General features: G+C 37.6%; 167 protein-coding genes, 3 pseudogenes, 1 CRISPR repeat array, 2 riboswitches and 2 other annotated features. Of the genes and pseudogenes, 57 read left to right on the top strand and 113 right to left on the bottom strand.

All coding sequences use genetic code 11. The annotated features are described in order from the left end of the window. Positions 1-53: 53 nt before the first annotated feature. Positions 54-1119: direct repeats of the CRISPR family, unit length 29 nt; unit sequence AGGATCACTCTCGCGCTTGCGAGTAAAAG. A gap of 17 nt (positions 1120-1136) precedes the next feature. The 11 genes from cas2e to ACSVI6_RS08700 form a co-directional block, all read right to left on the bottom strand. After that, positions 1137-2033, bottom strand: coding sequence for a type I-E CRISPR-associated endoribonuclease Cas2e (gene cas2e, locus ACSVI6_RS08750; protein ID WP_491721152.1), 897 nt, complete (start codon positions 2031-2033; stop codon positions 1137-1139). 9 nt (positions 2034-2042) lie between these two features. Further along, positions 2043-2984 (bottom strand): type I-E CRISPR-associated endonuclease Cas1e, encoded by a 942-nt coding sequence (gene cas1e / locus ACSVI6_RS08745; RefSeq protein ID WP_491721151.1) that lies wholly within the window; start codon positions 2982-2984, stop codon positions 2043-2045. 168 nt (positions 2985-3152) lie between these two features. Beyond that, positions 3153-3794: a type I-E CRISPR-associated protein Cas6/Cse3/CasE gene (gene cas6e / locus ACSVI6_RS08740; protein WP_491721150.1), complete on the bottom strand. Its 642-nt coding sequence runs from the start codon at positions 3792-3794 to the stop codon at positions 3153-3155. 10 nt (positions 3795-3804) lie between these two features. Then, entirely contained in the window at positions 3805-4512 is a 708-nt protein-coding gene (gene cas5e, locus ACSVI6_RS08735; protein WP_491721149.1) for a type I-E CRISPR-associated protein Cas5/CasD, read from the bottom strand. A gap of 21 nt (positions 4513-4533) precedes the next feature. Beyond that, positions 4534-5613: a type I-E CRISPR-associated protein Cas7/Cse4/CasC gene (gene cas7e, locus ACSVI6_RS08730; protein WP_491720156.1), complete on the bottom strand. Its 1080-nt coding sequence runs from the start codon at positions 5611-5613 to the stop codon at positions 4534-4536. 13 nt (positions 5614-5626) lie between these two features. Beyond that, on the bottom strand, positions 5627-6358 hold the full coding sequence (gene casB / locus ACSVI6_RS08725; protein WP_491721148.1) for a type I-E CRISPR-associated protein Cse2/CasB: 732 nt from the start codon (positions 6356-6358) through the stop codon (positions 5627-5629). After that, the gene (casA, locus tag ACSVI6_RS08720) at positions 6351-7952 is read right to left on the bottom strand and encodes a type I-E CRISPR-associated protein Cse1/CasA (RefSeq protein WP_491721147.1); all 1602 of its coding nucleotides are present in this window, start codon (positions 7950-7952) and stop codon (positions 6351-6353) included. Before casA ends, casB begins: the two co-directional genes overlap by 8 nt. Before the next feature lie 4 nt (positions 7953-7956). Next, the gene (gene cas3 / locus ACSVI6_RS08715) at positions 7957-10716 is read right to left on the bottom strand and encodes a CRISPR-associated helicase Cas3' (RefSeq protein ID WP_491721146.1); all 2760 of its coding nucleotides are present in this window, start codon (positions 10714-10716) and stop codon (positions 7957-7959) included. A 110-nt stretch (positions 10717-10826) separates the two neighbouring features. Further along, complete coding sequence (locus ACSVI6_RS08710; RefSeq protein ID WP_491721145.1) at positions 10827-11840, bottom strand: YdcF family protein; 1014 nt, start codon at positions 11838-11840, stop codon at positions 10827-10829. Positions 11841-11950: 110 nt separating this feature from the next. Then, the gene (locus ACSVI6_RS08705; protein ID WP_491717382.1) at positions 11951-12922 is read right to left on the bottom strand and encodes a glycosyltransferase family 2 protein; all 972 of its coding nucleotides are present in this window, start codon (positions 12920-12922) and stop codon (positions 11951-11953) included. Between the two features lie 17 nt (positions 12923-12939). Then, on the bottom strand, positions 12940-15201 hold the full coding sequence (locus ACSVI6_RS08700) for a glycosyltransferase family 39 protein (RefSeq protein ID WP_491721144.1): 2262 nt from the start codon (positions 15199-15201) through the stop codon (positions 12940-12942). Between the two features lie 132 nt (positions 15202-15333). Between ACSVI6_RS08700 and ACSVI6_RS08695 the strand changes: the two genes are divergently transcribed. From ACSVI6_RS08695 to ACSVI6_RS08685, 3 genes are all read left to right on the top strand, one after another. Then, a complete protein-coding gene (locus tag ACSVI6_RS08695; RefSeq protein ID WP_491720162.1) occupies positions 15334-16020 on the top strand; it encodes a response regulator transcription factor in 687 nt (228 codons plus the stop codon). A gap of 2 nt (positions 16021-16022) precedes the next feature. Next, the gene (locus ACSVI6_RS08690; RefSeq protein WP_491721143.1) at positions 16023-17339 is read left to right on the top strand and encodes a sensor histidine kinase; all 1317 of its coding nucleotides are present in this window, start codon (positions 16023-16025) and stop codon (positions 17337-17339) included. A 269-nt stretch (positions 17340-17608) separates the two neighbouring features. Continuing rightward, positions 17609-18223 (top strand): cadmium resistance transporter, encoded by a 615-nt coding sequence (locus ACSVI6_RS08685; RefSeq protein ID WP_491721142.1) that lies wholly within the window; start codon positions 17609-17611, stop codon positions 18221-18223. 61 nt (positions 18224-18284) lie between these two features. Here the strand turns inward: ACSVI6_RS08685 and ACSVI6_RS08680 are convergent, their stop codons facing one another. The 6 genes from ACSVI6_RS08680 to ACSVI6_RS08655 form a co-directional block, all read right to left on the bottom strand. Then, positions 18285-18494, bottom strand: a complete 210-nt coding sequence (locus ACSVI6_RS08680) for a CsbD family protein (RefSeq protein WP_491717377.1) — start codon at positions 18492-18494, stop codon at positions 18285-18287. A gap of 269 nt (positions 18495-18763) precedes the next feature. Beyond that, on the bottom strand, positions 18764-19285 hold the full coding sequence (locus ACSVI6_RS08675) for a hypothetical protein (RefSeq protein ID WP_491721141.1): 522 nt from the start codon (positions 19283-19285) through the stop codon (positions 18764-18766). Further along, entirely contained in the window at positions 19285-20382 is a 1098-nt protein-coding gene (locus ACSVI6_RS08670) for an ATP-binding protein (RefSeq protein WP_491721140.1), read from the bottom strand. Before ACSVI6_RS08670 ends, ACSVI6_RS08675 begins: the two co-directional genes overlap by 1 nt. Next, a complete protein-coding gene (locus ACSVI6_RS08665) occupies positions 20375-21052 on the bottom strand; it encodes a response regulator transcription factor (RefSeq protein ID WP_491721139.1) in 678 nt (225 codons plus the stop codon). Before ACSVI6_RS08665 ends, ACSVI6_RS08670 begins: the two co-directional genes overlap by 8 nt. 63 nt (positions 21053-21115) lie before the next feature. Continuing rightward, the gene (locus ACSVI6_RS08660) at positions 21116-21397 is read right to left on the bottom strand and encodes a hypothetical protein (RefSeq protein ID WP_491721138.1); all 282 of its coding nucleotides are present in this window, start codon (positions 21395-21397) and stop codon (positions 21116-21118) included. An 87-nt stretch (positions 21398-21484) separates the two neighbouring features. Continuing rightward, positions 21485-22156 (bottom strand): hypothetical protein, encoded by a 672-nt coding sequence (locus ACSVI6_RS08655; protein WP_491717370.1) that lies wholly within the window; start codon positions 22154-22156, stop codon positions 21485-21487. Positions 22157-22307: 151 nt separating this feature from the next. Between ACSVI6_RS08655 and ACSVI6_RS08650 the strand changes: the two genes are divergently transcribed. After that, positions 22308-23249: a phosphoglycerate dehydrogenase gene (locus ACSVI6_RS08650; RefSeq protein WP_491717369.1), complete on the top strand. Its 942-nt coding sequence runs from the start codon at positions 22308-22310 to the stop codon at positions 23247-23249. Between the two features lie 80 nt (positions 23250-23329). Here ACSVI6_RS08650 and ACSVI6_RS08645 read toward each other — a convergent pair whose 3' ends face one another. Further along, entirely contained in the window at positions 23330-23914 is a 585-nt protein-coding gene (locus tag ACSVI6_RS08645) for a helix-turn-helix domain-containing protein (RefSeq protein ID WP_491717368.1), read from the bottom strand. A gap of 246 nt (positions 23915-24160) precedes the next feature. Here ACSVI6_RS08645 and ACSVI6_RS08640 point away from each other — a divergent pair, with 246 nt between their 5' ends. The 5 genes from ACSVI6_RS08640 to ACSVI6_RS08620 all read left to right on the top strand — a co-directional run bounded on the left by ACSVI6_RS08640 (position 24161) and on the right by ACSVI6_RS08620 (position 25440). Further along, positions 24161-24403: a hypothetical protein gene (locus tag ACSVI6_RS08640; protein ID WP_491720172.1), complete on the top strand. Its 243-nt coding sequence runs from the start codon at positions 24161-24163 to the stop codon at positions 24401-24403. Between the two features lie 72 nt (positions 24404-24475). Beyond that, on the top strand, positions 24476-24691 hold the full coding sequence (locus ACSVI6_RS08635; RefSeq protein WP_491721137.1) for a hypothetical protein: 216 nt from the start codon (positions 24476-24478) through the stop codon (positions 24689-24691). A 9-nt stretch (positions 24692-24700) separates the two neighbouring features. Beyond that, the gene (locus ACSVI6_RS08630) at positions 24701-24943 is read left to right on the top strand and encodes a hypothetical protein (RefSeq protein WP_491721136.1); all 243 of its coding nucleotides are present in this window, start codon (positions 24701-24703) and stop codon (positions 24941-24943) included. A gap of 12 nt (positions 24944-24955) precedes the next feature. Next, positions 24956-25174, top strand: coding sequence for a hypothetical protein (locus ACSVI6_RS08625; protein WP_491721135.1), 219 nt, complete (start codon positions 24956-24958; stop codon positions 25172-25174). 17 nt (positions 25175-25191) lie between these two features. Then, positions 25192-25440: a hypothetical protein gene (locus tag ACSVI6_RS08620; RefSeq protein ID WP_491720175.1), complete on the top strand. Its 249-nt coding sequence runs from the start codon at positions 25192-25194 to the stop codon at positions 25438-25440. A 71-nt stretch (positions 25441-25511) separates the two neighbouring features. Here the strand turns inward: ACSVI6_RS08620 and ACSVI6_RS08615 are convergent, their stop codons facing one another. After that, positions 25512-26162, bottom strand: coding sequence for a hypothetical protein (locus ACSVI6_RS08615; protein WP_491721134.1), 651 nt, complete (start codon positions 26160-26162; stop codon positions 25512-25514). A gap of 175 nt (positions 26163-26337) precedes the next feature. Here ACSVI6_RS08615 and ACSVI6_RS08610 point away from each other — a divergent pair, with 175 nt between their 5' ends. The 3 genes from ACSVI6_RS08610 (at position 26338) to ACSVI6_RS08600 (ending at position 28724) form a co-directional block, all read left to right on the top strand. Then, a complete protein-coding gene (locus ACSVI6_RS08610; RefSeq protein ID WP_491721133.1) occupies positions 26338-27426 on the top strand; it encodes a hypothetical protein in 1089 nt (362 codons plus the stop codon). Continuing rightward, entirely contained in the window at positions 27419-27709 is a 291-nt protein-coding gene (locus tag ACSVI6_RS08605; protein ID WP_491717360.1) for a hypothetical protein, read from the top strand. The genes ACSVI6_RS08610 and ACSVI6_RS08605 overlap by 8 nt, the downstream gene beginning before the upstream one ends. A 142-nt stretch (positions 27710-27851) precedes the next feature. Continuing rightward, positions 27852-28724, top strand: coding sequence for a DMT family transporter (locus ACSVI6_RS08600; protein ID WP_491721132.1), 873 nt, complete (start codon positions 27852-27854; stop codon positions 28722-28724). A gap of 60 nt (positions 28725-28784) precedes the next feature. On the opposite strand, the gene ACSVI6_RS08595 is transcribed toward ACSVI6_RS08600, so the two are convergent. From ACSVI6_RS08595 to ACSVI6_RS08575, 5 genes are all read right to left on the bottom strand, one after another. Continuing rightward, positions 28785-30740, bottom strand: a complete 1956-nt coding sequence (locus ACSVI6_RS08595; protein WP_491721131.1) for a S53 family peptidase — start codon at positions 30738-30740, stop codon at positions 28785-28787. An 18-nt stretch (positions 30741-30758) separates the two neighbouring features. Next, positions 30759-31733, bottom strand: a complete 975-nt coding sequence (locus ACSVI6_RS08590) for an alpha/beta hydrolase (RefSeq protein WP_491721130.1) — start codon at positions 31731-31733, stop codon at positions 30759-30761. Between the two features lie 161 nt (positions 31734-31894). Beyond that, positions 31895-32443 carry a DUF3278 domain-containing protein gene (locus ACSVI6_RS08585; RefSeq protein ID WP_491721129.1) on the bottom strand — a complete coding sequence of 183 codons (549 nt, stop codon included), beginning with the start codon at positions 32441-32443 and terminating at the stop codon, positions 31895-31897. Next, complete coding sequence (locus ACSVI6_RS08580; RefSeq protein WP_491721128.1) at positions 32430-32639, bottom strand: helix-turn-helix transcriptional regulator; 210 nt, start codon at positions 32637-32639, stop codon at positions 32430-32432. Before ACSVI6_RS08580 ends, ACSVI6_RS08585 begins: the two co-directional genes overlap by 14 nt. A 106-nt stretch (positions 32640-32745) precedes the next feature. Then, positions 32746-34146: an aminotransferase-like domain-containing protein gene (locus ACSVI6_RS08575; protein ID WP_491721127.1), complete on the bottom strand. Its 1401-nt coding sequence runs from the start codon at positions 34144-34146 to the stop codon at positions 32746-32748. 99 nt (positions 34147-34245) lie between these two features. Here ACSVI6_RS08575 and ACSVI6_RS08570 point away from each other — a divergent pair, with 99 nt between their 5' ends. The 6 genes from ACSVI6_RS08570 to ACSVI6_RS08545 all read left to right on the top strand — a co-directional run bounded on the left by ACSVI6_RS08570 (position 34246) and on the right by ACSVI6_RS08545 (position 38457). Beyond that, positions 34246-34938, top strand: coding sequence for an AzlC family ABC transporter permease (locus ACSVI6_RS08570; RefSeq protein ID WP_491721126.1), 693 nt, complete (start codon positions 34246-34248; stop codon positions 34936-34938). Further along, positions 34935-35264, top strand: coding sequence for a branched-chain amino acid transporter permease (locus ACSVI6_RS08565; protein ID WP_491717352.1), 330 nt, complete (start codon positions 34935-34937; stop codon positions 35262-35264). Before ACSVI6_RS08570 ends, ACSVI6_RS08565 begins: the two co-directional genes overlap by 4 nt. Before the next feature lie 204 nt (positions 35265-35468). After that, complete coding sequence (locus tag ACSVI6_RS08560) at positions 35469-36182, top strand: class I SAM-dependent DNA methyltransferase (protein WP_491720186.1); 714 nt, start codon at positions 35469-35471, stop codon at positions 36180-36182. Positions 36183-36285: 103 nt separating this feature from the next. Further along, positions 36286-36924 (top strand): VTT domain-containing protein, encoded by a 639-nt coding sequence (locus ACSVI6_RS08555; protein ID WP_491717350.1) that lies wholly within the window; start codon positions 36286-36288, stop codon positions 36922-36924. A gap of 112 nt (positions 36925-37036) precedes the next feature. Further along, on the top strand, positions 37037-37471 hold the full coding sequence (locus ACSVI6_RS08550; protein WP_491721125.1) for a GNAT family N-acetyltransferase: 435 nt from the start codon (positions 37037-37039) through the stop codon (positions 37469-37471). 227 nt (positions 37472-37698) lie between these two features. After that, on the top strand, positions 37699-38457 hold the full coding sequence (locus ACSVI6_RS08545; protein ID WP_491717348.1) for a hypothetical protein: 759 nt from the start codon (positions 37699-37701) through the stop codon (positions 38455-38457). Positions 38458-38734: 277 nt separating this feature from the next. Here ACSVI6_RS08545 and ACSVI6_RS08540 read toward each other — a convergent pair whose 3' ends face one another. From ACSVI6_RS08540 to hisJ, 17 genes are all read right to left on the bottom strand, one after another. Continuing rightward, positions 38735-39943, bottom strand: a complete 1209-nt coding sequence (locus tag ACSVI6_RS08540; RefSeq protein WP_491721124.1) for a dicarboxylate/amino acid:cation symporter — start codon at positions 39941-39943, stop codon at positions 38735-38737. A gap of 10 nt (positions 39944-39953) precedes the next feature. Further along, complete coding sequence (locus ACSVI6_RS08535) at positions 39954-41150, bottom strand: hydantoinase/carbamoylase family amidase (RefSeq protein ID WP_491721123.1); 1197 nt, start codon at positions 41148-41150, stop codon at positions 39954-39956. A gap of 8 nt (positions 41151-41158) precedes the next feature. Further along, positions 41159-41926 carry a thiazole synthase gene (locus tag ACSVI6_RS08530; RefSeq protein WP_491717345.1) on the bottom strand — a complete coding sequence of 256 codons (768 nt, stop codon included), beginning with the start codon at positions 41924-41926 and terminating at the stop codon, positions 41159-41161. A gap of 1 nt (position 41927) precedes the next feature. Further along, positions 41928-42590: a sulfur carrier protein ThiS adenylyltransferase ThiF gene (thiF, locus tag ACSVI6_RS08525; RefSeq protein ID WP_491721122.1), complete on the bottom strand. Its 663-nt coding sequence runs from the start codon at positions 42588-42590 to the stop codon at positions 41928-41930. Positions 42591-42592: 2 nt separating this feature from the next. Then, positions 42593-42790: a sulfur carrier protein ThiS gene (gene thiS / locus ACSVI6_RS08520; protein ID WP_491717343.1), complete on the bottom strand. Its 198-nt coding sequence runs from the start codon at positions 42788-42790 to the stop codon at positions 42593-42595. Positions 42791-42838: 48 nt separating this feature from the next. After that, a riboswitch (TPP riboswitch) is annotated at positions 42839-42933 on the bottom strand. A gap of 81 nt (positions 42934-43014) precedes the next feature. Then, positions 43015-43108, bottom strand: a riboswitch (TPP riboswitch). A 146-nt stretch (positions 43109-43254) separates the two neighbouring features. Further along, on the bottom strand, positions 43255-44649 hold the full coding sequence (locus ACSVI6_RS08515) for an amino acid permease (RefSeq protein ID WP_491721121.1): 1395 nt from the start codon (positions 44647-44649) through the stop codon (positions 43255-43257). 252 nt (positions 44650-44901) lie between these two features. Continuing rightward, complete coding sequence (hisC, locus tag ACSVI6_RS08510) at positions 44902-45969, bottom strand: histidinol-phosphate transaminase (RefSeq protein ID WP_491721120.1); 1068 nt, start codon at positions 45967-45969, stop codon at positions 44902-44904. 16 nt (positions 45970-45985) lie between these two features. Then, positions 45986-46312 (bottom strand): phosphoribosyl-ATP diphosphatase, encoded by a 327-nt coding sequence (gene hisE, locus ACSVI6_RS08505; protein ID WP_491717340.1) that lies wholly within the window; start codon positions 46310-46312, stop codon positions 45986-45988. Further along, positions 46305-46643 (bottom strand): phosphoribosyl-AMP cyclohydrolase, encoded by a 339-nt coding sequence (gene hisI / locus ACSVI6_RS08500; RefSeq protein WP_491717339.1) that lies wholly within the window; start codon positions 46641-46643, stop codon positions 46305-46307. The genes hisE and hisI overlap by 8 nt, the downstream gene beginning before the upstream one ends. Next, a complete protein-coding gene (hisF, locus tag ACSVI6_RS08495; protein WP_491721119.1) occupies positions 46640-47401 on the bottom strand; it encodes an imidazole glycerol phosphate synthase subunit HisF in 762 nt (253 codons plus the stop codon). The genes hisI and hisF overlap by 4 nt, the downstream gene beginning before the upstream one ends. Further along, on the bottom strand, positions 47395-48114 hold the full coding sequence (gene hisA / locus ACSVI6_RS08490; RefSeq protein WP_491721118.1) for a 1-(5-phosphoribosyl)-5-[(5-phosphoribosylamino)methylideneamino]imidazole-4-carboxamide isomerase: 720 nt from the start codon (positions 48112-48114) through the stop codon (positions 47395-47397). The genes hisF and hisA overlap by 7 nt, the downstream gene beginning before the upstream one ends. Then, the gene (gene hisH, locus ACSVI6_RS08485; protein ID WP_491721117.1) at positions 48111-48722 is read right to left on the bottom strand and encodes an imidazole glycerol phosphate synthase subunit HisH; all 612 of its coding nucleotides are present in this window, start codon (positions 48720-48722) and stop codon (positions 48111-48113) included. Before hisH ends, hisA begins: the two co-directional genes overlap by 4 nt. Then, positions 48722-49306, bottom strand: a complete 585-nt coding sequence (hisB, locus tag ACSVI6_RS08480; protein WP_491717335.1) for an imidazoleglycerol-phosphate dehydratase HisB — start codon at positions 49304-49306, stop codon at positions 48722-48724. The genes hisH and hisB overlap by 1 nt, the downstream gene beginning before the upstream one ends. Positions 49307-49318: 12 nt before the next feature. Next, on the bottom strand, positions 49319-50596 hold the full coding sequence (gene hisD / locus ACSVI6_RS08475) for a histidinol dehydrogenase (RefSeq protein ID WP_491717334.1): 1278 nt from the start codon (positions 50594-50596) through the stop codon (positions 49319-49321). After that, complete coding sequence (hisG, locus tag ACSVI6_RS08470; RefSeq protein WP_491717333.1) at positions 50583-51227, bottom strand: ATP phosphoribosyltransferase; 645 nt, start codon at positions 51225-51227, stop codon at positions 50583-50585. The genes hisD and hisG overlap by 14 nt, the downstream gene beginning before the upstream one ends. Further along, positions 51221-52375 carry an ATP phosphoribosyltransferase regulatory subunit gene (locus ACSVI6_RS08465; protein WP_491720195.1) on the bottom strand — a complete coding sequence of 385 codons (1155 nt, stop codon included), beginning with the start codon at positions 52373-52375 and terminating at the stop codon, positions 51221-51223. The genes hisG and ACSVI6_RS08465 overlap by 7 nt, the downstream gene beginning before the upstream one ends. Positions 52376-52440: 65 nt before the next feature. Then, positions 52441-52672: a binding site (T-box leader), on the bottom strand. 43 nt (positions 52673-52715) lie between these two features. Next, positions 52716-53570, bottom strand: coding sequence for a histidinol-phosphatase HisJ (gene hisJ / locus ACSVI6_RS08460; RefSeq protein WP_491717331.1), 855 nt, complete (start codon positions 53568-53570; stop codon positions 52716-52718). A 157-nt stretch (positions 53571-53727) separates the two neighbouring features. On the opposite strand from hisJ, the gene ACSVI6_RS08455 reads away from it, so the two are divergent. Together ACSVI6_RS08455 and ACSVI6_RS08450 are read left to right on the top strand one after the other, a co-directional pair. Beyond that, a complete protein-coding gene (locus ACSVI6_RS08455) occupies positions 53728-55086 on the top strand; it encodes a glutamate--cysteine ligase (protein WP_491717330.1) in 1359 nt (452 codons plus the stop codon). A gap of 203 nt (positions 55087-55289) precedes the next feature. Next, complete coding sequence (locus ACSVI6_RS08450; RefSeq protein WP_491717329.1) at positions 55290-56648, top strand: glutamate--cysteine ligase; 1359 nt, start codon at positions 55290-55292, stop codon at positions 56646-56648. A gap of 43 nt (positions 56649-56691) precedes the next feature. Here the strand turns inward: ACSVI6_RS08450 and ACSVI6_RS08445 are convergent, their stop codons facing one another. Next, complete coding sequence (locus tag ACSVI6_RS08445; protein ID WP_491721116.1) at positions 56692-57264, bottom strand: TetR/AcrR family transcriptional regulator; 573 nt, start codon at positions 57262-57264, stop codon at positions 56692-56694. 89 nt (positions 57265-57353) lie between these two features. On the opposite strand from ACSVI6_RS08445, the gene ACSVI6_RS08440 reads away from it, so the two are divergent. Beyond that, complete coding sequence (locus ACSVI6_RS08440) at positions 57354-58304, top strand: alpha/beta hydrolase (protein ID WP_491721115.1); 951 nt, start codon at positions 57354-57356, stop codon at positions 58302-58304. A 53-nt stretch (positions 58305-58357) separates the two neighbouring features. On the opposite strand, the gene ACSVI6_RS08435 is transcribed toward ACSVI6_RS08440, so the two are convergent. Then, positions 58358-58939 (bottom strand): TetR/AcrR family transcriptional regulator, encoded by a 582-nt coding sequence (locus tag ACSVI6_RS08435; RefSeq protein WP_491717326.1) that lies wholly within the window; start codon positions 58937-58939, stop codon positions 58358-58360. A gap of 106 nt (positions 58940-59045) precedes the next feature. On the opposite strand from ACSVI6_RS08435, the gene budA reads away from it, so the two are divergent. Further along, positions 59046-59762, top strand: a complete 717-nt coding sequence (budA, locus tag ACSVI6_RS08430; protein WP_491721114.1) for an acetolactate decarboxylase — start codon at positions 59046-59048, stop codon at positions 59760-59762. Between the two features lie 51 nt (positions 59763-59813). On the opposite strand, the gene ACSVI6_RS08425 is transcribed toward budA, so the two are convergent. From ACSVI6_RS08425 to ACSVI6_RS08320, 22 genes and pseudogenes are all read right to left on the bottom strand, one after another. Continuing rightward, positions 59814-61745, bottom strand: a complete 1932-nt coding sequence (locus tag ACSVI6_RS08425; RefSeq protein ID WP_491721113.1) for a copper-translocating P-type ATPase — start codon at positions 61743-61745, stop codon at positions 59814-59816. Further along, the gene (locus ACSVI6_RS08420) at positions 61745-62017 is read right to left on the bottom strand and encodes a cupredoxin domain-containing protein (protein WP_491717323.1); all 273 of its coding nucleotides are present in this window, start codon (positions 62015-62017) and stop codon (positions 61745-61747) included. Before ACSVI6_RS08420 ends, ACSVI6_RS08425 begins: the two co-directional genes overlap by 1 nt. Positions 62018-62031: 14 nt before the next feature. Beyond that, on the bottom strand, positions 62032-62403 hold the full coding sequence (locus ACSVI6_RS08415) for a cupredoxin domain-containing protein (RefSeq protein ID WP_491721112.1): 372 nt from the start codon (positions 62401-62403) through the stop codon (positions 62032-62034). Between the two features lie 136 nt (positions 62404-62539). Beyond that, positions 62540-63697, bottom strand: coding sequence for an aminotransferase class V-fold PLP-dependent enzyme (locus tag ACSVI6_RS08410; protein ID WP_491720199.1), 1158 nt, complete (start codon positions 63695-63697; stop codon positions 62540-62542). Next, positions 63687-64835, bottom strand: coding sequence for an aminotransferase class I/II-fold pyridoxal phosphate-dependent enzyme (locus tag ACSVI6_RS08405; protein ID WP_491720200.1), 1149 nt, complete (start codon positions 64833-64835; stop codon positions 63687-63689). Before ACSVI6_RS08405 ends, ACSVI6_RS08410 begins: the two co-directional genes overlap by 11 nt. Before the next feature lie 30 nt (positions 64836-64865). After that, the gene (locus ACSVI6_RS08400) at positions 64866-66146 is read right to left on the bottom strand and encodes an O-acetylhomoserine aminocarboxypropyltransferase/cysteine synthase family protein (RefSeq protein WP_491721111.1); all 1281 of its coding nucleotides are present in this window, start codon (positions 66144-66146) and stop codon (positions 64866-64868) included. Beyond that, on the bottom strand, positions 66121-66996 hold the full coding sequence (locus ACSVI6_RS08395; protein WP_491717318.1) for a homoserine O-acetyltransferase/O-succinyltransferase family protein: 876 nt from the start codon (positions 66994-66996) through the stop codon (positions 66121-66123). Before ACSVI6_RS08395 ends, ACSVI6_RS08400 begins: the two co-directional genes overlap by 26 nt. A 565-nt stretch (positions 66997-67561) precedes the next feature. Beyond that, the gene (locus ACSVI6_RS08390; protein WP_491721158.1) at positions 67562-67933 is read right to left on the bottom strand and encodes a GNAT family N-acetyltransferase; all 372 of its coding nucleotides are present in this window, start codon (positions 67931-67933) and stop codon (positions 67562-67564) included. Positions 67934-68196: 263 nt separating this feature from the next. Beyond that, entirely contained in the window at positions 68197-68907 is a 711-nt protein-coding gene (locus ACSVI6_RS08385) for an aspartate/glutamate racemase family protein (protein WP_491721110.1), read from the bottom strand. A gap of 524 nt (positions 68908-69431) precedes the next feature. Further along, positions 69432-70397, bottom strand: coding sequence for a ketopantoate reductase family protein (locus tag ACSVI6_RS08380; protein WP_491717316.1), 966 nt, complete (start codon positions 70395-70397; stop codon positions 69432-69434). 522 nt (positions 70398-70919) lie between these two features. After that, positions 70920-71819, bottom strand: a complete 900-nt coding sequence (metF, locus tag ACSVI6_RS08375) for a methylenetetrahydrofolate reductase [NAD(P)H] (RefSeq protein WP_491717315.1) — start codon at positions 71817-71819, stop codon at positions 70920-70922. Continuing rightward, positions 71806-74082 carry a 5-methyltetrahydropteroyltriglutamate--homocysteine S-methyltransferase gene (gene metE, locus ACSVI6_RS08370; protein ID WP_491721109.1) on the bottom strand — a complete coding sequence of 759 codons (2277 nt, stop codon included), beginning with the start codon at positions 74080-74082 and terminating at the stop codon, positions 71806-71808. Before metE ends, metF begins: the two co-directional genes overlap by 14 nt. Positions 74083-74173: 91 nt before the next feature. Then, positions 74174-74431 (bottom strand) — a binding site (T-box leader). A 320-nt stretch (positions 74432-74751) separates the two neighbouring features. Further along, positions 74752-75651, bottom strand: a pseudogene (locus ACSVI6_RS08365) (DNA/RNA non-specific endonuclease); the annotation flags it as partial. A 117-nt stretch (positions 75652-75768) separates the two neighbouring features. Next, positions 75769-76791 carry a hypothetical protein gene (locus ACSVI6_RS08360; RefSeq protein ID WP_491717313.1) on the bottom strand — a complete coding sequence of 341 codons (1023 nt, stop codon included), beginning with the start codon at positions 76789-76791 and terminating at the stop codon, positions 75769-75771. A gap of 161 nt (positions 76792-76952) precedes the next feature. Then, positions 76953-115517, bottom strand: coding sequence for a DUF5776 domain-containing protein (locus ACSVI6_RS08355; RefSeq protein ID WP_491721108.1), 38565 nt, complete (start codon positions 115515-115517; stop codon positions 76953-76955). 273 nt (positions 115518-115790) lie between these two features. After that, positions 115791-116567, bottom strand: coding sequence for a (S)-acetoin forming diacetyl reductase (locus ACSVI6_RS08350; RefSeq protein WP_491717665.1), 777 nt, complete (start codon positions 116565-116567; stop codon positions 115791-115793). Positions 116568-116634: 67 nt separating this feature from the next. After that, positions 116635-117204 (bottom strand): NAD(P)H-dependent oxidoreductase, encoded by a 570-nt coding sequence (locus ACSVI6_RS08345; protein ID WP_491717664.1) that lies wholly within the window; start codon positions 117202-117204, stop codon positions 116635-116637. A gap of 55 nt (positions 117205-117259) precedes the next feature. Continuing rightward, positions 117260-117577, bottom strand: coding sequence for a hypothetical protein (locus tag ACSVI6_RS08340; RefSeq protein WP_491717663.1), 318 nt, complete (start codon positions 117575-117577; stop codon positions 117260-117262). An 84-nt stretch (positions 117578-117661) separates the two neighbouring features. Beyond that, a complete protein-coding gene (locus tag ACSVI6_RS08335) occupies positions 117662-120190 on the bottom strand; it encodes a M1 family metallopeptidase (protein ID WP_491717662.1) in 2529 nt (842 codons plus the stop codon). Between the two features lie 104 nt (positions 120191-120294). Beyond that, positions 120295-121122, bottom strand: coding sequence for a methylenetetrahydrofolate reductase (locus ACSVI6_RS08330; protein WP_491721107.1), 828 nt, complete (start codon positions 121120-121122; stop codon positions 120295-120297). Positions 121123-121421: 299 nt separating this feature from the next. After that, positions 121422-122759: an aspartate kinase gene (locus ACSVI6_RS08325; protein ID WP_491721106.1), complete on the bottom strand. Its 1338-nt coding sequence runs from the start codon at positions 122757-122759 to the stop codon at positions 121422-121424. Then, positions 122759-123937, bottom strand: coding sequence for a homoserine dehydrogenase (locus ACSVI6_RS08320; RefSeq protein WP_491717659.1), 1179 nt, complete (start codon positions 123935-123937; stop codon positions 122759-122761). Before ACSVI6_RS08320 ends, ACSVI6_RS08325 begins: the two co-directional genes overlap by 1 nt. Positions 123938-124055: 118 nt before the next feature. Between ACSVI6_RS08320 and thrC the strand changes: the two genes are divergently transcribed. From thrC to ACSVI6_RS08305, 3 genes are read left to right on the top strand one after another with little or no spacing between them, the layout of a single operon-like run. Beyond that, positions 124056-125543, top strand: coding sequence for a threonine synthase (gene thrC / locus ACSVI6_RS08315; RefSeq protein WP_491721105.1), 1488 nt, complete (start codon positions 124056-124058; stop codon positions 125541-125543). Continuing rightward, a complete protein-coding gene (gene thrB, locus ACSVI6_RS08310; protein ID WP_491717657.1) occupies positions 125536-126429 on the top strand; it encodes a homoserine kinase in 894 nt (297 codons plus the stop codon). Before thrC ends, thrB begins: the two co-directional genes overlap by 8 nt. After that, positions 126422-126856 (top strand): ACT domain-containing protein, encoded by a 435-nt coding sequence (locus tag ACSVI6_RS08305; protein ID WP_491717679.1) that lies wholly within the window; start codon positions 126422-126424, stop codon positions 126854-126856. Before thrB ends, ACSVI6_RS08305 begins: the two co-directional genes overlap by 8 nt. A 37-nt stretch (positions 126857-126893) precedes the next feature. Here the strand turns inward: ACSVI6_RS08305 and ACSVI6_RS08300 are convergent, their stop codons facing one another. From ACSVI6_RS08300 to ACSVI6_RS08290, 3 genes are all read right to left on the bottom strand, one after another. Then, on the bottom strand, positions 126894-127466 hold the full coding sequence (locus tag ACSVI6_RS08300; protein ID WP_491717656.1) for a metal-dependent hydrolase: 573 nt from the start codon (positions 127464-127466) through the stop codon (positions 126894-126896). Between the two features lie 17 nt (positions 127467-127483). After that, positions 127484-127960 carry a glutathione peroxidase gene (locus ACSVI6_RS08295; protein WP_491717654.1) on the bottom strand — a complete coding sequence of 159 codons (477 nt, stop codon included), beginning with the start codon at positions 127958-127960 and terminating at the stop codon, positions 127484-127486. 135 nt (positions 127961-128095) lie between these two features. Then, positions 128096-129436, bottom strand: a complete 1341-nt coding sequence (locus ACSVI6_RS08290; protein ID WP_491717653.1) for an FAD-dependent oxidoreductase — start codon at positions 129434-129436, stop codon at positions 128096-128098. Between the two features lie 206 nt (positions 129437-129642). Here ACSVI6_RS08290 and ACSVI6_RS08285 point away from each other — a divergent pair, with 206 nt between their 5' ends. After that, entirely contained in the window at positions 129643-130968 is a 1326-nt protein-coding gene (locus ACSVI6_RS08285; RefSeq protein WP_491721104.1) for an IS3 family transposase, read from the top strand. A 61-nt stretch (positions 130969-131029) separates the two neighbouring features. On the opposite strand, the gene ACSVI6_RS08280 is transcribed toward ACSVI6_RS08285, so the two are convergent. Continuing rightward, a complete protein-coding gene (locus ACSVI6_RS08280) occupies positions 131030-132388 on the bottom strand; it encodes an FAD-dependent oxidoreductase (RefSeq protein WP_491721103.1) in 1359 nt (452 codons plus the stop codon). A 250-nt stretch (positions 132389-132638) separates the two neighbouring features. Between ACSVI6_RS08280 and ACSVI6_RS08275 the strand changes: the two genes are divergently transcribed. Next, positions 132639-133022 (top strand): tautomerase family protein, encoded by a 384-nt coding sequence (locus tag ACSVI6_RS08275; RefSeq protein WP_491719417.1) that lies wholly within the window; start codon positions 132639-132641, stop codon positions 133020-133022. 79 nt (positions 133023-133101) lie between these two features. On the opposite strand, the gene ACSVI6_RS08270 is transcribed toward ACSVI6_RS08275, so the two are convergent. Beyond that, complete coding sequence (locus ACSVI6_RS08270; protein ID WP_491721102.1) at positions 133102-133731, bottom strand: carbonic anhydrase family protein; 630 nt, start codon at positions 133729-133731, stop codon at positions 133102-133104. Positions 133732-133912: 181 nt separating this feature from the next. On the opposite strand from ACSVI6_RS08270, the gene ACSVI6_RS08265 reads away from it, so the two are divergent. Both ACSVI6_RS08265 and ACSVI6_RS08260 read left to right on the top strand, forming a co-directional pair. Beyond that, the gene (locus ACSVI6_RS08265; protein ID WP_491717649.1) at positions 133913-134491 is read left to right on the top strand and encodes a TetR/AcrR family transcriptional regulator; all 579 of its coding nucleotides are present in this window, start codon (positions 133913-133915) and stop codon (positions 134489-134491) included. Positions 134492-134521: 30 nt separating this feature from the next. Then, on the top strand, positions 134522-135484 hold the full coding sequence (locus ACSVI6_RS08260) for an ADP-ribosyltransferase (RefSeq protein ID WP_491717648.1): 963 nt from the start codon (positions 134522-134524) through the stop codon (positions 135482-135484). Positions 135485-135533: 49 nt separating this feature from the next. Here the strand turns inward: ACSVI6_RS08260 and ACSVI6_RS08255 are convergent, their stop codons facing one another. The 3 genes from ACSVI6_RS08255 to ACSVI6_RS08245 are packed head-to-tail and all read right to left on the bottom strand — an operon-like array spanning position 135534 to position 137831. Next, entirely contained in the window at positions 135534-136355 is an 822-nt protein-coding gene (locus tag ACSVI6_RS08255; RefSeq protein WP_491717647.1) for a transporter substrate-binding domain-containing protein, read from the bottom strand. Between the two features lie 12 nt (positions 136356-136367). Beyond that, a complete protein-coding gene (locus ACSVI6_RS08250) occupies positions 136368-137111 on the bottom strand; it encodes an amino acid ABC transporter ATP-binding protein (protein WP_491717646.1) in 744 nt (247 codons plus the stop codon). A 15-nt stretch (positions 137112-137126) separates the two neighbouring features. After that, the gene (locus tag ACSVI6_RS08245; RefSeq protein ID WP_491717645.1) at positions 137127-137831 is read right to left on the bottom strand and encodes an amino acid ABC transporter permease; all 705 of its coding nucleotides are present in this window, start codon (positions 137829-137831) and stop codon (positions 137127-137129) included. 450 nt (positions 137832-138281) lie between these two features. Here ACSVI6_RS08245 and ACSVI6_RS08240 point away from each other — a divergent pair, with 450 nt between their 5' ends. Further along, positions 138282-138581: a hypothetical protein gene (locus ACSVI6_RS08240; RefSeq protein ID WP_491717644.1), complete on the top strand. Its 300-nt coding sequence runs from the start codon at positions 138282-138284 to the stop codon at positions 138579-138581. Here the strand turns inward: ACSVI6_RS08240 and ACSVI6_RS08235 are convergent, their stop codons facing one another. Together ACSVI6_RS08235 and ACSVI6_RS08230 are read right to left on the bottom strand one after the other, a co-directional pair. Then, the gene (locus tag ACSVI6_RS08235) at positions 138582-139073 is read right to left on the bottom strand and encodes an O-acetyl-ADP-ribose deacetylase (protein WP_491721101.1); all 492 of its coding nucleotides are present in this window, start codon (positions 139071-139073) and stop codon (positions 138582-138584) included. Between the two features lie 14 nt (positions 139074-139087). Further along, entirely contained in the window at positions 139088-139957 is an 870-nt protein-coding gene (locus ACSVI6_RS08230) for a LysR family transcriptional regulator (protein WP_491717642.1), read from the bottom strand. A 111-nt stretch (positions 139958-140068) separates the two neighbouring features. On the opposite strand from ACSVI6_RS08230, the gene ACSVI6_RS08225 reads away from it, so the two are divergent. After that, positions 140069-141472: an APC family permease gene (locus ACSVI6_RS08225; RefSeq protein ID WP_491717641.1), complete on the top strand. Its 1404-nt coding sequence runs from the start codon at positions 140069-140071 to the stop codon at positions 141470-141472. Positions 141473-141644: 172 nt separating this feature from the next. On the opposite strand, the gene ACSVI6_RS08220 is transcribed toward ACSVI6_RS08225, so the two are convergent. Next, positions 141645-143294 carry a peptide ABC transporter substrate-binding protein gene (locus tag ACSVI6_RS08220; protein WP_491721100.1) on the bottom strand — a complete coding sequence of 550 codons (1650 nt, stop codon included), beginning with the start codon at positions 143292-143294 and terminating at the stop codon, positions 141645-141647. Positions 143295-143325: 31 nt separating this feature from the next. Further along, positions 143326-144042 (bottom strand): gamma-glutamyl-gamma-aminobutyrate hydrolase family protein, encoded by a 717-nt coding sequence (locus tag ACSVI6_RS08215; RefSeq protein WP_491717639.1) that lies wholly within the window; start codon positions 144040-144042, stop codon positions 143326-143328. A 340-nt stretch (positions 144043-144382) separates the two neighbouring features. Between ACSVI6_RS08215 and ACSVI6_RS08210 the strand changes: the two genes are divergently transcribed. Continuing rightward, positions 144383-145720, top strand: coding sequence for a dihydrolipoyl dehydrogenase family protein (locus ACSVI6_RS08210; protein WP_491721099.1), 1338 nt, complete (start codon positions 144383-144385; stop codon positions 145718-145720). Between the two features lie 103 nt (positions 145721-145823). Beyond that, on the top strand, positions 145824-146306 hold the full coding sequence (locus ACSVI6_RS08205) for a hypothetical protein (protein WP_491717637.1): 483 nt from the start codon (positions 145824-145826) through the stop codon (positions 146304-146306). Positions 146307-146335: 29 nt separating this feature from the next. Here ACSVI6_RS08205 and ACSVI6_RS08200 read toward each other — a convergent pair whose 3' ends face one another. Then, positions 146336-146866 carry a hypothetical protein gene (locus ACSVI6_RS08200; RefSeq protein ID WP_491721098.1) on the bottom strand — a complete coding sequence of 177 codons (531 nt, stop codon included), beginning with the start codon at positions 146864-146866 and terminating at the stop codon, positions 146336-146338. A gap of 682 nt (positions 146867-147548) precedes the next feature. Between ACSVI6_RS08200 and ACSVI6_RS08195 the strand changes: the two genes are divergently transcribed. Continuing rightward, positions 147549-148958: a Na+/H+ antiporter NhaC family protein gene (locus tag ACSVI6_RS08195; RefSeq protein WP_491721097.1), complete on the top strand. Its 1410-nt coding sequence runs from the start codon at positions 147549-147551 to the stop codon at positions 148956-148958. A 54-nt stretch (positions 148959-149012) separates the two neighbouring features. Here the strand turns inward: ACSVI6_RS08195 and ACSVI6_RS08190 are convergent, their stop codons facing one another. After that, positions 149013-149948 (bottom strand): L-lactate dehydrogenase, encoded by a 936-nt coding sequence (locus ACSVI6_RS08190; RefSeq protein ID WP_491721096.1) that lies wholly within the window; start codon positions 149946-149948, stop codon positions 149013-149015. A 191-nt stretch (positions 149949-150139) separates the two neighbouring features. On the opposite strand from ACSVI6_RS08190, the gene ACSVI6_RS08185 reads away from it, so the two are divergent. After that, entirely contained in the window at positions 150140-151906 is a 1767-nt protein-coding gene (locus tag ACSVI6_RS08185; RefSeq protein WP_491720223.1) for an ABC transporter ATP-binding protein, read from the top strand. Between the two features lie 48 nt (positions 151907-151954). Here the strand turns inward: ACSVI6_RS08185 and ACSVI6_RS08180 are convergent, their stop codons facing one another. From ACSVI6_RS08180 to ACSVI6_RS08165, 4 genes are all read right to left on the bottom strand, one after another. After that, on the bottom strand, positions 151955-152479 hold the full coding sequence (locus ACSVI6_RS08180) for a hypothetical protein (RefSeq protein WP_491721095.1): 525 nt from the start codon (positions 152477-152479) through the stop codon (positions 151955-151957). Between the two features lie 66 nt (positions 152480-152545). Next, positions 152546-153034: a thioredoxin domain-containing protein gene (locus ACSVI6_RS08175; protein WP_491721094.1), complete on the bottom strand. Its 489-nt coding sequence runs from the start codon at positions 153032-153034 to the stop codon at positions 152546-152548. Between the two features lie 11 nt (positions 153035-153045). Next, positions 153046-153693: an NAD(P)-dependent oxidoreductase gene (locus ACSVI6_RS08170; RefSeq protein ID WP_491717630.1), complete on the bottom strand. Its 648-nt coding sequence runs from the start codon at positions 153691-153693 to the stop codon at positions 153046-153048. Positions 153694-153890: 197 nt separating this feature from the next. Then, on the bottom strand, positions 153891-154928 hold the full coding sequence (locus tag ACSVI6_RS08165; RefSeq protein ID WP_491720228.1) for an NADH:flavin oxidoreductase/NADH oxidase: 1038 nt from the start codon (positions 154926-154928) through the stop codon (positions 153891-153893). A gap of 166 nt (positions 154929-155094) precedes the next feature. On the opposite strand from ACSVI6_RS08165, the gene ACSVI6_RS08160 reads away from it, so the two are divergent. Beyond that, on the top strand, positions 155095-155844 hold the full coding sequence (locus tag ACSVI6_RS08160) for a hypothetical protein (RefSeq protein WP_491721093.1): 750 nt from the start codon (positions 155095-155097) through the stop codon (positions 155842-155844). Between the two features lie 6 nt (positions 155845-155850). Then, a complete protein-coding gene (locus ACSVI6_RS08155) occupies positions 155851-156276 on the top strand; it encodes a hypothetical protein (RefSeq protein WP_491721092.1) in 426 nt (141 codons plus the stop codon). Positions 156277-156358: 82 nt separating this feature from the next. On the opposite strand, the gene ACSVI6_RS08150 is transcribed toward ACSVI6_RS08155, so the two are convergent. Together ACSVI6_RS08150 and ACSVI6_RS08145 are read right to left on the bottom strand one after the other, a co-directional pair. Beyond that, positions 156359-157132: a hypothetical protein gene (locus ACSVI6_RS08150; RefSeq protein WP_491721091.1), complete on the bottom strand. Its 774-nt coding sequence runs from the start codon at positions 157130-157132 to the stop codon at positions 156359-156361. A gap of 129 nt (positions 157133-157261) precedes the next feature. Beyond that, complete coding sequence (locus ACSVI6_RS08145) at positions 157262-157999, bottom strand: SGNH/GDSL hydrolase family protein (RefSeq protein WP_491721090.1); 738 nt, start codon at positions 157997-157999, stop codon at positions 157262-157264. 167 nt (positions 158000-158166) lie between these two features. Here ACSVI6_RS08145 and ACSVI6_RS08140 point away from each other — a divergent pair, with 167 nt between their 5' ends. Further along, the gene (locus ACSVI6_RS08140; protein WP_491717624.1) at positions 158167-158712 is read left to right on the top strand and encodes a hypothetical protein; all 546 of its coding nucleotides are present in this window, start codon (positions 158167-158169) and stop codon (positions 158710-158712) included. Positions 158713-158758: 46 nt separating this feature from the next. Here the strand turns inward: ACSVI6_RS08140 and ACSVI6_RS08135 are convergent, their stop codons facing one another. Next, positions 158759-159328: a hypothetical protein gene (locus tag ACSVI6_RS08135; RefSeq protein WP_491721089.1), complete on the bottom strand. Its 570-nt coding sequence runs from the start codon at positions 159326-159328 to the stop codon at positions 158759-158761. A gap of 929 nt (positions 159329-160257) precedes the next feature. On the opposite strand from ACSVI6_RS08135, the gene ACSVI6_RS08130 reads away from it, so the two are divergent. Then, on the top strand, positions 160258-161151 hold the full coding sequence (locus ACSVI6_RS08130) for a CAP domain-containing protein (RefSeq protein WP_491720232.1): 894 nt from the start codon (positions 160258-160260) through the stop codon (positions 161149-161151). 275 nt (positions 161152-161426) lie between these two features. Here the strand turns inward: ACSVI6_RS08130 and ACSVI6_RS08125 are convergent, their stop codons facing one another. Continuing rightward, positions 161427-162119 carry a hypothetical protein gene (locus ACSVI6_RS08125; RefSeq protein WP_491717621.1) on the bottom strand — a complete coding sequence of 231 codons (693 nt, stop codon included), beginning with the start codon at positions 162117-162119 and terminating at the stop codon, positions 161427-161429. Positions 162120-162272: 153 nt separating this feature from the next. Between ACSVI6_RS08125 and ACSVI6_RS08120 the strand changes: the two genes are divergently transcribed. Beyond that, complete coding sequence (locus ACSVI6_RS08120) at positions 162273-162533, top strand: transposase (protein WP_491720233.1); 261 nt, start codon at positions 162273-162275, stop codon at positions 162531-162533. A gap of 191 nt (positions 162534-162724) precedes the next feature. Then, positions 162725-163345, top strand: a pseudogene (locus tag ACSVI6_RS08115) (IS3 family transposase); the annotation flags it as partial. 144 nt (positions 163346-163489) lie between these two features. On the opposite strand, the gene ACSVI6_RS08110 reads toward ACSVI6_RS08115, so the two are convergent. The 7 genes from ACSVI6_RS08110 to ACSVI6_RS08080 form a co-directional block, all read right to left on the bottom strand. Continuing rightward, positions 163490-164038, bottom strand: coding sequence for a hypothetical protein (locus ACSVI6_RS08110; protein ID WP_491720234.1), 549 nt, complete (start codon positions 164036-164038; stop codon positions 163490-163492). 172 nt (positions 164039-164210) lie between these two features. Continuing rightward, positions 164211-164981, bottom strand: coding sequence for a hypothetical protein (locus tag ACSVI6_RS08105; RefSeq protein WP_491720235.1), 771 nt, complete (start codon positions 164979-164981; stop codon positions 164211-164213). A gap of 56 nt (positions 164982-165037) precedes the next feature. Continuing rightward, positions 165038-165781, bottom strand: coding sequence for a hypothetical protein (locus tag ACSVI6_RS08100; protein ID WP_491721088.1), 744 nt, complete (start codon positions 165779-165781; stop codon positions 165038-165040). A 58-nt stretch (positions 165782-165839) separates the two neighbouring features. Then, positions 165840-166583 carry a hypothetical protein gene (locus tag ACSVI6_RS08095; protein WP_491721087.1) on the bottom strand — a complete coding sequence of 248 codons (744 nt, stop codon included), beginning with the start codon at positions 166581-166583 and terminating at the stop codon, positions 165840-165842. Between the two features lie 56 nt (positions 166584-166639). After that, the gene (locus ACSVI6_RS08090; RefSeq protein WP_491721086.1) at positions 166640-167386 is read right to left on the bottom strand and encodes a hypothetical protein; all 747 of its coding nucleotides are present in this window, start codon (positions 167384-167386) and stop codon (positions 166640-166642) included. 58 nt (positions 167387-167444) lie between these two features. Then, the gene (locus tag ACSVI6_RS08085; RefSeq protein WP_491721085.1) at positions 167445-168188 is read right to left on the bottom strand and encodes a hypothetical protein; all 744 of its coding nucleotides are present in this window, start codon (positions 168186-168188) and stop codon (positions 167445-167447) included. 62 nt (positions 168189-168250) lie between these two features. Continuing rightward, a complete protein-coding gene (locus ACSVI6_RS08080; protein ID WP_491721084.1) occupies positions 168251-169021 on the bottom strand; it encodes a hypothetical protein in 771 nt (256 codons plus the stop codon). 1758 nt (positions 169022-170779) lie between these two features. Between ACSVI6_RS08080 and ACSVI6_RS08075 the strand changes: the two genes are divergently transcribed. The 6 genes and pseudogenes from ACSVI6_RS08075 to ACSVI6_RS08050 form a co-directional block, all read left to right on the top strand. Next, positions 170780-171487 carry a Panacea domain-containing protein gene (locus ACSVI6_RS08075; RefSeq protein ID WP_491721083.1) on the top strand — a complete coding sequence of 236 codons (708 nt, stop codon included), beginning with the start codon at positions 170780-170782 and terminating at the stop codon, positions 171485-171487. A gap of 132 nt (positions 171488-171619) precedes the next feature. Next, positions 171620-172009: a hypothetical protein gene (locus ACSVI6_RS08070; RefSeq protein ID WP_491721082.1), complete on the top strand. Its 390-nt coding sequence runs from the start codon at positions 171620-171622 to the stop codon at positions 172007-172009. A 91-nt stretch (positions 172010-172100) separates the two neighbouring features. Continuing rightward, positions 172101-172469, top strand: coding sequence for a hypothetical protein (locus ACSVI6_RS08065; RefSeq protein ID WP_491721081.1), 369 nt, complete (start codon positions 172101-172103; stop codon positions 172467-172469). A 163-nt stretch (positions 172470-172632) separates the two neighbouring features. Continuing rightward, positions 172633-173346: a hypothetical protein gene (locus tag ACSVI6_RS08060; RefSeq protein WP_491721080.1), complete on the top strand. Its 714-nt coding sequence runs from the start codon at positions 172633-172635 to the stop codon at positions 173344-173346. Continuing rightward, entirely contained in the window at positions 173339-173698 is a 360-nt protein-coding gene (locus ACSVI6_RS08055) for a hypothetical protein (RefSeq protein WP_491721079.1), read from the top strand. The genes ACSVI6_RS08060 and ACSVI6_RS08055 overlap by 8 nt, the downstream gene beginning before the upstream one ends. Before the next feature lie 172 nt (positions 173699-173870). Next, positions 173871-174266 (top strand): annotated as a pseudogene (locus tag ACSVI6_RS08050) (DNA/RNA non-specific endonuclease); the annotation flags it as partial. Between the two features lie 47 nt (positions 174267-174313). On the opposite strand, the gene ACSVI6_RS08045 reads toward ACSVI6_RS08050, so the two are convergent. Then, positions 174314-175036, bottom strand: a complete 723-nt coding sequence (locus tag ACSVI6_RS08045; RefSeq protein WP_491721078.1) for a hypothetical protein — start codon at positions 175034-175036, stop codon at positions 174314-174316. 157 nt (positions 175037-175193) lie between these two features. Between ACSVI6_RS08045 and ACSVI6_RS08040 the strand changes: the two genes are divergently transcribed. Both ACSVI6_RS08040 and ACSVI6_RS08035 read left to right on the top strand, forming a co-directional pair. Further along, on the top strand, positions 175194-175991 hold the full coding sequence (locus ACSVI6_RS08040) for a hypothetical protein (RefSeq protein ID WP_491721077.1): 798 nt from the start codon (positions 175194-175196) through the stop codon (positions 175989-175991). 449 nt (positions 175992-176440) lie between these two features. Next, positions 176441-178021, top strand: a complete 1581-nt coding sequence (locus tag ACSVI6_RS08035) for a CAP domain-containing protein (protein WP_491721076.1) — start codon at positions 176441-176443, stop codon at positions 178019-178021. 54 nt (positions 178022-178075) lie between these two features. On the opposite strand, the gene ACSVI6_RS08030 is transcribed toward ACSVI6_RS08035, so the two are convergent. Beyond that, positions 178076-178480: a GH25 family lysozyme gene (locus ACSVI6_RS08030; RefSeq protein WP_491721075.1), complete on the bottom strand. Its 405-nt coding sequence runs from the start codon at positions 178478-178480 to the stop codon at positions 178076-178078. Beyond that, positions 178452-178691 (bottom strand): hypothetical protein, encoded by a 240-nt coding sequence (locus ACSVI6_RS08025; RefSeq protein WP_491721074.1) that lies wholly within the window; start codon positions 178689-178691, stop codon positions 178452-178454. Before ACSVI6_RS08025 ends, ACSVI6_RS08030 begins: the two co-directional genes overlap by 29 nt. A gap of 113 nt (positions 178692-178804) precedes the next feature. Between ACSVI6_RS08025 and ACSVI6_RS08020 the strand changes: the two genes are divergently transcribed. Next, positions 178805-179302, top strand: coding sequence for a hypothetical protein (locus tag ACSVI6_RS08020; protein WP_491721073.1), 498 nt, complete (start codon positions 178805-178807; stop codon positions 179300-179302). Between the two features lie 327 nt (positions 179303-179629). On the opposite strand, the gene ACSVI6_RS08015 is transcribed toward ACSVI6_RS08020, so the two are convergent. From ACSVI6_RS08015 to ACSVI6_RS08005, 3 genes are all read right to left on the bottom strand, one after another. Next, complete coding sequence (locus ACSVI6_RS08015; RefSeq protein ID WP_491721072.1) at positions 179630-179770, bottom strand: hypothetical protein; 141 nt, start codon at positions 179768-179770, stop codon at positions 179630-179632. A gap of 230 nt (positions 179771-180000) precedes the next feature. After that, complete coding sequence (locus ACSVI6_RS08010; RefSeq protein WP_491721071.1) at positions 180001-181362, bottom strand: hypothetical protein; 1362 nt, start codon at positions 181360-181362, stop codon at positions 180001-180003. 12 nt (positions 181363-181374) lie between these two features. Beyond that, the gene (locus tag ACSVI6_RS08005; protein WP_491721070.1) at positions 181375-182133 is read right to left on the bottom strand and encodes a hypothetical protein; all 759 of its coding nucleotides are present in this window, start codon (positions 182131-182133) and stop codon (positions 181375-181377) included. A gap of 323 nt (positions 182134-182456) precedes the next feature. On the opposite strand from ACSVI6_RS08005, the gene ACSVI6_RS08000 reads away from it, so the two are divergent. Further along, positions 182457-183347, top strand: coding sequence for a CAP domain-containing protein (locus ACSVI6_RS08000; RefSeq protein WP_491721069.1), 891 nt, complete (start codon positions 182457-182459; stop codon positions 183345-183347). A 422-nt stretch (positions 183348-183769) separates the two neighbouring features. On the opposite strand, the gene ACSVI6_RS07995 is transcribed toward ACSVI6_RS08000, so the two are convergent. From ACSVI6_RS07995 to ACSVI6_RS07970, 6 genes are all read right to left on the bottom strand, one after another. After that, positions 183770-184888 (bottom strand): hypothetical protein, encoded by a 1119-nt coding sequence (locus ACSVI6_RS07995; protein ID WP_491721068.1) that lies wholly within the window; start codon positions 184886-184888, stop codon positions 183770-183772. A gap of 958 nt (positions 184889-185846) precedes the next feature. Further along, the gene (locus ACSVI6_RS07990; protein ID WP_491721067.1) at positions 185847-186410 is read right to left on the bottom strand and encodes an SLATT domain-containing protein; all 564 of its coding nucleotides are present in this window, start codon (positions 186408-186410) and stop codon (positions 185847-185849) included. Position 186411: 1 nt separating this feature from the next. Then, entirely contained in the window at positions 186412-187218 is an 807-nt protein-coding gene (locus tag ACSVI6_RS07985) for an SMODS domain-containing nucleotidyltransferase (protein WP_491721066.1), read from the bottom strand. Between the two features lie 314 nt (positions 187219-187532). Beyond that, positions 187533-192257 (bottom strand): type ISP restriction/modification enzyme, encoded by a 4725-nt coding sequence (locus tag ACSVI6_RS07980; RefSeq protein ID WP_491721065.1) that lies wholly within the window; start codon positions 192255-192257, stop codon positions 187533-187535. 256 nt (positions 192258-192513) lie between these two features. Then, complete coding sequence (locus tag ACSVI6_RS07975) at positions 192514-193440, bottom strand: hypothetical protein (RefSeq protein ID WP_491721064.1); 927 nt, start codon at positions 193438-193440, stop codon at positions 192514-192516. Between the two features lie 578 nt (positions 193441-194018). Beyond that, complete coding sequence (locus ACSVI6_RS07970) at positions 194019-194342, bottom strand: hypothetical protein (protein ID WP_491721063.1); 324 nt, start codon at positions 194340-194342, stop codon at positions 194019-194021. Positions 194343-194851: 509 nt separating this feature from the next. Between ACSVI6_RS07970 and ACSVI6_RS07965 the strand changes: the two genes are divergently transcribed. From ACSVI6_RS07965 to ACSVI6_RS07950, 4 genes are all read left to right on the top strand, one after another. Then, positions 194852-195781, top strand: a complete 930-nt coding sequence (locus ACSVI6_RS07965; RefSeq protein WP_491721062.1) for an NADP-dependent oxidoreductase — start codon at positions 194852-194854, stop codon at positions 195779-195781. A 515-nt stretch (positions 195782-196296) separates the two neighbouring features. Further along, positions 196297-197493, top strand: coding sequence for an aminotransferase-like domain-containing protein (locus ACSVI6_RS07960; protein WP_491721061.1), 1197 nt, complete (start codon positions 196297-196299; stop codon positions 197491-197493). Positions 197494-197649: 156 nt separating this feature from the next. Further along, positions 197650-198852, top strand: a complete 1203-nt coding sequence (locus ACSVI6_RS07955) for an MFS transporter (RefSeq protein ID WP_491721060.1) — start codon at positions 197650-197652, stop codon at positions 198850-198852. A 207-nt stretch (positions 198853-199059) separates the two neighbouring features. Beyond that, the gene (locus ACSVI6_RS07950; RefSeq protein WP_491721059.1) at positions 199060-199326 is read left to right on the top strand and encodes a hypothetical protein; all 267 of its coding nucleotides are present in this window, start codon (positions 199060-199062) and stop codon (positions 199324-199326) included. 12 nt (positions 199327-199338) lie between these two features. On the opposite strand, the gene ACSVI6_RS07945 is transcribed toward ACSVI6_RS07950, so the two are convergent. Next, positions 199339-199827 (bottom strand): DDE-type integrase/transposase/recombinase, encoded by a 489-nt coding sequence (locus tag ACSVI6_RS07945; RefSeq protein WP_491721058.1) that lies wholly within the window; start codon positions 199825-199827, stop codon positions 199339-199341. A gap of 138 nt (positions 199828-199965) precedes the next feature. Between ACSVI6_RS07945 and ACSVI6_RS07940 the strand changes: the two genes are divergently transcribed. Continuing rightward, complete coding sequence (locus tag ACSVI6_RS07940) at positions 199966-200505, top strand: hypothetical protein (RefSeq protein WP_491717604.1); 540 nt, start codon at positions 199966-199968, stop codon at positions 200503-200505. Positions 200506-200551: 46 nt separating this feature from the next. Here ACSVI6_RS07940 and ACSVI6_RS07935 read toward each other — a convergent pair whose 3' ends face one another. Further along, the gene (locus ACSVI6_RS07935) at positions 200552-201181 is read right to left on the bottom strand and encodes an Lreu_0056 family protein (RefSeq protein WP_491717603.1); all 630 of its coding nucleotides are present in this window, start codon (positions 201179-201181) and stop codon (positions 200552-200554) included. A gap of 259 nt (positions 201182-201440) precedes the next feature. Between ACSVI6_RS07935 and ACSVI6_RS07930 the strand changes: the two genes are divergently transcribed. Then, positions 201441-202187, top strand: a complete 747-nt coding sequence (locus tag ACSVI6_RS07930; RefSeq protein ID WP_491721057.1) for a hypothetical protein — start codon at positions 201441-201443, stop codon at positions 202185-202187. A gap of 105 nt (positions 202188-202292) precedes the next feature. On the opposite strand, the gene ACSVI6_RS07925 is transcribed toward ACSVI6_RS07930, so the two are convergent. The 5 genes from ACSVI6_RS07925 to ACSVI6_RS07905 all read right to left on the bottom strand — a co-directional run bounded on the left by ACSVI6_RS07925 (position 202293) and on the right by ACSVI6_RS07905 (position 206594). Continuing rightward, positions 202293-202805: a hypothetical protein gene (locus ACSVI6_RS07925; protein ID WP_491721056.1), complete on the bottom strand. Its 513-nt coding sequence runs from the start codon at positions 202803-202805 to the stop codon at positions 202293-202295. A 410-nt stretch (positions 202806-203215) separates the two neighbouring features. Next, on the bottom strand, positions 203216-203842 hold the full coding sequence (locus tag ACSVI6_RS07920) for an Lreu_0056 family protein (protein ID WP_491717600.1): 627 nt from the start codon (positions 203840-203842) through the stop codon (positions 203216-203218). Positions 203843-204227: 385 nt separating this feature from the next. After that, positions 204228-204818, bottom strand: coding sequence for a TMEM175 family protein (locus ACSVI6_RS07915; protein WP_491721055.1), 591 nt, complete (start codon positions 204816-204818; stop codon positions 204228-204230). 713 nt (positions 204819-205531) lie between these two features. Beyond that, the gene (locus ACSVI6_RS07910) at positions 205532-205717 is read right to left on the bottom strand and encodes a hypothetical protein (protein WP_491717598.1); all 186 of its coding nucleotides are present in this window, start codon (positions 205715-205717) and stop codon (positions 205532-205534) included. Between the two features lie 124 nt (positions 205718-205841). Continuing rightward, positions 205842-206594, bottom strand: a complete 753-nt coding sequence (locus ACSVI6_RS07905) for a hypothetical protein (protein ID WP_491721054.1) — start codon at positions 206592-206594, stop codon at positions 205842-205844. Position 206595: the final 1 nt, after the last annotated feature.

Here is a 206595-nt window from a genome sequence, read left to right as displayed (position 1 = left end):
TTGCGAGTGCGAGTAAAAAAGGTTTCGTTGACTGCATCTATCTATGGAAGCACGGGATCACTCTCGCGCTTGCGAGTAAAAGTATCACTGATTATCTGGATTTAGTGCCAAATGAGGATCACTCTCGCGCTTGCGAGTAAAAGTTTTTTGACTAGATAACCATTTTCAACTAATGAGGATCACTCTCGCGCTTGCGAGTAAAAGCCAATTTTGGACACATGTTTGTAGAACATAATAGGATCACTCTCGCGCTTGCGAGTAAAAGCCAATTTTGGACACATGTTTGTAGAACATAATAGGATCACTCTCGCGCTTGCGAGTAAAAGACGATGAAGAATCTGGTGGTGACCACTGCTTTAGGATCACTCTCGCGCTTGCGAGTAAAAGAAAGGTGGTGGTTTTGTGGGCGTTACGAATTTGGGATCACTCTCGCGCTTGCGAGTAAAAGTAGTTTAGTTGAAGATTTAGCCACTAAAGTTAGGGATCACTCTCGCGCTTGCGAGTAAAAGAGTCCCTGTATCAATTTCGCTGCTTAAGTAGTGGGATCACTCTCGCGCTTGCGAGTAAAAGGTATCTAATGATATTTCAGCACTTAATAACACAGGATCACTCTCGCGCTTGCGAGTAAAAGCAATGATTGCCATGCTGTATTGCTAACACTTGAGGATCACTCTCGCGCTTGCGAGTAAAAGAACAAAATTTTCAATCGCTTCAAACTTAGCGGGGGATCACTCTCGCGCTTGCGAGTAAAAGATCGTTGAAAATTATTATTTCACGAAGCGTCCAGGATCACTCTCGCGCTTGCGAGTAAAAGGCGATGCTTCAGCTTATGCGATTGCTAAGTATAGGATCACTCTCGCGCTTGCGAGTAAAAGATGTTCGCATTAGATACTCTTTATAAACTTCAAGGATCACTCTCGCGCTTGCGAGTAAAAGAAGATTACTTAGCAGGAATGAAGTATAAGGATAGGATCACTCTCGCGCTTGCGAGTAAAAGTTAAAAAGCCTTAGCGATGAAGAAATTGATGCAGGATCACTCTCGCGCTTGCGAGTAAAAGCTGCATAATCAACGTTCAAGCCTTCATTGAACAGGATCACTCTCGCGCTTGCGAGTAAAAGACTTAAAAAATACTGTTTTAATGGGATTCTTTTTTTAACTTATTGTAAAATCCATTTACTTTATTAGATAAAGCATATATTAATTTTACATCATCACCACCTCTATGTGGTACATTTTTATTTATTTCATATGATTTTAAAACGTTCTCTAACTTATAGCTATTAAGAAACATCTTTTCTCTTTTAACTAATTGTAATAAATCAATAATCTTATTTTCAATCCTATAATCGCCAACTTTAGAAAATGCGTGATTCAAAAATTTTAAATCAAAACTTATTGAGTACCCTACTATAACATTATCGCCAATAAAGTCTTTGAATTTATTTAAGGCATCTTCCAAATGCAATCCGTTATTAGTAAGAAGTGATTCATTAATACCAGTTAATTTAACAATTTCATTAGGAACTGAGTTATTTGAATTTATTAAAACATCAAATGATTCTTGTTTTCCATTTAAAATTTTCAACGCGCCGATTTCAAGTATATTATTATTTTTGAAATCTAATCCATCTGTTTCAATATCAACTACCACATAATTATAATTTTTATGATTATTTTTAGACTTAGCAATCCGATTTATTTTTAAAAATTTAGAAGCGTTGCTGAATCCAAACTTACTACTAGTTTCTTCTTGAGATAAAGGAATCATTACAAGTGGAATTCCATCATGAATAATTGCTTTTCTGGTCGTATTATAAGTTTCAAAATTATATCCAATTTCATTTCTGAATTCATAACTAATCGTCGCATTACCGTTTCCTATATTTTCAATAATCCGACTCCATAGTTTTTCACGAATTCTAGAATTAAAATTACCTACATACACACCCTGTGAAATTTCCTGCATCCATTTTGTTAAATCTCCTCGCAAAGAAGGTGGTACTTTTGAAAGTGTAACTACAGTCATTGGCATCTATACACCTCAATCATATTCATGATAAGAGACGCCGTGATCCACTAACTTATCCTTATCATCCCATAAGTGAATAGTCTCAGCATCAATACTCTCATCATCTTTGATACCAATAAGATATTGTAAATCTTTTACAATCTGTTTAATAATTTTTCCATCGATAAATGAATCTCTAATTTTTTGTCTAGTTAATTTTCCTATATCATCATCTTCTTTTAATTCTGAAACGATTTTAAAAGATATTGGAATCGTTAGTTCTGCCTTATACAAATCAGCAATATCATAAACAAAAGATAAATCATGACCAGTATGAACAAAGCCTAGCCCAGGAGACATCCCTAAACCAACAATCACGCTATATACTAATCCATACAGAGAGGTATTAGCAGCAGAAAGCGCTTTGTTAATGTCATTCCCACTATCAAAGTCTTTATAATCATAACTTCTACCGCTCCACTTAACATTAAATTCTTTTGATAAATTACGATAAACGGTTCTAACTCTTGCACCTTCTCTTCCCCTTAATTGCTGCATGGTCAAAGATGATACATCTTCTCCATCAAATCGCATTTGATACATTTTCCTTGCAACATCTAAACGCTTCCTAGTATTCGATACTAGCGCAGCTTGTTTCATAAGCATCCTACTACTATGTGATAAAGCCCTACCATGCGCATAATGTCTTACTCCTTGTTCACCAACCCAGATGACACTAGTGCCAGTATCACCAATCAACTCAATTGCACGGTGAGTTATATCCGTTCCTGGACCTAGCATTAAAACGCTAACCATAGCAGCAGGAACCTTTATTACTCCTCTATTGTCTGTAAACGTTATGGCATCATCTTGCCTATTTATTTTGGCATGTTCAAAATAGATAAAACTGATCCTATCGCCAACCCGCGGTAAATTTTGAATATCAATTTTATATAAACCGTTTTTGCTACTCAATTAAATACCCCCAAAAATCTCATTTTTTCAGAAACTCTCGCGTGTGCGAGAAATAAATGTAAACATAAAGATTACAACACTATAAAACAGGATCACTCTCGCGTGTGCGAGAGATAAAGTAGCATATTAACTATATAATAAAATTTGTAATTTTAAAATAAATCAATTTTAAATCAACTCTGGAACAATTGTCATTAAGCCACATCCATAAGCCTTACCGCTACCAAGTCCATTACATAAAACTTTTCTTAATAAGTTAACATCCCTTATTATTAAACGTCCCTCATAACAAACTTTTTTGAGATTTGCTTTACGTATATTCCATTTGATTTTTAAATCAGTGGCGCTAGTAACTGTGTACTCAGAATCAATCAAGTCAAAACCATTTTTTGTTGATCTGTTCTTTAAATAATTCAACTGTGACTCAGCACTTAGACAAGGTGATTTACGACCCCTTTTGCCAGAATTCTTACCAGTACTTTTAGAATAAATTGGATTTGCAACTAATTTGAATCTGGCAACCATTCCATTGGATATTTGATTTAAGAATTTATCATAATTAATCGTTTTAAAAGAACCAACGACTCCATATCTTTCTAATATCTCTTTATTTGGCTGACTTTCACTAACTATTAGTAACATTTTCTTTCCATATAGTGTGTCAATTCGCCATAGCTTCCGTGTTCTAATCTTGTTTTTAAATTCAATCGGAAAACTACTTTCAATCCAGCCGTGATATGATTCTAAGTTAGTTAAATCCTTAATTTTTTGATGATTTGAATCATCAATTTGAATTTTAGACAGATACATATTTTCCCTCCTATTCATTTTGAGAATTATTTTTAACTTCGAATATAATATGACTAACTGGTCTTAGTCGATAAGCTCTTCGATCAGAAGAATTAAAATCTGAATCAACCCTTCCTTGTGAAAATGACTCTGGAAAGTCTTTAACCATACTATGGTAATTGTTTTTCAAAAGATTAGAATCTGCCCAAATAGAAATTCTATTAGAATGCTTGTTACGATACCAATCAGAAGCTTGCCATTCTTCATCCTTTAAAGCATTGATAACATCATTATCAATTGGACTTTCTAAAATGTAGTCATAATTAACCGGTAACGATCTTCGACCTAGATATAGTGGAAAGTATGGATTTCTAAGTGAAGTATATATTTCTTCAATTAGTTCCTCATTATCGCTACCAATTGCTACAACAAAGACAGCGTCTTGCAGATAGTATCGATTAGTTACATAATTTTTGCTTTTTTCACCATTTGGCTTATAAACCGTAGCAATCTGATAATCACGTAAAATGTCACCAGGCTGATCAATCCTGACCGCAAAAGATAAATGATCTAGTTTTCGTAATTTTTTATCTTCATATCTTCGATAACCTAGTGATGCAGCAATCATTCCAATCACTGCACTTCTAGATGGAAAGCGATCAGTTCTTCGATTTTCAAAGTGAGACGAGGTTCCCCAGGATTGAAGTGGTCCAGAAAATTTTAATAGTATTGTTTGCAAACTAGGCGCCCCCTATTGATTTTATAATAATGATTCTAAATTTTTAGAAAGTTGGCCTAATAATTCATCTAAACTATCGAAATTGTCACCAATATTTTTATCAATACCGATTGTTAAAACTTGTTCAGGCTTATTAACCCATCTGTTAGCCTTTTCAAGTTCATTAGCCATTCTTTCAACTGATTTTTCTACAAATCCGTCATTTGAATAAACTGGTTTTTCAAATCCTGTTACCAAGTTAACTGGGCGATCATTTCTAATGGTCACAATTAAGGCTTGTGGTAAAGTTTCATTTGCGAAGGTGTTAATTTTACCAGTTGGCATTGATTTAACAAATCCTTCTACAAATAATCTAATTGCTTTAGCGGTCTTATCAGAATCACCTAATTGATTTAATAAATCATGAGCTGATACATTTGCATATCTGTATAGTGTAGATGAATTGTATTCAGTCGTCCCCAGCATCCCCGCTCCAGCATGTTCACCAGTTGAAAAATCATCAGTCGCTGTGAAGAAATCAAACTCAGTGTTAACAGCATGGGTTGAAATTGCGTGACTAACCTGAGCTGATGCATCGGTATTTAGGTTAGGATCATCGGCAACCATTCTTCCAAATAATGAAATATCAACGGCTGGGTTGTCTTTCATGATTTTTCTAAGTTCTTTATTATCATAATTACCTTCTAGGGCAGCTTGAGCTAATTTATTAGCTTGTTCATCCCCCATGAAGAAAAGAGCCTTTAATACTTTATGTTTCTTGCCATCACTCTCCTTAGAATCAGTCGTTTTAATTTTTAAATTCTTTAATAGTTCATCAGCTTTTTTTTGTGCATCCTCATCACTAACTTCTGGATTGATTGACTTAATTTTTCCAGCTAAGTAAGCAGGTAATTCAAGCGTTCTTACCCCTAATTCATTTTTATCTAAGTTTTCAACAAAATATTCTCTAATTACCTTTTTCCATGATTGTGAACTAACTCTTGATCTAGTAACGCCACCATAGACAGCAGTCTTGGGACTACCTGTATCATCACGGTTCAAATTTGAAGGTGGGACAGTTTCAATTGCATGGATGTCTACGTATAATTTAGTATTTGTCATTTTAATATCTCCCTTATCTTGCATAATATGATTGTGCCCATTGTAATTTTATTCTTTCTTGATTTTCTGGATTAACCAAGAACAGATTTAAATCCTTTGCTAATTGTGGGTAATTAACTCCATTATCAGTTTTTGATCTCATTATCCTAATTAAACTTCTTAAATGATTTAATAATTCATCGTAATTACTTGATGTAATCATAGCATTGAATCGACGATCGATAGCAGTTGAATCATTGTACACATGCCGTAAATTTTTAAGTGATTTTCCAATGTTATCAAAAGGATCTTTGTCTTTTGAATGATCACTCTTAAATAATGATTTTTTTATGCTTTCCAACTTATTGCTTAAATTCTTAGAATCATCAAATTCCAAGTTAATCAAACTACCTTCATTATCCAAGTAAGTTAAAAAATAATTATCTTTAGCAACCCTAACATTTAAGTAAATATCGTCAACATTTTCTTGAGAATTAACGGTTGTAGAATTTCCCTGCTGATGAATAGCATACATCTGTAATGTATTTAAAATTGCTTTTTCTTGATTAGTCATAATCCCATTACGACCTAAAAATGTTACAGGCAGTTTTTCAAGCATTAAACTTAAAATAACCCCATCCTTCATTCCAACATTGACTGAATTTCTAAACGCTGATAAAGCAGCTTTGGTAGTACTGCTTTGTAAATCATGTTCTAAAATTTTTATGATTGAACTAGTTACACCAAAAACACTCGGTTTATTCATTGGTACTTTCCCCCAATCTCTTCTTTATTGTTCCGATAAAAATCATGTAGAACGTTACAATGTTTTCCATGGATTTATCTTTTTCATTTTCTATCCCAGTTAAATCACGATTATTTAAAGGGTGCATCAATGATTTTGATATATCTATAAGAATATCTACTAATTCTTTTCTCCAAGCATAGGAGTAGGCGGTGGATTCAGTATCTGAAGTAATATTGGCTATCCATTCTTTAAACCGACTATCAACCTCAAAATAGGCTTGTTCTTCAATTAAATCATCTAAACCAGAGTTAGGAGTATTTCTAATTTTCATAACATCTCTAGCAAACATTTTCAAAATGTAAATACTCTTTTTGGTATTCTCTACTTCTGTAGAAATTTTACCAACCCACTTTTCAGGGCCCACTGCGTGCATAATCTCATCACGAATGTTGATTTCATCATATATTTCATCGTTAGGCATACTAGAAGCATCCCGATTATATGACATTCCAACAGCAGTAATTCTAACGTTTTCATCACTCACTATTTTTGCAACGGTAGGTCCATTAAACCAATTTATGATATCTGGATTCCTAGCTGGTGATTCAACAAGCGCACCGAACGATCTCCAAAATGATTGATTTTCATTGTGCCCTTTGGGAATTGTATTTCCCTTGTTATTCCCACTCTTTGGAATCTGCCATAGTGTCATCGGTTCGAATGTTATTTGACTTGGATCCATCTTGGGAAGTTGAACGGCGTTAATGACAACATCTTCCTTAGAAAGATCGGTATCAGGATCAATTTCAATTAATCTAGAGCAATTGGTGTACAGATCTGCAAGGTTGCTTGGATGGTTAGTTTTAAACGAATTCATCTTATCTTTGGTTGACCACTCCCAAATTGGCGTTTGCTCAATCCATTCTTCATCGTCCATCTTTAAATTTAACATTAATGTATGAAATAAATCAGTTGACTGGATATAAACACCACCAATTTCAAGTAACCATCCCTTACTAGCTGAATCCTTCATTCCCGGGAACTTAGCCTTATCACCAGTTCCGGTATATCCTTGAAATGTAATTAACCACCTAGCCAATGAATCATCAGTAAGCTTATTCTTAAAATCGTCATTAGTTGGTGCGAATAGGTCAGCCTTATTATTACTTTCAGAAATTAAACGGTTGATTAATTTACCACTAATAGATCCAACCTTTTTAATTCCATACTCTGATAGATTCGCCTTTGTAACCTGATAGAATGGATATTCATCATCGTATAAGTTAAACCTATCCCTTTGTGATTCTAGATACTCACTAATTGCATCCATTGGAAATTTTTCATGTTCCCAAATATCTAACCATATGTCACTTGGATAAACTTCATCATCTTCATCTATCTGATTTCCATCTACATCAAATCTCGAAAAAGTGGTATGCAGTATTGCTAATAATAACCTTAAAATTGCAAAATCCTGCGGAGCAGATTCTCCAGACAAACGCTTATAGTTATGTGCATTTTGAAAAAATTCAGTTAAAGAAACTTTTTCCAAGTCATTTTTATCATTTATTACTTTTAACCATTTCTCATCAAGTAGATTATACCTTCCCATCTCATCACTCCTTTTCGTACATAAGACCAAGCTTATGATCGTACTTTAATTTATAATCATTTAATTCAAATTGATTATTATCATCCAATAGAATGCCTAGTTGACCCTTAAGCCAAGATTGATTTTGCCATTTTCTCAAATGCGCATTGTTATACTTTTCCAATTCCCTAATCGTTCGATCAATATTATAATTTTGAGTAATCGGAAGTGGTAACTTAATTGTGTTAGTCGCAATTTCTTTAGCAACTGAAGGTTTTTCAATATCCTCTAATGAAATCTCCTTACCGTTAGATAGTTTATATCCAGATTCATTCTGCCAAAGCATCACTACTTCTACTGAATCTTCACCATCTCTGACTTGTGCCAAACCGTCAGCATCAGAAATGCTTGACTTATTGTTATTTAACCAACCTATTAAATTGGCTCTTTTGCCATATGTGTTTAACATATAACTCTTTGCTGAATATTCTTTGTCATTTTGCAAATTTTGATACTCTTTTTTGGCATTTTCATAAAAGTTCTTAAAATCAGCAGTGTAATTATCGCTATCCACATCCTCATCAAACGTACTTTCTTCGTCAAAATTATATACGTATTCAACTAACCTAGGAATATCAGTAGGAATTTCCATTCGAGATGGCAGAAAGTGCTGGGTCCGAAGTAGCAGAAAGTCACTATAAATAAAGGATGCTCCCGAGTCAAAATCATATTCAGTACTAGTTTGCATTAAATATAACTTTGGCTGCTTTAAATTAAGGGGCCGCTTGGAATCATTGGCGCGATGTCTTTGCAGTCTCCCCACTCTTTGAATTAATAAATCCATTGGAGCTAAATCGCTAAATAAAGCATCAAAATCAATATCTAAACTTTGCTCTAAAACCTGAGTTCCAATAATAATTTTGGCTTTGGGCCGTTTGCCATTCTTACCAATCATATTAATTAATTCGGATTCTTTTTTGGATCGATCAGTTGCAATAAAGCTGGAATGGATTAATTCGACTTGCTCTTCACCAAATGTTTCCATTAAATTTTTAGCAATCTTTTGAGCTCGTTTAACTGTATTTACAATTATTCCAATAATCCCACCATCTGAAAGTAATGTTTGAATGTTGGCCGATAAATCATCATCCTCAATTTTAATAATATCTATAAACCTAGATTCTTCATTACTAAAATCTGAAAATTGCTTTATTTCTTTACCTGAATTATAAGTTATGAGGGGATATTTAAATCCTGAATTATCTGTAACAGCATCTGAATCTTTATTATGATTACTTCTAACCTTACCCTGATATGCCTTGATCATTTTAGTTCTTTTACTGGAGGGCAATGTTGCCGACAATATCACAACAGGAACACGATACTTTCCAAGCCAATAAAGTGCCCGATAAAGGTATTGTTGCATGTACGCATCAAAACTATGGGCTTCATCAATGACCACTACCTTCTTGCTAAATCCTAAATGTCTAAGTTCTAGGTGCTTTTTCTTAAGGGCTAACAAGAGAAGCTGATCAATCGTTCCCACAACAAAGTCATCTAAAATTGCGGTTTTAGGTCCAGAGAACCATTCATTAACCAACACCTCGGCCTCAGCATTTTCATCAATATCGATATGGTGCGGTAACCTCGTAAAATTATCATTCAATGCAGATTTTCCATGAACTAACTGAATTTCTACATTCGAGTCCTCTGCAATTGCAATTTGTTTACACCACCGTTCAATCCGACCAAAAATGGCATTCGCGGTTGCCTGAGATGGAAGGGCCCAGAATAGACCATTTACATCATCCTTTAATGCTAACTGCTCGGTAGCAGCTAACGCAGCTTCCGTCTTTCCACGCCCCATTCCAGCTTCAACGATAACAATGTTAGTATCATCACTATGATCAATAATTTTAAATAATTTATCCTGAAATTCTCTCGGTTTGAATCCAAATCTTTCTTGATAGTAATCATCAGAATCATTGAAATTCTCAGGTGTCCATTGAAATGTCTCGAACCATTTTGACCAACCATTCTCATTTCTTTTAGAATCAGTTGGTTCAAATTGATCAATGTTAAACAACGGGAAATACTCCGAATTGCTTGAAATCCAGTCAGCCATCACTAATAACCCTTCTAAAATAACCTGCGAATTCAATCCATTTATCCTCGGAATTTCATTCCCAGCCGAAAATCCACTATTATCAAGAGCCCATTGAAAAAAAACATTTCTAGTTGATTTCCACGTATCTTTCACTGAATCATTAAAGTAATAATTCTCTTCAAACATATTCATTTGATCTTTGGAACTCCGATAATCATCTGACGGTTTACCATGATGTCCACCAATAATGAACCTAATTTCATCATTTACACCGTAATGATATAGAAGTGATTCTCCCGCTAGTGCATGGGGTGACTTATTATAATCAGGCTTTTGAATATTATTGCTATCAAAGAGTCCAGCTTTTATCAAACGATCATTGATCGTTTGATCTAAGTCTTTCAAGCCTTGATAACTTTTTTTAGCCTGAAACGCTGGAGAAGCCTTTCCAAAATCATGAGTTAACGCAATAAAACTAATTAGCTTCTTAACATCATCATTATCGGATGAAATTGAGTTTCTGATTAAAATCCTTTGGTTTTCACTTAAATAATGATCGTACAGCATATTAATAACAAATTTAGTATCCATCAAATGTTGACTTAATGGTAACCATTTGGGAAGTCCATCAATAGATAGTGATTTTTTGGCCCAAATTTTATTATTTGGTTTTATCATATATTCACCCCCCTTTCTTACATCACTATAAAACATTATATTTTATTCAAAATTATATTTCAATTAATATTACTCTAAATAATAAAAAAGGATAATTAGTACTAATTATCCTATCTCAACACCATCCCCAACACCGAAACAACCAATATAATCCCAAACATCACCGCATGAAACCGCTTATGATTCATCAACAACGCAATGTATTCACGAATCGTTGCGTTCGGTACAAAAAAGCGACTCGTTTTAGCACCAAGGCCTTGAATATTCAACCCTGCTTGTTGCGCATAGATTCCTGCTCTAAAGATATGATAATCGTTGGAGACATAAATCCCCTCGTTAAGCGGAATATGCATTGCTTCAAGGATCTTCTTCGAATACAACATGTTCTGCAGCGTCGTTTTTGACTGCTTTTCAGCGATTACGTGTGCTGCTGGAACACCCTTTTGAATGGCATAATCACGCATCGCTTGGCCCTCAGGCACCGTTTCATCGCCCCCTTGACCACCTGAACAGATCAATAATGGTGCATGGCCAGTCTTGGCAAGTACTTGATGATAAAACTGGATACCCTTATCAATCCGCGAAGCTAGTAATGGGGAAACTTGATCACCATTCAATAGTCCTGCTCCTAAAACAATAATGAACTGTTTGTCTAGTCGCAGTTTTTTGAACGTAAACAACGTTGCTGCGGCCATAAACGAAATCACACAGAATAGCACGTATAGGACGGATAAGATTATGAACGTATTAATGAATACACCAAGCGGTCCCATTCGATGTTTATCAAATACCAAGTTCACAATTGGAAATAAAAGCGTAATGACACCAATAAATAGAGTTAACATATTGGCTAACGTGTGGTTTTCGCGTCGCCAGACGATCCAAGCATTCCAGAGCCAAAAGAAACCCTGGAAGAAATAGATTAATGCTGCGATCAACACTAAGATTAAGAAAAAGATTACATACAAACGCACCAAAATCGAGTTATTAAAACTAAGGATCAAAATTGAAAGCGTAATAAAAACCCCACCAGCGGCAATTGTGGCTAAAAAACCATTTAGCAAGCGAACAGGGTTACTACGGTAACTTAAACATAGTAATCCAATAAATAAAACTGTAATCATAGCTGAAATCATGTAAACAGCGATTGGAAACACCCCTTCTTTTATGAATCTAATAAATTCATTTTAGCATAAAAAAAAGCCCCTCCAGATTAAGGAGAGACTCTTCTTCATTACATTACGTGTTCATTAATCTGCTTTATCTCTGGGCGGCGTTCTTTTTGAAACCCCGACGTCTTAGCGACCACGTATAATGGCCGTTCACGTGAAGTTTCAAAAATTCGGTAGAGATATGCACTCATAATTCCTAACATTAATAGGGAAATTCCGAATAGTTCAAACATTGATACGATCGCAAATTGCAAGGTTGCAAATCCGGTAAAGAGGGAGACTAAGCCGTAAATCAAACCGATTGCAATCATTAATCCACCAACGACGTTCACTAGTTTTAATGGTACATCTGAAAATGATGTGATTCCATTCATTGAAAGGTGCAACATTTTTGATAACGGATACTTAGTAGTTCCCGCCGTTCTTTCGTCACGTTCGTACTCAACTGCGGTTTGTTTAAAACCAACCCAACTGACCATCCCGCGAACAAAAGGATCTGGCTCATCCATCTTGGACAAGACCTTAACTACCTTGCGATCCATTAATCTAAAGTCACCCGTATCCAACGGAATATCGATATCAGCTAGTTTATGCAAAATCCGATAAAAAGCGGATGCACTAAATTTCTTAAACCAGCTTTCACCATCACGTTGCAGCCGTTTTCCATATACTACGTCGTAGCCTTCCCGCCACTTATTGATCATTGCAGGAATTACGGAAGGTGGATCTTGTAAGTCCGCATCCATCACCACGACTGCATCTCCAGATGTATAACGAATTCCTGCGGTAATCGCTAATTGGTGGCCGAAGTTCCGTGAAAATTGAACTAGGCGAATGTTGTCATATTGTTGTTCAGCTTCCTGAATAATTGTGGCACTCCGGTCCACGCAACCATCATCCACAAAAATTAATTCGTATTCTTCAGGTTGGCTGGCAACGTAGTTTTCTAAAATTTCAATCGTATGCTTAATTCCGGCTTCTTCATTGAACACCGGCAGGACAATTGAAATTAAAGGATTTTCAGTTCTTGCCATGCCCTAACCTCCTATTGTTATTTGTAAATCGTTGATAAGTCGTAAAGCGTACCGCTGTTACCACCCATCATACCACCACCAGTAGGCATTTGTTGATTATTGCTCTTACCCTTTGTGCTGGATGGCTTCATAGATGGACGCTTGCCATTAAACTTACCACTTGGTTTCATTCCACTAGGGCCACCACTCATTTTGCCGCTTTGTGTTGGCATTTGGCCCTTAGTTTTAGTACTTCCAGTTAATTTAGAACTAGTATTCGTAGTAGTTGTAGTGCCACCGTAATCACTAGCCTTAACCTTCTTCGCATGTTTCTTGATCCAGTTGACAATTGCACTATTAGCAGAACCAGACTTACCACCTGAGTAGTAGTACTTCAATTCGCCACTCTTAACCAACTTCTTAAATTGGCTCAGTGTAATTGCAGGATCAGTCCCATTAAATCCACCCATTGCCATAACTGCTTTACCAGTCTTGATAATGTATGGCGCAGCGGTACCAGAATCATCAGTCGCAAAGAGGTACTTCGCATTGCCTTGATTCTTTTCAAGATAATTGAGCAACTTAGTGTTAACGCTTCCGTTTCCGATACCACCACCGGCACCACCTTGACCATTGCTACTGAGTAGATCAGGCCCTGCAGTTGGGATGGCAGCTGATTCACCAGCAATCGCTGGTGTCATTGACCAAAACGCTGGGGCTAACATAATGGTTACCAAACCACCAATGGTAAACGACTTCAAAGGCTTACCTGGTTTGAGCAATAGAATCAATCCAAAGCCAATTCCAGCGATGATGAGCAACCAAGTTGCCCAAACGTAGTAACTACTTACATACCATGCTTGTAGTAATGCGGTTGCTACCACTGAGAATGGTAGCAAGTAGCGTTTCCAGTCTTTAAAACTAGCCGCTGCTTTGAGTTGTTTGAACATCGTTACCAATCCGATTCCAAAGAATGCGGCGATTGGTGGGGCAAGCATGATCGTGTAGTATGGATGGAAGAAACTGGCAACGGAGAAGAATCCATATACCGGTACTAGCCAACCAGCCCACATCACGACTTGCTTTTGGTTCGCGGTTAATTGATACCATTTCCGCTTGCGATCTAAGAAGAATACAAAAGCACTAATCATCCCAACTAACGAGAATGGTAATAACCAACTAATTTGTGGTCCTAATTGGTCTTGGAACAATCTTAATGGTCCAGCGGTTCCGATGTTAAATGCGCCACCGGCACCTCCCATGCCACCGCCGTTCATTCCACCACGACGGTTTCCGCGACCGGTCATCCCAGTTGGAGGAGTTCCCCCAGCTTGACCATTAGCAGACCGTTTCCCAGTGGTATTCCCACCAGGTTGTCCACCTTGTTGCATTCCATTATTTGACTTCGACTTGCTAGTGCTCCCCATTCCTGGGAACGCACCACCAGTTCCAGTCGTTTGTCCTAATAGCCGTTCCGTTCCGTTGTAACCAAATGCTAATTCTAGCACGGAGTTATGTTCAGAACCACCTTCGTATGGTCGCTTGCTTGCAGACGTCATGTCGACTGACAATGGCCAAATTAAGGTAAAGACAACTAATGCAACGGTTGCAAATGAAAGGTGGGCCAACTTCTTCTTCCAATTATAATGCGAAGCTAACCAGTAAAACAATAACATTCCTGGTAAAATCATAAAGGCTTGCAACATCTTAACGTTGAACGCCACCCCAATGACTGCAAAACTGGTTACTAGATACCAAAGTTTATGCTTATCGACTGCCTTTTGCAGCAGGTAGATTGCGAATAATAGGAAGTAAATTAACGTTGCATCCATGTTATTCGTCCGCGAGTCAGCAACTGCAATTGGCGTAAGCGTCATTGCAAGTGCAGCTAAGTTCCCAGCAACGCGGCCAAACTTGGGTTTTACCAAGCGGTACATGAGGTATACCGATCCAAGTCCAAAGAGGACTGATGGTAAAACGACACTCCATTGATGAACCCCAAAGATTTTAGCACTGATCGCCATAAACCAAAGTGCAACTGGTGGCTTATCAACCGTAATATATCCAGCGGGATCAAAACTAGCATACCAGAAGTTTTTAAAATTCTGGGTCATACTAGTAATGGCGGCCGTATAGAAATCATTGGCACTCCCTGCTTCCCAAATTTTCCATGAATAAAGTATTGCAGCAATGACCAGCGTGGCTACTAAGAACCAATCCAGCCGAAATCGTTTTTGCTGTATTTTTGCATCGTGATGCTCAGCTCGTGTTGTTTCAACTTGATTTGATTGATCTGGCATTTCACATCATGCTCCTTTCGAATTGAATAACCATAGTTTAAGACCCGAACCATAAATTAACCTTAAAAAACTAAATTAAAATGATATTTATTTCATTTCCGTTTACAATAGTTGATATTAGGAGTGATTTTGATGCAAAACTTACAAATATTAATTGTGGAAGATGATGAGGCATTAGCCAAGAGTATCGCTGGCTTCTTAGAACCACTTGGTCAAGTCAACATTGCAACCGACGGGTTGATTGGCCAACAGATGGGGGAAGACAATATCTATGACATTGCGATCTTAGATTTAATGCTCCCAGAAAAAAGCGGCTATGATATTTTAAAACAGTGGCGCAGCGTTGATCATCTCAACCTTCCCGTCTTGATCTTAACTGCAAAGGATACGATTGCCGATAAAGTGCAAGGATTTTCAAACGGTGCTGATGATTATCTAACGAAACCGTTTCATCGTGAAGAGTTACTACTACGGGTTAAAGCGTTATTAAAACGAGCTGGTCACCTAGGTGATAACAATCAATTATCAGTCGGCCCGTTTCACGTCGATTTGGGTAATCGCACAATTACGATCAACGACCAAGCCGTGCAATTAAATGGTAAGGAATATGATCTCCTCACCTACTTCCTTCAAAATCCAAATATTATTATCACTAAGGATCAAATTTTTGACCGTCTATGGGGATTTGACTCTGAAACCACCTTAACGGTTGTTGAAGTCTACATGAGCAACGTGCGCAAAAAAATTAAAGCGGTCCTAGGGGCCCAACCAATTAAAACAATCAGAAGCGTCGGCTACCTATTCGAAACGGAGGGGTAATCATGAAGCCCAATAATCCACAAAAACAGCAGCAATGGCGCCTATTCATTAAAGAATTAGTAGCGTTCGCCCTGCTCTTTTTAAGCCTAGGCTTAATTATTTACCTCTTCTTTAGTCAATCTATTTATCGCAATATCGACCATAGTTTAACGGTCCAAAAGCAACAACTAATGGTCCAAAACACAAATCAAAAGAAGCGAATGGCCCCTCCTAAGTTCCAAAACGGCCGTAATTTTTCCCAACCACCTTCGTTGAACAGTCCCTTTCGGACCAACGAAATTATCTTTAATAGCAAGGGAGAGATTGAAAACGCTGCTGCCTTAGGTAACCGAACCTACCAATTATTTAGCAAGGCGAAGTTAAACCCCGCTGCTTTAAATAAGATCCAGGATATGACGTTGACCTATAATGGTATTATCAGTCATTTTCGTTCATTACTAATCAAGGTGCCTAACACCGCCCCTGACGAAAGAACTGCTGGTAAATACGTATTAATTCTAGAAAACGTCGATAGTGATTTACTAGCCATCAATAGTTTTAAAAATGCTTTGATCGGGACATTAATCCTATTTTGGCTATTAGCAATTGCAGTTGCGTTTCTACTATCTAAAGCAAGCATGAAACCAATCATTAAGTCATGGCAACGACAACGTGAATTTAGTTCTAACGCCGCCCATGAATTACGCACCCCATTGACGATCATTCAAAATCAGATGGAATCAATGCTTACCAAACCTAAGGCAACCATCCTTAGTGAGATTGATTCAGTCTCGACCACTTTAAATGAAACTCGCCATTTAAAAATTTTAACCGATCGTCTGTTAACACTTGCTCGTTCCGATTCCGACATTATCCAAATTCAAAAGCAGCCAGTGGAACTCAAACCATGGTTTGAATCAATCCTGCCACCCTATCTAGAAATTGCGACCAGCCAAAATAAGGCTTTCACCCCCTGGATTGAAACCAACGCGACAGCCCAAATCGATCCTGATTTAATTCGTCAACTGGTAACGATTATTTTTGATAATGCATCTAAATATACCAAACCTGGTGATAGCATTGGCATCACCGTTTTAAACGATGAACGTCACTTTACCATTCGAATCAGCAATACTGGTGAACGAATCCCTGATAAGGATAAAAAGCGGATTTTTGAACGCTTCTATCGAACTGATAAGTCTCGTAATTCAGAAACAGGTGGTCATGGTCTCGGCCTAGCGATTGCTAAATGGATCGTAAGTGAACATCACGGTAAGATCATGGTCCGTGATCAACAGCCCAAGGGGACCGTCTTTGAAATTCAAATTCCATTAGAATAATAAAAAACTAGACCAAACTGGTCTAGTTTTTTATTGCTTTCAATTTGGTCTTCCAACAAGATGCTGCGGATGCAACCAGCAGTACGGACGATCAGAATCACCTGGGTGGCCTTATCGCTTGCCCAGTGCCAAGCTTATCGACCGTAGGACTAGAAATATCTTTATTTTTTAGTTAATGTAAGAAATTATTGAAAACAATTTATTTACAATTTAGGTTTCATATGCTAATCTTTACATATGAATTAATTAACATATGAAGGAGCTTGAATATGATAAATGCAATTTTTACTGGAATTACAGCCTATATTTCCACTGGTGTTGACTACCTATTAATTTTAATGACCGTCCTCACGTTCTATTCAGAACCATCAGAACGAATCAAGGTTTACCTGGGCGACCTAATCGGAACCATCTTTTTAATTAGCATCAGTTTACTCTTTTCACTCAGTTCACGCTTACTTCCAGAAGAGTGGATGCTGGGATTATTAGGAATTATCCCAATTTTAATTGGGCTTTATATTCTAATTCACCTGGATGGTGATAACGAGCAGGAACAGGTGACTAAACGCCTTTCTAAAAACAATTTGATCTTAAGTGTTATCATCATCACCATTACCACTTGTGGAGCTGATAACATTGGTATTTACGTCCCCATTTTTGCTCAAATTAGCCATTGGAGTGAAATAATAATAATCCTAATGACCTTCTTCGTCATGCTTACCATCTTCTTTTTACTAGGGTTAGCATTTGTCAAAATCACAGTTGTGGCAAGAATACTAGCTAAGTATGGCGATCTTTTCACGGCAGTTGTCTATATTGAAATTGGTGGATTCATCCTAATTGAAGCTAACACGATCAACCATTTAATTGAGCTCATTATTTAAAAAAGCCAAATAAAAAACTGACTAACCCATTTGCTGCGCTAGTCAGTTTTTTAAATTTAAATTAGTTTTTGTCGCTTTGGTCACTATCTTGATCGTCCTTTGAGCCAAATTTTTCCTTGGCTTTATCAACTTCGCCATCAACAAAGTCCTTAGCTTTGCCTAAGAAACCTTCTGCTTTCCCCTTGGCTTCGTCAACTTTATCGCCACTGACTTTGCCTTTGACTTCGTCAAATTTACCCTTTAATTTATCTTTTTCATTTTCTAAACTCATTGCAATTCCTCCTCAAATATTAATATGCCTTCATTATAATTCATTCTGATAAAAAGTAACGTAATATGCTCATGTGTTCAATCTTTTTTTAATAGGTTCAGTTGCTTTGCACGTTTTTTACTGCCATTCAACAATAAAATCACTCTTAGCATGCTTGCCTAAATCAGTAGTAAAGTAATTGCGCCATTGATTCAAGGTCATTAACGAGGTTCAATTTAACATTTAGTTGAAAATAAAAAACTTAGTCAAAACTGACTAAGTCGATAACGTTAATTTTTCGCTAAACGGTGCGCTTTTTTACAAGTTTCATCGATAACATCATACACCTGATTAAATTGTGATTCTAAGCGGCGCTTTGCATTCGCCACCATCCGCCGCTTAATAATTGGCGGTAGCGTCCACAGTACTATTCCAGGAACGCCAATGATCAGGGCTAGTGTTAACCCAGAATTTTGGTACGCTAGGTACCCGATGCCAACTAGGCAGGTCCCGAGGACGCCAATCAGCATTGCCATGATCGTGGCCGTTAGGACCTGCTTTACATGCAATTTTTTTAACTGGTCGATGCCGGATTCAAACTTGCTTTGCAGCCGCCTTAATTCAGCCTTATTGTTAATGTTGCGGTTTCGTTTCATCTTAACGAGCACTCGGTCGATCGAAGCCCGGTAAGCAGTTTGTTGAATGATCACCCAACCGAAGTTCGGGTAATCATCTAAGTAGCGGTCAAGCATCCGCCTGGGAACCACTACTTCGTGGTATTCATAGTTAACGTAGTCTTCGTTTGATTTCATTATCGTCCCTCCTGAGGCCCTTCATTAATTGGTCGTTGCGGTAACCAGACCGTAAAGATGCTTCCACTCCCCACCTTACTACTTACGGACACCGTCCCGTTCAACATGGTCACGATCTGTTTGACCATTGCCAAGCCGAGCCCGTTGCCTAACTTAGAGTGCGACGCATCCCCCTGGTAGAATTGGTCAAAAATGTGCTTGACCGTTTTTTGATCCATCCCAATTCCAGTGTCACTGATCGTTACCAAGACCCCGTTATCATCAACCGCTTGCTTCAACTTGATCCGCCCGTTTTGCGGGGTGAACTTAATCGCGTTATTTAAGAGGTTGTTCCAAACGATTGCCAGCAACTCTTGATCAGATTGAATTGGGTAGTCATTCAAAAGATCCACTTCGAACTGAATATTTTTGACTGACCACTGGGTTTCAAGATCCAATGAACAATCAACTAGTTGGCGAGTCAAATCAAACTCGGCGCATTTTTGGTTAATCGACTGGTTGACTAGCTTATTCAAACGCAACACGTTCGTTACTAGCGAAGAGAGATTGTCCGTTGCCTGCCCGATTGCTTGGGCCGCTCGCTGCCGTTGCGCTGCACTTAAATCATCGCGGCTCAACTGCTTAGAATAGCTTTTAATCACCGCCAGTGGTGCCTTGAACTCATGGGAGACGTTGCTAATGAAATCATTCTTCAGTGTCTCGGTCGAACCCAATTCAGCCACCATTTGATTAAAGTTTTCAAATAGTAGGTCGATATAATTATACTGACTTGGTCTGTGGACTGGGGCCAAGTAGACCGAAAAATCACCATCAGCAACCTTTTTAGCGGCGGTGCTTAATTTGTTAACTGGTTTTTCGTACTTCAGATACTTTCGAATGGTAATAAAGGTAACAAAAATGGCCGCCACCAATATCCAATAGAGTAGATACCACCCCACGTATTGATTATGAAAGACCTGTTCAATGTCTTTAGTATACAGGATTCCGGGAAGCCCCCCGACAACGGCGAACAATATCAAAGTTATTAGGTATTCCCACCATGAAAAGCGGTTGTGGTTCAATCGACCCCGCGTGGTCCATTTTTTATGCTTACCCATTGTTAATCACCAGCTTATAACCTAGTCCGTGAATCGTTTTGATATGGAACTCACCGACCATTTTGACCTTGTCCCTAATTTTAGTAATGTAGACGTCGACCGACCTTAAACTACTGGATGAATCGATATCCCAGAATTCGTCTAGTAGTTGGGCTCGCGAAAATGCACTATTCGGATAAGAAAGTAGCTTATATAGGATGTCAAATTCACGCACCGTCATTGCGACCTCTTGACCCTGATAGGTCACCGAACGCGAATCCGCGTCCATTAGAAATCCACCCAACTGAACTTGTTGGCTCTGAGCAATGTGGGAACGCCTTAAAATCGCGTGAATGCGTAAAATCAGTTCGTCAATATCGATCGGTTTGACCATGTAATCATCAATTCCGATTCGAAAACCATCCTGCTTGGTTTTAAAATCATCCCGAGCGGTTACGAATAAAATCGGAATCTGCTCGTCGACTCCACGAATCGTCTGGGCAAATTCAACCCCGTCAACATCAGGCATCATTACGTCGGTAATAATTAAGTCAAAATTTTGATCATACATTGCATCATAGGCAGTCAAAGCATTCAAACAACCCACTGCAATAAATTGATTCTCCCGTAAATACTGACAAACGATTTGATTGAAGTTTTCATCATCTTCAACCACTAATACTTTTAACATCTTGATTTTTCTCCTTGCATTTAAAAATTGACTCTCCAATTGGATTGAGGAGCCAATCGTTATTTAATCATGATCTCGTAATTTCAAAAGGGCCCTTTTAAAAAGGTAAAAGCCACAAATTGCAACTAACGCTAAAACAATGCTTCCCACCACGACTGGTACAATCATGATTCCCAGCAAAATTGGTCCATAGCTTAAGAGTTGATCGGCAGAAAGTGACCCTAAGCCACCGAACACCCCCGCAATCGGGTATAACATAAAACTACTCCGTGCACTGACTAATAAAAATAGCCAGGCAACCCCAATTCCTAAAATTAATCCAATTATTCCAACTACAAATTCCATCGAACTCGCTCCCTTAATTTATTAATTTACAAACCATAGTTTAGCGGGAACTTATTGATGAAATGTTAATCAAATGTTGCTGAAATGTTAAAATCCATTTTTTCGATAAAAATGACTCCGCACTAAAATCACGACCCCAATTAGAAACAGGCATCCTCCAATACAAATGCCGAATAACCCAGTTGCAGAAGACGCACTGGGTGAATGCTTGAACGAAAGAATTGCATACTGGGTCATCACGATTGCAACCAAACCATCGGCAATGCTGAGCGACTTTAAGAATAAGATGATCGGACTATTTAACTTGCGGGCCTTGAACCAACCAATCACTGATGAAATGAGTTTAATAAAGCCAACTAACGCAATTAGCTCCACCACGATTTCACTATACGACTCATTGTTAGCACGGGTATACATATAAGCAGAGATTGCAGCTAAGATCAGGCCCAAGCAGCTATATAGAACCCCACCCTCACGGAGGTAAAAAGTTTCCTTGGCCGCTCGTTGCACTCCCGATATTCTTTGGAGCCGAATCTGGGTGTAACGACGCAGAAAATACACCCTGGTCACAAATAAAACGAAGTAGTAGATGCCGAAGATAAAAAACCAAGTTGATAAATAAAAGATGCTCAGACCAATTTTAAAAATCGCGATCAAGGCATTTGTGATCGTGTTGAAGACGCTGAACAACGCAACTTGATCGGATTTAGTATTAACGTGGCGCTTTAAATTTAATTTTTCCAGTAGTTGATTAAACATTGAACTATCCTTTCAATTGATTATCACTATTATTAGTATAGCAAAATATCACTAAAAGGATAATTCAATTAAAAGCAAAGGCAATTAACTGTATTTTAATCTAGTGCTCACTTATAATTAACTTTAAAAATTGTAAAGAAGGAATCACGCCATGGCTAAAAAAATTTTATTAACCCCTACCATCGATCAATTCATCGATCAAAGAATCAAGGCCCACGGAATCGAACCAGTCGTGGTAGCCAGTCAAAAGCCAGCAGATATCTTATCTCAGGCTCAAGATGTCGATGCCATCATCTTAATGGCGAGGGAATTTCCAGACACCATGTTCGACCAAATGCCGAACCTAAAAATCATTGCGCGCCAGGGGGTCGGATATAACAACATTGATATCGACGTTGCTGCTGCCCATGGAATCTGGGTAACCAACGCACCAGGTGGTAATTCCAAGGCGGTCGCTGAAAACGTGATCAACGATATGCTAATTCTGTCTAAGGATTCCTACAATATTTCTAAAGAGATGCGCGAGGGGAACGACCGCTACGGACAACGCGAAATGGCAACCGAAATTAATCATAAAACTTTGGGAATAATCGGTTATGGCCACATCGGTCAAGATGTCGCTAAAATGGCAACGGGCTTCGATATGAATACCTTGATTTATAACCGGACACCGCGTGAATCACCATACGGCAAAATGGTCTCAATGGATGAGATTTTTAAGCAGGCCGACTACATCTCATTGCACCTGCCCGCCACCAAGCAGACCATCAACACAGTCGCCAAACCACAGTTTGAAATGATGAAGCCATCCGCATACTTGTTGAACCTAGGCCGTGGTCCACTGGTCAACCAGGATGACTTAATTGCGGCGTTGAAAAACCATGAAATTGCTGGGGCGGCATTGGATGTCTATGATGAAGAACCACTACCGATGGATAGCCCACTGCGTGAATTGGATAATGTTTTCATTACTCCGCACTGTGCTGGCCACACCAAGGAAGCCTGGGAACAGATGGCTAACCATGCGTTGGATAATATTTTAAACGTGTTTGATGGCAAACAACCGCTCACTCCGGTAAACACCGTCAAGTAATGCATTAAAAAATGGTTCCTAACAACCGAAGTCCAACCTCCAGCTGCTAAGAACCATTTTTTAGGATGCAGTTTCCATTGTTAATTATTTTTTGATTCAACAACGAGTGCAATCACCATTCCAATGCCCCCACTTGCTATCCCGATCAAAAAGTAATCATCATTGAGCAACCCAAAGATGCCCATGCTCACCATTAAAATAACAATTGCCGCTAGCATTTTCTTACTAAACGGCCTGTTAGATTCAATTGATAGTGAATTATAAAACTTCCGAAGCCTAGCCAGGGCAAATACGACCGCCATTGAAATGATGATGATGATGAGTCTTAGGACGTGGCCGTTGTTGATTGGCCAGTATTGATTCCAAATCATTACGGCCGTAAAGAAGAAATCAATTAAGAGCAGCACCCATAAAATCGGTTTTAATGCCATTTTGACGTCTGCCTTCTTCAAATAATCACGCATCCCCGTATCTTCTTTTAATAACGTATCTAACGAAACGTGGTAATAATCACTCAATTTCACCAAACTATCAATATCTGGATAGCTCTTCTCATTTTCCCAACTGGAAACTGTTTGCCGCGTAATTGAAAATTGCTGCGCCACATCCGCTTGGGTCAACCCCATTGCGATGCGTTGCTTTTTCAGTCGTTCGCCAAATTTCATGCTGATTCCTCCTAAAGTCATTTCCTTATTAACGATATTATTACTAAAACTCAAATTGATAGCAAGCAAAGAATCATTGACATGTTGATATAACAGTCTTTATGGATGAAATTATTTTTTTAATTGATAAAAATTAATTTAGTATTTAGTTCGTAAAGAAAGATTAATGTAGTATTTACTATTCAAATCAACTCAGTTATATTGATAATTATCAAACCATCAGTAATTCAAATAGAGGTGATTATCATGAGTAGAAAAAATTCATTTTCCTTTGGCGTTGCGGTAATCAGTTTAACGATGATTATCATTCCATTCACCATCATTTCATTATCAATTCAATCGACATTGTTCAATATTATGTTCTTTACCCTCTTTTTTACTGGTTCATTTTGCTACGGCAGATTCGTTTATGATAAGAGCAACAATAACATTTGGTTCCTTGGCTTGGCGGTCCTATTTTGGATCGCATCCATTACGACTATTTTTTGATATTTTTTAATGAAATCCGTATAATTAAATTAAATTTTTGCTCAAAATAAAGTTAAAGGATCGGTATCAGACATGCAACCAATTTTATTTAAGGGCTACCAATTTGAATTTGAACCAGGGACCCCAGAATTCATGATCGACCAAAATAGTCTGGTTTTTTTCAAAACTCAAAACGAGGTCATGATTCATATTAGTGTTAAGGATGATCAATTAATTTTAAAGCCCCGTTATGGGGTCTCATTCCAAAAACTAGCAGCCAAAAAGTACAAAATCATTAAAAATCAATAGGAGAAATAAATGGAGCAAGAAGTCTCGATTGGTAAGTTTAAAATTAAATTTGATTCACGCAGCGCAAACATTGTTACTAATAAAGACTTAAGCAAAATTATTTTTTTAGATCATCATTATGCAGATGTGATCTTAAAAGTTGAATTAGTGAACGAACAGCTAGCGTTTTCGATTCCCACAGAATCTGCGGTTGATGCCGAAGTGCAAATAGTTAGAACGGCCACCTTGCAATACCAAATCATCTTGAAGTAAAAGGAATAACACATGAAAATAGCTCAAATTAAAAATTATTTATTTAAATATAACGAAAAGCAAACCACCTGTTTTGCAGATTTCAATAATGAAAGAATTGCATTCATTCATAATTCAGAAACTCAATTAGTGATTGATATTATCGATGGCAAATTAACTTTTCATCCCGAAAAATTCATCAATATTTTTGAAGAAACTGAAAATCATTATCTAATTGAAATGCTAGATTAGTTATATGGAGAAAAGCGATGCAAAATGTAACGATTAACAATCAAACTTTTTATTACCAAGATTCGATGGTTTACTTTTATGATCAGCAGGATAATACTCTCTTATTTATGCTTACCATCCCCACCGATGATACGATCACTGCTTATGATGACCCGCAATTAATCATTGAGTTTAGTGGTTCAGATATCATTTTCACTCCACTTTGGAACATTGAAGTTAAGCAGTTAGGTCCCAATGAATACATTTTAGAAGAACCAGATGATTAATAATGAGCTGTAAACTATTTTTTGAATGCAAATAAAAAACAGGACGTGGTCTAAAACCAGGTCCTGTTTTTTTATTTTAGCTTCGCAAACACTTTTGAAAGTTCAGTTAGATATGATTTTGATAATTCCCAGTCACGAGTAATAACCGCGTATCTTTTTTTACTAGGTTTATCAGCAGCATAAACTTCCTTTTCTATTTTCTTATTACTAAAATCTTTAATAATTTTTGAATGAATTAATTGAAGCTTTTTATAATCCTTTTGATTAATTTTATTTTTAATTAATGGTAACGCCCCTCTATGTGCACCATCAACAGCATTTGACAAGCCAACTACCGCCTGACTTCTGCCAACAAAATCTTCCTTTGGTTTGGTACTTTTGTCGCCTTTAACATATTTATCCATCGTTTTATTAAGATTCTTTACTAATCCAGCAGCAGCCTGACTAAGGCCCTTAAAGGAATTAGGGTACTTTGGACTTAAACTAGACAAATTATCATTATTTTTAGGAACTTTAATTGTGTAATCATAAGCATCACTAAAAGTAGCAAGGTTGAGCTGAATTGCCTTATCATACTTTAAGGAAACTTTAGTAACTAAGGATTTACTACTTTGACTAGCAGCGTGAACGGTATTTGGATTAAACGAACTAATCATTTGGGCAGAAAAGCCACTTAATGCTGTCACAGCCAACAATACTGATAAATGCTTTTTAAATTTCATATGTATATCACTCCAAAATTAATTTTAATACATATTAAACTTATAATATAATTATAAAAAAGTCAATCAGAATTGCTTAAATTGTATTATAATTTCTAAAACCATATAATTATTATATTATATAATTATACTTACTTTTTAAGCCACCAATAATCAATTAGAAGGGATGTTTTTCATGGTTGAACGCAATCCGACCTTAAAGCCAATTACGACTCATTATGATAATAATAACCATCAATTGTTGATCATTGATGATCCCATTCAATTCGGTAAACAACACGTTTCGGGGATGCAAAAGAAAGGCACGCTTAAGTTTCCAGATGCCCCCACGCGAGAACCATTCTTAAAATTAGACGCACTGACTCCGAACCAAAATGGTAGTTGGGAAAATCAATATGACTATAAATATTCCGCCGTCGCTGAGGCCATGGTTAGCTGCTTGGCACGTCACATTCAACCTGAACCTTATAACGGACGGTTCGTTGACTATCGTTATCAACCCGTTGCTAACGGTAAACAGGTGGAACACGGGACTCTTTCCAAAAACTTTCTCAAAAACGATTATGAATTTGAATTGAACTTGGGAATCCGAAATGATGAAAAACATGGATTCGTTGATCAAAAATATTTTGCGAATGAAATTTATGATCAAGATGCCCAGACGCGCTTGGATAATTTGACCAAACAGTTCGTTAAAATGGGAATGGATGAACCGCTCGCAAAGCAGTTTTTGGTTCAAGAGACTGGATTTGATATTTTAACTGGCAATTCGGATCGGATTGGTAACCCTGGCAATTTTACAGTTATCCAAAACTTCAAAACTAACCAAACCATTCCGTTGAACATGGACTATGGTCGTTGTGCTAGATTACCCAGTTGGACGCCTGGCTTCGAAGCTAAATACAGTTTTGATGATGATCCAGAGTTTCATGAAATGCAAGTAAAATCTAACGTATCGGACATGATCCAACAAGAGACGTCGATGCTCAGTGGAACAGCTAAAACGATTGACGTACTGGGATTTGAAATAGAATTCTTAACCACCCACCACTTCAAACCATTTCAAATTAACATGGCAGCGGTCAATGCTGATCTAGCCGCTCTAAACGATCAAATTCAGTCTGAAGACGTCCCATATAAAAACTTTGCTAAAATGAAGATCATTACTTTCAAACAAATGCTTCAACATCCCCAATTGAAAACCCTTTATCAAGATATATCTAACAGCCAATCATTTAAAAGAAGGGAATCTAAAAATGACTGATAACGTTGAACTCACTTTTTCAATCGGTGACTTACCATTCCTAATCTTAAAACTAAATTTAAAGAATCAAACATCCCAAGTAGTGTACCACACCGACAATCAAAACCTTATCCACGTTACTTTTCAAGAAAACGAATGGACATATCCAGGAATCCAATACCGCCTTCAATGGTGGTTCAATACTAAAAAGGCCCTTCCTGAAATGCTAGTAGATTTTCAACAATATGGATTTCACTTCGGTGGTCAAGCTAACATTCATTTAAAAATTAAGGAAATTGCATAAAATTAAGAAATGGATGCTCAAGGACGTTTCAAAACCCTTGAGTATCCATTTTTAACTAAATAAATATTTTGCGATAAATGTTATATTTATTGACTATTGGATATAAATAAACTCAAGTTACTAAACAGTTAGGATAAATCAAATGAAAAATACTAAAAATTCTAAAGCAATCACATATGCAATTGGATCAGCATCACTATATGCATTGTACCCGCCAATCGCTAAGTTAATAATCAAAAACTGTCCACCAGCATATTTATCAGCATTTTTATACTTGGGAACTGGAATTGGCACACTCATTTTACTTTTAATTTTAAAGCCCACCAAGATGGACTTCGGATCTCGATTAATGATTTCTGATATTCCAAGTGTTATTGCAGTGATTGGATTTAACATTGCGGCTAGCATTTTGATGAATATTGGAGTGCAATTAACCTCTTCTTCCAATATCGCACTGCTTGGTAATTTTGAAATTGTTGATACTGCAATAATTGCATTGCTATTTTTTAAAGAACAAATTAGTAAGCTCACTGCACTAGCAATTTTTATTATTACCATCGCTAGCATCATGTTAAGTATCAATGATGCGGCACACCTTAGTATATCGTTAGGATCAATTCTAGCAATCATTGCAACAATCTGTTGGGGATTAGAAAATAATTTTACCAAAGTGTTATCCGATCGAAACCCACTCCAAGTCGTAGTTGCTAAGGGGATGGGGGTAGGCATTGGGAGTCTCTTCTTTGTTCCAGTACTAAAGGAAAAAATCCCTAATCTAACCACCATTCTAATCGCCCTTTGCCTTGGTTTTATTGCATATGGGATTAGTATTATTTTATATATAATGGCCCAACGATACATTGGAGCTGCCAAAACTAGTGCATACTATGCGATTGCTCCATTTATATCAGTAGGAATTTCATTTCTATTATTCCAAGAAAACATTACTGCCAATTTTATTTTTGCTTTAATATTCATGATTATTGGTAGTATCCTACTTGCTCGAAATGATTAACTAACCTGTTTATGTCATAAAGGGCGTTCTATATTAATTATGACAGATTCAGTTATGATTTTATTTCGCTTTTGAGAACGCGGCGTTTAACTTAGTAAAATTAACCGTCCCCAGACCACTAGCCTGATTGTAAATTTTACCTGGTTGCCCAGTATAGTAAAGATTATTATCATCAGTACTATTCAGCGGTGTGAACGGTGATGTCGCTGTCTTAGCAAACCGATAAATTTGCGGATTCCAAAAGCCCATCCGTTTATTTTGCGCACTATTAATCACCGCTGCCATTGCAGCCATTTGAGGAGTCACAACGCTCGTCCCATCCCCTGATGGATCATACTTACCGTCAATATAAATATTATAACCGGTTAAAACATCAGCATTTCCAGATATATCCGGCACGTTTCTGCCACTTGCATGCCCCGTTATTAACTGCGAGTTAGCATTTAATACCCCCTTGGTGACGTCAACGTATTGTCTAGCGTTATAAGTCCCCACACCACTGATGCCAACTTGATAATCTGGTCGCTTAAAATAGGCACTAAACCCACCCCCGCCACCAAGGAAAACATTGGCAAGATAGGTTGAATCAATTTTACTATCTGATGCATCATCGAGCACTTTTTCAACGGCTTGTCTTTCTTTGTCGGTCTTAGCCGCTGACAATAGATGTTGAAGAAGCTGTTCAGCAACAAATTTCCCGCCAAATAAATAACTCAAACTAGTCGTATTGCTCCAAGTTGATTCATGAGCTAATGAGACTGATCGATTCCCTGTAGTGGGCGTAAAACCGAATGCATCCGAAAATGAAACATTTTTAAATGGTAATGTCGTCCCACCAACTGCAGTAACGTACGGTGAAGAAGCAGGAAGAAAAACGCCCCGTTCTTTGCTGCCCATCGCAAATCCATAAGCACCATTATCACCCGCTGCGTTAAATACAGTAATTCCCTGAGCAGCGGCTTGCTTTAACAGCATTTCCAATAGGTCAGTTTCACCCTTAATTTTCCGAATACTATTTGCCAACTGGTTTTCTAACAGCCCAAAACTACTGGAAAGCACGTCCACATTATCCTTAGCAATGGCTGTTGCATACGAAGTAAGAAAGTATCCTGAGTAATTATCGTTTCCTAAATAGACGTTGATATTTGCCTTGGGAGCAATCGCACTGGCCTGCTCAACGTCCATCGTTACTTCCATTCTATCGCCCTTATCTTTGGCCAGTTGCTTATTAACGTAGACTCTTTTGATCCGTTCATTGTCAGAATCAACCCTTTGTTTTTTGAGGTATGCGGAAACATCAATCATTTTAAAATTACTATCACTAATAATTCCAATCGTTTGCTTCTGACCATAACTCCCCTTTGCATATAATGAACCAGTATCATAAGCACGACCGAATTTCCTATAAGAACGATCACTGATGTTTGAATCCTTTATTTTATCCAACGTACTAAGCGTTTGCTTACTAGGATCAGTCTTATTATCGGTAATGGGGATCCTTAAACCGAGCTGATCGATGAACGTAACGTATTTACTAATTGATTGCTTTACCCTGGCAGTGCCAGAATCAATTTGATAATTATGCTTTTGATTCGTTGTTTGTCTTAACTTAAAGTGAAAGGTCCGCTCCAGATCCTTCGTTTTTCCAGTAACAGTCATTAATAAATGCCCTGGATAGGTATCTGATTTCAAGTGATTCTTAGCCATGAACTTTTCAACCACGGCCACCTTTCGATCAGACAAACCATACTTAAGACCAAATTGTTGGGGAGTTAAATACTTGCGATAATTTTTACTCTTGGGATCTACGGTTTGGTAAATAAACCGATCCAGTTGTTGATTATTGTGATTTTTCAAGCCGATTGTTACCGTTTGTTCTTGATTGGGGTTCACATTTCGATAAATAGGTTTAGCGTTACTAGCATTCACATTGATCCCATTTGCACTATCGATAGCTAGGCCCACTAACAAGGTAAATAAAAATTTCAGCAAAGGGTGCCCATATTTAATCTTCATTATTCATTCCCCCATTCATTAAAATTTTAATTCACCGTGTTTTATAAAATCAGTTATCTCTGTCAAAGCGCGCTTAGCTTCTGGAATTGGGAATAAGATAAAGTCGTGATTCATTGCATGATAACTATTCGTAAAGACCGCCCAACGATTGATATCAGCTAATTGCTGTAATTTCAAAGCATCAGGTGCCAAAATATCTGCAGTGCCAGTGATTGTTAAAATGGGCGGTAAATCAGCTAAGCTTCCATAGATGGGACTAACTAATGGGTCAGTAGTCCCCACAGATCTAGCGTAGATGCGACCAAGCCGCGTTAAGTTCGCTAGGTTCAACACTGGATCATAGGTTTGAACCGCAAGCATCTTGGGATTCGTATTCGAAACATCCAACCAGGGCGATAACAAAACGGCCCGCTCAGGTAGTGGCAAGCGTTGGTCGCGCAGTTGTTGCATTAATGATAACACCAAACCACCACCTGCAGAATCACCAACTAAAATGATTCGAGCTGATTCACTTTTATGAACCCGTTGATAAGTTCGCATCACCATCGCCACTGTATCAAGCGCATCATGAGCAGGTGCTTTCGGGTAAATGGGCATAATTACCCGACTTCCCAGTTGGGTTGCCAACTTATCAACTAATTGAAAGTGTTGCGGAAACGGTTGCCCAAAATAACCACCACCATGCAAATAAAAAACGACTTGGTTGGGATTACTAAGACGACTGGGATTGATCACCAAAACATCCCTAGCACCATTATAATTATGAACGTGGTAAGTCTTTTGAATTAACGTTGGTAGCAAATAAGGTTGCTTACTCTTCTGAAGGGCAAGTTGATAATCAGCCGCCGTTTGAATCGATGGTACTGCGTGAATGAAGGGGAGGAAATGGCGAACCACTTGGGCCATAAAGCTCCGTGAATGATGCCGTGCAATTAACTCTTCAGCGGCCAAAGTGACTAAAGCGCTACTAGTTATGATTTTAATGTGCTTCAATTCGACCAGCTCCAATTATGTAGTGGGGATGCTGATTACAACATCCCCAATCAAGTTTACTTATATTTTAACCCACTTCGGAGTTTTTTGAACCAACCAAGATCATCGGTTTGCAACATTCTGACAAGCAATGAATCATTGCATGGCTTTTCATCAGCATTTTATTCTTGATTATCACGATCAATTTTTCGTTTTTGAAGCCAATAAATGGAAAGAGAGACAGATATTGAAGTAACTAGCATGCTTAAATTGCTCCTTAGATCCCAAATTAAGCTGAAAATGGACTGATGGTTATCTGGATCAAAAATAACCATTAAAATAAATGTCGTCCGCCCCACTAAGAAAAATAAAATCGTTGACCAGATTATCCGACGTTTTGCTTTTTGGATTAAATGCCGATATTCATCGTTGCTATCCACTTCGACCAGATCTAACCTTAACTTGGATACTTGGCGGGCCGTATGCATACAAATTCCCAAAAATACTAAAAAGTTAGTAATTAGAATTATCCATAATAGCACTTTCGCATCAACCGTAAAAATCAATAAACTAGTGATGAATGTCTCAAGGCTTAGGTAGCCAAATAAAAACAAAAATGACCGATTACCGATTTTATTAATTGCACTTTCCCGATATTCATCCAGCGGCCCCTGAATCCCGTAAAATTGTTTTAAAAATCGCATGTATAATGACTCATTATTTTGCTTCATCCTTATTTTCCTCCCAAAATAAACTATTCAGATCAGTCCGCAACGCCCTGGCAATGTGAATACATAGCTTCAAGGACGGGTTGTACTGCCCCTTTTCAATCAAACTCAGCGTCTGCCGTGAGATCCCCACCATTTTGGCCAATTCATTTTGCTGGAGCCCCCTGGTCATTCGCGTTATTTTTACCCTATTATCCATTTCAATTACTCCATTCAGGTAACATATATATTCCTTTATGTAATTTATATATTACATTAAAAAATTAATATGTCAATTCTAAAATTATCTTGAATATCAATATCCACTATTTAATAAACCCATTGATCAATAATATGCGTTTTAAATTCACTAAGGTGGCGTGCAGTTCTTCTCCACTTTTTAAAGAAGTTAAAGAAACCCGCAAAAAGGCAGTCTCATCTTCTGAACCCACCAGAAATTTATCTGAATGGAACAGTCGAATACCACTTTTCAGGAATGTCTCTTCCATCTGCTTGCCAGAAAACGCCCGATCAACTTTAATGATCCTAAAGAAGCGGTAATCATTGGCAACTTTTGGAATTGCGAACACTTCATCAAAAATTGTATTGGCTTTCACAACAGCATCCAGTTTGCGTTGCATAATTTTACCAGCGACCCCGTTTTGTAACGCCCGAGTCACAATTTCAACATCCAAAGCAGACGTCTTCACATTGATGTTGAAGATCGCATTTTCAAGCGGTTGCTTAAATTGATTGGCCATTCGGATAAAGCCGACCCGTAATCCTGAAACTAGCGATTTGGACATGCTGCAGATGTAAACACTTTGGTTTGGGACGAGGTTACTTAGCTTCGTCAACGGTTTGGTTCGGTATAAATTTAAAAAGTTTAGGTAATCATCTTCAATCAAAATGAGTCCTTGCGTTGCAATTACGTGCGCCAGTTCGGCCCGCCGTTGTTCAGAAATCGTAATCGTGGTCGGGTTGCTATAATCTGGCATTAAATAAACACCACTAATATTTTTATTGCGACATTGTTGGGCTAATGACTGGGCGGACATCCCCGCTTCATCCCCATTAATTGGGATCAACTCGATGCCCCGCATCCGAGCAAGCTCAATTAGATTCGCATAGGTGAATTGATCCACCGCAATCTTATCGCCACTATTAAAGAGACTCATTAAAATTACGGTTAGGGCGTTTTGCCCACCCGAAATAACCATCGTATTTTGCTTATTGACCGTCATCCCAACTTGATCCAGATAGTGGCTAGCAATCAACCGATGCTTTAACATCCCCGATGGTTCATCATAGTTCAATAAATCAATTAGGTTGTTCTGATTGGCGACTTCCTCAATTGTTGATTTTAAAAGGCCGTTGTTGTTCTCAAAGGAGGCATTAAAGCCTAATTCCTTAATATTTTGGGCATCGTTTCTTGAAATGGTCTGCAGACCGTGCACATTTTTAGCCACGTAGGTACCACGGCCCACCATTCCATAAGTCAACCCTAACTGTTGGCTCAATTTATAGGCCCTGGTAACCGTCGCAAAGCCAATGTCTAAAAAGTCGGCTAATTCGCGTTGCGGCGGCAGCTTAGTATCTGGTAGTAGGGTTTCGTTATCAATGGCTTGTTGCATCTGGATAACTAGCGATTGATAGTAGGGCCGTTTCAATTGCGCACGGTCGGGACGCCAACTGAGCGGGTAGTCAGTAAAAATATTGATCGACATGTCGTTCACTTCTTTCGATTAAAATTGTAATGAGTACAATTATAGCATTGATTGTACTCACTTATGTTCTTATAATCGGATATAAACATAATTAAGGACGTGATTAGCTTGAAAAATCAATCATTTCAATTTGCGTTTCAAAAAACGATTCCGATCATGGCGGGATTTATATTTTTGGGCGCTACATACGGAATTTACATGCACCAAAGCGGCTTCAATTTTCTATACCCAACGTTAATGGCTGCCACTATTTTCGGTGGCTCAGTTGAATTTGTGATTGCCAACCTACTATTGGGCAAATTCAACCCTTGGTTAGTGTTCTTTTTAACGTTCATCATCAATTCGCGCCACCTGTTCTATGCGATCTCAATGTTGCAAAAGTACCGCGGGACCGGTCGTAAACAGATTTTCATGGTCTTTGGAATGTGTGATGAAACCTTTGCCATCAACTATGCGACTAAGGTCCCAGAAAATATTGACCATAAGGAATTTATGTTCTACGTCACCCTCCTAGACTATGCGTACTGGGTCTTTGGTGCCTTTTTAGGGGGCGTCTTAGGTGGCTTGATCACCATTAAGCTGCCCGGATTAGACTTTGTGATGACTGCATTATTCTTGGTCCTATTTGCTAATCAATTCATGAACGAAAAGAGTCATTTTAGTACCATTACTGGACTAGTCGTCACCTTTTTGGCACTATTTATCTTCGGATCCCAATGGTTCTTATTGGTTAGCTTAATTGTAATGGTGGCTATCTTACAGGTGAAGTACAAACGGGAGGTGGCAAAATGAGCTTAACTGAACAAATTTTAACAATCGCGATTGCCTCAATCACCACAATGGCGACGCGGTTCGTGCCGTTCTTCGTCTTTCCCGAAAATAAACCGACCCCTAAGTTCGTCAAGTACCTGGGTGATTATTTGCCTCCAGCCATTTTGGGCATCTTAGTGATTTATTGTTATAAGGATCAAATTATAAATGTTAACCAAGAAACGCTCTTTGGCATCATTGCTGGGGCGGTCACGCTGGGGCTGCACTTTTGGAAGAAGAACATGATGATTTCAATCTTAGCGGGAACGGCAACCTATATTGTATTGGTCAACTTTGTGCATTTTTAAAATCATCAGATTAATCGCCCCGTCAATTCAATTTAATATGCAATTTTGCCAAAACTCCCCTATAATTAAAGTTGCTAGGGGAGTTTTTTGACTGAGACCTTTTTTGGAACCCTTCGAACCTGTGAGACAATGCTCGCGTAGGGAAGCGAAAACCAAAGTGTCGATTGAACTCACCAAGTATTAATTTCTTGGAGGTTTTATGAAATGCATAAAGCAATTTTTGACGGCTATGCAACTGAATACGATCAATGGTTCATGGCCAATCAACAGGTCTTTTTAAGTGAATTAAAGTTATTGAAGGCTACCTTAACAGGGGCGGCCACCGAACGCGTCCTTTCGATCGGCTGTGGGAGCGGGTTGTTTGAAGATGCCCTCCATCGCCACTACTCGTTGCCACTCTTTGATGGGATTGAACCATCCACAGACATGGCAGCAATCGCAAAAAAACGGGGACTAAACGTTACGATCAGTACCGCCGAAGCCGTCGAGCTACCAGCGGATACTTATGATGTGATCTATTTCAACGGCAGTTCGAGCTATATTAAGGACCTCAAGTTCGCCTATCAACACTGCCTTAAAGCTTTAAAACCAGGCGGACGCTTTATTTCACTTGACATCCCGTTAGAAAGTGCATACGGAATGCTTTATCACATCGCGTCAAGCGAAGGCAGCTACGATTCAAAATACCTGCGTGCGATTGCACCAGCGCATCCCTACCCCGTTGAACTGACTGGTTCATTTTATTCATGGACCGCACGGGATAAAAAGGCACTGTTTGAAAACGAGTTGCAATTAATAAACGTTAATACCCAACAGACCCTCCTTGCCAATCCACTCTACACTAATGATTTCGTTGAAGAACCCGTTGCGGGTTTTAGAAGTGGCGGTTACGTAGCAATCATGGGCCAAAAACAATAATCGGCAGCATTTATTGATTTTTTCATAAATTAAACTCCCAATCTAAATTTATTGATTATCATTCTGTTAGAATATAATTATTAATTATACAAGGAGTATTAATTTGGGTGCTTTAATTGATTTTATTTTAAATATTGATCAACACATTATCAATATTGTTAACACATTTGGTAACTGGACTTATCTCATTTTATTCATAGTGATCCTGTTGGAAACTGGAGCGGTAATTATGCCATTTTTGCCAGGGGATTCATTACTGTTCGCAGCTGCCGCGCTATCTGCTAACGCTAGTTATTCGTTGAACATCTGGATTTTTATCGCAATCTTCCTAATCGCCGCCATTGTTGGTGATTCGATCAACTTCTGGGTCGGTGAGAAGGTCGGCTTAAAATTACTGGACCACAAGTGGGTTCAAAAAGTCATCAAGCCCAGCCACCTTGATAGTACGCGCCAATTCTTTGATCAACACGGTGCAGCAGCGGTCTTTTTAGCCCGCTTCATTCCAATCTTACGGACGCTGGTGCCGTTCATCGCGGCCACCGGGAAGATGAATTACAAAAAGTTCATTTTTTACAACGTGACTTCCGGATTCGCCTGGGTATTGCTGTGTTGTGGGGCTGGTTACTTCTTTGGTAACATTCCATTCATTCAAGAGCACTTCTCGGCAGTCGTATTAGGGATCATCGTGGTTTCATTAATCCCAGCATTAATTGGCTTGATTCGCCAAAAAGTAAAGAAATAACATTCAGAAAAGCGGTCCCCTTAAGCAAGTAGTAAGGGGGCCGCTTTTAATTGTAGTCAACAGTTGTCTAGCATATAATGATAATTAAGATATTAACTGGGGGCTTTAAAAAATGATCACTAAAATCAACCAAACTACTAAGGCGCAACTAAAGCGCATCATGTCAATTTGGCTTACAAGTAACTTAGCAGCAAACGCCTTTGCCGGCAGTGATTACTGGATGAATCGTTACAGTCCGATTAGAAAACAACTTTTGGCAGCCACCGTTTACGTTGCTATTAATGATGAGCAAATCATTGGAGGCGCAGCAATTTTAGATGATCAGCTGATCGGTCCATTCGTTGATCAAAATTTTCGCCAACAAGACATTGCTACCCAGTTACTAAATCAATGTAAAGCTGAAGTTGCCCAGATTAGTACCTCAGTGTACCTAAAGAACCCCACTGCCATTATGTTCTATGAACAAAACGATTTCGTGATCAAGGGGCAGTTCATTGAAGAAGCCACCAACGAAGTAAGGTATCAAATGAAATGGCATAAAGACTAAAAGCGCTACGCCATAAAAGACTTACTGAGACTAATGATAATAATTTTCCATAATTCATGATTAACCACTTCAATTATGTTTTTAAAAATCACTTTAAAGATTTATTGTTTTAATGAAGCGTTTACATACGGTTGGGGGTAGAAAAATCTTTTTTAATTTAATTCCTTAATATAATTATGATATACTATAATATATCAAATGTTTATATTGGAAAGGATAATATTCTTATGTCATCAGTTAATATTCCAGGTCAATGGGACTTGTACTCATTTACTGGTTTACCAGATATATATCATTGGAAACCAGGGATAGAGGCTAACAATAGATGGTCGATCGCATATAAGGAATATAAACGTAAAAGCAGTTCTTATCATGCGACTTCTGTAGCGTTTTCAATCATTGGTATTTTTTTAGTAGCTTCATCTAGTTTACTTACTGCTTTTGCGGGAATACTGTTATTTATAGCTTCCTTTCTTTTGAGTAGACGTGGACCATTTTTTAATGCAGCGCTTGATAAGAACAGTCGTGCTCAAAATCATTTTACAAACGTTAGTTACCAGCACACAGATACTTTTATTCAACCATTAGTTAATTATTTTAACTTAGGACCATGGAGAAGTTTCAGAGTTAAAAGAGAATGTATTATCTATAATCAAGATATAGTTATATATTTCGATGCTGATAATTCACTACTAGTTGTCTATAATAGAGACTGCATAAAAGAAGTAAGTCGGGAAAGAGTACATACCGGTTCCCATTCTACTGGTTCATCCAATTCATTTGGTGTTGCTTACGCTAATGGAAATACTGGTAATGCTGTTGGAACAGCATATACTAATAGTGAAATAAATAGCACAGATAACTATGAATGGCATTTTGACCTTTTAACCAACTTTATGAATCATCCTAGAGTTTCTTTTGTATTGCCAGATTCACCACAAGCAGAAAACTTTGTTAAAGAAGCTTGTGGGATCCTACAAAAATAAGAATGTTTTTATTTTTCATTTCATCCTAAATATTAAGCACTACACCCTTAAGTTTGTAAAAAATTTAGGGGTGTTTTTGTATGGCCAACATTAGTGCTAAAAGATCATGAAAGTGATTGGAGAAATTATTTCTTTAACATCAAGGAGCTAAATTACAAAAACTAGGCGGAAAGTCCTCGATCCAATACCGATAACTTTCCGCCTAGGAAAAAAATATATTAATGTACAAACTTTAGGGCACACATCAACTACGACGCAGCTTTTTTATTTACATTTACTAATTTTTCAATCGGTCTAAATCAATGGAATGCTCATCCTTAGCAATCATGATTGACGTTGTAACATCGCCCATCACATTTAAGATGGTCCTGAAGATACCAATCAACCAATCGGCTCCAGCAATGATTCCCACCCCACTGATTGGTAGACCAAGGGTTGGTAAAACGATTGCTAGTGATACCAATCCACCACCTGGGATAACGACCGTCCCAAGACAGGCCAGCGTCGATACCATGATAATCTTCAATCCGATGCCCACCGTCAACGGGACTCCGAATAATTGCAACATCGTAACACTTGCTAACCCTAGATACATGGATAAGCCATTACTATTTAGGGTCATTCCTAATGGCAGAACCAATTCGCGAACGGATTCCCCGATACCGAGACGTTTATTGGCATCAAGCATTTCCATTGGTAATGCTGCGGCTGATGATGCCGTAGTCGCAGCAATTAGAATGATTCGTGAACACTTCAAAAGAATTTTCAATGGCGAAACCTGTGTTTTAAAACTACAAATACAGATCAAACCAATCAGAAATAAAATCACAGCAACCGCATAGATGATAATAAACATCAATAGCGGGAATAAAATTTTTATCCCGTTGGTTGCGATACTGCCGATTAGTAAAGAGTAAATCCCCAGCGGCGCACCAATTAGGATCGTATTCATCATTTCGATCAAAATATGATTACACTTATCAATCGCACCCAAGACTAAATCGAATTGCCCCCGACGATTGATTCGCATAATTGTAAATCCACAAATAATTGCAAAAATCGTGATTTGAATGACCTGACCGGCACTTAAAGCTTCAAAAATATTCTGCGGAAAAAATGATAGAATCGTATCGGAAATCGAAGGCGACTGTTTATGAACCAACCCGCTGGCGTGACTTGCTAGGTTCAAGTTCAACCTAATTGGTAACCCGACTAATAAACCAACCACAGCTGCAGCAATCGTGGTGGCTAGAAAAATCATCACCATTTGCATTCCAATCTTACGAAACTGACCGACGGAAAAGTGGCCCACAGCTGAAATTACCGAACAAGTTACCAGTGGGATTACTATCATTTGAAGAAGGCGTAAAAAAATTTCACCAAATATTTGTAACCACGCCACCTTGGAACCACCAATTCCACCAATTAAGATTCCAATCAACATTCCCAGAAGAATTTTCAGGGTTAAGTTCTGTTTCAACTTCATTTTCAGTCTCCTAATAGGCTTGTTTTTGTAAGATCATCGATAAGAAATGTACCCCCGCATTTAGATCAGCAGCGACTGTAAACTCATCGGGACGATGGCTAATTCCATTACTGCTGGGAACAAATACCATTGCAGTCGCAACGGCCTTGCTCATTATCTGACTATCATGTCCTGCTCCAGATGCCATTTCTAAAAATGTGATTTCAGATTGACGCGCTAAATCTTGGTTAACATTTAGAAGCTGATGGTTTAACTGGGTAACAGGAACCTGTAAATAACGATCGATGATTCCACGCTGCCTTTTAACTAATTCATTTAAGCGGAATTCAAAATCATCCAGTTGATCCTCAGAATCAGACCTGCAATCAATCGTAAAGCTAAACTGTCCACTGATAACGTTGCTAACGTTGGGGTGGTTCATGACTTTACCAATCGTCAAAACGAACGGTTGTTTAAAACGATTGCCCAATTGATAAATCGAATCAATTAGATGACACCCTTTTCTTAGCGCATCACAGCGCCCCTGCATCGGTGTCGTTCCAGCATGGTTAGCATGTCCATTAATATCCACAGTATAGCGCCGTTGCCCAACGATCGAATTTACTAACCCAATCGATGCGTTCGTTCTTTCTAATTGGGGACCCTGTTCAATGTGTAATTCCGTAAAAGCATCAGGTAACTCACAATTACGCAAAGTAACTTGTGGTTGACTAGTCAATTGCTCAACGGCCTTTTTTCTAGCAGCTTCAAAGCTAGTCCCATTTGCATCGACTAATTTTGGCGGAAGCGTTTTATTGACATAGTATTTCGAACCCGTAAAAGTGGCGGGAAAACGACTCCCCTCTTCCTCACTAAATGAGATCAAGCGCAGCGTTTTATTCGGCTTGCCATTTTTGGATACTGTATCAACAATCGCCTTTAATCCACCCAAAACGCCATATAGTCCATCATACTTACCACCATGATCGACCGTATCCATATGGGAACCAACCGCAATCACCGAATCCGTTTGCCCGATGAAGTCTAAAAAGACGTTTCCAACCATGTCAACGGTCGCCTTAAAACCCAGTCGCTGTCCTAAGTGAATCAACCGAATTTGATTTTCAATCCAGTATTCATCATAAACCAATCGGTGTTGTCCTTCATCGGAATCAACAGTAAATTGATCTAACCAATCGTTTAAATTAAGCGTTCCTTTCATCACCATGACAGTGCCTACTTACTAACCCCAAGCAGTGGTGAAGAAGCAACCGCACCACTATTAACTACCCGTCCTGGCTTAGCAAGGTATGCTTTGCGCCCAGCTTCAACCGCTAGCTTAAATGCTTCTGACATTAATGGGATGTCGCCAGCAGTTGCCATTGAAGTATTCGCCATTACGGCATCAATTCCCATTTCCATGGCTTCAGCAGCTTGACTAGGCCGTCCAATTCCGGCATCAACAATCACTGGTACTTCGATTTCGTTGACCAAAATTTGAATTAGGTCCTTAGTGGCTAAGCCGCGGTTAGTCCCAATCGGTGCGCCTAATGGCATCACCGCTGATGCTCCAGCTTCAACTAACCGCTTTGCAGTGATTAAATCTGGTAAGAAGTATGGCATTACGGTAAAACCTTCATCAGCTAAAATGGAAGTCGCCTTGATCGTTTCTGCATTATCGGGCATTAAGTATTTTTTGTCTGGAATCACTTCTAGCTTAATGAAATCACTGCCGCTTAATTCGCGCGCGATTCGAGCCATCCGAATTGCTTCTTCGGCATTTTTACAACCAGAAGTATTCGGTAAGATAGTGACATTTTCTGGAATAAAGTTTAAGATATTTTCGGCTGCTGCTTCGGTTCTACGCAATGCCATTGTGATAATTTCAGCCTTGGCATTATGAACTGCAGCATCAATTAGGTCGTATGAATATTTACCTGAACCTAAGATAAACCGTGATGTAAAATGGTGTCCGTTAATTACTAAATCGTCTTTAATTGCCATGTTAAATTTCCTCCTTATTTTCAACCACTGGTAGTTGCATGAGTAATCTTAAAATTGCGTTTGCTTGATGACCGGCACAAATAATTACCCGTGGTGCCATCAATCCCTCTGATCCACTCGTCTGACCATCACCACTAATGTAGACGTTTGGGGATTGTTGTTTGGTTTGAATTTGATTTGCACCATGGACCCCCGCTAATCCGTTGCCCATTACTAATGGTTTATCTGGAAAAGCACTGGTCGCCCCATCGAGTAGCATCGCCTTGGCAGCAGGGTTATCAAAAGCTTCACAAATAATGTCACAGTCAGCAAAGAGTTGCTCAATATTTTCAGCACTGACCTTTGTTTTAATCGCATCCACTTTAATAAAGGGATTAAATTCTAATAAATTTTGCTTTAATGCAGTGACCTTTGGCATCCCAATTTGACTGAACTTGAACTGTTGGCGGTTCAAGTTGCTTAATTCCACATCGTCAAAATCGATTAGGGTCAAATGACCCACGCCTGAACGCGCCAATGCAATTGCAATGTTAGATCCTAACCCGCCTGAACCTGCAATCGTAACATGTGCATTCTTTAGGGCCTGATACGAGTTGTCAACATTGCGATCCTTCATCTGCATAAAAAAATCTTCAACACTGATTCCATCAATTTGAACCGTCATTGCTAACCACCTCCTACGAACGAAATTAATTCAACGTGATCATTTGGATTTAAAGTAATTCCATCGATTTCATTGCGATGGACGATTGATCCGTTTAATTCGACCACAACGTTATCTTGATGCTGAGCATATTGAGCCAATAAGAATGATAGCGGTTTTCCCGCCAATGCTTCCACTGGCTTTCCATTAATGGTTACCAAAGTAAAAACCTCCTTTCTAGACCCAAGAAAGGAGGTTTTTTAACGCACTAGTTAAGATTAAACCCCTTCCTTCGGTAGTATCAACTACATCAGGTTCAATGAGTATAATCTCAGCCAATTACTTGGCACCCCAGTGTTTAAATTATCATCACAATTGTAAATAAAAAACGGTTCCCCTAGTAAAACCCAGGAGAACCGTCCTAATTATTCGATAATTAATCAGCGATAAAAGAACTGCATCTCCCTTCGCTGGTATTAACCAAATCAGGTTCAATGGGTATGATCTCAGCCAATTGCTTGGCACCCCAGATACAATGTGATAAATATTTAATTTTGAACACCCATATATTAACACTAAGCTTAAAAATTTGTCAACAATAAAATTTTAAGCCTAGGACAGTTTGATAAAAAGCTAGCAACAAAAAATATCTTATTATCGAACGATAATAAGATATTTTTTAATATTATCCATTTATACTTGCTTCTGATTTTCTTTGGCTAATCAATACATATCCACCAAATCCAACTGCCCATACAATTGCAGCAATGGCACCTACAACATCATCGGGAATGAAGAATAAACTAGCGAAGATTACCAAAAAGAAAGCGATGGTGAGCGGACTGGTAACATTGTACCAAGGCGTTTTAAACCCATTTTCAATATAATCACTTGATTGACGATATTTCCGATGTGCAAGCATTGTTAATGCGTATACCAAGATATACATATCACTAGATGCACCAGTTACGATTGTAAAGACTGCTCCAGTCGCTGCACTAAGGCTCATAATTGGAGTGATCAATGCCAAACTAGCTGATAGTAAAATGGCAGCTGCCGGAACCCCAGAATTAGAGATTTTACCAAACTTTTCCTTCATGAAGCTGCCTTCCTTCGCTTCAGTCGCTAGTTGGTAAAAGTGACGCCCAGCTGAGAAGATACAGCTATTTAATGCCGAAGCAGCAGAAGTTAGAACCACAAAGTTGATCACAGCTGCAGCAGCTGGAATTCCAACCAATTGGAAAACTTGAACGAATGGACTTTTATCTGGTGAAAGCGAAGTCCATGGAATAATTCCCATAATTACCACCAATGCACCAATGTAGAATAGTAAGATGCGAAGTAAGGTTTCATTAACTGCCTTCTTGATCACGTGCCGTGGATCCTTTGCTTCACCAATCGTGATACTTACGAATTCAATTCCTTGAAAGGCGAAGAATACCATTGGAAACGCAGAAATAAAGTTAAATGAACCGTGGGGGAATAATGTCAAATTATTAGTAATGTTAGCAAGTGATGCATGACCAAGTGGCGTTGCGCTGTGTCTAAAGATCATAAAAATCCCGGTAACGATCAAAGCAACGATTGCGATAATTTTGATCATTGCGAACCAGAATTCGGTTTCACCAAACAGACGCGCAGCCACTAGGTTTAAGCCACAAAGAACAGCCAAAAAGACGACTTCAATCAACCATGCTGGCAGATTAGGAAACCAGAATTGTACATAAGTGGCCACCGCAGTTACTTCAGCCATACAGACAAACACCAACCCGATCCAGTAGGTCCAACCTGTGAATCGACCTGCAGCAGGTCCTAGATACTTAGTAATAAATGATACAAACGTGTGGTGCGATGGATCTGAATAAAACATTTCTCCAATTGCACGCATCATCAAGAAGAAGAACAATCCTAAGACTAAGTATACGATCAAAATGGATGGTCCCGTTTTAGAAATCGTCGTCCCTGATCCTAAGAATAGCCCAGTTCCAATCGTGCCACCAATTGCAATCATTTGCACATGTCGGTTACTCAATGAACGGTAAGTTCCATCTGGATTTTCTTTAATGTTTGAGTTAGCCATGATCAACACATCCTTTACCAATTTTATAATTACCTAAAATAAATGTAATAAAAAGTTACGTGACGTCCCGTTGATTCACATAACATTAAAATAAAATTAACTTTTTCTCATTTAATTTTAATTTATTCTATCACATTTATTTCGAAAAGCAAAGCTTTTTTCAAAAAAATTGGTTTTTATGCTTTTTTAGCGTGATAAAGGGGTTATTTATTCAAAATCAGCTGACTATTATACATGTAATTATTGATAACATTATAAGGAGCTTTTAATAATGTCCTGAATCGCTTTATTATCATCTTGTCGCCCAATTGTAATTCGAATCCAATTTGGTTGTTGGCCAACCCGAACTTGGTAGCCCTTTTGGAGTAATTCATTTGCGATTTTATCGGCATCAGCACTTTGAAAATAAATAAAATTGGCTTGCGATGGATAGTATTTTAAATTAGCTTGCTTTAAAAATTGTTCCCATCCATCACGTTCAGTCTTATTATTATTTACCGTTCGTTGAACAAATTCAGGATCGCTAAGCGCAGCAACTGCGGCAACTTGGGAAAGCGTATTGAGGTTATACGGTAGGCGGACCGCTTGCATATACCCCGCGCGTTTAGCGTCCATAATGATATAGCCAACCCGATAGCTAGCTAAACCATAAGCTTTTGAAAAAGTCCGCATCACCGCTAAATTATCGAACTCTTTTAATAATGGGACGGCTGAAGAATCCTTAGCACTGGTTACGTATTCAATGTATGCTTCATCAATGAGCACCAAGACATCCTTAGGCACTTTTAACATAAACTGGCGGATCGATTCGACTGAATTATAGCCCCCAGTCGGGTTATTAGGATTACAGAGCCAGACTAAGCTCGTATTTGCATTAATTTGGCTCAAAAATGCAGGAAGATCATTTTGACCATCAGCATTAACTGCAACCTTGATCGTCTTAGCGCCTTCGATTTCAGCATTGATTTGATACTCAGAAAAAGTGGGTTCTGAAACAATTACCTCATCGCCAGCATTCAAAAAAATGCGCGAAACCATTGAGATTATTTCATCCAATCCACAACCAAAAACAATATTTTGGCTAGAAACCTTTAACTTGTTAGCGATTAAGTTGCGTAGCTCCGTACAATTACTATCAGGATAATAGTTTTCCGACTGTGGAACTGCAGAAGTGACTGCCTTAGCAACCTGTGGAGAAGTCCCATACGGATTTTCATTTGCTGATAAACGGACAATTCGATTTAATCCGTACTTTTTCTTAAGTTGCTCAATCGCAACTGGTGGGACGTAGTTTTCTAGCCCTTTAACTGCACTCTTCATTGGAAATCACTCCATTCTATAACTTTTTAATTGGGGCCCGATCTTTGTATTGACTCATTTTGCCCACTCGCGAACCAAGTTCGGTCTTAATTTGATCAAAAGACACGCCAGATTCGACCAATAACACCATTAAGTGGTATAGCATATCAGCGGTTTCATATTGTAATTCCTTAGGATCCTTATTTTTGGCGGCAACGATGACTTCCGTTGTTTCTTCACCGACTTTTTTAAGAATCTTGTCCAAGCCCTTGGTGAATAAATAATCAGTATATGAACCTTCGATTGGTTCTGCTTTCCGCTTCTTGACCATTTCATATAATTCTTCTAAGTTTTGTTTATCCATTATTATCGACTCCTTTTTTAAATTCAACTGGGTTAAAAAAACAACTTACATGACCAGTATGACAAGCTGGCCCATTCGGCACAACGGATACTAATAGGGTGTCGCCATCACAATCCAGTTCCATTTTAGTTACCCGTTGTGTATTTCCACTCGTTTCACCCTTATGCCATAATTCATTTCGCGAACGTGACCAAAACCACGTCTCACCGCTTTCGATCGTTCGTTGATAACTCTCTGGATTCATCCAAGCAACCATTAAAACTTGTTTAGTGTTCGAATCAATCACAACGGTGGTCAATAGTCCAGATAGCTTACTAAAGTCTGGTTTCATATTCTAACGGAGACCCCCTCGTTTTCTAATTGTTGTTTGACTTCCGGAATCGAAAGCATTTGATAGTGAAAAACAGATGCGGCTAGTGCCCCTGTGACCTTGGTGTTCTTAAATAAATCAACAAAGTCAGCTACTCGGCCCGCACCACCAGAAGCAATGATCGGTACATCCACTAATTGACCAATCTGCTGGTATAATTTTTCATCAAATCCGTCCTTAGTTCCATCTTGATCCATACTAGTGATCAACAATTCTCCAGCTCCCTTAGCAACCGCTAATTGCGCCCATTCAGTTGCTGAAATTTTAGTATTTTTAGTCCCACCATGGGTATAAACAACATACTTTTGAGCTGCTGCATCCCATTTCACGTCAATGGCCACCACAATTGCTTGACTACCAAATCGTTTCGCCCCTTCGGTTATTAAATTCGGATTAGCAATTGCAGATGAGTTAATTGAAATTTTATCAGCTCCGGCGTGTAATAACGCTTCCATATCTGAAATCGAACTAATCCCACCACCGACCGTCAGTGGCATAAAAACTTGTTGAGATACATCAGCTACTACATCGACCATTGTTTTGCGCTTCTCATTAGTTGCCGTAATGTCTAAGAACACTAATTCATCAGCTCCCTGTTGCTCATAGGTTGCTGCAATTGCAACGGGGTCACCAACATCTTTTAAGTTAACAAAGTTAACCCCTTTTTTGACCCGTCCATTTGCAATGTCCAAACATGGAATAATTCGTTTTGCTAACATTTATTCGCCTCCGCAACTTCTTTTAGCGTTACTTTTTGATCTGCGATTGCCTGACCAATAATGACATCGTCAATTCCAATCGACTTTAGTTTGATCACGTCTGAAAAGTCTCTAATGCCACCAGAGGCAACGAGCGTTAATTCTGGGAATTGATGTTTTAAACTTCCTAATAAGTCTAGATTGGGGCCACTTAACGTCCCATCAGTTTTGGTATCTGTAATGATAAACCGATCCGCCCCAACGGATGCCATCTTATTGATCAAGGTAGCCATTTTAACGTTCGATTGCTCTACCCAACCTTCGGTAGCAACCATTCCGTTGGCCCCATCAACACCAATCGTAATGTGTTCACTACCGTATTTTTGAATCATGGCAGTGGTAAATGCTGGATTCTTTAATGCTACCGAACCCAAGATTACCCGTGAAAGCCCATTTGCCAAATACATCTCAATTGTAGCTTCATTTCTAATTCCACCGCCAATTTCAGTTTGTCCATCAATGATGGCCGCAATTTGCTTTGCTAATTCAACGTTGGTCGGTAATCCATCCTTTGCCCCATCCAAGTCAACCAAGTGTAAATTTTGAATTCCACTGGTGCGAATCGATTTTGCTTGGTCGATTGGATCTGCGTTCACGAGGGTTGGCTTTTGATAGTTACCTTGGTACAGTCTAATGCTGCTACCCGCCCGCAAGTCAATTGCTGGATAAATCATTTGACCACCGCCTGTTCGAAGAATGTTTTTAAAAGCGTTAAACCAACTTGCCCGCTTTTTTCGGGATGAAATTGAAAACCATAGATATTATCACGATTGACAATTGTCGGAATTTCAACCCCGTAGTCCACACTGGAGATAATAAATTGCGGATCACAAACTGCGTAATATGAATGAGTAAAATAAGTATATTGCCCTTGCACTCCATTAAAAATTGAATCACGCTTGACTTGATTTTGGTTCCAACCAGAATGTGGAACGATTCGATTGCCATTATCATTGGGAATTTTTTCAATCTTACCAGTGATCAGTCCTAAACCTGCAGTATTGCCAAATTCAGTTGATGAATCAAACAATAATTGCATCCCGAGACAAATCCCTAAAAATGGGGTGCCGTTAGCAACGGTTTGCTTAATGACATCGACTAACCCACGTTCATTAAGGGTATCCATAGCATCCTTAAATGCACCCACGCCTGGGAATAAGACTGCATCTGCATTTTGAATCGTTTCTGGATCTGCAGTCAACTGCGCCTCAATGCCTAGTTTTTTACAGGCCTTTAAAACGTTATAAACATTTCCAGCGTTATAATCGATAATTGCAATCATCAAATGACCCCCTTGGTTGAGTTCACACCCTTAATTTCTGGATTGATGGTAACAGCTTTTCTTAATGCACGACCCGTAGCCTTGAACAATGCTTCGATCTTGTGGTGGGTATTACGACCGTACAACACCCGAGCGTGTAAGTTAAATTGGCCGTTGAATGCTAAGGCTTGGAAAAAGTCTTCGGTAACCTCCGTTTCAAAGATCCCTAACCGTGGATTAGTCAATTCAGCATCAAATACTAAGTATGAACGGCCACTCAAATCAATCACTACCTGAGCCAGTGTTTCATCCATTGGAACGAATGCATCACCGTAGCGTTCGATTTGTTCCTTATTTCCAAGCGCCTGCGTCAAACATTCTCCAATGGCGATTCCAACGTCTTCTACCGTGTGGTGAGCATCGACTTGAAGATCGCCACGGGCTTTGACTACCAATCCGAATCGCCCGTGCTTTGCGAATAATTGCAACATGTGATCGAAAAAGCCAACTCCAGTATCAATTTCAATGCCACTTTGTTCATCTAAGTTTAGTTTCACTGTGATATCAGTTTCATTGGTTTTTCTAGTAATTTCAGCTTTACGCATCTAAATCTCCCCCTATTTCTTAAACCGTGATTCAACGGCTCTAGCGTGGGCTTCAAGCCCTTCGGTTCTTGCTAACTTAGCGATTGCTGGAACATCTGCTTGCAAACTTGGTTTATCGAATTGTACAAATTGGGTCCGCTTAACAAAATCATAAACCCCAAGTGGAGAAGCAAACCGTGCAGTCCCACCGGTTGGCAAGACGTGATTAGGACCTGCAACGTAATCACCAAGCGGTTCACTAGCATATCGACCCAAAAAGACTGACCCTGCATTTTGAATCAACCCTAGGTATTGCGTAGGGTTCTTTAGTTGGACTTCCAAGTGTTCTGGAGCGACTGTGTTCATTAGTTCGAACATCTCATTCACATTATCCATCACGGCGATAAAACCACGATCAGAAACCGCTGCTTCGGCAATTTCTTTTCTAGGCAGCGTAACTAGTTGTTGATCGACTTCCTTGGAAACGGCGGTAGCTAATGCTTCGCTATCGGTGATCAACATTGGCCGAGCTCTCTTATCGTGTTCGGCTTGCGATAATAAATCAGCTGCCACTTCTGATGCGATCGCACTGTCATCAGCTAAGATCCCAATTTCAGAAGGTCCTGCCACCATGTCGATAGCGACCTTGCCAAAGACTTGCTTTTTAGCAGTCGCTACGAAAATATTCCCTGGCCCCATAATCTTATCAACTGCTTGAATACTATCAGTCCCATACGCTAATGCTGCAATCGCTTGAGCACCACCGATTTGGTAAACTTCATCGACTCCGGCTAATTTCGCTGCTGCTAAGACGGCTGGGTTGACACCATTTGGTTGTGGTGGTGTAACCATGACCACCCTTTTAACTCCTGCTAATTTGGCTGGAATCCCGCACATCATAATCGTTGAAGGGTAAGCGGCTGTCCCGCCTGGAACATATAGTCCAACGCTTGCCATGGGAGTAATTTTTTCGCCCCGCATAATCCCAGGGGTACTAACGTCCACAAAACTATTTTCAATTTCTTGTTTGTGAAAACTAGTAATGTTGCGCTTGGCAAGCTCTAACGCTGCTCTTAAATCATCATCAATGTTTTCAAGAGCCTGATCTAATTGAAACTTAGGAATTGAAAAGTCAGCTAAGTTAACGTTATCGAATTTTCTTTCATAATCGCGAAGCGCTTCATCACCATTTTGAGCAACGTTGGCGATGATTTCGCTGACCGTTTTTTCAATTTCTAAATCAATCGTTTGACTAGTGTAGTTATCAACAATTTTTTTCATTTCTGCTAATGATTCTTTATATATTTTCATATTCATTCACTCCTACGATTTCACTTAATTTATCAACTAATTCAAAGATTTCCGTCCGTTTTTGTTTTAATGCCACCGGATTGGCCACCAATCGACTCGTAATTACATCTAACCAGTCATGTACGACTAGGTGATTAACCCGCAGCGTAGTCCCAGTTTCCGTTAGATCGACAATCGCATCTGCTAGCCCGGTCAATGGTGCTAATTCAACTGATCCTGAAATTTTAATAATTTCAACATCTTCACCCTTTTCATTAAAATAGCGGCGGGCGATTCTTGGATACTTAGTTCCAATCACCTTGCGTTTCGATTGGTTCCAATTAAAATCTTGCTTAGAAGCAACGATGAATTGACAACGTCCCGTCCCAAGATCCAATAACTCATCAACTTGATTCAAAGCATCCTGTTCAGCCAAAATATCACTACCAACCACTCCTAGATCAACCGTTCCAGTTCGCAGGTAGGTACAAACATCCTCACCCTTAACCAAAATAAATTGGTAACGATCTGCTAAGTTAATGATTAGCTTGCGTTTCTTATTAACTAGTGGTTCGCAATCAATCCCACATTTCTCTAGTAGCGGAATTAATTTCTCTTCAACTCGCCCCTTCGTTAATGCAATTCTTAACATTCAACTAACCCCTCTCCTGATTTCCAAATCAATAGCTTTACTCCAGCTAACTTTGCCTGTTCTTGAGCCTCTTCTTGGCTATCGAATGGAGCTAGTGAATAGTTCGGGTTAGCCTCAATCAATGGTGCCACTTGGCTCATTTCTGCTAATTTTGCGTATACAAAAACCGGTCGCTGAATTTGCGATTCTACATCTGCAATTTTGGCTAATGCATCAATGTTAATTCCCAATCCAACGGCCGGTTCAGTTTTAGCTTGAAAGTTAGCCAGCAGTCGATCATAACGACCACCACTGATAACATAAGTATTTGAACGGGCTGTATATCCCTTAAAAATGATTCCAGTATAATATTTTTGCGGAACCGCGCTGCTTAAGTCGATAATTACCTTTTGGTTCGGTAAACTACTTGCAAATCGAGCAAGTGTGATTAATTCATCGACTAGCGGCCTGGCAGCTTTTGGAATCTTGACTGCTTCCAGCATTTGCTGAAGTTCTGCAATCGTTCCAAATAATCGTGGCCATTTCTTTAGGAAGGGAAGTTCATCACATGCACCAACCTTTTCCAGCAATGCTTTATACGCTGGAAAATTCTTATGATATAGCGCTTGCGCCAATTGACGATGCAATTGATGATCAAGATGAAGTGAATCTAAAACTTGATCTACCAATCTAGCATGTCCTAATTCAATTGTTAATTGATGTTGATGTAAAAAGTGTTGACTCAATTGATGCATTATGATCACCTCCTCCATTTCGGCCTTAATCGTTCGATATCCAATTAATTCAATTCCTAATTGCGTTTGTTCATTCTGTCCACCAGATAGTTCTGGGGAAATTTCAAACTTAGTTCCCACATAATATAATTTCCGTGGGAGCGATAAGTTCATATTTGATAAAAAGCGTGCCACCGGCAAGGTCAGATCTGGTCTTAAAACCAGGTCATCACCGGCGGGATCAAAGACCCGATACGGTGGATTAGCACTTGTAAAATCATTAAATAAGTCACGTTTTTCAACTATCGGCGTGTTGATTCTGGTATAACCGCGTTGACGAAATTGCTTTAAGATCCAAGCTGTTACGATATCTTTTCTTTCAGCAACCTCACCAAATTCATCACGCAGCCCAGTTGGCAACTTAATACGATTCATGTTAACTACCTCCTTTAATAATCATTTGAGCTAATAAAAAAGCGTCCTCCTTATCCAATCTGGATAAAGAGGACGCTATCGCGTGGTTCCACCTCATGTTCAGATGCTTCTCACAAAGCATCTCTCAAGTTGAAGAATAACTTCAACCCTGATAACGAGTGGTCCCGAAATTGCTTACTTTAAGTTCAGCAACCCAGTTCATCGGTGTGGTTCATAAATCAGCTTGGTCCCTTCACAACTTCAGCGGGACTCTCTCGTTCAAGCATAACTTACTACTCTCCGAATCAGAACTATTATATTTAAATTAGACTCAAATGATGTTGAACTAATAATATTCTAATCAATCTAAGATGTCAAGCTTTTTTAAAAAATTATTCATCATGTGCCAGCCATGGCCAACTTCATCGATACTATGGGCGTCAGAGCCAAAGACAATTGGTAATTGAGCATTCAATGCTCGATTTAAAATCTGTTCACCAGGATAAAAATCATTACAAAATTTTTTATAAAGTCCCGCTGAATTATAATCTAAACTCAAATTATGCTTTTGCATTTGAGCTATGATTTGATCAACAATTTTTAAATTATCATCATCAAACAATTCTGGTAAATTAAAATAATCTTGATACTTTTTAATTAAACTAATGTGTCCCAATTCAAGTGGTTTTTGATGTTCCCAATTAACACTGGCGCTATCTAAGACCGTATTTAAGTATCTTTGGTATAACTTTTGGGGGTGCTTAAGATCAACGTTAAAGCCATCAATTAATTCTTCAGGAGCATAATCAATGCCCCAGTATTGACCATCATCCGCTTGTAAATAGTGGACTGATAAAATATTATTTTGGGTCACTGGTTCGTACTGTTCAATAAAGTGCTTCGTTTCAGCTTCAAAGCCACTTAAATATTCAATTTCAAATCCAACACTGATTTTAATTTGAGATTGATACTCATTTTGCAGCTCCACCGCTAGTTTCAAATAATCATCAACCTGGTCATTATTTAGACCTTCAGTAGCAATATTATCTGGCAATCCTCCATAGACTCGGTCAAAATGTTCAGGCATTGGAGCGTGCTCAGTAATATGATATTCGCTAAAACCAAGTTCAATTGCACGTTCAATCATTTTGCGAGTCGCTTCACCGCTGCCATGCGGACATAATTCCGTGTGGGTGTGTCCATCAACTTTAAGCATTAAAATCACTCCATTTTAGTTTAATCATACCATTTAATCAAATGAAATTAAATGAGAAAATTATTAGAGTGAACTTTACATATTGTTATAAAAGATTTATAATTTCTTAACTTGACTATGCAAACATCAAGAGCAAACTATCGAGGAGGAATGCCCAATGTTTAGTAAAATCGGTAATATTATTTTTCAAAATGAAGCTGTTGCAAGAATCTCTGACTTTAGAATGGGGATCGAAATTGAAATGGATCGAGCAGATGAAGATGGTCACCTCAGCTCTGAACCATACCCAGATACGATTGGCGATGCCCATAGTAACCCCTGGATTACAGAGGACTTTTTGGTTGCCATGTCCGAAGTGGTAACACCATCAGCCGATAGCCCCATCGATGCAATGCATTACCTATATCGGATCAATAATGCATTGCGGAATGCACTCGCCCCTGGTGAAATCCTTTGGCCGTTGTCAATGCCACCGATTATGCCTAAAAATAAAACCAATGATATGTTGGCGGATTCCACTACAGAAAAACACGAATTTTTAATTAAGTTGGTTAAACTCCATCATGGAATGGCGAAGTTCTTACCCTGCGGTGCTCACATTAATTTAAGTATCAATGACCATATTATTGATTTAATCCAAGCCCAAATGAGCGACAAGTTCAATAACAAACAAGAAGTAAAAGATTACTTATATATGCGATTAGGGCAGGGATTCGTTCGATACCGTTGGTTACTTACATACTTATTTGGGGCCAGTCCCATCGCTGAGCAAAACTACTACGATGAAGACGTGGGACCAGATCATCCCATCCGTAGCCTCCGCCAAAGTCAACGGTATGGTTATGGAGCTAAATTTTTGGTCGATTACACCAGCATCGATAAATACATTCAATCAATTCAAGATGCCGTTAAAAATAAACTCATGATTAGGGATTCAGAAGGCCAAGGACCCATTCGGTTCAGGGGTGGCAAAGACCTTGCGGATTTAAGAAACACGGGAATTCAGTATCTCGAATTGCGAATGTTGGATTTAGATCCTGACAGTGAGATTGGTATCCAGACCGACACGATTCGATTCGTTCGGATAATGGCAAGTTATTTTATAATGAATCCACCATTAAAGCAATCAGCGGTTAATGAAACCCTCGCACAATCCAACCAGTTAAATGACGAAGTGGCTAGTGAACATCCCAATCAGTTCGCTCACCAAAAGCAAGCGATTTCATTTATTCAACGCTTAAAACTATTCGTTGATCAGATTCAAGCTGGACCTGAATTTAACGAGGTTATTAAAAAAATGGAGTTACGGATTCGCTATCCTGAATTGACCCCAAGCGCGCAACTAATTAAACACATTAAAAACAATTCATTAGTTGATTATGCAGTTGAGCTAGGGATTAAGTATCAAAAAAGTGCGTTAATGGCGTTAAGGCCATTTGATGGTTTTGATGATACTAAGCAGCCAACTGCTGAAGAATTAAAGAAATACCTATTTCGGAGTTCGTTTAAATCTTAGTAAGAGCAGGGGCATAAATGAAAACCAATTCATTTATGGCTCTTTTAGTTTGCAATTAAATAATATTAGTCGTTTATCCATTAATAAATTTAATACTAGTATTTGATATTTAAATCGTCCTTTACATATTTGTCTAAAAGATTTATAATATTCTAACCGAATTCTAATAATGAATTTAGTGAAAATCTCAAGGAGGGATGCCAATGTTTAGTAAGATTGGTAATGTTATTTTTGAAAATGAGGCGGTTGCAAGAACCTCTGATTTTAGGATGGGCTTGGAAATTGAAATGGATCGGGCGGATGAAACCGGCCACCTAAGTTCCGAACCATATCCAGATACGATCGGTGATGCCCATAGTAATCCATGGATCACTGAAGACTTTCTCGTCGCAATGTCCGAAGTCGTGACCCCACCTGCTAACAGTCCGTTAGATGCGATGCACTATTTATACCGCATCAATAATGCGTTAAGGAATGCGTTAGCCCCCGGTGAAATCTTATGGCCGTTATCAATGCCACCAATCATGCCCAAAAATAAAAGTAATGATTTATTAGCAGATTCGACCCAAGAAAAACATGACTTTTTAGTTAACTGGGTTAAGTTACATCACGGGATGGCCCAAGCGTTACCATGTGGAGCACATATTAATTTAAGTATTCACGACCATGTCATTAAATTGATTCGTTCTAAAATGAGCGATACATTTGAAACTGATCAAGATGTAAAGGATTATTTATACATGCGATTAGGACAAGGTTTTGTAAGATATAGATGGCTAATTACATACCTATTTGGTGCTAGTCCAATTGCCGAAAAGAACTACTATGACGAAGATAAGGGGCCAGACCATCCAATTCGAAGCCTTCGGCAAAGTCACCGTTACGGATACGGAGCCAAATTTTTGGTTGACTACACCAGTATTGATAAATACATTAAATCAATTCATGATGCTGTTAAACATAAGCTAATGATTAGAGCATCAGAAGGTCAGGGCCCAATTCGGTTTAGAGGTGGCAAGGATCTGGATGATTTGAAAAATACTGGAATTCAGTATCTCGAACTACGAATGCTCGACTTAGACCCTAGTAGTGCCATTGGAATCAAGACCAATACGATTCGTTTCATTCGACTAATGGCTAGTTACTTTATTATGAATCCACCTTTGAAGCAGTCTGCAGTGAATTCGGCCTTAGACAAGGCGAATCACTTAAACGACGAGGTCGCAAGCGAAGATCCAAATCACTTTGCCCATCAAGTTCAGGCCATTTCATTTATTGAACGCTTAAAATTATTCGTTGACCAACTTCAAGCAGGCCCAGAATATACAGAAGTGATTCAAGAAATGGAACTCAGGATTAGATATCCAAAGCTAACACCAAGTGCTCAGCTCCTTGAGCATATGAAGGATGGTTCATTAGTTGATTATGCTGTTTCACTAGGCATCAAATATCAAAGAAGTGCGTTAGTAGCGTTAAGACCCTTCGATGGTTTTGATACTACTAAACAACCCACCGCCGATGAATTAAAGAAATATCTATTTAGAAATTCATTTAAATCATAATCAAACGCCCCTAGATGAAATAAGTTCACCTTGGGGCGTTTTTTTATAGAAAATTGGCAATCCCACCTTCAGTCAACTTCACCGAAGTATCAATAGCATCAGACATTGATATCTGCTTCCCATTATTGATCCATTCCCGATAAACATTGAGGCCGGTTTGTTGAATAAATGAAGTGACCATCTTTTGTTGCCATTCGGATAAGTTTTGAAACTGCTGTGACTGCCCCCAGGTCTTACCCATTACTTCATCAATCATTTCCTGGCGAATCCCGACGTATGGGATGTTCGTACTGATTGTAATCTTTTCATATGCTTGATCTTGGTTGACTGAATACTCAAAAAACGTTTGAATACTTTTCGCTAAATCAAGTGGATATTGATAATCTTTGGTCAATGCTAAGTAGCCTCTTGAATACTCAGATTGAATTTCAGCCAATAGTGCATCTAAAGTTGGATAATAACGATAAAAAGTTTTTTTATTAATTTGCGCCCGTTCTGCCAGTTCCTTGACGGTGATCTTGGCATAATCTTTTTCACAAATTAATGTTTTAAAAGCATCATGAATGCTGTTGATCGTTCTTTGAATCCGTAAGTCTTCATGACCAGTTAATTCCATATCCCATATCCACCCCGTTAATTAAAATTGTGTATGATCTAATTATAATGCTAAAATAAAAATAAAATTTATAGAAAGCCTGTTAGTTAATGAGTCTCAAACGCAAAATTACAATTATAATTAGTATCCTCCTCGGAATCATATTCATTATTTTATGTGCTGCTAGTGTCTATCTGTACACCGTCGTATCGGTCCCTAGTCATAAATCATTTTTATCTAATAATCAGATCACCAGCAAAAACCCACTGTACAGCAATCAGCAATGGTTCTTAAAAGCGCATAAACAGCGTTGGTATCAAGAATCAGCCACCGGGCATCTGAAGTTAGACGCATACTATATTCCAGCAGCCACCAAGACTAATCAAACTGCAGTAATTGCCCATGGTTATATGGGGAATAAGGATGAAATGGGGGTTTATGGCGCCCTTTTTCATCAACTCGGCTATAACGTTTTAATTCCAGATGACCGTGGGCAAGGTGATAGTCAGGGTAACTATGTCGGGTATGGATGGCCTGATCGCCTTGATTACATTAAATGGATCAATAAGGTCATTAAGTACAATGGCCAAAGTTCTAAAATCATCATGTTTGGTGTCAGTATGGGTGGAGCAACGACTATGATGACCAGTGGCCAACCGAATGTTCCCCACCAAGTCAAAGCATTTATTGAAGACTGTGGATATGATAGCATTCATAATGAATTAAGATATGAAGCCAAACAACTATACCATCTCCCCCTAATTCCATTTTATCCAATCGAACCGATGGTTAGTCTGATCAACAAGGTCAAAAACGGCTTTTTCTATGAGGATGGCAATGCTTTGAAACAAGTTGTTAAAAACCATAAACCAATGTTATTCATTCATGGTAGCAATGATCATTTTGTGCCCACTAAAATGGTCTACCCCCTCTATCGAGCCACCAAGGGTCCAAAGGAACTATTAATCGTTAAGGGCGCTGCCCATGCGCAGTCTTTCCAACATAATAAACAACTATACGAGGAAACAATTCGCAAATTTTTGGCTAAATACGTTAAATAATTAGTTAGTAAAAAGCGAGTTAGCAAGTTAATTCCCTGCTACTCGCTTTTTTACTACAATTTGTTCAGTAAATTCAGTCGAATTAAATCATAGCTCGCCTTTAAAATATCGTTCCGCGAATAGTTTCGTGAATCAGCTAAGTGTAATTTTAATAGGTTGACTAGGGTCCCCGTTAAATAGACGGCAATAATTTTTTTTTGCTTTTCATTCAGGGTAAAATTAAGCTTACTAATTGTTTTATAATTCATGGTATTAAAAAAAAGTTCCAATTTATTAATAAAATGAATATCACCATGATCACTTAATAAAAAATGAATCGTTTTGCGGTGTTGATCGAATATATCAATGATCTGACCAAGCAACAAGCCATCTGCCAATCGCTTCCGAATCGAATGAATATCCATATTAACAATATCCATTTGGCATTGAGCGACCTGGTCTAAAATATGCGCTTCCACGCGCGTGATCACATCATATTTATCATTAAAATAACGATAAAAAGTGCCCCGTTTGATGCCCACATTATTTACGATCTCGTTAACCGTTATTTTTGCTAACCCCTTTGCATCTGCAAGTGTAATTGTCCAGTCAACTATGCTTTGAATTGTTCGATTCCGTTTATTATATTCCCCCATCAAAACGGCCCTCCTTCATAAAAATGAACATTTCCCCAATTTTGTTCATTTTATCAAATCAAAATTACATTAATATATATCATATCAATAATAAGGAGGAATTACGATGATGAACAAAGAAATCCTTTTCCAACACGGGACTGGGGCATTAATCGTCCCAGGCTTATTTGATGGAACGTTAACGATTGGCGATTTATTAAAGCATGGTGATACAGGAATCGGAAGTGGCGCGGGATTAGATGGTGAATTAGTCATTAACAACGGTCAACCATTCCTGATTCATGGCGATGGGAACGTTGAAATTGTGAACGATCAATTTAGCGTTCCATTTGCCAACGCCCACTTTGCTAATTACCAAATTGAAAATAACGTTCAAATCGCTAATTATAATGCCCTCGGTGATCACATATTTAGTAACCATCAATATCGAAATTTAATGTTTTCTGCCAAATTACATGGGCGTTTCGATTACGTTAAAGTCCGCTCCGTATTCAAACAAAAGAAGCCTTACCCTTCGTTAGTTAAAACAGCTGAAAGTGAAAAGATATTTGAAGCAGAAACAATCTATGGCACATTAATTGCTTATTACTATCCAGATGCATTTAGCAAGCTTGTCGTGCCTGGTTTTCACGCCCACTTCATCTCAGATGATTTCAAGTTGGGCGGCCATCTGATGAATTTCAAAGGATTTAGTGGTGTTCTTGGCACCCAGGAATTTAATAATTTAAATTTAGAGCTCCCCAATGATAATGAGGATTATCGGACTCATGACTTTTCAAATGACGATATTGAAGCAGCCATCAACAAAGCCGAAAAAGAATAAACCAAAAAGGGATTTTGATCTGACCCATTCGGTCAGCAAAATCCCTTTTTATTATTTCATATTCGGACTCAATTGTTTATCGTTACCCACTCGTTCCCATTTCAACAGTAACGAACTAAATACCACTGAAATTGAACTTAGCGCCATTGCCATCCCGGCAATTTCTGGACTAAGGGTTAGGCCGATAAAATAAAACATCCCGGCTGCAATTGGGATCCCCAATACATTGTAAATAAAGGCCCAAAAGAGGTTCAGTTTAATCCGATTAAACGTTTTATGACTTAACGTTAACGCCCGACTAACATCTTGCAAATCATTTTTCATCAATACGATGCCGCCAGATTCAATTGCAATATCAGTTCCAGACCCCATTGCAATTCCAACATCAGCAGTTGACAATGCCGGTGCATCATTAATTCCATCGCCAACAAAGGCCACCTTGCGTGCTTGTTGAAGCTTTTGAACAGCCTTTGCCTTTTCATCAGGCAACACATTAGCGATGATACGGTCAATTCCGACTTGTTGGCCGATCACATCAGCCACTTGTTGGTTATCTCCAGTTAACATCACTGTTTGCAACCCCTGTTTCTTTAAAGCAGCAATTGCCTGCTTGGCACCATCCTTTGGGGTGTCTTGAATACCAATCAAACCGAGCACCTTATGTGCATCCCCAACGTATACAACGGTCTTGGCAGCTTTTTGTAGTTCATCTGCACTCCGCTGTAAATCGTCACTAATTGATAAAGCACCAATTTTACCAACCGTGAATGATTGGCCGTTCAGATCGGCACGAACACCTTGACCGCTAATCGAAGTGAAGTTTTTTACTGAAACAAGATTGACATTTAATTGCTTAGCGTATTTGACCACCGCACTGGCGAGAGGATGTTCTGAATCATGCTCTAAACTAGCAGCAATCTGAAGCACCCGTTCTTGATCACCAATGACATCAACAACTTGGGGTTTCCCCTTGGTAATCGTACCGGTTTTATCAAAGACAACCGTTTGGATGCCATCAACGGCTTCCAAAACTTCCCCATTTTTAATCAAGATACCCATTTGAGCACCACGACCAGTTCCCACCATCAATGCGGTTGGGGTGGCTAACCCAAGTGCACATGGACATGCGATCACTACGACTGAGACAGCAAAGACCAAGGCCTGAGCAACTGGAGCGTTTAATAAAACGAACCATACTAAAAACGTGATGATTGCAACGATTAATACGATTGGAACAAAAAAGTCAGAAACCCGATCGGTCAAATTTTGAATGGGAGCATGGCTATTTTGGGCTTTTTTAACTAGTTCCACGATTTGAGATAGCATCGTTTCGCTCCCCACTTTTTCAGCACGGAACTCCAAAGTCCCATTATTGTTGATCGTTGATCCAATTACCTGATCGCCAACGTGCTTTTCAACGGGGATGCTTTCACCAGTCACCATTGATTCATCGATTGAAGAAGCACCCTTTAAAATAACCCCATCCACAGCAATTTTTTCACCAGGTCTGACCTTGATGGTATCACCCTTTGTCACTTCTGAAACGGGGCGTTTTTGAAATTGACCATTCCGTAGGACCATTGCATCCTTTGCCTGTAAGTTTAACAACTGCTCAATTGCCTTTGAAGCGCCCTTGCGCATCCGCGTTTCTAATCCCTGTCCTAGTAAAATAAAGGTCGTTACGAATGCAGCCGTTTCAAAGAACACTGGCTGATGGTTTAACATTGCATAAATACTAAATAGGTACGCAGTTGCGGTTCCGATTGCCACCAGCGTATCCATATTAGAGTGATGTTTTTTGAACGATGCCAACGCACTTTGCAAAAATGGTCTAGTAGCGACTAGCATAATCACCGTTGTGAGTAGTAATTCAGTCACATAGCCACCTGGTAACATCCAACCATCTAGCGGCATCAAGATCATTTGAATTAACATCGGCAAAGATAAGAGCAACGAAATGTAAAACCGCTGCATGGTAGTCATTATTTAACCACTACCTTTCCGTGGACCATGTTCATTCCACAGCTAAAATCAAATTCACCAGTTTGATCAGTATTTACATCGAATGTTTGTGGTTCATTTAATGGTAGTTCGGACTTAAATCCTAAATCACTGGACTGAACAGTATCTAAACAGCCCTGATCACTATTCCGCACAAAACTAAGCTTGGCTGGCACGCCCTGCTTTAAATTTACAACGGCTGGTTGGTAACCACCATCAACAACAACTGTTACAACTTGTTCTTTTTCACTCATATCATTTACCTCCATTATTTAACAACTACTTTGCCATGAAACATATCCATCCCACAGGCCCACTGATAAGTGCCCGGCTTGCTGGTGTCGATATTAATTGATTCGGTCTGATTTTTGGGTAACGCTTGGTTAATCCCAAAATCATTGAAAACAACGTGGTCTAAACATCCCGATGCGTCCTTGCGGGTAAAATTGAGGGTCGCTGGGATTCCAACTTGAAGCTCGACCGTCTCGGGAGAATACCCGCCGTTCACTTCAATGTCAACGGTTTGATGGTTATCAACCACTGCTGAAGTTTCACTATCTTGAGCATGGGGGCCAAAGTACCACCATAAAATGAATCCAATTAATAATAAACCAATTATTAGTACCATTAATTTAACCACTTTGCGAACCACTCCTTTCAACTCTTGTTTACATGTGTAAACTTAACTATGCTTATATCCTAGCGCTGTTGTTTACATTTGTCAACAATAACCACAAAAAAATGTTGGACCATTATTGATCCAACATTTTCTGATGCTATTTAATTTGGTCAAAAGCTTGCTTCAGGTCTGCCTTTAGGTCCGCAACTGATTCAAGACCAACTGAGTATCGTAACAAACCATCAGTGATGCCCCGCGCATGCCGTTCGGCCGGACTCATTTCGGCATGGGACATCTTCGGTGGGTATGAAATGATGGATTCGACCGCACCTAATGAAACTGAGAAGACTGGAATTTTAATTAGGTCAACTAACTTTCGGACATTATCTTCACTGCCAATATCAAAGGAAAGCACCGCTCCACCCGAAACAGCTTGGGATAGTTGAACTTGGTGTTCTGGTGATGATGGGAGGCCAGGATAATTCACCTTGGTAACTAGTGGCTGTTCTTCTAACCACTTTGCTAGTTCAAGTGCATTTGCAGATTCCTTTTCCATTCTTACGGCAAGGGTTTTAATGCCCCGCAGCAATAACCAACAATCAGAGATTCCGAGGGTGGCACCCATTGCATTTTGCAAAAAGTAAACTTGTGCGCCTAGTTGTTCGTCCTTAGTGACGATCAAACCGGCTAAGATATCACTATGCCCCGCTAAGAACTTAGTGCCACTATGCAATACTAAGTCAGCCCCCAAATCGAGTGGCTTTTGTAAAATCGGTGTCATGAAGGTGTTATCTACAAATGCAAGTGCGTCGTGTTCATGAGCAATTTTAGCCACATCTGAAATATTGGTTACCTGCAGCGTTGGGTTCGAAGGTGTTTCAATGTATACGACCTTTGTGTTGGGCTGAAAAGCATTCTTTAATGCATCTTCATCTCCCAGATCCACAAACGTATACTCAATTCCATACTTGACTAACACTTGAGTGACGAGGCGAAAAGTCCCCCCGTACACATTCTTGGTCAAGATAATGTGATCACCTTGGTTCAAGGTCAATAGGGCCGTTGAAATGGCAGCCATCCCCGTAGCAAAAGCAAAGCCACGCGTGCCGTTTTCTAGACTGGCGATACTTGCTTCTAAAACATCGCGGGTCGGGTTACCACTTCTGGAGTAGTCCCACTTTCCAAAATGATCGAAATCCCGTTGCTCAAAAGTGGATGATAATTGAATTGGTGGGTTAATTGCACCAGTTTCTGGATCTGGTTTAGTAGTGCTTTTAATAACCTTGGTCCAATCAGAAAACTGTTTATTTGCCATCTAGATTCACCTCCGTTTGCTTAGCAGCAACGGCTAAAGAATGGTTCAAGTCATGAATCAAATCTTCACTGGCTTCGATTCCACATGAAATCCGTAAAAGATTATCAGTAATGCCAGCTGCTGCACGTACTTCGGGACTAAGATTGGCATGGGTCTGAATCGCAGGGACGGTTACAAGACTTTCAGTTCCACCCAAACTTTCTGCAAAGGAGATGACCGTCAAATTCTGTAAGAATTGATCAACGTCGACTTCAGGTTTAACATATACGCTCACCATTCCACCACGTCCTGGGTAGCGAACTGATTCTACTAAATCGGAATTATTCAAATCAGCTACAATTGCTTGCGCATTTTCCTCTTGTTTGTGTAACCGCAGAGGAAGCGTTTTCAAACTCCGAATTAGTAACCATGAATCAAATGGTGCTAAGTTCGATCCAATTGTAATTAAATTCTGACCAATTACTTCTGCAGTTGCTTCTGACTTACAAATTACTACTCCGGCAAGTAAATCATTATGTCCAGATAAGTATTTAGTAGCACTGTGAACGACAATGTCAGCTCCAAGGTTCAACGGTTGTTGAATCAAAGGGGTAAAGAATGTATTATCAACGATCAATTGGGCATTGACTTCATGGGCGTGACTGGCAACCTCTTCAATATTAATGACCTTCATCGTCGGATTGGAAGGAGTTTCAATCCAGACTGCCTTTGCGTCATCTTGTAATAGGCGGTCTAATTCTTGATAGTCATGGCCATCCCACTTACTAAAGCGAAGATGATAGTGTTTCGTCAATAGATCAAAAAACCTAAATGAACCACCATATAGATCATCTGAAACGACGATGTGATCGCCAGTATTGAACTGGGTAAAAACTAGTTGAATCGCAGCCATTCCTGATGAAACCGCATAGGCCTTACAGCCATTTTCTAACTGTGCCAAGACATTTTCTAATACGTCACGAGTTGGTTCGGTCATTCTGGAATAATCGTATCCAGTTGATTTACCCAAACCCGCATGCCGATACGCAGTGGAAAAATAAAGGGGCATCGAAATCGAACCCGTCACGTTATCAATGCGGTTGCCCGCTTGCGCCAAAATCGTATCAATCTTCTTTTGCCATTTACAATCACTACACATAAAATCACTTACCTTTCAAACGTTTTAGTATTAAACCTTATCTAAAGCCTGCTTCAAATCTGCGATTAGATCATCTGCATTTTCAATTCCAATTGAAATCCGAATTAGATCTGGAGTCACCCCAGCTGCTTTGAGTTGTTCATCATTCAACTGTGCATGCGTAGTTGAAGCGGGATGAATAATCAATGACTTTGCATCAGCCACATTCGCCAATAGGGAGAATAACTGAAGGTGACTAATTAATTCCTTTCCTGCTTTTTCACCACCAGTCAAGCCGATCGTAAAGATTGAACCCACACCCTTAGGAAAGTACTTTTCAGCAAGCTTGTGGTACTTGCTATCCTTTAGTGCTGGATACTTGATCCAAGCGACTTTTGGATGGTGAGCTAAGAAGTCCACCACTTTTTCGGTGTTCTCAACGTGTCTTTGGACCCGCAATGATAATGATTCTAGCCCTTGTAATAACAAGAAAGAGTTGAAAGGACTAATCGTTGCCCCGAGGTCCCGCAATGTTTCTGCGCGCACCTTGGTGGTGAATGCCGCACCCTTTAAATCAGCAAATACTAAGCCGTTATATTGATCATTGGGTTCGGTAAATCCAGGATACTTACCACTCGCTTTGTAATCAAACTTACCATTTTCAACGATAACTCCACCCATCGTCGTTCCATGGCCACCAATGAATTTAGTGGCAGAGTGTACGACCACGTCAGCACCATGTTCTAATGGTTGAATCAAGTATGGGGTGCCAAAGGTATTATCAACAATGAATAAGATCTTGTTATCATGGGCAATTTTGGCAATTGCTTCAAAATCGACCAAATTAATATTGGGATTACCAATACTTTCCACATAAACCGCCTTCGTCTTAGGGGTAATTGCTTTCGCGAAGTTTTCTGGATCATCTGGATCTACAAAGTGCGTTGTAATTCCTAGCTTAGGAAGGGTAACCGCAAATAGATCATAGGTTCCACCATAAAGGGTACTAGCAGAAACGATCTCATCGCCTTGCCCCGCAATATTTAAAATTGCAGCTGTAATGGCCGCAGAACCAGTTGCTAGGGTAACCCCGGACGTTCCATTTTCAAGGGCGGCCACCCTTTTATCAACTACGTCGGTCGTGGGGTTGGTAAGCCGTGTATAAATGTTTCCTGGTTCTTTCAAGCCAAATCGATCGGCTGCTTGTTTGGCATCCTTGAATACAAATGAAGTGGTTTGGTAAATTGGAACCGCTCTAGCTCCTGTTTCTTGATCTACCACCTGTCCTGCGTGAACCTGAAGCGTTTCAAAGTGCAATTTTTTTTCTGTCATATTCTAATTCCTCACTTTCAATTAAATCAATCCAGTTTTGATATAGTTGGATACTACTGTTTTGCCAAGTGTTATTGATCTGGTGAACCCGATCATAATAATTTGCTGGTGCATCGATCGCTGAATGTTTTGCTAGGTCCCGATGGTATTCTGCATCCAAGGTATCTAAGCTATATTCAGGGTGGCCGCTTAAATACGTTTGCCTTTTTTCATCGGAATGCAAAATCAATGGGCCAGTGAAGCGATTATCAGCAGCAATGGTCAATCCTGCTGGGAGTGCATTGCGGTCGATCACTGATTGAGAATGTCTTGATTGGGGATTTATGAATCGAACTAAGTTATTACACAATCTACATTTATCATCAATGCTACTAGCTTGATAGATTCCAAATAACTTTTGCTTTAGTTCAATCTTTGGAATTCCAAAATCGGAGTACAACGCAGCCTGACAAGCCCAGCATTCGTTAATGGTTTGCTGAACATGTTTAGATGCCCAACGCTTGATTTCTAAAAATTCTTCCCAGTAATCAACATCTTCAAAGTTAATCTGTTCAACGGGGGCTCCAGTAACAATCAATCCATCGTAGTAGTTATTACAAACCTGCTGCAGACTACAATAACACTTGGCAACCTGTCCTTGATCAACCGTCTTAAAATGATGGGTCCGTGGGTACAAGAAAGTTACTTCAATATCTTGTTTCAATGAATTCAGGATATTCAAAAATTGCCATTCAGTTGTTTTTTTGGTCGGCATTAAATTTAAAATCAATACTTTCAATGGTTGATCTAATTTTTGATTGTTCCATTCATGATCATTTTTTAAAAATCCATTCTTAACGTTAACTGCCATTGCGATTTCCTCCCTTTCAAATAAAAAAAGCACCCCTAGAATTCGAAAAATTAATTTCAAACTCTAGGGGCGCTCTATGTAGTACGCGGTACCACCCTATATTAACTAGTCATATTGACTAATCATCTCCGGACACTGTAGTAGCTATCCTTCAACACTTTAACGGGTGTTAAGTCGTAAATGGCTCATTATCAAACTCACCACTTAAAATTACTCCAAGACCATCTTCAACACCAATTGAAATCCCTAATCTCATCAAACAAGGGTCTCTGTTAAAATCAACTTAGTGTTTACTCATCTTTTCTCAGTAACCTTTAATTAATATGTTAAAGATATAATAATCCGTTTAATATTGAATGTCAACAACAAAAATAAATTTTTTTAAGCTTAATTTTACATTAATACCGTATAACCAAATGATCGGTAATGGCTTGTTTCTTTTTAAAGTCAATGCTGTCATGTGAATAAACGGGATATTAATCTCAAATATCACTTACTTTTTATAATTATCAACGCTATATATTAAAGCATCTGGAGTTAGGATCACATAAGTTAAAAATAATCATTATAGGTTCAATTCAAACGCAAGCTGTTTTTGATTTCCATCGTAAATAACCCAAATAATGCCACGGTATTCAAAGCCAAACCGCTTTCCCAATTCTTGCATTCGTTTATTAACGGGGCTGGTATCAAAGCGAACGTTACGATACCCCTTCATTACCGAAACAGTAATTAAATTAGAAAGTAAGTACGAGCCCAAATGCATACCATGGTATTGGCTCGCAATTGCAATTCTATGGATAGTGGTATATTGCTCAGCAGGACGACTCCAACTGCCATCAATTTCTTGATAAGTTGGTTCGTCCACCGTCATCAGATATGCTGTTCCAGCAACGTTTCCATCAACAATTAAAACATAGCTAGACTCACTGTCGATATCTTCTAGCAGTGTTTCACGATTCGGATACCCGTTTTACCATTGATCACTACCATCTGCTTTTAGCAATTCCCGTGCTTCTTCAATAATTGATGTAACTTGATCTAAATCAGTGTCTCTAGCAACCATTAAGTAAATTTCAGCCATTATATTTCCTCCTTAAAATAAAAAAGTGCGCATTGAAAAGATGGAAAATTGATTCCAGTCGTTTCAACGGCACTGTTTATTGAGTTACGCCTGCACATACCAATATTTAAATATTTTTAGTGTAGAACATTATTTTCTAAAATGGTATTAACAGCGGCTTCAATTTGAATTTTGGCAATATCAAATGTCGCAACTGGTAAATCGGTTGGTTTAATAATGAGCGGTAACTCGGTGCATCCCAGAATCACCCCATCCAATTCATCGTCTATGATTAGCTGATCAATCATTTGAGTTAATTGCATTTTGGTATCTTGATTAACAATCCCATTTTCTAACTCACTTATAATTTTTAAATGTAACCAATTTTTTTCATCATGGCTTGGCAAGTAAATTTTAATTCCTGAATCTGTGAACGGCTTGCTAAAAAAATCGTTATTCATTGTAAACTTAGTTCCCAGTAATAATAGTCGGTGTAAATTTAGTTGCTTAGCTCGAGTTAAAGAAGTATCTACGATGCTTAGCAACGGCAATTTAGTTCGTGCCTGAATCTGCTTGAAAGCAATGTGAGGAGTATTGCCGCACATCAATCCAAAGTCGGCTCCCGATTGTTTTAAATAATCAGCAGCGCTACTCACGTAATCTGCAACTTGATTTATTTGATTGGCATCTAATAACTTGAACATATGATACATATTGATGCTTTCAATTGTGATTTCTGGTAACGATTGGGTACTCCCAATCTTTTCCTGGTAGCCCTTAATGATATCATTATAATATCGAATGGTTGCTTCAGGCCCAATCCCACCAATAATTCCTAATTTTTTCATTTTAATTTCCTCCGTTAGTTAATGTAACAATCACTTATTACTAAGTTGTTTAATTAATTGTAAAAATAATCCCATAAATTAGATTAGTATGAATTAAAAATTACCTTTTCCACCTTATAACGAAATACATCTTCTGTATTATATAAACGATCTGATGTATCCAGAATAAGAAAATTCAAATGGAATCATCATATTAGCTGAAACATCGCAGCCTTTAACTAATAATTTAATACTGTGTTCTTTTGAATATGATTTTAGCATAGTAAAGAGATCCTTTTAATAATAATCATTCCTGAAAGGCCACAACATAAGTCTGTATTATTATCATATGATCAAAGAAAATTGCGATTTAAAATATTTATATATCAATAAAAAAAGACCTGAAAATAAAATTACAGGTCTTAATTATATCAATTTTGATATCTATTTATGTGGGTAAAACTATGGGATAACTTAAAATTAAATCGAGCAATATGTGGTGTTACTATGTCATGTTACTATGTGATTTGTGTATATTTATTATTCTAATTGTTGTGCTTATACTTGCGCATTAATTCAACCATGTGGACTTCATTTACGATAAATTCATGGGTGCGACAAACGTAGTCATTTTCCCGACCAATTTCAGCAATATAGCCATTGATGTAGTCCACTTCTGTCGGGCGACCCTTGGAGAAGTCTTGATACATAGAAGGATAATGATATTTGAATTGATGACTAGTGGTCGTAACAGAATCAATTTGTTCTTGACGAGTCTCGATCATTTGAATGCCAGCTCGTTCACAGGCATCGAAAGATTCATTAAATAGTTGCGTTGCCATTTCTGGAACCTTCGGATATTCAATAAATTGCCCCATTTGAAGTTCGAACATGGTACAAAGGGTATTCACAACCGCGTTGTAAACAACCTTGGACATACACATGCCCTTCCATTCCTTGGCCATTACAGGGCCTAATTTAGCAGCCTTGAAATCTTCAAATACTTGCTTAGTGGTTTCGTCAGCTGGTTCATTATCGTAAGGTGCCATGTGCATGACTTCCCCGTCAACGGGACCCATGAAATCAACATCTGCAGGAGCATCCATTCGAGTAGCAATCATTGCAGTTCCACAGATGATTTTATCACGATCAAAAAACTTTTCGATTTTTTCAAAATGACCCATTCCGTTCATCGCCGAGAATGCGTATTGATCACGGTGAAAAATTCCTGCTGCATTATCACGTTCTAGTTCTTCTTCTAGCTGCATTTGTTTTTTAAAGATAATCCAAACGTCTGGATGACCAGTGTATTCTTCTGGATAATAAATGTTGATTGGGACAATATGTTGATTTTCATGATCACGGGCAACCTTTACGCCACCTTGTTCACGAACTTTTGTAACGTTTGGTTCCCAAGTATCGATAAAATCAACATCAATTCCTGCGTTTTCTTGCATCATTACTCCGTAACGATAACCCATTGCACCTGCACCAATAAATCCATATTTCATATCATCTATCCCCTTTATTGTATGTATGAACTAAAAAACGCCCTCCAGAAAAATTCTGAAGGACGTTTTAAAACGTGGTACCACCTATCTTCAAGCCATATTGGCTCCTCTTTTCGGATTGTAATAATCCTAATCACTTTAATGGGTGATGACCAGTTCGCCTCGAAAAGCAAACAATGTTTTTGAATCGATCTTTAAGAAATTAGAATTTAATGCCCTCCCATCAAACGGCACTTGCTTAGTAAATCTAATATCCGAATCCATCGAATCAATCAGTTCATTTATTGATTGGTGATAGTATACCTTGAAATAAATGAGGATGTCAACAACTTTTTAATTTATTTCTAATTTAATTTTTAATTACTACTCTAAAAAGCTGATTTAAAAACCTTCACGCATGCATAGTAAAATATGAAGACGATTAACTATTATTAATAATTTATTATAACTAATTTATTTTAATGATTAATTCATGGATGAAAAAAGGAGACAAGCAAAGATTAATTGCTTGTCTCCCTCTGATTATTTAACCTTTAATTTACCATTCTGAATTTCACTAGCACCAAAGATGTTCTTAGTAGCATCCCAAATTCGCTGAGCTACCTCAGGCTTGTTCATCGTATATAAATGAATTCCATCTACCCCTTGAGAAACTAGATCAACAATTTGATCAATTGCATAAGCAATCCCAGCATCCCGTAATGCAATTTTATTATCAGCATAACGGTTCATCATTTTTTTGAACTTTTCTGGAACTGGAACCCCTGAAATTTGGGTAATCCGTTCAATCTGGTTCTTACTGGTACAAGGCATAATCCCTGCTTCAACTGGAACATTAATCCCAGCTAATGCTAATTTTTCTTGAAAATCATAGAAGTGATTATTATCGAAAAATAATTGAGAAATTAGATGATCGCTCCCTGATTCAATTTTTAACTTTAAATGATTGATATCATCAACAAATGAAGTGGCTTCTTGATGGCATTCTGGATAGCACGCACTCGCAATATTGATATTAGGATACTTTTCATGCACATATGAAATTAGATCACTAGCATGGTTAAATACTCCCCGTGGTGATAAACCTGGAATCGCATCACCACGTAAAGCTAAAATGTTATCAACGTTAATTGATTGGAGCCGTTGAATTAGCTGATCGACTTGAGTCTGATCTTGATATAAACCCGGCACATGCGCCATTGCTGGAATATTGAGATGATTTTGGATTAGATTAACTACGGCCACCGTCCCATCGCTTTGGGCAGAACCACCTGCTCCTAAAGTCACTGATATAAAATCAGGATTAACTTCTTTTAAAGCCGTCAAGGTCGGTAATATCGTTTCCACGGAAGAATATTTCTTAGGTGGAAAGACTTCAAGTGAAAACACAGTTTTGTGTTTAAAAAGATCAGCTATGTTCATAAATGCTCCCCCTTACTACTTTGGTTGCTTCAACCATGTTCTTTAAGCTATCAAACGATTCTTGTTCTGAACGCGTCTTTAACCCACAATCTGGGTTGATCCAAATCTTATCAACTGGTAACTTGCTAATAATTTGTTGAATTAAATCTTGGATTTCATCCTCGGATGGAATTCGTGGTGAATGAATATCATAAACCCCAGGTCCCACTTCAGTTTGGAAATTATCATCAACTAATTCGTCGATTAACGTGAAGTCGGCACGGGAAGCTTCGAATGAGATCACATCGGCATCTAGGTTATCGATGGCTCTTAAGATGTCACCAAATTCGCTGTAGCACATATGCGTATGAATTTGGGTACTTTCTTGGACACCACTGTGGACCAATCTAAATGCTGGCACTGCCCAATCAAGGTATTCTTTGTACCAGTCAGACTTACGAAGTGGTAAGTTTTCACGAAGCGCTGGTTCATCAATTTGAATGATCTTGATGTCGTTCTTTTCAAGATCTAGCACTTCATCTCTTAATGCTAGTGAGATTTGTGTAACCGTTTCTTTTCTGGCAATGTCTTCACGTGGGAATGACCAATTAAAGATGGTTACAGGACCAGTTAACATCCCTTTGACCCACTTATCAGTCAGCTTGTTTGCATAAACTGAATCTTCAACGGTAATAGGTGCGTTTCTACTAATGTCTCCCCAGATGATTGGTGGTTTTACTCCACGGGTTCCGTATGATTGAACCCAACCATTTTGGGTAAATACGAATCCATCTAGTTTTTCACCAAAGTATTCAACCATGTCATTTCGTTCGTATTCACCATGGACTAATACATCTAAACCTAAGTCTTCTTGAATTTTAATAATTCGGGCAATTTTATCACGGTTAAATTGATCGTATTGTTCACGAGTGATTTCGTTGTGTCTAAACTTCCGACGGTTGGCACGAACGTCAGCAGTTTGTGGGAAAGATCCAATTGTCGTGGTAGGTAAAATTGGTAACTTAAATTCAGCTTTTTGAACTTTTTCACGTTCACTTCTTTCAGGGAGACGGGTGTAATCTGAGTCACTCAAAGCGTTGATTCGATCGTGAACAGCTGAATTGAATGGATGTTTAACATTCTTGAATAATGATTCATTCTTAGCTAATAGGTTGGCGCCTTCAGCGTCTTTGTTAACGATATGGTCTAAGTCAACTAATTCAGCCAACTTTTCAATGGCAAATGCTAAGTGTTGTTTAACGTCGCCAGTTAATTTATCTTCATTAGCTGCTGAATATGGAACATGCAGTAATGAACATGAAGTGCTTAATACGATTGGTGCATCGGTTTTGATTTGATCTAGTAACGCTAAAGTATGGTCATATTCGTTTCGCCAAATGTTTTTACCATTCACAACCCCTGCAAAGAGGTGCTTTTCAGCTGGAAAACCGTGTTGCTTGATTAATTCGATATTTTGATGACCTTCTAAGAAATCTAACCCAATTCCATAGAATGGCTTGTTAACTACGTCTTCGTAAACATCACGAATGTCACCAAAGTAGCTTTGTAAGATCACATTGACCCCAGAAGCATTAGCTAAAATTGCATCGTATAGTTGATCAAAGATGGCCTTTTCATCTGCATCAACATCAAAGGAGAGTGCTGGTTCGTCAATTTGCAAGAATTTAACGCCTTCACCGTTTAGCTTAGAAAGCAATTCTTGGTAAGCTTCGATCAATGGTTGTACGAATTGACTTGGCTTCGTGCCGTCAAGGAAACGGGATAATTTCAAGAGTGTATAAGGTCCCACGATAACGGCCTTAGGATCAATGCCAAATTCCTTAGCTTCTTTAATTTCATCGAATAACTTATTGCCAATTAACTTAACGTCAGTGTCCTTAGTAAATTCAGGAACGATGTAGTGGTAGTTAGTGTTGAACCATTTCTTCATTGGTAATGCACGAACGGTTTCACCATCTGCTTGGTAACCACGCGCTTGAGCAAAATATTCGTCTAATTCTGAAACGTCTAAGTCACGGTACCGCTTGGAAACGATGTTCAATGAAACCGCCGTGTCCAATAAATTATCAAAAAATGAAAAGTCACCAACGGGAATTAAATCAATTCCGGCATCTTTTTGAGCTTGCCAGTGAGCAACTTTAATTGCATGTGCTTTTGCCAATAATTCTGATTGATCGATTTGGTGCTTCCAGTAATGTTCAGTAGCAAACTTTAGTTCACGATGTTCCCCAATTCTTGGAAATCCGATAATTGTTTTTGTCATATGCTAAAACCCCTTAGATTTGTATTTACATAAATTGATTAAAAACGTGCATAAAAAAACGCCCCTAGACAAACAGCTTTTCTTCTGCTTGTCTAGGGGCGCATTATATGTACGCGGTACCACCCTACTTCAGTTAGTCAAGATTGGACTAACCCTCAATAAGTACACTCAACGATAGCTATACTCAAACATTTTAACGGTTGTTAATCGTAGTCAGCTTATTATCTATAACTCACCGACTATGTGGTTACTCCAAGACCATCTTCACTAGCCGCTTACATACCACTTCTCAACAACGTGGCTTTCTGTGATGCTTACAACTAATTACTCATCTTTTCTCAGTAACTTTTAATAATTTATGTTGAACCTATAATATTCCTTTTATTTTGTTTTGTCAAACTAAAATGCAAAAATAATTAAAAAAATTCTACTAAATGAATTTAGTAGAATTTAAAATGAGTATTAATACTTATGACGATAATAGTAACTTGGCCTGTAATAGTGAGTTCGATCACTGTAGCTATGGCGATAACGATAATGTTGATAAACCTTATGGGCTGCATATGCTCCCGCAAAATAACCTAAGGTAGAACGGTGCCGACGATATTGATGATAGCTACCACTTGATGAATAATCGCTATCGTCATGAAAGGTTGGCGCTCCAGCTGGTGTTGGGACTGTCATCGAATGGTCGATCGTGGAACGCCCAGTTGCATAGTCAAATGAAACCCCTGGTTGAACATTAAACAAGTAAACGTTAAAGTTTAAGGAACCATCAGTCGAAATCGCTTGTAGGTGCACCCCACGAGCCATTAATTCAGAACCCCGAAAGATTGGTTGAACTTGATAAACCACTTTTTGACCCTCTCTTAGGGCTGAACGAACCTGTGATTCATAAATGGTCTGCACCCGTTGATTACTAAATGCCGTTTGCGTAAATAAATTTTTAGGGTTATTTTGATCCCCTGACTGATCATTCGGATTATAGGAACCATCAATCGAAATTCCCTTTGAAAGACTATATGCAATCATATGCCCACGATTAATAATTGCCTCGTTATTAATAAACTTTTGGTGCCATCCAGTAGGATAAACCGTTTGCGTAGTTCTTAATGAATCATTAGCAACATTGCGACTTTCCAAATAGGCAGTATTAGCCGAAGAGGTTCGATTCAAATCATCTAAATTAGCATAACTGATATGATTACTGGTCCAATCGCTTGCCTTTAGGGTACTTTGCCCTCCATTTACGTTTATGTAAGCAGCATCGCCACTATGATAATTCTTAGCTGCTAGTTCAGCAACAATTCCTTTATCATCATTATTCTTAGCCTTCTTTTTAACGTGAACGGCTTTTTTATGGACAGTGGCTTTCTTTTCAGTATTAGAATGACTAGTGGCTGAATTTGATTCACTACTATTTGATGAACTATGTTCAACTTGACTACTTTGTTGACTGCTACTTTGTTGACTGCTACTTTTTTCATCACCATTTGATAAATTACCAATAAAGCCCATTGCCAAAAAGAATGCAAATATAATTCCTATCCATTTCCATTTTTTATGCATTTTTATCACTCCCTTTATTCATATATGATTATTAAATATTTTTTAAGATTATTCAACAAAAAATAGCACCCAAAATAAATTTGAGTACTATTTTTATAATGATTAAATTAAACTGAACTAGAATGAACCATGCATTGCCATGATTTCATCAGGACGAAGCGCGATTAAATAACCAGTTCCATTACTACTAAAGAACATCCCTTCAAATTCACGATCTGATGCAGCATGAATATATTTAATATCTGACTTAGAAAGATTATTTAACTTGCTAGCGGGGGCTGAAACGATACTTCCATCAGAAATAAAGTAAAGCCGATCATTAGCTGGGTTGTAAGCAAAGCCTTGTGGAATTGCTCCAGCAGAATGTCTGATTGCACTCTTCATTAAGTCGAAGTGAACACCCTTAGTGGAAATCGTTCCACGATAAATCTTGTAAGCACCTTGAGGAACACTACCCCCACCACTCTTAACATAAGTATAAGCACGTCCATACTTATCAAAAGTTAAGTTGTTATCAATGGAACTACCATTGGTGGAGAACTTAAATTGAACCTTATTAGTTGGTGTTAATGAGCTTTTACTAATTAATTCGGCAGATGCACTGGTAGCAGAACCACGAGCAATGTTTAGGAACCATAATTGATTAGTCTTTGGGTTATATGATAGGGATTGACCATGACCACCCCTAAAGGTAGGTCCTACTTTAATCGCATCTGCAGAAAAGACGTTGTTTTTTAGCTTGCTAGTATCATAACGAACAATGTAGTCATTAGCATCATTATCGCTTTCACTACGATTTTGATTGTACATTGCATATAAATACTTACCAACTAAAACAGCACTCTGTGGGGAACCTTGACTAGTCATCAAGAACGCAGTGGTAGTAAAACTAACACCAGTAGCACCAGCATTCACAGCAATATGGTTAAGTCTACCCTGATCATTCAATTGATTTTTACCATAACTATACTTTGGTAAGCTTCTTGTTATGTTAGGATTTTGAACTACATTGACTTTTGGAATACTAGTAACAGCAGTCTGCTTTTGATTATATGTAGACATTGCATTTGCAGAAGTAGCACCAATGCTAGAAAATAAGACAACTGCTGCTAAAGCCGTTGCCCATTTTGAAAATTTCATAATTAACAACTCCAGTATTAAATTTTTAACTTAAAAAAAAGTTAAATAATAAACTAATTACATTGTATCATAATCTATTTTTACTTAAAACAATTTTATAAATTCCAATCAAAAAAACCCAATTTCTGAATAATAATCAGAAATTGGGGTTTTTATTTTAACTATATAAAACGAACAAATTTTTTATTACTAGTCAAATATTTACCATGACCAACATAGAACCTAGTTAAACCTTTATATTTAACTACTTTACTTACGTGAATTTTAGTACCAGGACGATAATAAGTGCCCTTTAAATTGAATGCTTTATCAGGGTGTAATCGCGCTCCCTTAGGATTAATTACTTTCACCGTTTTATTATCAGATTGATCATAATCTTGATCTTGATAATAAGCCTTTTTAATAAAATCACGATTTGCAGTAATGTATCCATTATCATGATAAATCGCATTTGTTAAATGATTTTGAACATAATAACGAACTAACCCATTTTCAGAAAGTGAGATGCGTTTAACCTTGAACTCATGAATCTGATTCCGCTTAGCTTTAGCAAACCGTTTGATTCTACTTACCCTGGTAAAAGTAGGTTGTGAATATACATAAAGCGTTTTTTGATTATAAACGTAGATTGGTTTTTTACGTAGTTTCTCATTAAAGGCCTTAATATAACCATTTTTATAACCTATTGACTTACCAGCGAGTGATTCTACCGCAAGTGAATCATGATTAGCGGCAGCTTCACCCTTAGCATAATCAGAACGATAAGTGGAATGCCCTAATGAATAAGCTTTTGCATAATCAAGTTGATAAATTGTAGATAATCCAGCAAAGTCTTGCTTAGCCTTTTTACCACTGGTTCCATCTTTATAGCCGTTATAACCAGCTTGATAAGCATCCTCATTTACCATTTCGGGGTCCTTAGCAAAGCCAATCTTAGCATCAGAAACACCATTTTGATAAAGATCATTGTTATAAACACTAGTAGCTGAATTCAAATTAGATAAGATCGCATTTGATGCTAACACAAGGGTTGCATAATCAGATGCTGCCCGACTAGCTGCTGAACTAGCAGTAGAATTTGCCGAGCTAATCAAACTATTTGCATTGGCAGCGGTACTAGCTGCACTTTGGGCTACCGATGCATTCACACTTGCTAACGCAACGAATTGACTTCCTTGCGTAATATCACCACTCGCAAATGCAGCAGAAGCAGCAACATTGGCGCTGCTAGCGGCTTGATTAGCACTGTTTGCAGTTTGAACGGCATTAGATACAGTTTGAACCGCTGTACTTGCAATTTGTGCTGCTGAGTTAGCTTGACTAAACGCAACTGAAATATCCTGTGATACAGAATTACCATTGATCATTGCTGAACTAACGGCATCTGCATAACTATTTAGTAAACTATTATCAGGATCCTTAGCGATCATGCTAGCAACCTTACTATTATTCAATCCATTTTGTTGAGCATTCGAATTAGCAATACTTGATGTCAAGCTAGTGTTATTAGCATAACTAGACGCAATGTTTGCAATCGAACTTATGGCTAAGCTAGTCATTGCAGCAGATTGATTAGCCTGGCTAGCAATAATTGCATATGATGCCGCATTATTATTTATACTTATATTTTCCTTCGCAGCAGCATTAGCACTACTTGCAATTGAAAGGGCGGAACTTAAAACTGTTGATGCAGAACTCATTATTACTAATGCAGAACTAGCTACTGAATTAGCACTAGCAACGGTTGATTCCGCAATCACTGCATTGCTGGCATATGAACTAGCTAAAATAGCAGCTGATGAAGCAGCGGAATTAAGCTGACTAGCAGATGTAGAATTCCCTAAACTAGCAGCACTCTTGGCAGCGCTAGCGGCACTACTTGCAATTGAAGCTGCAACAGAAGCAGCGGCATTATTAGATGAAACGTTTTGTTCTGCGGAACTAGCAATCACGTTCGCACTTTGCACTTGACTAGCGGCACTACTAGTAACTGAACTTGCTGAACTGGCAGTCGATGCAGCCGAACTAGCAACCGATGCAGCTGAGGAGGCTACTGAGTTCTGTGGGTTATTAGATGCATTAACACTCGCTTGACTTGCAACTGCCGAAGCTTGCGTAGCGTTACTCTGAACCGCATTACTAATTGGCAGTGCTTGACTCGCAATGCTACTAGTGGCACTACTGTTAATTACGGCACCGCTATTCGCCCCACTAGCAATACTGGTTGCTGAATTAGCATTACTTTGGTAACTATTTGCTTGTGATACTGCGGAAATAGCAACAGAAGCAGCTGAATTAGCGGTACTAGTTGCACTACTGATTGCATTAGCAGCACTGTTAGCAGATGATAAGGCACTATTTATAGCACTTGCCACCGAGTTCACGATACTATTTGCTGAAGATGCAACACTCGATGCTGATTGAACAACACTAGCTGCTGAATTAGCAGCACTAGTTGCACTATTTGCCTGCGAAGTCGCACTATTAGCAACGCTGGTATCACCTGCAGCAGCAGCACTAGATGCAATTGAAGCGTAGCTAGATGCTTGTGCGGCATTGCTGGAAACAATACTATTGGCTGAACTTGCAATTGTATTAGCATCACTAGCAACACTTTTTGCAGCTTGAGCAGTCGAATTTGACTGATCAGCCTGCGAACTCAAGGAGTTAATCGTCGACTGAGCTGCATTAGCAACTGAGTTAGCACTACTAATGACAGCATTAGTAGTATTAGAACTAGTGATGCTATTAACTGCACTCGTGTTTGTACTTGCTTGACTAGCAACACTTGACATTGTTGAATTATTATTGCTTACGCTTGAAGCTACCTTACTAGTGATACTGTTTGTTGAACTAACAGTTGAAGCAACTGAGTTAGCGCTAGAAGCAATGCTATTAGCACTACTTGCATCTTTATTAGCGGTAGAAGAGGTCCCATCTTGAGCAACACTAGCTGACAATGCAGCAGATTCTGCATTAGAAAGAACTACATTTGCACTTTGAGCGGCAATCACGTCATTTGATGCTCTAACAGAAGCAGAAGATACAGTAATATTGGCACTAGAAGTTACCATTACTGCACTACTTGCAATGGCCATCAATGAATTGATTGAATCCGCGATTGAAGTAGCTGCTGAGTTCAAGCTATCTGCAGTACTTGAGTTCCCTAAAGCTGCATTTTGACTTGCTGAGTTCGCATAACTAGATATGATCAAACCAAGCGATTGAACTTCAGTATTAGCTGAACTGGCAATCATGGTATTTTGGTTCGCAATCACACTAGCAGATTGAGCTTGTTGGTTGGCAATTACAGCATCCGCAGCAGCAGAACTAACTATCGTTGCAGCAGATGAAGCAATTGAGTATGCAGATTTAACAATTGCATTACTTGGATGAGTAGATAATACCGATGTAACAGAGCTTAACATTGCAGAAGCTGAACCACTGTTTGAAGTTGCTAAACGATTAGAATCACTAGTTTGGCTAGCCGTAATTACTGCTTGACTACTTGTTTGTTGAGCTTGTTCAAGACCTGAACTAACGCGAGCAGTTGCGCTGCTATTCGATTGAACGATTGATGTTGCACTAGCAATTTCGGCATCTTCAACCTTTGCAGCTAAACTGGCAATGGTGAACTGATCAGTAGTAACTGAATTAGCAGATGATACATAATTAGCAGCATTATTAGCAGCAACATTGGCTGAACTAATCAAATTATTATAACTATCAACTGCACTAGCTGCTAAGCTAGCATTGCGAGCATATGAGTTAGCAGTACTATTGCTAATAATCGCCTCAGAATTCAATGAGTCAGCAGTGGATTGAGAACCCAATTGAGCTGATACGATTGCAGCACTAGCAGCACTACTTGCCTGTTGAGCATTAAATTGAGCCAAGGAAGCATTTTGGCTTACTTGAACTACACTTGAAGCGGCATTATTAGCTAGTGATTGGGCAATCGAATTAGCACTAGCAACCACATCATTTTCAAAAGTAGCAGTGCTAATTGCAGCAGCAACGCTTTTAGCTGCATTAATGATCACCGCATTACTGGTGTGAGCAGCTAACAACGAATTAACTGAACTGGAATTAACAATCGCATGGTTACTATTAACCGATGCAACGCTGGCAATGTTGCTAATATTTGTAACTAAGCTTAATCCATTAGCATTAGCCGAACTTGCAGCTGAGCTTGAAGCCGCAACACTCACTTGCATTTGCTGTGCTGAAGCAATTACTGAATTTGCATCATTAATTTCAGTATCTTGTATTTGAGCAGCAGACCGTGCTGAACTAACCGCATTCGACGCAACGCTAACAGCATTATTGGCAGATTGTGCCACACTATTGAGTTGGTTATTAGCAGAAATAATACTATCTTTGATAGTGTCAACAATAGCGACATATGAACTAGCTGCACTAAAATCATCACTAGCCATTTGCGAAGCATGCTGTGCCTGTGAAATTAGTGAATCAGCAACTGAACTATCCCCTATTTGTGCAGCACTGGCAGCGCTGACAACGTTTTGGGCTGCTAATGAAGCATTTGCAAGGGCATTTGCATTCGCTAAACTAGCTTGACTAGCTGCACTTTGAGCAGTGGCACTAGCAGATTGAACTTGTTGAGCAATCACAGAAGCAACTGAGCTAGCATCATTAGCAGTACTCATCGCCATATGAGCATCACTAGCAGCCTTAATCACTGCGGCATTACTTGCATATGATGAAAGCAATGAATTAACAGCCACATTAGCAGAAGCAATTGAATTACTATCATTATCGATGATGATTGCATTTGAACTAAGTGAAGAAACCGCTGAGCTTATTTGTCCATTTTCACTACTCAAAGCTGATTGATTAGCAACGATTGAACTCTGAACCACTGAATTAGCACTGCTGATTTGATTAGCACTGGCCAATTCTTGATCTTGCTTAGTTGCAGCTTGACTAGCGGATTGAGCAGCACTAGTAGCATCATTATTAGCTTTGTTAATTAGCTTCAAATTATCAGCAATGTGCCCATTAGCACTAGTTACTATTGAATTCATTGATGAAATGGCCGATAGATATGAACTTAACGATTGCGCATTTGAACTAGCAAGACTGGCCTGACTAGCCGCAACACTGTTCAGAGAGTCTGCTAGTGAAACTTGGCCTAATTGGGCAGCACTATTCGCTTTATCAGCATTGGTAGTTGCTAAAGAATTATTGTAACTAACCGCATCCGCAGTGGAACTAGCTTGGCTAGCAAAAGCAACTGCAACTGAATTAGCAGATTGGGCAGTTGAATTAGTGTTTGCAATGTCCTCAGTTAATGATTTAGCAACTGAAAAGGCACTACTATTCGTAGCACTGGCTCCAATGATGACCGCATTGCTAGAATGACTAGCTAATATTGAATCAACAGCCGCAGATGAGTTTTGAATTGCGTCCTCCATGCTGATAGCTTGGGAATTCATTTGAGCATTATTGGCTGCAATTGAATTAGCCTGTGCATTATTAGAACTAGCTAGTGATTCTAGGCTATCTGCACTAGTCTGAGTTTTTTGTACTAATGAATTGGTTGCATTAGCAGAATTGGTTTCTGCATCTTGGACCTTAGCTGCAGACTGCGCCACCATCAACGCAGTTGATGCACTATCTTTCGCAGCATTTGCAGATTGAACTGCAGTGGTAATTTGGGCATTAACGGATGCAATACTATCAGAAATGCTTGCAACTACACTAGCATAACTGTTGGCCTCACTAAGCTCAGTACTAGTTTGACTAGCATTACTTTGTGCTTGGGCAATTAATGAATCAGCAGCTGAACTGTCACCCACTTGGGCTGCACTAGCTGCACTGGCTACATTTTGAGCCACCAACGAAGCACTTGCTGAAGCTGCTGCATTAGCTAGGCTAGCTTGATTAGCAATACTTTGCGCTACACTGTTTGCAGATTGCACCTTTTGATTAGCAATTGATGCGACACTATTAGCCACACTTGCACTGTTAAAGGCATCTTGAGCAGCACTTGCAGCACTGATTACGTTAGCATTGCTTTCATAACTAGAAAGGATCGAACTCACAGTGGAGTTGGCTGCAGCAACCGAACTAAGATTACCATCAACAACGCTGCCATTAGAAGCCGCTGTTATTGCATTGGAGTTAGCTTGCGAGCTACTAATACTTAATCCTGATTGATTAGCAACGATTGAACTCTGAACCACTGAATTAGCACTGCTGATTTGATTAGCACTGGCCAGTTCTTGATCTTGCTTAGTAGCTGCTTGACTAGCGGATTGAGCAGCACTAGCAGCATCATTATTAGCTTTATTGATCAACTTCAAATTATCAGCAATGTGCCCATTAGCACTAGTTAATATTGCGTTCATTGATGAAATGGCCGATAGATATGAGCTTAACGATTGCGCATTTGAACTAGCAACACTGGCCTGACTAGCTGCAACACTGTTCAGAGAGTCTGCTAGTGAAACTTGGCCTAATTGGGCAGCACTATTTGCTTTATCAGCATTTTCAGACGCTAAGGAATTATTGTAACTAACCACATCCGCAGTGGAACTAGCTTGGATAGCAAAAGCAACGGCAGCTGAATTAGCAGATTGAGCAGTGGAATTAGTGTTTGTAACGTCCTCAGTTAATGATTTAGCAACTGAAAAGGCACTACTATTCGTAGAACTTGCTCCAATGATGACCGCATTGCTAGAATGACTAGCTAATATTGAATCAACAGCCGCAGATGAGTTTTGAATTGCGTTCTCCATGCTGATAGCTTGGGAATTCATTTGGGCATTATTGGCTGCAATTGAATTAGCCTGTGCATTATTAGAACTAGTTAGTGATTCTAGGCTATCTGCACTAGTCTGAGTTTTTTGTACTAATGAATTGGTTGCATTAGCAGAATTGGTTTCTGCATCTTGGACCTTAGCTGCAGACTGCGCCACCATCAACGCAGTTGATGCACTATCTTTCGCAGCATTTGCAGATTGAACTGCAGTGGTAATTTGGGCATTAACGGATGCAATACTATCAGAAATGCTTGCAACTACACTAGCATAACTGTTGGCCTCACTAAGCTCAGTACTAGTTTGACTAGCATTACTTTGTGCTTGGGCAATTAATGAATCAGCAGCTGAACTGTCACCCACTTGGGCTGCACTAGCTGCACTGGCTACATTTTGAGCCACCAACGAAGCACTTGCTGAAGCTGCTGCATTAGCTAGGCTAGCTTGATTAGCAATACTTTGCGCTACACTGTTTGCAGATTGCACCTTTTGATTAGCAATTGATGCGACACTATTAGCCACACTTGCACTGTTAAAGGCATCTTGAGCAGCACTTGCAGCACTGATCACGTTAGCATTGATTTCATAACTAGAAAGGATCGAACTAACAGTGGAGTTGGCTGCAGCAACAGAACTAAGATTACCATCAACAACGCTAACATTAGAAGCTGCTGCTATTGCATTGGAGTTAGCTTGCGAGCTACTAATACTTAATCCTGATTGATTAGCAACGATTGAATTATGAACCACTGAATTAGAACTACTAATTTGATTAGCACTGGCCAATTCTTGATCTTGCTTAGTTGCAGCTTGACTAGCGGATTGAGCAGCACTAGTAGCATCATTATTAGCTTTGTTAATTAGATTCAAATTATCAGCAATGTGCCCATTAGCACTAGTTACTATTGAATTCATTGATGAAATAGCAGATAAATATGAACTTAACGATTGCGCATTTGAACTAGCAAGGCTGGCCTGACTAGCCGCAATACTGTTCAGAGAGTCTGCTAGTGAAACTTGGCCTAATTGGGCAGCGCTATTTGCTTTATCAGCATTGGTAGTTGCTAAAGAATTATTGTAACTAACCGCATCCGCAGTGGAACTAGCTTGGCTAGCAAAAGCAACTGCAGCTGAATTAGCAGATTGAGCAGTTGAATTAGTGTTTGCAATGTCCTCAGTTAATGATTTAGCAACTGAAAAGGCACTACTATTCGTAGCACTGTCACCAATGATGACCGCATTGCTAGAATGACTAGCTAGTATTGAATCTACAGCCGCAGATGAGTTTTGAATTGCGTTCTCCATGCTGATAGCTTGGGAATTCATTTGGGCATTATTGGCTGCAATTGAATTAGCCTGTGCATTATTAGAACTAGTTAGTGATTCTAGGCTATCTGCACTAGTCTGGGTTTTTTGTACTAATGAATTGGTTGCATTAGCAGAATTGGTTTCTGCATCTTGGACCTTAGCTGCAGATTGCGCAACCATCAACGCAGTTGATGCACTATCTTTCGCAGCATTTGCCGATTGAACTACAGTGGTAATTTGAGCATTAACGGATGCAATGCTATCAGAAATACTTGCAACTACACTAGCGTAGCTGCTGGCTGCACTAAGCTCAGTACTAGTTTGACTAGCATTACTTTGTGCTTGAGCAATTAATGAATCCGCAGCTGAACTGTCACCCACTTGGGCTGCACTAGCTGCACTGACTACATTTTGAGCCACTAATGAAGCACTCGCTGAAGCTGCTGCATTAGCTAAGCTAGCTTGATTAGCAACACTTTGCGCTACACTATTTGCAGATTGTACTTTTTGATTAGCAATCGATGCTACGTTGTTAGCTACACTTGCACTGTTAAAGGCATCTTGAGCAGCACTTGCAGCACTGATCACGTTAGCATTGCTTTCATAACTAGAAAGAATTGAACTAACAGTGGAGTTGGCTGCAGCAACAGAACTAAGGTTACCATCAACAACGCTGGCATTAGAAGCCGCTGCTATTGCATTGAAGTTAGCTTGCGAGCTATTGCTGCTTAATCCTGATTGATTAGCAACGATTGAACTCTGAACCACTGAATTAGCACTGCTGATTTGATCAACACTGGCTAATTCTTGATCTTGCTTAGTTGCTGCTTGACTAGCGGATTGAGCAGCGCTAGCAGCATCATTATTAGCTTTGTTGATCAGCTTCAAATTATCAGCAATGTGCCCATTAGCACTAGTTACTATTGAATTCATTGATGAAATAGCAGATAAATATGAACTTAACGATTGAGCATTTGAACTAGCAAGACTGGCCTGACTAGCTGCAACACTGTTCAGAGAGTCTGCCAGTGAAACTTGGCCTAATTGGGCAGCACTATTTGCTTTATCAGCATTGGTAGTTGCTAAAGAATTATTGTAACTAACCGCATCCGCAGTGGAACTAGCTTGGCTAGCAAAAGCAACGGCAGCTGAATTAGCGGATTGAGCAGTAGAATTAGTGTTTATGATGTCCTCAGTTAAGGATTTAGCAACTGAGAAGGCACTACTATTCGTAGCACTGTCACCAATGATGACCGCATTGCTAGAATGACTCGCTAATATTGAATCAACAGCCGCAGATGAATTTTGAATTGCGTTCTCCATGCTGATAGCTTGGGAATTCATTTGGGCATTATTGGCTGCAATTGAATTAGCCTGTGCATTATTAGAACTAGCTAGTGATTCTAGGCTATCTGCACTAGTCTGGGTTTTTTGTACTAATGAATTGGTTGCATTAGCAGAATTGGTTTCTGCATCTTGGACCTTAGCTGCAGATTGCGCAACCATCAACGCAGTTGATGCACTATCTTTCGCAGCATTTGCCGATTGAACTGCAGTGGTAATTTGAGCATTAACGGATGCAATGCTATCAGAAATACTTGCAACTACACTAGCGTAGCTGCTGGCTGCACTAAGCTCAGTACTAGTTTGACTAGCATTACTTTGTGCTTGAGCAATTAATGAATCCGCAGCTGAACTGTCACCCACTTGGGCTGCACTAGCTGCACTGGCTACATTTTGAGCCACCAACGAAGCACTTGCTGAAGCTGCTGCATTAGCTAAGCTAGCTTGATTAGCAACACTTTGCGCTACACTATTTGCAGATTGCACCTTTTGATTAGCAATCGATGCTACGTTGTTAGCTACACTTGCACTGTTAAAGGCATCTTGAGCAGCACTTGCAGCACTGATCACGTTAGCATTGCTTTCATAACTAGAAAGAATTGAACTAACAGTGGAGTTGGCTGCAGCAACCGAACTAAGGTTACCATCAACAACGCTGGCATTAGAGTCCGCTGATATTGCATTGGAGTTAGCTTGCGAGCTATTGCTACTTAATCTTGATTGATTAGCAACGATTGAATTTTGAACCACTGAATTAGCACTGCTGATTTGACTAGCACTGGCCAGTTCTTGATCTTGCTTAGTTGCTGCTTGACTAGCGGATTGAGCAGCACTAGCAACATCCGTACTAACATTATTGATATCATTCAAGATATCTATAATATGACCGTTAGCAGACTTGACCAAGTTATTCATTGAATCAGCAGTCGTTGCATATGAGCTCAATGTCACTGCATCTAAACTGGCGACACTCGCTTGACTAGCAGCGGTACTATTTAGTGAGTCTGCTAGTGAGGCGTTTCCTAACTTAGCAGCACTAGCAGCCTTAATAGCATTCTCAGCTGCTAAGGAGTTATTGGAACTCACAGCAACTGCAGCTGAACTAGCCTGACTAGCAGTAATGATCGCAACTGAATTAGCAGATTGAGCTTGCATATTAGTATTAGAAATATCATTTGCTGCGGATTTAGCTACAGAATATGCACTGCTGATTGTTGCGCTATTAGTAATGATCACAGCATTGCTTTCGTGATTAGCCATTAATGAATTAACTGTATTTGATGCAGCCAAAATTGAATCATTCATACTGATTGCTTGATCACTCATTTGGTTATTAAAAACAGCAACTGAATTTGTTTGAGAAGTGGTTGAACTAAGCGTTGATTGGTCTCCGTTAGCAATTGCTTGGCCACTTTCTGCAGCACTAGTAACTGAATTAGCAGAAGCAATTTCCGTATCTTGAAGATGGGCTGCTGATTGAGCAGCTAAAAGTGCACTGGAAGCAGCTACACTAGCAGCACTTGCAGATTTTAATGCATCACTAACTCGACTATTTTCAGCACTAATACTGTTATTCATTTCAGTAATAATTCCTGAATATGAATTAGCGACACTTAATTCATTGCTAGCTTGATCAGCTACACTCTTAGCTTGATCAATCAATGAATCAGCAGCTGAACTATCACCAACTTGCGCTGAACTAGCAGCAAGTGCAACTAAACTATCGACAAGCGATGCATTCGTTGAAGCTGATGTATTAGCTGCATGAGCCATATTAGCTACGCTTTGGGCAATTGAATTATCACTTTGTGCTTGTTGATTAGCACTTGATATTGTAGCCACAACCGAACTAGCAGCACTCAATGCTGCTTCAGCAGAATTATTAGCGTTAATAACGACTCCGTTACTTGCATATGAGGCAAGAATAGAACCTGTTAAACTAGCAGCATTAACTACAGATTGTAAATAACCACTAGCAGTATTAACTGAGTTGCTAGTCACTGAGGCTTGACTACTTGCTTGTGAACCAGATGCAATAACAGCAGATTGGTTTACACTAATCGAACTCTGGGTATTGGCATTTGAACTGTGAATTGCATTCAAACTACTCAACTCGAGATCTTGTTTATCAGCAGCCTGAGATGCTGATTGGGTCGCATTGTTAGCAACATCGCTAGCTTTATTCATTAAATTAAGCGTGGTAACAATATTGCTGTTAGCAGAGTCAATAATGCCGTTCATTGATTTTACAACTGCTGAATACTCACTTAACAATTGAGCAGCTGAACTAGCTGAGCTAGCTTGTCCTAAAGCAACACTATTAAGTGAATCAGCTAATGATACCTGACCTAATTGGGCAGCACTAATTGCACTAGCTGCATTTTGGGATGCTAAAGCATTATTAGAACTAACTGTTGCAGCAGTAGCAGTTGCTTGACTATTAGCAATAACTGCATTGGAGTTTGCAGATTGAGCAATTGAATTAGCATTCGATATATCAACATAGGCTGAACTAGCAAATGAGAAAGCACTACTATTAGTATCGTTATTAGCAATAATTACAGCATTCATGGAATGCCCAGCTAGCATTGATGCAACGGCCGTTGAAGCAGTTGCGATTGCAGCCCGTACACTTTCGGCTTGTCCATTCAAGCCATTATTAACTCTGGCAACTGAGTTAGCTAATGAATTAGCCGATTGAATCAAAGCATCACTACTATTTACGTTCGTTTCAACACTTTGCGCAGCACTAGTAGTTGCATTAGCAGATGATATTTCATTGTCTTGAACAACTGCTGCAGATTGAGCACTTGAAACGGCAACGGAGGCAGAAACATTTGCATCGTTAGCAGAACCAATGAACTGAGCAATGTGACTATTAGCGCTTGTGATGCTATTATTCATCGTCGTCACAATATCTGAATACGAACTAGCAGCGCTTACATTTGCACTAGCTTGAGCATAAGCACTTTGGGCTTGGGCAATCAGCGAATCAGCAGCACTACTATTCCCGATCTGAGCTGCATTAGCAGCACTAGATGCAGCCTTAGCAGCAGCGGAAACACCAGCAGAAGCAGCTGCATTAGCAGCACTAGCCTGACTAGCAGCCACTTGAGCTGCTGAGCTAGCAGTTTGTGCATCCTGTGCAACGCTTGCCGCTACCGAATTAATGGAACCCACGGTCGAAAGAGCTGCATTAGCGGCGCTATCAGCATTAATGATGATTCCATTATTTGAATACGATGAAAGAATTGCATTAGCAATGCTAACCGATGTAGTCACAGACTGTAAAGCTCCACTAATAGCAGCTGCATTTGATGCTACATTGATAGATTGGACATTAGTTTGTGAACTAAGCGCATTCAACGATGATTTGATTGAAGCAAGTGAATTTTGGAGAGCTGCATTAGAAGAATTAATTGAACTAACACTATTCAACTCATTATCTTGAGTAGTTGCAGCTTGGCTAGCAGCTGCTGCAGCTTTAGAAGATACATAACTAGCTTCATCAATCGCCTTCAAGGTATTAGTAATATTGTTATTAGCAGATGTCACGATTCCATTCAAAGAATTAACAACTGATGAGTAGCTACTTAATGACTGTGCATACGAACTAGCAACTTGTGCCTGCGTTGCTGCAACACTATTAAATGAATCAGCTAATGAAGATTCGCCCAATTGAGCAGCGCTTCTTGCTAATGATGCATTATCAACTGCTAAACTAGCATTTGAATTCAAGACAATCATAGCTGAGCTAGCCTGATTGGCCGCATCGATCGCGCTTGAATTAGCAGATTGTGCGAGTGCATTCGCATTTGAAATATCAAGGTATGCTGAACTAGCAATTGAGAATGCATCCTCAATCACCTTATTATTACCATTAATCACTGCGTTACTTTGATGTTTATTTGATAGTGAAGCCACTGCTTCAGAGTCACTTGCAATTATGCTAGTCATGCTATTGGCGTCATTATTCAATTCATTGTTGTTAGCAGCAAGTGAATTCGATTCTGAGCTGTTAGCGATTGTTGATTGGCTAAATCCAGAACCATCTGAAGTAGCATTATTAGCAGTAGCAGTAGTTGATTGAGCACTTTGTTCCTCTGTATCTTGCTTACCTGCCGCAATAACTGCATCATTAGTTGCATTAGAAGCTAGTGAATTAGCAGCATTAATAATTGCAAAATCTGAATCAATATTAGAACTAACCGTTGCTAGTGAGGCATTCAAGTCCGCCACAGCCGCACTATATCCAGAAGCTGAACTGGCTTGAGCAATAGCTAAACTAACGCTCACTGATGCATTTGAATTATAGGAATTAGCAAGACTGGTTTGTCCCAGATAAGCAGCACTAATTGCATTAGAAGCAGCAATTGATGCCACCGTGTAATTAGATTGAGCAGCTGATTTTGCAACGCTTGCTAGCGATGTGTTTCTACTTGCATTTGAAGATAGCGTATAAATTTGAACACTGTTAATAGTTGCATCATTAAATGCAGAATGAGCACTGGTAGCAGCATTTTCAATCACTGCGGTTGCTGAAATAATAGTATTATTACTTGCCCGACTTGCTAGTAATGAGTTGACAGTGTTGTTATTAGAAGTGATTTGTTGATTCAAACTATTTGCAAGGTTCGTTCGATCAACAATTGAATTGGCATTGGAGCTCACCTGAGTGTTAGTGGCAATTGCAGAGCTATTTGCCGTGTCTGCCGTACTAGCAGCAAGACTAGCAGCCGTATTCAAACTATTTGCTAATGCCGTTTGACTATCTTGAATCGAAGTAGCGTATTGAGCATTCGCATAAGCACTATTCGCAAGTGAACTAGCACTTGCCGCTTTACTATTTGCTAGTGAGACTCGATCATTAGCAGAAGAAACTAACTTAGCTGCATCTACTACATTTTTAGCATACGAACTAGCATTTGAAGCATTTAAGCTAGCTAGACTAGCGTTAGATGGTGCAACCGCATTATATGAATCTGCGATGGCAGAATTACCTAATTTAGCCGCACTTACTGCATTTGAAGCAGCAACTGATGCATTTTGAGCTGTTATTTGAGCAATCGAATTCATATCCGAACTCAAATTGATGTTGGATTGAACCACGGCGCTTGCCGATTGAGCTTGTGAATTTGCAAATGATGCATCAGAAGATGCTGCATTCGCATCCAATCGTGCTTGACTAGCTACGGAAGAGGCAGCCAACACGGAACTATTATTTGGATGACTAATAAGAAGCCCATCAATAGCGTCATTGTCTCCACTCGCATTAGCTTGGTTAGCATTGGCTTGCGTATTAAGTGAATTAGCGTTACTAGCATTATTATTAGCATTACTAGTAATCGTAACGGCAGAATCATAGCTAACTTGAGCATTACTGCTTGCTTTTTCCGCCACTCCTGATTGGACATTAGCAAAACTAATTTCAGCATTTTCACTATCAGCAGCAGCTTTGGCAATATCTCTTTGTAAATTAGTATTTGATACGATTGTAGCTAAACTGTTCTGTTCATTATTAACCGTTTGACTGAGGGCGACAATCGATTGGCTATCGGATACTGCCTTACTAGTATAGAAGCTAACTAGACTAGCATAGGTATTCGTATTATCACTTTGGGTCGCAGCAATAGTTGCCAAGGATGCAGCCTCGGATAGATTCCCTAGCTTTGCAGCTGCAATTGCACTATTGGCAAAGCTACTAGCAGAAGCAGCATATAGCTGAGCACTATGGTTAGCAACACTTTCTAGGTTAGTAGCACTAACTGCATCATTACGTAACGTCTTGATTTGATCAGAGTAGCTATTCGCAGAACTCAAAATTGTTGCAGTCTCACTATTAGTCATACTGATTACTGTATTCGCACTAATAATCGTTGCGTTAGTTGTATGGCTAGCTAATATTGAGGCAACCGCACTAGCATCTTTTTGAACTTGATTTGCGGATTGAATAACACCATCATTAATAACCTTAGCATTACTTGCATTAACGATTGCATCAGAGCTGGCGGCCGTTGCACTTTGTTGATTTAAATCAGCAATCGAAGCAGCAGTAGAGGCAGCACTATTTAACGAATTTGCACTACTAATAATTGAATTTTCCACACTAGCAGCAGATGAAGCGGTCGATTGAGCACTAGAAGCAATTATAATTTGAGCAGCTGCAGCAGACTGGGCACTATTAACATCCCGATTAGCACTGCTAATTGTTGTCGATAAAGTTTCAATTGAACCCTTATATGAATTAACAGCCGTGATAAAACCACTTGCGACACTAACAGCAGCACTAGCAGCAGCATTATATTGACTTGCAGCAACCGAATTTCCTAAAATTGCAGCACTAATTGCAGATGCAGCATTTAAAGAAGCTGCATTCGCTGCTGATTGAGCACTTCCATTAGCATCATTTAAACTACTAATTACTGATTGCAGACTACTTTGTGCTTGTTGAGCTAGAGAATTAGCACTGAAAGCAGCTTGAGAATCAACAATGGCATTTGACAGAGCAACATTTGCATCTGAATTAGCACTGACCACAATTGCATTGTCAGAATGACTAGTTAAGATCAAAGCTGTTGCAGATTGATAACTTGAGACTTGTTGAGCATCATAACTAGCTTGACTAGATTGAAGACTAGCGGTATTAGCAATTAATGAGCTAACCGAAGACATTGTAGTTGCCCCTTGAGAAACCTCAGTTCCTAAATCAGAAAAGCTAACAGCCGCTTTTGAACTATTATTAGCAATTGAAATTGCTTCTGATTCAGCAGACGATGCTGAACTAGCGGTTACATAAGCAACCGATGCAGTCGAGCTAGCAACATTAGCAGATTTAACTACACTGCTAATTTGTGAATTTGCTTGCTCAATATTATTATTTAAGCCATTAATTATATCGGTATATGAGTTAGCTAGGCTTACAAATCCACTGGCTAAGTTAGCTAGGCTCTGAGCTTGGCTATTTAAGGTATCAGCACTCCCACTTTGCCCTAGTTTAGCTGCTGAGGTAGCATCATTGGCAACACTTGCAGCAGCAGCGGCTGCACTTTGCGTTGCTGAGTTAGCTGATAACACGCTCACATTAGCAGCACTAGCGCTTTTAACCATCCCGTTAACACTATCTTGAATGCTCTTAGCAGTACTCCATGCAGAAGATGCCAAATCAAAGGCAGCACTAGCTGATCCACTAGCTGCAGAGATTACTGAATTGCTATTATTTTGCGAAAATAGTGATTGAACTGCACTAGAATTAGAAACAACAGTTAATGACTGGGCACTAACATCAACTACTTGGCCGTTGATTACAGATGCGGTGCTTGAAGTTGCAGTATTAGCAGAACTAGCACTTACAGTCACTTGACTACCAACCGCTGAATAACCACTAGCCGCATTGGAAGTATCATTTGCAGATTTAATTTCTCCATCTTGAACACTCACCGCTTGTGAAGTAGCTGCTGATGCACTCAAAGCGCTTGAACTAGCGTTATTAGCGTTGGCAACGATTGAGTTCATTTGAGAATTAGCAGAACTAATTATTGCATTATAAATAACAATATCAGTTGAATATGAATTAGTGAGGCCAGCGTAATACGTAGTGTTAGCAGCATTATCAAACGCATTCTCATTTAATAATTGTGCCAATGATACGTTGCCAGTCTTAGCAGCACTAAGCGCTTCAGAAGCATTCGATGCTGCAGCATCAGCGTTATTTGATGCAGCAATGCTAGCCGATTTAGCCAAACTAAATGCTGATTGGGCGCTGTTAAATGCAGCACTAGCCGTTGAGTAAGTTGAACTAGCACTTAAAAATGCATTCTTAGCCTGATCAGCAGCGCTAATGGCAGCTGATTGAGCGGTATTAACCACCTGATTACTTGAATAGTTAGCGTTGCTATTGACTGATGAAACGACACTTTCAGCACTATTAGCAATGTTTTGAGCAGCAATTACAGAATTGAGTCCATTATTAACACTTTGCGTTGCGCTAATTGCTTGTTGGCTATTAGTAACTGCAGCACTATAAGCTTTGCTAGCAGTACTTTCAGCTATAGATGCAATCGATGCATTGGCATTGGAATTATTATTCAAACTGTTTTCAACAACAGCAGCTGATTGGGCTTGGGATGCAGCATTTGAGGCAATAGCAGCGGCCTGTCCAGCAATTTGTGCATCACTATAGGCACGACTATTAGCAGAAGAAGCGATCGTTACATAATTATTAATGTTTTCAGCATAACTGCTTACTAAAATTGCAGCAGAACTAGCTAAACTAGCACTGGCTTGAGCTTGACTATTTAATGAATCAGCACTTGTAGTTTGCCCCAATTTAGCAGCAACGACAGCCTGACTAGCAGTAGTTGAAGCCTGAATGGCATTTGACTGTAACAAGCTATTCGCACTCGTTGCGCTAACTGCAATTGCTTGAGCATTTGAAGCAGCCGATTGAGCTTGTCCACTTGCAATCATAGCATCTGATAATGCTGAATTAACAATTGTAGTCTCACTGGCTACCACAGAAGCAGCACTAGTAATCGTATCATTGCTTGGGTAAACAGAAGCTAATGAATTAACCAACGTGCTATCACTATTAATTTGGACCCTGTTAAAGCTAGCTAATGTGGTCCATTGACCTGCGCTTTGATTAGAATGCGTAGCGGTACTATTATCATCATTGACCGCACCACTAGCTACATTTCCAGAGTCAATCGCTGCTGAAGCATTTTGTGTAATGGTACTTGCTGATTTGAGCTCATTATTTTGGGTAACAAATGCAGCTTGAGCTGTATTATTAGCTGATGATCCCGCATTGAATGCAGAACTGACAACGGCATTATAACTATTTACCTGACTAGTTGCAGTCCTTTGTACCACTGCATCACTTAATCCAGCTGCTGAATTATCAGTAACAACCTTAGCAGCTGATGCTGCAGCAGAACTAGCTTGACTAGCTATGCTATTAAACGTAGAGGCACTATTAACATCCCCTAACTCAGCGGCGCTAATTGCATTCGATGCATTTACGGATGCCAAACTGGCCTGTTGGCTAACAACTTGATTAGCGGAACTAGCTAAGTAAGCGGCACTACTGATCCGTCCATTAGCAGATTGAGCAGCAGCATTGGCGCTATCTGCACTAACTGATGCTGCATCAGCAACACTAGTTAAAATGGCAGCAGTTTGTGAAGCACTATTAATCACGGCATTACTTTGCGCACTAGTTTGAATTGCAGCAATTGAATTAACAACGTTGGCTAAGGCACTATTAATAGCACTAGTCGAATTATTTAATGCATTTGTTGATTGAACTGCAGAGGATACCTGTCCATTCAATGAACTAATGGATTGAGCAACTTGACTAGCGGTTTGACTAGTATTGATTGCGCCACTATTAGTAACAGTAGCAACTGAAACTGCAATATCTTGAACACTAGCAGCCTGTTGAGCGGCACTAAGTAGATCAGAAACACTTAGCGATGCATGACTCACAATAACGGCATCTGAGCTAGCACGATTATATGCAGATTGAACAGCGGAACTAAGGTTCATGACAGTCTTTGTATCGGTTCCTGCTTGACTGGCATATGAACTAGCTAGTGAGGCTTGGTTAGATGCTTGAATATTAAATTCAGATGCAGCAGCAGAATCACCAATTATGGCGGCGCTAATCGCTTTAGCTGCATTATCCGATGCAGATAACGCATTGGCCTGAGCACTCGCATTTTCAGCACTAGCAACGTTAAATAACGAATTTGCACTTGACTGATCAACTGAAGCTGATTGTTGAGCAATCAATGCATCTGCAGATGCTGAATTAGCATTTGTCAAATAGCTATCTGCAACAATTGATGCTGATTGAATAGTTGCATTCGCTGAATGGTCAGATGAAATTGATTTAATACTAGAATTCATGCTATTAACTTGGGACTGATTAGCACTAATCTGTGAGACTAACGAATTAGTACTACCACTATTCAAGCTAGCACCTTGGCTAGCAGTACTTGCAGCAATCGACTGCGCAACTGCAGTGGATGAATAGATAGCAGCATTACTACTTGTTACGTTAGCACTACTAATTGCATTATCCTGCGCACTGGCAGCTGATTGTGCAACTGAGTTTGCGATCGATGCAGCACCGCTTGCTTGATTAATCGTGACTAAATCATTAGCTAGTGCCTGACTAGCTGCAATGGCTTGTTGTGCATAGTCGCTAACACTATTATTATATTGGCTAACCAATGCATTCGCTGTACTTGCTGAGTCTGCCTGTAGCTTTGCAATGCTATTGAGGCTATCTGCATTAGCTGAGCTCCCGACTTTAGCAAAGCTAATTGCAGTAACTGCATTGCTACTTGCCAATTGGGCGTTACTTTGTGCTACCGAATTAGCAGAGCTAGCCTGATTCATTGCCACTTGAGCACTTATTCTTGCTGATTGGACGAGTGAATTATTAACTTCTGCACTAGATAACGCAGCATTGAGCGAATTAATGGCAGCACTAGCGCTTTGTTGAGCAGCTTGGATAACTGAATTACTTTGGCGACTAGCAAGTACCGAATTAACTGCCAGTGAATCCTTAGTAGCATTACTTTGTTCAGTATTCCCCTGACTGATGGTGTCACTAGCACTCGAAGCATTTGAAATAACCTGATTATTCGTAGCATTGGCTGAATTAAAACTATTTTCAGCAGCTGAAGAAGCGTTAGCTGCTTGGTTACTAGTTGCATTTGCAGATGTAATTTCATTATCTTGCGCAATCGCAGCACTAGCAGCCACGGATTCAGTACTGTTGGTAACTGCGTTAGCCGATACTATCGTTTCATTTGCACTAGTGATTTTAGCATTGGCTGAGCTAACTTGAGCGTTATAACGATCAACATCTAAAGCCGCCAAACTGGCTGCATTTGCATAGCTAATTGCACTCGAATTAGCTACAGAAGCTTGCGAAAGAAAATCTTCAGCTGAAGCAGAACTACCTAATTCAGCCGCCGATTGAGCTAATTTGGCAAAGCTAGTGGCACTTTCAACATTAATTTGAGCCGATGAATTATTTGAAATTACAGCATTCATTGCAATGGATGCCGAACTTTGTGCCGATTGGGCAAAATTATATTCACTATTAGCAATGCTAAATGCCGAACTAGCATCATTAGATGCTGATTGTGCCGTCCCTAGCGCAGACTGAATAACGCTGTTGCTTGGACGTGCTTTCAACTGATCAGAAATACTTCCAACCACATTGTTAATTGATGAATTAATTGGTGTAACTTGAGAAACAGCCACACTGGCGTTTGAAACAACGGTAGCCAAGCTAGCTTGAACACTTGCAGCAGATTGCTGTGTATTATTAGCAGAAACCGCAACTGATTGCGCATCCCCGCTAATCTGATTAGCACTAGCAGTTTGCTTATCCTGAACGCTAGCAGCCTGTTGAGCAATCGAGTTGTTCTCGCTAACTGTATTAGCATCTATTGATGCTTGAATGATCGTAGATGAAGCATCATTATATGCTGCATTAGCAATATTACTAAACAGTACCAATGAAGCTGAATTTTGTTCAGCCACCTTGGCATATGAATAAGCAACTGAAGCAGCAACCGAAGCTTGTGCATTCGCACTCGCTGCTGCTGATTCACTTCCTAAACTGGCATAAGACTTAGCGATAGTGGCATAACTATTAGCAACCACTGATGCCGAGTTCGCATTGCTTTCATTAATAACAGCTAATGAAGCAACACTCTGTGCATTTTGTTCATTTACCTGTACTTGATTATTGGCCTTTGCGATTGCAGTACTATCAGATTGAACAGCGCTAAGTGCCTGCACAGCATTGCTTACTGCTGATTGGATTACTGTATTGCTCGAATGCGTTGAAAGGACAGCATTAGCTGAGTTAACATTAGCACTTGCCTGATTTACATTATCATTTGCACTACTAATAAAACCACTTGTTTGGGAAGCAGAACTAATGATTGAATTCAAATTCCCACTGTTACTAGTAACAGCATTGTAAGCGGCACTTGAGGCATTATTAGCACTTGTCATCATTTCATTAGCAGTTGAGATTGCAATGCTTTCTGCAACAGATGCTGACTGAGCAACTGAATTAGCATTGGAAACGGTTGAAGTCGCAATCGCCAATGCATTGTTGTATTGACTAGCAACGTATGCCGCTGATGAAGCAATTGCTGCATAACTAGATGTCAATAGGTTATAAGAATTTACTTCACTGGCAGCAACCGAAGCTGCACTAGCTTGAGAAGAAGCAACTGAATTAACAGAACGTGCAGCTTCAGCACTCCCCTCAGCAGCATAGGAACTGGCAACCGTAGCGTTGCTAAGTGCGATCGCAGCATCAGATTGTGCAACGGCACTCGCTGAATTTGCGAAACTGGCAGTACTTATGGCAGAACTATTAGCAGATTGAGCAGAAGCATTTGCCTCTGAAATAGATGAATTGATCACCCCAACGGCTGAAAAGGCAACACTGGCAGAACTAACCGCTTTTTGAATAATTGCATTACTTGAATTTTGAGTAAGGGCCTGCGAAGCTGCTGTATTCCAATCAGTCGCACTTTGATCAGCAGTCGCTGCAGAATCAGCAATCGACTGAGCTAAGCTAGCATAAGAAGAAGCGTTATTACCAAATGCATTGGCACTTGCAACTGTATTCGAAGCATTAGAGATCGCACTATTAGCACTATTAGTAGTGGTTAACGCAGCATATGATCCTAAACTACCTTCAAATGAGGCAATTTGAGCACCATGATTATAAAAAGAGGCTTGCGAAGCGGCATTTGAGCCAACGGATGCAGCGATTGATGCCCTTACAGAAGCGGACGCAGCCTCTGATGCAAAATATGAGGCCTGTTGTGCTGCCGAAGTTGCGCTATTCGCAACACTATTCGCAACGTTAGCAATGCTTTGGGCAACCACGTTAGCACTGGAAGCACTACTAAAATTACCATTAACTGCATAGCTGCTTGCTAATGATGCACTAGCAGAAGCACTCGCAACTGATTGCCTTACAGCCTGACTTAGTGAGTTTGCAACGGCAGAAGCAGATTGAGCAGATTTATTAGCATCATTAGCTTGACTACTTGCAATTATGGCATCTGAATTAGCCGAACTAGCAAGCACTTCGGCTGATTGAGCATATGCAACGTTTGTTTGAATGACCTTATTAGCTTCATTTGAAGTCAAAGTAGCCATTGCGGAATTCCATTGATCGGTCGCATTAGAATCATAACTACCAGCAACACTGGTCGATGCACCAGTCTGCGATGTGAAAGTACTTGCATCGCTAACGTAACTACCAGCACTATTAACAGCAATAGAAGCAGTTCGATCAGCTTGATCTGCGAACGAACTAGCAGCATTAGCACTACTAATGGCCTTGGATTCTATTGCCACTGCTGATTGAACAGCTGAATTCGCAATTGCGATTTGACTGGCAGCTGAATTCGCAACACTAAGCGCTGAATTAACATCACTAGCAGCAGAACTGGCTCGTTTAACTGCACTATCGGCGTTAAAACTAGCGGTAGATGCATCTTGACTGGCCACAACGGCAACACTAGCGGCTGAACTAGCAACAATTGCAGCGGAACTAGCAGCAACACTATCGCCTGCAACAGAAGCTGACTGTACTAATTGGTTTGCAGCACTCTCATCACTAATAGCATTTTGTGCGGCCTTAGATGCATTGCTAGCAATTTGAATTGCATTAGCAGCTGCTGAATTAGCAGCACTTGCAATGGATGATTGGTTATCAACATCTGAATTAGCATTATTAACGATTGCAGTCTGTTCAGAAGCAATGCTAACAGCACTGCTAACGATGCTGTTTAGTGAATGCCCACTAGCTAATGAAGTTATCTGTTGATTTGCTTGATTAGCTTGGGATGCGACTGACGAAATCGCAATGGAATTAGGCGTAATTGTACTTGCTACAGAACTAGCAATTTCAGAATTATTCGATACGTTGATAATGTTATTTACAACAGCACTTGCCGCAGAGGTAGCGTTAGCACTAACTGAATTTGCCAGGCTCACTGAGCTATCAATGCCGCTTCTGATTAAGGAATTAGCAATGTTTGCAGCAGATTGAGCGTCGCTAACGGCGTTCGAAATCGCAATGCTATCACTAGTTACTGACGAGGCAGCATTACTACCTGCTAATGAAGCAGCACTAGCAAGGCTAATTTGCGCATTATTCGCACTAGCGGCTGAACTAGCAGTATTCATTGCACTAATTGCTACACTAGCGGCTGACGAAGCAGCACTAGCATCCCCAGTAATCGCTGCTGAACTAGCAACTGAATTAGCGGCAACTGCAATTGAATTGGCCAAAGTAGCTACACTAGCTGCAGATACTGCAACACTACTTGCACTGCTTAAAACAGATTGGGCACTTGCAACAATTGATGATTGGTTCTTCTGATCACTTAGTCTTGAAACAATTGCAGAACTTGCTGAACTAACAACAACAGTAGCAGAACTAACCGCTGAATTACTTGAATTTCTAGCGTTCAAACTATTGATCAAACTTTCTGGACCAGCAATTGAACTAGCATTACTAAGCCCAGCAGCACTTGCACTATTAGCCGCACTTGAATAAACGTTATTATCACTAGCAGCCGCGATAATTGAAGCTGCGTTTGAACTAACGTTTTGATTGATTCCGCTAACAACTTGACTCGCAGAACTAGTAACGATTGCAGCGGAGACTGCCGCTGTAATCTGTAAGGCAACTGATTGAGCAGAACTAACGGTTGCAGAAGCTGAATTAGCATTTGATAAATCTATCTGAGCAGCACTATTGGCATTTATTACAGCTGTATTTGCAGAATCGATTGCACTGCTTGCTGACTGTACATCAATGATCGCGGAAAGTGCAACTGAAGCAGCCGAGCTCGCGATTGATGCTGCATTACTTGCGGCCGCGCTGTTAATCGCTATTCCTGCAGATTGAGCAAGTGTACTTTGTGCCTTGGCAACGCTGGATGCTGAACTAATCACGCTAGTTGCAATTGATGCCTTAACATTTGCAGTCGATGCAGCAGCACTAGCACTAGCCGCAGCTTGTGATTGCGTCTTCATGTCGGCATTAGCTTTTTCAAAGACAGTTGCTGCAGAATTAGCATCTGAATTAACGCTACTTAATTTAGCGTTATTGGAATATTGACTAGCCATACTATTTGTCGCACTTTGGTCAGCGTTAACTCCACTATTTAGCGAAGCTGCCTGTAATGAATCAGTATTAATTGCACTAACGTTAGAATTTACGTTAATGACACTGTTGACCGCTTGGCTTACTAACGAACTATTTGTATTACTTGCAGATGTAGCAGTTGCAGAAGCAGAACTAGCAAGGTGATTAGCACTGGCTAAGCCACTATTAATTACACTTGTTGCCACTGAAGCTGCACTACTAGCATCATTCGCTGCACTGTTTACCAATGCTTGAGCAGAGTTTATTGATTGGACTGCATTCAAAGCAGCGGTTGACTGAGCAGCAGCAATTGAAACTTGAACACTGGCACTGTTGGCAGCATTAGATGCCGTTTGATTAGCAGTAGAAGTAATCGCAGCTGCGCTTTGAACTGCAGAAAGGTCACCACTATTAGCTGCAATTTGTGCAGCTAAGGCAGCTGAAGAAGCAATCGAATATTCAGAAGCTGCAATTGATGAATCGATTACAGCACTACTATTGGCACTAATTGCGGTCGTGCTAGCACTAATTGCAATTGATGATTGTTGTATTGCAACCGAATTAGCAGAACTAGCAACTACACTAGCGGAATTAATTACAGTATTGGCACTATCGACCGTAGCGTTACTTGAATTATTAATATTCAAACCAGCAATCACGTTACTAGCAGCAGCAATCGAGTCAGCGCCACTACTAATGCCGTTATTGACAGCAGATACAACCGCTGCATTGCTACTTACAGCACTTTGGTTGTTAGCAACAATTGCAGCAGAACTAGCTGTCGCGGTATTAAATGAACTGACTGTAGCAACGGATGAATTTACATCATTAGCAATCGATTGAGCACTAGCAACCACTCGGGCTTGTGATGCCGCTGATTGAACGATTGAATTTGCAAGACTGGCGTTATTAGCATCAGCATTAGCTGACGAAACAGCTAAACTAACGGAAACCGAAGCGGCCTGGATTGCAGCACTTGCTGAAGTAGCTGTACTAGAAGCAGCCAGAATAATCGCAGCGTATGAACTAGCAGCATTTGCTGCAGAACTAGCGGCTGCACTATCTAAATTGTTTGTAGCAGTGCTCAAGGCCGCCATTTGATCAGCAACCTGATTGCTAGCGCTAGCGGCTATTACAGCAGCACTAGCTAAACTGACGCTTGCTGCAGAAGCAAGTGCACTTTGTTGAACCGCTAATTGGCTTTGAACAACCGCATCTGAACTAGCGGATGCTACCGCACTGGCATTAACATTAGCTACAGCTAATAAGCTGTTAGCAACACTGTTGTTACTATAAGCAGACTGTACAGAAACCACCACTGACTGTGCAGATTTGGTATCAGCAAAACTAGCATTGATAACGGTCGCTAAACTAAATACTGAACTAGCACTCGAACTGGTTCCATTTAAGCTAATGTTTGCTGATGATTCAACATTAGTGATTCCGTTTTCAGCTGAAGTGGTAGTCGAGTTAGCATTGGAAGCAATACTAGTAGAGCTATTAATTCCACTACTGATTGCCACAAATGCAGCATTAGCAGCACTTTGAGCGGTAGAAGCATTGATACTGAACGCTGCATTATTAGAGACAGCATTAGAAGCGGCAATTGAACCTGCAACATCGGCAGATGAAGCTGCCGTCATTTGAGCACTTGCATCAGAAGCAGCTACCTGTGCAGATGCCAAGTAAACATTGGCTGCACTAATGGCGTTAGCTATCGAATCTGAATTTAAGCTGTTATTATTAGCCATACTAGCTGCAAGACTAGCGCTACTGTTAGCTAATGAGTTTTGATAACTAACCACAGAAGCATCAGCACTGGCATTCGAATTGGCTATTGATGCAGCCGTTGATGCTGAGTTAGCAATCGATGATTGTAGCGTTGCATTTTGAACTGCACTAACAGCAGCACTGAGGGCGGATTGAACTACTGTATTCGCACTCAAAACCACTGCATTATTAGAATTATGATTAATTAAATTATTGATGGTACTGCTTGCGCTATCAACAGCTGTACTATTAGCTTGAACAGACGCACTAGCGCTACTTGCTTGAGCTGAGTAGCTATTAGCACTGTTATTAGCACTAGAAACAGCTACTGAAGCCTGATTAACAGCAATATTGTAATTACTAGTCATGCTAGCAACTGAAACTGCATTACTTGCAGTTGATGACGCCAATGCTGTTTGTGATTCTTGATCAGCATAGTATTTAGCAATATTTACTGCATTACTAGCAGTATCAAAGTTAAAACTAGCTATGTCTGAAGCAGTACTTGCCTGACTAACGGCCGATTGAGCAGTAGAACTATTCGCTTCCGCATCATTAGCAGCACTTTGAGCTGCTTGTGCATAAGATAAAGCAGCACTAGCTGCGGAACTAGCTGCCGTGCTATTTCCAGCAACCGATGCGGAACTAGCCGCTTGACTGGCTACAATCGCATTTGAAAATGCATTCGCAGCAACACTAGCATTAACAACAGCAGCAGCACTAGCTGAATTAGCAATCGAGGCGGCTGAACTAGCAACGGATGCCTGTAAGCTAGCACTAGCATTCGCAGCATTCGCCATTGAAACAGCTGAACTAACGTGACTATAAGCAATGCTAACTGAGACGTTATCATTGCTTTGACTAGCTACCATGCTAGCTACAGAATTAATGGAATTAGCGGAACTGTTTTGTTGGCTAATTTGAACACTATTACTATTAACTAAACTACTAATCGATGTAGCTAAAGAAGCGTTGCTACTTGTCCCAACAGCATTTGATGATGCAGACTGGTTAACACTAGAAGCGCTATTAGCAGCACTACTAGCAACACTGCTTGCAGATGCCAATCCACTATTAATTATACTTTCGGCTTGACTAGCAGCACTAGATGCATCAATGGCAGCCTGTGAAACGGCACTACTGTTTATCGATACCTGAACAGCAGCTGCAGAAGCCGTACTTAAAGCGCTCTGCAGTGCATTCGATTCAATAACTGCCTCACTTGAAGCCTGGGCAGCGGCACTAGCTGCGCTACTTGCAATTTGATTTTCAGAACTAGCTGCAGCAGAATCACCGCTAGTCGCAGCATTGGATGCAACCACCGCAGCGCTAAGCGCCGTTGAACTAGCTGTTGCAGCTGAAGTAGAAGCGATGAATGCAACACTACTTGCTGATTGAGCGGCAGCGATTGCCTGACTTAATGCTGCACTTTGACTGTTCATTGCAGCAGAAGCAGAGCTAGCTGCTGTAATTGCCGAATCAACAACAACTTCAGCACTTGAAACAGCTGAATTAGCAGAATTAAACTGATTTAAACTAGTTATTACCCCAGAAGCTGAATTAATCACTCCATTACTACTAATAGTCGCACTAGCCTGGCTGCTAATCGTAGTGGAAGTTTGGCTCAATGAGTTCATTACAGTACTATTAGCACTCACAATTTGATTAGCTAAGCTATCAGATTGATTAGCTTGGGATGCAAATGAAGAAGCAGAACTAGCATTGCTAATTGCTGAAGCGACCGTATTAGCAATCGATTGATTTGAATTAGCACTGTTGAGTGCTGCTGCTGCGATCTTACGATCATTTGAAGTGGCAATGGATGCAGCACTAACTACATTAGCAGCAGATGATGCCGTTTGGCTAGCCAATAGTGCATTACTATAATTGCTGCTAGCAACTTGAGCTGCAGACACGGCTAAAGAAGCACTGCTTGAAGCTGCTGATACATTACTATTTTGAAACGCAGTAACAGCATCAGCTGATGCAGATTGAGCAATTGAATTAGCCACACTAGCGGCAGTCGAATAATTAGATGCCATCGCATTAGCACTATTTGCAACAACATTAGCACTATTAATATTGCTCCCTTGTGAGTTGGCATCCAAACTAGCCGATTGAGCAACAGAATTAGCAGAATTAACAACCGCAATTGCACTGCTTAACATTGAATTAACACTTGTATTAGAAGCAATCGAATTTGCAAGCACCGCAACAGAACTAGTTTGTGAACTAATGCTAGTTATCGCATTAGAATCAATTTGTGCAGATGCACCACTATTGGCCACATTAGAGACAACTGCACTAACCGCATTAGAATTAATTAAAGCGTTCTTATTATTATTAGCTGCCGATTGGGCTGCAGCATTTGCCATGCTAGAAGCACTTAAAAGCTCACTTGTTACAACACTATTAGCATAGCTCGCCGCAGAACTAGCAAACGAAAGCGCCGTACTAGCAGCTGAAGAAACAGAAACGACATTTGAGATTAAGGAAAGCGCTTTAGCATACCCACTAGTTAATGATGAATAATTAACTGCAGCGCTATCTTGATATTCTGAAGCCATTTGAACAATTCCTGATACATATGAATAAACAGATGAAGCGGTTGAGTAATCTCCATTACCCGCAGCAGAACTAGCCGCATTTAATGCTGAAGACAAGGCATTGCTACTAGCCGTAATTGATTGTAAATAGCTTACATTAGCTGAGTTAGTCTGAGTTGCAGTTTGTGAGATCGAAATGAAATCGTTGTTTTGACTTGAAGCATTATTACTAGCAGATCCGTAGATAACAGCTTCGGATGCAATAACGCTATTTGCGTAAATCACAGCTGAATCAGAAGCGTTACTTACCCCTAGTGATGCAATTACTGACTGTGCACTAGCAATACTTGCGTTATTAGAACTGATAACACTATTATTAGAACTTAAAGCGTTTTGGTAGCTAATGAACTGTGATTCAATTTGGGTATAAGCTTGGTAGTGGGATACCATACTGTAATAACTATTAAAGTTATTGGCCACTGAACTGGTTTCAGAAGCATATGAAGCAGCAATCGATCCATTAATTACGTTGTTTAAATATGAATTAGCACTTTGCGCAGCTGTACTAGCATTCGTAAAATCAAGTTGAGCTGATTGCACAGCATTGGATGCCTCAATTGAAGCAGCTGTTACAGCTGAGCTAGCAGATTGCGCAGACTGAATAGCACTATTTAAAGCATTGGATGCATTCACAACAACAGCAGCTGCACTACTTGCGGCGTAACTATTGGTTGTTGATTGAGCTGATGATAACGATGCCATGGCAACGCTTATGCTCGTAGTTGCATTTGATGCAGCCAGTGACGCTGCATTTGCACTCAAAATAGCCATTGAGTATTCATTCATAGCGTTGGATGCATTAGCACTTTGAGAATTAGCATCTGATAACATCGAGTTAGCAGCTGAAGCAGCAGATGAAGCTAATGAACCATTGTTTACAATATAACTATTATTAGAATTAGCACTAATAATGGCGCTAGCACTATTTGCAAATGAGATAGCGATCGATGCTTGTGAACTAACTTGTACAGCATAACTGCTCGTTAAACTAACCGCCGATTGAATATTCGTCGCGATGCTAGGTGCAAAACTAACCATTGAATTGATCGAGGATAAACTACCATTAGCTGTACTAGAAGCTAAAGCTGCTAAGCTAACAGAACTATTAACGGAACTTTGCACATTAGAAATAGCAGTGCTAATCGCAGAACTAGCAACAATTGCAGCAGAACTAACATTACTTAATGCTCCAGACGCTACGAAAGCAGCAGAACTAGCCGCTGTTGCTGCAGAGATAGCAGCGGAATACTCAGAACTAGCGAGTGAATTAATTGAAGCTGCGCTACTTGCCGCCTCACTCGCTGCAATTTGAGCACTAGAGGCTTCTGATAGATATTGAAGCCCCCCACTTGCATCTGTCATTGCAATTGAATTTAAGTTAGCAGCATAACTGCTGATTTGATTTGCGTATGAAGATGCATAACTTGCATTGCTAAATGCTGAGCTAGCTGTATTTGCCATCTGACTAGCAATGCTATTTTCATTACTAATAACATTTGAAGCAGAAGACAAGATCGCATTAAAGCTATTAACTACTACGTTGGCACTTGAAATGTCTGAATTGTTAGCATTGTTACTTGCTATTGAATTCAAACTACCGATAGCAGAGTTAAGAGCAGCAGACGAAGCGTTTAAACTAATTGAATCAGAGCCAACTGCATTCGTATTATTGATAACATTGCTGTTCGCATTTGAAGTTTGAACATAGTAGGAATTGATGCTTTGAGCAGCATTATTTACAATTGAAACACTACTTGACGTTAACACAGCTAAACTAGCAGTCTCAGAAAAGGCAGATGCATTGATATAATTAGACGATTGATTGTTCTTTAAGTTAAACATTGTGATGCGATCAACCGTCAGGGCATTATATGCAGAAGTAAAGGAAGCCATTGCTGCCGAGGCACTTGCACTAGCTGCGACTGCAGCATTAGATGCACTGGCAATTAACTGCGCATTGGAAAGTACCACACTTGCAGCAGAACTGGCTGCTACACTATTATTAGCAACTTGAGCGGCGCTAACGGCACTTTCAGCTGAAATAATTTGATTAGAATATGAACTAGCAGCTGCTGAAGCACTAGCAACTATTGAGTTAGCATTAGCAGCTGCTGTACTTGCGGTGACAATCACACTATTTTGGGCTTTCAAGTCAGTATAAGCAGATTCATTAGCACTGACTAATGAACTAGCTTGTGATGCAACTGAAGCAATTGCACTATTATTTGAATTGGCGGCTGCAATAGAATTGATTGCACTATAGTATGAATTAAATGCACCATAGTCATAGGTAGCATCTGAATTAGCTGAAGAGGCAAAAGAAAGTGCTAATGAACTGATGGATGTCATGCTAGTAACGCTGGAATAGTTAGAATATAAGGATAAATAATCACTTGCGGTCGAAGATTGAACACTATTGACCTGGTTTACGTTAGATTGAATTCCACTACTAATAGCGACGGATGCTCGATTAAAAGCAACACTGGCCGTAATGGAAGCATTTGAAATATAATTATTATCATCAAATAAGCCTGCTAATGCACTGTTTCCAATTGCTTTATAAGAATTAGCAGCACTGACGATTGAATTATATTGATTCAAGTATGATGAAACATCGCTCATCGCACTACTTGCTGTTGATGCGGCAGTAGAAGCACCAGAAACGTCATAAGTAGTAACCGCACTGTTAGCAATGCTAGTTTCAAAGTTAGCCACTGAATTAGCACTTGAAATGGAAGCTGCGATCATTAACGCATATGAATTCAGACTAGCAACTGAACTAGTATTGCTATTTCCAGCAGCAACGTCACTATTAATATTGATCATTGCAGAACTGATTTGGACAGAAGCAGAATTAATTACAGATGTAGCACTAATTGCGTCAGAATTAACACTATTAAATCCGTTTAGCGAATTCATCGCTGAAGAAGTTGCACTATATCCACTAACCAATGCAGCAATTGAGGTTCCAGCTGAAGAGACTGTAGATGAATTAACATTTGCTACCGAGTATTGGCTACTAGTAACCGCAGTTACCGATGTAGCAAGGACTGATTGTGAATTTAATAACGTTGAAATACTATTAGTAATTTGGGCATAAGAAGCAGTGGCTGCAGCCTTGGATGCGGTATCAGCATAAACGATCGCAGCACTAGCATTAGTAGAAGCAACGGTATAGTCACTATTCATTGCAACCAATGCATTACTTGCAACAGAATTAGCCGATTGGGCCACTGAATTAGCAGCATTGGCATTAATTAACTGGCCACGTTCATCATTAATTGCAGAAGTTGCCACTTCTGCCGCACTGATGACAATTGAAGTTTGTCCGTTATCATCAGAGTTAAATCGATTATTATAGGCCGATTGAGCCACTGAATTGGCAGACGATGCCACAGATGCATATGAGGATGCCAGACTATTGGCATTAGAAAGGTTGACAAAGGCACTCGAAGCTGCACTGCTTGCAGCAGATAACGTAGCACTTTGTTGCCCTGCATCCACCAAAGCATTGCTGGCTAATGTTGCAACGGAATTAGCTGCAGAATTAGCCGCATTCACTTGTGAATTATTAGAGTTCGCACTAAAAATAACATTCGCGCTAGCTTGAGCTGAGCTAGCAACACTATTAGCACTAACTACTGAAGCATAGACGTTACTTCCAGCAACAAATGAACCGTTCACTGAGTTAGTAGCTAAACTCCCATTACTATAAAGATTAGAAATTGAACTAGCAATATTAGCAACAGAAGAACTGGCAGATGATGCGTTTGAAGAAGCACTTGTAATATCGTTTAACAATGCCCCCATGAGTTTATCAACGGCTGATTGAGCACTGTTAGCAGCACTAACGGCTGAATTAGCGTTAACATTAGCGCTGCTAGCATTCACTGATGCTACGCTTGTCAAACTGGCGGCGATAATCGCTTCACTAGCCGCGTTAGCAGCGTAGGATGAAGCAGCAGAACGGGCAGCAATTGCGTTTGATGCAGCAATTGAAGTTGCTGAAGAATTACCGACCGCTGCATTTTGACTAGCAATTACAGCATATGATGATGCAAGTGAATTGGCGCTACTTGCATTTGTAGCAGCACTGCTGGCAATCACATTAATTGAACTAGCAACTGAGGAAACTGAGTTGGCAGTCGATATTTGTTGACTAGCAGCACTAGCTGCTGAACTCATGATTATTGCAGCGGCACTTACCACTGAACTAGCTTGTTGAACGTCAGAACGATTCGAATAAAGCGATGCCGTTTTACTCATTAAGCTATCTGCACTAGAGAAAACGGTTGCAGCTGATGAATATTCACCATTAGCATTACTGGTGGCAGTACTATTAGCAGCAATGTAATTATTATTACTATTTACTTGACTAATTGCAGTTCCAGCATTATTTGCGAATGAACTTGCATCATTCGCGGCACTACTTGCTTGAGAAGCATTATTATCAATTTGGCTAATAATTGCGTTAATGTTGGAAAGTGCGGTTGACGCATTGGTGCTTTGCACATTTAAGCTAGCAGAATTACTAGTGATGCTAGCTAATGATCCACTCATTGATTGATAATTATTCGAAGCTGCTGTTTCAAGACTGTTCGCTTGACTGGCATAACTAATAACGCTAGCTAATGATTGTTGAACATCATTTAGTGAACCAAATAGTGATGATAAGTCGTTATAATTAGCATTATTGATGTCCTTTTGAATCAAGTTAATAACAGCACTCGCCATTAATCCGTTATTTTGATTGCTAATTGCGGCATTGCTAAGTAATTGTTCCAAACTATTAGCATTGCTGATCCTTTGTGCGTTATCACTTGAGTACGATTGAGCCAAACTAGCAGCAGTAGAAGCCGCTGAAGCATAAGACTGAATGTCAGAATTACTTGGTCGTGAACTAGCAAGTGAAATGGCAGCTTGAGCAGTTGAAGTTACAGTACTTGCAATTGATTGATAGCCAACTTGAGCAGTGTTATTAGAGTTTATTAAGGAGGCCCCGGCGTTAGAATAATTAATAATTGCGCTAGAAGCCGAAACAATTGCCTGACTTTCAGAATTAGCAGTACTGTTAGCAGAGCTAAATGATGTCGAAGCATAACTTACCGCATAAGAAACATCTGAATTAGCAGCATTAGAGGCCACACTCTGTTGGGCATTAAAGGTAACCGATTGATTAAACGCCTTTACATATGCAGAGCTGGCACTAGCAATTGCTGAGTTTGCAGATGCGTTTGCATTAATTGCAGCTTGTGATTGATTACCAATATCACTAGCCAAACTAAGCAACTGGGAGACAGAATTACTATTAATTTGATTGTAGTTCAAAGAAGCTAAAATGTTAGAAATATTAGCAGAATCTTGGGATGCTGCTAAATATGCTGAACTAGCTAAGGCATAAGCATTTGAAGCCGATGAATTTGCACTACTTAAACTAGCCTTTTGTGATGAAACCACCAAAAGGCCACTGTTAAAAGTACTGGATGCACTCTGTGCGAGAGTATTAAATCCATTCGCAGCGTCATTATTAGGGATCAAACTATTGACTAAGCTAGTGATGGAGGTATAGCTAGCAACAGAACTCTTAGTAATAACTGCAGAACTATAGAACGAATCGAGATTAGCAGAACTACTTGAAGTCACTAAATAAGCACTAGATGCATAACTAGAGCTATTTGAAATATTACTATATGCTGTTGAAGCATAGCCACTCAATGCACTGATGAATGATGAGAAATTAGTGGCGGCACTATATGCACTGCTAGCCGTACTCTGTGCGATAGAAGCACTTTGCTGATCATTAATAGCGTTGATTGCAGCACTATATGCAATGCTATTATAGCTATTAACCATACTTACTACAGCACTAGCACTAGTAACAATGGTATTAGCTACTGACGCTGCAGAAACCGCAACGTTAGAAATCGAAGTTTGACTAGCAATCGTCATCCCACGAGCACTATTTAATGCAGCACTAGCGCTTTGAGCGGCAACTAATGCTGAACTAACAGCAACATCCAAACTCGCAATGCTATCGCTCAAAGTATTCGCCGCACTAGAAGCGGAACTAGCGATCGAGGCATTTGATGAAGCATCATTATTATAGCTATTAATTGCAGACATCGCTGAGCTGACAACGCTGACCGAACTAGAATAACTAGGTAAATTGGCATAAACGGAATTACTCAACGAAGCAGAATAACTAGCAACGTTTGAATAATAACTGCCTACGACACTATTAGCAGAAGACGCAATTGAGTAATAGGAATTAGGGACTAATGACGAAATCTGGGTATCACTATTTGAAACTGCACTACTTGCACTACTTGCAGTTGCAACATCTTGTGCAGTATTATTAACGATCAAAGCGTTATCAGTGATCGTTCCAGAGGTCTTTTGAGTAGAGTTATCCGTTGGCCCTAAAATCGGGTTATGACTAGTATTAGTAACGGAGTTAGTGCCATCAGGATTGTTAATTAGGGTCGTACTTTGGTTGGTAACAACATATTGAGCATCAATAATCACACTTTGGATAGTACTACTACCCACAGCATTTAATGGACGAGTGTATTTATATGAGTAACTACCATCAGAATCCTTAGTAAAATCAGAAAATGGGATTGAAATGGTGTATCCATTCCGATAATAAGGATCATTAATTTGAGCAGTTACTTGATCTGGATCTTGGATCATTGTAGTTGAACCAATTGGTAGTTCATCGTTAGCAGTCGTATTTCCGTTCGTACTTACCCGAACGTAAACATTCTTACTAGTATCCAAAACGTTGGCAATAATAATCTTAGCAGAAATATCGTAGCCAGAAGCTGATTGGCCACTAGTATCCTTAATTAAGCTAGGCTGCCCACTAATATATACGGTTGGTGATGCTAAGAAACTTAAGTAATGTGACTTACTATTGTCAAAATTATTCAAGACAGTATTGGTCTGTAACTGACCATTAACCGTGTAAACCGTAATGGGGTTAAAACCACCAGATTGTTGACCAATTTTAACCATATATTGGGGAGTAGGATCTTGAGTTTCATTAACTTGTCCGATCACTGAATATGCAGTAATTGGTGGACTATTAAAGAACTTCCCATAACTAGTTCCATCAGTGACCCCTTGATCGTCATTAAGACCATTCTTACTAAAGATGATCTTACTACCTGGGTTATTCAAAACAACGTTACCAACGTTGTTTAAAAGGGTTAAATTATTGACCCCACCATCTGAATAAATGTAGAGGTTACTTAAATTCATAACGTTTAAGTTCCCACCAACAGTCAATAGGTTCCCGCTGAAACCATTCAAGTTCTTAGTAGCGTGGACCGACAAAGCACCACCGTTTTGCACAACAACGTTCCCATTTAAATTAACCGGATTATTGTCATTTAAACTATTGTTAAATACCGCTTCAAGGGTCCCACCATTGACGTAAACATTACTTTTTGAAGCTGTAAAAATCGCTGACGCTCCATTATTAGGGGTTACAGTTAATCTGGCCCCTTCATTAATAGTCAAACTACTTTGTGAGTTCGTTAAAATGATCCCGTTATTAGCAGCTGCGTTGGTCCCAAACGAACCGGAATCTTCACCATTTCCACCATTTGGAGTTAGGACCATTATAGAGCCCTTATCTAGGGTCAAATTCCCGGAAAGTTCGATGTTATTCCCCATTTGAGTTTTTCCATAGTATTGACTATTGGGTAATAACTCCATACTTTGGGTCTGGATATTTTGTTGATTCCCAGCAAACGTACTAATGGTTCTAAATGGACTAGTATAAGAACCTTCAGAAGTGGTATTAACGATTCCATCAATGTACAGTTTAAAAGACCCTGTAGAATTAGAGTTATACATCTGAGAACCCTCATAATTAACGTTCTTAAAGGTCAAAGTCCCTGTCGTGGAGGCATATTCATTAATTGGTCCGTAATAATTGACTCCATATAGTTTTTTGAAATTTTTAACCACCAAAGAATTAATGTTATACGGATTTTGATGTTCATTATATAAATCAGCAATATGATTTTGACCATTAATAGTCATATTGGTAGTACTTCCAGTAGGCGCAGAGTTTCCAGCATTTGAACCTGCATCAATATCAGTTAAGAGTCTGATTTCACTAGTGCTTCCAGATGGTACGTTTGCAAAGTAGTCATCAAACTGTGAAATATTTGTAATGTAGTAAATATTTTGATTATTAACTTTATTGTAAACATCATTATAACCAATGTTATAAAGAACGTTATTCTGACTAGCGTTATTTAATGCACTAACGTATTTATAATGACTTTGAGCATTATTTAAGGCTGCTTGCGCCCCGTTATATGAAATGGTATATGGATTATTAGAGGTGGCAGAATTATTAGTAAAGACGTTATAAGAACCATTTGCATCGGTCCCGTTCCAACGCCCAGTTTCGGCATCATAGATCCCTTGATTAGCCAAAAAGTAATCAAGTGAATAATTATAAGCCAATGCCCGTGCTGAAGTCGTGACATCAACGTTGGAGCTTAAAGCAACGGAATTACCTGAAATTGCCTGTTGTGAATCGCTAGGTGAATTAACAACGTTAGCGCTACTAGAACGGTTAGCAGCGCCAGAAGTAGTCGTTCCATTAGTATTAGAACCATAGACGTTTGGATCGGCTCCAACTCCAGAGTTCAAGGAACTATAAGTACTAAAAGCATTCAAAACGCCATTGTAAGCGTTCTTATAATAAATGTTACTTACATCAACATTACTAGTAGTAGCAGACTTTAATTCATCTGGATGAACTGAGTTCCAAGCAGCAACAGCTCCAGCATTGGCTAAAGCAAAAGCATTCACACCACTATTAAAGTTACTATTGCTACTTGCAACTGTCGTCCCAGCCAAAGCTGCAGATGAGGCCGCAGAAAATCCATTATTAAAATCAGAAGATGAGTTGGAAGTGGCCGTAGTCGTTGATAAATTACCAGCAATTAGTGTAGTATCGGCATTGGAGTCCGTTCCGACTTTATAGCTAACTAAATCATCTTCAGAAGATCCATCACTACTATTACTATCAGTCGTTGCAGAGCTAGCGCCCTCTGAAGAAGCAGTTGAGCTTCCCGCACTAGAATTAACATCACTATTAGCTGAACTAATAACTTCTGATGTAACGTCACTAGCAGCACTCACTGAGCCATTAGAAATTGAGTTTTCAGAGCTGGTGTTGGAATTAGAGCTACTACTATCGCTTGCACTAGCTACCTCAGAAGAACTATTCGTCGATTTAGAATCGCTTCCACTAGCTGAACTAGTGTCGATTGAATAGTTAACAATGTCGCTACTCCCATCACTACTAGTTGAGCTAGATTGACCAGCATTTGTACTATTTGAAGTACTACTTGAAGAAGCAGAAGTCGAGCTATTACTACTAGTTGAGCTAGATTGACTAGTACTTACACTATTAGATGACACAGAAGCACTCGCACTAGAATGACTGTAGTTATCACCACTACTAGTGGTCGAATCATCGCTATCACTAGACTGCGTTTTAGAAGAAACGTTAGATGTGTTTTCATCAGCACGAGCTGAAACGCCCTGCCCAAACAGACCGACCCCACCAATTGTAGATAGCAATGAAATAGAGACGACTACCCATTGCTTTTTAACCTTCCGTAAGACTTTTTTATCTTTTGTTTTTTTAAACTGAAATTTATTATATACCAATTGTTCACCCTCCAATTTAAAATTGGATCTAAGAAAATAAAACTTTTTTTATCCGTTCATTTTTTATTAAATAATACACTTATACATTTTTAATTTTATCACATAATGAACAATTGTGTATACAACACGAAAAGACCTTAATAAAAAATTGACTGCTCAATTGAACTAAATTAGCATTAGTTAAAAAAGGACCATATAAAACATAAAAAGTTACATAATAACGTAGAATCCGTCATTATGTAACCTTTAAATTTAAAATTATTCAAATGAAATTTATCTGTAAACCATTCCACCATCAACTAAGATTGATTGGCCAGTGATGTAGTTGGAATCTTCGCTAGCTAAAAATGAAACTAAGTTTGAAACATCGCTAGGTTCTGATAAGCGTTTCATTGAAATGTTCTTAGCGAATTGCTCCATTCCCCATGATTCTGGCTTCCCAGCTTCCTTAGCAACACTCTTAGCAATATCTTCCATCATTGGTGTTTTCACAATTCCTGGACAGTAAGCATTTACCGTAATTCCACGTTCTGCTAATTCCTTAGATGCAGTTTGGGTAATCCCCCGAATTGCAAACTTAGTAGAACCATATACAGTTAAATTAGGGTTCCCCTCTTGTCCAGCTTGAGAAGATCCATTAATGACCTTTCCGCCGTGACCAAGCTCCTTAAATGCTTGAATGGCCGCCTGGGTTCCCCAGATTACACCACCAACATTAATCTTGAATGTAAATTCAAGGTCTTCAGGAGTAACATCTTCAATTGGACTTGATGGGGCAACCCCTGCATTATTAACAATCACATTAAAATCACCAAAATGCTCCTTGGTTTGTTTAACAGCGTCGAAAACTTCATCACGGTTAGCAACGTCAGCCTTTACAGCAAATGCTTCACCACCAGCTTGATTTAATTCATCAGCAACTGCTTGCACCTTATCCAAGTGCCGTCCAACTAGTGAAACAGCAAAGCCATCATTGCTTAATCTTTCAGCAATCGACTTCCCAATTCCCTGTCCAGCACCTGTAACTAGCGCTACTTTTTTATTTGTCATAATTAAAAGTCCTCCTAAGGATATTTATTAAAATATGACTGTATTATATGCGGATTTAAATGGCTTGTTAAACGTTTTGAAGCGTGCTTGAGCATTTCTTAATAAATGCGGTCCTTCTTTGCTGAGTATCAGACTTTTTATCTAAGTCTCCTAAAATCGCCTTATGCGTTAGCTTAATTCCACAGAAGCCTAAAATAAAATGCTTCCATCTACTAATCACTCCACCATATAATCCATAAAAGAAAGCGGGCGCATGCGAGGTAACGAAGAGTGATGCCGTTTTATCGCTCAATAGCTTGACCGTTTTGCCCTTATCGTCATATCGATAACCGAATCCAGGTGTAAATACACGATCGACCCATCCCTTTAGAACAGATGGCTCAGCGGACCACCAAACTGGAAAGAAAAACGCTAAGTGATCTGCTTGCTTAATCAGTTCCTGCATTCTGTTCGGATACGATTCATCTTCCATGTGTTTACGATAACCATAACGCAATACTGGATCAAATTGATCACTTGATAAGTCAACTAAGGTAACTTTAATGCCCTGTTGCTTAGCAGTTTCATAATATTGAAGCGCATTGGCATGTGATAGTGATTTTGCATCTGGGCTCCCTTGAATTACTAATAAGTTCATTTAATTTGAACCTCCACAATTACTTAATTTATTAGCTATATTTTACAGGATTAGTTTAATTAATCAAGATACTATTACTCATATAGTAGCGTTTTTCCAGTAATTTAGTGGCTGTTTTTATTTCTGCTAATGGGCTAACTAAAAAATTAGTATGGTGAGATGTAACAACTAGTTTATAACCATTTCGCAATCCATCAATTAACGTTTTTATTAGTTCGTGAATTTCTGCTTCTCTGGATGTAATTGCTGGTATTTGCCAAGTGCTAGCTACATCGCCAATAATCAAATGCCGATCAATATTATTAACAGCAACAAAATCTCTAGGACCATAGATATCCGAAACAAATTGTAACATATATACTTGTTCGTTCATTATAACCATACCTCCCCTCTAATTATTAAATACGCAAAAAGCAGCCCTTCTGATTTTTCAAAAAGGCTGCTTTTTTAGCATTAATTAATATTTTTTCAGAGCTTCAGCAATTGAATCCTTTTCAGATTCAACTAGTGCAACTTTAGTTTCGATTGACTTGATATCCATTTTAATTTCTCGAGTTAACCCAGGAGTGTTGACCTTAGGTTCAAAGAAGTTCTTGAATTCAGTTAATCTTTGCGCAGTATGGAAAACCCGCGTTGTGACAGTGATGAAACTCGTAAATTCCATGTCGCCACCAACGGTATCTTCAAGCCATTGCCATTCATTTCTAACCCAATCCCATGCAAACTGTTGGCCCTTATTATTAGCTAACGTTCCATAGTACCAAGCTCTTAAATCTTGGGGCTTAACGGTATTACTATCCTCAAACTTGTCGACTAGTTCCTTGATCAATTCAACGCTATTGACCTTCGTGATCGCATAGGTTAAATCACTCTTGTAACTAGCATCAGAGGTTTTACGATACTCATTTAACAACTGATCAAATAGTTGCTTGCTTTCGTAATTTTCTACTTCATTAGCAAGAACTAATGCCCGAATATCAGCAGAAACACTCCCTAAATCATTGCTATTTTCAACAAATATTTTATGAGCTGCTCGAATGGAGTTTTCATTCTTACCATAAAGAGAAGCACTTAAAACCGTCGGGCGGACCAATTGATCATCGTTTGATTCATTTGCTTGTGGGAGCCAACCTAATCGATTTACTTGATCACCACTTAGCTTATTAAAGAATTTCCGCAGGTGTTTTTCTGATTCAGAATCAGGAACAACAAATTCTTTGAACTTAGTTGCTAAGCGATAGATTCCATTAACAACGACTGCAGATTGGGTATTGGCAAATTTGGATAGTACCGAAAATACAGAGGCATACTTAACTTGACTCGCTTCCGATAATAATCGTAAATCTTGTAGGATTTGCATTTGATCGATATCATCTAGATCATCAGCACTGCTTAAAACATCATTTAGTAATGCATCGTCGTACTTAACAATAAAGTGGGAATTATTGCCAACGTTCAGTCGGAATGGTTCACCAGCTTGTTCACGTAATTCTGCATAGTCACCTAAGACTAATTTCTCATCAGCAAAAATAGTTGGCACTACATCATAGTTACTATTTAATGGAATTTCCCATAGTCTTCCCTTATCAACCCCATCACCAATGAAAAATTGCTTTTGAGTCAAGGTCAATTGCCCATTAACTACCGATGCGTTAACCACTGGATAGCCAGGTTGTTCCAACCATGTCTTCATAATCTTAGCTAGATCGATTCCTGATGCTTTACCTAGCGCATTCCAAAGGTCATCACCCTTAGCATTTCCGTACTTGTGAGCAGCAAAGTAAGCCTTTAAACCGGTCCGTAAGGCATCATCACCAACTAGCGCCCGAGCCATCACTAACATCCGAGCTCCCTTGGCATAAACGATGGCTGGATCAAATAAGGCATCGATTTCAGCTGGATGACTAACTTCAACGTGAACTGATTGAACACCATCAGTTGCATCCCGTTGTAAGGCAGCTGGAACATCAGAAGTTTGGAAGCTTTCCCAAATGTTCCATTTTGGCTCGATCGCATCAATGGCTACATATTCCATCATGTTCGCAAAGCTTTCGTTCAACCAGAGATCATCCCACCATTGCATCGTTACTAAGTCACCGAACCATTGGTGAGCTAACTCATGTGCGATCACGGTTGCGACCAACTGCTTAGTGGAAAGGGCTGTATTATCTGGGTCCAATAATAAGTATGCTTCTCGATAGGTAACCAAACCCCAATTTTCCATTGCTCCAGCAGAAAAATCAGGTAATGCCAATTGCCAAGAATGAGGAAGTGGGTATGGGGTTTGATAGAAGTCTTCAAAAAATTCAATCGAACGTTTTGCAATATCAACAGCAAAGTCCAATTCCTTTGGCTGGTGAGCTTTAGTAGCAAACACCCCAATTTTAACGCCGCTCTTGGTTTCAGCATATTTACTCTGTAAGTCCCCGAAGCCGAATGCAACTAAATAGGTAGCCATCCGCACAGTTTCCTTAAAGTAATGCACACCATCTTCTTCTTTTTCTTCAGGCATGTTGCTGATCACCGTTTCACCTGGTTGTTCATCAAACTTAATCGCAATCTTAAAGGTTGCTTTAGCCTCTGGTTCATCCACACATGGGAATGCTTGACGTGCAAAGTTAGTTTCAAATTGAGTGCCGACTAATTGCTTTTTTACCCCGTCAACTTCGTAATATGAAGGGTATATTCCCATCATCGTATCAGTTAGTGGCGCAGTATATTCAATCATAATGCTATTATTACCAGTACTTGGTAATTCGAAGTTAATTAATTCAGCGTCATTATCAACGCTAAAATCAATTTCGCTACCATCAACAGTAACAGTAGCTACGTTCAAATCCTTTTGATGAACTGCAACTGCCTTTTGCTTGGCATCAGCAATTATCGTTGTCTTTCCACTAATTAACTTTTTGCCTCGATCTACATTAATGAATAGATCATAATGTTTAGGTTGTAAAATCGGGTACAGTCTTTTAAATTCACTCATTATGATTCTCCTTTAAATCGTTTTATTATTTAAGTTTCATTTATTTATTATAATATTCTAATTATACAAGTTTGTAAACAATCATTCCATTTTTATATCTTACACTAACTAATTTGATTGTTAATAATTTTTTGTAATAAATCTTCATTATTCAAAGAATACAGATGAATCCTATCAACCCCATTTTGCTTCAATTCTAAGATCTGCTGATTCGTAAACTTCAGCCCCGCCCGAGCAAATTCTGATTGATCATCAATCTTCAAAATATTGACCAAGCTTTGTGGAACCGCCACATGTGTTAATGAAATCATTTTACTAACTTGTTCACGATTCAAAACTGGCAATACCCCAACTCTAATTGGTACCGTAATGCCGATTGATTGGGCCTGTTTTATAAAGGCAAATAAACGATGGTTATCAAAGCCAATCTGTGTGACCAACTCAATGCAGCCTGCGTTGATCTTAAATTTAAGGTTTTTAATATCAGTAGTTAAATCGAAAGCTTCATAGTGGCCCTCTGGATAACAGGCTCCCCACATCTTCATTTCTGGATGAATTGCCTTGATAAAAGCAATGAGATCACTAGCATGCGGAAAGACATTTGGTGATTGCTTATTAGCAATGTCATCCCCGCGTAAAATCAACGCACGGTTAATGTTAATCTTGATCAGCTTTTCAATCATTAATCGAATGGTCGTCCGTGTTTGATAACGACCAGTAATGTGCGTAACTACTGGAATTTTAAGTTGATTTTGAATTTGATCAGCAAACGTAAACCAATTTGCAGATTGCTGATTTCCACCCGCGTTAAATGGAATAAATACAGCAGCGGGATTGATTCTTCGAAGTAATTCTAAATTACGCTGATTGATCGATGGCGATGGACTTGCCTGAATTTCCAACGTCAGATTAGATCTGGAAACGATGCTCATAATTGTTACCATCCTTAATTCAATTTATTAATCATATTTTACAACAATAAATAAAAGAAGCCCAACGAACAACCTGTGGTTGAACGCTGGGCTCCGTTTAGGATAGAGTTATCAATAAATTTAAGAAAGGAATATTCATTATAATCTATGTCTAATATTAGGAAGAATGGAATTTTAGTAATTTCTATAAAACTTAAAACATTTACTAGGTTCGATAACTATCCATTCCTATTATAAAATTAAACATTAAAATATGTCAACAATAATATTCGGTATCCCTAAAAGATAAATGTTTCGAATTAGTAATTCATCATTAATCGTGAACTCGTTTCTTTGGTGCGAAAAAATTGTTGATATAAGCATTCGATTGCACGCTGATAATCATTATTATTAACCCCGAATACGACCTTGATATCAGTATTGGTTTGAATTACCTGTTGAACCCGAACCCCATTCGACTCCAGTAAATCAATCATTTTACCGACCAATCTTGGTCGACCATAGAATTCTTCAGAAACTACCGCAATCTTTGCCATTCCAGTCTTCACTTGAATATCATCTGGTTTTACATCTAATTTAATTCGATCGATGAGTTGATTGATTCTTTGTTCATCTAGGTGTCCTGATAACACAAAGTTAATTGAATCACCTGAAAGTGAGTAAGTTGATTTCAAATTGAATGCGCTGACTAGTTTAATTAAACTAATGATCGTATTAACATTATTTGAAAGTTGATATTTTTTGACCGTTAGGATGACTTGATTTTTTTTACCAGCGATTCCAGCAATTTCAGAACCAATTTCAGCCTTTGATTTATCAGTAACTACGAACGTCCCGCCTAAATTAGGCTGATTGGTGTTCATAATTCGAATTGGGATGTGCTTGACACGAACTGGTTGAATAGCTTCCTCGTTAAATACTTTGACCCCCAAATATGACAACTCCTGTAACTCATCATACGACAGAATATCAATTTTGGCGGGATCATTAACGATCCTAGGGTCAACAGCTAAAATCCCATTCGTATCAGTCCAATTTTCATAACATTGAGCATTAACTAAGTTGGCAACGATCGCTCCAGAGGTATCACCACCACCACGTGGCAATAGTGAAATCACTCCACTTGGATCGACACCGTAAAATCCAGGGATCACACAGTGGTTCAATCCCTTGGCCAGTGCCATTAGTCGTTGCTTCGATGCATCGTAATTGACTTTGCCATCAACTAAGACCAAAAAATCAGCCGAGTCAATAAATGGCCATCCCAAGTAGCTAGCGAGTAATTTAGCAGTTAAGTATTCACCCCGTGACACTAGTTGTGCATAGGTCATTTTTTGAATATTTTTAGAAATGTTAAGCCATTCATCATGAATGGGTAAATCTAATTTTAACGCATTAACGATCGATTCAATTCGGTTCCAAACATCATCCAAAGCCGCGGAGTAATCTTGATGTGATTGAACTAGGTCATAGATCGCAATCAACTGGTCAGTTAATTTAACTGGGTTGTTAGTTCCCTTCCCAGCCGCACTGACAACGGCAATTCTTCTTTGTGGATCTTGATTTAAAATGTTGCGGACCTTTTTGAACTGATCTGCATTTGCCATGGAACTTCCACCAAACTTAGCAACAATCATTATTCAACACCTCCGGATACCCGTGCCATAAACGCTTCACTATCTGATGGTAATACCTGCTTCATAATTGAATGCATTGAATCGGCATCAATATCAATAACCTTGTGGTATTCTCCATCATCTTTAACTTGCCAGTCACTAGTTAACTGTTTAAATTCATCGGATGTGGTTCTTACAATGTAAGTGCCCCGTTCTGAATCATTCTTCAATTGGAGTGACTTCTCAAATGTTCTTTCTAAGTGTTTCACTTGGCCGTTAATATCTAGAATATCTTGAACCACTGCATGCCCCGTTGGCATCATCCCAGCTCCCTGACCAATGAAGCCAAGGTCACCGATCGATTCACCATGGAAACTAGCGTAATTGAAGTTATCATTGATACTAGCCTCTACATTCCCCTGTTTGTACAATACAGGTTCGATCACGTAGCTAAAGCTATCGTTTGCTAACTTACTACGGCCGATCAACTTAACGACTAGCCCTAATTTTTTAAAGTATTCAATATCTTGCGCCTTGATTGTCCGAATCCCAAACTTAGGAAGGTTATCATCGGGATGCACTAAGATGTCATAGGCAACATCCACACTAATACAAAGCTTGTTTTCAATATCATATCCATCAATATCGGCACTTGGATCAGCTTCGGCATAGCCGAGGTCTTGGGCTTGCTTTAAAACAGATTCAAATGATGCTCCAGTCTTAGTCATTTGATCTAAGATAAAGTTACTAGTACCGTTAAAAATCCCATGTACAGAATCAACTGGATCAATTCTTAAGGCCCGTTCTAGGTTAACGATCCAAGGAATCCCACCACCGACACTGGCTTCAAAACGAAATTGCACGCCATTGTCCCTTGCAACTTGCTTGAACTCTTCCATATATCTAGCTACCACCGCTTTATTTGCAGTCACAACGTTTTTATGGTGTTTTAACGCCTGTTCGATCATCGTATGGGCTGGTTCAATTCCACCTAATACTTCTACCACTGTTTCGACACTGTCATCGTTTAAAATTACATTATAATCAGAAACTAATTTGGCACCTTGGTTAACTTTATCTGCTCGAACGAAGATATGGGAAACATGGAGATCTGCTGTCATCGACATGGGATTGGCACCTTCAATAATTTTATTGATTCCTGTTCCAACGGTTCCTAATCCTAAAATCGCAATATTCATAAAACACAGCCTCCTAAATTATGTAATTGTGTATATTTTTCATAAACACTTGTTTTTTATTTAAAAACATATTATCATGGTTATAAATCAAATGCAAGTATATGGAGGAATAAAAGTTATGGCAGATCAATACATAAGTACACGAAATGGTGATATCAGAATCAATGCAAAGGAAGCGATCATCAAGGGTTTTTCCGATGATAAGGGGTTGTTCGTACTCCCTGACTTGGCTGATAAAAAAATCGATTTAGCTTCATTAATCAAAAAGGATTACCAAGGAATGGCAGCGGAAGTGCTTAAAGTGTTACTCCCCGACTTTACTAATGAAGAAATCGAAAAATGTTTGCACAACGCTTACGATCATTCTTTCAGTACTCCTTTGATCACACCAGTCAAAGATGTTGACGACTTTCATGTTTTAGAGTTGTTCCACGGTCCCACTAGCGCATTCAAAGACGTTGGTTTACAACTATTGCCAGAATTAATGCGGACGGCCCTTACTCCCGAACAACGGGTCATGATCCTGGCAGCAACTAGTGGTGACACTGGAACTGCCGCACTAGCCGGGTTCAAGGATACCGATCAAATGGGCATTAGCGTATTCTTCCCTGATGGCGGGGTTAGCCCGATTCAAAAGCAACAAATGTTAACCACTAAGGGGAATAATACCAATGTGGCTGCCATTAATGGTAATTTTGATGATGCCCAAACTAACGTGAAAAAGATTTTCAACGATGAACAACTTAAGGCTAAATTAGGTTCACACATCAGCCTTTCTAGCGCTAATTCAATTAATATCGGCCGCTTGATTCCTCAAATCGTTTACTACTTTAATGCGTATAAACAATTGGTTGCAAACGGAAGTGTTGAATTTGGCAAGCCAATTAGTTTCACCGTTCCGACTGGAAACTTTGGGGATGTGCTTGCTGGATATTACGCCAAACTACTGGGTCTCCCAGTCAAGAAACTAGTGGTAGCATGTAACTCGAACAAAGTGTTAGCTGACTTCTTTGAAAACGGGGTCTATGACCGTAACCGCCCATTCTTTAAGACGGTTGCCCCAAGTATGGATATTCAAATCTCTAGCAACTTTGAAAGATTGCTCTTCTACAAGAGCGGTGAAAACTCAAAGGCAATCAAAAAATTAATGGATGAACTAGAAACGACCGGAAAGTATCAGGTCAGCAAGGAAATGCTAGCTTCCATCCAAGCCGATTTTGAATGTGGTTATAGTGATGATGCCCAAATCGAAAAATCGATCAAGGATGTTTTTGAACAATACCACTATTTGATGGATCCACACACTGCATCTGGATACTCTGTAATGAGAAACGCCCAGGCTAAGGATAAGGATACCCCAATGGTCTTACTAAGTACTGCTAGCCCTTATAAATTCGTTGATGCGGTCGCAGATGCAATTATTGGCCACCACGAAGAAGATGCGATTAAGACCACTCGTGCCATCTATGATTTTACTCACGTAGTAGTTCCAGAAAACTTAGCAAAAGTTTGGTCACTACCCGAAGATAAGGCCCCAGTGATCGATCCTAGCCAAATGGCAGAATTTGTTTACAACCGTTCAATGGAGGTGTTTCAAAATGATTAAAATTTCAGTTCCAGCCACCAGTGCTAACTTAGCCGTGGGATTTGATTGCATTGGAATTGCGGTTACGATGCATTCTAGTTTTGCGTTTAGCGCAAATGATTCCAGTCATCTTATGATCACTGGGTGCCCCACCGCATTTCAAAATGAAGATAATTTAGTCTACCGAGCATTTAAAGCTGTTTGTGAATATTTAGACCAACCCGTTCCAGACATTCAAATTGCAATTCAAAGTGAAGTTCCTGTTTCAAGGGGTCTCGGTAGTTCTGCAGTATGTATCGTTGGTGGACTAGCAGGTGCCAACCAATGGTTTGACAACCCGCTCACTAATGAGCAACTTTTAGAAATTGCTACTGAAATGGAAGGACACCCAGATAATGTTGCACCAGCAATCTATGGTGGACTTTGCATGGCATTTGTTGATTCTAACTCCCAAGTTCAAGTTGTAAGATATCCCGTTAGTGATAAATTTAATTTCACTGCCATCATTCCCAACTTTAAAATTAGCACAGCCGATGCTAGAAACGTATTGCCAAAGCAGATGAGTTATGCTGACGTTACCCATCAAGTTAGCCATAGCTTATTGATGACCCATGCAATTGGGACTGGTGATCTTAATCAACTGCGTGAAGCCATGGATGATCGAATGCATGAACCATTTCGTAAAAAGTTAATTCCACACTTTGCTGATGTTGAGTCCATCTGCAAAGACCAAAATGCAGTATTATACGTTAGTGGTAGTGGCTCAACGATGATGGCGATTACCGATGACTATAAAAAGCAGCGCCATTTAATTTCTGAAATCAGTGAGGACTTTCCAGAATGGACCGCTAAAGCAGTTCAAGTTGATAATCATGGTGTAATGAGCGAGGTGTTCCAAAATCGATAAGTATTACGTTATTGATCAATCATTACTCCCAGAAACGTTTGGGAAGGTAATTAAAGCACGGCATTTATTGGATATTGGCAAGGTAAAAAAAATTAGTGAAGCTGTCAAAGAAGTCGGCATTAGCCGCGGCAGCTATTATAAGTATAAGGATCTAGTATATGAAGCTAATAACTCCTCTTGGGATCGAAAAGCCTTAATTTCCTTCATGTTAGATAACCAAAGCGGCCTGTTATCTAAGGTTTTAGCAACTATTTCTAAAAGTGAAGCTAGTATTCTTACAATTAACCAAAACATTCCAATCCACAATGTCGCCAGCGTCGTTATTTCGTTAGATTTAACACACATGCACCATACGATCGATGAATTACTATTCAATATTAAAAAAATCGATGGTACCAGTAAAGTGAATCTATTATCAATTGAATAGTTACAAAAAATAGGGAATTGGCATCCATGCCAACTCCCTATTTTAATAAATAATTACTGTAAAAAATCATTACCGACAAATACGTAAGCGCCAAAACTGAAATTAAATAAAACAACTCTTCAGCAGGACCACCAGTTTGATAAAAATACCATTTCGAGCGACGACTTCCAGATCTCCGATACTTTTTATAAGAGTCCTTAATCGTCATTGGATAAAACCAATGAACGCCCTGTTTTGAAAAGCTATCTTCTATTAAATGAAGGATATATCCAGCAAAAACGGCCCAATAGAAAACCCGTTGAAAATTAATGGCCGCAAAATTAGCTTCCATTAGTTTAAAAACTGGCAAATAATGAGCAGCCGCCCCCATCAATATCACTGCCCAAATACTATGAGTCCAAGTTCGATGCTTTTGAATTGCAAATATGAATCCAAATACCCCAAAAAAACGATTTATTCTGGTGTTCTTTACATCAATGTCAGGCATTTGAGCGCCAATCCAGACCCCCAAGACACTAATTATTTCAACTGAAATCGGTTGATTAGTAAAATATAACCCACCAATTACTAGTGCCTCTGAAGCGGCGATATGCGTTCTACGCAGTGCCATCGCTTTTTCATCTCTTCCTAGTCCTCAGAATATAGCGCCTCTACTAGTTCTGGTTCCATTTTTTCAGGTTTAGTAATTGGTGCATAACGCTTAATCAACTTTCCATCACGACCAATCAAGAACTTGGTGTAGTTCCACTTGATCCGACCATGACCGGACTCTTCCTTAAGGTAAGCAAACAAATCGTTTTGATCGCTACCGTTAACTTGAACAGTCTTGGTCATTGGGAACGTCACACCATAGTGCATTTGGCAATATTCATTAATTTCTTTATCATCGGAAAGTTCTTGTTTAAATTGGTTAGAGGGAAATCCTAAAATCTCAAGGCCATCTTGATGGTATTTTTTATATAGGGATTCCAAATCTTCAAGTTGACCAGCTAATCCACATTTACTTGCCGTATTAACAATGATCATCACTTTACCCTTGTATTTGCTGAGTGGCAATTCTTGGCCACTCATTTCAACTTCAGTAAAATCATAAATTGAACTCATCAAATAACACCCTTTCATTTTTAATAATAATTAATATTATTACATAATAATATTTTGAATGCTATTCAATTGTATCAAATTTTACACAAAAATAAGAAGCCTCTCAAATTTGAGAAGGCTTCTTATTTTTAGATATTATTGATTATCAGCTTGTGCTTGAGCAGCTTGGCCTAAGATGTTCAAGTAGTTAAACGGACGGTCAAAGTTTGGTTGGAAAAGCATATCAACCATTGCCAATTCATCAATGGTATTCTTATTTTGAATACATACTGATAAAGTATTAGCAGATTGTGAAATATCGTACTTACTCATTAAAGCACCACCAAGGATCCGACGTGTTTCTGGGTCGTAAACTAGTGACATCAATACTGGCGTAGTCGATGGCATAAATTCTGGCCGATAGTTATCTTCGATCACAACTTCACGCGCCTTAATTCCTTGCCGTTCCGCATTGGCCATGGTTAACCCAGTTGAAACGATGGCTTCACCGTATAATTCCAAACCTGATGAGGATTGAGTCCCCATGTACTTAGTAGTTGGCTTTTCGATGTTTTTACCAACTAAAATCCCTTGACGAACTGCATTGGTAGCCAATGGAATGTAAGCATCAGTCCCGGTTGGGTTGTAATGAACAGCAACGCTATCACCAGCACCAAAGATGTCTGGGTTAGATGTTTGCATGTAGTCATTAGTCTTGATAGCACCGTTTGGTAACATATCAACCTTACCCTTTAATAATTCAGTGTTTGGTCTGAACCCAACACAAAGGATTGCAATATCAGTCTTAATTTCAGATTTATCAGTAGTAATCGTTAATTCATCATCTCCAGCAAACTTAGAAACTCGTTGCCCTAATAATAAATTAACCCCGTGTTCTTTATAGCTAGCTTCAATTTTATCAGTAAATTTCTTGTCGAAGTATTTTGACATAACCCGATCATTCGTATCGATCAAGTTTACTTCATGACCGTGATTGGAGTATGCTTCAGCTAATTCAGCACCAATGTATCCACTACCAACGATGGTAATGCGCTTGTTGTCCTTTGCCTTTTCAAATAAGACTTGGGCATCGTGCCAGTTCTTACAGAAGTAAACGTTTTTGTTATCAACACCTTCGATTGGTGGTAATACAGGACGTGAACCAGTTGTAACAACTAACTTATCGTAGCTATCACTAGCAACTGCCTTAGATTCTAAATCTTCAACTTCAACCGTCTTAGCATCAGTATCAACTGACTTAACATCGTGTAGCATCTTAACATCTGCACCTAAATCAGCTAATTCCTTAGGATTAGAGTAGAAGAGCCCTTGTGGATCAGCAACCTTGCCATCAAGATAAAGTGCAATTCCACAAGAAAGGAATGAGATATTGTCATTTCTTTCGTACACCGTAACTTGTGCATCTGGATGTTCCTTTAAAATTTGTTTTACAGCAAAAGTCCCTGCGTGCGTACAACCTATAACAATAACTTTCATAATTAAAACTCCTTTAACATAAACAACTAACGTGTTTTTGTCTTTAAAATAATTTATAACCTAATCATAATATCTTGTGAATTAGAACACAAGAAAAAAGAATTAAGCTTAAGATGAAATTAATAAAAAAAATCGTACCATAAATAATGGCTGAAGAGACCCCCGTATGTTGGACAGAAAATGTTCAGCATACGGGGGTCTTTATTTTGGCAAAATATAATTATGAATTTAGATTGAAAGTTGTTTTAGAATACCTTTCTGGAGTTGGATCAACTACGTTGAACCATAAATATGGCATTAAGGGTGTTGCAACAATCTACTCATGGGTAAAGACGTATAAAAAATTTGGTAAAACAGCGCTTATTGCAAAACATTATAATCAAGAATATTCTTATATGTATAAATTAAAAGTGCTGAAATGGATGCACCTCTACCACAAGTCGTATCCAGAAACAGCACTTCATTTTAATATTGCATCTCCGTCGAGCATCTTTACATGGCAACGGAGATTAGAGAATGGAAGCCTATATTTAATTAATAAACGTAAGTCCCATCAAAAGAATGTTCTCACAAATAGCGCTGTAAAGCAAATTAAACTGTTAAAAAAGCAAAATTTAGCTTTATCGATTAAACTAGCCTATGAAAAATTACTAAGCACTAATAATCAATACGAAAGTATTGATTTATTAGTGAAAAAATTTAGTGATGTTGCAACTTCTAGAATATTATCATTAATTTCATTCCCTAAAAGTAGTTATTATCATCATAGAAAAGCTTCGCTTTCTAAAATAAATGATGAGTTTGATACTGAGGTGAAAAAGGCTGTTAAGGATCATCCTGCTTATGGTTATAGAAGAATAACAGCATTATTTAACAATAATGGATACCATGTTAATCACAAAAGAGTCCAAAGAATTATGCAAAAATATAGTTTACAGTGCCAACTATTTGGAAAAAGAAAGCGTAAATATAACTCTTACCATGGACAAGTAGGACATGTTGCTGATAATGTTTTAAATGGTGATTTTTCATCTAATAGTTTTGGAGAGAAGATAACAACAGATGTAAGTGAATTCAGATATGGAAATGAAGATATAAACCATCGGGTTTATTTTTCACCAGTGATGGATTTATATTCTGATAAAATCATTTCATATGGAATTAGCAGCCATCCAACAGTTGAACTAACGTTAAAGCCGTTGAACCAGGCATTAAAAAGCATCCAAAACACTGTTAAGCATCCAATTGTGCATAGTGATCAAGGAATTCAATACCAAAGTCATAGTTGGATTCAGACATTAAACAAATATGAAGCTATTCAGTCCATGTCCCGTAAGGGGACATGTTTAGATAATGCTCAAATGGAATCATTTTTCCATATCATGAAAATTGAAATGATGAACAAGCATTATGATACCAAAAAATCCTTAATCAATGCGATGAAAACATGGATTAAGGATTACAATAACAATAGATTAAAAGAAAAACTAGGATACCAATCACCAAATCAATATTTGGGATTGATATCCTAGCAAAAAGTATTAGTCCAACCTATAGGGGTCAGATCAGGCACGATTTTTAATCGTTATAGTTTTACTTTAAATCTTCGATTGCTTGTTGAGCAGCCACGTTAATGATATTCCATGGACGGTCAAAACCAGGTTGGAAGAAGAAGTCAGCATAGGCTAAATCTTCAACCTTTAATTTAGCTTGAATTGCTAGTGAAATTGTATTGATGTTTTGAGTGGAATCTTGGGTCGACATTACTTGCGCTCCTAAGATCACGTGACTTGTTGGATCGTAAGTCAATTTAAAGATTACCTCTGCATTCCCAGCATCATCGGGAACAAATGGTGGTCTAAAGGTATCTTTAACCACTGTTGATTGGGTCTTAACACCAAAGCGCGCTTCAGTTCCTTCCTTAATTCCAGTAGAAGCAAACTTGTAATCAAATACACTCAGCGCACTGGAGCCAGAAACTGGCACCAGTGCGTGCTTACGACCTAAAGCATTAATCGCAGCATTCCGCCCTTGACGTCTAGCAGTAGTGGCAAGTGCAATCCGTGATTTTCCATCAGTAGCAGCAAATGGAACTAAGGTCGCATCCCCAACGGCGTAGATATCATCATTACTAGTTTGGCAGAATTCATTAGTCTTAATCAAACCATGATCATCTAGATCGACAACGCCATCTAACCATTCAGTGTTGGCATGGATTCCAGCAGCTTCAACTACTAGGTCAGCTGGAATTTCAACCCCTTTTTCAGTAACCGCAGTGGTAACCTTACCATTTTCACCCTTATATTCGGCAACTCCTTGACCACCATAGAAGTCAACGCCATGATCCTTCATCGTAGTAGTCAAAGTGTCAGTGAATTCCTTATCGAGATAGACCCCTAATAAGCGTTCGTTATGTTCAACAATGGAAACCTTCATTCCAGCCTTAGCAAATACTTCAGCAGCTTCGATTCCAATGTATCCAGAACCAATTACGACAACATTTTTAACTGATGGGTCAACGGTTTTTTCCTTGAGTTTAATTGCCCAATCACGGCCACGCATCTTATATACGTTTTCTAAATCTTCACCCTTAACGTGCAGGTTAGCTGGTACAGCACCCGGACTCATGATTAATTTATCATAGCTTTCATCACGTTCTGAACCGTCGTTATGGTTAACGACGTGAACAGTATGCTTGGCAGGATCAACAGCGGTAATTTCTTGTTTTACAAAAACATCAACGCCTTCCTTACGCATTTCATCAGGCTTTGCATAGCTAACGTCATTGACGTGTTTAACCGTTCCTTCAAGGTAGAGTTGCATTCCACATGATAAGAACGAAATAAAGTCACCCTTTTCATACCATTGAATTTCAGTATCTGGAGCATCTAATAAAATTTGACGAACGGCTTCATAACCACCGTGAGAAGAACCTAATACAATAACTTTCATTATTAATATCCTGCCTTTCAAATATAAAATACCATAATAACGTTTTTTATTTTATAATAATTATTAACTAATATCAATTATATCAATTTCAGTTAATTTTACAAGTAAATTATAACAATAAAATATTAGGTCGTAAACGATACATTAATCAGATTGCAAAATTTTACACAAATTAAATCGGTTCACAATAAATCATCAATATTATATAATGGCAATAATAATATTTAAGGATGTGATTGTTTTGCCACTTATGCGAATTGATGTAATTAAGGGTCACGATGAAAAATATTTAAAGGATTTATTAGAGGTATCATACCAAGTAATGTTAAATACCTTTGGAATTCCAAATGGTGATCGTTATCAAGTATTAACCCAACACGAACCATTTGAAATGAACATTCTAGACTCAGGATTAGGAATCGAAAGAAGTAAGGACGTAGTCGTTTTTCAAATTACCACCCGCTCGAGAAACGTTTCTCAAAAAAGAGCCTATTACGATCAACTAGCCAAGGAATTACAAGCTAAAATTGGCCTTGATCCTAAAAATCTGCTAGTTAGTTTATCAACTAACGGTGATGCAGACTGGAGCTTCGGATACGGTAAGGCGCAGTTTGTTGATGGCCCACTACATTAATAAAAAAACTAGCTGTGTGAAGTAAATTCCAATTGGGAATTATTCATACGGCTAGTTTTTTTTTACAATTAATTTCAGATCAAAAATAAAATAGCTTACGATCATTTAATGATTGTAAAGAACGATTATTAGCGTTAAAAATGGCCTGATAGCGAGACAGTTGTTCGCTACTAATCGTAATTTGTGAGTTACTTATAACGATCCATTCGACACCTTCTGTTAATGGTGGGGTCGTTAGTGAACCGAGGTAATGAAAGCCATGTTTGGCATTAAAATTAAGCCAATCGGTAATATCAATTTGCACATCTTGATGCTGCCCACGTTGAAATTTATTCAAAATTTGTTCAAATTGGGGATCAGCGGATCCAAGCGTAACCATTAGGGCAATTACCAGTAACTGACCAATTGCATTTTGGTGTACCAGATGAATTTCGAACGGAAATTGAGCATTATCAATTGTATGTTCGGATGGTGAATGGAAGTGAACTTGTTGAAAGCTAAAGTCACGATTAATGATCTTGGCGCTTCCGTTGCCAGTTAGTCTAATCGTAGTTTCATCATCAATTAAACGATTCAAAATATAATCGGACTCGATTAAATAGCTGAATGACTGTAAATCAACATTGGCATCGCTTCTGTTAAGGGCAACTGGCGATTGTTGGGTGCCAAAGTTATTTTTCCACATGGATTGATTATTATAATCTAACAATTTTTTCCCTCTTTTTAATTGATTTTAATTCCAAAATATCTAATAATAGTGAATAACAGTACAAATGTATGATTTTTATCCACTTTTCTGAAATAGATACTATTAATTAGTACCAGATATGTGTTAGTATCATATTATATTTTATCATAAATTCTTCGCTTAAATTATAGAAGGTGAAAAAATGAACAAAAAAGACATTCGGGTCCAAAAGACTTACAAAGCACTAATTGAATCATTACTTGAACTACAAAAAAGTCAATCATTTGAGGATATCTCAATTAATGATTTATGTAAAAAATCAAATATTGGAAGAGCTACATTTTATCGACATTTTAAAAATAAGGATGACTTTTATCGATTTGCATCTAAGGAATGGGTTAATACTTACTTTCGGACTGCGTTTGATAATTTAGATTTTTTCGTCCAACAAAGAGTCGAATTAATTACCAAAATTGTTCGTCCGATGTTTATTTTTATTAAGGATAACAAGGAAGCCCTTGATGCGGAGAATGGCTTTAACTTATCTAATATTTTTTACGAAACTTTTCAATCTAAAATCAAAATGATCATTGATGGCTATTGTGAAATGCATGGTGTCACATTCAATGGTAATTCTGAACTACTTTCTGCTGAAATTGCTGGTTCCGTTGTTTATGCCGGAACTTGGTATAAGGATAATCTGGATGTTGACTTAGATGCGACCGTTGAAGATGTTGTACACCCATTAGATCGGATCCTCAATATTTATTTCCCTGCTTAAAACAGGAATGAAACATAGGAGTTAATTTTTATGAAGCTTACTAAAGTTACAATTATCGCAAGCATCTTGATTGGTAGTATTGGCATTTCCATCCCTGCTAATGCTAAGGATAACTTTAACCAATCGTTAGTTGAATATAACAATACCAGTTCATATGTTACTGATCTCTCTAGTAATTTATGGACTTTAAATCAAACAATTGAAGCGTATCCATTAGCTGATAAGTTACCTGACTATAATAATCCAGTCACCTTACCGCAATTCACGAGCGGAAGCATTATAAAAAGTTACTTAAATGGTTACTTGGTGCTTTTTGCTAACCAAAATCAACCCCTCTACGTTCAAGACTTTAAGCGATTTACATACTCTTTTCATTCGTCAAATGTAGATAAGGGAATGTATAATAAGCTTCTCAAAATTGAAAAGAAATGGCGCAGTACCCTCACTAAGCAACAAGTAAAGGCAATTAGCAATTACACTAATAACGGGTATACAAATGTCAACGAACACTTACGATATCCTGAACAAAAGGTTAGCAGTAAGGTAAAAAAGCAAACGAAACTGATTAATTCTGCCATTATGAAATTTAAGACCCCGTTTAAAATGACCATTTATCGTGGAATTAACGAAAAGGGCCTTGATGCTAGCATTAATAACCAAACGTTAAAAGTTGGTCGAATCTATCAGGATGCTGCATTTTCATCATCTAGTATCTCACATAAGATCGCTACTGGGTTTCAAAGTTCTATTTTGCTTAAAATTAACATTCCAGCTGGCTATAACGGAGCTTACATTGCCCCGATTTCCATTAATAGTCCAGAAAAAGAGTTTCTGCTAAAACCAAACGCAAAGTTAGTAATTTCTAAGATTCAACATGTTACTACCTACTTCTCTATGCATGGAAAAGTAGGAACAGCTAAGCACAACAAAAAGATTAAAGCCAAACCAACTAAAATTAAATATAAATTAATTACCATGAATTTAGTGGAATAAAAAAAACTGACGGAATCGTCAGTTTTTTTATTTCGCTAAATTGATTTAATTACTTAGTAGTGATATCTGAACCAAAGTACTTAATTGATAATTTCTTAAGGGTTCCGTCAGTCCGTAATTCTTCAATTGCCTTGTTAACCTTCTTGGTCAATTGCTTAGAGTTCTTGTTGAACATGATTGAAGTCTTAGCAGGCTTTTGCTTACTTGCTGGAACATCGATTTCCTTCAATCCCTTGGTTGAATTATGCTTTGCATAGTACTTCCAAGCTGGGACTGAATTAATCGTTCCATCAGCACGTCCTTGTTGAATCAATTGATATCCAGTTGCACTTTCAGGAGTTGATGAAACGTTCGCACCAAACTTCTTAGCCACAACTGCATTATCGGTTCCGGCACCATCAACGATGCTCTTTCCCTTAATATCATCAATACTCTTGATGCTAGAATTACTCTTAGTGATCAAAGTATAGTAAGAATAAGTGTAAGGAGTTGAGAAGGAATATAACTTTTCACGTTCTGGAGTAACGGTCATGTTATTAATTACGGCATCGTACTTGCTACTTCCCAGCCCAGCAATTAAACTATCCCACTTCGTTTGAACGAAGTTAACCTTTAATCCAAGCTTCTTAGAAACATCCTTTGCTAGTTCAACTTCAAATCCTTGTAACTTACCATCTTGACGGTATGAATATGGAGCATACGTTCCTTCTAGTCCAACCGTAAAGGTCCCCTTCTTCACTAATTCTGATTTATAGGAACCATTGCTACTACTTGAGTTACTTGAAGAATTACCACATGCTGCTAGTAAGACTCCCGCACCCAATAATGCGGTAACAACTGATAAACGTTTAATTAACTTATTAAATTTCATGATTCAACACTCCTAATTATTTTTTAAAGACATTGCTGATAAAAATTCACTAATTCTTTGATTATCTGAGTTAAAGAAGTCATTAGTCTGCCCTTCAAAGCGCACCTGACCATTTTCGATAAAAACAATTTGATCGGCAACCCGTTGGGCAAACGTTAGATTATGGGTAACAATGATCAATGATTGCTTTTCCCTTGCCAAATTCAATAAAACCTTCAAGACCTCTAATTCAATTTCAGGATCAAGAGCGCTAGTGGGTTCATCAAGCAAAATGTATTCTGGATGCATTGCAAGCGACCGCGCAATTGCGACCCGTTGAGCCTGACCACCTGATAACTGGGCGGGATAAGCATTTTCCTTATCAGCCATGCCCACCTTAGCTAATAGCTGTTTTGCTTCTTGCTGAGCATCAGCCTTACTCTTACCTAATACCTGAACTGGACCTTCCATAACATTTTTAATTACCGTTAAATGCGGAAATAAATTAAAATTTTGGAATACCATACTAGTATGCCGTCTAACGTTCAAGATGGTTTTAGAATTGATTGGTTTGGCAAAATTAATCTTTAAATCATTAAAATCATACTCACCCGATTCTGGAATTTCTAATAGGTTCAAAGATCTTAATAGAGTCGACTTCCCAGATCCAGATGGGCCAACGATCACGGTCGTCTTATCCTTGGGGAACTGAATCGAAACATCGTTCAACGCCCTTTGTTGATCAAAAGTTTTAGTGACGTTAGTTAATTTTAGCATTTCTGGATTCACCCCCTATTCCTTAATGGCGTATTTTGAAACTCGCTTTTCCAAGTATCCCTGTAAAATGGTAAGCACACTACAGATAACTGCATAAATCAATGCAGCTAGGATATACATTATCAATGGTTGATAATTTTGGGCTGCAATTTGTTGACTGACCTCAAATACTTCCACGATCGTAATCGAAGCAGCCAATGAAGTATCCTTAACCAAACCAATGAATTCATTCGACAGCGGAGGAAGGGAAACTCGACTGGCTTGCGGTAAAATGATTCTCCATAATACCTTGCGTTTCGTCATTCCAAGTGAGTAAGCAGCCTCCCATTGTCCAGCTGGAATCGATTGAATTGCACCTCTAATCGTTTCAGATGCGTATGCTCCTGTATTAAGGGAAAACGTTAGGATCCCAGCAACAACAGGGCTTAATTTAATCCCCTCGGGTAATAAACCGGCAATTCTTAGATATGGTAAACCAAAGAAGACAATAAATAATTGCACCAACAGGGGCGTACTTCTGAACAGCCACACATAAAACCGAAAAATCCCCTTAACGATCAAGAACCAATTACGGCGTTTTGAAGTTCGCACTAGTGCAGTTATTAATCCCAGTGCGAGCCCTAGTATAAATGAAACGATTGCAATTGGAATCGTATAAACCAATGCAGCCTTTATTAATTCTGGTAAAGAGCTTTTAACAATATCCCAAGTACTCATCATGTTCCTCCTTCCTAATGTCCAATTAACAAAAAAAGAGCCTTAAATTAATGCTTTTAACACTAATTTACTGCTCTTTTTCATCTACCAAATCCATTTTAGTTTGTGTACAATCAATTAAAAAATGCGTATCTGTGGTTGATAGTTTTCAGAAGGGTCAATAACTAGTGTTAAATAAAGTGCAACAATTCATCCATGAACAACACATTATCTTAGTACTAGTCATTTAGCTCTTCCCCCTACTCGTTAATTGTTAAACTAATACTAACAATTCATTAGTAGATTGTCAACAAAATGAATCATCAGTCTCTATTGATAGCACTTATAGTTATTTTTAAACTAATTTGTAATAAAAAATAACTAAAAATAATTACAATCTCTTAAATTTGTTTTATAATAAGTTAAAGAAAGTCTTAAGACTTTCCCATCTAGAAATCGAAAGAGGGACTTCACATGTCAAATCGTAGTTACTTAGTTGGACTATACGTAGGATTGGCAGCACTAGCAATTGGATGTCTATTCTTATTTGGTAATTTATTTGCCCATGCTAATAATACTCAACCTAAAATTTCCCACCAAGAAATGAAATCAATTATCGCAGATTATAAATTTTCAAATCAAAATCAGGGCAACAGTTCTGCATTTCAGTTCGTTCCCCGCCAATACTTTAACAATTCTGGATCACACCATGATAAAAATGATCATCATCCAGACGATTTAAAAAAGTCGCAGAAAAATAATTCTTCTCAATAATTATTGAGCAAGCGCATTTTGATATGCATTCAAGGTGTTTTGATCAAAACAAACGATCGTTACTTGAATGGAACTACTAATTGACCTCAAGGTATTAATTGCAATCTGAGCTGCGGAAACGAGTGAATAACCATAAGCCCCCGTACTAATGGACGGAAATGCAACCGTATTGCAATGATATTGCACTGCGACTTTGATCGCATTTAAATAACAATTTTTTAAATCTTGTGCATCGGTCGGTAACCCATGCCAAATCGGTCCTACAGTATGAATAATGTATTTAACAGGCAGTCGATAGCCACGGGTAATTTTTGCTTCGCCAGTTCGACAGCCTTTTAATCGTGCACACTCATTGTTCAACTCGGGACCCGCAGCATGGTGAATCGCACCATCTACTCCGCCACCACCCATCAAACTATGGTTAGCAGCGTTAACAATTGCGTCACCACTAAATTTAGTAATATCACCTAATACCAATTTGATTGATTTCATTCATTTAACCCTTCTTAAATTAATTTTTCACGATTTTTGATTAAAAATTCGATAAAGTATTGACTCGCAATGGGAAGGGTCTCTTTATCACGATATACAACCGCAACTGGTCTTTTAACAGCTGGTTCAACGGGCTTACTGACAACCTTAAAATTAGTCCGTTGAAAAACTAATTCTGATAAAATGCTAATGCCTAGGCCTGCTTCTACCATTGCCATAATCGTGTAATCATCTTGAATTCTGTATTTCACATTTGGTTTAACGTGTGAACGCTTGAAAGCTTCTAGGGGTTCACTGTACCCGCCCCCTTCTACAAGAATGAATGGATCATCACACAATTTTTCAATTGGAATCCGATCCAAACTGGATAGTGGATGATTGACTGGTAAAAAGGCATTCATCTGGGTTGTATGGATAATCTGTTTATGAAATCCTTCTCCATAATCTGCTGTCATTAGTCCAAAATCGATCATGCCGTTTTTCAACCAATTCAAAATCATTCCGTAGTCACCCTGTTGAAGAATAAATTCAATATCAGGATACGCTTTCCGAAATTCCTTAAATAAATCTGGAAGCCAATAGCAACTAACACTGGTGATGGCACCAATTCTAACGGTTCCTTTTTTTAACCCGTGAATAGAGCTAGCGGTTTCTTTTAAGGCTTGATATTGTCGAATCGTTTGAATAATATACGGGTATAATTCCTTTCCCTCGGGAGTTAGCTGAATGCCATGTCGGGATCTTTTTAACATTTTCATGTTAAATTCTTTTTCCAAACTGGCCACCATTTGGCTAACGGAAGACTGTGTATAACCTAATAGTTCAGCAGCTTTTGTAAAGCTATTTGTTTGTAAAATCGCTTCGATTACTAGTAGTCTATTCATCTTATATCGCCTTTCCTAATATAACTATTTCAATTATTAATTTTACTTATCCTAATCTTAGTTATATAGTTAGTTAGTCTTAATTATAATAACTAAGGAGGAGCATCACTTATGCAAATATTCAAGAAGGAATCAGTCAGTAACTATTTAAAGGCTGATGCACGATTATCCAAGACCTTAAATGCACGCGACCTAGTGTCACTTGGAATCGGAGCCGTGATTGGAACTGGAATCTTCATCTTACCTGGTCACGAAGCTGCTACCCATGCGGGCCCTTCCGTTGCAATTGCCTTTTTAATCGCAGCAATTGTTTCCGGTTTGGTTGGAATGGCCTACGCAGAATTTTCATCAGCAATGCCAATTGCAGGTTCTGCATATTCATTTGGTTCCGTTGTTTACGGGGAAATTATCGGTTGGATTTTAGGATGGTCATTAATCCTGGAATACTTCCTCGCGGTTTCAGCTGAAGCAACAGGGTTTGCTGCTTACTTTAATAATAACATATTGTCTGCGATAGGAATTAACCTTCCTAAAGCACTCCAAGCAGGTCCCATGGAAGGTGGGGTCATCAACATCACTGCGGTGGTGATCATATTAATCATTTCAGCAATTCTAATGAAGGGAACCGCCCTATCAACAAAGGTCGAAAACGTTGCCGTAATCGTTAAAGTTGCAATTATTATTTTATTCATCATAATTGGTGTTTTCTACGTTAAGTCCAGTAATTATGTTCCATTTTATCCAAAGGAATTCCATTCTAGTTTATTCGGCCTTGGTGGAATATCAACGGCGGCTGCAACTGTTTTCTTTGCCTTTATTGGGTTTGATGCACTTGCTGCTAACTCTGCCGAAACTGTTGATCCTGGTAAAAATGTCATCAAGGGAATCTTAGGAACCGTTGTAATTGCAGTTATTCTATACGTTGCATTTTCATTAGTATTAACTGGAATCGTTAACTATAAGCAACTTAACATCGATGATCCCGCAGCATTTGCGCTTGACGTTATTCACCTTACCGCATGGAACAAATTAATTACCATCGGAGCATTATTCGGAATTTTTACCGCAATGATCACAATGTTCATTGGAGGTTCCAGACTAGTATATGCCCTAGGTCGTGATGGATTACTACCAAAATCAATGGGGAAAGTTTCCAAAAAACACGCTGTGCCATCAAATGCAATCATTATTGCAACCATCATCCAAGCTATTTTTGCTGGATTAGTGCCACTGGCTCAACTAGCATCATTGATTAATGCCGGAACTTTAATTGCATTTACGTTCATCTCATTTGGTATCTTAAGACTAAGAAAGCGTAAAGACATCAAAAACGAAGGATTTAAAATGCCCTGGTATCCATACCTCCCAATTATCGCTGGACTATTCAGTATCTTCTTCATTATCGTCCTACCAGACATCACTAAAATTTCAGTTAGTATCTGGTTGGTAATTGGAATTATTTTCTACTTCGTTTATGGAATTAGACATTCCAAGTTACAAAATAGCCAAAAATAAGCATATTCAAAAGCGAGCCACGAAATGGTTCGCTTTTTTATTTCCACTATTATATCAATCAGAAATCAATTAGCAAGATAAATCACTTCAAATGAAAACCCCGATTTGCCGAACAATCACTGTCCAACAGATCGGGGTCTCCTTACTATTGATTACAAATTATTTTTGATCCTTATTTTACATAAACTTCTGATAAATCCCAAGTAGGACCATTTGGATAATACTTAATGCCATGAATATTAGACTTAATCACTTCTGGTTGAACCTGTTGGTAAAGAGGGACAACCCCTTGTTGTGATAATAGAATATCATTAGCTTTAACCATATCATCCCAACGTTTTGCTTCATTTCCAGCATCACTACCAGTTGCCTTATTCATCAATTCATCATATTGAGCATTCGACCATTTACCGAAATTCAATGAATTTCCAGTAGTCTTAATGTTTAATGGAGATGTTGGATCAGTAACAGATGGTGACCAAAGTGCAACTGCAACTTGGAATTGGTTATTAAGTGAACGACTGACCTTAGTTGGGTGTGGCAACGTCAAACTAGAAACTTTCAAGCCAGGTAGCTTTTCAAGTTCACTTTGCAGAAATTCATTCACTGCCTTTCCTGTCGGTGTATCATCATTCAATAATTGTAAGTTCAACTTGCTAGTCTTAGTTTCAGCAAGTCCCTTCTTCCAAAGGGCCTTTGCTTCCGTTAAATTACTAGAGGTTGCGGCCTTATTGTTCGAGTAATCGGTAAAGTCCTTCCCCTTATAAGAAGCAAGTCCCTTTGGAACCAAGCCCTTCGCAGCGTATGAACCATCGCCTAAAATATCTTGCGTCAGTTGATTCCGATCGATTGCAAGTGAGATGGCCTTGCGAACGTTAAGGTTCTTAAAAGCAGGCACCTTTGATTGATTCAAAGCTAGGTAATAAACACTGTCAGTATTACGTAAGTGGAGCTGACTACTGTTCTTAAAGTGTTCCACCTGTTGTTTACCGTTTAGTTGTAATTCATCCAATTTACCTGCTTGATATTGATTATATCCAGTCGTTGGATCCTTAACTACAGTATACTTAATGTTTTTAACCTTAGTATCCTGTTCGTTCCAGTAGTAGTTGTTCTTAGCTAAGTTCCAGCCATCATTACTACCAGTCCATCCAGTAACCTTAAACGGTCCATTATAAACGGCTTTTTGACTTTCGGTCCCATAACTAGCACCGAATTTCTTAACAACTGCTTCGCTTTGTGGATAAAAGACTGGGAGGGTTACTAAGTTCTTAAAGTAGCTCTGCGGACTACTCAAATTAATTACTAACTTGTAGTCGCCCTCCGCCTTTACTCCAAGGGCTGAAACAGGCTTCGTCTTATTTTTGACCTCATCGTAATTTTGAATATGATCAAGATAATAAGCGGCTTGAGAAGCTGTCTTAGGATCAGCACTACGTTGAATTCCGTAAACAAAGTCCTTCGCAGTAACGGGGGTTCCATTACTCCACTTAGAATGACGTAAGTAAAATGTATACGTTTTGCCACCGTTAGAAACCTTATAGCTCTTCGCTACACCTGGGGCAACATTATTACCGCCATTGATCGTTAATAATCCACGATATGCGTTGTAAACGATCTGATCACTGATACTATCAACGGCTTTCGATGGATCAAGGGTCGAGATACTAGCACTACTCATCCAATTTAAGTCTTTTTTACTACCAGCACTAGAATCTGACTGACTAGAACTACTATTTGAACCACAAGCTGCTAACACCAATGATGATACAGCTGCAACAACTCCAATTTTCCAAATCGAACGACTCTTCAATATAACCACATCCTCTATTTAATTTATTGCTAATATTAAATTAAAATACCCGTTTTTTGGCGTTTTCAAAGAATTTTTCAAAAAGTTTATTTTGTTTTTCATCACGTTCCCATAGATTTTCGGGATGCCATTGAACTCCTTGGATCAAACCATTCTTACCTTCAATTGATTCTACGATGCCATCGTCAGCACGCGCAACGACCCGAAGCCCATCGCCAACTCGATTTACGGCTTGATGATGTCGAGAATTAACCTTTGTTCTTGTGCCCAATGATTCAGAAAGGTAGCTATCAGGATCAACATTGAGCATATGCGTTGGAAAGTACCCGCGGTCCCAATCAGCAGTGTGATTGAGTAAAAACTTCCGACCAGGTGCTTGCGTATAAATGTCTTGATATAGACTGCCACCAAAGAATACGTTAATTGCTTGCATCCCTCGGCAAATCCCAAGCACTGGCTTTCCATTAGAAGTAGATTCTTTTAATGCAGTAAATTCAGCTGCATCGCGGTTATCATCAGGAACATCAGTAGTTGAAAGTGCTAATTCATTATATCGTTCTGGGTTAACATCAATGCCCCCCTTAATGATCAAACCATCAACTTCATCAATCAACCGCTTAGTTAGCGATGCACTACCGATCGGAACAGCAACCGGAGTAACACCGTGAAGTCTAAGCATCTTAATGATGGCATCTGGGACTCCGCTTAATGGATCAACATCGTTTGCATAAACATCTGAAGTAATTCCGATTTTCATCATATAATTCCCCCTATAAAATAAAAACCATCATCAACACAAAAAGTGTCAAAGATGGCGATCTACTGGAAATTAAGATAGCTAAAACAGCAAGGTATCTTAATTAGAATAACCATGTTCTGGCACTATTACTTTGCAACACATAATATCAATTTCAATAGCTTTAATCATAATCATGATTATTCCCTCCGATCAATTAGTTTGTTTAAGATATAATATAATACCAAACATTAGAAAAGTCAAATTTTTTTCTAATTTAAATCCAAGTTTAATTCGTTTACTTATCAAATTCTTCTGATAAAATTTTAGTTAGTTAATATTTGGAAAGTGAGGAAATTAAATGAGTGATCAATATGAATATGACGTTGTTTACCTTGGCGGTGGTGTCGGTGCCGTTAATGGGGCCGTCCCACTAGGTAATAAGGGTTATCAAGCAGCCATTATCGAATCAACTGCAATTGGTGGGACCTGTCCAAACTTTGGTTGTACGCCCAAGTTTACGTTAGATATCCCAGCTGAATTAGCCTACCGAACTAGTCAATTTAAAAAAATCTATGGTGACAATGAAGTTAAGGTTGACTGGTACGAAAACATGCAAAGAAAGCACCGTAATATTGATGCTGATCCAGCAGGTGGCATGAAAAAAAGATTAAAGGCAGCTGGTGTGAAGGTCATTAAGGGGTATGGCAAACTAATCGATAAGCACACCCTAGAAGTGAACGGGGAACGATTAACCACTGATAAAATTGTAATCGCCACTGGGTTGACGCCTAACCACATCGACGTTCCTGGCACCGAGTTAACCCATGATAGCACTCATTTTCTATCAATCGATCAATTACCCAAAAAAATGACGGTTATTGGCAGCGGATACGTTGCAATTGAGCTAGCTACGCTGGCCCATGAATCAGGAGCGGACGTAACAGTTTTAATGCACCATGATAAAGTTTTACGTGGCTTCGATTCGTTCTTAGTTAATAAGTTAGTTGATAGTTTAAAAGCGCGGGGGATGCACTTTGTTCCCAATTCAGAAATCAAATCGATTAAAAAACAAGGTTCTGAACTCGTTGTGAACTATCAAGATAAAAAGCTTGCTACTGATTATGTATTAGACGCTAGCGGACGTAACCCAGTCGTTCACAATATCGGCTTAGAAAAGGTGGGGGTAGATTTCGATGCAAAGGGAATCAAAGTAAACGACCACCTGCAAACCAGTGTTGATAACATTTATGCTGATGGAGACGTGATCGACTTTGACAAACCAGAGTTATCCCCCGTGGCAACCTTTGAAACCAAGTATCTTACTAAGCTATTTACAGGTGAAACCGACCAGGCCATTAAATTTCCACCTATGCCTACCAACGTATTCGCCTCACCGCGTCTTGCAACCGTTGGTATCAATCCTGAAACGGTCGAAAATAACGATAATTATACAATTAAGCGCACGGACCTATCAGGTGAAATGTACTACAAAGAATCTGGTCAAACTGTCGCTGCTAGAACATTAGTATTCGATCAGGATGACTTTTTAGTTGGGGCCAGTGAACTTAGTGATCAAGCTGAAGATGCGATCGAAATTTTAAACATGGTCATTTCTTGGCACATTAGTCGTCAACAGATCCAGGGGTTAATCAATATTTTCCCATCACTAGGCAGTAATATATTAACGAGTTTTTAAAGTTTATAGATAATTTGATTAAAATAATCATTCCTAGTTTATGTAGCAAGTTATTAATGATATGATAGTAAATAACTTGTTAGATAAAGGAATGAATATATAGATGCGTAAATCTAAAATTATTGGTTTAATTATGGTTTTAGCTTCATCGCTTACATTAGCTGCTTGTCAAAATCATGAAAAAGCACCTGCCAAAAGTAGCCTACCTGCTACTTACTTCTCATCTGCTAATTCAGAATCATCACAAGCTCAAAGACAACAAATTGCAATCAATAACTTTGTTGATTCATTAAAGAAAAATTACAAAAAGTTGTTCAAGGTTTCTTATGACCAAGGTAGCGATACTGTTACAATGGTTCCAATCAGTAAGGACCTTAAGCAAATCATTAAATTAAGTAATGAAAATAATTCAGAGGGAATCAACGCCTGGACTAGTTTCGTTAAGGGGCTAGAAAAGACCTCAGCTAATGTATCCAAACAAACCAAAGATAAAGAATTCACTATGAACATGGTGGATCCTAGCAATCATAGCAAGGTCTTGTACTCAGTACAAAACGGTAAAGTCCTTCAAAATGCTTATAAATAATAAAAAAACTAGCCACTTGGCTAGTTTTTTTATTTTCCAATTTGAGCACCAATATTCTTACTCTTAATGGTATATGAATAGTCCTTGTTCACTGGTTTTTTAGTATAAACTTCAACTTCACCGTAGTTTTGGTAAGCTTTAAGGACCGTTTGCATCTTACCATTGATTTTCATTTTACTAGTCCAAAAAGTTGGCAACTGATCATCCATATCATCCCCCTGGTTGAAAGTATAGGTCGTCCCATACTGACCATCACCCTTAGGAATTTTCTTGAATACCAGCTTCTTTGCCCCCGTTCCCTTTGGTAAATATCCAGTATCGTAGTTATATTGGATTTTATGAGTCTTCTGATTGTATTTTGAATAACTTCCTGTAATTACATATTGATTTGAAATAAAAATTAAATCCCGATTATTTTTAGTATTGGCCCCATACCAGCTACCATGATATGCTTTTGGGACTGTTTTAGTCACTTGCATTTTTGCTGAAGCAAACGGCGTTGGCATCGAGGCCATCCCAATTAAACCAGCAATTGCAATCGCTGCCCATTTGGCTTTCAAATATAATCCCCCTGTTCAATTTGATGTAAGGTCAACGTTATTTGCAATTCTACATGATAGTAATTTTAATTTGAACAGCTACAATTAAACCTTAATAATAACTACTAAAAATTGAAATAATTTTAAACTGTATGTTACAATAAATTCGTACTTTAGTTTATTAGTTGCCTTTATTCGACTTAATAATGTTCTGAAATCTCTTTTATAATTATCTGATTAATGAATTAAAGTATAGCGCTAATCGTCAAGGACGGTTGGCGCTTTTTAAATTTTTTTAATAAAATGGTTGCAATCTTAAAAAAAGGTGTTATTATTATAAACATATTAATAAAAAATTAGATTTTAATTAAGTAGGTTCTTGCCTGGGAGTCAGGAAGTCGGTGGTTGCTGCGAACCGATCAGGGTAATGAATACGAAATACGTTAAAGCATAATCTAAATGGATAATAACTAGACCCATTATTAATCTAGTGAGATAACACGTTGAACGTGTTAAGCTGGGTGGTACCGCGGTCGTCCACATCGTCCCAATTACATTTATTTGTAATTGGGACTTTTTATTTTCAAGGAGGGATTGCTAATGCTAAATAATAATAATTGCGGTGGCGTTGTTCGATATCAAAACCAATTCTTTAATTGCAAATTAAATCAGCGAATATTAATCAAAGAGAGGATTCTACATTATGAATAATAAAAAACCAGAACTAAAATTAACTGAAAGCATCATTATTTTAATTGGTATTCTTGCCCTAATGGCAATTGGCATCATTGGATTACATATTTCACCAGAGGTCCCGATCCTATTTGGGATCATGCTCCTAATTTTTTGGGCTAAGTGGCGTGGATTCAGCTGGGATCAAATCAACGATAGCTTTATTGTTGGTATTAAATCAGGAATCTTGCCCCTGTTCATTTTCTTGTTGATCGGGTCATTGATCGGGGTCTGGATCGCTACTGGAATTATCCCTACCTTAATGGTATACGGATTTAAACTAATCAACGTCCAATGGTTCTTACCATCAGTATTTGTGATTTGTGGGACCATGGGTGCTGTGATCGGAAGTGCATTCACCGTTTGTTCTACCCTAGGGATTGCGTTCATGGGAATCGGTTTAACGCTCGGCGTTGATCCAGCAATGACCGCTGGAGCCATTCTTTCCGGTGCTGTTTTCGGTGATAAAGCATCCCCACTCTCCGTTTCCACTAACGTTGCAGCATCAGTAGTCCACGCTAATTTAATCGACCATATTAAAAATCTCATGTGGTCAACTATTCCAGCTAGCATCGTTGCCCTCATCCTTTACACCTTTTTAGGTCAACACTCAGGACACGCTAACTTTACAAGCGTGGACCAAACGATTAGCGTCTTACAACACCACTTCTTGATTTCACCAATCTCTTTAATCCCAGTATTTCTGTTATTCATCTGTGCATGGATCAAGATTCCAACGATTCCCACTCTTTTCATCAACCTATTAGTGTCTGGGATTATGGGCTTAATTCGGATGCCTAGCTTGAACCTCGTCAAAATCAATAATGTGATTCAAAGCGGTTTCGTATCCCAAACCGGTGATAAAAGAGTTGATATGTTACTTACCCGTGGTGGAATTGCTGGGATGATGGGAACCGTTGCATTAATCTTCGTAGCCCTTTCAATTGGTGGATTACTAATCAACTTAGGCATCATTAAGGCCATCATGGTTCCATTGACCAGCCATTTAAACTCTACTGCCTCATTGATCATTTCTGTCATCATTACCTGTTTTTGGGTCAACTTCTTCATTGGTGAACAATTCTTATCATTGATCCTGCCTGGTGAATCATTCAGTAAGGCATTTAAGAAGCACAATTTAGCCCCAATCGCATTAAGTCGGGCGCTAGAAGATGGTGGAACCGCCCTTACCTACTTAATTCCATGGGGGGTTGCCGGTAGTTTTGTTACCGCCACATTAGGAGTGCCAACAATGGCTTACATCCCATTCGTATTCTTAAGTTTATTCTCCCCAGTATTCTCGATTCTCAGTGCATTAACTGGTTTCAAAATCAAGCACATTCATGAACCAAAAGAAAATAATAAAGCTGTAACTGAGTAATCATCAAAAATAGCCTGAACGTGAAGTCAAATTCACGTTCAGGCTATTTTATTTTTATTCCATACTAGCAACGGTATCATCGAACCGTGTTTTAATATAATTAGCAGATGCCTTGAGCTTTTCTTTTTCCTCATCGGTAAGGTTAAGCTTATCTTGTTCAACAACCCCATCACGACCAATGACCGCTGGATATGAAAGATAGGTTTGGTATTCCTCATTCCAATTCGAGACTGGCAGTTCTGCACGCGCGTCGCTTAGAATGACCTTTGCCAACTTAACCGCAGCAGATGCGATCCCATAGTTAGTGTACTTTTTACCATGATAAACGGTATAGCCACCAGCTCGTGCTACTTCATCTAGATCTGCTAAGTCAACATTGCGTTCACTTGCTACTTCAGCGACTGGTCGCCCTAATGCCTTAACGGTCGACCAAGCGGTAAATTGAGAATTACCATGCTCTCCAAGGTTATATCCACCAACAGAACGAGGATCAATCTTTAATTCACCAGAAACTGCCCGTCGCATTCGTGAAGAATCTAACAGGGTTCCAGTCCCAATCACGCGATGTTTAGGAAAGCCCGTAAACTTCTGATACATCATCGTGATAACATCACACGGGTTGGTAATATCAATTAAAACCCCCTTAAAACCAGAGGCTTTTAGTTTTTCACTGACGTCTCGCACCGCATTCTTGGTAAATGGTAATTCAATAAAGCGATCGTGTTCCTTATTATCTTTTTGTAATGAAATTTTACCAACTGCGGAAATGACGACATCAGCATCCTTTAATGCCGAATAGTCATTCACCGTAATGTTAGTATGTTCAGGTAAATTAGACATTGCATCTTGAAAATCGGTCGCATCTGCATTGACCTTATCTTCATTCGTATCGATCAAGACTAACTCATCGGTAACCCCATCCACTACGATATGATGAGCAACCGCTGCACCAACGTGACCCATTCCAATAACTCCAACTTTTCTTGTCATATGTATCCATCCCCTTAGATTAGTTATGTTCATTTTTAACAATGATTTTAGTATAGCACACTATCACATCATTTCAACATTAAATTCTAATCTAATTTTAATCAAGCGAAGCTGATACTCCTTAATAGCATTTTGTTTTTTATCAGCATATCATAGTAATGTTCTATCATTTTACAGAGGTGAAATTAATAATGAATTCACAACGATCCGATGCATCACTCATTGCTATGTTTAAGTTCGTATTTGGCAAGGTTTTAAATAAACCCTGGCTGTTATTCCTAAACGTATTAGCATTGACTATTATTACCATATTGCAATTTGTAATGCCACAAATTGAGCAGTTCATAATCGATAAAGTCATCCCCAACCAAAACTTTCAATCATTACTGATAGTAATTGGCTTACTGATCTTAACAGCAATCGTATTGGGAATCTTCAATTACGTTTCAACATACTTTATGAGCATCATGAGTCAAAACGCAATCACGGATTTAAGAAATCAACTCTACCAACACTTGTTAAAGATGGACACACGCTTTTTTGAATCCAGTAAAACGGGTGACTTAATGACTAGACTCACTAGTGACATCAATAATTTACAAAGCTTAATTTCTGCAAATATGCTGAGCATTGTTGGAAATATGTTTACGCTTATCGGGGTGCTAGCGCTAATTTTTTATATCAACTGGCAAATGGCACTAGCGGTTAGCTTAACATTCCCATTAATGTTTATCGTCTACCGCGTCTTTCGGAAAAGAATTCGGAACGCCTTCCATCGAGCGCGATATTCACAGGCATTGATGTCAAATCAAATGCAGCAAACATTGACCGAAATTGATTTGATCAAAAGTTTTACCAACGAGGAACTTGAAGCCAAACGATTCGACCAGTTGGCACAAAATAACCGCAAAGACTTAATTGACGCTGGACGTAATCAAGCAATCTTCAACCCGTTGATTGATGGAATCAATTATACTGGAGTCGCAATCATCCTATTGCTGGGGGCTTACTTTATCATCAAGGGCCATTTAACGATCGGTGCTTTAGTGGCCTACATTAGTTATGTTGCAATGGTCCAAAGTCCGATTCAATCATTCACGCGCTTGTTGAACCAACTCCAACAAGCCTTGGTTTCATACGGGAGAATTAAAACGATTTTAGATGAAACCCCGAAGGTGATCAATTGCAAACATCCCCGTCAGTTCCCAAACATTAAAGCTGGGATTAAAATTGAACACGTTTCATTTACCTACCAAGCTAATGATCAACAAAAGCAAAGCCGCCCCATTATTGACGATGTGAGCATCATGGTCCCATATGGTAAGACAACAGCAATCGTCGGGGCTTCTGGATCTGGCAAAACTACGATCACCAGATTGATCGATCGTTTCTATGACCTAGATCGAGGAAATATTTATTTTGACAACGTCCCAATTGCAGAAATTGACTTAAAATCACTGCGTTCCAACATCGCCATCGTTTCCCAAGATATTTTCATTATCGATGGTAGCATCAAGGACAATGTTTTATACGGACGTGAAAACGCCACCGACGAAGAAATCTGGCAAGTTTTGCAATTAGCAGACTTAGCAACATTCGTTCAGCAACTGCCTAATGATATCAACACCCAAGTTGGTGAACGTGGGGTTAAGTTATCTGGCGGCCAAAAGCAACGGATCTCAATCGCACGGGCTCTGTTAAAAGATGCCCCCATCATTATTTTAGACGAAGCCACCGCCAGTTTGGATAATGAATCCGAAAAGGCCATTCAACACGCATTGGATAATCTTTTAAAGTCCAAAACGTCAATCGTAATTGCCCATCGACTATCAACGATCCATAATGCAGATCAAATTATTGTAATGAGTAATGGCAAAGTCGTTGAACGTGGTACCCACGATTCATTGATGAAACAAAATGGTCAATATGCTGAACTGTATAATGCTCAATTTGAATAAAAAATCAGGACCGATTCGTTTATTAAGCGAAGCGGTCCTGATTTATTTTTAAACCGGTGAAATCCAAAGGTTTAACCAAAATACAACGATTGTTAACATTTCAAATTCTAACGCAAAACGGTACCAATCACGGCTATTAAATTTAAACGTGCCAACCAGGTTCAGCAATGCCATGATCACTGCCAGCCACTGGCTAATTGAAAGTGCAAGGTTCATTAAGTCATCGAACGGCCCTTCGTTAGAAACTAGGCTAATCCCAACCATTGAAAGCAAAATAAAAATCATCGCAATCCAGTTCAAAGTTTTCCAGAAATTTGATTGATTTTCATGACCTGTTAATTGTTGATTAGAGTTAACGTTTAACAACCAACCAATCCCAACGATCAAAAGAGATAAAACAATGATTAGCATGAAATCAGAGATTGGGGTCGGAGGAATTTCAGGAATATTACCATGGGTCAAACTTGCTGGTAGAACCGTTCTTAAAAAGAGAACGACTAACCAGCAGGCAAAAAAGCTAATGATTCCATCCAATAGGTATTGGGCAGTAATTTTTAATTTGATAATCACCATTCCATTCTGTGTAATGTCATCTTAACTATTGTATACCAATTGAGGCAGATTAGAAAAGCGCTATATTTATAACTTCGGTAGCCGATACTCATAACTATCGTGCCATTCACCATCTAAGAAAATCGTAGGGATCCCACGAACTCCAGCAGCTGATAGCTCCCTTGTTGTTTGTTGGGTTTCTTTACTAGTTTTATGCTTGCTAACCCCATATTCTGATTCTAAATATTTTGGAACTTGGTCTATAGAGTAACGTTTAAAATGATTTTGATTGTGTACTAAGCGTTGAACGAATGCAAAGGCCGCTTGCGGATGAGCAAAGTCAACGTATTCGTGGGCCACATTGCCAATTCTTAATGCCGCCTTATCCTTGGTCCAAAATTTAATGTGCAGACTTAATCTGCCTCCAGCGATTGCAGCTTCAATATTTTTAGCATTGCGACTCCACCACTTTTTGCAATAACGACAACTCAGATTCATGACGACCGTCAATTGATGGGGAGCATCATTCTCCCCTAAATTCAAAGTGTCTTGACTATCAATTGGAATTGCTGACATTGAGATTCCCCCTATTCTTCTGCAACCGTAAATCGCGTCGTGTGATGGGCTGGTTTTTCGATTTCATCAATCACCGCTTTAGCTAGTGTTGAATATGAGATCTGCGACTTGCCATCTTTGTTCCGCAACACGTGGTTATCACCTAATTGATACTTCGTAGTCGGCCCCTCATATACGTCAATCGCTGGGGAAATGCCTAACCAGTTCACATTTTTAATGTCACGTAAAAACAGATATTCATTTAACTGCTCTCTAAATAGTGGTAAATACGGCCTCATCATTGGCACATTACGCAAATCCTGCATTAATAGATGTTCATAGCGATGCCCCGTCAACAGGCTGTTCGCCCCTAACATAAAGATCAACTTAGGCGCGTGCGTTTCGCGAAACATTGCCACTAACTTGGTAGCTAGATCCACTTGTAAGTAGGCCTGGTCTGGCTTAGGCAAATAGGCATCCACGATTACGTCAAATTGTTCCAATTGCTCTTTAATCAACTCCATCGGATTTCCAGCAATCAGTGGCGTTGTTTGACCAAATAATGCAATTGCCTTGTCCGCATCCTCATCAATGGCGGTCATTTGATTCCCAGTCATCACGCCTTGGCGCATAATTTGATTACCAGTTAGAGTTGTCGCACCGATTACTGCAATTTTCATTTTCATTTCTCCCCGTTCAATTAATATAGTTACTATTTTAATGATATCGTTGATGATGGCAATTAAATTGAACTTGTATAATTTATAATATATAACAAATTATTTATAATTAAAGAGAAGTTAGTTTCCACAATAAAAAAGTGTGCTCACTCAATCAGCACACTCCCTAACAATGAATCATCGTTAATCCATATCAATTAATATTTTTGTCCCCGTTCATAAGAATTATTATAAGGTTTAAAGTCATGATCATGTAATTGATAAGCAGCATCGATTAGCCAATTTGTGTTGCGTATCAAGGCCCGCCCTTCTAAAATCAAGTCTGCTTGTTGATTTTGTAAGATGTATTCACATAGTCCTGGATTGTCCAATAACCCCACCGTAGCAACAGGAATTGAAACGGCGTGCTTCAATTCGGTTGCAAATGGCGTTTGATAGCCATCGTGAACTGGGATGTTAGGAGCCTTATTGAGCAACCCTCCAGTTGAGGCATCGATTAGATCAACCCCATCTGCTTCTAGCCATTTAGCAACCCGCTTCCAATCTTCAATTGAGTTTTGAACTCCCGAATCATCGTAGTCAGTCAATGATAATCGAATCCACAGCGAACCGCTAAACCGAGCCCGAACCGCAGTAATAATTTCATGAACTAATCGGTAGCGGTTTTCCAATGAACCACCATATTGATCCGTGCGTTGGTTAGTTAACGCAGATAAAAACTGATCTAATAAATAACCATGAGCACCATGAATTTCAATCACATCAACTCCAGCCCGCTTAGCACGTTCAGCAGCACGCACGAATGCATCCTTAACTTCAATAATTTCAGAATCAGTTAATTCATGGGGAACCGAATATGAATCGCTAAATGGAATTGCACTGGGTGCTGACACAATTTCAGCATCCTCAGCTTTTCTACCAGCGTGGTTCAGTTGCACCCCCACCTTGGTTCCAAAAGAATGAAGCATCTTAACTAACGCACTTAATTTATCGGCTTGGGCATCATTCCAAAGCCCCAAATCATTATCAGAAATTCGACCATCAGGTTGCACAGCGGTGGACTCAGTAATTATCAGCCCTACCTTTGACAACGCTCTGGCCCCATAATGAGCAAAATGAAACGGCTCTAAAATGCCATCTTTATTACGTACTTCATACATGCACATGGGTGACATCACGACTCTGTTATTAAGTTCCAAGTTCGCAATTTTTACTGGAGAAAGCAATAAACTCATTTATATCAGTCCCTTCTTTACTTACTAAAGTATAGCAAAAACACAAGGGACATACCATTATTTACAACGGTATCAAATATAGATATAAATGTTATAATTAATCTGAACATATATTAAGTAATCATTTACAAGTTTTAACTACAAAAGTGGAAAGTTGGGATAAGCGATGCAAGAAAACGATCTAGATGCTTCAAACCTAGTTTCAGAATTCTTGGATAAACATTTATACATTACGAACGAATTCTACGAATTAATGAATACCTGCTTTATCAATTATAAGGGTTATGAAATTATTAAAAATGACGTAGAGGATAAGTTCGATAGGATCGATGTTAAATTATTCTTCAAGGATCCTACTAAGGATGTCCAACAAACAATATACATTGATGAAAAATCAGCCATTTTTTATCCTAATCCATCCAAGTATGGTGAATTAAGGACCTTTGCTTTTGAATTAACAAATAACTCGGACGATTCTTATGGACCATTGTTCGATCCTCAATCCAACGTTTCTGGATTATATTTAATTAATTGGATCACGTTAAAAAAAGAAAAGAGTTCCAGTGATTGGTGGAACCACCCTAATGAAAATAAGATCGTTAAAATTCATTCATTCTTATTAGGTAAGTCTGACGTTAAAAAATTAATTGAAGATGAATGTAAAAAGAATTACCCCGAAACTAGTTATAATAATTTTGAAGATATCATCGACTACTTCAAAGAAGATAGTAAGGATAAAAGAGTTGATTTAGTGGGCGATTACAATAGTGATAGGGAGAATTCTATCTCAATTATTAATCCTAGAATTGACGGAACTTCAATTCTTATTGGGACTGACATTTTAAGAAAAATTTCACTGGCTGAAATTACTTCTTATGAAGATCAGCAACCTAAATGCTATTTTTTGAAGGCATAACCGATTATGAAATTACAACTAATTTTACCTCTGGAACTAGTTAGTAAGCTTGATTTGGATAATTTCAATATCGAAAGATCATTAACGGCAAAAGAGCAAGATTCCAAGAATGGGCAAACAATCCAAGTCATTGCCACAAATGTAGATGAGGCAAATGACATTGCATGCGAAATCATCCCTGATTTAATGTCATTAAGCCCTGCTTATCAGTACCGTGATTTTTATACGATGCTAAACGTTTGGATGGATGAACTCGTTGAAGATTGTGAAATCTATTTCCAAAGTGACGTGGAGGAATTCATTGATGGTGATAAAGATGAGCAAGCTTTCTACAACTACATGGATTCCCTCGGGTTGATAGATGGTGATCTTACAGAATTCATCAATACAAAAATAACGCCATTAGGGGCCAGTTTAAAATTTATAAGTTAATCCGAGCTAATTAAATAAAAATGCCAGTGATTATTTCACTGGCATTTTTTATGGTCTCAAGAACAACAATTTAGCGAACATGCTACTTTGCTACTTTTTGCAGAACAAATTTTTCATCATTTAAGACAAAGTAAAATGGATCTGATGGATTATCTGGATGGTTCGATTTTAAATCTAATAGTTTTTCACTTTTAATTTCTTCATCACTATGGTTAATGCGTAACTGCTTAATATACTCATCCACTGGAACGCTTTTAATATCGTTATGGTCATAGTAAAGGTTTCTAACCTCACTCGCATCATTATTTTCTAGCAAGTATTTGATCAAAGCAATTTGCGATAAATCAGTAACAATTGGCACAAAATTAGTATAGTATTCGGTTTCCTCATATGTATCAGTAAAGTTACGATAGGTTATCTTCAAGGCCAAGTTGTTTTCAACTAATTCTGAACTCTTAATTGTATAGGCATTGCTTACAAAAGCCTGTTGGAGTGCATACTTATTAACTAGGGAGCTAGCATCAAAGTCATATGGCTTCGCTAGCGAAATCCCATAATAATCAGGTTGGGTATTATGATAATTATATACATCATACGGACCGATAAATAGATAGATAACCTCTGTCAGATCCATATCGATTTTTTTAGCATTTAATTCAGATTGTAGCTGCTTTAAGTTCCCAACATGGTTACTTGAAGAATGGTCACTAAAGGATAATTGGTAAATGTTGCCATCTGACATTTTGATCACAAAATAACAACTATTCGTGCTTTCTGACTTTTTAGAATTAATAATCTTTTCAATCTTGATCTCTTTACCTAACATTACTGATATTACTTTTTCCATATCTGTCATAAAATTAAATCTCCTTAAATAAAATTTATCAAGTAACAAAAATGACACAATGTTACCGAACTAATTTGATGAAACTTAATCAAAGTATATTACTTTAAAAACTAGCAATCAATAACTTTTTGTTGCTATTCATTGAAGTATCTGAGCTAGCTTTTTCTCAAACAGTGGTGCTAATAAGTGGTTGCCCTTAATCGTCGGATGCAAAAAATCATCATTTAGATAATTATTTTGTAAATTGTTCATCTTCCGATTCAAGTCCTTGTCACTATACAAGTCTAAAATTGTGAACTTCCACTTCTTCTGTAATTCATAAACCGAATTAACTAGTTGTGCATACTCAGGATGCTTTTCGTTAACACAAGTATAAACTAAAACTGGACAGTCCCAGTAATCGTTAACGTATCTCAAAATAAATTCGATTGCCCCAATCGTAGTATCAGTATCAAATGCACTGTAATCATAAGTCAATGCAGTTTTCCCCAGCGGCTTATTTGAAGATTCATCATTAGTTGATAACTGCAAGACAAAGGCATCTAACGAATCGTTTATTGAAATATTATTCACTAACCGCTTATGATAAGTCAGATTGGACGAACCAGCTAGTGTAGTTCCAGAAATAGCCTCTTTAACTGGAACGATGCCATCATTACTAGCTAAAATATCAACAAATGAAATGTGATGGGACTTAAAGCCCTTCGTCACCGATGACCCCAGAAAGGCAATCCGCTTCCCCTTTAAGACGCCAGCACCCTGGGCTTTACTAAATTGCATATAATCGGGATCATCTAAAATGTGCTTGCGAGTAAATGGATTACTAGTAATTTCATCACTGATCAAATTCATCATTCCACTTAATTTTACGTTCAAAGCTAATCACTTCCTAATTGTTACTGATTATACACTTTGCAAAATAAAATATATAAAAAACCGTCTTATATTAAAATAATAATAAAAATTAAAAACGTTTAACAGTGGTTTCCCAATATAATATATAATAAAAACATATTTATGAATTAGCAATGGGAGGAATTTGCATGAAAGACGTGCTCAAAATATTAAAAGAAGCTACTGATGCCATTCACTATTTAGGAACAGCAGAAGGTAAAAAGTTCACAGATGACTTAAACATAAAATACTTCGCTGTGTTGAACCATCGCATCGCTAAATTAAGTGATGAAATTGAACTTTCAAAGGTTAATATTGCGAATGATTTTGCTAAAAGAGCACAAATCGTAGATGAACAACCCTTAACTTCGAATCAGGTTAAAATGATGTTAGCGCTTGAAGAAAAGGTAAAGGTCAAGCAGCACTCTTACAGTAATTACGATTTCAAGGAAATTACGCTTGATTTAATGATTCACTTGCAAAATAACATCGACACCTTTAAAAAAATCGTTCAATATGAAAAAGAAAATGGCCTCTCTGAGTACTTTCCCACCCATAATAAAAAAATGATCATCGAATTAAAGAAGCTATACAAGATATTATCTAAACACCAAAAAGACTATTACTATTATAGCGATGCTTTTAATGAAAACATTAGTTTCATTAAAAAGACCGACTTACCCGTTGACCTATAAATTAAAAAAGAAGTCACCATCAACGATGGGACTTCTTTATTTATTATTAATTCTTTTTATGATTGGGGGATGGAGAACCTTTTTTGCCATTCATATGATTCACAGCTCCATTTGTTGACTGGACATTGGCTTTCAATTCATTGATCTTATGAATTAAAAGACCAATTTCATTTTCCTTTTTAACTAGCATGTAAATTAGTGAATCTTGTGACAAGTTCACCTTATCTTTAATCAGCGCATTGCGCATTTGATTAACCTCTTCTTCACGTTCTGCTTCAATCGATTCGTGAAAATTATCATCATAGTCTTTTTCTACTTGGTACTGCGTAATGTAGCGTTCAACATCATAAGCGCTAATCAACTTATACTTATGTTTAAATTTATCATTATCATTTGCAATGCTAACTGATTCGATCTCATCAGTTGGTTTCCCAACGATCTTTTTAATCAAGTTATACTTGCTAGATTGAGACTTCAATGAAACTTTAATGTCATTATTAATGGCGACTCTAACAGTAGCATCCACGGTAAAGTAAATTTCCTTGTGATTGGAATTAGAATTAGTGGCAACCACCACTCCATACTTCCGATCTTTAACCCAATTATATTCTACCATTTTACATTCAGCTCCTTTAAATCCTTTTGTAACAGGCGATTCCATCGTTACTGTAAATATTAGAGAATGAATCGAAAACTATCTCAATGAATGATAACATTATTAATGTTATCCTAAATAAGGTTAATAGTCACTAAATAATAATTGCTAATTTTTCAAGGGAGCTGACTGTGTAATGATTAAAAAAATTCATAAATTATTGTATCCAGTAATCCACTTATTTAGAAAAATGGGGTTATTAAATACCATCGCTTTCATTAATGGCTTGTTCGTCTCAGCAGTGCTTTACTTGCTGTTGAGCCTATACGCTTTAAAGCATTGGCCATTGCCAACGTGGTACGTTTGGACATTCTACGGCGTATGGATGCTAAGTTGTGTTGTTTCGACCTATGATATAGCATGTAAAAAGTTCCTAGATGATTAGTTTTTAGTAGTATTAACTCAAAAAAGACATCAATTGATCCTGAAATGGATGGTTGATGTCTTTTTTGATGTAGTGTGGTGGAAATGAGATTATTGACACCAATTTATAAATTAAATTGATAGTTGAAATTTGATTTATTTATTCTTTGCTCAGTCCATTGTTACTTATTGATTTATCAAACGAAACGCGATTCCAATAATAACAAAATTTAGTTGTCCAAGAATTTAACCCTATAAAATCAGAAGCCGTCTGATGTTATTTCAATACTGCTCCTATGATAATAATATAGACCATTTTTATGGCATGTCCTTTAGCGCGTACCATAGAATGAACTCTAATTCACTATAATTATATAATCTTAATGTACCATTTGAAATTATATAAATACTTAACTTAATTTTATAAAATATTTAAGCTAGATGCTATAATTAAAAATAATAATAGATAGTCACAAAAACTGATACATAAACGTTTATATAAATGCATAACCAGGGAGATGTTTACTATGAAAATTAAAAACAAACTTGTAAGCTTGATGACGGTGTTGATCACATTCTTTACCGTTAATACCGTCACGAAAACCGTCCACGCTGACCCCAATCCATTAGCCGGGGCTGACCCAAGGGTCGTCAACCAAATTTTGAACAATTTTAGTGTCAACATGCCGAACCGCTATTTACTTTATGATCCCAATCCATATATGGCAAATGCCAATTATAAAAAAGGCACCAAAGTGATTTATAATTTTACCAATACCAGTTTACAATTCAGCCAACTTCCGGCAAATGAAACTGATACCCAATATGGCACGAGAAAAATTAAAAATCAAGCAACCGGAACCATCGTTAAAAAAACCATGAGTGATTGGGGAATCATGTATTACCAAGTTAAATTCAACTATCCTAAAAAAACGTATTGGGTACTAGCGGCCGATTTACATCTACCAAAGAATCCCAATAAACATAACACCACCGTCACTGATGCCGAAAACCAAGACGTGGGGCTCAACTATGTTAACTACATTCGTGATCAACATGGGTTACAACCCTTAACATGGAACGACCATCTCTATACCTTAGCCCTGGAACGAAATCAACAACTGATCAAAACTAAATCAATATCACATTATGCTGCTGATGGTAGTCTTCAAGTTGACGATTTAATTAAACAACATGGCTGGGATGACGATGGTGTTGGTGAAAATATTCAAAACACATATTCATCAGATACACCAACTGATACCATGATCAACATGGTCAACGAATTCACGTACAACGATGCCGTTGGTGAAAAATGGGCCCACCGTAGAAACATCTTAAGTACAATCGCTACCCAAATGGCCATGGCAACCACTTATAACGACGGAAAGTATTACCAAACCATGTTATTCGAAGAATAGTAACAAACAAAAGCATTGATTATTCTTTGCTTTTCATACATATATATTTTAATCGAAATGATGAATAAGCATTATGATACCAAAAAATCCTTAATCAATGCGATGAAAACATGGATTAAGGATTACAATAATAATAGATTAAAAGAAAAACTAGGATACCAGTTACCAAATCAATATTTGGGATTGATATCCTAGCAAAAGTATTAGTCTAACCGATTGGGGTCAGATCATTCGCTTTTTATTTTTTATAAAATTTACATTAATATAAATGAATACTATTTATCCAATTGTGAAATTCCGTCTCCTAAAGCGCTGAATAATTGTCTAATGTTTGACCATTGATTCACAACATCAGGATCTTCATTAGTTTGAGATCCATCAGAGCCTTGGCTGACCTTTTGGCTTCCAGATACAAATGTAGCTTTAATAGTAGTCAGCTTATCAAAATCAGAGTGTGATAATTTACTCTTCAAACGATTGGCAAATCTTAGATAAATTGAATTAGCAACATTTTCTATAGCTTTCATGTTACTAGAGGACATCATAACATCATCATTTGAACTAACTAAATCACTTGCATCCACATTAGTACCCATATCAGTAGCAATATTATTTAATGATGATCCAATGCCGCTATAAGATAATGAATATCTAGGGGAAGCAACAACATAATTATCATTATTAGATCCTGGAATAATATCGCTACTAAATTCAGAACCAACTTGATTATTATAAAATTTAATATCATCATTTAGCTGATTAGCAGTAACATTAACCTTTTGCTGATTAGCTTTAGATTTAAAAATAGTCTTGGTATTTTTAGTCTTTTTCTTACTTTTTTTAATATTTTTCTTCAATACCTTAACATGAATATTTTTAGCATTTGTAACAGCTGAATGAGATACCAAAACTGGTGCAACTAGAATCAATGCTAAAAATAAAGTTAAAAGTTTTTTTGAATTAATCATTATGTAATCTCCTTATAAAAAAATATTATACGTCAAGCAAAAATATTATACATTAAGGAAATATAAAAATCAATATTTAATTCTGCTCCTATGATTAAATTTTGGACAAAATTTTTAATCCGATATAATTATTATTAAAAGGAGCTTTTTATTATGCCAAAATCATATTCAAAAGAATTCAGAGATTCAATTATTTCACTATCAAAGCAAGGCCACAGTATTAAATCATTAGCTAAAGAATACGATGTTTCAGCTAACACGATCAGTCGTTGGTTGAAACAGAGTTCCACTATTAATGTTGATGACAAACAAATTTCTTATGAAAAGTATGTTCAAATGGAAAAGAAATTAGCTCAAGCTCAGGAGGAATTAGAAATTTTAAAACGAGCTGCGGTGTTACTTGGGAAGCGTTAACAATCAAGAAAGCCTTAGGCTTTATCAAGGATAGTTTAGAACATGGACACCGCTTAGCTACCACTCTAAGGGCTTTTAAAATGCCTAAGAGCACCTACTACTATTGGGTAAATCATGAACCAACCGCTAGATATAATCAAAATGTTATTTTGAAACGGGCAATTTTGGTGGCATAGAAAAAGAGTCGATACGTTTATGGATACCCAAGAATTCACCAAGTCCTTTTGAACAAAGAAATTAAAGTAAGCTCTAGAACTGTTTGGAAGCTAATGCATTCAATGAATGTTCATTCAGTTCTGAATAAAAAGTATCTTAAGCCAACCACGCATAACGATTATGAACAAAGATCCAATTTAGTTAAGAAAGATTGGTGCACCGCATGGTGTGCAGATATAACTTATATTCCATTAACTAATCATAAATGGGTATATTTAGCTAGTGTCTATAATCCCAATAACCATCAGGTCTTATCCCATCAAGTGGGCAATGAAATGACTGCTGATTTAGTGACTAAAACGATGCAAAAAGCAGTTAAGAACGCTGACAAACTCGTTTTCTTACACAGTGATATGGGTAGTCATTACACTAGTGATCAATTCGAAAAATTATTAAATAAGTTGAATATTAAGCATTCTTACTCACTGAAGGGGCATCCTTACGATAATACCTATATTGAGAATTTTCATTCAATGCTGAAACGGGAACTTGTTTTTCAAACAAAGTTTGAAAGCATCGAGGAAGTAATCGCCAGTATTGATTGGTATGTAAGATGGTACAACAATGAAAGAATTAGCTTGGTAAAAACTACATAAAATTAGTCCAAGTTATTGACATAGGAGCACACTAAAATTAAATACTAGTCATCCACTAACAAAAACACCATCAAGTCCATTGAACTTGGTGGTGTTTTTGTTTATTTTATATAATTATACTTACTAAATGCATTTTGCTACATTTTAATCATTAGGATTAGTTGCACTCCATGTCATTGAATCTTTATTAAGATAAAGAGTTCCATTTGGATTACTCTGCTTTACTAGAGGAGCAGCAGCTTTGTAAACATTATACATTTTATTAAAGTATTCAGCTGTTCCCGCTCCTCCTGTATATGAAGGATTTTGAATATCATTACCTAAAGCATCAATGTAAGCATATTTATATGCGGGATTATTATAATAACGAACACTTAATTGTGATCCACCTTCATCATTTGGACCTTGCGCTTGCCAAACTTCACCACCATTATTATAATAATAGTTTTCAATAATACTTCTATTCTTTACAAACCATTCTCCAAATGATGAATATTTTGATTGTTTATCAGTACCATCAGAGTTTAGTTTTTCTTTCTTACTTTTAGCTTTTTTCGCTTTCTTTACTTTTTTAGTAGATTTATGTTTCTTAGTAGCCGCACTAGCTTGTTGGTAACTTTGTAAGGTTGTAACACCAGTACCTGCTAATAATGCACTTAATGAAAGTACTGTTAAGAATTTCTTAGCCTTCATAATTATCATCTCCGTATAATTTTGTATGTATTACATGAAACATGATAACATTTATTGTTTATCATATCTAGTTTCATGTAAGTTAAAGTATCTTAAAAATTTATGGGCAATTAATTTAATTTAATAATATATTTAAATGTTTTCGTAATGAAGATTCGTTACGTTTTTTTGATCAGTAGAACTTGTAGTAGGTCTTAGTACCGAAGTCTAGTTTGTTACTATCTGAACGTTGGTCAACGTAAACTATATTGTGAATATTTTTGAACTTGTTTTGAATTTCATTTTTGGAATTAGATGGTTTAATTGTTGCGGTGTTGTAGCCCTTAGCGGTGTATGACTTAGGGTTTAGTCCATGAGTACGATACTTAGCGACCCAATTGGCAGGACGGGTTTTAGTGAAAATCTTGTCAATGTTAATGTGATAGTAATCACGGTATAATTTCTTGATATTGATATATTTTATATCATGACCATATTTACCACCGATTTTATTTAAATCGTTGTCGAATAGGAGATTTAATTCGGGGTGGATATCGGTAATGGATTTTCCAACTTTAGCAGCATATTTTGTCCAACTTTTTGGTGGTAATTGACTAGATGAAATCTGTCCATTTCTTTGCATTTCTATTTTAATACCGTCGATGTATCCTTTGGATGTGAATCCACGTTGATATTTAAGCGTGTTTTGATTAAGATATTGGGGTTTAGTTTTCCAAATAGGCATTTGGCTAAGAGGTGCGTTAGGATTGGCTAAGTTACCAGTAGGGTTATCATCTTGTGTCCATTTAGGTGTTTTAAGATTTGGGCTACCTAAGTAGTCAGCATGTGCAACGTTAGCAACATTGTTACCACTAAAGTTACTAAAGTTAGCAACAGTGACGAGACTGGCCGTCGCAACGGCCATTAGGACAGATTTCTTGAGAAAGTTTTTGATCGGGTTCATACTTTAACACTCCTTTATTATGTGGTGCTCTAACGGATATCCGTTAGGTTTTTTGATTAGAAATCGTTTTTATTGCTTGTTTGGTCTTGATTGGATAAGAGAACACCATGAGCACGATCAAGCATAGTTTTTGCGTATTTAGCATTGTTCATTGCTGTAGTGTAAGTGAATGGCTTGTAACCTTTGACCATATATTTACTTGGATTGATACCATTGGCGTATTTCTTAGTGTAGTTCTTGACGGGTGACTTGGTAAGTAGTTTTTCAATTTTAATGTGGTAAACTTGACGATAAAATTTCTTAATGTTAATGAATTTGTTGTTGTATTTGTACTTACCCGTTTGATTTTCATAAGTCCAGATTACATTATTGGTGATTAAAGCAATTACTTGGTGTTTATTCCAATCGGATGTGGTTTGAGTCCATGCTTTAGGAATTATGTGTTTAGTGTCTCCACCAAAAGTCATGGTTCCATCGTTGTTTAAGTCAACGGCAATACCTTCGAGGTATACTCTTTTTACTGTGGCACGACGGTATTTTCCGTCGATACTTTGAAAGTGAGACCCAGTTTTGTAAACTGGCATAGTTGTGACGGATGCATTTGGATTAACAAGTGTTTCTTGAGCTGATTTATCAACACCTTTGTTGCTACCATTTTGATTAGGATCGTTAGGGTTATATGCAGCAAGTGCTACATTCGCCACGTTATTTACGTTAGCAACACCAGCAACAGTGACGAGACTGGCCGTTGCAACGGCCATTAATACAGTTTTATTGAGAAAATTTTTGATCGAGTTCATACTTTAACACTCCTTTAGTATGTAGTGCCCTAACGGATATCCGTTAGGATTTTTTTGATTAGTATTTAGTAGCTGTACTAAAATCATTCTTTGGTGACCATCGTCTTTGGTCTTTGTATGAAATGTGGTGTAAACTGTTAATTTTATTTACAACTTGTTGTTTAGACCATTCGGTATGGTTGAGGCCACTTGTTGAGTACCCTTTAATCATGTATGATTTAGGATTAACACCGTGTGTGCGATACTTAGATTCCCAGTTCTTTGGGCGGGTGTATGTTAGAAGGTTGTCAATATTAACATGGTAGTAATCTTTGTATAATTTTTTAATGTTGTTGAAGGGGTTTTTGTAATTATCAGTATATTTTGTTGGATAAATTACAAAATCGGAATTCATTACAAGCATTAGTTCTGGATGAGTTACTTTAAATCCGCCATGTTGATATGTGTAATTAAGCCAACTTTTTGGAATAGATTGTTGTAGAGTTAACACGCCATTAGTTTCTAAACGAACTTTTAATCCATCTAAATAGAAATATTTAACTCCATGTCTGTCATATTTTTGGTTCATACTACCTGGCGTTAGATAGTCTGGATTGGTTACTGCAATATTGTTGCCAGTTTTTGATTTACTTGCAATTACAGTTGCTTGATTTCCATAATCTTTTTGCGGATTAGTCCATGCATCATACTTAGCTGCATTCGCCACGTTATTTGCGTTACCAAAGTTAGCAACAGTGACGAGACTGGCCGTCGCAACGGCAATTAGGACAGATTTTTTGAGAAAGTTTTTGATCGAGTTCATATTTGAACACTCCTTTAGTATGTATTGTCCTAACGAATATTCGTTAGGTTTTTTGATTAATATTTAGTTGCGGTTCCAAAGTCTAGTTTATTGCTGGTGATGCGTTGGTCTTTGTAGACCACGTTGTGTAAATTCTTTAACTTGGAATCGAGGTTGGTAGGGTGATTAAACTTATACATTTTGTAAAGGTCGTTAGCAGTGTAACCTTTTACCATGTAAGTTTTAGGATTGAGGCCATGTTTGAAGTATTTAGTGCGCCAATTGGCGGGTCTGGTATACGTTAGGATTTTATCGATATTAACGTGATAGTAATCACGGTAAAGTTTTTTAATATTGACAAATTTGTTACTGTATTTGTATTTGATAAATGTTCTATTTGTTAATAGTACAAATTCAGGATGCGTTTTGTAAAAGTCAAGATGTGTAGAATGATATTTTAGCCAAGGGTCTAAAGTTCCAATATAATTTGAACTTTGCACATAGATAGCACCGTCATTTTCAACGGTTACTGGAATTCCTAGAAAATACATATCTTTATTTTGACTTCGTGTAAATGTACCGCCATTGGTTTGAATTACTGGCATGGTTGATGGTGATGAGTTTTTATTGGCAAGGGTATATTTTACGAAATTATCGCTGTTCCAGCCTTGACCTTTAGCGGTATTTAAATCCAGATTAGTATTAAGTGAATACGTTTTAGCATTCGCAACGTTATTTCCGCTAATACCAGCAACAGTGACGAGACTGGCCGTAGCAACGGCCATTAATACAGTTTTATTGAGAAAATTTTTGATCGAGTTCATACTTTAACACTCCTTTAGTATGTAGTGCCCTAACGGATATCCGTTAGGATTTTTTTGATTAGTATTTAGTAGCGGTACTAAAATTATTCTTTGGTGACCATAGTCTTTGGTCTTTGTATGAAATGTTGTGTAAACTGTTAATTTTGTTTACAACTTGTTGTTTAGACCATCCTTCATGATCAAGACTACTTGCTGAGTATCCTTTAACCATGTATGATTTAGGACTAACGCCATGAGTGCGATACTTAGATTCCCAATTCTTTGGGCGGGTGTAAGTTAATAGTTTGTCAATATTAACATGGTAGTAGTCTTTGTATAATTTCTTAATGTTGTTGAATTGGTTTTTTGGATTATCGGTATATTTTGTAGGATATCTTGTGAAATCACCGTTGGTTACAAGGGCTAGTTCTGGGTGTGTGTATTTGAATCCACCTGATTTATAATTATATTTAAGCCAACTTGATGGAAATGATTGTTGTAGTGTTAATCTTCCGATTGTTTCTAGTCGAACTTTTAATCCATCTAAATAGAAATATTTGAATCCATTTCTAGCATATTTTTGATTTACACTACCAGGTGTCATATATTCAGGCTTTAATACAGCAATATTATTTCCGGTTTTGTCTTTACTTGCGATATTTGTGTATTGGTTTCCATATTTACCATTCGGATTAGTCCATGCATCATACTTAGCTGCATTCGCCACGTTATTTGCGTTACCAAAGTTAGCAACAGTGACGAGACTGGCCGTTGCAACGGCCATTAAGACAGTTTTCTTGAGAAAGTTTTTGATCGAGTTCATATTTGAACACTCCTTTAATATGTAGTACCGTTACAAATATTTGTAACGGGTTTTTTGTTTGATTAGTTGACGCTGTGGTATTCACTTTGATTCTGCTTTTTAACTTCTTGGTATGTTAATGCGCGACGATAAAATGTTTTGTTGCTAAAATCGTTATATTTTGAATTACCACGTTGATCTTTTAGATAAACGTTGTGGACCTTGTGGTCGAATAGACTTTGAACGTAACCTTTTTGGGTTAAGGCTTTGACACGAACTTGGCGAATGACATCTGCGTTGTAGCCTTTAACCATGTATTTACTAGGATTCATACCTTTTTTGAAATACTTGTATTGATTTTTAGGCTTATTAACGGTTAGTAATTTGTTTAAGTTAACGTGGTATACTTGTTTGTACATAGATTCTACATTAACTAGCATCCCACCAGAGGAATATGCATTACGATATTTAGTTGGGACTGCATATGAAATTCCATCTCTTAGCATGTTGAATTCCGGATGATTTTTCCAGAATGATGGTTTTTCCATTGCCTTCATCCATTTTGAATTAGGATAAGGACTTAAGCTACCATCACTATCAAGGCTTACCGGAACGCCTTCAAAGTATAGTTTTTTATTGCTTTGTCTATAGTATGCGTTATTATTAATAGGATTTTTTACTTTGTAAATGGGCATGGTAGTAGGGGATGCATTTTTGTTAATCCATGTGGAAAAACCAGATGTATTTTCGTTGGTCCAGTTCTTAGTTAGCGGATTTTCGGTCACTTTTGCATTTGCAACGTTATTTTCGCTAACACCAGCAAAAGTGACGAGACTGGCCGTCGCAACGGCCATTAGGACAGATTTCTTGAGAAATTTATTCATAATTATATGTACCAACTTTCTTCTTAATAATTTCTTAATTATAATTTTACCATATGTCTAATATATACCCAAATTAGATGTGATCATGTGATAATATCTAAAACGTTTTTATATCGCATCATTTTTTAGTGTGCATTTATTTTAGTACATTATAAATACTGAACTTAATTCGGTGTTTTATTTGTTAATACATTTGATTTAATGCTCATCTGGGACCCGCTTAACCCCTGGACCCCCTTACCTACGGGAAAAGCTCTGCTTCCCCCTTCGGTCAGTGTACCAGGGGTGCCCCAGATTGCTCCTTAAAATAGTCTATATTATTGATAAGACGCTATCGAGTATATCAAGATCGTTAAAATCGTTTTATGCAATTTTTTTGACAGCTAATATGTCTTATAGTATATTTAAAAATAAATAGTAGTATTAGTAGCACTTTATAGCTACTCGTAGCTCCGCTGCGTGAGAGGTCAAAGCAGCCTAACCATAAAATGTTTCGTGAATGGATTTGATCCATTCCGTAAGTGGTGGACTTATCGACGACAAATACACCACCATAAAATAAACTCTGTCGAGGCATTGCCAAACAAGTTCTGAACACTCGAACTTGGGAACTGATGAGGGTAGAATACGCAGTTCTATGGATTGAAATTAATTCGTATTGGCTGGTGAGTCTGAAGACCAGGTGAGGCTGGCAGACTTGTGAGCAACAAGCGTTTGCTTGTTCAGAGGACGTTCTTCCTAAATATTAGGGAGCAATATCGTAAAAAATCACTATAATACATAATACAAATGATAAAATTTTAAAAAGTGGACGGGAGACAGTGCTTCCCGTCCTAAGATTCGTAACAAAAGAACTCGAATAATACATGGCGTGCCGCCATTAGCATGATTATGTAAATGATGCATTAATGTTCATTTTTAAATTGTTAATATTCACTAGCAATTTTAAATGGATTTAGTGCGCAATAATAAAATAAAGTACGTTAACCCCCTAGTATTAGGGGTAAATGTCGCAAAAAATATGATAATAAACACTACAAATAATAACATCATAAAAGAACGTCGGGAAGTAGAGTTTCCTGTTTTAAAATGCGTAATAATGACATCATTCAAAGATTTCATCCAATGTTCAGGGCGTACCGCCCTTCGTATGATTATGTAAATGATGCATTAATGTTCATTTTTAACTTGTTAATATTCGCTAGCAATTTTAAATGGATTTAGTGCGCAATAATAAACTAAAGTACGTTAACCCCCCTAGTATTAGGGGTAAATGTCGCAAAAAATATGATAATAAACACTACAAATAATAACATCATAAAAGAACTTCGGGAAGCAGAGTTTCCTGTTTTAAAATGCGTAATAATGACATCATTCAAAGATTTCATCCAATGTCAGGGCGTACCGCCCTTCGTATGATTATGTAGATAGCTATTGGTGGTTTTCAATTTTAATGTAATTGTAGTGCCATAAGCATCTACCATGTTAATTAACCCTCCCATAAATAAAGGACCGCAGCTGTGGTCCTTTATTTAGTTTTACCATCCAAAGGAGCTGATGTATATGTTCAAAAATCATAACCAGTTTAATCTAATGCTAGATGAACAGCTGCGCTTCCAACTCCCACTAGCCAAGCTAGCCAGCTTCCATTTAGCTCCTGAGCAACAGCGCTCAGTGTGCTTTATTCTAGGTGATCAACACTGCCAAGTCCCCATCAACAAAGAGGGGGTGGGACGATTAGCTAAAAAGGATGCCATTAAGGAGCAACTCGGTCCTTATAATGCCCTCCTGCTCACGGTCCATCAAGGGACGCTAGTGGTCAAGAACAGTGAGCAGTTGCTGCAACAAGATATCAAGCATTTGGCTAGCCAGTACGGAGCCCATTGCCCCCGCAGCAACTATTTAGCCACCACCGCTCAAATTGCCTGGGCCTTCATGCAAAAGGCTGATATGAACGTTCAAAAGCTCAATCAACTCATGTATCTAACATATGCCTACCACCTGATCAAGTACCATGGGGAGCGCCCCACCCTGCCGCAGCGCCATTCGCAACTATTCAATGCCCAGTTCGTTGCTACGGTGAATGGGCCCCGCTGTACGGCTTATGATTTCACTGGGATTGAACGCGCCGGCATATCGCAGCTCGATCCTGAGTATCCTAACGTTGCCCTCTGTTTTAAAGCTGCCATGGCAGTGGATTATGTATGGCAACTCTATGGAGCGTTCAATGCCTATCAATTATCAATCATCATTGAGCGTGATGGAGTCTGTAACTTCGCGTTCAATGATTCTAATGCCCCAGCGACCAAACAGGGGATTCATATCACTGATATCAACATCCATGGTCACTACCAAGCGGCCCCCTTCTTTGATCAAGATACGATTCCCCCTAAGGAACCGCCATTGGATGATTCCATAATTGACATCTTTGAATAAATATTAATCGCAAACAGCACACCATTAAACGGTGTGCTGTTTTGCATTCTCAGGAGGTTTTACCATGCATCCACCATGACGTCACTACCAACATTCTATTTATCATTCGCTAACCAGAAAGGAGTCCTAAGTATGGACATTATTAATTCACTTAAAATTGCTAAGGCATTATTTAGCACTAACGACCCTAAGAAATTCAAGGAAGTCATCTCACATATCTACACCATGGCTAGTAAGCGCTATGATGCTAACTATGGTAAGGAGCTTGATCGCATTGAGCGCGACATGTTGCCTGCGGAACACCCTAAAGCCCTCGCTAACATCTATCGATCCATGTGTGTGGCAGAGCATAAGTATCCCTCTGATAAGGGCTTTGCCGGGAAGAACATGTTCCTATATGCCATCTATTCGGTCATCCACAAACAGCTCAACCCCAAAGATGTTGCCCACAAGTTCCGAGGGGCTAATTTCAAGGTTGCGGTGTTAGGTGCTAATCAAGCCATCCTATGGCTACGTAGTTAAGGAGGCCCCCATGTATGTTCAAATCAACCCCCCCTAACCACAGGCGGGCACTAAATAAGGTTATCAATCTAAAACTAAAGGAGACGGTTAAATGACAATGAAGGAAGATACTAAACAACTACGCTTGATCAATAAACTGATGGCAGCTAAGAACTTGAACCTGGCCCGCTCAGAGATTGAGCTGACCCGCAAGATTACTGAGCTATCCAAGGAGTTGGCCAAGTTAAGGTCAATCAAAGATGACTACGTTAAGACGATGAGCGAGACGATCAAAAATCTCAGTGAAAATTATCTCTACTATGTTAATGATCAACAACAGAAGCTGGATGCCAGCCAACGGTTGGCCGATCATGAATCAACTCCGGAGCAAAAACGGGGCATGAACTACCGAGGCTACGCTGGGGGCGCCTTGATCAAATACCTCGCGCACCAACAACAGCAAACCTCCGATCATAAATAGTCAGTAATGCTCAGTAGCAACGCCCGGTGGCAACCAGGAGGGTTCGACTCGCTCCGTTGTTATTGATGGTGCGTGCCACCATCAAGCGTTCAAGGGACGTAGTTAATCACTACGCCCCTTTTTTGATGCCTACACTAATGATTTCCAGAAAGGACTTGATATTATGACATTTCTAAATTCCAATCGCTTCGCCGCTTTAAATCAATTTTTAACCACTGTTTCTGGGTGCGATCAACAGTATCATATTCAATCCATCCTCTTCTGTAATAACGCTGCTTCGACCTCATCGACCTACCTGATCGTGGCTGATGGGATGGGGCGCGTCTACTCACTGGGCTTCAGTGATCACTCGGCGTTCAGACATCGGATCCCAATTGACCCCGTAGTGCCAGTGGATGCCATGGTGGCAGAAGTCCAAGCTAATGCACCCCTCAATTGTAAAATTAACTTCAGTAGTGATGTTGCGTTCTTCGGGATCCATGAGGCCAAGCCTTACAAGTATGCAGATGTTCAATCACTGAAAAATAAGTGTGCCATTGAACGGAGCTTTTCATCAGATGTCTGCTACATCAAGCGTGTTGACCTAAGACACCACGGCAAGACGCTCGTCGTAACGTATACTTCATACCACAATCCCAACGTGGATAAAGAAGAAGTCACCTATGTCAACTTTATCCCACACACTAACTTTGCTGATTTTAGACTAATCAAGTTCTTGACCAGTCGCTATTCAACAGCCAAGGCAAAGCTCTTATTCTACAACAACCATGATGCCCAGATGGATAAGTACCTGCGGGCCCAAAACAACTTCAAAATGGATGCAAAACGCCCCAATAGCTGGATCTACGGGCAGAAAGGAAGTCCTAAATATGTCTAATCAGAGCGTAACCACTTATCGAGCGGTGCTTGATTTCTTCTCAGTTAAACTAAACCAACGCTCAGCCACCATGGCTAAGGCGCTGACCTACATGGCCTATACTGATTACCCTGGCCCAGAGCAGTTGTTCCTAGGCCAATATCGAGCTAATCGCTGGCCGTTGCAGTATCACATCGGACCTCGTGACCAACCACCAGGCCCGCTAGTTCTAACCCCGCAGACGATCGCATTCTTAGAGCAGGTCTGGAAGATGTATGGATACATGAATCAATTTGAGCTCCACCTCATCTGTCTCATCAACACCCATGATCACCACCAGCACCTCGTGATCAGTAACCATGACGCAAACTAATTGTGCCCATGCCCATCCTTGATTGGATGGGTTTTTTTATCGGGCGCGCAATAATCGCAGGGGGGGTAAAAAGATAGTAACGCTCAATTGGACTATGAAAAATGGATATAAATTAGGTAGATAAGGAGCGCCAACTAATGAAAACACATAAAATATTAACCATCCTCAATACATAGTGAACCGTGGCCACATCATTGCATACTCACTATCGAAGGGAATCAGTATCACTGGTAAGTATAACCCATCAGACCAGTCGGGTGATCAAAACAACCCTAAGAACCTATTTACCCAGACCGCTTATAGTAATCAACGAGTTCAAACCCGTTTTGAAACTGTCGTTAGAAATGCTTTAAAGCGTGGCGAAAAGGTAATCTACCAAGTAAAACCAATTTTCAAGGGGAATGATTTAATGGCTCGAGGCGTTCAAATGCAAGCAGTTTCAACTGACGGTAAATTGAATTTCAACGTTTACCTATTCAACGTCCAACCAGGCATAGAATTCAACTATGCAACTGGTCGCTCAAAGACCAACTTGCAAATGTACATTACACAACCATACGCAAGATAAATAAATAAAGACCAGTAGCATTAAAATATGCTTATGGTCTTTATTATTTACTTTGTAGATTTGGAATTAAAATTATTCTTATCGCTAAATTGGCGTTGGTCAGTATACTCAATTCCAGTTAATTTATCAATTGTTTTCTTAAATTGATTAAATCGCTTATTGTTATTAGATTTATAACCACTAGCGTCTGGGAAATATTGTTGAAAAATTTTGTAATTGGCTAGGTTAAATCCATGAAGACTTCTTGGAATCGTATATCCCTTTACCATATAAATTTTTGGATCTAAACCATTCTTATATTTAGTTTTCCAATCACTAGGTCGCGTCTTGCTAATCAGTTTATCAATGTTCACATGATAAACATCCTTATATAGTTTTTTGATATTAACATATTTAGTAGAATACTTATATTTATTATGGAATGCAAGTGTAGACATTGCATCATTATAAAGCAAATTTAATTCCGGCCTCTTTGCGTAGTTTTTACCACTCAACCAGGACTTATTTTTAGTACTATCATTTTCAGATAGTGTTCCATCAGCTGTTAAAGTAGCTTTAATTCCTTCGAAATAAATATCTCTAGAATGAGATCTAATATACTGATGGCTTGTGTCATCATAATAAATTGGCATTGTGGATGCTGGAGCGTTTGGATTAAGCAACTTTCTATCAGCATTTACGTTTTTTGATCCGAAAAATGAGAGTAAAGAAATTCCAGCAGTGAACGATGTTATCAATATTTTGAAAAGTGTTTTTTTATTTAAATTCATATGTATTCCTCCGATTTAAAATATCAATAAAATCATTTTACCATAACTAATAATATTCAACATTAATTATATATCTATTAATATAAACCATTATTCAATTCATTTTACTTAATACTGTCTATATAATACAATGCTAATAAAAATAGGAGGAATAATTATGACAAAATTTAAAAGAATATCTACGTCCATTTTAGCTTTGATAATATCAACTTTATTACTTGGCGTATTTTTAAGTAATAAAAATAATTCAGTAGCAAAGGCAGATGAAAATAATAGCAGTTTAACTAATTCTGGAGGATTAGCTTCTAATAATTTCGAAGAAATAATGAAAGAAAAAAATGATCCTAATTACTTTACTCCATCAAGTCAGAAAGACTACTATAAGAGTCTTAAAACAAACTACATAAAGGTAAATAAGTTAATCGGTGCATCAACTAAATTAGGAGGAGTACCTATTTACCCAGTCAATGTAAATTATTATGTAAGGGTTAAGTCAATCAAACATTATGATGGTAAATATTGGTTACTACTGGATAATCAAGATAAATATGTAACAAACAATTACGAATATATATCAGCAAATAAAAAATATGTAAAATTTATCTCAAAAGACGTATTTAACTCTATTGCATTTGTAGGTGACCCAAGAGGTTATGAAAATGGAGCTTACCCTAACATTCCCGTACCTGGAATCATTTCATATGCGACTTATATCAGAGATTATTCAGCAGGAGAAAAAGCACAGCATGCAACAGGGGGACTTAGAACTAAAAAGGCCCAAAAAGTATATAGTAATAGGAGTAAAAAGACAAGTTTACAATTGGCACATTACTTTAAAGGAAAGGAAATCCATGCAACTAAGTACTACGTAAAACGTGCTAAATACTTCAATAAATTATTCGGATTAAAGGGTAAGTATAAATTACAAAACTTTGTTAATAGATTAGTAGGATAGATTATCTATTCAAAATAATAAGGCTAACTGCAATTAATAATGCAGCTAGCCTTTTTTGATTTGCAAACATGGATCATTCCAACCGCTCATGATGATTCACCCTTCTTGACACTCCTTCCGCATCCCGAACCTGCGGAGATACGGCCGACTGCACGAGTGGTCAGACTTAAAGCAGAGAGCGGAATAGCGATAGCTATGAAGCCCACTTTCAGCTGACCACGAGTATTGCGCATAGTGACTCTGTCCGCTTGAGCCAATGATCCCGCAAGGGATGGCTCAAAGGACCGAGGAACCGATGCGCTTCGGTCGGCGGAGCAGGGAAGGATGCGGAAGGGGTGGAATAACAAAATATATATATATTTATATCATCAGTTTATTTTTTATTTGATATTAATTATATTAAAATGTATCATTTATATATAATAAAATTTAAGGGGGGTAGATGATTAATGAAGATTAGCAAGTATTTACTTACTGGAATTGCAGCTATAACAATGGCTAGTTTTACGCTTTCGGATACAGCGTATGCAAAATCAACTACATATAAGATTAAATCAAATAAGGTCAGTTATTATTCAAAGTTACCAAACAAAAAGCATAACTTTAAGGTCAAGGTTGTTCGTGAAGTTAAGAATAAGTCGGTTAAGGTAAAGCAAATAAAGACAGTCCAACATGTTAAATACGCTAAAATTGGTAATAAGTGGGTTAAATTAAGCCAATTAGTCAAAGTTGCTAATAAACATTATAGTAAACAAAAAGACAACGATGACTCGAGTTATGACGACTCTAATTCAAATAATGATAACAATTCAGATAATTCCAACTCAACTAACGATAACAGTAACTCAAATACTACTAGTAATATTAATTGGAACGATCAGAATATCAAAAAACAAGTAGTTCAAGCTGCCCTAGACTATCTAAACCAATTCAGAACTAATGCCGGTCTGCCAGCATTAAAGGAAAATGAACAATTATCAACTGTTCTTGATAAACGAGCCGAAAAATTAATCGACAACTTCGCGCACGTTGATAGCAATGGAAATTCAATTACTAAAGATGTTGCTGCTCAAATGGGATTTGATACGAATAAAGCACCATTTCTTTATTTAGGTGAAAACATCGCTCAAGGAAATGCATCTCCCGGCGAAAGCATTCAAGATGTTGGTCGAGAAGGAATTCAAATGTTCCAAGATGAAGGTCCTGAAAATGGCGATGGTAAAGTTCATGGACACTATGAAAATGATATGTCCACTAAGTATGATGAAGTCGGAATTGGTTTTAGCTATGATCCTAATACCGGTAGAACATTCTTAGCGGTTGACTTCACTAATTCAAATAATACTAGCAATAACTCCTCAACATCTAATAATAATTCAGTAAATTCAAAAACTATAAATTTTGCAAATAGTAGCGCTGCATCTATCAAGAGTTCAAGCGCTAACATTTTAAAAAGCAGCGCTAGTAGTGCACAGAGCAGTGTAAGTTCTAGTGCAAGCTCAACCCCTAGTAGCGCCCAATCATCAGTTTCAGATTCTACTGCAGATTGGACTTCTGATAGTGCCCTATCAAAAGCAGCAGACACCGCTGTATCTGCATTAAACCAATTTAGAGCTAGTGTTGGAGCACAACAATTGCAAGTAGACGATAAGCTTAGCAAAGTTGCCGCTGCTAGAGCTAAACAAGTAATGGCCAACACTACTCGTTACAATGACAAGGGTGGCTTTCTTGCACAAGATGTTGCAACGTCCCTTGGCTATGATTTTAATAGCGTTCCATTCAATAAATGGACAGAGGTACTTGATTTTGGTTTTAGTAATGTCGGATTGGGGCAATTACCATCAATTCAAGACACTGCAAAAGAAACTATTGAAAACTTAAAAAATGCTAACGTTCCAAATACTCTTTCCTATAGCACATACCAAGACGCAACGTCTAATGACTTCAATGCTGTTGGAATAGGCGCTAACTATGATCCTTCAGTTCATCAGCTTTACTTAGTTCTTGAAATGGGTAATAATTCCAATTAATTCACACTAAAAAAGGGCGATACCACACACATACCGTGCGGCATCGCCCTTTTTCTATTCTGTATACCATCCCTTAAAATCGTAGCTCATATCAAGGTTCATTCCTTTAAATCTATCCGTAAACTGCCACGTTCCGACACGATCCAAACCTGGCTTCCCAGCAGTCGTGTAATTGGCCACCCAAAGGTTCATCTGAGGTTTCAAAGCATATGGATGAATTCGCTCCGACCAGAACCAGCTGGCCATTGAATAAACGTCTAACTTTTTGTCCCCCGATTTACGGGCTGAAGCAACCTGTGCCTTGGCCTTTGAATTCAAGTAACAATCACCATATCTACTACCCTGAGTAACTTTAATGATGACTGCCTTAACTCCAAGATCCCTTAAACTTTTAAAATAATCAACAGTATCCAGCTGATATGATGAAACATCAGCCACTAAATCCATTTTCTTGCTCATCTTTCCTCCTTATCTCTTCTAGGTAACGGCTGATCGCTTCGATATGCTTATTTTTCAACCGTCCCTTTCCTTGAATCATCAATCTAAATAACCACTCCATATCACCGTCATAAGCAGTCATGATCGCTGCTAACGTCGGTGAAATTTGTCTATCTACCCAGCGTTTCATCTTGTCGATATCGGGATGCTCCTCTGGTAACGTCAACTTCAATTTACCAGCATCCCTTACAAAGCATACCTTTGGCGTTTAATTGATTAGTGTTATAACTTAGCTGTATTGAGTTGCGTAAGACTATATCTACATAGATAGGGAGATTAATAATAATGAAAAAAACAGTTCTTTTATTAACAGGCTTATCATCACTGTTCCTTTTTAGCTCCATGAATGTTAACGCGTCTTCGAAAAAAATGACGCCCAGTATTTTGGAGGGTACCTGGGTTACAAAACCTTTTAAACAACCACTAGGTACGGAGTACCAAAAAAGTATTTTGTATTTTAATAAACTGAAAACTATAGAAGATTCGGTGTCTTACAATAAAAGTAACAACGTTGATATTAAAATGAGTAAGATGGGTGGTGATAGTTCAAATAATATATCTTATACTGGTAAGTATCCAAATTATAAGCTGACAACTAGAACACGTTCTAAAGGGTACTCATATAACTCTTATTATAAAATTAAGTTTATAAACAGCAAGACTATTGATATCTATTTTGATTACACCGCTGGTGGTGTTCATGATCGGGTAGGTTGGTCACACTTAAGAAAATATTATAAGGAATCAAATAGCATCGTTAAAAACACTAAAATTAAATACTAGTCATCCACTAACAAAAATACCATCAAGTCCATTGAACTTGGTGGCATTTTTGTTTATTTTATATAATTATACTTACTAAATGCATTTTGATACATTTGTTCAAAAGGACTTGGTGAATTCTTGGGTATCCATAAACGTATCGAATCTGTTTCCATGCTACTAAAATTGCCCTTTTCAAAATAACATTTTAATTATATCTAGCGGTTGGTTCATGATTTACCCAATAGTAGTAGGTGCTCTTAGGCATTTTAAAAGCCCTTAGAGTGGTAGCTAAGCGGTGTTCATGTTCTAAACTATCCTTGATAAAGCCTAAGGCTTTCTTGATTGTTAACGCTTCCCAAGTAACACCGCAGCTCGTTTTAAAATTTCTAATTCCTCCTGAACTTGAGCTAATTTCATTTCCATTTGAACATACTTTTCATAAGAAATTTGTTTGCCATCAACATTAATAGTGGAACTCTGTTTCAACCAACGAATGATCGTGTTAGCTGAAACATCGTATTATTTAGCTAATGATTTAATACTGTGGCCTTGCTTTGATAGTGAAATAATTGAATCTCTGAATTCTTTTGAATATGATTTTGGCATAATAAAAACTCCTTTAATAATAATTATCCCTAAAAGAGAAGACCGTAAAAGTGATCTATATTATTATCATAGGAGCAATCTTTTTATTTTTATATTTTAATAAATCATTTTTAATTATACCTATCAGAGTTAAACAAAGAGTAAAACGCATAGCTTAATTTTCTTGCATATGCAACATTAATTATTTTTTTATTAGTAATCTCTTTTAATAATTCATTTGCAGCAATAAATGAATTTCCAGTATTTACTACATTATCTAGTACGACTATAGCTTCAGCTTCGGAAATATCATTAATATCCATACCAATATCCATTGTTTCAATATTAAGAGATATACTTCTATTTTCACCATCAGTATGAGCTTGATTCTTATTCTTTTTTCTATACAATAAATTGGTAGCATCTATAATTTCATCATTACTTGAAGCCAAATCCTTAATGATTTTATCTAACACTATCGGATCATTTTTTTTAGAACTTGGTATATCAGTAACGGCAATTATATGATGATTACTTAATATATTACTAATGTTATTTTTTATTATATTATAATTTTCAATATATTTCTTTTTTTCTTCCTTAAATATTCCCTTTGCATAAGAGTTCAAATTATCTACATTAATGTTAGGATTGAAATTTAATGCATCAACTTCATTGTTTGAATTAAGTTCACCTCCAGGTAAACCATTGCCACCTCGAGTATAAAAAGTATAGTTATATATGGGAACTTGATTATACTTCTTGTCTTCAGTTACGGTTCCTAGTTCTGTATTTACGATATGCAATAATGGGAATTTAATGATCATTGATTTATCGATTGTATTAACTAATTCTAAAGGCTTTGAATTAGTTGATTTATAATCGTAATCATTATGAAAAAAGCTATTTCTTTTAAAACTTATCATATCTAAGATATAATTCATTAACTTGTCGTTAGTTTTAGCGAAATCTGATGAATTATAATCATAGTTAAAAGACACCCTATAATTTGATTTAGGATCGTAATAATTTTTCTTTGTGTGATTTCCATAAAATATTCCTCTTTCAGATTTATATACATATAGTGGCAGGAAATCAATTAATTCGTATAAAAATCCGCTAATTTCATGAATATTATTTCTGTTTTTTACTGTTCTTACTATGTCTTCATTACTTATTGACTTCAGATATTTAATCTCATTCTTATATGCTAATATTAATTTATTTTCATTATTAGAAATATTTTCATAAATAATTTTATCATTATAAAGACTTTCATCCATATTAATATTTCCACTATTATAAAGACTTTCATCAGTATTTTCATTATTATAGAGACGATATATGTCTTCTGAATAAGAATAACTAAAATGCTCAAAAGTATAAATAGAATTAGAATACTCCTTAATCAACTCTTCTCTATAAAAATTAAACATCCATATTAACTTTTGAATATTGTTAGGCTTAAAATAATCTTCTAATTGCTTTTTCATGTTGTTCACCCCTTATTCCATAAATTTTTTAATATCAATAACCTCATCTTCTATTTCTTCTACATTTTTAAATGGTATATAATTAGTCGCATTTTCATCAAAAAAATTAAATTTCATTTTTTTAATATTATTAAATATTTGAACTTCATCCGTATAATAATTTAAAACCTTTTCACTATACATGTTATTAATTATACGCATGTCAAAATCTTTTTTATCATCTGAAAAATCATTCCAAAATTTAAACTCATTTTTATCATTCCAATTATAAGGTAATACATTTATAATTCCGTTATAAAAAAAGATAATTACTTCGTGCACTTTATCTATACTACCCACATTATATTTTTCTGACATAAATAATGTAAATATATTCTTACTTTCTTTATCATTAATATAATTTTTATAATTATATAGTTCACTAATATAATTAGTTTTTGAGTCATCTATATAAGATAATAAATCTCCAGGATTTGAACCAAAATTTTTACAAATAAAATCTATTTGTTCAGATGTTAATGGGTGTCTAATATCAAAATAAACATTGTTAACAATTTCCTCAAGGAATGAATAATAATCAACTTCAAGCTTATCAAAAACAATCTCTGGTTGTTCGAATGTTAATTTATTAATATCATTGTAACCTCCCCTATCAAGTAAATAATCCACATCTTCATGTATGGATTCCAATCTGTAGAATGCTTCTCTATATGATGATATTATATTTATTTTTTTAGATTCTAAAAATGATCTTACATTATTTATAATCATATTATTTCTCCCATACTATAAACCACTTCTAAATAATTTTAATTTAATTATACTATATAATTAAATTACATAAAATTATAAAAATGTAAATTTAGTGTGTAATTATCTTATTCAAATTCAGAACATAATATAGTTACGAATAAATTCATTCCAAATTATTTATATTAATCATACTAATGTGGTAACTATATTAAACAAACGATCGATATAATCCAATAAATCAATTTTTGAGATAAGCAATCCATTTAAGAAATATTATAAACCTTTATGATAAATGATATAATTTTAATTGAAATACATAAATTATTAAGGAGATTTTTACAATGAAACTTAAAAACAAGGTTTTAAGCTTTATGACTGTACTAATTACCGTTTTTACCTTTAGTGCCGTCGCAACGACCGTCCATGCCGACCCTAATCCACTAGCCGGGAAGGATCCCAATGTCATCAACAGCATCTTGAATAATTTTAGTATCAACTTGCCGAATAGATATATTCTATATGACCCTAATCCATACATGGCCAACGCCCATTATAAAAAAGGAACTAAAGTGATTTATGAACCTGCCAATACCTGTTTACAATTTACCCAATTTCCAAATGGTGAAACGGATACCCAATATGGCGTAACAAAAATTAAAAATCCAACAAAGAGCACCGTTATTAAAAAAAGAATGAGTGACTGGGGTATTATGTACTACCAAGTTAAATTTGATCATCCTAAAAAAAACTATTGGGTCTTAGCAGCTGATTTATTCCTTCAAAAGAATCCCAATAAACATAACACCACGGTCACTGATGCGGATAATCAAAATGTTGGGCTAAACTATGTCAACTACCTCCGTTATCAACATGATTTACAACCATTAACTTGGAATGACCATCTCTATACCTTAGCCCTCGAAAGGAATCAACAAAATGCCCAAACTAAATCGATCTCACATTATGCTGCTGATGGTAGTTTTAAAATTGACGATTTAGTTAAACAACATGGTTGGAATGACTATGGTGTTGGTGAAAATATTCAAAACACATATTCATCTGATACACCAAATGATACCATGATCAACATGGTCAACGAATTCATGTACAACGATGCAGTTAGTGAAAATTGGGGCCACCGTGACAATATCTTAAGCCCAGTCGCTACCAAAATGGCTATGGCAACCTCTTACAGCGAAGGCATGTATTACCAAACCATGTTATTCGAATAGGACAACCATCGTACCAAAACATATTTCTTTAAACATATCAAATTGAAAATAATAATTAAATAGTGAGGATACACAAATGCCCCTAAGCTTTTAAAAAACCTAGGGGCGTTTTTTTGTATCTATTTTATTTTAACTTAGCAAAAACTCTGGATAATTCTGTAAAGTATAGTTCCCAGTCATGGGTAATAATGGCGTAGCCTTGTTTACTTGGCTTATCGTATCACTATGATCTGAAATTGCCCAAGCCACAAATCAAAAGCATTAAAGATATAAAAAAGATATGCTAGACTAAAAAGCATATCTTTTTTGTTTATCTTAATTGCGTGTAAATAAATTTTAATAAGGAGAGCAATTCTTCAATGTTCAATTAACCTAACAGATAATGAAGAGGAAATTAAGTCAAGTCTATACAATTCTACTTATTAAATATGAGCACGTGGATCTGGAGTCCCAAGATATGGAAATTCATAAATCATATCTCCAGATTCGGTCTGTTCTTGGCCATTTTCATCCTTAATAGTTAAGGTTCCCTTGGCTTTGTAACGAGTGTATGAAGGATTCAAGCCCTTCTTAGCCATTGCTTCCATCATCTTAGGGTTACTGTTACCAAAAATGGTTTCAGCGGTTCTAACTTCGATTTCTTGGACCCATTCAATGTTAAAGGTAACGGTTTTTCCGTTATCATCAAAAGTATAACGGCTAATCTTAGGGTATTCCTTCTCGGTTTCTTTTTGAACTTCCTTCTTAACGACTTCAAATTTATGCTTATGGTCGTTTTCGTTCAAGTTCTGGAACACCACGTTCCCCTGCTTATCTAAGACAGCAAAGATTGGCACCCGTTCAAAGTCATATTTAGCGTTACCAACCAGGTCAAAGATCAAGACAACGTAATCATCTAGGGTTTGCCGGGCCCATAACCAGTGGTGCCAAACGTTCATTACATTCGTGCTTGGCCATTGGTGATCATGGTAACCAACCCCACTCACTTCCCAGGTTTTGCCATTCGCGGTTAAAGTCCCAGTAACCTTTCCACTAGGGAACACTAGCCAGGTGTAGAACAACGATGGATCTTCGTCAAAATCAATGTAGCCGGTCCCGGGCCGATAAGGTTTAACAGACAGTGAGAAATGTAAATCAGCACCGACTCCATTAACCGGTTCCACATGAATATCGTATTCCTTTAAATCCCCCTTAAAGTAGTTAGGACCGAATTCAAAGTCACACTTTTCCTTGCTCATTGATGACTCTTCAACGGTGTAGTTCAAAATATCAGTATAGGTCTTGCCGTCAGGAGTAGTAATATGAATGTTTAAGTTCGGATGATCTAGGGCATCTTTGTCCAACCCTCTTCTGGGATCACGGGGTAAGAAGTTAACAACGACCTTCGAACCGTCATCCATGATAGAATCAAAGTAGATGTTTTCACTTACGCCAGCTTTTTGCTCGCTTCTTCTACCATCTTCCCATTGTTGAACTTTACTGGGATCTAAATTTAAACGTTTATAATCTTCAGGTTCGTTTAATAATCTAATCTTTGCCATTCTAAACACTACCTTTTAAGTTTATTTTTTCATTGTTAAGCTATTTTCATTATAATAACGAATGAAAATAAATCCCACCGACAAAAACTTTTAATGTGTTGCATAAGTTTTCAATTTGTAACATACAGGAGGACCCAAATTAAAGATTATCAATAAAAATGAAAAAAGATATGCCAAAACCGAGCAACAGATCATGACCGCCTTTCAAACTTTGCTATTAAAGGACGATTTTAGTAGTATCACTACAACCCAAATCATTCAAAAAGCCAGCATCAATAGAACTACCTTTTATGCTCACTATAAGGACAAATTTAACCTGTTGGATCACTTTGAAAATTGACAACTAGAACAACTATCAAACTTTGCGGATAACGTTGATGTAATTGCCAACAAGCAGTTAGACCAAAATCACTTCGCGGATTACTTAAATACGGTTGTTAACTATATTCATAATAATGGAGATGTCTACGCCATTATGTTGAGCAATGAAGATCAAAATTTTAAGTCGAAACTAATTAATATGATCAAAAGCCACTGAGCCGGCAACGGCTTAGACCGCTTCATATCAATCCCTGAAGAGTACGCCTTATCAGCACTTACCGGAATGGTGATCAACTTAATTGAGTTATGGGTCCATAATGATTTTCAACTAAATAACGATGAATTCACTAGGATCCTGATCAAGTTAATATCTGGGTCACTAAATAATATATTGATATAAAAAGGTGCTGGGATTGAACCCATTGGGCCGATGCTAGGAGTTCGAACAAAAATTAAACTAAATTGAATATGTGCTAATGTTTCAATAATTTGGACTAATTTTATTTAGTTTTGGCTAAGATAATTCTTCCTTAGAATATGGTTTTGTCATAATAACTTAACCCAATAAATCACACCATAAAATTGATGTATATTATTATCATAGAAGCATTATGATTTAGAATATTATTGGTTTTATTTACTTAAAGTACCTATTATGTCGCAACTGTTCGGGTAATAAATGATCAATTTCATCAAAAGTAAAATATTGTTCCTCATTGTACTTAAGTGATTCTCTAGCCATCTTGTAGCCCTTAGGAGTCGTTTTAATATACCCTCGATAGATATCATAAGAGCTACATTGCAGTTCATCTCTCTTAGCTATAATTTTTTCATTACTCATCTGTGAGAAATCGGTCATTACTGATATATAATCATTCATAATCATCCATAATTTATCAGCTGCCTCTCGATGCTCTGTAATTTGTTTAGAAGTATCAAAATTTTTAAAATATAAATTAATTCCTAATAGAAAAGCTGAAATTAAAGCAGCCAATATTTTTATTAAATAACTATTATATATAATTGTAGATATAATTCCACTAGAAGAGAGCGCAGAAAGAAATATTTGACAACGTTTAAATTGTTTTAATTGTCGTTCTAATATATCCATATCTTTAAGATGGGATTTATAAGTATAAGTTACTTTTCCATATGCATCTCTAATTTGGCTATTTAATGCATTTCTATAATTAAACTCCATATTATTCAACCATCTTATTTAAAATTTTTTCTAAGACATCACATTGATCTTCATTAATACTTATTATTTCATTACTTCCTGGTGTTCTTAAAATATATCCACTAGTTCTTAAATGTTTAATACCTTCAATTAACTTATTTTCATATGTTCCAGCTGGAGGGTTATAAGGATTTCCAATTTCGAACCGCCATAGGGCAATGTAGTTAAATACAAAAGAATCAATAATAATTCCAGATAATTTATAGCTAGAGTAATTATTATCTCTAATTTCACGTATATGTTTACAAGTTGCTCTAAGAAGATTATTGGTTTCTAGGTCCTTTTTATCCATAGCTAATTTCTCTTCTTTCGGATGAGTAACTCTCCAATGACCACCCATATTACTATCAGGATAGTCGTATCCGTTAAAGTTTCCAAAGGTACCAAATTTTGCAAATGCTGGTAAAATTTCTATCTTCAATCCATCGGTAAACGATACCTTGACAACTTGTCCGTCACCTCTTACATCACTTGTTACATAAGGTAACGTTTCTTTAACACTTTGAAGCAACTGCGATTGAACGTTACCTCGATTTGTTTTTAACTGTTCAAATTTACTTAATGGTAATTCAACTAATATATCAATATCGCTAGTATCGATTGCAGTACCACGTCCATAAGAACCAACATAAAAACTATGACTCGTTTCACTATTACTACCCCAAAAATTTCGGTTTATTGACTTATTTATTGAATGATATCTTGTTGAAATGATTGATCTTTTGTCTTTTGTAATATAATGAACATCTGGTTTAACTAAATCTGGCAATATATTTCTCCTTATGAAAATAAATTTTTAATAGGAACATATGTTCTTATTATAACATAATTTAAAAAATAGTTTTATTAAGTATTGTAAATTAATTATGTGGATATAATAATTGAGTGAATATTTTAAAATGTAATTTTTTACTAGATAAATCCATAATTATATATAAACAAGATAAAATAAAAATAATTTTAATATCTAAAATTAAGAATTTGTAAATTAGTACATTTTATTGATATATGGTTAGAATGTGAAAAATGACCTGTAACTGTCATCAGAAGGACAACTACAGGTCATTTAAATATTATATCGACTTATTTACTAGCATCTTCGTCAACTTTGAACTTAGGAAGTTGGTTAATCAAATCAACGGTTTGAACTGAAACATTAATAATACTTAGTAATAAATTGAAGATGTATTTAGGATCATCGCTATATTCATTCGGATCATCAGTGATGCCCGTTTTCTTATCCGTCTTAACTTGATATTGATCCATAATCCATTCGATAGCAGAACGATCATTGATAACGTATTCATATGCTTTTTCAGGGATGTTGGAAATAATAATATCCTTGTTAAAGATAATAGTCGATTTATCTGGAACTAATTTATGAGTTTCGGAGTTACGATGTTTATTAAACTTCATTTTCTTAACTTTATAATTATTATTATCAGGTAAATCGACATTAGCATCTTCATATGGTTCAACTTTTTCATAATTGAGATGTAAATTAATTAGTTTTTTACCAATTTCAATATATTTATTTTTATTAGTTGCTATAGGTATGCGGGGCAGTTCTTTATGCAAATTATTAGCATACTTAATCTTATATGTCTTAGAATTTAATAACGCATAAATATAATAAAATATATCTTCATAAGATAAATTAATCTTTTCTTTAAATGAATTACTAATATTTAGATTATTATCATTATCTATATTATTAAAAAACATAAAACCTTGCCCAGTATCTAATAAGTGTTGTGATGGAACGTTTTCAGTTACCAGTGTAGAAAAAGATTTGCTTGCACCTCTACCCGTAATATAAATTGCTAAATTCTTTTTACCCCACATATTATAATATAGTCTAGGTTCTTCGACCAAATCATAATCATAATAAAGATATTTTTTTGTAAACGGTCTATATAAGCTTAATGTTAATTTACTTTGATTGTATTTTATTAACTTATGCTGTCTTACTAATTTTTCTAACTTACGAGTCCATTTGATATACCCTTGATCTTTATTTAGAATATGATCATGATTATTTGATAATTTATTATTTTCATCATTGTAATTATTTATAAGTTTATTAACATTATAAATTAAACTTTTTTCGGAAAATGAGTAAACCCAGGAATCTCTATTTGTTTTTATTCCCATTGCATTATCATAAAATACACAATCATTTTTGTTATCACTACTACTTATAGAAGTATAATTATTATAATTTAAATCTCTTTGATTTATCCAATCATTTTTTACATTGGGTTCTATCTTTAACCATTTTATTTTAGATATTGATTTATGACTTAAAAGATAATCAAGTTTATTCCTTTTAGTCTTTCTTTTTCCAATACTACTGTAATATATTTCATGCTCTTTACTATCATCCTTTATAAGAATAATTATAGATACACCAGTTAATATATTAAATATATTACCGCCCTCATCCTTGGCATAAATACCATTCTTACCTCTAATTCCACCTAATAGATTAAATACATAAATATGATTAAATTCCTTATAAAGAGAAGACCTCATTCCATCTAATGAGTTTCTATCTATAAATCCTGAATTAGTTATAAATCCAATTACACCATTATTAACCAGTCTATCGCTGGCCCAACGAATTGCTTTTACATAGCTATCATAAGTGCTTGTATTGTTATGAGAGTTACTTAGTTTTACATAAGTATTCTTTATCTTATTTTCAAGATTATAATAATGAACATTAGCATTATCATCATTAGCGTTTCTTTGCCCAACTGAATATGGTGGATTACTAATAATCGCTGTAATAGGCTGTTCTTGCTCCCTTTTTAATCGCTCATTATTTTCACCAAATAACTTATCATCTAAAGTATCCCGATTTTCCGTACTTGCAAATGTATCAGTCAAAACAATTCCATCAAATGGTTTGTAGTCCTTATCAGGATTAATGTCCTCAAAAGTAGCTTCAATATTAATGGCAGCAATGTAATAACTCAACAACACAATTTCATTCGCATACATTTCATGCATGTATTTACGAAGGATGTCATCAAAGGTAATTTCACCCGCATCAAGTTGTTTCTTAAAATGATTTAATGTTCTAGTCATAAAAGTTCCGGTTCCAGTAAATGGATCCAAGATATTAACATTTTTATCAACTAACTTTTTACCGAAATACTTTTGTAATGCCACATCTACTGAATTAACAATGAAGTCAACCACTTCTACGGGAGTAAAAACAATTCCTAGTTGTTCAGTTGTTGACTTGAACCCCTTACTAAAGAATTTATCGTAAAGTGTTAAAATTAACTTCTGCTTGCCTTCAGCGTTGTCAATTCCGCTAGCTCTCAATTTAATCGACTCATAGAATGGCTTTAAGTCTTCTTGTTCCTTATTAAATCCAAAAACCTTGAATGCCCCGATAACATCGTTCATAGTTTTAGAAACCACGTTATTGTTAACAAAACTATATTCACCAAATAAAGCGTTAAAAATTGGCTCAGTGATTAAGTGCTGCGCCAACATTTCAACAGCTTGTTTTTGATCGATAGAATCATTAATGTTGTAACGTAAACTCTTTATAAACTGATCAAAAGCGGACTTTGCACCAGCATTACTTTCAATTAAATCATTAATTCTTTGGATATGGCGTTTTGCAATCTTAGCGACATCAGCAGACCAGTCTTCAAGATATCTACGATTTCCAACCTTTTGAACAACTTTGCCGTAAAATGCATTTTGCATTTCTTTCCAATCAAGCGGTAATTCGATTTGTTGAGTTCTTGGCAAATCTCCATCATCCGAGCCTTCTTTTACTGGTCCAGCGGGAGAATCCCCGATAATAGTAGGCTTAATTCTTCCGGATTTTTGCTTATTTAAGTCTAACTTATTAACCTCTGCTTCAAAACGCTCATCGGTTGATCGTAATGCGTTTAGCACCTGCCAAACTACTCGATAGGTTTCATTATTATCAAGCGCTTCGCTAGGATCAATTCCCTCTGGAATAACAACTGGTAGAATAATATAACCATAATCCTTACTTGGAGCTAAACGCATAATTCTGCCGACGGCTTGAACGATATCAACTTGTGATTTTTTGGGATTAAAGAATACAATTCCGTCCAGATTTGGAACGTCAATTCCTTCAGTTAAGAATCGGACGTTCGAAAGCATTCTAGCTTGGTTATTAGGAAGTTCATCACTTGCTAACCAGTCAATTTCTTCATTCTTCTTTAGTGCGTTCAATCCACCATCAACATGGTGAACGTCGACTCTAAAGCTTTCTTCAAATTGCGATCCTAAGTATTCATTAACTACCTGGTTAAATTCATTAGATAGAATTTTAGAATGCTTGATTGTATCAGTAAAACCAATCACCCGTTTCATTGGAGCCCCGGTAATCTCACCAGTAAGGCCATCCCGCTTGACCATGGCATTCCAAACCCCAATAATCTTACCAATATCATCCACTTTTAACCCGTTATCACCAGACATCATATTCTGCATGTCCTTGTTAATGTAGGATTCATTAACGGCTAGTACTGAAACCTTATAGTCGGTTAGCCAGCCACCAGCAACGGCATCCCCGAACCCTAGTCTAAATATTTCTTTTCCATAAATAACTTCATCATCCATTGATGAAACAACAATACTATTTTCAACCGCCTTTTTCTTAGCACTTTCATCGTAAATCTTAGGAGTCGCGGTTTGATAAAGACGGAGCTTGCCCTTTACATTTGTATTGGAATGCACTTTAGTAAACATGCTATCCTCACCCAGTTGCTTAGCACCAGTAGTTCGATGGGCTTCATCAGCAATGATTAAATCAAATTCTGGATACCCTGCTTCTTGAGCTTGATGGACGACGTCAATTGATTGATATGTAGAAAATACTACATTGATGGTTAAACGATCTTCACCGGTAGTTTTTTTCAATTGATGGTAATCCTTCATTAGTTCATCAACATTAGTAGTAGCTGGAAAACCAATGTCAGTGGAATTTAATTCATCATTGCCATCCACATTCTTTTTAGTTGCCTTACGGTCAGATACGACTGACAGAGAAGTCATATTGATTCGATCATCAATATCATCATTCCAGTTAAATAGCGTCTGAGAAAGCAATTGGATACTAGGGACCAAATAAAGTACATTAAAAGTATGCTTAGCTTGATCCTTCATCAATGCTTCAGTGATTTTCAAACTAGTAAAAGTCTTTCCAGTCCCAGGTGCCATAATTAATTTCCCACGATCATGGTGCTCATAATCACTATGGTTAAAGTATTGAACGGCCTTCTCCATTGCTTCTTTTTGATAACTTCTAAGGTGCTTTTCCTTATGTACAGAAAGGTCATTATCGCTATCAAAAGAAAATTTTTGCCACTCAAAATTAGCATGCCGTAATTGCGACAGCCCAATAATAGTAAATGACTTCGAATTCCCCTTCAGTGCGTTTAACGCATTTGTATTCCAATCATCCGTGGTGGAAACAATGATTCCATCTGCATAGTATTCCTTACCTGCTTCAGCAATAAAGGAATTAATGGTATCCTTACCAACTTTACCCTTATAGAACTTAGCTTGAACGGCAGTTAGGTTATCATTAATATCACAGGCTACAATGTCAACACCAGTGTCTTTTTTAGAGATTCCATATTTTTCAGGGACTTCATTTAGCATCCATACATGCTTAAATTTTTGCTTATAAATTGGTTCATTTTTTAAGTATGAAGCAACCATGTGTTCAAAGGCAGTCCCTCTGTCACGCTGGTTGTTAATGTTACTATTATCAATTTGATTGATCAGTTCTTCGAAAGTAGCCATAGGAGTCTCCTTAAATATTAATATATTAATACTAATTATACTAATTAATACCTTAAAAAGAAAAATTTTTCGGAAAATAAGTAGAATGTCTCTGTTGATATTATATTGAGACATTAATTTTGCGTGAGTATTATTGTGCTCATATGATAATAATATATAACATTCTAATGGCGTATATTTTAGAACATACAAAAATGTCCGTAAATATTACATTACGGACTTAATGAATCTATTATGATGGATTATTATTTGAATGTTATTGAACTTCTTTTAAAATCTCAGTATTGATCTCTTCATGTGTCATATTCCAATACTTATCTTGTATTTTTTCTAGTTCATCTTTATCGAAAAATAGTTTAGCAGCTTTACCTATGTCTAAGATATTACTATGTCTTAAGTATTTATGATTTAGATAGTAATGCATTACCAGTTGGAAATCTTCAATATTTATTTTACGACGTAGAAAGAAATTTTTATCTATAGTTCTAGGATGGTAAAAATAGTAAGCTCTAACCGACCAGGTAATAATGTTTCTTACTTGTTCACGACTAAATCCGTATTCTACAATATCATAGCCTTCTATAGGGATCCACTTTTCATAATTTTCGTATTTTTGAATAAATTCAAACCAATCATGGTATAGATATATATGCCCACAATTTTTATAGTCATCAGTTAAAATAGGTTCACCTTGATAGTTAGTAACCAGCATATAGCCACTCATCTTAATAAACTCAGTATTTGCAGTTCGAGATAAGTATTGGAAGCCAATGAAATGCCTAGAAATAACAGCGTCCGAACCGATAACAATTTTCTTACCGTCAATATATTTATGTACCCCAAATAAAAAAGAAGCAATTGGAACTATTAATGCCAACCATTTATAAGAAGATGGTTGCAGGAAAATAAATCTAAAAATTGTAAATATATCAATATTTAAAAATAAAGCTGATATGAAATTAATTAACAACAAAAATATGATTGGAGGGATTAATAAGAAGTAACCATACTTAAATACTAGAATTTCAAATTTTAGCTTAATTTTTGGAGTGATATTCATACGCCGATAGTTTATCTTTGAAATTGCTTTTAAAAATTTATTCCTGGGATTATAAACACCCTCTGCGGTATCTTTCTCTTTATCATGTTCAATCTTGTACTTTCTTTTTTGTTTAATCTTCATAACTTAATATAGACTCCTTTTCTATAAATAATTATATCATTACATATAAGACCATCACTAATAAAATAATTTTACTTTTAGATGTACCATACTGAAGAGACCCCTATATGTTGGATAAAAATATTCAGCATATGGGGGTCTTTTCAATGGTATATACAACATTAGTTTATTTTTAGAATAAATGTAAAGTAAAAAAATAATTAATGAGCCTGTGCCAATTCTTGTTTCAACATTGAATGAAAGTTTTCAATCAATGCATTGTCGTAATTTAAACCTTTAATATAGTGGGAATGACGTATCCCCTATAAGTCTAAGGTAACTTCAAATAGCTGACTAGTATATCGATTACAAATATCACTATGAATCAGAAAGATTGCGAGCTTTAGCTCGGTCTCTCTTCACTTTGATAATTGAATCTTTAAATTCTTTTGTATATTTTATCGATATATAAAAAGATCCTATGATTAAATAATACCGGATTTAAAAACTTTATCCTGAATTTAATCATAGGAGCAATTCACAAAAATATTCAGTTTTGCCAATTATTATAATGCATTCATATTATTTTTAAAACCATCCTAAAAATAGTTAAACCCCTTATACTCCTTATTTGTCAATTGTTTAGCCAACTTAGGCGTCCGGTAGCATTGATCTGTAACGTAGTAACCATCAAATGATATTGCGCTTAAAACAGCATGCCCTTCCAGGTGGTTATAGGTGTAAACAGCATATGGATTATATTCCTTCTTCCATAAAAATCGACCAACAACTAACTCACTAGCCCGATTACGGGTTATCGAACGATTTTTAGCTAGTTCAGCATATTCCCAATTCTTTTTATCCGCAACCTTTACATCATGTTTAGACAGATTGTTAATTTCATCAGCGTTATACGGTTTCAACATCGTATATACCCGTCGCTTGGTCTTGCTATCGTAAATATAGATCTTATTCTTAGTGATCTGATACCTTGTAATCCAATTTCCCCCTTAACATAGTTATACCAATTTCCCTGCATCCGTTTTGGGTATGTACTGATGTGTTCACCAAAAGATGTTTCATCATCACTAGCAGCTACTGAGTGGGTATTCATCCATCCCACCATCAGTGATAATCCTGCAACAATGAATAACAAACTTTTTCTTAAATTAATATTTTAATTGCTGAAGTTGATAAGGAAACAGATGATTTAATAGAATATGTCCATGCATAATTTCACTTTTTAGATGCGGGCCAATTCGCTCTATAAATTAATATAGTTCATAACGATTTAACTCGTTGTCAATATATGTTTAAAACGCACTTCTATGGGTTCATCTATGATCAACTAGTTAAGTTCATTTAATTGACTTTAATTCATGAGCCTACTAGCATTTAGTTAGTAAATATCAGGATAAGGGTGGAATTAACAATGAAAGCAATTGAATATAGTGAATATGGTAATAATTCAGTTTTAAAATTAGCAGACAAGGATACCCCCAGCCCTAATGAACATGAAGTCGTTATTGAAACCAGGGCAGTCAGCGTCAATCCAATGGATTGGAAGCTGATGATGGGTTACATGCAAAAGATGATGTCCTTACAATTTCCAGCTACGCCAGGAATCGATGTAACTGGGGTGGTTAAATCAGTTGGTTCAGCTGTTACTAAGTTCAAACCTGGTGATCGAGTGGTTTCATTCGTTAACAATTACAAGGGAACGCTTCAAGAAGAAACGGTTACTGAAGATAGTTTGACCGCTGCTCTTCCCGACGCAGTATCATTTGAAGATGGCGCCACGATTCCAGTGGCAGGTTTAACTGCTTACCAAGCACTATTTGATAAGCTTGACCTTCAATCTGGCGAACGGTTACTGATTCAAGGTGGAGCCGGAGCAGTTGGGATGTTTGCAATTCAATTCGCCAAAAATGCTGGTGCCAATGTAACTGTAACTGCTAGTCCTAGCCACAATAAGTTTATGAAGAGCTTAGGCGTTGATGAAGTAATTGATTATCATGAGGATAATGCATTTAAGGGCGTCGATAAATTCAACAAGATTCTAGATCTGATTGGTGGAAAGACGTTGGCAAATAGCTACTCATTGGTTAATGCTGGTGGTGCAATTGTTTCTACCAGTGGAGTTCCTGACCCAGATACTTGTAAGAATCTATCAATTAGCGGATCCTTCATTCAAACTGAAGTTAAGCCTGATCAATTAAGGACGATTGCAGAACAAATTGCTGATAATAAAATTAAGGTAGTAATTTCAAAGCAATATGATTTTAACTTAGACAATGTTAAAAAGGCGTTTGAAGAAAGCGAATCCGGACATGCAACGGGTAAAATCGTAATTACATTTTAACTAGCAATTAATTTGTAAGATAACTAATTCGAAAAAATACCAAAAGAGAGAAATGAGCTATTTTGACAGCTCACTTCTCTTTTATTTTTAAAATTAGATGGTGACAATTATTTAGATATTATGAATAATAACCATGCTGAAAAATCATTGGGAGAGACCCTCTATAATTATTAATCCAAAAGATTGCGAGCGTTAGCTCCGTCTCTCTTTATTTTGATAATTGATTCTTTAAATTATTTTGTATATTTTCTCGACATAGGAGCATATTATCTTTTTTGGAATATAACAAAGGCTACAGTATTTGTCGCAACTACTATCTTTTAGTCTTAGAATAAATTCTTTATTGTTTCTAACTGCTTCAACTGATTTATCGTTCATAAATTGATTTGATCGTTGTGTAAAAAATAAATATCTAAATCAATGAATTAAATTAAAAAAAATTAATAAAATATTGATTTTTTTTAATCATAATATTATTATTTATTTAATTCATACGTAATTTAGGAGGTTTTATAATGAAATTTAATTTTTCGAAGCGTGTTCCACAAAATGATGACGATGCAGTAGGCAGTATCTTAAAAGCAGCTGTTGATCCAAAGGTTATCTCATTAGCCGGCGGACTTCCTTCCCCCGACTTATTTCCTGTTAATGAGCTGAAAAAGGCAGCCGATGAAGTTTTCGATAATGACGGAAAGACCGCATTACAATACGGTATGGCTGCTGGTTATGAAAAATTAAGGGAACAAGTAGCTGAGATGACTAGAAAACGCGGCATTGAATGTAGCGCTGATGATGTTGTTATTACGACTGGATCTGAACAATCAATCGATTTAGTTGGTAAATTATTGGTTAATCCTGGCGATACCGTTTTAGTTGAAAAGCCAACATATTTATGTACCTTAGATGTTTTGAGGAGTTATGGTGCTAAATTGTTCGGAGTAGACATGGATGAACATGGTATGCGAATGGATGCATTAAAAAAGGCATTGGATGAGCATCCAGATGCCAAATTATTATATACGATTCCTAACTTTCAAAATCCCACTGGACGCACTATGCCAAACGCTAGAAGAGAAGAAATGGAAAAAATGCTGGCTGAACGTAACATTGTGGTTTTAGAAGATGATCCTTATGGAAAAGTAAGATATTCTGGCAAAGACCAATATCCAATTAAGCATTTTGATCATACTGGAAACGTTATTTATCAAAGTAGTTTTTCAAAATTCTTAGTTCCTGGCTTAAGATTAGGATGGATTGTTGCTGACCCTGCTTTTATAAAACGTTTAGTTCCAATGAAGCAATCAACTGATTTACATTCTGATAATTTATCTCAATATGTTGTTTCCAGATATTTAGCTGAAAATGACATTCAAAAACACGTGGATCAAATTTGTGCTCTTTATAAGAAACGTGCCGAAACAATGATGAAGGAACTGGATGAAAAGGCACCCAAGGGTGTTACTCATAGTAATCCTGAAGGTGGGATGTTCTTATGGGTCAAGGCTCCTGAATCGGTTAACACCGTTGATTTATTTAAAGAATGTATTAAACATCACGTTGCCTTTGTTCCTGGTGCACCGTTCTATCCAGGTAAAGTTACTCAAGGAACTTTTCGTTTGAACTTTTCAAATGCAGATTCAAAGACAATTAAAGTTGCAATCGATCGACTTTGTGATGCATTAAATGAATTTATGAAAGCAACACCGAAATAATTTATTAGTTACAATATAACTGTGTAATTCATTGATTTAAACTAATATCTAATTATTATTAAATATGCATAAAAGGATTGGTATTATGGCAAATTTATTATCTGGTGATTTTCTATACTATGCGAATGAATATGCAAAAATAAGGGACGGTGCTCTATGAAAATAGCTAAAAGTTATAAAAAAATAATTGGTCTGCTGATGTGTTCACAAGCGTTTTACTTATCCGCAATGAGTGTGGATATGACCATTACAGCTTTAGTTGGAATCGAATTGGCACCTAATAAACTTTATGCAACGGTGCCAATGGCATTGATTTCAATTTTAAGCGTAATCGTGGCGCCATGGATTCCAAAATTAGCATCCAAAATTGGTATCAAAACATTATTCGTTGTCGGTGGATTGATTGCTGCCTTAGGTGGAATGTCATCTTGGTACAGCGTTACCGCCCACTCATTTCTATTCCTCTGTATCGGAACCTCCTGTGTTGGAATTTATCAGGCGATTGCTAACTACTATCGTTATGTTGCATCCGACGTTTCACACGGAAATGAAATTCGCAGCATTTCTTTAATTTTATCTGCTGGGGTAGTTGCAGCCATTATAGGACCAATGCTTGCTACCTGGACAAGTCAAGCTATGCTCCCAATTTATTCAGGTGCTTATCTACTAGTTGGCTTTTTAGGGCTGTGTGCGATGCTGATCAATATCTGTTTACCAAGTCGAGAAGTAAATCAGACGCTAACTGATTCGTCAACAGCATCAAAGGATGATAGCGGTTTTCAGAAGAGAGTTAGCTTTTTAGCATTGTTAAAAAGAGCTTCATTTAGAAACGGTGGTTTAATCTGTCTGTGTAGCTGTTTTTCAATGGCTTTGATTATGTCTGGAGCCCCCATTTTTATGAAGAATGTCCTGCAAAGTTCTCCGGAACAACGAATGATGGGGATGCAATTACATATGATTGGAATGTATTTACCTGTTATCATGCTGTTATTCATGGCTAAGTACATTTCAACCAAGGTTCAAATTTTATTTGCATTTGGAATTGGAATGATTGCAGCACTCGTCAGTGCCTTCGATATTACACATGTGAAAGTAATGTTGACTTTGCTTTTGATTGGAGTTTTTTGGAGCTTTAGTTATGCTTCTGGAAGTGCACTGTTAACTAAATCGTATTCATCTGAAGAACGTCAATCTGCACGTGGAAAGGGTGAATTATTCCCAGTTCTTGGATTAGCATTAGGGAGTCTTTTAGCGGGTCCGTTTAACCAGTGGGTGACTTGGTCAGCTCAGATGGATTTCGTATTAATTTTTATTCTTTTAGTATTAGGATTAATTTTATTTGATTGGAAGAGAATATAAAAAGCTATGGCTGATGAAGTCATAGCTTTTTATGAGTAGAAAATCCTATTAATCGATTATATCATTGTAAGTAATGATATAATTTTAATCAAAGGAGCAACGTTCGAATCGTAATCGAATAGATATTTAAATTACTAAGTTTGAGTTAGATTACCAGTTGCTATCGCTGTAGGTATCATTACTATAATCATCATTGTTATAGTTGTATTGATCATAATTGTAATCATCGTTGTTAGAACTGTATTCATCATCATTATAATTATCATGGTTATGGTCATATTGATCATCATGGTTATGGTCGTATTGATCATCATTGTAATCATCATGGTTATGGTCGTATTGATCATCATTGTAATCATCGTGGTTATGGTTGTATTGATCATCATTGTAATCATCGTGGTTATGGTCGTATTGATCATCATTGTAATCATCGTGGTTAGAATCGTATTGATCATTATGCTCCTATGTCAATAACTTGGACTAATTTTATGTAGTTTTTACCAAGCTAATTCTTTCATTGTTGTACCACCTTACATACCAATCAATACTGGCGATTACTTCTTCGATACTTTCAAACTTTGTTTGAAAAACAAGTTTCCGTTCCAGCATTGAATAAAAATTCTCAATATAGGTATTATCGTAAGGATGCCCCTTCAATGAGTAAGAATGCTTAATATTCAACTTATTTAATAATTTTTCGAATTGATCACTAGTGTAATTACTACCCATATCACTGTGTAAGAAAACGGGTTTATCAGCGTTCTTAACTGCTGCTTGCATCTTTTTGGTCACTAATTCTGCTGTCATTTCACTTCCCACTTGATGAGCTAAAACCTGATGGTTATTGGGGTTATAAACACTAGCTAAATAGACCCATCTATGATTAGTTAATGGAATATAAGTCATATCTGCACACCATGCGGTGTGCCAATCCTTATTAACTAAGTTGGATCTTTGTTCATAATCGTTATGCATGGTTGGTTTATGATGATTTTTTATTCAATATAAATCATGCCCATGAAAAAATAATTAAATTTATAATAATAATATCAATTGACAAACTATAAATAATTAAATAAAATAACGATAATCTATATAATAGGAGTTGTTAAAATGAAAAAAATATATTTATGTTTAACAATGTTCATTGCAATGATTATTTTTGGTGTTACCTTCTCTCCAAATAAGACTGTTCATGCAGGTACAGCAGGTTTTCCACAAATGACCACACCATCATACCCATCTGAAAAGGGATACGGATACATATACTTTAACAATACTAAATTAGGCACTCCCGCTCAGGTTATTAAACAAGTCAATGATGCTGCCCCAAGAAATGAATCTGATCAAAGTAAAAATACTGGTTTTAACGTTGATTCAGATGGTAATTACTGGTATCAAAACTATGACTCAAATGAGAATAAGAGTAAAACACTATATGCAGTTAATCAATTAGACCTTAGTAAAAATAAACCTGTAGATGATTTAAAGTCCAATCCTAATTATAAGAAAATTGAAAAAGAAGCATCACTAGTTAGAAAATATCGAAAACAATTAAAGCAGTTAAAGAAAAACAAAGCTAGTAAGAAACAAATTAAACAAGTAACCCAGCGGTTAACTAAGGCACAGAAGGCATTAGCCGATTTACAATAATTTAAAAAAATCCGGTCAAATTTTAATTTGACTGGATTTTTTGCGTTTAATTCGATTTCTTCAAGTTAGCATCAACCTGTTTTTCATAATCAGCTTCTGGTTTCAATTCATTTGCATACCCATTAACCTCATCTTTTTGATCTTGGTTAACGTAATAATCTTGAACTAATCGATCAACTGTAACCGTCTTAGTTACCGTGTGCCCATCCGCAACAGTTTTGCCAATTACCCAATACTTATAGGTAACTAAGTTGCCGTCCCGTTTATAGTCAATGTATGACATCGGATCCCCATTCGAAGTTATGTAACTATATCCAGCAAGGTCACCAGCTTTTGAACTATTACTAGTAACCCCATAATATAGAACGCCTTCCTTCACACCATCCTTAAATGAATCAGGTTCCCACAATAAATTAACCATGGTTCCAATTACCTTATCGCTGATATTACTGTATTTGTTATTACTAGAACTGGATGAAGCCGTGCTACTATCAGCAGAAGAAGTAACACTGCTGGTGGCCACGCTACTACTATTGCTAGCAGACGAGCTAGCGGTACTGGTAGAACTGCTAGCTGAACTGGCAGCCTTTCCCTGGCTCCCCTTATTACCACAACCAACTAATAACAATGAACTTAATAGTAAAACCGTTCCACTCATAATCAAATTTCGTTTCATATGTAATGCCCCCACTAAAATATTTAATATTTCAATAGTTATGATATTACAAAATGATACCAATATCCAAAAAAATCATTATTTTTTCAATTCTTTTATATGCTAACCATATAACGAAATAATTATAGGTGGTAATGCAGTAATAAACTTCATCCTGCAAATTAGATCATGCAGTCCTTATTTATAATTTTAATTGTTAAAAAAAACTAATAGTAATATAATAAAGTTAATTAAAATTACATAGGAAGAAGTCTTATAGTTGAATAAATTTATAATTAAAATATTAACTTTAATTACTTTAACGGCATCTGGTATAGCAATATCAGAATTTTACAATTCTAATGTTGCTAAGGCATACAATTTCAATTTGAAGTATAATGAACTTTATACCGCTGGTGAGTATGCACTTCCAATGGATGAGTTGGACTCTAGCGCTGCTCCTTATTTTAGTTTTTATGGGGGTAAAGATAATGAGTCTGATAAAGGACCTGGTTATTTACAACCTATCAATAATGATGTTTATGAACTAACAGGTTGGAACGAATATCTTTTAATAAATAAAGAACCCTACAAAGAGCTTGCACATTATGATGTTTATTCTAATGGCAATACCAGAACAATACAGGAGTATCCATCTATTCCAGAGGGTGCTATGATGAGTGGAATTGTTGATATCTTTAACTATGCACCTAAAAATAATGAAAATCCGAATTTAAAACCAGTCCAAATTGTTGAATTTTCATTTGATATTAGAAATAAATCAACAGCTAAAGAGCTAAACCAAATTCATACAGTTCGTCAGTATGTAAAAAAATTATTAGCTCTTAAAAAAGCTGGAAAATCAATATCATCGGATGGTCAACTATTAATCGATCAAATGCATGAAGCGACAGTAGCTAAACTAATTCCATCGGATGGAACCAATTACGGTAAAGTATTAACATCAATCCCTTCCTATAAGATTACACCAAAGTTATTTAAATCACATTCGAAGTCAATTAAATAGTTATCGAAATTCAATAAGCAAACGTTAGCTAAAACTGTTATCAAAAAATCCAGTCAAATTAATTTGACTGGATTTTTGATTTTTATAAGCAATTAATTTTTATTGCTAAATGAAGTACGAAAGTTTAATCGGCAATTTATTAACCTTGGTTAAATAGCCTTTATATTTGTATCGACTACCATCATTAGTCCATAATGATAAATGGTTACTACCGTGCATAATAATTTTATAACTATTTGGATAACTCTTGATATTACTATTGTACCCAGACTTTAAGTAGTAGGTGCTACTTCCGACTTTCTTATACTTAGCATTCCAAAAACCACCAGTATAAGAACTACTTTGAATAAATTTTTTATTCTTATTATAAAGATAGTATACAGGATTGATTCCATTATTTTTGGTGTTCTTCTTGGTCCAAATCACAGCTTTATAATAAGCATATCCAGATGAATGATCAGTATCTTTTTGGAGGTTTCCTACCCATTTGCCAACTACCGCATTAGGTTGGCCATTATGCCAAGTGTCTGCATTAGCAGTTAAACTATGTACCCCCTCTACAGTAGCAAATAATGCTAACGTTGAAACAGTTGTTAATATAATTGATTTAAATTTCATTTTACATCCCCCTAAGTTTATAAATAAAACTAGCTTACCACATGTTGATATCCTACACGATCATTATTAAACGGTTCCGCTAAAGTAAACGGTGTTAAGGAACCAATAACCGTTAGTATTTTAATAATTTATTATATTTTTTCAACTTATTCACTACCGATCAATATAATGACAATTAAATTTTAGCACTAATTTTTACACAAAACAAAAACAAATCCAAACAGGCGTTAAAAGCCGCCAGGGCATGTTGGTTATCTCATTGTTGTAAAAAATTACATGCTGATCAATACTGGCGATTATTTCTATGCATTCAAACTTTTTTGAAATACTAGCTCAGTTGTCATTTCACAGCACACTTGATCAAAACTAAAAATCCAGCCAATATTTTAATTTGACTGGATTTTTTATGTTTAATTCGAATTATTAATGCTTTCCTGGATTTGTTTTTCATGATCAGCTTCCGATTTCAATTCGTTCGCATAACCATTAACCTCATCCTTTTGCCCTTGATTAACGTAATAGTCTTGAACCAACTGATCAACTGTAACTGTCTTAGTCACAGAGTGCCCATCTGCAACAGTTTGGCCACTTACCCAATATTTATATGTAACTAAGTTGCCATCCCGTTTATAGTAAATATATGACATTGGATCACCATTTGAAGTGATGTAGCTATATCCGGCAATACTCCCAGATTTTGCATTATTACTTTCAACCCCATAGTAAAGAACGCCATCTTTAACGCTACTCTTAAACGAATCTGGTTCCCACAATAAATTAACCATGGTTCCAATTACCTTGTCACTGATGTTACTATATTTATCATTATTTGAACTAGCTGATGCTGAGCTACTAGCAGCAGATGAGGTAACACTACTGGTAGCAGTGCTACTAGAACTAACAGAAGAACTGGAAGTACTAGTGGAACCACTCGATGAACTAGTAGCCCCCTTTCCCTGACTACTATTGCCACAACCCACTAACAACAAGGAACTTAATAACAACACAGTCCCACTTAAGATCAAATTTCTTTTCATCTTGAATTCCTCCATTATAATTATCAATCGAAAAAATAAAAAAATAATAAAATTGTTAACGTCTTTAGGATTAACTTATCTTAAAGGATCTGTAAGATATAGTTCCAGTAAAGATATTCTTTGGCGTTTTTGACTGATTTTAGTTGGTATGTATTTTTACCTAGCTTTTTATAAAACGCTTCCAATAACATCCCTTCAGCATCACCCCCCTGCAGCATCTCCAAATAGAATTTTTTTATTATTATGGACCTTAATTAAAATATTACCTCAATGAATCGATCTTATATTCATTTTCTGTCAAATTTAAAGGGTCTCTTCATCTAATCATTTGTAATAATTAGATTAGTTTATTTTGGTCTACCTAAAGACTAATCAGAGTCATTATCTAATCGAAAATATGATCACTATCCTTATTTGTTTTAAGGGCACTAAATAGTACACTTAATAATGCATATATTATTGTTGTAGGTGGAAAGAAGAGAGTGGCAATTAATATTAATAAATTAAGCGGGTAGTACATTTTACTTTTTAAGTATTTATAAGTTCTCATTTTATAAATTTTTTCGGGATGGCCATTTTCAGCCTCCAGTTCCTTAGCTATATTGGTGCTTAGGATATTAAATGTCAAACTCCAAAAGTTGAAAATCAATAAATAAAATATTTCAGGACCTGAATAATCAATGAATTTTCCGACCCAACTAGTTGCTAATGGTAAAAGTGACATTGAAAATAACCACAGATTATTTAACCAGTAAATTTTTTTAGTAATGCGTTTAGTTATAGAAATCATGTAATGGTTATCGTACCAAGCAGTACCAATAGAGATAAAGCTAGCAATATACGCTAAAAAATAAGGCGCTTGATCAACAATAGAAATTAGTTTTGGTGATGATGGGGTTTTGATTTCTAGGACCATGATCGTAACGATTATGGCAATAATAGCATCAGAAAAAGCTTCAAAACGAGATTTATTCATTTTAACTCTCCAATCTTTGCTCCTATGACTAAATAATGGCACAGAAAAGCCTACGATACTGTTAACTATTATTTAAGATAGAAATTTTTAATTTATCTAATGATTAAAAAAGATGTTCAAAACTAGCATTGTGAAGATGATAAAATCACAAATACTGAATTTAGAGCTCTTAAAAAGAAATTATCACAAGTCAAATAGGAACGTGATATTTTAAAAGCTGCGGTGATAATTATTGAAAAAATAAGTATTAATAAAATTAAAAATTATAATTTAAAGTTAATAGTTATGTAATTTTTATGGTTAAATAATATGTTAAAAATACTATTATGTCAATTATCCTATACTGGATAACGTTATCTCACAAATATAATAATAGGATAACTAATTTTTATAATATGTCCGTTTAGGTGTACGTTAACATTATCATCAAGTTTGGTTGTTTGAAAATTTATTTCAAAAATAACTACTTAATAGTAAAAGTGTAATGATATTTATCGCTATCCTTACACTTTTATTTTTATATTATAGTTATAATTATTTTAATCAGATTAAATCAATGTTGATATACTATCGTGAGATAACTCAGATTTGATTTATTTAAAATTTTTGTTCGGATTCTTAACATAGTTTTAGATGAACGTTATTAATAATTTAACGCTTGGCAAAAATTATCGCGACTGATTTTAAAATATTATTTTCCCGTTTTAAAGCCATTAATTTTTTTGTAACTTTTTGATGTCATGTTCATTAGGATTTATAACTCCTTTAGCTTCACGATACCATCGAAGAATAGTTTGATATTTGGGAATGTATTCATCCAAAAGATTGTGAACGTTATCTCCGTCTCTAATCATTTTGATTATTAACCTATTAAATTCTTTTGTATATTTTCTAAACATAGAAAAAGCTCCTATGGTTAAATTATATCGGATTTAAAAATTTCGTCCGAGATTTAATCAAAGGAGCAATGTTTGAATCAACTCGCAATCGAAGCGATATTTAAATTACTAAATTTTAGTTAGATTACCAGTTGTTATCGCTGTAAGTATCATTACTATAATCGTCATTATTATAGTCGTATTGATCATCATTATAATCATCAAGGTTATGGTCATATTGATCATCATTGTAATCATCGTGGTTAGAATCGTATTCATCATTATTATAATCATCATGGTTAGAATCGTATTCATCATTATTATAACCATCAATGTTATAGTCGTATTGATCGTCATTGTAATCATCATGGTTAGAATCGTATTGATCATCATTATAACCATCAAGGTTATGGTCGTATTGATCATCATTATTATAATCATCATGGTTAGAATCGTATTCATCATCATTATAGCCATCAAGGTTATGGTCGTATTGATCATCATTATTATAACCATCAACGTTATGGTCGTATTGATTATCATCAGGGTCATGTTGATTAAATTTTTGATCATTATTGTTATGATTGTTATCCTGATCGAATAATTTGCTGACAGCGTATCCCCCAACTCCACCAATCAACATCCATTTGAATAAATTAGATCGATTTGATTCTGGATTAGAATGCATGGCATTTGGCTGATAATGATATATTTGACGGGGTTGTGATTTTTGATAAGTTGAAATTGAATTAATTTGAGGATAATCATTTGTTTTGTTTTCAATAATTTCTTGGTTTGATGATTCAATGACTTTAGTGTGTTGGTTTTGTCGCTTTTGCAAGTATTTAAAACCGATAAAGCTAATGATTAAAATGATGATTACTGTTATTAATGGCATG

This window comes from Nicoliella sp. ESL1106, assembly GCF_058509965.1.
The sequence above is the reverse complement of the archived record's forward strand: the minus strand, read 5'-3'. Positions and strand labels throughout refer to the sequence as shown.

Bases quoted from the DNA above. Each gene is read 5' to 3' on its own strand.
- cas2e (WP_491721152.1), bottom strand. From the start codon at position 2,033: ATGCCAATGACTGTAGTTACACTTTCAAAAGTACCACCTTCTTTGCGA.
- cas6e (WP_491721150.1), bottom strand. From the start codon at position 3,794: ATGTATCTGTCTAAAATTCAAATTGATGATTCAAATCATCAAAAAATT.
- cas7e (WP_491720156.1), bottom strand. From the start codon at position 5,613: ATGACAAATACTAAATTATACGTAGACATCCATGCAATTGAAACTGTC.
- casB (WP_491721148.1), bottom strand. From the start codon at position 6,358: ATGAATAAACCGAGTGTTTTTGGTGTAACTAGTTCAATCATAAAAATT.
- casA (WP_491721147.1), bottom strand. From the start codon at position 7,952: ATGGGAAGGTATAATCTACTTGATGAGAAATGGTTAAAAGTAATAAAT.
- cas3 (WP_491721146.1), bottom strand. From the start codon at position 10,716: ATGATAAAACCAAATAATAAAATTTGGGCCAAAAAATCACTATCTATT.
- ACSVI6_RS08710 (WP_491721145.1), bottom strand. From the start codon at position 11,840: ATGATTACAGTTTTATTTATTGGATTACTATGTTTAAGTTACCGTAGT.
- ACSVI6_RS08705 (WP_491717382.1), bottom strand. From the start codon at position 12,922: ATGGCAAGAACTGAAAATCCTTTAATTTCAATTGTCCTGCCGGTGTTC.
- ACSVI6_RS08700 (WP_491721144.1), bottom strand. From the start codon at position 15,201: ATGCCAGATCAATCAAATCAAGTTGAAACAACACGAGCTGAGCATCAC.
- ACSVI6_RS08695 (WP_491720162.1), top strand. From the start codon at position 15,334: ATGCAAAACTTACAAATATTAATTGTGGAAGATGATGAGGCATTAGCC.
- ACSVI6_RS08690 (WP_491721143.1), top strand. From the start codon at position 16,023: ATGAAGCCCAATAATCCACAAAAACAGCAGCAATGGCGCCTATTCATT.
- ACSVI6_RS08685 (WP_491721142.1), top strand. From the start codon at position 17,609: ATGATAAATGCAATTTTTACTGGAATTACAGCCTATATTTCCACTGGT.
- ACSVI6_RS08680 (WP_491717377.1), bottom strand. From the start codon at position 18,494: ATGAGTTTAGAAAATGAAAAAGATAAATTAAAGGGTAAATTTGACGAA.
- ACSVI6_RS08675 (WP_491721141.1), bottom strand. From the start codon at position 19,285: ATGAAATCAAACGAAGACTACGTTAACTATGAATACCACGAAGTAGTG.
- ACSVI6_RS08670 (WP_491721140.1), bottom strand. From the start codon at position 20,382: ATGGGTAAGCATAAAAAATGGACCACGCGGGGTCGATTGAACCACAAC.
- ACSVI6_RS08665 (WP_491721139.1), bottom strand. From the start codon at position 21,052: ATGTTAAAAGTATTAGTGGTTGAAGATGATGAAAACTTCAATCAAATC.
- ACSVI6_RS08660 (WP_491721138.1), bottom strand. From the start codon at position 21,397: ATGGAATTTGTAGTTGGAATAATTGGATTAATTTTAGGAATTGGGGTT.
- ACSVI6_RS08655 (WP_491717370.1), bottom strand. From the start codon at position 22,156: ATGTTTAATCAACTACTGGAAAAATTAAATTTAAAGCGCCACGTTAAT.
- ACSVI6_RS08650 (WP_491717369.1), top strand. From the start codon at position 22,308: ATGGCTAAAAAAATTTTATTAACCCCTACCATCGATCAATTCATCGAT.
- ACSVI6_RS08645 (WP_491717368.1), bottom strand. From the start codon at position 23,914: ATGAAATTTGGCGAACGACTGAAAAAGCAACGCATCGCAATGGGGTTG.
- ACSVI6_RS08640 (WP_491720172.1), top strand. From the start codon at position 24,161: ATGAGTAGAAAAAATTCATTTTCCTTTGGCGTTGCGGTAATCAGTTTA.
- ACSVI6_RS08635 (WP_491721137.1), top strand. From the start codon at position 24,476: ATGCAACCAATTTTATTTAAGGGCTACCAATTTGAATTTGAACCAGGG.
- ACSVI6_RS08630 (WP_491721136.1), top strand. From the start codon at position 24,701: ATGGAGCAAGAAGTCTCGATTGGTAAGTTTAAAATTAAATTTGATTCA.
- ACSVI6_RS08625 (WP_491721135.1), top strand. From the start codon at position 24,956: ATGAAAATAGCTCAAATTAAAAATTATTTATTTAAATATAACGAAAAG.
- ACSVI6_RS08620 (WP_491720175.1), top strand. From the start codon at position 25,192: ATGCAAAATGTAACGATTAACAATCAAACTTTTTATTACCAAGATTCG.
- ACSVI6_RS08615 (WP_491721134.1), bottom strand. From the start codon at position 26,162: ATGAAATTTAAAAAGCATTTATCAGTATTGTTGGCTGTGACAGCATTA.
- ACSVI6_RS08610 (WP_491721133.1), top strand. From the start codon at position 26,338: ATGGTTGAACGCAATCCGACCTTAAAGCCAATTACGACTCATTATGAT.
- ACSVI6_RS08605 (WP_491717360.1), top strand. From the start codon at position 27,419: ATGACTGATAACGTTGAACTCACTTTTTCAATCGGTGACTTACCATTC.
- ACSVI6_RS08600 (WP_491721132.1), top strand. From the start codon at position 27,852: ATGAAAAATACTAAAAATTCTAAAGCAATCACATATGCAATTGGATCA.
- ACSVI6_RS08595 (WP_491721131.1), bottom strand. From the start codon at position 30,740: ATGAAGATTAAATATGGGCACCCTTTGCTGAAATTTTTATTTACCTTG.
- ACSVI6_RS08585 (WP_491721129.1), bottom strand. From the start codon at position 32,443: ATGAAGCAAAATAATGAGTCATTATACATGCGATTTTTAAAACAATTT.
- ACSVI6_RS08580 (WP_491721128.1), bottom strand. From the start codon at position 32,639: ATGGATAATAGGGTAAAAATAACGCGAATGACCAGGGGGCTCCAGCAA.
- ACSVI6_RS08575 (WP_491721127.1), bottom strand. From the start codon at position 34,146: ATGTCGATCAATATTTTTACTGACTACCCGCTCAGTTGGCGTCCCGAC.
- ACSVI6_RS08565 (WP_491717352.1), top strand. From the start codon at position 34,935: ATGAGCTTAACTGAACAAATTTTAACAATCGCGATTGCCTCAATCACC.
- ACSVI6_RS08560 (WP_491720186.1), top strand. From the start codon at position 35,469: ATGCATAAAGCAATTTTTGACGGCTATGCAACTGAATACGATCAATGG.
- ACSVI6_RS08550 (WP_491721125.1), top strand. From the start codon at position 37,037: ATGATCACTAAAATCAACCAAACTACTAAGGCGCAACTAAAGCGCATC.
- ACSVI6_RS08545 (WP_491717348.1), top strand. From the start codon at position 37,699: ATGTCATCAGTTAATATTCCAGGTCAATGGGACTTGTACTCATTTACT.
- ACSVI6_RS08540 (WP_491721124.1), bottom strand. From the start codon at position 39,943: ATGAAGTTGAAACAGAACTTAACCCTGAAAATTCTTCTGGGAATGTTG.
- ACSVI6_RS08535 (WP_491721123.1), bottom strand. From the start codon at position 41,150: ATGGTGATGAAAGGAACGCTTAATTTAAACGATTGGTTAGATCAATTT.
- ACSVI6_RS08530 (WP_491717345.1), bottom strand. From the start codon at position 41,926: ATGGCAATTAAAGACGATTTAGTAATTAACGGACACCATTTTACATCA.
- thiF (WP_491721122.1), bottom strand. From the start codon at position 42,590: ATGACGGTTCAAATTGATGGAATCAGTGTTGAAGATTTTTTTATGCAG.
- ACSVI6_RS08515 (WP_491721121.1), bottom strand. From the start codon at position 44,649: ATGGCTAACTCAAACATTAAAGAAAATCCAGATGGAACTTACCGTTCA.
- hisC (WP_491721120.1), bottom strand. From the start codon at position 45,969: ATGAAGAGTGCAGTTAAAGGGCTAGAAAACTACGTCCCACCAGTTGCG.
- hisE (WP_491717340.1), bottom strand. From the start codon at position 46,312: ATGGATAAACAAAACTTAGAAGAATTATATGAAATGGTCAAGAAGCGG.
- hisI (WP_491717339.1), bottom strand. From the start codon at position 46,643: ATGAAACCAGACTTTAGTAAGCTATCTGGACTATTGACCACCGTTGTG.
- hisF (WP_491721119.1), bottom strand. From the start codon at position 47,401: ATGTTAGCAAAACGAATTATTCCATGTTTGGACATTGCAAATGGACGG.
- hisA (WP_491721118.1), bottom strand. From the start codon at position 48,114: ATGATTTATCCAGCAATTGACTTGCGGGCGGGTAGCAGCATTAGACTG.
- hisH (WP_491721117.1), bottom strand. From the start codon at position 48,722: ATGATTGCAATTATCGATTATAACGCTGGAAATGTTTATAACGTTTTA.
- hisB (WP_491717335.1), bottom strand. From the start codon at position 49,306: ATGCGTAAAGCTGAAATTACTAGAAAAACCAATGAAACTGATATCACA.
- hisD (WP_491717334.1), bottom strand. From the start codon at position 50,596: ATGAAAATATATAAAGAATCATTAGCAGAAATGAAAAAAATTGTTGAT.
- hisG (WP_491717333.1), bottom strand. From the start codon at position 51,227: ATGTTAAGAATTGCATTAACGAAGGGGCGAGTTGAAGAGAAATTAATT.
- ACSVI6_RS08465 (WP_491720195.1), bottom strand. From the start codon at position 52,375: ATGAATCGTATTAAGTTGCCAACTGGGCTGCGTGATGAATTTGGTGAG.
- hisJ (WP_491717331.1), bottom strand. From the start codon at position 53,570: ATGCTTAAAGTTGATGGACACACCCACACGGAATTATGTCCGCATGGC.
- ACSVI6_RS08455 (WP_491717330.1), top strand. From the start codon at position 53,728: ATGTTTAGTAAAATCGGTAATATTATTTTTCAAAATGAAGCTGTTGCA.
- ACSVI6_RS08450 (WP_491717329.1), top strand. From the start codon at position 55,290: ATGTTTAGTAAGATTGGTAATGTTATTTTTGAAAATGAGGCGGTTGCA.
- ACSVI6_RS08445 (WP_491721116.1), bottom strand. From the start codon at position 57,264: ATGGAATTAACTGGTCATGAAGACTTACGGATTCAAAGAACGATCAAC.
- ACSVI6_RS08440 (WP_491721115.1), top strand. From the start codon at position 57,354: ATGAGTCTCAAACGCAAAATTACAATTATAATTAGTATCCTCCTCGGA.
- ACSVI6_RS08435 (WP_491717326.1), bottom strand. From the start codon at position 58,939: ATGGGGGAATATAATAAACGGAATCGAACAATTCAAAGCATAGTTGAC.
- budA (WP_491721114.1), top strand. From the start codon at position 59,046: ATGATGAACAAAGAAATCCTTTTCCAACACGGGACTGGGGCATTAATC.
- ACSVI6_RS08425 (WP_491721113.1), bottom strand. From the start codon at position 61,745: ATGACTACCATGCAGCGGTTTTACATTTCGTTGCTCTTATCTTTGCCG.
- ACSVI6_RS08420 (WP_491717323.1), bottom strand. From the start codon at position 62,017: ATGAGTGAAAAAGAACAAGTTGTAACAGTTGTTGTTGATGGTGGTTAC.
- ACSVI6_RS08410 (WP_491720199.1), bottom strand. From the start codon at position 63,697: ATGGCAAATAAACAGTTTTCTGATTGGACCAAGGTTATTAAAAGCACT.
- ACSVI6_RS08405 (WP_491720200.1), bottom strand. From the start codon at position 64,835: ATGTGTAGTGATTGTAAATGGCAAAAGAAGATTGATACGATTTTGGCG.
- ACSVI6_RS08400 (WP_491721111.1), bottom strand. From the start codon at position 66,146: ATGACAGAAAAAAAATTGCACTTTGAAACGCTTCAGGTTCACGCAGGA.
- ACSVI6_RS08395 (WP_491717318.1), bottom strand. From the start codon at position 66,996: ATGGCAGTTAACGTTAAGAATGGATTTTTAAAAAATGATCATGAATGG.
- ACSVI6_RS08385 (WP_491721110.1), bottom strand. From the start codon at position 68,907: ATGAAAAAATTAGGAATTATTGGTGGGATTGGGCCTGAAGCAACCATT.
- ACSVI6_RS08380 (WP_491717316.1), bottom strand. From the start codon at position 70,397: ATGAAATATGGATTTATTGGTGCAGGTGCAATGGGTTATCGTTACGGA.
- metF (WP_491717315.1), bottom strand. From the start codon at position 71,819: ATGAACATAGCTGATCTTTTTAAACACAAAACTGTGTTTTCACTTGAA.
- metE (WP_491721109.1), bottom strand. From the start codon at position 74,082: ATGACAAAAACAATTATCGGATTTCCAAGAATTGGGGAACATCGTGAA.
- ACSVI6_RS08360 (WP_491717313.1), bottom strand. From the start codon at position 76,791: ATGAAATTTTCAAAATGGGCAACGGCTTTAGCAGCAGTTGTCTTATTT.
- ACSVI6_RS08350 (WP_491717665.1), bottom strand. From the start codon at position 116,567: ATGACAAATAAAAAAGTAGCGCTAGTTACAGGTGCTGGACAGGGAATT.
- ACSVI6_RS08345 (WP_491717664.1), bottom strand. From the start codon at position 117,204: ATGAACTTATTAGTAATTCAAGGGAGCCCAGATGCAAAATCACTATCA.
- ACSVI6_RS08340 (WP_491717663.1), bottom strand. From the start codon at position 117,577: ATGAACGAACAAGTATATATGTTACAATTTGTTTCGGATATCTATGGT.
- ACSVI6_RS08335 (WP_491717662.1), bottom strand. From the start codon at position 120,190: ATGAGTGAATTTAAAAGACTGTACCCGATTTTACAACCTAAACATTAT.
- ACSVI6_RS08330 (WP_491721107.1), bottom strand. From the start codon at position 121,122: ATGAGCATCGTTTCCAGATCTAATCTGACGTTGGAAATTCAGGCAAGT.
- ACSVI6_RS08325 (WP_491721106.1), bottom strand. From the start codon at position 122,759: ATGATTGTTGCTAAGTTTGGTGGAAGTTCCATGGCAAATGCAGATCAG.
- ACSVI6_RS08320 (WP_491717659.1), bottom strand. From the start codon at position 123,937: ATGAATATTGCGATTTTAGGATTAGGAACCGTTGGAACAGGAATCAAT.
- thrC (WP_491721105.1), top strand. From the start codon at position 124,056: ATGGCAGATCAATACATAAGTACACGAAATGGTGATATCAGAATCAAT.
- thrB (WP_491717657.1), top strand. From the start codon at position 125,536: ATGATTAAAATTTCAGTTCCAGCCACCAGTGCTAACTTAGCCGTGGGA.
- ACSVI6_RS08300 (WP_491717656.1), bottom strand. From the start codon at position 127,466: ATGGCACTGCGTAGAACGCATATCGCCGCTTCAGAGGCACTAGTAATT.
- ACSVI6_RS08295 (WP_491717654.1), bottom strand. From the start codon at position 127,960: ATGAGTTCAATTTATGATTTTACTGAAGTTGAAATGAGTGGCCAAGAA.
- ACSVI6_RS08290 (WP_491717653.1), bottom strand. From the start codon at position 129,436: ATGAAAGTTATTGTTATAGGTTGTACGCACGCAGGGACTTTTGCTGTA.
- ACSVI6_RS08280 (WP_491721103.1), bottom strand. From the start codon at position 132,388: ATGAAAGTTATTGTATTAGGTTCTTCTCACGGTGGTTATGAAGCCGTT.
- ACSVI6_RS08275 (WP_491719417.1), top strand. From the start codon at position 132,639: ATGCGAATTGATGTAATTAAGGGTCACGATGAAAAATATTTAAAGGAT.
- ACSVI6_RS08265 (WP_491717649.1), top strand. From the start codon at position 133,913: ATGAACAAAAAAGACATTCGGGTCCAAAAGACTTACAAAGCACTAATT.
- ACSVI6_RS08260 (WP_491717648.1), top strand. From the start codon at position 134,522: ATGAAGCTTACTAAAGTTACAATTATCGCAAGCATCTTGATTGGTAGT.
- ACSVI6_RS08255 (WP_491717647.1), bottom strand. From the start codon at position 136,355: ATGAAATTTAATAAGTTAATTAAACGTTTATCAGTTGTTACCGCATTA.
- ACSVI6_RS08250 (WP_491717646.1), bottom strand. From the start codon at position 137,111: ATGCTAAAATTAACTAACGTCACTAAAACTTTTGATCAACAAAGGGCG.
- ACSVI6_RS08245 (WP_491717645.1), bottom strand. From the start codon at position 137,831: ATGATGAGTACTTGGGATATTGTTAAAAGCTCTTTACCAGAATTAATA.
- ACSVI6_RS08240 (WP_491717644.1), top strand. From the start codon at position 138,282: ATGTCAAATCGTAGTTACTTAGTTGGACTATACGTAGGATTGGCAGCA.
- ACSVI6_RS08235 (WP_491721101.1), bottom strand. From the start codon at position 139,073: ATGAAATCAATCAAATTGGTATTAGGTGATATTACTAAATTTAGTGGT.
- ACSVI6_RS08230 (WP_491717642.1), bottom strand. From the start codon at position 139,957: ATGAATAGACTACTAGTAATCGAAGCGATTTTACAAACAAATAGCTTT.
- ACSVI6_RS08225 (WP_491717641.1), top strand. From the start codon at position 140,069: ATGCAAATATTCAAGAAGGAATCAGTCAGTAACTATTTAAAGGCTGAT.
- ACSVI6_RS08215 (WP_491717639.1), bottom strand. From the start codon at position 144,042: ATGAAAATCGGAATTACTTCAGATGTTTATGCAAACGATGTTGATCCA.
- ACSVI6_RS08210 (WP_491721099.1), top strand. From the start codon at position 144,383: ATGAGTGATCAATATGAATATGACGTTGTTTACCTTGGCGGTGGTGTC.
- ACSVI6_RS08205 (WP_491717637.1), top strand. From the start codon at position 145,824: ATGCGTAAATCTAAAATTATTGGTTTAATTATGGTTTTAGCTTCATCG.
- ACSVI6_RS08195 (WP_491721097.1), top strand. From the start codon at position 147,549: ATGAATAATAAAAAACCAGAACTAAAATTAACTGAAAGCATCATTATT.
- ACSVI6_RS08190 (WP_491721096.1), bottom strand. From the start codon at position 149,948: ATGACAAGAAAAGTTGGAGTTATTGGAATGGGTCACGTTGGTGCAGCG.
- ACSVI6_RS08185 (WP_491720223.1), top strand. From the start codon at position 150,140: ATGAATTCACAACGATCCGATGCATCACTCATTGCTATGTTTAAGTTC.
- ACSVI6_RS08180 (WP_491721095.1), bottom strand. From the start codon at position 152,479: ATGGTGATTATCAAATTAAAAATTACTGCCCAATACCTATTGGATGGA.
- ACSVI6_RS08175 (WP_491721094.1), bottom strand. From the start codon at position 153,034: ATGTCAGCAATTCCAATTGATAGTCAAGACACTTTGAATTTAGGGGAG.
- ACSVI6_RS08170 (WP_491717630.1), bottom strand. From the start codon at position 153,693: ATGAAAATTGCAGTAATCGGTGCGACAACTCTAACTGGTAATCAAATT.
- ACSVI6_RS08165 (WP_491720228.1), bottom strand. From the start codon at position 154,928: ATGAGTTTATTGCTTTCTCCAGTAAAAATTGCGAACTTGGAACTTAAT.
- ACSVI6_RS08160 (WP_491721093.1), top strand. From the start codon at position 155,095: ATGCAAGAAAACGATCTAGATGCTTCAAACCTAGTTTCAGAATTCTTG.
- ACSVI6_RS08155 (WP_491721092.1), top strand. From the start codon at position 155,851: ATGAAATTACAACTAATTTTACCTCTGGAACTAGTTAGTAAGCTTGAT.
- ACSVI6_RS08150 (WP_491721091.1), bottom strand. From the start codon at position 157,132: ATGACAGATATGGAAAAAGTAATATCAGTAATGTTAGGTAAAGAGATC.
- ACSVI6_RS08140 (WP_491717624.1), top strand. From the start codon at position 158,167: ATGAAAGACGTGCTCAAAATATTAAAAGAAGCTACTGATGCCATTCAC.
- ACSVI6_RS08135 (WP_491721089.1), bottom strand. From the start codon at position 159,328: ATGGTAGAATATAATTGGGTTAAAGATCGGAAGTATGGAGTGGTGGTT.
- ACSVI6_RS08130 (WP_491720232.1), top strand. From the start codon at position 160,258: ATGAAAATTAAAAACAAACTTGTAAGCTTGATGACGGTGTTGATCACA.
- ACSVI6_RS08125 (WP_491717621.1), bottom strand. From the start codon at position 162,119: ATGATTAATTCAAAAAAACTTTTAACTTTATTTTTAGCATTGATTCTA.
- ACSVI6_RS08120 (WP_491720233.1), top strand. From the start codon at position 162,273: ATGCCAAAATCATATTCAAAAGAATTCAGAGATTCAATTATTTCACTA.
- ACSVI6_RS08110 (WP_491720234.1), bottom strand. From the start codon at position 164,038: ATGAAGGCTAAGAAATTCTTAACAGTACTTTCATTAAGTGCATTATTA.
- ACSVI6_RS08105 (WP_491720235.1), bottom strand. From the start codon at position 164,981: ATGAACCCGATCAAAAACTTTCTCAAGAAATCTGTCCTAATGGCCGTT.
- ACSVI6_RS08100 (WP_491721088.1), bottom strand. From the start codon at position 165,781: ATGAACTCGATCAAAAATTTTCTCAATAAAACTGTATTAATGGCCGTT.
- ACSVI6_RS08095 (WP_491721087.1), bottom strand. From the start codon at position 166,583: ATGAACTCGATCAAAAACTTTCTCAAAAAATCTGTCCTAATTGCCGTT.
- ACSVI6_RS08090 (WP_491721086.1), bottom strand. From the start codon at position 167,386: ATGAACTCGATCAAAAATTTTCTCAATAAAACTGTATTAATGGCCGTT.
- ACSVI6_RS08085 (WP_491721085.1), bottom strand. From the start codon at position 168,188: ATGAACTCGATCAAAAACTTTCTCAAGAAAACTGTCTTAATGGCCGTT.
- ACSVI6_RS08080 (WP_491721084.1), bottom strand. From the start codon at position 169,021: ATGGCCGTTGCGACGGCCAGTCTCGTCACTTTTGCTGGTGTTAGCGAA.
- ACSVI6_RS08070 (WP_491721082.1), top strand. From the start codon at position 171,620: ATGGACATTATTAATTCACTTAAAATTGCTAAGGCATTATTTAGCACT.
- ACSVI6_RS08065 (WP_491721081.1), top strand. From the start codon at position 172,101: ATGACAATGAAGGAAGATACTAAACAACTACGCTTGATCAATAAACTG.
- ACSVI6_RS08060 (WP_491721080.1), top strand. From the start codon at position 172,633: ATGACATTTCTAAATTCCAATCGCTTCGCCGCTTTAAATCAATTTTTA.
- ACSVI6_RS08055 (WP_491721079.1), top strand. From the start codon at position 173,339: ATGTCTAATCAGAGCGTAACCACTTATCGAGCGGTGCTTGATTTCTTC.
- ACSVI6_RS08045 (WP_491721078.1), bottom strand. From the start codon at position 175,036: ATGAATTTAAATAAAAAAACACTTTTCAAAATATTGATAACATCGTTC.
- ACSVI6_RS08040 (WP_491721077.1), top strand. From the start codon at position 175,194: ATGACAAAATTTAAAAGAATATCTACGTCCATTTTAGCTTTGATAATA.
- ACSVI6_RS08035 (WP_491721076.1), top strand. From the start codon at position 176,441: ATGAAGATTAGCAAGTATTTACTTACTGGAATTGCAGCTATAACAATG.
- ACSVI6_RS08030 (WP_491721075.1), bottom strand. From the start codon at position 178,480: ATGAGCAAGAAAATGGATTTAGTGGCTGATGTTTCATCATATCAGCTG.
- ACSVI6_RS08020 (WP_491721073.1), top strand. From the start codon at position 178,805: ATGAAAAAAACAGTTCTTTTATTAACAGGCTTATCATCACTGTTCCTT.
- ACSVI6_RS08010 (WP_491721071.1), bottom strand. From the start codon at position 181,362: ATGAAAAAGCAATTAGAAGATTATTTTAAGCCTAACAATATTCAAAAG.
- ACSVI6_RS08005 (WP_491721070.1), bottom strand. From the start codon at position 182,133: ATGATTATAAATAATGTAAGATCATTTTTAGAATCTAAAAAAATAAAT.
- ACSVI6_RS08000 (WP_491721069.1), top strand. From the start codon at position 182,457: ATGAAACTTAAAAACAAGGTTTTAAGCTTTATGACTGTACTAATTACC.
- ACSVI6_RS07995 (WP_491721068.1), bottom strand. From the start codon at position 184,888: ATGGCAAAGATTAGATTATTAAACGAACCTGAAGATTATAAACGTTTA.
- ACSVI6_RS07990 (WP_491721067.1), bottom strand. From the start codon at position 186,410: ATGGAGTTTAATTATAGAAATGCATTAAATAGCCAAATTAGAGATGCA.
- ACSVI6_RS07980 (WP_491721065.1), bottom strand. From the start codon at position 192,257: ATGGCTACTTTCGAAGAACTGATCAATCAAATTGATAATAGTAACATT.
- ACSVI6_RS07975 (WP_491721064.1), bottom strand. From the start codon at position 193,440: ATGAAGATTAAACAAAAAAGAAAGTACAAGATTGAACATGATAAAGAG.
- ACSVI6_RS07965 (WP_491721062.1), top strand. From the start codon at position 194,852: ATGAAAGCAATTGAATATAGTGAATATGGTAATAATTCAGTTTTAAAA.
- ACSVI6_RS07960 (WP_491721061.1), top strand. From the start codon at position 196,297: ATGAAATTTAATTTTTCGAAGCGTGTTCCACAAAATGATGACGATGCA.
- ACSVI6_RS07955 (WP_491721060.1), top strand. From the start codon at position 197,650: ATGAAAATAGCTAAAAGTTATAAAAAAATAATTGGTCTGCTGATGTGT.
- ACSVI6_RS07945 (WP_491721058.1), bottom strand. From the start codon at position 199,827: ATGCATAACGATTATGAACAAAGATCCAACTTAGTTAATAAGGATTGG.
- ACSVI6_RS07940 (WP_491717604.1), top strand. From the start codon at position 199,966: ATGAAAAAAATATATTTATGTTTAACAATGTTCATTGCAATGATTATT.
- ACSVI6_RS07935 (WP_491717603.1), bottom strand. From the start codon at position 201,181: ATGAAACGAAATTTGATTATGAGTGGAACGGTTTTACTATTAAGTTCA.
- ACSVI6_RS07925 (WP_491721056.1), bottom strand. From the start codon at position 202,805: ATGAAATTTAAATCAATTATATTAACAACTGTTTCAACGTTAGCATTA.
- ACSVI6_RS07920 (WP_491717600.1), bottom strand. From the start codon at position 203,842: ATGAAAAGAAATTTGATCTTAAGTGGGACTGTGTTGTTATTAAGTTCC.
- ACSVI6_RS07915 (WP_491721055.1), bottom strand. From the start codon at position 204,818: ATGAATAAATCTCGTTTTGAAGCTTTTTCTGATGCTATTATTGCCATA.
- ACSVI6_RS07910 (WP_491717598.1), bottom strand. From the start codon at position 205,717: ATGTTTAGAAAATATACAAAAGAATTTAATAGGTTAATAATCAAAATG.
- ACSVI6_RS07905 (WP_491721054.1), bottom strand. From the start codon at position 206,594: ATGCCATTAATAACAGTAATCATCATTTTAATCATTAGCTTTATCGGT.